Source organism: Mycobacterium paraterrae (assembly GCF_022430545.2).
Classification (GTDB): Bacteria; Actinomycetota; Actinomycetes; order Mycobacteriales; family Mycobacteriaceae; genus Mycobacterium; species Mycobacterium paraterrae.
This window is the reverse complement of sequence record NZ_CP092488.2, coordinates 1,024,616-1,249,525: the sequence shown is the minus strand read 5'-3', so window position 1 is coordinate 1,249,525 and position 224,910 is coordinate 1,024,616. Positions and strand designations below refer to the sequence as shown.

Genomic DNA, 224,910 nt, shown 5'->3' with positions numbered 1-224,910 from the left:
GTCCCCGGGCGCAGGTAGTCACCTGTCTGGACGGCCCTGATGTGCACGTTGCGCAGTGCGACGTTCTTGACAGTCGCCTGGTTGCCGTCGACAGCGGATTGCTGCATGGCGGTCTGCGAGATCTGGCCGGCCCCGCAGCCGGCGAGTGCGACCGCTCCGATCACGGCACCCGCGGCAAGCGAGGCGAGCTTTGCCGAGCGACGAGATCTCGCGACACGGTTGTCGAAGCTGTTCACTCAAAGCCTCCTGCTCGGCCTTCGGACGCCTGCGGTTCGACTATGCACAGTAGTAGGTCGGCCGGGCGGGTGAAAGCTGAGGGCGGAGATGGCGCGAGCAGGCGCTCAGAGCAGCGCGATCACACGTTTCCTGAGACGAAAAGCACGTCGTGAAGGACGCTGAGCTGGTGCCGGATCGGCAGCTGTGTTGCACGAATTTCATGGTCTGTCAACCCCCTCTCCACGCGCGCGGTGCCCCTGACCTGCACCGTTGTTCCCCACGTGTTGGCGTGGCGTGTTACCATGGAGCTACGAAAGGGGCTCGAAACTGATGAATTTTGCGGTCGGAGACACCGTTGTCTATCCACATCACGGTGCTGCGTTGATCGAGGCGATTGAAACTCGAACCATCAAAGGGGAAGAACGAAAGTACCTCGTATTGAAGGTGGCGCAAGGAGACCTGACAGTTCGAGTACCTGCGGATAACGCAGAGTACGTCGGCGTCCGCGATGTGGTCGGTCAAGAGGGGCTCGACAAGGTGTTCCAAGTGCTTCGCGCGCCGCACACCGAAGAGCCGACCAACTGGTCCCGCCGTTACAAAGCCAACCTGGAAAAGCTCGCTTCCGGCGACGTGAACAAGGTTGCTGAGGTCGTCCGCGACCTGTGGCGCCGCGATCAGGAACGGGGCCTGTCCGCCGGCGAGAAGCGCATGCTGGCCAAGGCTCGTCAGATCTTGGTGGGCGAGTTGGCGCTGGCCGAAAGCACCGACGACGCCAGGGCAGAGACCATCCTCGACGAGGCGCTGGCCGCCGCGTCCTGAATTCCTGACGATTTCTTAACGCTCGGGGTACCGCATTGACCGGCACGGTCGCGGTCGTTCCCGCCGCCGGCTCGGGCGAGCGGCTGGCCGCCGGCGTCCCCAAGGCGTTTTACCAACTCGACGGTCGCACTCTGGTCGAGCGGGCCATCGAAGGCTTGCTGGAATCCGGAGTCGTCGACCGCGTGGTGGTCGCGGTCCCGGCCGATCGCACAGATCGGGCGAAGTTGATCCTCGGTCGCGATGCGACCGTCGTCGCGGGGGGAGCCAACCGCGGAGAATCGGTCGGCTTGGCGCTGGCCGCGGTCGGCGACGCCGGTGATCCCGACTTCGTACTCGTCCACGACGCGGCCCGCGCCCTGACACCACCCGCGCTCGTGGTGCGCGTCGTGGAGGCGTTGCGGGCCGGGCACCCAGCGGTGGTGCCAGCGCTGCCCGTCGCCGACACCATCAAGGCGGTCGACGCCAACGGCGCCGTGCTCGGCACGCCGGAGCGGGCCGGTCTGCGCGCCGTCCAGACCCCGCAGGGCTTCACCACCGAGCTGCTGCTGCGCGCCTACCAGCAGGCCGGGACGACTGAGTTCACCGATGACGCCTCGCTGGTCGAGCACGTCGGGGGCCAAGTCCAGGTCGTCGACGGAGACCCGCTGGCCTTCAAGATCACGACCGGGCTCGACCTGCTGCTCGCGCAAGCGATCGTCAGCAAGTGAACGTCCGGGTCGGTCTCGGCACCGACGTGCACGTCATCGAAGCCGGCCGGCCATGCTGGCTGCTGGGCCTGCTGTTTCCCGACGTCGACGGCTGCGCGGGGCACTCCGACGGCGACGTGGCCGTGCACGCTCTCTGCGACGCGCTGCTGTCCGCGGGCGGCCTCGGCGACATCGGGGAGGTGTTCGGTGTCGACGACCCGCGCTGGGCCGGCGTCAGCGGTATGACGATGCTGCGCCACGTGACCGAACTGCTCGACGCACACGGCTTTCAGGTCGGCAACGCGGCCGTCCAGGTCATCGGCAACCGGCCCAGGATCGGGCCGCGCCGTGCCGAGGCGCAGGCCGCCCTGTCGCAGGTGCTGGGCGCCCCCGTGTCGGTGTCGGCGACCACCACCGATGGGCTGGGCCTGACCGGCCGCGGCGAGGGTCGCGCGGCAATCGCTACGGCGTTATTGATCACCGTCTGAGCGTCGAGTGGCTTTTGCCTCGCGGTGATCGATTCCGCCGGTGACAGACATCCGGCAGGCTTTGTAGCGAAGATCGACCCAGCCGTCGTGCGGCGGTCATCGGCGGCCGAACCGGCCCGGTAAGCTGGCACGTCGTGACCGATCGCGCCGACCTGCGGCTACACGACACGGCAACCGGTGCCGTGCGTGATTTCGTTCCGCTGCGGCCCGGGCACGTCTCCATCTACCTCTGCGGCGCCACCGTTCAGGGCCTGCCGCATATCGGCCACGTCCGCAGCGGGGTGGCCTTCGACATCCTGCGACGCTGGCTGACGGCCCGAGGCTGCGACGTCGCGTTCGTCCGCAACGTCACCGATATCGACGACAAAATACTGAACAAGGCAGCCGCCGCCGGCCGCCCGTGGTGGGAATGGGCGGCAACCTACGAGCGGGCGTTCTCCGCCGCCTACGACGCGCTCGGCGTCCTACCGCCCTCGGTCGAACCCCGGGCCACCGGCCACATCACCCAGATGGTGGAACTGATCGAGCGGCTGATCGAGTCCGGGAACGCCTACGCGGGTTGCGGCGACGTCTACTTCGACGTGAAGAGCTACCCGGCATACGGTCAGCTTTCCGGACACAAGATCGACGACGTCCACCAGGGCGAAGGCGTGGCCGTCGGCAAGCGCGATGAGCGCGACTTCACACTGTGGAAGGGTGCCAAGCCCGGTGAGCCGTCCTGGCCGACGCCGTGGGGCCGTGGACGGCCGGGCTGGCATACCGAATGCGTGGCGATGGCACGCGAATATCTGGGCCCTGAATTCGACATCCATTGCGGGGGAATGGATTTGGTTTTCCCCCATCACGAGAACGAGATCGCGCAAAGCCACGCGGCCGGCGACAGGTTCGCCCGGTACTGGCTGCACAACGGCTGGGTGACTCTGGGCGGCGAGAAGATGAGCAAGTCGCTGGGCAACGTGTTGTCGATCCCGGCAATGCTGCAGCGCGTCCGCGCCGCCGAGCTCCGTTACTACCTGGGCAGTGCCCACTACCGCTCGATGCTGGAGTTCTCTGAGACCGCGTTGAAGGACGCGGTCAACGCCTACGTCGGCATCGAAGAATTCCTGCATCGGGTGCGTACCCGAGTGGGTGCGGTCGAACCGGGCGAGTGGACAACGGGATTCGCGGACGCGCTCAACGACGACCTCGCGGTGCCGGCGGCCCTGGCCGAAATCCACCGCGCCCGCGCCGACGGTAACCGCGCGCTCGACGCGGGCGACCATGATGCAGCACTGACCCACGCCGGAGCGATCCGGGCGATGATGGGCATCCTCGGCTGCGACCCGCTCGACGAGCGCTGGGAGTCGCGCGACGAGACCTCGGCAGCGCTGGGCGCCGTCGACGTACTGGTGCGCGCCGAGCTCGAACGCCGCCAACAAGCTCGCGTGCAACGTGACTGGAAGCTGGCCGACGAGATCCGGGACCGACTGAAAGACGCCGGCATCGAGGTCACCGACACCGGTGACGGCCCGCAGTGGTCGCTGGAGTCGCACGCCGATGGCCGGTAACTCGCAGCGCCGCGGCGCAATTCGCAAGACGTCGAAGAAGGGCCCGACCGTCGGCTCCGGCGGTCAACGGCGCCGCGGACTGGAGGGTCGCGGCGCTACCCCGCCCGCGGAGGCGCGCCCGCACCATCCGGCCGCCAAGCGGGCGAAGGCGGCGGCACGCCGGTCCGCTCCCAAGCGCAAGGACGACGGTGTCGAAAACGTGCTGGGGCGCAACCCGGTGCTGGAATGCTTGCGCGCGGGGGTTCCGGCGACGGCACTGTATGTCGCGCTCGGCGCCCAGGCCGACGAGCGGCTCACCGAAGCCGTGACGCTGGCAGCTGATTCCGGCATCGCGATCCTGGAAGTGCCGCGCTCCGACCTCGACCGGATGACCACCAACGGTCTGCATCAGGGCATCGCGCTGCAGGTGCCGCCGTACAACTATCTGCATCCCGACGAACTGTTCAAGACCGCGACGGACAACCCGCCCGCGCTACTGGTTGCACTGGACAACATCTCCGATCCGCGCAACCTCGGGGCGATCGTCCGCTCGGTCGCGGCGTTCGGCGGCCACGGGGTGTTGATTCCGGAGCGCCGGTCCGCCTCCGTGACGGCGGTCGCCTGGCGCACCAGCGCCGGTGCGGCAGCGCGGATCCCCGTCGCGCGGGCCACCAATCTCAATCGGACGCTCAAGGATTGGGCCGACCGAGGAGTGCAGTTGGTGGGACTCGACGCCGAGGGGGACACCGTCGTCGACGACGTGGACGGTACCGACCCGATCGTCGTGGTGGTGGGATCCGAGGGCAAGGGACTGTCGCGGCTGGTGCGGCAGAACTGTGATGCGGTGGTGTCGATTCCGATGGCCGGGCCGACCGAGTCGTTGAACGCGTCGGTGGCCGCCGGCGTGGTCTTGGCCGAAATCGCCCGACAGCGCCGGAGCTGACATGAGCCGTCGCCGGCTGCGCGACCACAAGGTCTCCGCCGCAACCGGCGCGTTCGCGTTGTACACCGCGATCATGACCGTTCTGGAACGCCGGATGCGGGCGACCGGCGGCCCGGGGATCATCGAATTCGAGTTGGCGGGCAGCGGGTTTCGAGCCGAGCAGATCATGACGCAGTGGGGCCACGACGGCCAGCGGGCGGCGCGGGCGTCGATGTGGCTCGACTTCGGATACATGACGTCCTACGGCATCCTCGCGGCGCTGTTGCTCGAGCGCGCGCGTCTGCGCTGGGGACATCCCCGCGCGCTGATCGGCGCCGCGGTAGTCGCTGTCGCCGGTGACGCGATCGAAGGCGTCTCGCTGCTCAAGGTGCTCGACCGCGACAGGGTCGACGTTCATGCGCGTCGCGCGCGGACCGCCGCCCTGGCCAAATTCGCTGCGCTGGCCGGTGCGCTTGGTTACGTTGTGGCCGAGGCCATCCGGCCGCTGTTCTCCCCACGTCGGTGAAACTGATTGCGTGGCCGCTCCGGCTGATGATAGTCGCTGCCATTGTCCTCATGCCCAGAGCCGGTGCGGAGGCGGTGGACTTCGACGTGATCGCCCACCAGGGCGGCCCGGGTGATACCCGTACCGGGGAGTCGTTGACAGCGTTCGCGAATGCGCTCGAAACCGGAGTCAGCACACTGGAACTCGACATCGGGATCACCAAGGACCGGCAGCCGGTGGTCTGGCATGACGAGTTCATCGACCCTGCCAAGTGCTCGGATACCGCCCCCACTGAGGCCGGTGATCCGCAATTTCCCTACGTGGGCAAGCTCGTCCACGAGCTGACGCTCGCGCAGGTCCGAACGCTGGACTGCGGTAACCGGATTGCCGTCCTGGCCGAAGTATTCGCCTTGGCCGACCAGTACAGCGCCCACGTGCGCTACGACATCGAGACGAAGGTCGACGCCGTAAACCATTCTCGGACAGCCACTCCCGAAGATTTCATCGCCGTGATACTGAGTGCCGTTCGCGCAGCCGGCAAGGTCGACCGGGTGGAGATCGAAAGCTTCGACTGGCGCACTCTGCCGTTGGTCCACCGCGCCGAACCGTCGATGGGGTTGGCCGCGTTGTGGGATCAGCAGACCTGGGTCCCAGGATCACCGTGGCTGGCGGGCGTCGACCCCGCCGCGGTCGGGGACCCTGTCGCGGGGGCCGCGCTGGTCGGCGCGACGATCCTCTCCCCGGACCACAAGCTGGTCGACCGGGCGCTCGTCGACCGCGCCCACGCGTCGGGGCTCAAGGTCCTGCCGTGGACGGTCGACAACGCGGACGACATGACGTCGCTGATCGACGACAACGTCGACGGCATCATCACCAACTACCCAGCCGTGCTGCGAGGAATACTTGCCGAGCGCGGGAGGCCGCTGCCTGCGGCGTACCGCCGCTAGCGGTCGATCATCTGACCCACGGGTCTTCGCGCCGCCACACAGTTGGCATATCCAGGGCGACGCCGTCACGCGCGGCCAGCTCACCGAGAATGCGCAGTGAGACGTCCAGGTCGTCGGCCGCGTAGGGCAAGGCCCGCAACGGCTTTGACAGCGGACGGAAGAAGTCGTCCCAGTGCACCAGTACCGCGCGGCGCGCCCCGACACTCTGCACTGTCTCCGTCCAGTAGTCGGTGAGATACGACTCCGGTTGCACGCCGAGCTGCCCGACACCGAGGTAGACGACATCGGCCCGCTGGCCGCTCAGCGCGCCTCTGACGAAGCCGGCGCTGCCCTGGATCAACACTCGCCGGTCCGATGGCCGGTGGTGAACGAACGTCGACCAGGCCTCTCCGCACCGGTATGTCGCCACCCGCACCGGCGGTACGACCGGTTGGTCGATGGTGCCTGGGAACCGGTCCGGCGGACTGTGCCGCGAGTCGATCAGCGTGATATCGAACGGACCCAACCGGATTGGAGACCCTGAGTCGGCCACCACCACGCGGTCGTCGTCGAGGCCGTACCCACGGCCGACATTGGCCGCGGACTCACCACCGACCAGCCGGGCGCCGGTTCGATCGGCCACGAGCGCGGAATCCAGCGCGTGGTCGAAATGGGTATGGACCGGTACGACCGCTTCCAGGCGGGTGATTCCCAGGCGCGCGAGAGATCCGTCGACCCGGGCGGGTGACGGCGCCACCTTGCCCAACCCCACGCGGGTCAGGCTCGGACGGGAAAAGAAACCGTCGGTCATCACCGCCGACGAACCGTCGTCGATGAGCACCGTCGCTACGCCCAGCCACGTCACCGTCAGCGGTGCATCGAAGGCGGCGGCCGGTACCCGGAAGAGGTGGGCGTGCCGCGCAAGATCAGGACGGCCAGGACGCAGTCGCATCAGCAAAACGCTTGCAGATCAATGCCGTTGGAGGTCAGGCGGTCGCGGACCGCTGTCGCGACGTGCACCGCGCCCGGCGAATCACCGTGCACGCATACCGATTCCACGTTCAGCGTCACCGTCGATCCGTCGACCGCGGTGACCGTGCCCGAGGTGACCATTGTGAGCACGCGTTCGGCGATTGCGTCGGGATCGTCGAGCACGGCGCCAGGCTCACGGCGCGAGACAAGTTGTCCGTCAGGGCGATAGGCGCGGTCGGCGAACGCCTCACCCACCGTACGCAAGCCTCGCCGGCGGGCCTCGTCGAAGAATACCGATCCAGCCAGGCCCAATACCGGCAGGCCGGCGTCGATCATCAGCACCGCTTCCGCGACCGCCGCCGCCTGCTCGCGATTGTCGACGATCGTGTTGTACAGCGCACCATGGGGTTTGACGTAAGACACGACGGAACCAGAAGCTTGCGCCAAGCCGTGCAAGGCGCCGACCTGATACACCACGTCGGCGAGCAGGTCGTCGTATGTGACGTCGATGAAGCGCCGGCCAAATCCGGCCAGATCACGGTAGGACACCTGCGCGCCGATCCGCACACCACGCTCGGCGGCCAGTCGGCACACCGACAGCAGTGCGGCCGGGTCACCAGCGTGGAATCCGCATGCGATATTGGCGCTGGTGACGATGCCCAGCATGGCTTCGTCGTCGCCGAGTCGCCAGACGCCGAAGCCCTCGCCGAGATCGGCGTTGAGGTCGATGCGGGCCACCTGGTCAGCTTAGTCGTCGAAAATCGGCTCGACCGGGCAATTCCCGGTAGCCTCACAATGCATGAGCCCCCTGCCCCGACGCCGGGCCACCCTGGCATCGTTGGCAGCTGAGCTCAAAGTCTCCCGAACGACCATTTCGAACGCCTACAACCGGCCCGACCAACTCTCGGACGCATTGCGCGAACGCGTGCTCGACACCGCCAAGAGGCTGGGCTATCCGGGCCCCGACCCGGTGGCGCGATCGTTGCGGACCCGCCGCGCGGGTGCCGTCGGTCTGGTCATCACAGAGCCCCTGACGTATTCCTTCAGCGATCCGGCTGCGCTGGATTTCGTTGCGGGCCTTGCGCAATCGTGTGAGATGGGCGGTCAGGGCCTGTTGCTGGTGGCGGTCGGACCGAGCCGCAGCGTCGCCGAGGGCGCGGCATCGGTGCTTGCCGCGGGCGTCGACGGCTTTGTGGTCTATTCGGCGGCCGGTGACGACCCCTACCTCCAAGTGGTCTTGCAGCGACGTCTACCGCTGGTAGTGGTCGACCAACCTAAGGATGTGCCGGGCGCGTCCCAGGTGGGCATCGACGACCGCGCGGCGATGCGCACGATGGCCGATCACGTGCTGGGCCTCGGTCATCGTGAGATCGGATTGCTCACCATGCGGCTGCTGCGAGATCAGTTCCAGGGCCTGGTCGACGCGAAACGTCTGCACGGATCGACGTTTCACGTGCAGAGCGAACGCATCCGCGGTGTCCGCGACGCGATGGCGGCCGCCGGTCTCGACCCCGACTCGCTCACCGTCGTCGAAAGTCACGACCACACAACAGATTCCGGTGGAGTCGCAGCGCAGACCGCCCTCGAGGCGAACCCTCGGATCACCGCGCTGATGTGCACTGCCGACGTCTTGGCCATCTCTGCGATGGACTACCTGCGGGCCCATGGCAGGTTCGCGCCCGGGCAGATAACGATCACCGGCTTCGACGGAGTGTCCGAGGCGATGAACCGCGGCCTGACCACGGTCGCCCAACCGAGCCTGCAAAAAGGCCGCCGCGCAGGGGAATTGCTACTCAACGGGGATATCAACCCGACGATCGAGGTGCTCGAGACCACGCTGATCCGCGGACGCACCGCCGGTCCGCCCGCCTAGCTTTGGGCGTTTTCTCCGTTGCCGATCAGCAGCCGAACCGCCAGCTCCAGCCGCTTGCTGACGTCGGTGGCCGAGGCCCGCCGGGTCAGCCAGGCCAGCAGATTGTTGGTCCATACATCCGAGATCACCCGGGCGATGTGGTACTGCTCCTCGGTCGGTTCGCCGTCACTCATCGCGCGGGCAAACATCGAGTCGATCAACTTCTCCACCTGATCCACTTCACCGGCCGCCGACGCGTCGGCGAACACGTAGGCCCGGGTCATGGCCTCGGTCAGCAGCGGATTGCGTTGCATCGCGCGGTTGAGCTTGCTGATCATGAAGTTCAGTCGCTGGCTCGGCGTTCCCCCGACCAGCGTGGAGCGGTCGGTCTTGGCGTCGATTCGTTCGAACTCACGGCCCAGCGCCGACACCAGCAAGTGCACCTTCGACGGGAAATACCGGTACAGCGTGCCGACCGCGACATCGGCGCGGTCAGCCACCGCGCGCATCTGAACCGCCTCGTAGCCGCCCTTGGACGCGATTGCCATCGTCGCGTCCAGGATGCGCTTGCGGCGCTCCCGCTGCGCTTCGGAACCCAATTCCGACTCAGCCAGTACCGCCACGTTCATCACCTCACGAGGTTGCGCGGAGGACGAACCCGGCGTGGCTTCTGCGTGCCCCGAACCAGAAGGGGTCATCTGACGGACAGCTCCTTTTCCTACGCGCTCGCCCGAAACGATACGCATGCCGAGCGCGAATATCCCACCTCCGTGCGGCCGGGACACCGGGATGTCCTGCTGCGATGGCATTCGACTTGACGGTCGAACACTGGCACTATTAGAACACGTTCTAGTCCGGCGTGTTGCCTCTACGGTGCCGCCAAGCCCCGTCGATCGAGGAGTTCAGGTGGCGACCACTTTCACCGACGAGCAGTTGGCCGCGCGGGAGCTGGTGCGCGACTGGGCTGCGGGCTCCGGCGCGACGGAGGCGGTCCGGTCTATCGAACAGGGTGAGCCGAAGGCCTGGCAGCCGGTATTCCACGGGCTGGCCGGCCTCGGCTTGTTCGGTGTCGCCGTGCCCGAGGACTGCGGCGGCGCCGGCGGAACCATCGAGGACCTTGCCGCAATGGTCGAGGAAGCTGCCAGGGCATTAGTGCCCGGCCCGGTGGCCAGCACGGCGTTGGCCACGCTCGTCGTAGGTGATCCGCAACTGCGTGCGGCGCTGGCGGCCGGTGAACGCACCGCCGGGCTTGCGTTCGACGGTGACGTCGAGTTCGACCAGACCACGTCGCAGGTCTCGGGAACGCTGCCGTGGGTGCTCGGTGGCGTCGACGACGGTCTGATCCTGCTGCCCGCAGGTGACTCCTGGCTACTGGTCGATGGCGTGTCGGCGGGCGTCTCGGTCGAGCCGTTGACGGCCACCGACTTCTCCCGGCCACTAGCCCGCGTAGTGCTCACGTCGGCGGCGGCCCGCGTCATCGATGCCCCGGGGGGGTGGGTGACCGATCTCACCGCGACGCTGCTGTCCGCGGAGGCCGCCGGCGTCACCCGGTGGGCGTTGGACACCGCCGTCGCCTATGCGAAGGTGCGCGAGCAATTCGGCAAGCCGATCGGCAGCTTCCAGGCGATCAAGCATCTGTGCGCCGAAATGCTTTGCCGCACCGAGCAGGTGGCGGTCGCCGCCGCCGACGCGGCCCGGGCAGCCGAAGACGGTGACCCGCGGCAGCTGTCCATCGCTGCGGCCATCGCCACCGGTGTCGCCATCGATGCGGTCAAGGCCACCACCAAAGACTGCATTCAGGTGCTCGGCGGCATCGGGATCACGTGGGAGCACGACGCGCATCTCTACCTCCGCCGGGCCTACGGGATCGGGCAGTTCCTCGGCGGTCCCGCCCGCTGGCTGCGCCGGACCGCGGAGCTGACCCAGGACGGCGTCCGCCGCGATCTCAGCATCGACCTCAGCGAGGTCGACCACGTGCGGCCCGAGATCGCGGACGCCGTTGCCGGAGTCGCCGCGCTGGCCGAGGACGAGCGCCAAGCCAAGCTTGCCGAGGTTGGCTTGCTGGCGCCGCACTGGCCGGCGCCGTACGGACGCGGCGCCGGCCCGGCCGAGCAACTGCTGATCGACCAGGAGATGGCCTCGGCCGACGTCACGCGGCCGGACCTGGTGATCGGCTGGTGGGCGGCGCCGACGATTCTCGAGCACGGCACGCCCGAGCAGGTCGAGCGGTTCGTACCGGGCACTCTGAGCGGTGAAATCTTCTGGTGCCAGCTGTTTTCCGAGCCCGGCGCAGGATCGGACCTGGCGTCGCTTCGCACCAAAGCGGTCCGGGCCGACGGCGGCTGGGAGTTGACCGGACAGAAGGTCTGGACGTCGTCGGCGCACAAGGCGCAGTGGGGTGTGTGCCTGGCCCGCACCGATCCCGACGCCCCGAAACACAAGGGCATCACCTACTTCCTGATCGACATGAGTTCGCCTGGCATCCTGATCCGCCCGCTGCGTGAGATCACCGGCGACGCGCTGTTCAACGAGGTGTTCCTGGACAACGTGTTCGTTCCCGACGAGATGGTGGTCGGCGCCGTCAACGACGGCTGGCGGCTGGCCCGCACCACGCTGGCCAACGAACGCGTCGCCATGGCCGCGGGTACCGCGCTCGGCAATCCGATGGAACAGCTGCTGGCCGAGGCGGCGAAGGCGAATCTCGATGCGGCGCAACAGGATCAACTAGCCCAGCTGATCATCACCGCGCAGGTCGGCTCGCTGCTCGATCAGCGCATCGCTCAACTGGCGGTGGGTGGCAAAGACCCCGGTGCGCAATCGAGCGTGCGCAAACTGATCGGTGTGCGGTACCGGCAGGCGCTGGCCGAATATCGGATGGAGCTGTCCGAGGGATCCGGAATCGTCGCGGACAAGATCGTCAAAGACTTCCTCAACACCCGCTGCCTGACGATCGCGGGTGGCACCGAGCAGATCCTGCTGACCCTCGCCGCCGAACGCCTGCTGGGCTTACCACGCTGAGTCGATGAAGGTCGTCGGGCTTGCAGCCTGCGTCGTGGGCGTGCTCCTCGCGCTTTGGTTCGGCCTGCAGGCGACCGTGGATCTGGCCCTGACTGGCTTTCCGGACGGTCATGTCACCGGGTACGACAAAGCGGCCGAGCTGCCGAAAAGCATATTGATGTGGACGGAGTTCGCCTTCGTCCCGCTTTTCCTGCTACTCGGTGTCCCGCGAATCGGCGCTCGAACTCGCGGCGTCCTGCCGATCGTCGCGCTCGCCGCGCTGGGTCTTGTCATCGTGGTCCAGCTGGTCGGCCTCCCTTGGTATTTCGGGACTCATCTCGGTCTGGACAACGGGATCGGCGGCTAAGCTCAGCCGCACCATGGCTACGGTGCTCATCCCCATTCCCGACCGCGACTTCGACCCGACCGAGGTCGCGGTCAGCTGGCAGGTCCTGCGCGCACAGGGGCATCGCGTCGTCTTCGCCACCGAAAGCGGTGCACCGGGAGTTGCCGACGACATCATGATCACCGGTCGCGGGCTGGACGCCTGGTCGGCGCTGCCGGTGCTGGGCGCCATCACGGTCCTAGGTCGCGCGCTGCGCGCCAACAAAGCCGCCCGCGACGCCTACCGCACCATGCAATATTCGCCGGAATACCAGAACCCGACGAGGTGGTCCGACGCCACGCTCGACGGGGTCGACGGCCTGCTGTTGCCCGGCGGACACCGCGCCCGCGGGATGCACTCCTACATCGACAGCGACATCCTGCACCGCCTGGTCGTCGACGCCTTCGCCCGCGGACTGAAGGTTGCCGCGATCTGTCACGGCGTGCTGCTGGCGGCCCGCAGCGTCGATCCCGCGACCGGCCGCTCGGTGCTCTACGGCCGGCGCACCACCGCCCTCACCTGGACGCTGGAACGCACCGCGTGGAACCTGACCAGGCTCACCCGCTTTTGGGATCGCGACTACTACCGCACCTACCGCGAGGAACCCGGGCAGCCGGCCGGCTACATGTCGGTGCAGGCGGAAGTCACTCGCGCGCTCGAGAATCCGGCGGACTTCCGCCACGTCGAGAAGGGCTCACCGCACTACCGGACGAAAACGTCTGGCCTGGCCCGCGATACTGCCACTGATTCCAGGCCGGCGTTCGTCGTCGTCGACGGGGATTACGTCTCGGCGCGCTGGCCGGGCGACACCCATGCCTTCGCGAAGGCGTTGTCGGACAAGCTCTGAAGCCCCGCGAGGGAGAAGCCATGGCTGTGAAATCTCGAAAAGCACAGCCCTGGAGTCCGTTTCGCGTACGAACTAGGAGAACTTGGCTTGGGCGCAGGTGCTCGGCGATGTGATGTTGTTGCCGCCGTAGACCACCTGGATGTGGGTGCACATGATCACCGGCACGTTCGTGCGCGGCTGCCCGGTGTGCCAGTCGGTCGCATCGATCCGGCCGGTGGTCTGGTATTTCTCCAGCGGCCCCTCGCCCATGTAGATCGTGGTGACGTTGTCGACCCCGCCCTCTTTGAACACCCGGTCGTACTGCGCGGTGGCGTGCACGTCGAGGTACAGCGTGCGGTCCATCGACCGGATGTCGGTGCTCTGCCGCGACCACAAGTCGTGTGGAAATCCGTCGAGTGCGTCGCCGGTCCGGCGACCGGCGGCGACGGTGAAGTCACAGCTGCCGTTGGCGGCGTGGCAGTCGAGCGTGGCGCGAGTCTCGAGCTGGCTGCCGTCATTGAGGGGTATCAGTGACGTGGCCGTGTTGCTGGCCGCCGGCGCGATCGCGGATGGCGTCAACGCCAGCATCACACCGGCCCCCGCCAGCGCTGTGACCAGCCGCTTCATCGTGCGTCCTCTCGCTGAGCCTGAGCAGAACTTACGCTGCGGCTATTCGTCGTAGGTGACTTCGACCGAATCGGTCTCGGGGTGCGCCTGGCAGGCCAGAATCAGGCCGTCGTCGAGATCCTGCTGTTCGAGGACGTCGTTGACTTCCAAGCTGACCTTGCCGTTGCGCAGCGTGGTGGCGCAGGCCCCGCAGTGCCCCTCGCGGCAGGAAAACGGGACATCCAGGCCGGCGTCGAGCAGTACGTCGAGCAGCTTCGCCTTGCGCGGCCACGACACGGTCCGTGTTTCGCCGTCCAACTCGACGATCGCGCTGGCTGGGCCTTCCTCGGAGTCGTCGTGTTCGATCTTGACAGCGGCGAACGGATCGGTGTCCAGCGACTTGAATACCTCGAGATGCACTTGCGCCGCAGGCACTTTCAGGCTTTCCAGCGCCTCGCGAGTCGCCTCCATGAACGGGGCCGGACCGCAGATGAACGCCTGCCGGTCGGTGAACGGCGCGGCCAATTGCGCCAGCGCATTCGCCGACGGCAGTCCCTGCAACGACTCCAGCCAGTGCACGACGGCCAACCGATCCGGGTACTTGGCGGCCAACTCACGCAGCGCGTCGCCGAAAATCACCGATCGCTCGTCGCGGTTGGCGTACAGCAGGGTCACCTGCCCGCCGCCCTCGGACAGCGCGGACTTACAGATCGACATCACCGGCGTGATCCCGCTTCCGGCGGCGATCAAGAGGAAGTCGTCGTCGAGGGTTTTCGGTACGAAGGTTCCCGACGGGGCCAGCACATGCACCCGCATGCCGGCGTGGGCGTGGTCGCACAGCCAGTTCGACGCGTAGCCGTCTTTGTCCCGCTTGACGGTGACGGTCAGCGCCTCATCGGCGAACGGCGAACTGCTCAGCGAGTAGCAGCGCGCCACCGAGCCAGTGCGGTCGCTGGGAACGCGCAGCGTCAGGAACTGTCCGGGGGCGTAACGCAGCCTTTCCGCCGGCACGTCAGGTACTCCGGGCCCGTCAGGGACCCGGAACACCAGCGATCGCGCGTCGTCGGTTTCGGTGACGACGTCGGCGATCTCGAGCTCCAACACGTGGCTGCCGAGTGGTTCGTCGGGAATCGTGCCCGTCACAGCCCCGCCCCTTCCGTCAGTGATAACTAGAACAGGTTACAGAAATGCGGTTAGGCATCGCTACCAGGTGCAGGAATACAGTGCTCGACACAAATCGGAACGTGTTCTAGTCTTGGTTCTGATTACGCCACCTTTGGAGGAAGCCGTGACGTCCATTCAACAACGTGACGCCCAGTCGGTCCTAGACGGCATCGACGACTTGCTGCCCAAACTTCGGCAGCGGGCTCAGGAGACCGAGGATCTGCGGCGTCTGCCGGACGCCACGGTGAGCGAACTCCAGGAGATCGGCTTCTTCAAGCTGCTCCAGCCCAAGCAGTGGGGCGGCCTGGAAACCGACCCCGCCGTCTTCTACGAGGCGGTCCGCCGGATCGCCAGCGCATGCGGCTCCACCGGTTGGGTCAGTTCGATCATCGGCGTGCACAACTGGCACCTCGCGCTGTTCGACCAGCAGGCTCAGGACGAGGTCTGGGGTGACGATACGAACGTCCGCGTCTCATCCTCCTACGCGCCGATGGGTGCGGGGACCGTCGTCGACGGCGGGTACCTGGTCAGCGGGTCGTGGAACTGGTCGTCGGGATGCGACCATGCCACCTGGGCCTTCCTCGGCGGCCCGGTCATCAAGGACGGCCGGCCGGTCGACTTCGGCAGCTTCCTGATTCCACGCTCTGAGTACCGCATCGACGACGTCTGGCATGTGGTCGGCCTCAAGGGGACGGGCAGCAACACCGTCGTCGTCAAGGACGTCTTCGTGCCGCGTCACCGCTTCCTGTCCTACAAGCAGATGAACGACGGCACGGCCGGCGGCTACGAGAACAACACCGCGCCAGTTTACAAGATGCCATGGGGGACAATGCATCCCACGACAATCTCGGCTCCGATCGTCGGGATGGCCTACGGCGCGTACGAGGCCCATGTCGAGCACCAGGGCAAGCGCGTGCGTGCGGCGTTCGCGGGGGAGAAGGCCAAGGACGACCCGTTCGCCAAGGTCCGAATCGCCGAGGCGGCCAGTGATATCGACGCCGCGTGGCGACAGCTGATCGGCAACGTCAGTGACGAATACGCACTGCTCTGCGCCGGCGAGGAAATCCCGTTCGAGCTGAGGGCGCGCGCGCGTCGCGACCAGGTGCGCGCCACCGGCCGCTCGATCGCCTCGATCGACAGGCTCTTCGAGGCGTCCGGCGCAACCGCCTTGGCCAGTGACGCACCCGTGCAGCGGTTTTGGCGCGATGCGCATGCCGGCCGGGTGCACGCGGCCAACGACCCTGAGCGGGCTTACCAGATCTACGGCAACCACGCGTTCGGGCTGCCGCCCGGCGACACCATGGTCTAACCAGTGACGGCAACTGACGAAATCACCTTCGAGTCCACCTCCCGGTACGTCGAGGTCGACGTCGACGGTCCGCTCAAGCTGCACTACCACGAGGCGGGTGTCGGCCACGATCAGACGGTCGTGCTGCTGCACGGCGGGGGGCCGGGCGCGGCTAGCTGGACGAACTTTTCCCGCAACATCCCGGTCCTGGCCGAGCGTTTCCACGTGCTGGCCGTCGACCAGCCGGGCTACGGGCTCTCCGACAAGCGTGCCGAGCACGCGCAGTTCAACCGCTACGCCGCTCGTGCACTCAAGGGCCTGTTCGATCACCTCGGCCTGGGACGCGTTCCGCTGGTAGGCAATTCGTTGGGCGGCGGCACTGCGGTCCGGTTCGCACTGGACTACCCGGACAACGCCGGCAAGCTGGTGCTGATGGGCCCGGGCGGGCTCAGCATCAACCTTTTCGCGCCCGACCCGACCGAGGGCGTCAAGCGGCTGGGGAAGTTCTCGGTCGAGCCAACCCGAGAGAACCTCGAGGCTTTCCTTCGGGTGATGGTCTACAACCAGAAGCTGATCACGCCGGAGTTGATCGATCAGCGCTTCGAGCTGGCCTCTACCCCGGAGTCGCTGACGGCGACCCGCGCGATGGGAATGTCGTTCGCCGGAGCCGACTTCGAGCTCGGCATGATGTGGCGCGAGGTCCACAAGCTTCGCCAGCCGGTGCTGCTGATCTGGGGTCGTGAGGACCGCGTCAATCCGCTAGACGGTGCGCTGGTAGCGCTCAAGACCATTCCGCGTGCGCAGCTTCACGTCTTCGGCCAGTGTGGACACTGGGCGCAGGTGGAGAAGTTCGACGAATTCAACAAGCTGACCATCGATTTTCTGGGATAAGTGATGAGCATTCGTTCCCTGGCGTATCTGCGCATCGAAGCGACCGACATGCAGGCGTGGCGCGACTTCGGTCTCAAGGTCCTCGGCATGGTCGAGGGCAAGGGCAGCATCGAGGGTGCGCTATACCTGCGGATGGACGACTTCCCCGCCCGCTTGGTGATCGTGCCGGGTGAACACGACCGGCTATCCGAGGCCGGCTGGGAATGCGCGAACGCCGAAGGGCTGCAAGAGATTCGCAACCGGCTCGACGTCGAGGGCACGCCGTACAAGGAAGCCACCGCCGCGGAACTGGCCGATCGCCGGGTCGATGAGATGATCAGGTTCAGCGATCCGTCCGGCAACGGCCTGGAGGTCTTCCACGGCGCGGCGCTCGAACACCGGCGAGTCGTCAGCCCGTACGGCCACACGTTCGTCACCGGCGAACAAGGTCTCGGGCACGTCGTGCTGACCACCCGCGACGACGTCGAGACGCTGCACTTTTATCGCGACGTACTGGGTTTCAAGTTGCGCGACTCGATGCGGCTGCCGCCGCAGCTGGTCGGCCGGCCCGCCGACGGGCCGCCGGCATGGCTGCGCTTCCTGGGCTGCAATCCGCGCCACCACAGCTTGGCCTTCATGCCGGGGCAGACCCCCAGCGGCATCGTCCACTTGATGGTCGAGGTCGGCGAGGCCGACGACGTGGGCCTGTGCCTGGACCGGGCACTGCGGCGCAAGGTGCCGATGTCGGCCACGCTCGGTCGCCACGTCAACGACCTGATGCTGTCCTTCTACATGAAGACCCCCGGCGGATTCGATGTCGAATTCGGCTGCGAGGGAAGGCAAGTCGAAGACGACGACTGGATCGCCCGGGAAAGCACCGCGGTCAGCCTCTGGGGTCACGACTTCAGCGTCGGCTTCAAGTAATGTCCGGGCAGATCGACGCCCGTGCGTTTCGCAGCGTGCTGGGTCAGTTCTGCACCGGGATCACGATCATCACCACCGTTCACGACGACGTCCCGGTCGGCTTCGCGTGTCAGTCCTTCGCGGCGCTGTCGCTGGACCCGCCGCTGGTCCTGTTCTGCCCGACCAAGATGTCGCGGTCCTGGAAAGCCATCGAGGCCAGCGGGAAGTTCTGCGTCAACGTGCTGACCGAGAGCCAGCAGCACGTCTCGGCGCGCTTCGGCTCCAAAGAGCCGGATAAGTTCGCCGGAATCGACTGGCGGCCTTCTGATCTCGGCTCACCGATCATCGACGACTCGCTGGCCTACATCGACTGCACGGTGGCCTCGGTGCACGACGGCGGCGATCACTTCGTGGTGTTCGGCGCGGTGCAGTCACTGTCCGAGGTACCGAAGATCAAGCCGCGGCCGCTGTTGTTCTATCGCGGCGATTACACCGGCATCGAACCGGACAAGACGCGGCCGGCGCAGTGGCGTGACGACTTGGAAGCCTTTCTGACCACCACCACCCAGGACACCTGGCTGTGAAGACCCCGGGAGCGTAACGCCCGGGCGCGATTCAGCGAGAAACAACGCGGCAGCGTGACAGTCGCGGGCATTCGTTTGCTACCGCTACGCTTCGCCACGAATATTCCTTCGCGAGAGGCGGGCGTGTTGCTCCGTTTTGTGACTGTCGCCGTGGTGACCCTCCTTGCCGCGGCGTTGCTGGTCCCCGCATTCCTGGTGACGTGGGCATGGGCGATACCCGCCGCATTGATTGCCGCCGTTGCGGCCATCGGCGTCTACGACCTGGCGCAGCGGCGGCACTCGGTGCTGCGCAACTACCCGATCCTGGGTCACATGCGGTTCCTGCTGGAGGCGCTGCGGCCCGAACTGCAGCAGTACTTCATCGAACGCAACTTCGACGGCAGACCCTTCGATCGCGACGTCCGGTCGTTGATCTACGAGCGGGCCAAAGGCACTGCCGCCGAGCTCGCCTTCGGGACCGAGCGCGACATCGACCAAACTGGATACGAATACCTCGTGCATTCGGCGCGGCCAGTGGAACCGCCTACGGAGCCGTTCCGGGTGCGCGTGGGTGGCCCCGACTGCACCCAGCCGTACGACATGGCATTGATGAACGTCTCGGCGATGAGTTTCGGTGCGCTGTCCGGTAATGCGCTGCGCGCGCTCAACAACGGCGCACGCAAGGGCGGATTCGCCCACGACACCGGCGAAGGCGGCTTGACGCCTTATCACCTCGGCGGTGCGGACGTCATCTGGGAGATCGGCTCCGGCTACTTCGGCGCCCGCACTCAAGACGGCACTTTCGACCCAGACATGTTTCAGGCCAAGGCAGCTCACCCGCTGGTGAAGTGCGTGTCGATCAAGCTGAGCCAGGGCGCTAAGCCCGGTATCGGCGGGGTGCTGCCGGCCGCCAAGGTCACCGAGGAGATCGCCAGCTATCGCGGTGTGCCGGTAGGGCAGAAATGCGTCAGCCCGGCCGCGCATTCGGCGTTTGACACCCCGCGCGAGCTGATTCGTTTCGTGGCGCGGCTTCGCAAATTAACCGACGGAAAGCCGATCGGCTTCAAGCTCTGCGTCGGATCGCGGATCGACGTCCTCGCCACCTGCAAGGCCATGCTGGCCGAAGGAATAACGCCGGACTTCGTCATCGTCGACGGCGCCGAAGGCGGCACCGCCGCCGCACCCCTGGAATACGAAGACAACGTCGGGCTGCCACTGACCGACGGCTTGATGATCGTGCACAACGCGTTGGTGGGAACCGGTCTCCGAGATCGGATCCGCATCGGGGCCGGCGGCAAGGTCGCCTCCGGCAACGACATCATCAAGCGGTTGATTCAGGGTGCGGATTACACCAATTCGGCCCGATCGATGATGATGGCGACCGGATGTATCCAGTCGCAGCGCTGCCACACCAATCACTGTCCGGTCGGTGTCGCCACCCAAGATCCCCGTCGGGCACGTGCCCTTGACGTCGCCGACAAGAGCGAGCGGGTGTACAACTACCAGCGCGCGACTGTCGCGCAGGCGATGCGCATGATGGCTTCGATGGGTGTCTCCGACCCGTCGATGCTCAACCCGCACATGCTCCGCAAGCGGGTCTCGCCGACCGAACAGCGCTCGTACGCTGAGCTTTACGAATGGCTCGAGCCCGGTGAACTGCTCAACCACGCACCCCCGAGCTGGCGCGACGACTGGGAAGTCGCCGACCCGGACAGCTTCGCGCCGGTCGGCGCGCGATTCGGCACTAGGGTCAGTGCCACCGGTGGTGATGTTCGGCGTGCGTAGGCAAATAGGCGCCCGGGCCGAATAATTCGTCGTAGAAGTCGGTGTCGAGGTGCTGCGCCTGCAGATACATCAGAACGTGCACGGTGGGCATGGTGCCGGGCAGCTTGCCGAACGTGTCGTAGATGTACGACGCCTCGACGGTCACCATCTCCTGGATGCCGTCCGGCGGCAGCGCCGAGCCGCGCACCTTGACCGAGTCGGACCACGGCCCCGGGGTTTCGGGGTGAAATGGCCCGCCGGGGGCGAACTTTCGGGCGACCAGCTTCTCCACCCCGGCAGCGATCGACGGCACGTGCGGCGGGCTGAGCGTCTCGAAATATCCGGGCAGCCCGGTAGCGTTGGGAAACGGCCAGCGGTCGTCCGAATCGGCGACGAAACCCAGGCCCGGTGCGCGCGGATCGCCGGAGCCGCCCAGCACCGACAGCCGGTCCAGGCCGTCGTAAGTCCAGCCGCCAAGACCCATCGCCTGCAGCGCAAGCACCCCGTTGTTGGTGGCTATCGCGAGCTCGGCGCTGGCCTCGGTGATCGTGTACTGCTCGACGAACGACAGCGGCAGCGGGTCGTCAGCATGAGACAGCGACGAAAACCGTTCCAGACCGGGGATTTTGCGGCCGTTGATGTCGTCGGTGACGGGGTATCCGTTGGCCGCGAAGAACCACAGGTTTTCCATCAGGTGCTCGGCGAGATCCGCCGCCGGGAAGGCCAACAGGCTGCCCGGATGATTGCCGATCCAAATGTTGTGGCCCTCCATGTACGGCTCCTCGCGGGGCAACTCGAGACGGGTGTCCGAGATCCGCACATAGGAATCCGCGGTGTGGCTGATCCACGCTTCGATGGTGTCGAACTCCTGCGGCTTCTCGTCGCGGCTGGGCAGCAGGTAGGTGCCGGTGTCGTCGGTGAAGAACAGTTGACTGGTGTGGAATCCGGCCGCCGAGGGAAAGGTCCGGCCCGTCGCGCTTCCGGAGTAATTGGGGAACGAGGGCGCGTAACCCGGATGATGCGTGATCCCGAAATTCCATCCCGTCACCCCGCCAGTCACCGAAATCAGCAGAGCCCGTTCGACTTCCGACAACGGCTGAACGGCCCGTCGACTGGTATATGCGAGCGCGCCGTCGGGTATCCGTCCGCCGACCGGGAATCGGCGCGACCTGCGGCCAGTAAGTGCGGCCATCAGCGGGAACCGGGCGAGGTCGGCCAGCGCGATGCGCTCGTGCTCGGAAATCTGCAGACCCATCTGCGGATGCTAACCCGCTGAACTTTTCGCCCGGCCGCCACGTGTTAGCAGTCATGGGTCCGCTGCGAATCCTTGTCGTCGGTGCGGGCGTGAGCGGCATCGCCACCGCGCGCGCTTTGCTGCGCGACGGACACGAGGTCACGATCTTCGACCAGCGGCCGGACATCACCGCAGGTGGCGGCGCGGTCACCATCTGGTCCAATGGCGCGACGGTCCTCGACCAGTTGGGTGTCGACATGGTAGGTGCGGGCCAACCGCTCTCTGCGGTACGCGTGACGACGGCGTCGGGGCGCCCGCTGGCCACCGTTGATCTAGACACCATGGTGAGTCGGCTCGGGGCGCCGATCCGCATGGTTCCGCGCCGAATCCTGCTGGAACGGTTGCTCACCGGCTTTCCTGTCGGTCGCGTCCGATGCCGGTCCCGCGCCATCGCGGTCAGCCACGCCGGCGACGAGGTGCGCGTCGATCTCCAAGACGGCAGCACGGTCAGCGGCGACGTGCTCATCGGCGCGGACGGCCTGCACTCCCTCGTCCGCGAAACCGTCGGTGCGCCGCCCGCCAGGCCGACGGGCTGGTGCAGTTGGCAGGGGCTGATCACGCTGCCCCGCATCGCCGAACCTCACGTCGCGCGGATGATGATCGGTGCGCATGGAAACCTCGGCCTCTGGCCGGCTGGTGAAACCCAGATGCAGTGGTGGTTCGACTTGCCCTGGGCGCCAGGGTTTTCCAGGCCACCGCGGCCGATCGCCATGATTCGTCGGCACTTCGCCGGATGGTCCGATCTGGTCGACGAGGTGCTCGCGAGGTTGACCGATGAGGATCTGGCTGCGTCACCGTTTCCGCACTTCCGTCATCCGGTTCCCGACGCCGGCATCGGCAGGGTGACGTTGCTCGGGGACGCCGCGCACACGATGCCGCCCACGCTGGCGCAGGGCACCAACCAGGCGCTGCTGGACGCCATGGTGCTGCGCAGGGCGTTATCGGAATCGACTGACGTCGTCAGCGCCCTGCGTCGGTATGAAAACACCCGCCGCCGCCGGGTGAAGGCGGTGTCGTGGGTGACCACCCAACAGGTATCGCGTAGCGAGGCTGCGCTGCGACCCGTGTCGCTGGTTCCGGACCGTGCGGTGACCTGGGCGCTGACCCGTTTCCTCGGTTGGACCAGTCACCGCGGTATCGCGCCGCAGATGGTCACGGCACCGATGGAGGTACGGTGACGGCGCGGGTGCCGCCGGTGGCCGCCGCGCGGCTCGTCGAGCGTATCCGCCATCATCTGTATCGAATCAATCAACGCTTGCTGCCCGCGCCCGCGGCGATGATGGAGATGATCGTCGCCACGTGGCTGTCGCAGGCAATCACGGTCGCCGCGGAACTCGGTGTCGCGGACGCACTGGCCGCCGGACCGCTGACCATCGAAGAGTTGGCCCCCCGGGTGGGCGCGGACGCCGACGCGTTGAGCCGACTGCTGCGGGCGCTGATCGGCCGCGGGGTATTCCATCGACGCCAAGACGGGCGCTACGAGCTCAATTCGCTTGCCCGGACGCTATGTTCGGACGCCCAGGTATCGATGAAACCGGCTGCCGAATTCTACGGCTCCCGCGAGCAACGCGAGCGTTGGACCATGCTCATCGAGGCCATCCGAACCGGCCGCTCCGTCGTTCCCGCGTTACACGGAAAGGGAAGCTTCGACTATTTCGCCGAGGACCTGCGGCACGCCGAACTCTTCAACCAGACGATGTCCAGTATCTCCGCGCTGACCGACGCGGCGGTGGTGGCCGCCTACGACTTCAGCTCGTACGCAACGGTTGTCGACGTCGGCGGAGGGCACGGCCTGCTGCTGGCCAACATCTTGGCCGCGACGCCGGGGATCCACGGCGTCCTCTACGACCTACCGACGGTCGTAGCCACCGTCTCGAAGATTCTGTGCTACACCAGATTGGCCGACCGAATTCGGATCGAACAAGGATCCTTCTTCGAAGGGATCCCGGCTGGCGGCGACGCCTACGTGCTAAAGAACATCATGCACGACTGGCCCGACGACAAAGCGGTGCAGATTTTGCGCAACGTTCGGGCAGTCGCCGGCCCTCAGACAACCGTCCTGCTGGTGGAATTGGTGATTCCCGACCACGATCGTGACTTCCCCGGCAAATGGGCCGACTTGGAGATGCTGCTGAACCTGGCGGCTCGCGAACGCACGGCCACCGAATACCGAAAGCTGCTCAGCCAGGCGGGTTTCGAGATGATCCGTCTGGTGCCCACCGCCTCACCGTTGAGCCTTGTCGAGGCCCGCGTCGCGTGACCGTGCGGCCATTGGTCCACAATGGCCCCATGACGCTGGATCTGGCCGAATACTTCGAACGGATCGGCTACTTCGGCACGGCCGCCCCGACCATTGACGTCCTGCAGGACTTGATCACGGCGCACACCGGCGCCATCGCGTTCGAAAACCTCGATCCGCTGCTGGGTGTGCCGGTCGACGATCTGGGCCCCGAGGCGTTGGTCGACAAGCTGGTGCGCCGCCGCCGCGGCGGTTACTGCTATGAACAAAACGGCCTGATGGGTTACGTCCTGCAGGAGTTGGGTTACGGGGTGCGCCGTTTCGCCGCGCGGGTGGTGTGGATGCAGGAGTCCGGTTCTCCGGTGCCGCCGCAGACCCACACTCTGCTCGGGGTGGCCCCGCCCGGTGCACCCCAGCTGTTCCTGGTCGACGTCGGGTTCGGCGGCCAGACGCCGACGTCACCGCTTCGGCTGGAGACCGGCACCATCCAGCAGACCACCCACGAGCCCTACCGGCTGCAGAGTCGCGGCGACACCCTCGTGCTGCAGGCCGAGATCCGCGGTGAATGGCAGTCGCTGTACGAATTTGCCACCAGGACAGCACCTCCGATCGATCTGCTGGTGGGCAGTTGGTACGTGTCGACCCATCCCGATTCGCATTTCGTCACCAACGTGATGGCCTCACTGGTCACCACCGATGGACGCGTCAACCTGTCGGCCGCTCAGATCGCCGTGCACGGCAGAAGCGGCACGGAGAAGATCGACTTGCCCAACGCCGCGGCGGCGGTCGACGCCTTGCGCGACCGCTTCGGCATCAACGTGGCGGACACCGGCGATCGCGCGGTACTCGAAGCCCGCATCACCGAATTAGCGGCGAGGTAGCCAGGCACCAATTCGGCGTAGCGCTTCCTCGATGTCGCCAATCGGCCCGGCGAAGGACAGCCGGACGTAGGAACTTCCCCGCTGTGGATCGAAGTCGATCCCGGGCGCGATCGCTACGCCCGTGTCGGCCAACAACTTCGAGCAGAACCCGAAAGAGTCGTCGGTGAAATCGGAGACTTCGGCGTAGACGTAGAACGCACCGTCGGTTGGCGCGAGGCGATCGATACCGATCTGCCGCAGGCCGTCGAGCAACATCCCGCGATTGGCCGAATACTGGCGCAGGTGCCCGTCGGCTTCTCGGATCGACTCCGGAGTGAACGCTTTGACGGCGGCGTGCTGTGACAGCACGGGCGGGCAGATGGTGAAGTTTCCGGTCAGGCGGTCCACCGCACGACGCAGTTCGGCAGGTACCAGCAGCCAGCCGAGCCGCCACCCCGTCATCGCGAAGTATTTCGAGAAACTGTTGACCACGAACGCATTTCGCGATGTCGCCCACGCGCAGCTGGTCTGCGGGGCGCCCTCGTAGACCAATCCGTGGTAGACCTCGTCACTGATCAACCGCACACCGGACTCGTCGCACCAGGCCGCGATCGCCGCGAGCTCCTCGGGAGGGATCACCGTGCCGGTCGGGTTGGCCGGGCTGGCCACCACGACACCCTTGACGTCGAGATCGGCGAGCATGGCGGCGGTCGGTTGGAAACGAGTCTCGGGACCGCATTCGATCACCACGACCTCGCACCCCAAGGCCGACAGGATGTTTCGATAGCAGGGATAGCCCGGGCTGCTGACCGCCACTCGATCGCCGACATCGAAACACGACAGGAAGGCCAGCAGGAACCCGCCGGACGATCCCGTCGTGATCACCACGTCGTCGGCGCCGACCTGTAGGCCGTACCTGTCCAGATACGCCGCCGCGATCTCCGCCCGCAGCTCCGGGATACCGAGAGCGACGGTGTAACCGAGCTGGTTGCGGTTCAGTGCGTCGACAGCAGCGGCGCGCACCGGCTCCGGCGCGCCGGCGCTCGGCTGACCCGCCGACAAGTTCACCAGATCGCCGTGGCTGCGCTGCCGGTCGGCAGCGGCCAGCCACACGTCCATCACGTAGAACGGCGGCACCCCGGCGCGCAACGCGACCCCATCGGTCATACCGATAACGTTAAAGCAGGCCGGTTCCTCCTCATCGGGCTGCGCCTCCTCCTCGCCGCTTCGCGGCTGGGAGGCTCCGCCCTCTGCATCGTCGCCGGACGCTAGAACACTTCGGATTCGAGCCGGCGCAGGTGATCGCTCGGCGGACCCAGCAGCTGCGAACTACCATGTGCGCGTTTGAAGTACAGCTGCATGTCGTGTTCCCAGGTGATCGCGATCCCGCCGTGCAACTGGATGCCCTCAGCGGCCACGGTGCTGAATGCCTCGCTGGCCGCGACCCGCGCCAGCGAAGCGGTGGTCGGCGACGGGTCGTCGGCGGCCTCCTTCACCACCGCGCGGGCCGACTGTACCAAGACATAGAGGTCCGCCATCCGGTGCTTGAGCGCTTGAAAGCTGCCGATCGCCCGGCCGAACTGCTGCCGCTCCTTGGTGTAGTCGACCGTCAGTTCCAGGCAGCGAGCGGCCGCACCGATCTGCTCGGCGGCCAGCAGGATCGCGGCGCTGTCGGCCAGGCCCGGATCTGCCCCGAGCGGCGCCGTGCTCTTCGCGGTTAGGCGTGCCAGCCGACGGGTCGGATCCATCGGGGTGATGATCTCGACGTCGAATTCCGTCCACCGGTCGAGCGTCCCGTCGCGCGCCTCGACCACGACGTCGGCGACGTCGCCGTTGACCACATAGTCCCGGTCGAACACCACCGCACCGATCGCGGCGCCCTCGGCCAGCGACCCAAGCGTCTCTTCGTCGGGCGCGCCGGCGGCCAGCAGAGCGAGCTCGGCCAACGTGGTACCGAGCAACGGGCTGGGCACCAGATTCCGGCCGAGTTCCTCGACGACGACGGCCGCGTCACCAAGAGTTCCCCCGGCGCCGCCGAACTCCTCGGGTACGACGAGCGCGGCCGCGCCGACCTGCTCGCACAGCAGCCGCCACAGCGCATCGTCGTAGCCGCGTTCGGATTCCATGGCCTCGCGGACGGCACCAGGGGAGGCATGCTTGGTCACCAGCGCCGCGACGGTGTCGCGCAGCAGTTCCCGTTCGTCCGAACTCACAGTGCCTCCAGAACCCGTCGCCGATGGGCCGCCGGGTCACCCCACGCCGGCCGAAGCGCCTGGACCCGCAGCAGCCACAGCGACAGATCGTGCTCGGCGGTGAAACCGATCGCGCCGTGGGTCTGCAATGCCGAGCGCGCGGCCAGCAGCGCGGCATCCGAGGCGGAAGCCTTGGCGGCGCTGACATCTCGCGCGGTGTCGTGCGACGAATCGGCCAGCGACAGCGCCGCACCGTATACCAGCGGACGAGCTAATTCGAGCGCGATGTGCACGTCGGCCAGCTTGTGTTTGATCGCCTGATACGACCCGATCGCCCGGCCGAACTGGGTGCGCTGCTTCGCGTAGTCCACTGCGGCCTCCAACAACGCCTGCCCGGCGCCCACTAGCTGGGCGGCGGTAGCGAGCGCGCCGAATTCAAAGGCTCGCTGCACATCCGCCCGCCATTGAGCTCCGGTGGGGTCGACGTCGAACAGCTTTCGGCTGGGGTCCACCGATTCGTGCTGCGCACCGGCGTTGGCTTCGCTGACCGTCCCGTCCAGGTCGGCCAGCAATGTCAGGCCCGCACTGTCGGCGTCGACGGCACGCGGCGCACGTGGCGGGAGCGCGACGGTCGCGATCAATTCCCCGGATGCCAGTGCGGCGCAGCGTTCGTCATCGACCAGCAAAACCGGTGCCACCGCGATGGATTCAGTCACCGGGCCAGGCACCCCCCAGCGCCCGAGTCGTTCCAGCGCCAAGACCAGGTCGACGGGGTGTGCCTCGATGCCGTCGAAGCGTTCCGGCACCGCCAGCGCGGTGACGCCGAGGTCGGCTAGACGCGCCCAGACTTTGCGGCCGGGCGCGGTGTCACCGTCGGCCCAAGCGCGGACCGCGTGCGGAACATCCGCCGCCGCCAGTGCCGCGTCGATGCTGGCGGCGAAGTCACGCTGCTGTTCGTCGAGCTCAAATTTCATTTCGACTTCTCTCGGGGCAAGCCCAGCAGCCGCTCGGCGATGATATTGCGCTGAATCTCGTTGGTGCCGGCGTAGATCGGGCCGCCGAGCGCGAACAGCAGACCGTCGGTCCAGCCGTCGGCCAGCTCGCCGTCCGCGCCGCGGATCTCCAACGCGGTCTGATGGATCGCCACGTCGAGATCTGACCAGAAGACCTTTGTCACCGACGACTCGGCGCCCAGTTCGCCGCCGCCGGCCAGCCGGGTGACCGTGCCGAAGGTGTGCAGGCGATAGGCCTGCGCCTTGATCCAGGAGTCCGCGACCTGGTCTCCGAACGCGTTGTCGCCGCTTTCTTTCCATGCCTGGGCGAGCCGTTCGGCGGAGGCCAGGAACCGCGCGGGGCTGCGCAGCGACATGCCGCGCTCGTTGCTTGAGGTGCTCATCGCGGCTCGCCAGCCGTCGTTGACCGCACCGATCACGTCGTTGTCCGGCACGAACACGTCGTCGAGGAAGATCTCCCCGAACCCGGTATCGCCACCGAGTTGGGCGATCGGACGGACCGTGATGCCGTCGGCCTGCAAGTCGAACATGAAGTAGGTCAGGCCGCTGTGCCGCTGCGCCTCGGCGTCGGAACGGAAAAGTCCAAACGCCCTGTCGCCGAACGGCGCTCGCGAACTCCAGATCTTCTGGCCGTTGAGCAGCCAGCCACCGTCGGTGCGGCTCGCCGTCGAGCGCAGCGAAGCGAGGTCGCTACCGGACTCCGGCTCCGACCAGGCCTGCGCCCAGATCTCCTCGCCGCTGGCCATCTTCGGCAGGATCCGGTCGAGCTGCTCGTCGGTGCCATGCGAAAACAGCGTCGGAGCCAGCATCGACGTGCCGTTGGCGCTGGCCCGTCCGGGCGCCCCGGCGCGGAAGTATTCCTCCTCGTAGACCACCCACTGCAGCAGGCTGGCATCGCGGCCGCCGTACTTTTCGGGCCAGGTGATGACCGACAGTCCGGCATCGAAAAGTACCTTGTCCCAACGGCGATGCTGGTCGAAACCTTCAGCCGTGTCATAGGAGCGCGTGGGAAACGCATCCCGGTGCGACGCGAGAAACTCGCGCACCTCGCGCTGGAACTCCAGCGTCTCGTCATCGAATTGCAGATCCATTACGCCATCTCTCGCAATAGCGGTTTGACCACCTTGCCGCCCGCGTTGCGGGGCAGCGTGTCGACAAACCTCACCGAACGTGGGGCTTTGAAGTTCGCCAGATACTCACGCGTGTAAGCGATCACCGACTTCTCGTCGAGCCCGGAGTCGGGCCGCGTCACCAGGTAGGCCCTGCCCACTTCGCCGAGTCGCTCGTCGGGCACGCCGATCACCGCGCAGTCCAGCACGCCGTCGAGGCGGGCCAGCACCTGCTCGATCTCGGCAGGGTAGACGTTGAATCCACCGCAGATGTACATGTCCTTGAGCCGGTCGGTGATCTGCAGATTGCCTGCGGCATCGAGCTTTCCGACATCACCGGTGTGCAGCCAGCCGTCGGCGTCGATGGCCGCCGCGGTGGCATCCGGATCGTCGAGGTAGCCGATCATCACGTTAGGCCCGCGGAGCAAAACCTCTCCCGAGTCACCGATGCGCAGCTCGAATTCCGCGATCGGGCGTCCGCAGGTGGTGGCCACCGTGACCGCATCGTCGTCCGCGCGGCACATGGTGCCCATGCCGTTCGATTCGGTCAGACCGTAGGCGGTCAGCACGATATCGAAATCGAGTTCGCTCTGCATCCGCTCGATCAGCACGACCGGCACGGTCGCCGCGCCGGTGACGGCGAACCGCAGTGAGCTCAAGTCGTAGTCGCGGCGAGTCGGATGGTCGAGCAACGTCTGGTAGATCGTCGGCGGCCCCGGCAGCACGGTGATCCGGTGTTCGGCGACGGCCCGCAGCGCCTGCTCGGCGTCGAAGGTCAGCTGGGGAATCAGGGTGGCGCCGGTCTGCAGACACGCCAGGATTCCGGCCTTGTAGCCGAAGTTGTGGAAGAACGGGTTGATGCACAGGTAGCGGTCGTCGCTGGTGATCTTGCCGCAGGCCGCCCACGACGCCGACCCGGCCAGTGACTGCCGGTGCGCGCACAGCACTCCCTTGCTGCGGCCGGTGGTCCCGGAGGTGAACAGGATGTCGGACAGGTCGTCGGGCCGCACGGCCGCGGCTCGGGCATCGGCCGCCGTGAGGTCGACACCGTGTTGCATGAACTCGTCCCACGTCCCGTCGTCGGCATCGACGGGGATTCGCACGATGTGCCGCAGATCCGGCAGCGCCGTGCGGTCGAGGTCTGCGACCCGATCGGCCCCGAGGAACCGTCCCGTCGCGAACAGCAGCGGAGCGCCGGTGCGGGCCAGGATGTCTGAGGCCTCGGCGGCGGTGTAGCGGGTATTGAGCGGCACCACGACGGCGCCGGCGTAGTGCGTCGCAAGGCAGGCCACGACCCAGTGCCAGGTGTTCGGCGACCAGATCGCCACCCGGTCGCCCGGGTTCACGCCAAGGCCCGTCATCGCCGCCGCGGCGCCGCGCACCTCGTCGCGCAACTCGTCGAAAGTGAGCGTGCGGTCCTCGGTGACCACAGCAACGTGGTCGGGGAGTTCGCGCGCGATGTGGTCCAACGCCGCAGGAATGGTCTGCGGATGGCTCGACATCGAACTCCTCGGTGCTGTGTGCTAGCGCCGGGCTAACAAAGCAAGTGCTTGGTAGGTTAGCCTACTAGGGTGCAAGGCGTCGAGGAGTTCCGGGCCGAGGTGCGCGACTGGCTGGCCGAAAACCTGGTGGGTGAGTTCGCCGCCCTCAAGGGCCTCGGCGGACCGGGTCGCGAGCACGAGGCGTTCGAAGAGCGGCGGGTGTGGAACCAGCATCTCGCCAAGGCCGGACTGACCTGTCTGGGCTGGCCCGTCGAGCATGGCGGTCGTGGCCTGTCGGTGGCACATCGGGTGGCGTTCTACGAGGAATACGCGATCGCAAATGCGCCCGCCAAGGTCAACCACTTGGGCGAGGAACTGCTGGGACCGACGCTGATCGCCTACGGCACCCCTGAGCAACAACGGCGCTTCCTGCCGCGAATTCTCGACGTGACCGAGTTGTGGTCGCAGGGCTATTCCGAGCCGGGTGCCGGCAGCGACCTGGCCAACGTCGCCACCACCGCGGTGCTCGACGGCGACCAGTGGGTGATCAACGGGCAGAAGGTGTGGACGTCGCTGGCGCATTGGGCGCAGTGGTGCTTCGTGGTGGCCCGCACCGAGAAGGGCTCGAAGCGGCATGCCGGGCTGTCGTATCTGCTGGTGCCGCTCGATCAGCCCGGGGTGGACATCCGTCCGATCATCCAGTTGACCGGCGATTCCGAATTCAACGAGGTGTTCTTCGACGACGCGCGCACCGACGCCGATCTGGTGGTCGGTGAGCCGGGCGACGGCTGGCGGGTGGCGATGGGCACGCTGACCTTCGAGCGGGGCGTATCGACGCTTGGTCAGCAGATCGTCTACGCCCGTGAACTCAGCTCACTCGTCGATCTCGCCAAACAAACTGGCGCGGCTGATGATCCGTTGATCCGCGAGCGATTGACCCGTTCCTGGGCCGGTCTACGCGCGATGCGGTCCTACGCGCTGGCGACGATGGATTCTGAGCAGCCCGGTCAAGATTCCGTGTCGAAGTTGTTGTGGGCCAACTGGCATCGCGAGCTCGGCGAGATCGCGATGGACGTCCAGGGCAAGGCCGGCCTGGCGTTGCCGGGCGGCGAGTTCGACGAATGGCAGCGGTTGTATCTGTTCTCCCGCGCCGACACCATCTACGGCGGATCGAACGAGATCCAACGCAACATCATCGCCGAGCGTGTGCTCGGCCTACCCCGGGAGGCTCGATGACGCTAGCCGTTGCGCCGAAAGAAGTTGCCGGACACGGGCTTCTGGATGGCAAGGTCGTAGTCGTCACGGCCGCGGCGGGCACCGGCATCGGCTCGGCCACCGCCAAGCGGGCCCTGGCCGAGGGCGCCGACGTCGTCGTCTCCGACCACCACGAACGGCGGCTCGGCGAGACCCGCGACGAGCTGATCTCGCTGGGTCTCGGTCGGGTGGAAAGCGTGGTCTGCGACGTCACCTCCACCGCACAGGTCGACGCTTTGATCTCGTCGACCACCGCGCGATTAGGTCGCCTCGACGTCTTGGTCAACAACGCCGGCCTCGGCGGCCAGACTCCGGTGGTCGACATGACCGACGAGGAGTGGGACCGCGTCCTCAACGTCACCCTCACCTCGGTGCTGCGCAGCACCCGGGCGGCGTTGCGGTACTTCCGCGACGCGGGCCACGGCGGAGTCATCGTCAACAACGCCAGCGTGCTGGGCTGGCGCGCGCAACACTCGCAGTCGCACTATGCCGCGGCCAAGGCGGGCGTGATGGCGCTGACTCGATGCAGCGCAATCGAAGCCGTCGAGTACGGGGTGCGGATCAACGCGGTGTCGCCGAGCATCGCGCGGCACAAATTTCTCGACAAGACCAGTTCGACCGAACTGCTCGACCAGTTGTCCGCCGGAGAGGCATTCGGTCGCGCAGCCGAGCCTTGGGAAGTGGCGTCGACGATCGCGTTCCTAGCCAGCGATTACTCCAGTTACCTGACTGGAGAGGTGATTTCGGTGTCGAGTCAGCACCCATGAGCGAGCACACGAACAGCCGGCGCGACGAGTTGTTGGAACTCGCCGCGACGATGTTTGCTGAACGCGGCTTGCGCGCCACCACTGTGCGCGACATCGCTGACAGCGCCGGTATCCTGTCCGGCAGCCTGTATCACCACTTCGCGTCCAAAGAAGAAATGGTCGACGAGGTCCTGAAGAGTTTCATGGACTGGTTGTTCACCCGGTATCAGGAAATCATTGACACGGAACCGAATCCGCTCGATCGCCTCAAGGGTCTGTTCATGGCGTCGTTCGACGCCATCGAGCATCGGCACGCCCAGGTCGTCATCTACCAGGACGAGGCCAAGCGGTTGTTGCCCCAGCCGCGCTTCTCCTACCTGGAAGACCTGAACAAGCAGCAGCGCAAGATGTGGGTCGACGTACTACATCAGGGCATCGAAGAGGGTTATCTACGACCGGACCTGGACGTCGACCTGGTCTATCGGTTCATCCGCGACACCACCTGGGTGTCGGTCCGCTGGTATCAGCCCGGCGGACCGCTCACCGCGCAACAGGTGGGTCAGCAGTATCTCGCGATCGTCCTAGGTGGCATTACCAAAGAAGGAAGTTGAAGCATGGCTCCAAAAAATGAGGCTTACGTCATCGATGCCGTACGCACCGCAGTGGGCAAGCGCAATGGGTCGCTGGCGGGTGTGCATCCCGTCGACCTGGGCGCGCTCGGGTGGCGTGGACTGCTCGACCGAGTGGACATCGACCCCGTCGCCGTCGACGACGTGATCGCCGGCTGTGTCGACGCGATCGGCGCTCAGGCCGGCAACATCGCGCGGCTTTCCTGGTTGGCGGCGGGCTATCCCGAGGAGGTCCCCGGCGTCACGGTCGACCGGCAGTGCGGATCGAGCCAGCAGGCCATTTCCTTTGGCGCACAGGCCATTATGGCAGGCACCGCGGACGTGATCGTCGCGGGCGGAGTGCAGAACATGAGCCAGATCCCGATCTCGTCGGCGATGACTGTCGGCGAGCAGTTCGGCTTCACCTCGCCCACGAACGAATCCAAGCAGTGGCTGCACCGCTACGGCGACCAGGAGATCTCGCAATTCCGCGGCTCGGAGTTGATCGCCGAGAAGTGGAACCTGTCTCGCGAGGAGATGGAGCAGTACGCGCTGACGAGCCACGAGCGCGCCTTCGGTGCGATCCGCGGCGGCCACTTCGACAACGAAATCATCGCTGTGGAAACCGAACACGGCGCGTTCCGGGTCGACGAGGGTCCGCGTGAATCGTCGCCGGAAAAGCTGGCCAGCCTCAAGCCGCTGGTCGAAGGGGGTCGTCTGACCGCCGCGATGGCCAGCCAGATCTCCGATGGCGCAAGCGCGGTGCTGCTCGCCTCAGAGCAGGCGGTGAAGGACCACAATCTGACGCCGCGGGCCCGCATTCACCACATCAGCGCCCGCGCCGCCGACCCGGTGTTCATGCTCACCGGACCGATTCCGGCCACTCGTTACGCGCTGGAGAAGACCGGGCTGTCCATCGACGACATCGACGTCGTCGAGATCAACGAGGCTTTTGCTCCCGTGGTGCTGGCTTGGCTCAAGGAGATCAAGGCCGACCCGGAGAAGGTCAATCCCAACGGCGGAGCGATCGCCTTGGGTCACCCGTTGGGTGCTACGGGCGCAAAGCTTTTCACCACGATGCTCAACGAACTCGAGCGCACCGGGGGCCGCTACGGCCTGCAGACGATGTGCGAGGGCGGCGGCACCGCCAACGTCACCATCATCGAACGGCTGTAAGCCTCTACTTGCGGCGAGTGTGAATCACACGTCACGTTAGCGGCGTGTCGCGTCGTGACGCTCACACTCGCGGCACTGTCGGTGTCCGTTGGCAGCATTCGGGCATGACGGAAATTGAATGGCCATTTCTTGGTCAGGAAGTCTTGGCCGCCAAGGCGCTGCCTGAGCGGGCAATGCGCTCGCTTCACGCTCCGATCTATCCGGGTGTCTACGTGCCCGGCGGCGTCATCCTGACGGCGAGTCAGCGCGCGGAGGCGGCGTGGCTCTGGTCTCGGCGGAGGGGAGTTGCGGCGGGTGTGTCGGCCGCTGCTCTACTGGGCGCGAAGTGGGTGGACGCAACGCTCGATGCAGAGCTGATTTTCGATAACCGCCGTCCGCCGGCCGGTATCAAAGTGCACACTGAAACATTGCTGACTGAGGAGGTAGCTGAGGTTGGCGGTATCGCCGTAACGTCTGCGGCGCGAACAGCATTCGACATCGGCCGCCGCGCAAACAGTCGCCTTATGGCAGTGCAGTTGCTCGATGCGCTGGCGAACGCAACGGACGTCAAAGATGTCGACGTCGAGGCGGTGATCGCTCGACATCCCGGCGCGCGTGGTGTCGCGCGGATGCGGCGGATCCTGCCGCTGGTCGACGGTGGGGCCGAGTCGCCGCAGGAGACGCGAACGCGGCTCGCATTGATCGGTGCGGGACTCCCCAAGCCGCAGACGCAGGTGGTGGTGCGCGATGAATACGGCGAGTTTGTTGCGCGTATCGACATGGGCTATGAAGACCTGCGCGTCGGCATCGAGTATGACGGTCCTCAACACTGGACCGATGCAAAACAGCGCGACCGAGACATCGACAGGTATAGCGCTTTACTCGACTTGGGCTGGGTGATTGTCCGGGTAAGTAGCGAGTTGCTCAGGTACCGGCAGGGCACGCTGATTGCCCGTGTAGAGGCGGCAATGCGAACAGCTGGGTGGCAGCCCGGCAGCCGACTGTGAACTTGACGACGCGCCACCGGCGTGTTGTGTCGTGAGATTCACAGTGGGCCAGGCTCAATCAATGTGGCCCGGTGGGTCGCCCACACCGGGTCCGATCGTGTCGCAACTCTTTTCGGGTATCAGGAACGAACTGGCGCCCTGGTAGGACAGGTGAGTCGTCATCACACAACGCTGCCAGGTGCCGTCGGGCTGGATGGGCCCGTCGCACTTGTTGATCACGCCGGGGGCAGGAATGCAGCCGGCCTGGGCCGGTGGCGCGGCCTCGACCAGGCCGCCCGCTACGAGCAGGGCAGTAGCTACTCCGACGATGCAGCGATTCATGTCTCGACGTTAGCCCGCCGCCGGCGCCGTGTGGCTGCTTTTCACGCTTGGCGGACAACACCGGCGATGATGTCGTCCACGGCGCGCGCAGCTAGGGCGTCGACGTCACGGCGCGGCGCATGCCGCAGCGGTCCGCGCAGCGCCAGCTCGGCGAATCCGTGTACCGCGGACCAGCACGGCCACTCGGCGCCGGCGCGGCGATCAGGCGACAGGGTTCCGTCGTTTGCCATCGCGTCGAGCGCGTCGACCAACGCCAGATACGGTGGCGCTAACGATGTCTCGGTCGGTACGCCAGGGCTGAAGAATGCCACCGTGAACCAACCCGGCTCGTCCAGCGCGAACTTGATGTAGCCCAGACCGACCGCGTGCAGCTGGTCGCGGGCGGTCGCTACCCGTCCATGTGCCATTCGCGCCGCCATCCGATGCTGGATCGCGGTCGCCACCGCGCCGAGTAGCGCCTCGCGGTCGACGAAGTGTCGGTAGGCAGCGTTCGGCGAAACCCCAACGCGCCGAGTTGCTTCCCGAATCGTCAGTGCCTCCGGGCCGCCGCTTCGGGTGAGGTGCAAGCCAGCGTCGACCAGCGCGGTACTCAGGTCACCGTGGTGGTAGCCGGTCTTCGAGGTCACGCTTGACCCTTCTCGGAGCAAAAGTGTACGGTGTGAACATTATCATGTTGACGGTGTGAACATATGCGAAGGGAAACGCTGTGGCCCCAGGCTTGCCTCCGGTCGTTGACCACCAGACCTGGCAACGCGAGCTCGACGCGCTGCGCGTCCGCGAGAAAGCGGCCACTCGCGAGCTGGATGCGATCGCCGCCCAACGTCGCCGACTGCCGATGGTCGCCATGCCCGATTACACCCTCGAGGGCGAAGACGGGCCGGTCCGCCTGGTGGACGTCTTCGAGGGCACGTCGCAACTGATCGTTTACCACCACATGTGGTTTCCGGGCGAGGAGTGGCAGTGCCCAGGCTGCACCGGAATGACATCGCAGTACACCCGACTGGATTTTCTGGACAACTACGACGCCCGATTCGTCGTCGTGACGCAGGGCCCGATCGACGAGGCGTTGGCCTACAAGCGCCGGGTCGGCAATCAGATGACCTGGTATTCGACCGCGAACAGCTCGTTCGGGGCCGACGTTGACGCGCCGCCGAATGGCGGCTTCGGCGTCAACGTCTTTCTGCGCGACGGTGACAGCGTCTACCGCACATGGCACACCAACGGCCGTGGGACCGAGCAGATCCAGTACACCTTTGGATTGATCGACCTGTTGCCCTATGGCCGTCAGGAGGAGTGGCAACACTCCCCGGAGGACTGGCCACAGTCGCCGACATACAGCCGCTGGGGCAGCTCGCAAGACATCGCCCGAGCCTACGGAGAACCTCAACCAGAAGGAGCACGACGATGACGGGCTTGACGACGATGAGCTTGGTGTGCGTACCGACGCCCGACCAGGACAAGGCGGTCGCGTTCTACGAATCACTCGGATTCGAGAAGCGGACCGACACTCCGTTCGGCGGCGGCTACCGCTGGATCGAGGTCTATCCGCCCGAGGGCACCGCCGGCATCGCGCTGGCGCCGCCGCCGCCGGACAGTGGGCCGGTCGAGCCGACCATCACCGGTATCACATTGACCACCAACGACATCGACGCCACCCATCAAGCGATGAAGGACCTCGGCGTCGACGTCGACGCGGACGTGGCGCGGATGGGGGAACCGGTGCCGCCGATGTTCTGGTTCCGCGACCCAACCGGGCACACGCTGCTGGTGGTGGAGTCGTAGCCTCGATCGGCTAGGGTTCCACGAACGCCGTTGCGGCCTGCAGGTGCTTGATCGCGTCGGTGACGATCGCGTCGATCAGCTCCGCACACGACGGCAGGTCCTCGACGATTCCGGCCACCTGGCCGGAGGCGAGCACGCCGGCGTCGGTATTGCCCTCGACCAGACCGGCTTTGAGCAGCATCGGGGTGTTGGCCGCCATCACGACTTGCGACCAAGTCAGGTCCTTGCCGTGCCGCATCGCCAGCCCGTCGCGGATCATCGACGACCAGGTCATGCCGGACATCTTCTTGAACCTGGCGGCATTGCCGACCGCGGCGGCGAATCCCCTTGCGGGTGAGCCGCTTTCCAGCTTCTCGACCAAGCCGGTGCGCAGCACGCGATGCGGCATGCCGTCTACGCGTGTGGTGACTACGGTGCCGTCGAGCGCCGACTGCAGGTAACGCTGCTTGACCGCGTCGGGCACGGTGGAATCGGATGTCAGCAGGAAGCGGGTGCCCATCGCCACGCCGGCCGCGCCGTAGGACAGCGCCGCCGCCAGGCCGCGGCCGTCGAAGAAACCGCCCGCGGCGATCACCGGAATGTTGACCGCGTCGAGTACCGAAGGCAGCAGCAGAGTGGTGGCGATCGGGCCGGTGTGGCCACCGCCCTCACCGCCCTGGACGATCACGGCGTCGGCGCCCCAGGACGCCACCTTGCGGGCGTGCTTGGCCAGGCCGACCGACGGAATGACCACAGAGCCGGCTTCTTTGAGCTTGGCGATCAGCTCCTGCTTGGGCGCCAGCGCGAATGACGCCACCTTGACGCCCTCCCGGATCATCAACTCGACCCGATCGCCGGCATCGCCGGCGTCGGCGCGGATGTTCACCCCGAACGGCTTGTCGGTGGCCGCCTTGACCTTGCCGATCGCGACGGCCAACTCGTCGAGCGTCATGGTGGCCGAGGCCAGGATCCCGAGCCCACCCGCATTCGACGTCGCCGCCACCAGTCGCGCGCCGGCGACCCAGCCCATTCCGGTTTGCACCACCGGGTGCTCGATGCCGATCAGCTCGGTCAGCGGAGTCCGCAGCTTGGTCATCGGATCTCCCGGTCGCGCAGTGACTTCGGATCGATGACCTCGCGGATCAGGTGCAATTCGTCGTCGGTCGGCAGTCGGGACTCGTCGGCGTCGTCGAGGCCGTGGATCTCGAACGACGTGTTCTCGCGGACCTCGTCTGCGGTGACGCCGGGATGCAGCGAGAGGGCACGCATGGTGTGATCTGGGCCGCCGAAGTCGAACACGCCGAGATTCGACACCACCCGGTAGGTGTTGGCGAACCGGAAAGCTGGGTTGGCGCTGTCGATGTTGTCCCAGCCGATGCCACACACCACGTCGACCTTGTCGCAGAAGACTCGCTTGGAGTGGTTGCCGACCCAGTAGCTCGTCGCGTGGTTGATGGCGTTGCCCGGCGCCCCGCGGACACCGAACATTTGGCGCTTGGGCTGCTGCAGTGGGCCGAAGGCCGAGATGTTCTGATTACCGTACCTGTCAACCTGATTGGCGCCCATCACCACATGGCGTCGGCCCCAAGCCAGGGTTTCGAAGACCCGGCCGAACGGCATCCAACCCTCGACGGGGCCGGTCTTGCCCAATGCCGGAGTGTCGGCGAGCAGTTGCGCTTCGCCGTCGGTCAGCAGGATGTCGGGGGAGAAGGTCAGTCGGGCCAGTCGCGCGCCGACCGACGCCATGTTGGTCATCGGGCTGATCATGATCTCGCCCGCGTCGCGGAACAGGTCGGCGCAGGCGACCGCGCAGACCTCGGCACGGCTGCTCACGATGACGCCTCCTCAGCGAATTTACGCACGGCCGCTTGGTATTCGGCTTCGCCGCCGGACAGGTAGGTCTGCACGAATGTTTGCCAGCCTTCGTCGCTGCCGGCAGCCTCGGCGTAGTGGCGCTGGAACTTCTCGTCCCGGCCGTAATCCGGTGCCGCGGTGGTGAAGTGCGCGCCACCGGGCGCCTCCACCACGCCGTCGACCATCATCCGGTTCACCAGCAATGCCTGTGGCGGAACGGCTTTGATCAGTTCGTCGGTCGTGACGATGCGCTCCACCGACAGATAGCGCTGCTCGGCGGCCATCAGGAACAGGTCGTCGAAGTAGGGGTCGACGCCGGTGTAGGCGGCGTTACCACGCTCGTCACCGAGGTTGAGATGCACGAATGCGGCGTCCAGGTTCAGCGCCGGCATCGCCAACAGCGTCTCGTGGCCACCGCCCGGTGCCGGGTACGGACTGGTGACCGTCTTGAGTTCACCTTCCCAGAAGTCGATCACCGAACTGCCCAGGCCCGCGCGAATTGGCAAGAAAGGCAGACGTTGTGCCGCAGCTTGGAGCCCGCAGCGCAGCATACCCTCGTCCATTTCGCGGGCCTCCAGCGAACCGCCAGCGCGCGCCTTGGCGAACCACGGATCGTAGAACGGCGGCGAATCCAGCGACACGAACCCGTAATAGACCCGCTTGACCTTGCCCGCCGAGCACAGCAGTCCGAGGTCCGGCCCGCCATAGGTAACAACGGTCAGATCCTTGACATCGGTGCGCAACAGCGCGCGGACGAACGCCATCGGCTTGCGCCGCGAGCCCCAACCGCCGATGCCGATGGTCATGCCGTCGCGCACCTGCGCAACCGCGTCGTCGAGCGAAATGACCTTGTTCGTCATTATTTCTTGCCCTTATCGGTGCCGGCGAACGCGTCGCGGTGTTCGTCGGCCACTCCGGCGAGGTTGAGCTCGAAGGTAAAGCCTTGCTCCATGCGGTAACTCGAGTTCACCCGCTGCACGTCGATCAGGTTGAGCGCCTCCTTCGCCGCGCGGATCACCCGGGTGTCCTTGGCGGCGATGTCGCGCGCGACCCGCAGCGCGGCTTCGTCGAGTTCGGCGCGGGGAACTACCTCGTGCACGGAGCCGAAGTGGTGCAGGGTCGCGGCGTCGACGGTCGCCGCGGTGAAGAATAGGCGCCGCATCATGTGCTGCGGCACCAGTCTCGACAAATGGGTCGCCGCGCCGAGCGCGCCGCGCTCCACTTCGGGCAAGCCGAACGTCGCATCGTCCGACGCGACGATCACGTCGGCGTTACCGACCAGACCGATGCCGCCGCCCACACAAAACCCGTTGACCGCGGCGATCACCGGAACCGCGCATTCGTACACGGCGCGGAAGGCTGCGAAACAGCCCCGGTTCGCGTCGATCAACGCGGTGAATCCCTCGGTGCGCTGCATCTCTTTGATGTCGACGCCGGCGTTGAAGCCGCGGCCCTCGGCGCGCAGGATCACCGCGTGCGTGCTGGGGTCGTCGCCGGCGGCGGTCAGTACCTCGCCGAGCTCGAACCAGCCGCGCGACGGGATGGCATTGACGGGCGGGAAGTCGACGGTGACCGCGACTATCCCCGGTTCGACGGTGCGGGACGTAATTGTCATCGAGATCCTCGACCACTTCCTTGGGGGACGATGGGGACGATTACCTAAGCAAGCACTTGCTTGGTACGCTAGCACAGTGACTCATGCCGACGGAGGCCCCGCGTTCAGCTTTGGGCTCACCGGCCGGGTCGTGCTCGTGACCGGCGGCGTTCGAGGGGTAGGCGCCGGGATCAGCCGCGTTTTCGCCGAGCAGGGTGCCACCGTTGTCACCTGCGCCCGGCGTGCGGTCGACGGGCTGCCCTACGAATTTCACCCCTGCGACATCCGCGACGACGACGCCGTCAAGGCGATGATCGACGCAATCGTCGCGAAGCACGGTCACCTCGACTCGGTGGTGAACAACGCGGGCGGATCGCCGTTCGTCTTGACTGCGGAGTCCAGCGCCAAGTTCAACCGCAAGATCATCGAACTGAACCTTCTCGGTGCCCTCTCGGTCTCCCAGTACGCCAACGACGTCATGCAGACCCAGTCGGGCGGCGGATCGATCGTCAACATCTGCAGCTTGAGCGGCCGTCGGCCGTCCCCGGGGACAGGTGCCTACGGCGCGGCCAAGGCTGGCCTAGAGAGCCTCACCCAAACGCTCGCCGTGGAGTGGGGTCCGAAGGTCCGGGTGAACGCCTGCGTTGTCGGCATGTGTGAGACCGAGCAGTCGGAGTTGTTCTACGGCGACGCCGACTCGATTGCCGCGATCTCGAAGAACGTGCCGCTCGGCCGGCTGGCAACACCTGCCGATGTGGGTTGGGCCGCAGCATTTCTCGCCTCGGACGCGGCGTCCTACATCAGCGGCGCGTCGCTCGAGGTGCACGGCGGCGGCGAACCGCCGCACTATCTGGCCACGACCACTGCAACCTCGATCAAGTAAGGAGTCACGAGAATGGGACTAGTCGACGGCCGCGTCGTCATCGTCACCGGAGCGGGCGGCGGTATCGGGCGCGCACACGCCTTGGCTTTCGCGGCGGAGGGTGCCCGGGTCGTCGTCAACGACATCGGGGTGGGCTTGGACGGTTCCCCGGCCAGTGGCGGCAGCGCGGCGCAAAGTGTGGTCGACGAAATCGCCGCTGCTGGAGGCGAAGCCGTGGCCAACGGCTCCAACATCGCCGACTGGAATCAGGCCGCCGCGCTGATCCAGACCGCCGTGGACACCTTCGGCGGCCTCGACGTCCTGGTGAACAATGCCGGCATCGTGCGCGACCGCATGATGGCCAACACCAGCGAAGAAGAATTCGACGCGGTCATCGCGGTCCACCTCAAGGGACACTTTGCAACGATGCGGCACGCTGCGTCCTACTGGCGCGGACTCAGCAAAGAGGGAAAAAGCGTCGATGCGCGGATCATCAACACCAGCTCCGGTGCGGGCCTGCAGGGCAGCGTCGGGCAGGGCAACTACAGCGCAGCTAAGGCCGGCATCGCGGCGATGACGCTGGTCGGTGCCGCCGAGATGGGCCGCTACGGCGTGACGGTCAACGCGATCGCGCCGTCGGCCCGCACCCGGATGACCGAGACCGTGTTCGCCGACATGATGTCCACCCAGGACGACGACTTCGACGCGATGGCACCGGAAAATGTCTCGCCATTGGTGGTGTGGTTGGGCAGCAAGGAGTCTCGCGATATCACCGGGCAGGTGTTCGAGGTCGAGGGCGGCAAGATCCGAGTCGCCGAGGGCTGGGCGCACGGACCGCAAAGCGACAAGGGCGCCCGGTGGGATCCCGCCGAGTTGGGGCCGGTGGTCGCCGACCTGCTCGCCAAGGCGCGTCAACCGGTCCCCGTGTACGGAGCCTGATACAACAGTCGCGTGCACTTCGACTGGGAGTCACTGACCGATAGCGTTCATCGCTGCCGTCTGCCTTTTCTCGACGTCACAGTTGGGGTGGTTCAGGGTTGCAACGGGGCACTGCTCGTCGACACTGGTACCACGCTCACCGAGGCGCAGGCGATCCGCAACGACGTGCGTGAGTTTGCCGGGCAGGACGTCAGTCACGTCGTCTTGACCCACAAGCATTTCGACCACGTGCTCGGTTCCGGCGTCTTCCGTGACGCCGAAAGATACTGTGCACCAGAGGTGTTGGACTGCCTGACTGCCCAGACTGATGGTCTGCGCGACGACGCGTTGAGCTATGGGGCTAACGAGGCGGAGGTCTACTGCGCGATCGCTGCGCTGCGGCCGCCGCAACACGCGGTCGATGATGCCGTCATCGACCTCGGCAACCGTCAGGTTGCGATCGCCCGCCCGGGACGTGGCCACACCGACGCCGACCTGATCGTGATCGCGCGCGGAGTAACTGGCGAGCCGACCGTGGTGTTCACCGGCGACCTACTCGAAGAATCCGGTGACCCGGCGATCGACGGCGATTCCGACGTCGAGGATTGGCCGGAGACCCTCGACCGACTACTGACCCTCGGAGGATCCGAGGCCATCTACGTACCCGGTCACGGCGCCGTCGTCGATATGACATTCATTCGCCGACAACAGGAATGGCTCAGAGCGAACCGCCGAAAGCCGTGACGATGTCATTGAACACCTCGACGGGGAATTGGCTCAGCGCTGTATCGACCTGACTCAGGCCGGTCTGGATCGCGTTGTCGATCATCGTCGAGTTGCCGGTCAGCAGAGCCTCATAGATGTCGTAGTAGGCAAACTGGGGCGCCTCGATCAGGTCGCGAAAGTCGACGAACAGATCGGTTCCCAGGCCCGGATCCTGAGGAACGGCGACGCCGTCGTAGCTGACCAGCGTCCAGTCGCCGGGCGAGCCCTCGATCACGACCTGGCCGGTGTTGGGCAGGAATTCCTGGTTGTTGATTACTTCGTCGAACATGATCGAGAAGTCGGGGTTTTTGACGTTCATCAGCGTCCAGACCGCGATCGCGCCCGCGCTGGAGTACGCGACGTCATTCGTCGTCACGTCGCCAGTCCCGACGGTGCCGTCGTAAATGTGTTGCACTGCAGAGCCGAAACTCTCGTCGAAGGTGATGCCGTTCATGCTCGGGTCGCCGAAATTCGGCACCAGCGGGAAGCCGAGCGTCCACGACAGGGGACCCAACAGGTAAAGAATTCCGTCCAGGCTGAGGGTCTGCTGGCCCTCGAAGGCACCAGCGGGAATCTCGTTGAGCCCGGACAGTGTCTCGACGGGGAACGGGTCGGCGCCTTTGTTGAGTGCACCCAGTAGAGCAGCGAGCGGTTCCGCGGTCTGCTGGGTCCGGGTCGCGTCCGAGGCGAACAACCCTGAGATGTTGTCTTTGAAGACGCCGTAGATCGAGTTGGCCACCTCGTTCGCCTGAGCGACTCCGGTCGCGTCGAGTGGGGCTCCCGGCGGCTCAGTGTCGATGATTCCGTTGAGGTTGCTCAGGGTTTCACCGTGCCGAACCAGGTCCAGCACGATCGACTCGTCGTCGGCCCAGGCAGGCGCGGAGCCTAGCGACAGCATGCCGACCGACAGCAGACCAACGATCAATGACCGTCTGAAGCGCCGTGAATCCCTCATGATTCCCCCCGTCGCAACTTCACGTGAGCGCAATGTAACCGAACAGCGCCGGATGACTAAGGAGAATCAGAGCTTTCGATCAGTGAGTCACGTGCCGCAAAAGCTACAGGCGGCCGACCTGCCGCAATCCGTCCACTGTGGCGGCAAGAGTCTGCGCGGCGTCCCGATGCTTGACGCCCAGGTCGCGTTCGGCAGGGGCGTCGTCGGAGGCCGGCATCTGGGTGTAGTACTGCATTGCCGCGGAGTCGATGGGCGTCTCGAAGGGTAGATAGTCGCCGACGACGTCGAACACGCGCCCCAGGGTGCGAAGCGCGACATCGGGAACTGGGACAGCTACCAGGGTGCGTCGAGCAGCCGCACCGATCAGCGCTGCGATGCGATCGACCGTAATACGTTGACCACCAGCCATATACCGGCGGGGACCCTGCCCCGGCTGTAACAGCGCGAGATGCAAGGCGGCGAGGTCGCGGACGTCCACCACAATCCAGGCGGCGCTGCGCCCAGGCACAGCCCGCATCTTGACCGCTGCCTCGACTCCTTCAGCCGCCTCACCGAACTGGTCACCCGCGGGCGGCCCCAGCACCATGCCGGGATAAGTGATGGTCACCGGTGCGCCGGCGTCTTGGAGGCCTCGCGCATACGCTTCGACGATCGCCTTGGACTTCCCGTAGCCGTCTGAGCCACCCACCACCGGCAGGTCCGCATGAAGCATTGGTAGGCCCGGTCGAAACAGCGCGGTGAAACTCGACACGTGAACGATGGGATCCAGCTTGGCCGCCGCGGCCCCACTGAGCACGTTGCGGGCGCCCTCGAGGTTGGTGCGCAACATCTCCTCGGCGCGGGCCGGATCCGTGGAAACCATTGCTGCGCAATGAATGACGGCGTCACACCCGCGTAATGCCGAGGCAGTACTGTCCGGGTCGGCGATGTCCCCGACGACGTGGTCGGTGACGTCAACGCCGATCTGGCCGGCGCTGGTTTGAAGCCGATCGGGGCTTCGCACGAGGAATCGAGCTTGATGCCCGCCGTCTTGGACGGCCTTCGCTGTCCAGGCGCCGACGAATCCGGTGCCGCCTGTGATCAGAACCTTCATTTGTCCTTAGGGATCGCAGATGACGATCGGGATGACTCGGTCAGTCCACGACTGATAGTCCTCGAACGAGGAGTACATCGTGACGAGTTGCGGCCAGTACTGGTCGCGTTCGGCGTCGGTGGCGTCGCGCGCGGTCAGCTTCAGCACCTCTTTTTTGATCTGCACCGTGACTTGCGGGTTGGCCTTGAGGTTCAGGTACCACATCGGGTTGTTGGCCCGGCCGCCCTGGGAGGCGACCAGTACGACCCGGTTGCCGTCGCGCAGGTAAAGCAGCGGGCTGACGCGGGGCTCCCCGGTTTTGCGGCCGATGGTGGTCAGTAGCGCGACCGGCGCTCCTTGCAGAAACGTGCCGCCGACCCGGCCGCCGGACGCCTTGTACGCCGCGGTGTTCAGACGGGACATCCACTTGATGAGGACGCCGGTGCCGGCGGAGTTGAGGGCGGGCGGCGGCTTGGCCATCGGGTCTTCCTATCGGACGTGCTGAATGAAGGGACGCATCTGCGCGTTGATGTGGCGGATCTTGCCATCCACGATCAGAAACGTCTCATCGACATGGGAGCACACCCGCCGTCTGGCTAGCGTCGGCTTGGTGATCACGTCGAATTGCGCGCGCACTCGGTCGCCGTCGACCTCGAATTTCGGCGGCGTGCATTCTTTGATGACCCGGAACTGGGGGCCGCGATTGAGGCTGCGCCGCAAGTGGTCTCCGGAGAAACCCGTCTTGAGGCCCATCTCGAACCGGACGCAGTCCGGCGCGAACGGAACGTCATCGCCGCGGTGATTGGCCAGCGCATCGATGTACAACTGCGCCGCAGCGATCTGGTCCTCTTCTGACATTTCGGCGGTGGTCAGATGCGCTCGATGATGGTGCCGGTCGACAGCGCACCACCGGCACACATGGTGATCAATGCGGTGGTCTGGTCGGTGCGCTCCAACTCGTGCAGCGCGGTGGTGATCAGCCGGCTGCCGGTGCTGCCGACCGGGTGTCCGAGCGCGATCGCGCCTCCGTTCACGTTCACCTTGTCCATGTCCGGGTTGTGCACTCGCGCCCACGACAACACGACCGAGGCGAACGCCTCGTTGATCTCGGTGATGTCGATGTCGCCCATCTTCATGCCGGCCTTTTCCAGCACCTTCGCCGTCGACTGCACCGGGCCGTCGAGGTGGTAGTACGGCTCGGCGCCGACCAGCGCCTGGCTGATGATGCGGGCGCGCGGCTTGAGGCCCAAGGCCTTTGCCTTGTCTTCGTCCATCCACAGCACGGCGGCCGCGCCGTCAGAGATCTGCGACGATGTGCCCGCGGTGTGGATACCGCCCTCGATGACCGGCTTGAGCTGGCTCAGACCTTCCAGTGTGGTGTCGCGCAGGCCCTGGTCTTTGCTGACGATGTGCCGTTCGCTGGTGGGCTGCTTGTTCTCGTCGAGCACCGGCGCCTCGATGCCGCTGATCTCGCGGTCGAATCGGCCTTCGGCCCAGGCCTGCTTGGCCTTGCGTTGGGAGTCGAAGCCGAACTGGTCGATCTCCTCGCGGGTGATGCCGCGGCGCTTGGCGATCCGCTCGGCGGCGGTGAACTGATCGGGCAGATCGATGTCCCACGACGCGGGGCGCAGGATGCCGCGGTCTGGCCCGGCGTTGGCGCCCAAGCCGACGCGGCTCATCGCCTCGATACCGCACGCGATCCCGACGTCGATGGCACCGGCGGCGATCAGACCGGCGATCAGGCCGTTGGCCTGTTGACCGCTGCCGCACTGGCAGTCCACCGTCATGGCACCCACGTGCTCGGGGAGCCCAGCGACCAGCCAGCCGACCCGGGTGATGTTGTTGGACTGTTCTCCGTACTGCGTCACGCAGCCGCCGACGATTTGCTCGACGTCACTTGCGTCGATGCCGGCCTTCTCCACGAGCGCTTTCTGCGTGGCGCCCAACAGCTCGGTCGCGTGCAGTCCTGACAACCATCCCGCGCGCTTACCAATCGGGCTGCGGGTGGCTTCGACGATTACCGGGTTACCCATGCGTTGAGGCTAGAACACGTTTCATTAGCCTGACAAGCGAGGATGTGTGCGCACCTTTTGGTCTGCGGCAAGAGCATGTTTTACTGGCACTAGAACACGTTGTAGTTCAGGAGATCCCTTATGGCACCCCCCAACATTCCGGCCGACTTCGACTTCCTCGATGCCGACGTCAACCTGGCCGGACTTCCGGTTGACGAACTCGCCGAGCTTCGTAAATCCGAGCCGATCCACTGGGTCAACGTGCCCGACGGCTGCGGCGGCTTCGAGGACCACGGCTACTGGATCGTCACCAAGCATGCCGACGTCAAGGAGGTGTCGCGCCGCAGCGACGTCTTCTCGAGCTGGCAAAACGGAGCGATCCCGACGTGGCCGCCGGACATGACGCGCGAGGCCGTCGAGTTGCAGCGCAGCGTCATGCTCAACATGGACGCCCCGCACCACACCCGGTTGCGCAAGATCATTTCCCGCGGCTTCACCCCCCGCGCCATCGGCCGGCTGGAAGAAGAGCTCGCCCAGCGCGCGCAGAACATCGCCAAGACCGCCGCAGCGGCGGGCGGCGGAGACTTCGTCGAGCAGGTGTCGTGTGAGCTGCCCCTGCAGGCCATCGCCGGGCTGCTGGGTGTGCCGCAAGACGACCGCGACAAGTTGTTCCGCTGGTCCAACGAGATGACCGGTGGCACCGATCCCGAGTACGCCGACGTCGACCCGGCTCAGTCGTCGATGGAACTGATCATGTACGCGATGGCGATGGCTGCCGAGCGCAACGAGAATCCGACCGACGACATCGTCACCACCTTGATCCAGGCCGACATCGACGGCGAGAAGCTGTCCGACGACGAGTTCGGTTTCTTCGTGGTGATGCTCGCGGTGGCCGGCAACGAGACCACACGTAACTCGATCACCCACGGAATGATCGCCTTCGCGGACAACCCCGACCAGTGGGAGCTGTTCAAAAAGGAGCGGCCGGCGACCACCGCCGACGAGATCGTCCGGTGGGCCACGCCGGTGTCGGCTTTCCAGCGCACCGCCAACGAGGATCTCGAACTGGGTGGGGTACAGATCAAGAAGGGTCAGCGGCTGGTGATGTCCTACCGGTCGGCCAACTTCGACGAAGAGGTCTTCGACGACCCGCACACCTTCAACATTTTGCGAGACCCCAACCCGCACGTCGGATTCGGCGGCACCGGTGCGCACTACTGCATCGGCGCGAACCTGGCCCGGATGACGATCAACCTGATCTTCAACGCCGTGGCCGACCACATGCCTGATCTCAAGCCGATCGGTGAGCCCGAGCGGCTCCGGTCGGGCTGGCTCAACGGCATCAAGCACTGGCAGGTGGACTATTCCGGCAAGAGCGCGGTTGCGAACTAATGGATTTCACGCCAGATCCTGAGCAGCAGGCTGTCGCCGACGTCGTCACCTCGGTGCTCGACCGCGACAACTCATGGGACGCGCTGGTCTCCGGCGGCGTGACGGCGCTGCCGGTTCCTGAGCGGGTGGGCGGTGACGGTGTCGGCCTACCCGAGGTCGCGACGGCACTGACCGAGATCGGTCGCCACGGGTTGATCAGTCCCGCGCTGTACACCCTCGGCTTCGGGGCAATCTCGTTGCTGGAGTTGGCATCCGAGCGACAGCAGGACCGTTACCTCGACGGGGTAGCCAAGGGGTCGCTGCTCACCGCCGCGCTGAACGAGCCCGGTCACGCGTTGCCTGACCGGCCGGCGACAACCTTCGCCGACGGCCGGCTGTCCGGAACCAAAGTCGGTGTCGGTTATGCCGAAAGTGCCGAGTGGATTCTGGTGACCGCCGACACCGCGGTCGTGATGGTGCAGCCCACGGCCGACGGCGTGCAGATCGCGAAGACGCCGACGTCCAGTGGCGCCGATGAATATGTGGTCACGTTCTCCGATGTCGCGGTGGCAGACGATGACGTGCTCGCCGGGGCGACGGCGCACCGCGTGAATCAGCTTGCGCTGGCGGCGATCGGCTCCTACACCGCGGGCTTGGTCGCCGGGGCGTTGCGGTTGACCGCCGATTACGTGGCCAACCGGCATCAGTTCGGTAAGCCGCTGTCGACGTTCCAGACGGTCGCAGCACAACTGGCCGAGGTCTACATCGCTTCGCGGACCATCGATTTGGCGTCCACATCGGTGATCTGGCGGCTCGGCGAAAGCCGCGACGCCGACTCCGACCTCGACGTGTTGGGCTACTGGATCACCTCGCAGGCGCCGCGGGTGATGCAGATCTGCCACCACCTGCACGGCGGCATGGGGATGGACATCACCTACCCGATGCACCGTTACTACTCCACCATCAAAGACCTGACCCGCCTGCTGGGCGGGCCGTCTCATCGTCTCGACCTGGTGGGTGATCGCGCACACGGCTCAGCCGAGAGCAGCGGGTCGTCATCAAGCAGCCCTCAGCGCGGTACCAGATTTATCGACCTGACGCCCGAGCAGCGTCAGCTGCAAGTCGAACTGCGACAATACTTTTCGAACCTCATCTCGACCGACGAGATGAAGGCCATGGAAAAAGACCGCCACAACGACGCCTACCGCGCCGTGATCCGGCGGATGGGCCAGGACGGCAAGCTCGGCGTCGGCTGGCCAAAGGAGTTCGGCGGGTTGGGCTTCGGCCCGGTAGAGCAGTCCATCTTCGTCAACGAGGCGCACCGCGCCGACGTGCCGCTGCCCGCGGTCACGTTGCAGACGGTCGGCCCGGTGCTGCAGCAATTCGGCAGCGATCTACAGAAGAAGAAATTCCTGCCCGCGATTCTCGCCGGCGAGGTGCACTTCGCCATCGGTTACAGCGAACCCGAGGCCGGCACCGACCTGGCGTCGCTGCGAACCAGCGCCGTGCGCCACGGTGACGAATACATCGTCAACGGCCAGAAAATGTGGACCACCGGCGGCCATGATGCCGACTACATTTGGCTGGCCTGTCGCACCGACCCGGAAGCTGTTAAGCACAAAGGTATTTCGATCCTGATCGTCGACACCAAGGATCCGGGCTTCTCGTGGACCCCGGTCATCCTGTCCGACGGCGCGCACCACACCAACGCCACCTACTACAACGACGTTCGCGTCCCGGCTGACATGCTTGTCGGCGAAGAGAACGGTGGCTGGCGGCTGATCACCACCCAGCTCAACAACGAGCGGGTGATGCTCGGGCCGGCCGGCCGCACCGCGGGTATCTACGACCGCTTGCGCGCATGGGCCTCCAAGCCGGGCGGCGATGGGGTCACCCCGATCGACCACCCTGACGTCAAGCGGGCGCTCGGTGAGATCTACTCGATGTGGCGGGTCAACGAACTGCTCAACTGGCAGGTGGCCGCCGCGGGTGAAGACATCAACGTGGCCGACGCCGCGTCGACCAAAGTGTTTGGTACCGAGAGTATTCAGTACATCGGTCGGCTTGCCGAGGAGATCGTCGGCAAGTACGGCAACCCCGCTGAGCCGGCGACGGCCGAGCTGCTGGAGTGGCTCGACTCGCAGACCAAGCGAAACCTGGTGATCACCTTCGGTGGAGGCGTGAACGAAGTGATGCGCGAAATGATCGCGGCTTCTGGCCTCAAAGTGCCGAGGGTGCCAAGATGACGGACATCCTCGAGGCGATCGAGAAGATCAAGGCGGCCGGCGGCCCGAAGCCGCGCAAGGGTCGCGACCCGGTCAACCAGCCGATGGTCAACAGCTGGGTCGAAGCGATCGGCGACACCAACCCGATCTACCGCGACGAGGCCGCGGCCCGCGCCAACGGCCATCCGGGAATTGTCGCGCCCCCGGCCATGATTCAGGTGTGGACGATGTTCGGGCTGGGTGGTGAGCGTCCCACCGACGACCCCATGGGCCCGATCATGCAGCTGTTCGACGACAACGGCTACATCGGCGTCGTCGCGACCAACTGTGAGCAGACCTACCACCGCTATCTACACCCCGGTGAGGAAGTCACGATTCACTCCGAAATGGGTGACGTCGTCGGTCCCAAGCAGACCGGGCTCGGCGAAGGCTGGTTCATCAACCAGCACATCGTCTGGAAGGTCGGTGACGAAGATGTCGCCGAAATGGAATGGCGCATACTCAAATTCAAGCCGCACGAGTCTGCCGGGCCTTCGGTGCCCGAGGATCTCGACGCCGACTCGATGATGCGTCCGGCGGAATCCAAGGACACCAAGTTCTTCTGGGACGGCGTGAAAGCTCACGAACTGCGCATCCAGAAGCGGCCGGACGGCAGCTTGCAACACCCGCCGATCCCCGCCATCTGGCAGGACAAAGAACAGCCCACCGACTACGTGGTGGCCAGCGGCAAGGGCTCGGTGTTCAGCTTCGTCGTGCACCACGCACCGAGGGTGCCGGGCCGCACTTTGCCATTCGTCATCGCGCTGGTGGAACTCGAAGAGGGTGTTCGCATGCTCGGCGAGCTGCGTGACGTCGACCCCACCGACGTGGAGATCGGAATGCCAGTGCAGGCAACGTATATCGACTTCCCTGCCAACGATGTCGGTCCGGAGTGGACGCTGTACGCCTGGGAGCCTCTGGCGGCTCGAGCATGAGCGCCGCGACGGTGGAGGTCGGCACCAAGCTGCCAGAGCTGGCGCTGTACGGCGATCCGACGTTCATCATCTCGACGGCCATCGCCACCCGCGACTACCAGGATGTCCACCACGACCGGGACAAGGCACAGGCCAAGGGATCCAAGGACATCTTCGTCAATATCCTCACCGACACCGGGTTGGTGCAGCGCTACATCACCGACTGGGCCGGGCCCTCGGCGTTCATCAGGTCGATCAAGTTGCGACTCGGCGTGCCGTGGTACGCCTATGACACCGTGACGTTCTCCGGTGAGGTCACCGCGGTCGACGACGGGTTGATCACGTTGAAAATCGTTGGCAGCAACAGCCTTGGGGATCACGTGGTCGCCAGCGCGACGTTGACCATCGGAGGCGCGTGATGTTGTCCGGTAAGGCCGCCATCGCCGGTATCGGCGCTACCGACTTCTCCAAGAACTCCGGTCGCAGCGAGCTGAGACTCGCCGCCGAGGCCGTCCTCGATGCCCTCGACGACGCGGGCCTGACGCCGGCTGACGTCGACGGCATGGTCACATTCACGATGGACTCCAACACCGAGGTCGCGATCGCGCGGGCTACCGGGATCGGAGACCTCAAGTTCTTCTCCAAGATCCATCACGGCGGCGGCGCGGCGTGTGCAACGGTGCAGCAGGCGGCCATCGCGGTGGCAACCGGGGTCGCGGATTGTGTTGTGGCATATCGCGCTTTCAACGAACGGTCAGGCATGCGGTTCGGCCAGGTGCAGACCCGGTTGGTGGAGAACGCCGATTCGACGGGCGTGGACAACTCGTTCTCCTATCCGCACGGATTGTCGACACCCGCCGCCCAGGTCGCCATGATCGCCAAGCGGTACATGCACCTGTCGGGGGCAACCAGCCGTGACTTCGGCGCGATTTCGGTGGCCGACCGCAAGCACGCCGCCAAGAACCCGAAGGCGTACTTCTACGAAAAACCCATCACCATCGACGATCACCAGAGTTCACGGTGGATCGCCGAGCCACTGCGCCTGCTGGACTGCTGCCAGGAGACCGACGGCGCGGTAGCACTCGTCATCGTCTCCGCCGAGCGGGCGAAGGATCTCAAGCACCGGCCGGCCGTCATCGAGGCTGCGGCGCAGGGGTCGAGCCCGAACCAATACTCGATGGTGAGCTATTACCGCCCCGAGCTCGATGGCCTGCCGGAGATGGGCTTGGTCGGCAAGCAGTTGTGGTCGCAGTCGGGGCTCAAGCCGACTGACATCCAGACCGCGATCCTGTACGACCACTTCACGCCGTTCACCCTGATTCAGTTGGAGGAGTTAGGGTTTTGCGGTTGGGGTGAGGCCAAGGACTTCATCGCCGACGGTGCGATCGAGATTGGCGGACGGTTGCCGATCAACACCCACGGCGGTCAGCTCGGAGAGGCCTACATCCACGGCATGAACGGCATCGCCGAAGGTGTGCGCCAGTTGCGCGGCACCTCGGTCAATCCCGTACCCGATGTCGAGCACGTGCTGGTGACGGCGGGCACCGGCGTGCCGACGTCAGGCCTAATCCTCGGCTAAGCAGCGCATTGCCACTTCTTCGCCGAGAGTGCGGCGGGCCGCACTCTCGCGCTCGAGGGTGCGGCTAACCGCACCCTCGTCGAGGTGTGGAGGTTTGAAGTGACAGCGATGGCGCTGCTTGCGAGGCTGCTGTTGTGCAGGAGCCATTCGTCGGCAGCGAAGCCATCGCCGCAGGGCTTTTCACCAAGGCGCAACTGGCTACCCGGTGTCGACGACTACTGCCCGACGTCTACGCGGAACGTGATGTCGATGTGGACGCGATCCTTCGTGCGAAGGCCGCCTGGCTCTGGAGCGGACGTCGAGGTGTCGTCGCGGGCTTCGCCGCAGCCGCTTTGCATGGCAGCAAGTGGACCGACGACGCGTCGGTCGTCGACTTGATTCATCACAACCTGCGCAGTCCGTTTGGGATCCGAACGCACCGGAGTCGTATCGATGAGGACGAGATTGACCTGGTGGTCGGTATGCCGGTCACGTCAGCCGTGCGGACGGCGCTGGACTTTGGCTGTTGGTACCCGACCATGACGGCTGTGGCGGGGATCGACGCACTCGCCAGAGCAGTTGCGATCAGATCGACTGATGTCGAGCAGCTAGCTAGCAGATATGCGGGTCGCAGAGGCATAGCGAAAGCACGCCGAGCTGTCGACCTGTTTGACCCAGGTGCGCAGTCACCCAAGGAGTCGTGGTTGCGCGTCGTCCTGATCCAGGCAGGCCTACCTCGACCACAGACGCAGATCCCTGTGCACGACGAATTTGGTGATGCGATCGCGTATCTCGACATGGGTTGGGAGGACCTGAAAGTCGCCGTCGAATATGACGGCGAACAGCATCGCCGCGACCGGCGTCAATACACGTGGGATGTCCGTCGGCTGGAGATGCTCGAACGCCTGGGGTGGATCGTCATACGAGTCGTCGCCGGAGATCGGCCCGCAGAAATTATCCGCCGTGTTCGTGCGGCTCTTACCCGCAGAGGGTGCGGCCCGCTGCAGCCTCGAGGCCGAGAGCGCGGCTAGCCGCACCGTCGGCGAGGCCGGGAGGCCATCGACCTAAACCGGGACTAGCTCCACGCCGGTTAGGACTACCGCGTCCTCCCGCGACGGCGCGGTGACCGTGCCCAGCAGCTTGCCGTCCTCTTTCCACACGGCCGCCTTGAGCGTCTCACCGGGAAAAGCGACGCCGGCGAAGCGCGCACCGTACGAGCCGACGGCGGAGGTGTCGCCGTCGAGCATGGCGTCGGTCAACGCCTTACAGGTCATGCCGTATGTGCACAAGCCGTGCAGGATCGGCCGCGGAAAGCCTGCAGCGGAGGCGAATTCAGGATCGGAGTGCAGCGGATTGCGGTCGCCACACAGCCGGTACAGCAGCGCCTGCTGCGGCAGGATCGGGATGTCGAGCTCGAGGTCGGGCGCGCGCTCCGGGGTGGTGGCAGCTCCCGAGGACGGTCCGCGATCACCCCCGAAGCCGCCCTCGCCGCGGGCGAAGATCGACCGGCGCTGCGTCCATAAAAGCGTCCCGTCCGGCGCAGTCACCGACGTCTCCGACCAGATCACCGCGGCCTTGCCTTTGTCCCAGATGTCGGTGAAACGGGTGACGGCTTTACCGGAACCGGACGCCGGCAGCGGTGCCGGCGCACTCACCTGTTCGCTGGCGTGCAGCACCCTGCTCAGCTCGATGTCGATGCCAGGGAACTGCACGGTCGGCGGCTTGGTCAGATGAAAGCTCGCCGCCACGTTGCCGAATGTCGGCAGCACCTGAGGGTTGTCGTCGATCAGGTAACGCAGTTCACGAGGGTCCACTGGGTCGGCCCCCGCACCCAAACCGAGATGGTATAGCTGGATATCGCTACTGGTCCAAGAGAATTCGATCGGCTCCAGCTCGGCGGCCAGAGCAACGTCTACGTCGATCGGCATGTCAGGCCTCTCCGGCGACGTGCAGAGCGGCGAGGTAACCGAAGGTCATGGCGGGTCCGATGGTTCCACCGGGCCCAGGATAGGTGTGGCCCATCACCGGAGAGCTGACATTGCCCGCTGCATACAAACCTTCGATGATGCTGCCGTCGTCGCGCAGGGCTCGGCCATGCACGTCGGTGCGGATGCCGCCCTTGGTTCCCAGGTCACCCGGCACCATCTTGGCCGCGTAATACGGCGGGTGGCTGATCTCGCCGAGGTTGGGATTCGGCTTGTTGGTGGGATCGCCGTAGTAGCGGTCGTAGGCGCTCTCGCCGCGGTGGAAGTCGGCGTCGACACCCGAACGGGCGAAGCCGTTGAACCGCTCCACCGTCGCGGCAAGTTCAGGAGCGGGCAGGCCCGCTTTGGCGGCCAACTCCTCCAACGTGTCTGCCTGGATGATCACGCCGGACTCCATCCACTTGCGTGGAATGCGTTGTCCCGGTTGCAAGCCGGCGAAGATGTAGCGATCGCGGTATTGCTGGTCGAACACCAGCCACGCCGGGATGTTCTCGCCCGGGCCGGGCCCCTGTCCGTATTCGCCGCCGTACATGTGGTGACACGCCTCGACGTAGGGCATCGACTCGTTCATGAACCGCTGGCCGGACATGTTGACGATGATGGATCCGGGGGAGTTGCGCTCCGACAAGGCAAACCACGGCGCGCCGATGAGCGGGACGGTCGGGCCCCACCACGCGTCTTCCATGATTTCCAATGCTGCACCGAGCTTTTCGGCGGCCAAGATGCCGTCACCGGTATTCGCCTTCGCGCCGACGGTCCATTCGGTGGTGATCGGCGCGCGCTGGTACTTCACCCGCATCTGTTCGTTGTGCTCGAATCCGCCGCTGCCGAGGATGACGGCCTTGCGGGCCCGAATCAATTGCGGCTCAGCCGCTTCCGACTGCGTGGTGTCACGCACGTAGACACCACGGACCGCACCGTCCTCGACATAGAGATCGGTCAGCGCAGTGTTGAGCTGCACCGGGACACCGGCTTTCTGCAGACCGATGCGCAGTGGCGCAATCAGGGCCCGGCCCATTCCCACCAGGTTCTGGCCGGTGGCCTTGGCCCACATGGTGCGGGCGCCGACCTTCAGGCTGCGCAACACGCCGCGTGGGTGACGTTTCAGCTGGTTCAGCCGTACGTAATCCTGTTGCATGACAACGACGTTGAGCGGGACCTTGCCGTAGGGCGGTTCCAAGCCAGCCAGATCGGGTCCCAGCTTCTTCGCGTTGAACGGCTTGGGCTCGATCGACCGGCCGCCGACCCGACCGCCTGGAGCCTCCGGGTAGTAGTCGGAGTACTGCGGCACCCAGCACATCTTCAACGGCGAATGCTTGAGCACGAACGACAACATCTCAGGGCCGCGCTCGAGATAGGTGTCGATGCGCTGCGCATCGACAACGTCGCCGACGATTCCGTGCAAATATGTGTGCGCCGCTTCCGCGGTGTCCTTCACCCCGTCGCGCTTCAGGACCTCGTTGTTGGGAATCCACACGCCACCGCCGGAGCGGGCGGTGGAGCCGCCGTAATGGGGCGCCTTCTCTACGACTATAGTGTTGAGACCCCGGTGGGCGGCCGCGAGGGCAGCAACCATGCCGGCGCCGCCGCTTCCGACCACGACGACGTCGAACTCCTGAGCTGTCATGTAGAACACGTTATAGAATTGCCACCGCCGGGCGCTACCGCCCCGGTCAATCGAGTGAGGGGACTTCGGCTAAATGATCCCGGCTGCCACCCGTGACGCGTTGGCCGCCGATCTCGCACAGGCCGAGCGGAGCCGTCAGCCGATTACTCCGCTGACCGCCGGGCATCCCGAGATCGACGTCGTCGACGCGTACGAGATTCAGCTGATCAACATCCGGCAGCGGGTCGCCGAGGGCGCCCGGGTGGTGGGCCACAAGGTCGGTCTGTCGTCGCTGGCCATGCAGCAGATGATGGGCGTCGACGAACCCGATTACGGTCATCTGCTCGACGAGATGCAGGTCTTCGAGGATGTCCCGGTCAAATCGGACAGGTATCTGTACCCGCGGGTGGAGGTCGAAGTCGGTTTCATTCTCGCGCATGACCTCCCCGGCGCGGAGTGCACCGAAGACGACGTGCTGAATGCGACCGAGGCGTTCGTGCCGTCCATTGAATTGATCGACACCCGGATCACTGACTGGAAGATCGCGCTGTGCGACACCATTGCCGACAACGCCTCGTCCGCCGGCTTCGTGCTGGGCAAAGAGCGCGTTAAACCGTCGGATATCGACATCACCAAGATCGACGCGGTGCTGACCAACAACGGCGAGGTGGTCGCCGAGGGCCGCAGCGACGCCGTGCTCGGCAACCCGGTGACCGCGGTGGCGTGGCTGTCCCGCAAGGTGGAAAGCTTTGGCGTACGGCTGCGAAAAGGTGACATTGTGTTGCCAGGTTCGTGCACCCGGGCGATCGACGCACCTCCCGGCAGCAACTTCGTGGCCGATTTCGCCGGACTCGGCTCCGTGCGACTGTCTTTCGAATAAGGAGCGATCGCAAGCGCGGCGAAGCCGGGCGCGGCGGGTCGGGACCAGAGATGAAGGAGCTTTCTATGCCGTCCAAGCTCAGTGTGGCCATCGTCGGGTCGGGCAATATCAGCACCGACCTGCTCTACAAACTGCTGCGTTCGGAGTGGCTGGAACCGCGGTGGATGGTCGGCATCGACCCCGCGAGCGAGGGTCTCGCCCGGGCTCGCAAGCTCGGGCTCGAAACCACCCACGAGGGCGTCGACTGGTTGCTCGCGCAGTCCGAAAAACCCGACATCGTGTTCGAGGCGACCAGCGCCTACGTCCACCGCGATGCCGCACCGAAGTACGAGGCTGCCGGCATCCGGGCGATCGACCTGACGCCGGCCGCGGTCGGCCCGGCGGTCATCCCGCCGGCCAATCTGCGCGAGCACCTCGACGCGCCCAACGTCAACATGATCACCTGCGGCGGACAAGCGACCATCCCGATCGTGTACGCCGTCAGCCGCGTCGTCGAGGTGCCCTACGCCGAGATCGTCGCCTCGGTGTCGTCCGTCTCGGCCGGACCGGGCACCCGGGCCAACATCGACGAGTTCACCAAGACCACCAGCAAGGGTGTCGAAACCATCGGGGGCGCCCGACGCGGCAAGGCGATCATCATCTTGAACCCCGCCGATCCGCCAATGATCATGCGCGACACCATCTTCTGCGCCATCCCCGAGGACGCCGACCGTGACGCGATCGCGAAGTCGATCCACGATGTCGTCGCCGAGGTGCAGACTTACGTGCCCGGCTATCGGCTGCTCAACGAGCCGCAGTTCGACGACCCGTCGGTGCACTCGGGAGGCCAGGCGCTGGTCACCACCTTCGTCGAGGTCGAGGGGGCTGGCGACTACCTGCCGCCGTATGCCGGCAACCTCGACATCATGACCGCCGCTGCGACCAAGGTCGGCGAAGAGATCGCGCGCGAGTCGTTGGCCGCCACCGCCCAAGGAGCTCAGGCATGAGTACCGAAGTCTTCTTCAACCCGATCTGGGACGTCCGGCTCACGGATACGTCCCTGCGCGACGGCTCGCACCACAAGCGCCACCAGTTCACCAAGGACGAGGTCGGCGCGATCGTCGCCGCGCTCGACAACGCCGGGGTACCGGTCATCGAGGTGACGCACGGCGATGGGCTCGGCGGCTCCAGCTTCAACTACGGGTTCTCCAAGACCCCCGAGCAGGAGCTGATCAAGCTCGCAGCCGAGACCGCCAAGGAAGCCAAGATCGCCTTCCTGATGCTCCCTGGTGTCGGAACCAAAGAAGACATCAAAGAGGCGCAGAACAACGGCGGCTCGATCTGCCGCATCGCCACTCACTGCACCGAGGCGGACGTCTCCATCCAGCACTTCGGGCTCGCTCGCGAGCTGGGCCTGGAAACCGTCGGGTTCCTGATGATGAGCCACACCATCCCGCCGGAGAAGCTGGCCGCGCAGGCCCGCATCATGGCCGACGCCGGTTGCCAGTGCGTATACGTCGTCGACTCCGCGGGCGCCCTCGTGCTCGACGGTGTCGCCGACCGGGTATCGGCGCTGGTCGCCGAACTCGGCGACGACGCCCAGGTCGGATTCCACGGGCATGAGAACCTCGGCCTCGGCGTGGCCAACTCAGTCGAGGCCGTTCGAGCCGGAGCCAAGCAGATCGACGGCTCCTGCCGCCGTTTCGGCGCCGGCGCCGGCAACGCTCCGGTTGAGGCGCTCATCGGAGTCTTCGACAAAATCGGCGTCAAGACCGGCATCGACTTCTTCGATATTGCCGACGCCGCGGAAGAGGTTGTCGCGCCGGCCATGCCGGCCGAATGCTTGCTCGACCGCAACGCGCTGATCATGGGCTACTCCGGCGTCTACTCGAGCTTCCTCAAACACGCCGTCCGCCAGTCCGAGCGTTACGGGGTTCCGGCCCACCAGCTGCTGCACCGAGCCGGGCAACGCAAGCTGATCGGCGGCCAGGAGGACCAACTCATTGACATCGCCTTGGAGATCAAGCGCGAACAAGAAGCTGCCTCGTCGTAATCTGAGCGCTTGCACAGGCTGCGCATAGCTCCCGCGGGTACCGTGACCTGCATGAGTACGTCATTCAGGTGGGCCGGCCGTATTGCCGGCGGGCTCGTGGTCGCTTCGGCCGCGACGATCATTGCGTTGCCGGTGGCGAACGCCGCCTGCAATCAGACCGTGGGTCAGTCGATCGACTCATACCTGCAGCGGCATCCCGATTTGCACCAGCAATTGCAATCCAGGTCCGAAGCCGAGGGCGGCGGTCCCGATGTGATCGGCTACCTCAACCGGCATCCCGACGTCCGCCAGCACCTCATCGACCTCTCGCAACGGTGCACTGACTAGCGAATCCTGATCGTCGTCGCCGGGCAGATGTTCGCTTGTTGACGAAAACTAGAACACGTTCTAGCGTCAGAGCGTGCCGGATCCCCTGTTCTCGCAGCCGCTGATCGATTCCATCGCCGAGTCCGAGAAATTGGTCGCTGCTGCACCACACATCGAGACGGAAGCCGACCTGCTGGAAGGGTTGCAGTATCTGGCCGGTTGCGTGGCTGCCTGCACGCACATGGTGTTCGACTACGACCGCGACCACCCCGTGCTGCTGTCGGGCACCGGGCCCTATACCAAGATGGGGCTGGACAATCCCGACACGCTCTACTACGGCTGCCGGGTGCAACCCGACCGCGACTACCTCGTCAAGGGTGTTCGCGGCACCACCACCGACCTGAGCTTCCAACTCCTCGGCGGCGAGTACACCGACGACAACGTGCCGGCCAGCCAGGCCGCGTTCGACGACCGCGAACTCGATATCGCCGCCGACGGTAGCTTCGAATGGCAGGTCCGCCCGAAGAGTCCCGGACAGTTGGTGATCCGTGAGGTTTACGGCGACTGGGCGGCACGGCGCGGCACATTGTCGATCTCGCGGGCGGATACGGTGGGTACGGCGCCTCCGCCGCTCAGCCGTGCGACGATCGAAAAGCGTTATAACGCAGCCGGAAAGCAACTCGTTAACCGGATCAAGACCTGGCTGCAATTCCCGCAGTGGTTCTACCTCGATCTGCCGGTCAACACGATGGTTGCACCACGCCTGACGCCCGGCGGCCTGGCGACGCAGTATTCGTCGGTCGGGCACTTCGAGCTGCGGCCGGACGAAGCGCTCCTCATCACCTTGCCGGTGACCGATGCGCCCTACCTCGGCTTCCAGCTGGGCAGCCTGTGGTACATCTCGCTCGACTACATCAACCACCAGACATCACTCAACAACGCTCAGGCCCAAGCAGATCCAGACGGCAAGATCCGTATCGTCGTCGCCGACCAGAACCCCGGGATCACGAACTGGGTCGAGACGCTCGGCCACCGCCGCGGGTTCTTGCAGTTTCGCTGGCAGCGGGTGTCGCGTCAGCTCACCGAGGCCGACGGGCCCACCGTCGAGCTGGTCAACATCGACAAGCTGTCGAGTGCCCTGCCCCACTACGAGCACAACAAGATCTCCGAAGAAGATTGGCGTGCACGAATCGCTTTGCGCCAAGAGCAAATTGCAACAAGGATGTTGGGATAACCATGACTGGTCTGCTCGAGAAGAAGGTCATCGTGATCAGCGGTGTGGGCCCCGGGCTCGGCACCACGTTAGCGCACCGGTGTGCGCAAGACGGTGCGGAATTGGTGTTGGCGGCGCGGACGGTGGAGCGGTTAGAAGACCTGGCCAAGCAACTCGGCGACGCCGGCCATAAGGCATTGGCCGTGCGGGCGGACATCACCGACGACGACGATGTGGCGTCGCTCGTGGAATCCACCACGTCGAACTTTGGCAAGGTCGACGTGCTGATCAACAACGCATTCCGGGTGCCGTCGATGAAACCGTTGGCCGGCACCAGTTTTCAGCACATCCGTGACGCGATCGAGCTGAGCGCGCTGGGCGCGCTGCGCCTGATCCAGGCTTTCACGCCGGCTTTGGAGGAGTCCGGCGGTTCGATTGTCAACGTCAATTCGATGGTGCTGCGCCACTCCCAGGCAAAGTATGGCGCCTACAAAATGGCCAAGTCCGCCCTGCTGTCGATGTCGCAGTCGCTGGCCACCGAGCTCGGTGAAAAGGGCATCCGTGTGAATTCCGTTGCCCCGGGATATATCTGGGGAGAAACGTTGCAGGGATACTTCGAACACCAGGCGGGCAAATACGGCACCAGTGCCGAACAGATCTATCAGGCTACCGCTGCCAACTCCGACCTCAAACGTTTGCCCACCGAGGACGAGGTGGCATCAGCGATCATGTTCATGGCAAGTGACCTGTCCAGCGGTATCACCGGGCAGACGCTCGACGTGAACTGCGGCGAGTACCACAACTAGGCATCGTGATGGAACGCACTGACATCGCAACCGTCGATGAGTTGCACGCTTCGGCGACCAAGCTGACCGGGCTCGACGACTTCGGCGTCGACAGCGACAACTACCGTGAAGCGCTCGAGGTGCTGCTGGACTCCTACCGGAGGGAGGCGGGCCTAACGGTGTTGGGCAGCAAGATGAATCGCTTTTTCCTCCGTGGCGCGCTGGTGGCGAGACTGCTGTCGGAGTCGGCATGGAAGCAGTACCCGCAGCATGCCGATGTCGACATCAAGCGCCCGATTTTCGTCACCGGACTGGTGCGCACCGGCACGACGGCACTGCACCGGTTGCTCGGCGCCGACCCCGCGCATCAGGGCTTGCACATGTGGCTCGCGGAGTTCCCGCAGCCGCGCCCGCCGCGCGACACGTGGGATTCGCACCCGCTGTACCGCCAGCTCGACGACCAATTCAATCAGCACCATCAGGACAACCCGGGCTACACCGGCCTGCACTTCATGGCCGCCTACGAGCTCGAGGAATGCTGGCAGCTGCTGCGCCAGTCCCTGCATTCGGTGTCTTATGAGACGCTGGCGCATTTGCCGACTTACTCGAAGTGGTTGTCGCAGCAGGACTGGACGCCCGCTTACCAGCGTCACCGCAAGAATCTGCAGCTGATCGGCCTCAACGACACGGACAAGCGGTGGGTGCTGAAAAACCCGAGCCACCTCTTCGCCCTCGACGCGCTGATGGAGACCTATCCCGACGCACTGGTGATCCAGACGCACCGGCCTGTCGAGACGATCATGGCGTCGATGTGTTCGCTGGCTCAGCACACCGCGGACGGTTGGTCGACCAAGTTCGTCGGCGCGCAAATCGGTTCTGATGCAATGGAAACCTGGTCGCGCGGACTCGAGCAGTTCAACACGGCGCGCAAGAAGTACAACCCGGACCAGTTCTACGACGTCGAGTATCGGGAGTTCATCGCCGACCCGATGGGAACCGTCGCCGACATTTACCACAAGTTCGGCATCCCGCTCACCGATGAGGCCCGGCAGGCGATGCAAGACAGCCATGCCGAAAGTCAAAGCGGCGAAAGGGCTCCCAAGCACAAGTATTCACTCGACGACTACGGACTGACCGCCGAACAGGTCAAAGAGCGCTTCGCCGGGCTGTAATTGCTGGCCCGGCTCCTCAGCGGTTCGCCGCGTGTAGCCGCATCGTCGCCAGGCTGTGATGGAGTGTGACGGCTAGCCGTCGCCGGGCGGCGTCGCGCTGGACTCCGCTTCCAGGCAGCCCTCGGCAACGGCATGCTCGATGCTGTCGGCCAGCTTCGGGCAGGCCCGGGCTCGCGCGGTCGGCTCCCCACCGGCGCGGATCTCGGCGAAGTAGGCGCACCGCTGGGAGGCATCCCTATTCCATTGGACCGCAGTGTGTCCCGGGCCCATCCGCTTCACGTTGACTGTCGCGTGGCAGAACCGGCAGTCCACCGGCTGCTGGCCCGAGGTCAAATAGCGAACCTTGTCGGCCTGCGTGGCGGCCCGGACCGCGGCGGCGCGAGCTGGATCGTTGGCGAAATTCGGTGCCTTGGACCAAGATCCACCGCCGACCCCCGTCGACGCCGGCTCGTCGTGGTCGTGATCGCCGCGGAGCATCAACATCGACCGGGCGAGCCGGTCGACATCGGGTGACTCCTTGGGGTCCATATGTCGCCGCTCCTCCTCATCGCTGCGCTCTGCATCGCCGCCGGCGGCGTCATGTAGCCGGTTGCTCGGTCTTCTCTTCTTCGGCCTGCTTTGCCAAGTTCTCGTCGACCTCGACATGCCACTTCTCGTTGGCAATGGTGGTGTCCACCTCGATCTCGAAGCGGTCCGTCATATCCGGCGTGATGTCGGCGACGTCGACGTAGAACTGTTGGTACCAACGGCGCATCTGGTAGACCGCGCCGTCCTCCTCGACCAGCAGCGGGTTGTCGATGCGGGTCTTGTGCTTCCAGATCTCGACGTCCTGGAGGAAGCCTTTGCTGACACCCTCGGTGAACACCTTCGCGAGCTTGTTGGTCATTTTTTCGTCCATGCCCTTGGGCTTTTCGACGATGACGCCCCACATCAGCACGAACGAATTCTGGGTCACCGGGTAATGGCAGTTGATCAAGATCGACTCGGCCTTGTAGTCGCCGTAGGAGTTGTGCAACCAGTTGATCATGAACGACGGCCCGAAATAGGACGCCTCTGAATCAAGGTGCGCTTCACCGTATGAGGTGCCAAGGTCGTTGACATCGGGGCGGCCGACGTTGTGCAAGTACTGCGATGCGATGTGGCCTTCGAAGACGTTCTTGAAGTAGGTCGGCAGACCGAAATGGATGTAGAAGAAGTGCGCCATGTCGGTGACGTTGTCGATGATGTCCCGGCAATTCGAGCCTTCGATCAGGATCGAGTTCCAGCGCCAGTCGGTCCATTCGCCGCTGGAGTATTCGGGGATCTCCGGGATCTGCACCTCGGGCTGCGGCGGGTTGCCTTCATGGTCATGCCAGACGAACAACAGGCCGCTGCGGACGTCGGTTGTCCACGACCGGGTGCGCGCCAGTCGCGGGGTGCGCTTGGCGTACGGCACCAGCTTGCATTTGCCGTCGCCGCCCCAGCGCCAATCGTGGAACGGGCAGGCGACCTCGTCGCCCTTGATGGTGCCTTGCGCCAGATTGCCGCCCATGTGGCGGCAGTAGCCGTCAAGTACATGGATGTCGCCGTGCGAGTCACCAAATACGACGAGGTGCGTGCCGAACGCCTCGATCCCGTGCGGTTCGCCGTCTAGGTAGTCCTTGACCGGGCCGAGGCAGTGCCAACCGCGGGCATAGCGGTCGGGCAGGGTGCCGGCGTCGATCTCGCGAACTTCGGCGGTTTCGGTAGCCATGAGGTCTCCACTGTGATCGGGCTTCTAACTAGAACACGTTACAGTTTTTGCCGTAGATCGCGCAACGACGGGCGCATATCTGCCGGTTACCCGCGTTGCGGTATATCTGAACGATGCCGCTATTCGCGTTTGAAGGACGAGCGCCGCGGGTCGATCCCACCGCCTTCGTCGCGCCGACCGCCACCTTGATCGGCGATGTGGTCGTCGAGGCCGGGGCGTCGGTGTGGTTCAACACCGTGCTGCGTGCCGACTACGGACCGGTGATGGTCCGTGAGGGCGCCAATGTGCAGGACGGTTCGGTGCTGCATTCACCGCCCGGCGTCCCGGTCGATATCGGACCCGGCGCGACGGTGGCACACATGTGCGTGATTCACGGCGCCCACATCGGTGCCGAGGCACTGATCGCCAACCACGCCACCGTGCTCGACGGCGCAGTGATCGGGGCGCGTAGCCTCGTTGCGGCGGGCGCCCTGGTGACCGGCGGCACCAAGATCCCGGCTGAAGTCTTAGTGGTTGGGGCCCCCGCGACGGTCAAAGGCCCGATCGCCGGCACCGGCGCCGAGATGTGGGTGAAAGTGAACCCGAAGGCATACCAGGATCTCGCCCAGCGCTATCTCACTGGGCTGGAATCGCTCTAGATCTTGCGGGCGCTCGCGGTGGCCTGGTCGACTTCCCAGAAGGCGCGCAGGGCCAGCATCTTGCCGTCGCTGTCGACCTTGTAGGTGAAGACGCCTTCGGCGGTGATCTGGTGTCCCGCTGCGGTGATCAGGATGTGGCCGACGTTGGCTTCCTCGTTGCCGCATTCGTAGGTCTTGTCGAACACGAACTCGATCTTGTCGGTCGGGGCAATCGCTTTGTCCCAGAATGCCGAGATTGCGTCACGCCCGCGATGCCCTTTGCCCTCGGGGTCGAAATGCGATGGGCCGACGGGGTCTTCGACGATGGCGTCGTCGGCAAAGTTCGCCAACCAAGCTTCTTTGTCGCGAGCTGCCACGGCATCGCGAGAACGCTTGCCAGCCAAGTGTGCGGGAGTATCGGCCATATCAGTTCTGCCATCCAGAGTGGATATAGGTCTCGGCCCAGCGTTTCAGCGAGTCCTTCTTCTGCTCCAGCGGCGCGTCGGTCCCGAGCCCGTCCAGAAGCCACGGGATGGTGATGTAATCGGTTACTCCGATCTCGGCGAGCTCGCGATGACCGTCCACGCCGAACTTGTCGATGCACACCGCCTGAATCTCGAAAGGCAGATCCTCGCGTCCCTGCTCGGCGCGCAGAGTGTCGAGTTTGCCAATCGTTTCGGCGAGTTGCGCGTGCGTCATCATCGCGCTGGTCCACCCGTCACCGACCCGCGCCGCCCGACGCAGCGCCACGTCGGTATGGCCGCCCACGTAGAACGGCACCGGTTGGGTGGGCGCCGGGCTCATCTGCAGACGGTCGAAATCGTAGAATTCGCCGTGGAATTCGACCATGCCGCCGGCTAACACCAGTTTGATGACCTCGATCATCTCGTCAACCCGCTTGCCCCGTCGCGCATACGGCACGCCGCACCACTCGAACTCTTCTGGCGCCCAACCGATCCCGACCCCGAAGCCGAAGCGGTTATTGGTCAGGTTGGCCACTGAGCCGACCTGGCGAGCCAGTAGCAGCGGGTTTCGCGAACCCAGCTTCATCACGTTCGTATAGAAACGCAGCTTCGACGTGACCGCGCCCATCGCGCCCGCCAGGATCAGCGGGTCGACCCACGGCGACTCCTCGTCGAACATCCGCTTGCCGTCGGCGGTGTAGGGGTAGTCAACGGACTGCTTCTCGAAATAAAAAATGGAATCTGGCAACGCTATCGAGTCGAAGCCAACTTCCTCAGCGGTCTTGGCCAGTTCGATCAACTGGTCGATCTGGCCGAAGGCAATACTGCAGGTGTACTTCACTTCTTGTCCGCTCCGACGACCCACATCGAGTAATACTGCGAGCCACCGCCGTAGGCATGGCCGAGTGCCTTGCGGGCGTTGGGCACCTGGTGATCGCCCGCCTTGCCCATCACCTGAATGGCCGCCTCCGCGAAGCGGATCAGGCCCGAGGCACCGATCGGGTTCGACGACAACACCCCACCGGAGGCGTTGAGCGGGATGCGCCCGCCGATCGCTGTCTCACCCGCCTCGGTGAGCTTCCAGCCTTCGCCCTCGGCCGCAAATCCCAGATTCTCCAACCACATCGGCTCGAACCAGGAGAACGGCACGTAAATCTCCGCGGCGTCGATCTCGTCGATCGGGCTGGTGATACCGGCAGCCTTCCACAGTGCTTTGGCCGCGTCGCGCCCAGCTTGCGGGTTCACCTGATCACGACCGGAATATGCCAATGGCTCGGTCCGCAGTGCGGTGGCGTGAATCCAGGCCACCGGGTGACCGTCGGCGACCCGCTGGTCGGCGATCTCTTCGTTGCCGATCACCACAGCGCACGCACCGTCGGATGACGGGCACGTTTCGTCGAAACGGATCGGGTCCCACAGCATCTGCGACGACATCACTTTGTCCAGCGTGATGTCCGGCTGATGCAGGTGCGCCAACGGGTTCTTGGCCCCGTTCAGCCGGTCCTTGACCGCGACCATGGCGCCGATGTGCGTCGGCGCACCCGAACGCCGGATGTAGGAGCGGACGTGCGGCGCGAAATAACCGCCAGCGCCGGCTCCCACCGGCTTGGTGAACGGCACCGGAATGCTCAACGCCCACATGGCATTCGACTCGGATTGCTTCTCCCAGGCCATCGCCAGCACTCGCCGGTACTTGCCTGATTGCACCAGACTCGCCGCCACCACACCGGTCGACCCACCGACAGAGCCGGCGGTGTGCACCCGAATCAGCGGCTTGTTTGTCGCGCCCACGGCGTCGGCCATGAACAGCTCCGGCATCATGACGCCCTCGAAGAAGTCGGGCGCCTTGCCGACGACGACCGCGTCGATGTCGTCCATCGTCGAACCGGAGTCGGCCAACGCCTTATCGATGGCCTCGCGAACCAGGCCGTTCATCGACACGTCCTGGCGCTTCGCGACATATTTCGTCTGGCCGGTGCCCAGCACGGCTGCAAGTTGGCCAGCCATTGTTATTTCCCTTCCAGCACGGCGACGAGATTCTGTTGCAGGACCGGTCCGCTGGTCGCGTGCGCAAGCACGCGGCCGGCTGAGCCTTCGAAGATGTGTTGCGCCGCAAAGCCGATGCGCTCCAGACCGGCGGAGAACATCGGGTTGGCGGCCAGCGCGCCGCCCGACGGGTTGATCTTCGTGGACGACGGCAGGCCGATCGCCTCGGTCAGGATCAATTGCTGGTGCGTGAAAGGCGCGTAGATCTCGGCGATCTCGACCGAGCCGGTGTCGCCGCCCGTCGCCGCCTTGGCCGACGCCTCGGTCGAGGGTGAGGTGGTGAGGTCGCGCGCGCCGAGCACCGGTGTCTCGATGCGGTGCTCGATGCCGGTGATCCACGCCGGGTTTTCGCGAAGTTCGCGGGCTTTGTCACCGGCGGCCAGCACGATCGCAGCGGCGCCGTCGGTGATCGGTGCAATGTCGTGGCGCCGAAGAGGATCGGCGAAGTACGGCCGCGACAACAGTTCGTCGATGCTCTTGGCCGGCTTCTCGGAGTCGGTGCGCTCGGCGACGGCGAACGTGTCGAGCGCCACCTGGGCCATCTGCTCGGCCGTCCACTTGCCGGAGTCCAACCCGAACCTGGCCTGCAGCCCGGCCATCGACACGGCGTCCGGCCACAGCGGCGCGACGGTGTACGGGTCGGTCTGCAGCGACAGCACCCGGCGCAGTGTTCCCGCTGACGACTTGCCGAATCCGTAGACCAGCGCGGTGTCGACTTCGCCGGTCAACAGCTTGATGTAAGCCTCGTACAGCGCCCACGCGGCGTCCATCTCGACGTGCGACTCGTTGATCGGAGGTACCGCGCCGATCGAGTCGATCGCCGAGATGAACGAGAATGCCCGGCCGGCAAGGTAATCCGAGGAGCCAGAACACCAGAAGCCGATGTCGGTCTGCTGAAGCCCCAGCTCCTCGTACAGCGAGTGGAAACACGGCATCAGCATCTCGACGCCGTTGGTGGTGCCGTCGGTGCGTCGCACATGCGGCGCATGGGCGAATCCGACGACGGCTACATCACGAAAAGTCACGTCGTTGTCCCTTTACAGGTGGTGTTTGTAGGTGTCGTAATCGGCGTCGGGTTCGCCGGTCGGCTTGAAGTACTCGATGTTGTCGATGCCCAGGCCCCACTCTTCGCGGGGCTTCCACACCGCCTCGACCCGCATGCCCATTCGCACCTCGGCGGCGTCGATCTCCTGAATCAGGTGCAAGAAAGCGATATCCGCGCCGTCGAGCAGAACGTAAGCCGCGACGTACGGCGGCTTGATGCGCTGGCCGGCGAACGGAATGTTGATGATCGCGAACGTCGTGACGGTGCCCTTATCGGGCAGCTCGATGAAGTTGTCGAGTTCCAGACCGGTCGCAGGATCGGCTTCCTTCGGGGGGAAGTACACCTTGCCGGTCGTGCCGGTGCGTGCTCCCAGCAACTTGCCCTCCTCGAGGCCGCGCAGGAATGCGGTCTCGGGAAGTGAAGCGGTGTGCTGGATTTCGATGCTGCTCGGCGTCACTTGGACCGTTACCGGCTCGCGGTCGTCCTTGACGTCCGACACCTGCTCGGCCTGATCGCCCAGCGCGAAGTAGGCGATGTCGGTGATCGCGCCGACCGTCTCCTCGGCCCAGTGGACGTGCACCCGAGCGCCGCTGCTGATCGCGTCGGGCGATCCGGCGTCCACCGCGTGCAACAGGGGAACGTCGGCGCCGTCGAGCTTGATCAGCGCCCAGGCGAACGGGCGGTCCAGCGGTTGCCCCGCAAGCGGTTCCGGCTGCCAGGTCCACGACAACACCGTCCCGACGCTGTCGACCGGAACGATCTCGGTCAAGCGCTCGTAGGTCACCGGGTCGAACTCGGCGGGCGGGACATAGATTCGGCCGTCCGATCCCCGGACGCCGACGATGTGTCGTCCACGTAGGGCGGTGAAGAACTCACTTAGGGTGGGGCCGACTGAACGGGTGTAGTCGAACGAGAGCTTCAGAGGCGCCGAGAGAACCTTCTGATGGGTATCGATCTGCACCGGGCTGCTTTGGCTGGTGGTCACAGTGTCGAGTAGAACAGGTTCTAAGAATGGATTCAAGATAGGGTCAAGACCTGCGGCGGAAGGTGGACGAATGAAGCTTGGACTCCAGCTGGGATATTGGGGCGCCCAGCCACCCGACAACCACGCCGAACTCGTGCTGGCGGCCGAGGACGCCGGGTTCGACGCGGTGTTCACCGCCGAGGCCTGGGGATCCGACGCCTATACCCCGCTGGCGTGGTTGGGCTCGTCGACGCAACGACTGAGGCTCGGCACGTCGGTGGTGCAGCTGTCCGCGCGTACGCCGACCGCCTGCGCGATGGCGGCGCTGACCCTCGATCACCTGTCCGGTGGCCGTCACATCCTGGGACTCGGTGTGTCGGGACCGCAGGTGGTCGAAGGCTGGTACGGCCAGCCGTTCCCCAAGCCGCTGGCCCGTACCCGCGAGTACGTCGACATCATCCGGCAGGTGTGGGCCCGGGAGAAGCCGGTGACCAGTGAAGGTCCGCACTACCCGCTGCCGTTGAAGAGCGAGCGGGCAACGGGTCTGGGCAAGCCTCTCAAGCCGATCACCCACCCGCTGCGCTCGGACATCCCGATCATGCTCGGTGCCGAAGGGCCGAAGAACGTGGCGCTGGCCGCCGAAGTCTGCGACGGCTGGCTGCCGATCTTCTATACGCCGCGGATGGCCGACACCTACAACGAATGGTTGGACGAGGGCTTCGCCCGGCCCGGTGCCCGTCGTGACCGGGACACCTTCGAGATCTGTGCGACGGCCAACATCGTCATCACCGACGACCGACCCGCCGCCTTCGCGGCGATGAAGCCCTACATCGCGCTCTACATGGGCGGGATGGGAGCCGAGGACACCAACTTCCATGCCGACGTCTACCGCCGGATGGGCTACGAGGAAGTGGTCGACGACGTGACCAAGCTGTTCCGCAGCAACCAGAAGGATAAAGCAGCCGAGATCATCCCGGACGAGGTGATCGACGATGCCGCGATCGTCGGGGATGTCGACTACGTGCGTAAGCAAATCAAGGCTTGGGAAGCGTCCGGGGTGACCATGATGGTTGTCAGCGGCCGCAGTAAAGAGCAGGTCCAGGAGCTGGCCAGCCTCGTGTGAGGCGGTGCTTGCGGTCATCTAGAACGGGTTCTAGATTAGGCCGGATGACAGCCTCGCAGCACACTATCGCGGGCACGGTGATCACCATGCCGGTGCAGATCCGTAAGGCGACCCAGCACATGGCCATGTTCTCGGTGGACGCCGAAGCCGCGCAAGCGTTGATCGACTACAGCGGCTTGCAGGTCTGCCGCTATCTGCCCGGGCGCGCGGTCGCGGTCCTGATGTTGATGCACTACGTCGACGGCGACCTGGGGCAGTACTACGAATTCGGGACCAGCATCATGGTCAACCAGCCGGGGTCGGATGCGAGTGGGCCCGGCGCGTTGCGGTCGGCGGGCGCGTTCATTCATCATCTGCCGGTGGACCAGGAGTTCACCTTGGAAGCGGGAACCAAGATCTGGGGCTACCCGAAGGTGATGGCGGACTTCACCATTCGAGACGACCGCCACTTCACTTTCGACCTGCGCGTCGACGGGCAGTTCGCCGTGGGTATGGATTTTCGACGCGGCCTGCCGATCCGGTTGACTCCGCGCCATCAAGAGCAGCGCAGCTATTCGCATCGCGACGGCGTCACCCGTGAGACGCGCTTTGAACACACGCTTGACGGTGTGCGCACTCGATTCGGCGGAGTTCGTGTCCGACTGGGCGATCATCCATACGCGAAAGAACTTGCGTCGCTGGGCCTTCCGAAGCGCGCGATGCTATCCAGCTCTGCTGACCACGTACGTATGACATTCGGCGACGCGCAGGAGATCTCATGACGTCAACCATCCCGTCCACGATCGTGAACATCGACCTGGCGGACGGCAACTTCTACGCCGACCGCGAGGCTTCGCGCGAGGCATACCGGTGGATGCGGGCCAACCAGCCGGTGTTCCGCGACCGCAACGGCCTGGCCGGTGCGACGACCTACCAAGCGATCATCGACGCCGAGCGCAACCCGGAACTGTTCTCCAACACCGGCGGCATTCGACCGGATCAGCCTGGTATGCCGTACATGATCGACATGGACGACCCGTCACACCTGGTGCGCCGCAAGCTGGTCAACGCCGGCTTCACCCGCAAGCGTGTTACCGAGAAGGAGCCGTCGATCGGCCGGTTGTGTGACACCTTGATCGATGCCGTCTGCGAACGCGGGGAATGTGACTTCGTCCGCGACATCGCCGCACCACTGCCGATGGCGGTCATCGGCGACATGCTGGGCGTGCTGCCCGAGGAGCGCGGCATGCTGTTGCAGTGGTCGGACGACCTGGTGACCGGGCTGAGCTCACACATCGACCCGACCGGCCCGGAGTTCCAGACGGTGCTGAATGCCTTTGCGGCCTACACCGAATTCACGATGGGCATCATCGCCAAGCGCCGCGCCGAGCCGACCGACGACCTCTTCTCGATCCTGGTGAACTCGGAAGTCGAGGGCCAGCGGATGAGCGACGACGAGATCGTGATGGAGACCCTGCTCATTCTGATCGGCGGTGACGAAACGACGCGGCACACGCTGTCCGGCGGGACCGAGCAATTGGTACGGCACCGCGATCAGTGGGATGCGCTGCGCGCCGACCGGTCGCTGCTGCCCGGCGCGATCGAGGAGATGCTGCGCTGGACCTCACCGGTGAAGAACATGTGCCGAACGTTGACTGCGGACACCGAATTTCACGGCACTGAGCTGAAGCAGGGCGAAAAGATCATGCTGCTGTTCGAGTCGGCGAACTTCGACGAGTCGGTGTTCGACAACGCCGACACCTTCGACATGCGGCGAGACCCCAACAGCCACGTTGCTTTCGGCTTCGGCACGCATTTCTGTCTGGGTAATCAGTTGGCCCGGTTGGAACTGCGTCTGATGACCGAGCGGGTGCTGGAGCGTCTGCCCGATCTGCGGCTGGCTGACGAGAGCGACGGATTGCCCTTGCGCCCAGCCAACTTCGTCAGCGGCCTGGAGTCGATGCCGATGGTGTTCACGCCGACGGCGCCGCTGTTGAGCTAAGCGCGTCGAGCGCCCGTCCAGCCGGGCGCTCGGCAAAAGACGCCTCAGCGGTTCTTGAACTGCGGGGCGCGCTTCTCCTTGAATGCCAACGGGCCTTCCTTCGCGTCCTCGGACAGGAACACGCTGATGCCCAGCTGCGTGTCGATCTTGAACGCGTCGTTCTCGTGCAAACCCTCGGTCTCGCGGATCGACCGCAGGATGGCCTGCACCGCCAGCGGGCCATTGTTGGCGATTACGTCGGCGATCTCCAGCGCCTTGTCCAGCGCCGTGCCGTCGGGAACCACGTAGCCGATCAGCCCGTACGACAGCGCCTCCGCGGCGGTGATGTGCCGTCCGGTCAACAGCAAGTCGGCGGCGATCGTGTAAGGAATCTGCCGCACCAGTCGTACCGCCGAGCCGCCCATCGGGTACAGGCTCCACTTGGCTTCGGAGATGCCGAACTTCGCGCTCTCGCCGGCGATGCGGATGTCGGTGCCCTGCAGGATTTCGGTCCCGCCGGCGATGGCCGGACCCTCGACGGCGGCGATCAGCGGCTTGGTCAGCCGCCGTCCCTTGAGCAGGGCGTCAATACGCGACGGGTCGTAGCTGCCGTCTTTGAACGAGTCACCCGGCGGCCGGGCGGTCGCGGCCTTGAGGTCCATGCCCGCGCAAAAGTAGCCGCCGGCACCGGTCAGGATGCAGCAGCGAATGTCGGGATCGGTGTCCACGCGATCCCAGGCCTCGACCATGATCGAGAGCATCTCGGTGGAAAGTGCGTTGCGGGCCTCGGGCCGGTTCAAGGTCAGGATCAGGGTGTGTCCGCGCTGCTCAATGAGGGCATCGGGCTCGGTTTTGGACTCGCTCACGGGTGATCGCCTTCCTGCTTTGCGGCCTGGAACTTGTCAGGAAATGTAACACGTTCTAATTTAGGGTCCGTGGCCCTAAATATTGCCGACTTGGCGGAGCACGCCATCGATGCCGTCCCTGACCGCGTAGCGCTGATCTGCGGTGCGGAGCAACTGACCTACGCCCAACTCGAAGAGAAGGCCAACCGCTTCGCGCACTACCTGCAGGAGCAGGGTGTGAAGAAGGACGACAAGGTCGGGCTGTATTGCCGCAACCGCATCGAGATCGTCATCGCGATGGTCGGCATCGTCAAGGCGGGCGCCATCCTGGTCAACATCAACTATCGCTACGTCGAGGCCGAACTGCGATACCTGTTCGAGAACTCCGACATGGTCGCGTTGGTACACGAGCGGCAGTACTCCGAGCGCGTCGCCAACGTGCTGCCCGACACCCCGAACGTGAAGACGATTCTGGTGGTCGAGGACGGCAGCGATGCGGACTACACAACCTACGGCGGCGTCGAGTTCTACTCCGCGATCGCCGACAGCTCGCCCGAGCGTGACTTCGGGCCGCGCAGCGCCGACGACATCTACCTGCTGTACACCGGTGGCACAACCGGCTTTCCGAAGGGCGTGATGTGGCGCCACGAAGATATCTACCGGGTGCTGTTCGGTGGAACCGACTTTGCCACAGGTGAATTCGTCAAAGACGAGTACGACCTGGCCAAGGGTGCGGCAGCCAACCCGCCGATGGTTCGCCACCCGATTCCGCCGATGATCCACGGGGCTACCCAGTCGGCTACCTGGATGTCGATTTTCTCGGGTCAAACCACCGTTCTCGCACCGGAATTCAACGCCGACGAGGTGTGGCGCACGATCCACGACCACAAGGTGAACCTGCTGTTCTTCACCGGTGACGCAATGGCTCGGCCGCTGCTGGACGCGCTGCTGGCTCATCAGGAGAAAGGGAACGAATACGACCTATCGTCGCTGTTCCTGCTCGCATCGACGGCGGCGCTGTTCTCGCCGAGTATCAAGGAGAAGTTCCTCGAGTTGCTGCCCAACCGGGTCATCACCGACTCGATTGGCTCCTCGGAGACTGGTTTTGGCGGTACCAGCATTGTCGCCAAAGACGCCCCGCACAGCGGCGGCCCGCGCGTGACGATCGACCACCGGACCGTCGTCCTCGATGACGACGGCAACGAGGTCAAGCCGGGCTCCGGCGTCCGTGGCTTCATCGCCAAGAAGGGCAACATTCCCGTCGGCTACTACAAGGACGAGAAAAAGACCGCCGAGACGTTCAAGACCATCAACGGCGTGCGCTACGCGATCCCGGGCGACTTCGCCACCGTCGAAGAAGACGGCACGGTCACGATGCTCGGTCGCGGCTCGGTCTCGATCAACAGCGGCGGGGAGAAGATCTACCCCGAGGAGGTCGAGGCCGCACTCAAGGGGCACCCCGACGTCTTCGATGCGCTGGTCGTCGGTGTGCCCGACCCGCGCTACGGTCAACATGTCGCCGCGGTCGTGCAGCCACGGCCGGGCGCGCGGCCCGCGCTCTCGGATTTGGACTCCTTCGTTCGGGCCGAAATCGCGGGATACAAAGTGCCGCGCAGCCTTTGGCTTGTCGACGAGGTCAAGCGGTCGCCGGCCGGCAAGCCGGACTACCGGTGGGCCAAGGAGCAGACAGAGTTGCGTCCGGCCGACGACGTGCACGCCGCCCACGTGACGGCTTGACCGACTTCGTCAAGAGCCATTCCGAAGCGCCGGCTGGCTTCTTCGAGTGTGAGGCCGCCGGGCTGCGCTGGCTTTCGGCGGCCAACGGCGGTGTGCCGTGTGTGCCGGTAGTCGCGGTAGACGCCACCAGCCTGACGTTACGACGGCTGGAGTCGGTGCAACCTAGTCGGGACGCCGCCATCGAATTCGGTGGCCGGCTGGCGGCTATGCATGACGCCGGGGCAGCCGGGTTCGGCGCCGGCCCGGACGGATGGGAGGGGCCCGGCTTCTTCGGTCCGCTGACCCAGCCATTGCCGATGTCGCTACGGCCACACCCGGTTTGGGGCACGTTCTATGCCGACGAGCGACTGGTCCCGATGGCGGCGATGGCGGCGCCGCAGCTTTCCTCGTCCACCCGTGCTGCCGTCGACGAAGTGGTGGCGCGTTGTCGAGCAGGCGATTTCGACGACGGCGACGCTCCGGCTCGATTGCACGGCGACCTGTGGGGCGGCAACGTCATGTGGACACCCGCCGGCGTGGTGCTCATCGACCCAGCTGCTCATGGCGGCCACCGGGAAAACGACTTGGCGATGCTCGCCCTGTTCGGATGCCCGCACTACGACGCGATCGTCGACGGCTATCAGCGCGCGCACCCGCTGCGACCCGGCTGGCGTCACCGCATCGGACTACACCAGCTCTTCGCGCTGCTTGCTCACGTCGTGCTGTTCGGTGGCGGACACGCACAACGCGCGGGGGCGTGCGCGCAATCGGCTTTGGCGCTCTGAGCCGAGCATCCGATCACCGGAATCGAAATCTGAATCGGCGGATTGAAAGCCCGTATTGATGTTAACCGCGCGGCCAGTCCGCCAATGGGACAGCATTTATGAGTGCGCTGAATTTTCCAGCTAGCTACCCGTTCGCGCCGGGCTGAGGTGCGCAAACCTTCGGGTTTCCAGAATCCGCTTCTGAATTGCCGATTTTGACGCGAAGAATACAGGGGCAAATTCCTTCGGAGAACAAAAAGTTCAGGATTCGCGTCGTGCTTGAGGCTGAACCACGTTATCTTATCGCTGGCTGACAAAACTCAGCCGGCCGGATCGGTGACGAACACAGCACGAGTGGATTGGGCGGGGCGCCGTTTATCGGGGGGTTCCGGCGCCCTACCCAAGCCTGCCGACCCACCACCGGCAGGGAAGGACCTCGCACGCCCTTCGTGCGAGGTCCTTCTCCATCTCTAGAGTCGAAGCGTGAATGGCGCACAGGTTCTGATCAACACGTTGGCCGACGCCGGAGTCGACGTATGTTTCGCCAACCCCGGCACGTCCGAAATGCACTTCGTCGCGGCTTTGGACTCCGTTGCCCGGATGCGCGGCGTGTTGACCCTTTTCGAGGGCATCGCGACCGGCGCCGCCGACGGCTACGCCCGCATCTCCGGCCGACCGGCCGCCGTACTGCTGCACCTGGGGCCGGGCCTGGGCAATGGCTTGGCCAACCTGCACAACGCTCGGCGGGCCCGGGTGCCGATGGTCGTCGTGGTCGGCGACCACGCCACCTATCACAAGAAGTACGACGCTCCGTTGGAATCCGATATCGACGCGCTGGCCGGAAGCGTCTCCGGGTGGGTGCGCCGGACGGGTGACACCGCTGACGTAGCGGCCGATGCCGCGCGGGCGGTCGCAGAAGCCGTTGCCCATCAACAAATCTCGACGCTGATTCTGCCAGCCGACACGTCCTGGACCGCTGGCGCTCAATTAGGGCAACGGTCGGCGCACCGGCCCGGGCCCGCGGAAATCGAGGCCGACGCTGTCGAAGCGGCCGCCGCTGTCCTGCGTTCTGGCGAGCCCACCGTGCTACTGATCGGCGGCGACGCCACGCGTGGGATCGGTCTGGCTGCGGGCGCCCGGATCGCTGAGGCGACCGGGAGCCGTTGGTACTGCGAGACATTCCCGGCTCGGCTGGAGCGCGGCGCCGGTGTCCCCGCCGTCGATCGGATCCCGTATTTCGCCGAGGCAGTCGTTGCCCAGCTCGTGGGGACCAAGCATCTGATCCTGGCCGGTGCCGCGTCACCGGTGTCGTTTTTCGCCTACCCTGACAAGCCCAGCGATCTGGTGCCGGAGGGCTGCGAAGTACATGTGCTGTCCGGCCCGCACGGCGCTGCGGCGGCATTGGCAGCCCTGGCCGACGACCTGGCGCCCGGCACCGAAGCCACAGTGGCGGGACTTTCGCGCCCACAGCTACCGAACGGTCCACTGACCGCGGCGACGGTAGCCGACGTGGTCGGTGCACTGATGCCCGAAAACTCGATCGTCGTCGACGAATCGAACACATCGAGTGTGCCGCTGGCGGCGGCGACCGCGGGTGCGCCCGCACACGACTGGCTCACCCTGACCGGCGGTGCCATCGGCTACGGGATCCCCGCGGCAGTCGGTGCCGCGGTGGCCGCACCCGATCGACCCGTGCTCTCCCTGGAGTCGGATGGCTCTGCGATGTATACGATTTCGGGGCTCTGGACCCAGGCCCGGGAAAACCTGAACATCACCACCGTTATCTACAACAACGGCGCGTACGACATCCTACGGCTCGAGCTGCAGCGGGTCGGTGTCGGCGCGGCGCCTGGACCCAAGGCTCGGGATCTCCTCGACTTATCCCGGCCCACAATTGATTTCGTCAGGATCGCCGAAGGTATGGGTGTACCGGCGCGGCGCGCCACCACCGTCGAGGAATTCGCCGACGCACTTCGTGCGGCGTTCGTCGAGCCCGGGCCGCACCTGATCGACGCCGTCGTCCCGTCACTGCTGGGTTAATCGGGTGACCACCCATTCGGCGAGTGCGTCGACGACCTCGACGCCGGTTTCGTAGTCGCCGCTGCGTGTCTCAGCTGCCAGTGCCACGCCGAGCGTTCCCGAACTGCGCGGCACGATCGCAAACTGGCGGACCAGATACTCGCCCCTCAAGCCCGGACCCCAGCCCCCTTTAGCCGCATAACCTTTCGCGGCCAGACCCCAGCTGTGCTCTTCGCACAGGTGACCCATCAGCTCCACGACCGGCACCGCGTCAACAACCTGCGCGAGCCCGGCGGCGAACCGAGCCTGGTCGGCCAATGTCCACCGGGTTTGACCAAACGGAGTGTATTCGGCTCGTAATCGGCGAGATTCGACGACGGTCGCGTTGTCACCCGCCTGGCGGATCACGGTCTGGACAAGCTGAGCGGCGTCGCCGCCCAACCGAGACCAAAGCTCCTCGGCGGCGGGGTTATCGGAGTGGATGATCGCTTCGGCGACGGGGCCCTCCACGCGGGCACGCAGGGCCGCGACAGCCAGCGGCACTTTGACCGTCGACCATGCGACACCCGACACCCACCCGCCGAATGACTCCGCGGTTCCGCCCGCCGACGCGATCGCGACCCCGACGTCCGCGTCGAGAGAGCGCGAGAATTCCTGAAATGACAAGGCATTCACCGAGGGATGGGGACTACCGGATCGCCGCATTCCAGACCCTCCGCGGTGAGCTGCCGCTTGAGCACCTTGAACGTCGCGGTCTTCGGAAGATTCGAACTGAGTCGGACATACGACGGCCATTGTTTCGGACCGAGGTCGGTTTGCTCGGCGAGAAACGCTCGGAACTTGTCCGCGTCGAACTCGACACCGGATGCCAGCACCAGGGCGGCCATCACCTGGTCACCGACGGTGGGGTCCGGGACCGCGTACACAGCTACCTCGGTGACGTCAGGATGCCGGGCCAGCACCCGTTCGATCGGCGCCGTGCCCAGGTTTTCACCGTCGACCCGCAGCCAATCGCCCAATCGACCGGCGAAGTAGGCGTAGCCGGCTTCGTCACGGTAGGCGAGGTCGCCGCTGTGGTACATGCCGCCGGCCATCCGCTGTTCGTTGGCTTCCGGATCGTTGTAGTAACCCTCGAATCGGCCTGCGCCGGCGACGTTTACCAGTTCGCCGACCACGCCGGGCGGACAAGGCTCCCCGGTGTCGACGTCGATGATCCGGACCTCGTCGGGCAGCGGGCCCAGCGCCCCGGCGGGTGTGTCGGGCGTGCGACCGATGGCGATCCCACCCTCGGTCGACCCGAATCCATCGATTACCCGACATCCGAATCGCGCGCCGAAGCGCTCAATGTCGGCCGGCGCCCCTTCGTTGCCGTACACCGCCCGCAGCGGATTGTCCGCGTCGTCCGGATGCTCCGGTGTGGCGAGCACGTACGACAGCGGCTTGCCCACGTAGTTGGCGTACGTGGCGCCGTAGCGACGGACGTCCGGTAGAAAGCCTGATGCGGAGAACTTGCGCCGCAACACCATCGAGCCACGGCATGCCAGGGCCACGGCCCAGCCGACCAGCACCGCGTTGGAGTGAAAGAGCGGCATCGACGCGTAGCAGACGTCGGACGTCCCGAGGCCGAACCGCTCGGACATCGTCACGCCGGCGATCGCCACTTTGCCGTGGCTGCACATCACCGCCTTGGGATTGCCGCTGGTCCCCGACGTGAAGATGAGCATGAACAAGTCGTCGGGTGAGGCCGCCCGGAATTGGACCTCGGCGCCGTGCGCAGACACCTCGGCCGCCCATTCCGCGGAGTCGACGTTGACGTGCTCGATATCGCCCAGTGTCACCGCCGATTTCGCGTCCGCCAGCACCAGTTGGCAGTCGCCGTGCGCGATGTCGCGCACAAGTGCTGTGCCGCGGCGCACCGGGTTGAGGCCCACCGGGACTATTCCCGTCATCCCGGCGGCTACCAAGATCGACGAGAAGAACGGGGTGTTCTCCAGCAGCACACCGACATGCGGCGGCCTGCTCGGGTCGAGCCGCGCGCGCAAAGCCGATGCGACCGCGGCGCCCTGCCGAAGATGGTCGCGCCAGCTGACGAACGAATCCTCGAAGTAGACGCCCCGGTCTTCGACGTCGGCCAGCGGTGCCAGCAGATCGGCGACAGTCGGTAGCGCTTCGGTCACTGGCCCTGCCCGGGCCGCATCGTCGTCGGACGCACGGGCTAGGCGGGCGTGTCCGCCAGCTCGCGGCCGATCTTGAGCAGTTGCCCAGTCGCGCTGCCTACCGCGAACTCGGTCTGCTTGGCCGCCAAGAAGTATCGGTGCACCGGGTGGTCGGTGTCGATACCGACCCCACCGTGAACGTGCACGATGCTATGCGCAACGCGGTGTCCGGCGTCGGCCGCCCAGAACGCCGCGGTCGCCACTTCGGTGTCGGCGGGCAGGTCCTCGCTGAGTCGCCACGCCGCCTGCGTCAACGTGAGTCGCAGACCCTTGACGTCGATGTAGCCGTCCGCGAGTCGCTGTCCGACCGCCTGGAAGCTGCCGATCGGACGGTCGAACTGCTCGCGCTCGCGGGCGTACTCGGCAGTCATCTGCAGTCCGCGTTCGAGCACACCGAGCTGAAATGCGCTATTGCCCAGCGTCCGAAGCGTCTTGAGCCAGCTCACGACCTCGTTGTCACCGATTACGCGTCCGCCCGAGACTTCGACGCCGTCCATTCGGAGATGTCCGACACTGCCCAGTCCGGTGGTGTTCAAGGCTGTCACCGTGACCCCCGGGTCGTCGGCGGTGACCAAGAAAACCGATGTACCGGAGTCGGTTTCGGCGGGTACGACGAAGGCGTCGGCCACCGGACCGAAGGCGATCTGGGTGCGGGTGCCGGTCAGCTTGTAGCCGTCGCCCGACGACGTGGCTTGAACCGGTGCGTCACCCATCTCCCCGTCTAGCGCGACTGCGAGAATCTTCGCGCCGCTGACCGCGGGAACGCCCCACTCTTGCTGGAGTTCACTAGGGCCGAAGCGTGCCAGTGCGCCCGCAGCCAGTACCACCGACTCGAGGTAGGGGACTGCCGCCAACTGTCGCCCGAGGCCGACCAGCACGGCGACCTCTTCCAGTACACCGAAACCACCGCCGCCCAACGATTCCGGCGCGGCGGTCGACAGGACGTCGGCGTCGGCCAGCTTGGCCCACAGGTCGCGGTCGAACCGCTGCTCGAGCCCGTCGAGCTTGCGCTGGTGCTCAGGCGTGCACACCGCGTCGACGATGGTGGTGACCAGGCCGCCGAGATCTTGTGCGGCTTCGGTTGTCGAGAAGTCCATGAAACGACCAGCTTTCGTTAACGGTTGGCTCGCGGCAAGCCGAGTGCCACCATGCCGATGATGTCACGCTGCACCTCGTTGGTGCCGCCGCCGAATGTCAGGATCAAACAGGCGCGGTGCATCCGCTCGACCCGACCGCGCAGCAGCGCGCCGGGGGAATCCTGCCGCACGGTCGCCGCGGTGCCCAGCACTTCCATCAGCAACCGGTAGGCCTCGGTGGCCAGCTCGGTACCGAAGACCTTGGCCGCGGAGGCGTCGGCCGGTGAGGGGGTGGCCGATTCCGAGGAGGCCAGCTCCCAGTTGATCAGCTTGAGGACCTCGACCTTGGCGTGCACGCGAGCCAGATTGAGCTGCACCCACTCCGAGTCGATGAGCCGAGCACCCGTGTGGTCCTTCGTGTTCTGCGCCCACTCGCGAACCTGGTTGAGCGCCATGATGATCGGCATGGGTGACACCAGCGCGACGCGCTCGTGGTTGAGCTGGTTGGTCACCAGCTTCCAACCGGCATTCTCCTCGCCGACCAGATTGGCCACCGGCACGCGGACGTCTTGGTAATAGGTGGCACTGGTGTCCACACCCGCCATCGTTTGCACCGGCGTCCACGAGAAGCCTTCGGAGCTAGTCGGGACGATCAGCATCGAAATCCCGCGGTGTTTCTTGGCTTCGGTATTCGTGCGGACCGCCAGCCAAACGTAGTCGGCGTACGCGATCAAGCTGGTCCACATCTTCTGCCCGTTGACCACATAGTCGTCGCCGTCGCGCACCGCGGTGGTGCGCAGGTTGGCCAGATCGGTGCCGGCGCCCGGCTCGGAGTAACCGATCGAGAAGTGCAGGTCGCCCTTGGCAATGCGCGGCAGGAAGAACTTCTTCTGTTCCTCGGAACCGAAGTGCATGATCGTCGGCGCGACGCTGTTGATGGTCAGGAACGGCACCGGCGCCCCGGCGATCGCGGCCTCGTCGGTAAAGATCAGCGAGTCCATCGGGGAGCGGTCTTGGCCGCCGTATTCCTTGGGCCAGTTCAGCGTGAGCCAGCCGTCTGTGCCCATCTGCTTGACGGTCTCGCGGTAGACGTTGCCCTCGCCGACCTCACCCGAGGTGGAACTCAGCGCCTCACGGCGCTCGGGGGTCATCAGCTTGGTGAAGTAGGAGCGCAGCTCGCGGCGCAACTCCTCCTGCTCCGGGGTGTAACTGATGCGCATTCCGGCCGCCCTCCAGTCATTGTCGGCTACCCATTCGCTTCCCAGGTTGTAACACGTTCTAGTCTGAGGGTCCAGCGACCGTTCCTCTGGACGCTGCCCGGACTGGTCGTATGGTGGGCATACCGTTTGGAGGCCACAGTCCAGGCCAGTGTCTAAGGAGGAACGTCGTGCGGGTGAAAGTCGACCGCGACAGGTGTGAAGGCAATGCGGTGTGCTTGGGAATCGCGCCGGATATCTTCGACCTCGACGACGAGGATTACGCAGTGGTGAAGGTCGACCCGGTGCCAGCCGACTTGGAGGCTGCGGCGGAGCAGTCGATCGCCGAGTGCCCCCGCGCCGCCTTGATACGAGAAGACTAGAGGTATTCATAAATTGACTACGCCCAATAACCCGGCGGCTGGTACGAACGCGATCGACCTGTCCGGCAAGGTCGCGGTCGTCACCGGCGCGGCAGCGGGGCTCGGGCGCGCGGAGGCCATCGGCCTGGCCCGCGCCGGCGCCACCGTCGTCGTGAACGACATCAAGACGGCGTTGGACGCTTCCGACGTGATCGACGAGATCACCAGCGCGGGGTCCAAAGCCGTGGCCGTCGACGGTGACATCAGCCAGCGGCAGACCGCCGACGAATTGATCACCGCCGCAGACGAATTGGGCGGTCTGAGCATCGTCGTCAACAACGCCGGGATCACGCGCGACCGGATGCTGTTCAACATGTCCGACGAGGAATGGGATGCGGTGGTCGCCGTGCACTTGCGCGGCCACTTCCTGTTGACGCGTAACGCCGCGACCTACTGGCGCTCGAAGGCGAAGGACGCAGCGACCTCGGGGGGTTCGGTCTACGGACGCATCATCAACACCTCGTCGGAGGCGGGGCTGGTCGGTCCGGTCGGGCAGGCGAACTACGGTGCCGCCAAGGCCGGGATCATCGCGCTGACGTTGACGGCGGCGCGGGCGTTGGGCAAGTACGGCGTGTGCGCGAACGCGATCGCGCCGCGGGCCCGTACCGCGATGACCGCCGACGTCTTCGGCGAGGCACCGGAGGTCGGCGAGGGCGGTGTCGATCCGTTGTCGCCCGAGCATGTGGTGACGCTGGTGCGATTCCTGGCGTCGCCGGCCGCGGACGCCGTCAACGGCCAGGTTTTCGTCGTGTACGGCCCGCAGGTCACCTTGATGGCGGCGCCCACTGTCGAACGGCGCTTCACCGCCGAGGCACAGGCTTGGGATCCCGAAGGCCTCAGCTCCGCGCTGCGCGGCTACTTCGCCGATCGGGACTCGGCGCTGACGTTCGGAGCCCGCGGATTGGTGGACTGACGCGCCGCGTCACAACACCTCGATATCGGTTCAGAATCAACTAGAACACGTTTCAGCATGGTCTAGGTCACAACGGCTCTGACCTGGCAAATTACTTACTTTTGTCTAATTTTACCGATCTTTGACACTCCGAACCTGTTCTAGTTACGATTGGCCGGCTCACGCGGAGCGCCGGCAGCTCAGCAACAAGCTAAGGCCGCGCGACCGGGGACACAAGGCCTTCGGTCCGAAGGTGGAGACACCCGCGCGAGAAGGGAACCAAGTGATCGAACAGCTTGCGGTTCCGGCTCGGGCCGTGGGCGGTTTCGTCGAGATGTCGCTGGAGACTTTTCGCAAGGCATTTCAGCGTCCATTCCAGTTCCGTGAGTTCCTCGACCAGACGTGGATGATCGCCCGGGTGTCGTTGATCCCGACGCTGTTGGTCGCCATCCCTTTCACGGTCCTGGTGGCCTTCACGCTCAACATCCTGCTTCGTGAGATCGGCGCCGCCGATCTGTCGGGTGCCGGCACCGCGTTCGGCACCATCACCCAGCTCGGACCCGTCGTGACCGTGTTGGTGGTCGCCGGTGCGGGTGCGACGGCGATCTGTGCCGACCTCGGTGCGCGCACCATTCGCGAGGAGATCGACGCGATGCGGGTGCTGGGCATCGATCCGATCCACCGATTGGTGGTCCCCAGGGTGCTGGCGTCGACGTTCGTGGCGCTGCTTCTCAATGGTCTGGTTTCGGCGATCGGCATCGCCGGTGGCTACGTGTTCTCGGTGCTGCTGCAGGGCGTCAATCCTGGCGCGTTCGTCAACGGGCTGACCGTGCTGACGCACTTGGGCGAACTGGTGCTTTCGGAAGTCAAGGCCTTGCTGTTCGGTGTGGTGGCCGGTTTGGTCGGCTGCTACCGCGGGCTGACGGTCAAGGGGGGTCCCAAAGGCGTCGGGGTCGCGGTCAACGAGACCGTCGTCTACGCCTTCATCTGCCTGTTCGTCATCAACGTGATTATGACGGCCATCGGCGTTCGAGTGCTGGCCCGGTAAGGCGCCGATGAGTTACGACGCCACACTGCGCATTCGCCGCTTCTTTCACCGATTCGCCGGGCCGCTCGACAATTTCGGTGAACAGGCGCTGTTCTACGGCGAATCGATGCGCTACATCCCGAACGCGCTCACTCGCTACCGCAAAGAGACGATCCGGTTGATCGCGGAGATGACCATGGGCACCGGCGCATTGGTTCTGATCGGTGGGACAGTCGGTGTCGCAGCCTTTTTGACGCTCGCCTCGGGTGGTGTCATCGCGGTGCAGGGCTACGAATCGTTGGGCAACATCGGCATCGAGGCGCTCACCGGATTCTTGTCCGCGTTTCTGAATGTCCGTATTGTCGCGCCCGTGGTCGCCGGGATTGCGTTGGCCGCCACCATCGGAGCCGGAACTACGGCGCAGTTGGGCGCGATGCGTGTTGCCGAGGAGATCGATGCGATCGAGTCGATGGCCGTGCACTCGGTGTCGTATCTGGTGTCGACCCGACTCATCGCTGGGCTGATCGCGATCGTCCCGCTGTATTCGCTTGCGGTGCTTGCTTCTTTCTTCGCCGCACGCTCCACCACGGTCTTCATCAACGGGCAGTCGGCCGGTCTGTACGACCACTACTTCAGCACCTTCCTGATCCCGACGGATCTGCTGTGGTCGTTCCTGCAGGCCATCGTGATGTCGATCGGAGTCATGCTGATCCATACGTACTACGGCTACAACGCATCTGGCGGCCCGGTGGGAGTCGGCCTTGCCGTCGGCCAGGCCGTCCGTACGTCGCTGATCGTGGTCGTCGTCATTACGTTGTTCATCTCGCTGGCGGTTTACGGCGCGTCCGGTAATTTCAACCTCTCCGGATAAGGGGGACAGTGGCAGGCACCGGTGCACACCGCACTCACGTCAGGCTGGCAGCGGCGCTGCTGGCCTCTCTGTTGGTGGGATTCGCCGTGCTGACCTACTTGTCCTACACGGCGGCTTTCTCGCCGACTGACACGGTCACTCTCACCGCGCCGCGCGCAGGCCTCGAGATGGACCGCGGCAACAAGGTGAAGTATCGCGGCATCCAGATCGGCAAGGTGGACGACATCAGCTACGCGGGTGAACAGGCGCAGCTGCGCCTGGCCATCGACGGCGGTGAGCTGCACTACATTCCATCCAACGCCGCCGTGCACATCGCCAGCAGCACCGTTTTCGGAGCCAAGTCGGTCGAGTTCATCCCCCCGAAGGATCCCTCGCCTGCGGCTCTGCGGCCAGGTTCACACCTAGCGGTCTCGGCGGTCTCGCTCGAGGTGAACACGCTCTTCCAGTCACTGATCGGATTGCTGCAAAAGATCGATCCCGTCGAGCTGAACGGGACGCTGGGCGCATTGGCCGAGGGGCTGCGTGGGCACGGCCGCGACCTGGGAGGCGTGCTGGCCGGTCTGAACACGCTTTCGCAGCAACTCAATCCAAAGCTGCCCACCCTGCAGCAGGACTTCCGCAAAACCGCGGCCGTCGCCAACATCTACGCCGATGCGGCACCCGACCTGGTCACCGTCTTCAACAACACACCCACGATCGCGAGGACGGTCGTGGACCAGCAGACCAACCTCAACACCAGCCTGCTCTCGGCAATCGGCTTGTCCAACAACGCTTATGACACGTTGGCTCCGGCCGAGCAAGACTTGATCGACGCGATCAAGCGACTCCGTGCGCCGCTGAAAGTCGCGGCCGACTACTCACCAGAATTCGGCTGCCTGTTCGGCGCAATCGACCGAGGCATCAAAGAATTCGCCCCCATCCTCGGGGTTCGCAAGGCCGGGCTGTTCACCTCATCGAGCTTCATCCTCGGAGCGCCGACGTACACCTACCCGGAGAGTCTGCCCAGAGTCAACGCGTCAGGTGGTCCGAACTGTCGTGGGCTGCCGGACCTTCCGACCAAACAGACCAATGGGTCGTGGTATCGCGCGCCCTTCCTGGTGACCGACAACGCGAACATTCCCTATGAGCCGTTCACCGAGCTGCAAGTGGACGCCCCGTCGACGCTGCAGTGGCTGTTCCACGGCGCGTTCGCCGAACGGGACGACTTCTGATGGACAGCTACCAATCCCAGCGCTCGATCATGATCAAGGTCGGCATTTTCACCGCCACCATGCTGCTGGTGGCACTCGGCTTGGTCGTGACGTTCGGGGAGTTCCGCTTCGGACCGTCGAACACCTACCACGCCAACTTCATCGACGCCACTAGGCTCAAGGGCAACCAGAAGGTCCGGATTGCCGGAGTGCCGGTCGGCGCGGTCAAGGCAGTCAAGCTCAACCGCAACAACACTGTCGACGTGGAATTCACGGTCGACAAGCGCTACACGCTGTACACGTCGACGCGAGCACTGATCCGTTATGACAACCTGGTGGGTGATCGCTTCCTCGAAATTGCTTCGGGGCCTGGGGATTTACGGAAGCTACCACCAGGCGGAACCATCGACCAACGGCACACCGCGCCCGCGCTCGACCTGGACGCGCTGCTCGGCGGCTTGCGTCCGGTGCTCAAGGGGTTGGACGCCGACAAGATCAACACGATCAGCAGCTACGTGATCGACCTGCTGCAAGGCCAGGGCGGCGCGCTGTCCAGTTTGCTGGCCAACACCAACGCGTTTGGTTCGACGCTCGGGGCGCGCGATCGCGCCATCGGTGACGTGATCACAAACCTCAACTCCGTGCTGGCCACCGTCGACGCCAAGGGGGCCCAGTTCAACGACGCGATAGACCAGTTGCAGAAACTGATCACCGGACTGGCCCAGGGGCGCGACGCCATTGCCGGGGCGATCCAGCCGCTTGCCACCACCACGTCGGATCTGACTGACTTGCTGAAGCATTCGCGCCGGCCACTGCAGGGCACCATCGAGAACTTGCGCCCGATCGCAGCTGAAGTCAACGACCGGCTACCCGAGGTCAACAACGACATCGAGCAACTCGGCGAAGATTACCTCCGGCTGTCCGCGCTCGGCGCCTACGGTGCCTACTTCAACATTTACTTCTGCACGGTGTCGCTGAAGATCAACGGTCCGGCCGGTAGCGACATCTTGATCCCGATGGGTGGCCAGGTCGACCCGAGCAAAGGCAGGTGCGCTTTTGTCAACAAGTAGCACCCACCGCCGCGACCGCGACCCACTCCGCACCGGCATCTTCGGGGTAGTCCTCGTGGTGTGCGTCGTTCTGGTCGCGTTCGGCTACTCCTCGTTGCCGTTCTGGCCGCAGGGCCGGCCGTACACCGCCTACTTCGCCGACGCCGGTGGGATCAACCCCGGCAACGACGTGTACGTGTCCGGCATCAAAGTCGGCAAGGTGCAAGCGGTTACGCTCGCGGGCGACACCGCCAAGGTGGCGTTCACCGTTGATCGGCACATCAATGTAGGGAACAGCTCGCTGGCGGCTATCCGGACCGAGACGATTCTCGGTCAGCGCGCGGTGGCGATAACCCCGGCCGGCACAGGCATCGCCACCTCGATCCCGCTGAACCGGACGACAACTCCGTACACGCTGGGCTCTGCCCTGGAGGACTTGGGACACAACGCCGGCGAACTCGACAAGGCGCAGTTCGAGACGTCGCTGAAAGTCCTCACCGACGCGCTGCACGACGCCACCCCGCAACTGCGCGGGGCGCTGGACGGCATCACCTCGCTATCACGAACCTTGAACAGCCGCGACGAGGCGCTGGATCAGCTTCTGGCGCATGCCAAATCGGTGACCGGGGTGTTGGCCGAGCGGGCCAGCCAGGTCAACAAGTCGATCGTCGACGGCAACCAACTGTTCTCCGCGCTAGACGCGCGGCGTGCCGCGCTGGCCGAATTGATCTCCGGCATCGACGACGTTTCGGCACAGCTGTCCGGCTTCGTCGCCGACAACCGTAAAGAGTTCGGCCCCGCGCTGACCAAGCTCAATACCGTGTTGGACGACCTCAACGAGCGGCGCGACTACATCAGCGAAGCACTGAAACGCCTTCCGGCCTACGCAACGACGCTCGGTGAGGTGGTGGCTTCCGGTCCTGGCTTCAACGTCAATGTCTACGGCGTCATACCGGCACCCGTCGTCGGGATGGTGTTCGACGCCGTCTTCCAGCCCGGCAAGCTGCCGGCCAGCTTCGCGGACTACCTGCGCGGCATGGTTCAGGAGCGGTGGAAGTTGAGGCCACAGTCACCATGACCTTGGCTACCGCTCTGCATGAACGTCGCCGCGGCGTGCGGCTGACTCTTGCTGTGCTGCTCGCCCTTTCGCTCGCCGTGGGCGCCTACCTGGTGTGGCCTGGGCGGGCCGGTCACAAGATCGTCGGCTACTTCACCTCGGCGGTCGGCCTATACCCGGGCGACCAAATCCGTATCGTCGGTGTGCCGGTCGGCACGATCGAGACGATCGAGCCGCGTGCCGAGGACGTCAAGATTACGATGTCGCTGGACAGCGACGTCAAAGTGCCCGCGGATGCGCGTGCGGTCATTATGTCGCCCAATCTTGTTGCGGCCCGGTTTATTCAGCTTGCCCCCGCCTACACGAGCGGGCCGGCCATGTCCGACGGAGCCAGCATTCCGCTGGCCAAGACCGCGGTGCCGGTGGAGTGGGACGAGGTCAAGCAGTCGCTGACCGATCTGGCCAAGCAACTCAGCCCCGCGGCCGGTCAACTGCAGGGCCCACTGGGTAAGGCGATCAACCAAGCCGCGGACACCTTCAACGGCAACGGTGATTCTTTCCATTCCGCATTGCGTGAGCTCTCCCAGGCCGCCGGCCGGTTAGGTGATTCGCGTACCGACATCTTCGGTACAGTCAAGAACTTGCAGGTGCTGGTGGATGCACTGTCGGCCAGCAACGAACAGATTGTGTCGTTCGCCGGGCACGTTGCCTCGGTATCGCAGGTGCTGGCGAAGAGTTCGTCGCACCTGGACAACACCCTGGGCACCTTGAACCAGGCCTTAGTCGACGTCAAAGGCTTTTTGCAACAGAACAACTCGGCGCTGATCGGAACGGTGAACAAGCTCACCGACCTGACCCAGGTGCTGAGTGACCAAAGCGAAGACATCGAGCAGGTTCTGCACGTCGCCGGCCCCGGTATCTCGAACTTCTACAACATCTACGACCCGGCGCAGGGAACACTGAACGGCCTGATCTCGATTCCCGAGTTCGCCAACCCGGTGCAGTTCATCTGCGGCGGCTCCTTCGACACCGCGGCGGGCCTGTCCGGACCCGAGTACTACAAGCGCGCCGAGATCTGCCGAGAGCGCCTCGGGCCGCCGCTGCGCCGGTTGACGTTCAACTATCCACCGCTCATGTTCCATCCGCTCAACATGATCACCGCCTATAAGGGCCAGATCATCTACGACACCCCGGAAACCCAAACCAGGGCGCAGACACCGATTCCGGACCTGCACTGGATACCGGCGCCGGGCGCTCACCCGCCCAAGCCGACGGACCTGCAGGCGCTGATGATGCCCCAAACGGCGCCGAACGGTGCAGCACCGGGCACGCCAGCGCCGGCAAACATTCCCTTCGGTCCGCGACCGGGCCCGGCTCCAGCGCCCCCGCCTCCTGGGTCGCCGCTGCCCGCCGAGCAGGGGGCCGGTCGATGAAGCGAATCATGTTGCGCGGCAGCGCGTTGGTGGCCGGTAGCGTCCTGCTGGCGGGCTGTCAGTTCGGTGGGCTGAACTCGGTCGCGCTCCCCGGCACCGCCGGGCATGGCTCGGGGTCGTATTCGATCACCGTCGATCTGGCCGATGTGGCGACCCTGCCGCAGAATTCGCCCGTCATGGTTGACGACGTCACCGTCGGCAGCGTCTCGGGCATCGACGCGTTGCAGCGTAGCGACGGAACGTTCTATGCCGCAGTCAAGCTGGCGCTGGACAAGAACGTGGTGCTGCCGGCGAATGCGATCGCCCGGGTGGCGCAGACCTCGCTACTCGGTTCGCAGCACGTGGAATTGGCGGCGCCGCCCAACCAGCCGCCGGTGGGCAGATTGGTCGACGGGTCGGCCATTCAGGAGGCGCGGACCAGTCGATTCCCGACCACCGAAGAAGTGTTCTCCGCGCTCGGGGTCGTGGTCAACAAGGGCAATCTGGGTGCGCTGCAGGAGATTACCGACGAGACCTACCAGGCGGTCGCCGGTCGGGAAGGTCAGTTCACCAATCTTGTACCGCGGCTGTCGGAGTTGACGGCCGGGCTGACCAACCAGGTCAACGACATAGTCGCCGCGATCGACGGCTTGGACCGGTTCTCGACGATACTGGCCGACAACAAGGACAGCCTCGGAAGAACGCTGGAGACTCTTCCCGAAGCGCTGCGGGTGCTCAACAAGAACCGCGACAAGATCATCGAGGCCTTCGCCGCACTCCGGAAAGTGGCGACCGTCGCCGCCCACGTGCTGTCGCAGACGAAGACCGACTTTGCCGCCGACATGAAGGACATCTACGCCAACACCAAAGCGCTGGCGGACAACCGGAAGAATTTCTTGACGTCGATGCAATTGCTGCTGACATTCCCTTTCCCGAACTTCGGTATCAAACAGGCAGTGCGCGGCGACTACCTCAACGTGTTCACCACTTTCGACCTCACCGTCCGGCGGCTCGGCGAGACGTTCTTCACCACCTCGTGGCCGCTTGACCCGAACATGCTGCACATGAAGGACATCCTCAACCCGCCAGATTTCCTGCTCGGTGAAATGGCCAACCTTTCCGGACAGGCCGCGGATCCGTTCAAGATTCCGCCGGGCACGCCAGCAGGGAACAACTGATGCTGGACCGACTCACCCGCATCCAACTGGCCATCTTCGCGGTGGTCACGGTGATCACCGTCGCCGTCATGGCGATCTTCTACCTCCGCCTGCCGGCCGCACTGGGCATCGGCACCTATCGGGTAACCGCGAACTTCGTCGCGGGCGGCGGTCTCTACAAGAACGCCAACGTCACCTACCGCGGAGTCGAGGTTGGCCGCGTCGACTCCGTCGGCCTCTCAGGAGACGGCGTGGACGCGGTGATGCGATTGAACAGCGGCACCGCAGTCCCGTCGAACGTCACCGCCACGGTCAAGAGCGTGTCGGCGATCGGTGAGCAGTACATCGATCTGGTGCCTCCCGCGCATGCGGCAACGTCCAAGCTGCACAACGGGTCTCGCATCGGCCGCGCTAACACCTCGATCGGGGTGGACATCGCTACCTTGTTGCACCAGTCCGAGACGCTGGTCAACAGCGTCGCCGACACCCGCCTGCGCGAACTGCTGCACGAGACTTTCCAGGCATTCAACGGCTCCGGGCCCGAGCTGGCCCGGCTGTTCGAGTCATCCCGACAGCTTGTCGAGATGGCCAATGCGGAGTTCCCGCACACTTCGCAACTCATCGACCAGGTCGGCCCGTTCCTCCAGGCCCAGATCCGCTCCGGCAGCGACATCAGGTCGTTGTCCGACGGGCTGGCGCGCTTCACTTCCGAAGTCCGCCAAGCTGATCCACAACTGCGCATGTTGCTGACGGTCGTGCCGCCGGCGGTGGACCAGGCCAACACGGCATTCTCCGGCATCCGGCCGTCGTTCCCGATGCTGGCGGCCAACCTGGCCAACCTTGGCCGGGTCGGCGTGATCTATCACAAATCTATCGAGCAACTGTTGGTTGTATTGCCCGCGCTCTTCGCGGCGATCATCACCGCGGCCAATGGTGAACCCCAGGACGAGGGTGCCAAGCTCGACTTCAAGGTCAACATCGACCCGCCGCCCTGCACCACGGGATTCGTTCCGTCACCGTTGATTCGGACACCGGCGGATGAGACGCTGCGTGAACTGCCTACCGACATGTACTGCAAGACCGCGCAGAACGATCCGGCCGCGGTTCGTGGTGCGCGCAACTATCCCTGCCAGGAATTCCCCGGCAAGCGGGCCCCGACCGTCGCGTTGTGCCGTGACCCCAAGGGGTACGTGCCGATTGGCACCAACCCGTGGCGCGGGCCACCGATCCCGTACGGGACACCGATGACCAACGGGCTGAACATTTTGCCGCCCAACAAGTATCCCTACATCCCGCCCGGCAACGATCCCGATCCGGGTACGCCGGTCGCCGGGCCGCTTCCGCCCGGCGTGATCGAGGGTCCGGGCCCGGCGCCGCACCAGCCATTCCCGACGCCGCCGCCGCCCAACACCGGCGGGACGGACGGCCGGCAGGCCTGGATTCCGCCGGCGCCCTACCCGCCGCAGAATCCACAGATCCCCTTCCCGAAGGCCGTTCCCGCGCCGCCGCCACCGGTCGGGCTGCCGGGAGCGCCGTACCCGCCGGCCGAGAAGCCGTGGGGTCCACCGCCCGGACCGGTGCCGCAAGCCAACGGCACGGCGTACACCACCTACGACGACGCCACCGGCGCTTTTCAGGACCCCGCAGGCGGCACTGGTATCTTCGCGCCCGGCAAGGTATCGACCGCGGAGAACTGGGTGGATCTGATGCGTGACCCGAGGCAGTTGTGACCGAAGAGGAGTCGTCGAGGCGACCCCAGCGGCGGCGAGCTTCGCGCGCTGCCGGTCCGCACGGCGGCGAAGCGGCGGCCACCACGATCCGGCTCGAGACAGCTCCTCCGGCACCAACACGTCCCAACGCGCCGCTGGGTCCGCCGCCGCGAAGGCCGGCCAACAGCCGGCGCGTTGCCTGGACTGGCCTGACAGCCATCCTGATCGGGATCGCAGCGCTGGCCGGCGGTGTCGGCTTCGAGGTGTATCAGCAGCGTCAGGCCGATGCGGCCCAGGCCCGGGCTCAGCGCTTCGTCGACACCGCCACGCAATTGGTGCTCAACATGTTCAGCTACAACCAGGACAACATTGACCAAACGGTGGGACGGATCGTCGACAACACCAGCGGGCCGTTGCGGGGCATGCTCAGCTCCAATGCCGACAACCTCAAGGCGCTGTTTCGTCACACCGATTCGACCTCGGAGGCGGTGCTCAACGGCGCCGCGTTGGAAAGCATCGACAATGTCAGCGACAACGCATCGGTGCTGGTGGCTTTTCGCGTCACGGTGACGAGCCGGGATGGCGTCAACAAACCCTCCGAGGCCTACCGGATGCGGGTGATCGTGCACGAAGACGAGAGCGGCCGCATGACCGGTGACGACTTGAAGTACCCAAACGGGGGCAATTGATGCGGTGGGTGATCGCTGCCGTAACGAGCCTGCTGATAACCGCTTTCGTCGGCTTGGCTGCGCTCGGCGGGTTTCTGTACTGGGAGCGGGTCGAGACTCGTGGTGAGCAAGCGGCTCGTGCCGCCCTTCCGCCGTTGGCCGCCAAGGTGATTCCCCAGGTGCTCGGATACGACTACCAGACCGTCGAGCGCAGCATGGACGATGTGTACCCGCGGCTGACGCCCGCCTACCGTCAAGCGTTCAAGAGACAGGTCGAGAAGGACATCATTCCGGAGGCCCGAAAAAGACAAGTGGTCAGCCAGGTCGACGTCACCGCCGTCGGAGTGATGTCGGCCCAACGGAATTCAGCGTCGGTGCTGGTATACATCAACTCGATCTGGACCGATAACTCGAAGTCGAGCCAGGAGTCGAACTCGAAAGAGCCGGTGTATCAAGGCAGTCGGGTGCGCGTCGATTACCAGCGCCTCGACGGCACATGGCTGATCAATTACATCCAGCCTATCTGACCGGCTCAGCGTCAACGGCCGCCCGGCGACGAGACAGATTGCGGGGCGCGGTAAGTGGGAGCCGGGCTTAGCGACACTGCCCGATCTCATTGCAGTCCAACGGATAACGGTCGACCGGTGCTGGCAGGGCGCCCTGAAACGCCAACGTGAACGGCGTCTTGGTCATCGCGGGTTGCAGGCCGCAGACGTCGCCGTGGATGGTGGTGTGGGTACCAGTCAGTGCCACATCGTCGAAGGAGTAGGTGTCCGTCGATTGCGCGGTGCTGCCGTCAGGGCATGCCACCCCGTTGTCTTTGTTGACTTGAAAGGTCCATCGGTCGCTGGTCAACCGGGCGCGGCCGGTGAAGTTGGCCATCTTGTCGGCACGGCTGATCGGTGCCCTTGCCGTCGTGCTGGTCACATTGAGCGCACAGAGGTCCGCGGCGATGACGGGATCGGTGAAGTCCGGGATGGCGCGCTGCCTCGACGGTGCATCGCACAGAGCCGAGATTTTCCACGTGGCGGTGGGCACACCGGCTTCGGTGACCGTGTACATGCCGTCCGGTGGCGGACCGAGCGCGCTGGCGGGAGTAGAGGTCCCCACGGCAACAAGTGTCGTTGCCACGGCCGCGGTCAGGCCGCGAACGATGATGGCCATTCGTCGAGTATCGCAGTGCGCCAATGGCCGCACCGGGGAATCAACCGTTTGTCGAGCTGCGGTCGGCGAGTACGTCGAGAAACGAGCGGGCCCACCGGTCGACGTCGTGGGCCAGCACTTGGCGCCGCAGCGCGCGCATCCGGCGGCGCCCCTCGTCGTCGGGCTGGTTGATCGCCGCCTCGATCGCGTCCTTGACGCCCTCGATGTCGTGCGGGTTGACCAGGTAAGCCTGGGTGAGTTCGGCTGCGGCACCGGTGAATTCGCTCAGCACGAGAGCACCGCCGAGGTCGCTGCGACACGCGACATATTCCTTCGCGACCAGGTTCATCCCGTCGCGCAGCGGGGTCACCAGCATGACGTCGCTGGCGACGAAGAATGAAATCAACTCGTCGCGGGGCACTGGGCGGTGCAAGTAATGCACCACCGGACGCCCCACCTCGCTGTATTCGCCGTTGATGTGGCCGACCTGCCGCTCGATGTCTTCTCGCAGCTTCTGGTAGCTCTCCACTCGTTCGCGGCTTGGTGTGGCGAGTTGGATCAGCACCGTGTCCTCGCCCTTGACGCGGCCTTCGGCGAGCAGCTCGGAAAGCGCCGTGAGCCGGACGTCGATGCCCTTGGTGTAGTCCAATCTGTCGACGCCGAGCAGGATGTTGCGCGGATTGCCGATTTCGGCGCGGATCTCCTTCGCCCTCCGCCGGATACCCCGGTCGCGGCCCTTGTGGTCGAGTTCGGCCGAGTCGATCGAGATCGGAAACGCGCCGACCCGAACGACGCGGTCCTCGAGCTGCACCTCGCCGAAGCGGGAACGTACACCGACCGAACCGCGTGAGGTGCTCGCGCCGAGCAGGCGCCGGGCCAGGATGAGGAAGTTCTGCGCGCCGCCGGCAAGGTGGAAACCGACCAGGTCGGCGCCTAGCAGGCCCTGGACGATCTCGGTTCGCCACGGCATCTGCATGAACAGCTCGACCGGTGGGAACGGAATGTGCAGGAAGAAACCGATGGTCAGATCGGGTCGGAGCTCGCGCAGCATCTTCGGGACCAGCTGCAGTTGGTAGTCCTGGACCCAGACGATTGCGTCCTGGGCGGCGGCGCGAGCGGCCGCTTCGGCGAACCGACGATTGACGTCGACGTAGCGGTCCCACCATTCCCGGTGGTAGATCGGCTTGACGATGACGTCGTGATACAGCGGCCACAGCGAGGCATTGGAGAAGCCTTCGTAATACTTTTCGACGTCGTCGGCCGACAGCCGCACCGGGTGCAGGGTGAGGTCGTCCTCGACAATCGGCTCATCGACGGTGTCCACGTCGTCGTCGACAACTCCGGGCCAGCCGATCCAGGCGCCGCTACGGCGTCGCAGCAACGGCTCCAGCGCGGTGACCAAGCCGCCCGGGCTGCGTTTCCACGTCGTGGTGCCGTCGGGCAAACGTTCCATGTCGATCGGCAGCCGGTTGGCGACCACGACGAAGTCGGACGCACCGGAAGCGGGGCTGGCTACAGCCGGGCTTCCTGCGGGGGGCACTTACACCTCGATCTTCGAGGGTCCAATGCCGAGCATCGAAAGGAACACACGGCACTCGTCGGCGTCGTTCGCGTAGGCCGCTACCACGCGCCTGGCCTGGCTGGCCGTGTCGTCGGCCAACGGCTCGACATCTTCGATTTCGGGAGTGTCAGATTTCGCGGGCATGTCATAACTGTAGGCGAAGTGCGTGATCAGCCGCATGGGGCGCCGCGACCCCCGGGGCAGGGCGTTACGGGATGGTCGTAATGTGTAACTTCCCGACCGTGTGCGAATGAGGTGGCCGATGTCAGAGTCCGACGAGTTGGTGACTTACGAAACCCTCGACGAGGGCCGCATCGCGCGGATCTGGTTGAACCGGCCCGAGGCGCACAATGCGCAGAGCCGCGGCTTACTAGTCGAACTCGACGACGCTTTCCTACGCGCCGAGGCCGACGACGCGGTCCGGGTGGTGATCCTGGCAGCGCGCGGGAAAAACTTCTCGGCCGGCCACGACCTGGGCTCGGAGTTGGCGCTGGCCGAACGCGCCCCCGGGGACGCGCAATTGCCGAGCTTCCGAATCAACGGCGGCACCCGTGAACCAGTCGCGGAGAAGACCTACCTGCAGGAGTGGCACTACTTCTTCCAGAACACCTGTCGGTGGCGCGATCTGCGCAAGATCACCATCGCCCAGGTGCAGGGCAATGCGATCTCGGCCGGCCTGATGCTGGTCTGGGCGTGTGACCTGATCGTCGCGGCCGACAACGCCAAGTTCAGCGACGTGGTCGGTGTTCGAATGGGCATGCCCGGCGTGGAATACTATGCACACCCTTGGGAATTCGGCCCGCGAAAAGCCAAAGAGCTTCTGCTGACCGGTGATTCGCTGGACGCCGATGAGGCCTACCGGCTGGGCATGGTTTCGAAGGTGTTCCCCGCCGACGAACTCGCGGACAAGACTGTGGAGTTCGCCCGCCGGATCGCGGAACGGCCGACTATGGCAGCGCTGTTGATCAAGGACTCGGTGAACGCCGCCTCCGATGCGATGGGATTCACCGAAGCATTACGACACGCATTCCACATCCACGAGCTGGGCCACGCGCACTGGGCCGCGCACAACGAAAACCGTTATCCGATCGGCCTGCCGCCCGACGTCGAGGATTGGCGCAACGCGAAGCCGACGAAAATCGCTCGCAAGGACACCCCCTAGTCGCTTCGGTCGCGAGACAGCAGCCAGGGCTGCGGTCCGGCCCAGGGTCACGACCAAGGCTTCCGGTTCGAGGCTGTCGCGAGGCGTGCGTGTGGTTCTATAACTAGAACCTGTTTCAGTTTCGGGACGAAGGGGTCGCGATGCAGCTGTCATTCGAAGGCCGGACGTATTTGGTCACCGGCGGCGGCAGCGGGATCGGCAAAGGCGTGGCGGCCGGTCTGGTCGCATCCGGAGCCTCGGTGATGATCGTCGGCCGCAACGCAGACCGGCTCGCGGCGGCGGTCGAGGAGCTCGACCCGGTCGCGGCCGACGGTGGCGCGATCCGTTTCGAGCCCGCCGACGTCACCGACGAGGACGAGGTCGCCCACGCGGTCGAAGCGGCGACGGCATGGCACGGCCGACTCAACGGGGCGGTGCACTGCGCCGGTGGCTCATTGACCATCGGCCCGATCACCCAGATGGACTCCGACGCCTGGCGTCGTACCGTCGACCTCAACATCAACGGCACGATGTACGTGCTCAAGCACTGCGCCCGGGAAATGGTGCGCGGCGGGGGCGGATCGTTCGTCGGCATCTCGTCGATCGCGTCGAGCAACACCCACCGCTGGTTCGGTGCCTACGGCGTCACCAAGGCCGGGCTGGACCACCTGATGCAGTTGGCCGCCGACGAACTCGGACCGTCCTGGGTTCGGGTCAACAGCATCCGTCCGGGTCTGATCCGCACCGACATGGTTGCGCCGATCACCGACTCGCCCGAACTGTCGCAGGACTACGCGGCGTGCACGCCGTTGCCGCGAGTCGGCGAGGCCGAAGACATCGCCAACATGGCCATGTTCCTGCTCAGCGACGCCGCCAGTTGGGTCACCGGGCAGGTCATCAACGTCGACGGCGGGCATCTGCTGCGCCGCGGCCCGGACTTCACCGCGATGCTGGAGCCGGCGTTCGGCGCCGACGGCCTGCGTGGAGTCGTGTGATCACAGGTCCGCTCAACGAGATGGCGATCTTGCAGCGGTTCGTTAATCCGGAACGCTAGCCTCGTACTGCGACAACGCCGGAGGACGCGATGCCTACAACTCGGGACACCATAGATCGCTACGTCGTCATTTCGACGGACACCCACGCCGGTGCCGACATCGGCGACTACAAGCCGTACCTGCCTGCGGCCCTGCACGACGACTTCGACGCCTGGGCCAAGACCTACGTCAGCCCATTCGACGACCTCATCATCGCGACGGCCAACCGGAACTGGGACAGCGACCTGCGGATCGCGGACATGGACGCCGACGGGGTGGCCGCGGAGGTGCTGCTGCCCAACACCGTCCCGTCGTTCTTCCCCACTACCCCGAACATCACCATCAGCCTGCCACGGACCCGCGACGAATTCGAAAAGCGTTGGGCCGGAGTGCAAGCGCACAACCGCTGGCAAATCGATTTCTGCTCGTTGGCGCCAACCCGGCGCCGCGGTCTGATCCAAATCTTTCCCAATGACATCGATCACGCGCTCGACGAAATCCGTTGGGGCGCAGAGCAAGGGTGCTTCGGTGGAGTGCTGGTCCCGCCGGTGTCCCCGGGGGACCCTAATGTCGCGCCGCTGTTCCATACGAGGTACGACCCGTTATGGGCACTGTGTGAAGAACTCGACCTGACCGTGGTTCAGCACGCGGGTGCCGGCAGTCCAGAAATGCCGATGGATCAACCCGCGTCGAATGCGGTGCTGGTCACTGAGATGGCAATGTGGGCCAACCGGACCCTCGGACACCTGATCCTGGCCGGCGTCTTCGAGCGCTACCCGGGACTACGGTTCGTGCCTACCGAGCAGGGCACGATGTGGGTGCCTGGAACACTCGCAATCCTCGATGCGATGGTGCCGACGATGAAGTCCGAGGCGGGCAACCGCACCTACGGCATGTTCGGCGGATCGTCGGTCGACGAGCTGACCCTGACGCCAAGCGAATACGCGCAGCGGAACTGTTATCTGGCAAGCGAATTGGCACCGTTCGACTCGGGAATGATCGACTTCATGGGCGCCGAGCACATCATGTGGGGCAGCGACTACCCCCACGAGGAGGGCTTCACGCCGCACTCGAAGCTGGCCATCCGGTGGGCCCTGCACGACAGGTCGACGGACGAATGCCGGAAGATCCTGGGCGACAACGCTGCTCGGCTGTACCGGTTCGACATCGAAGCACTCACGCCGGTGGCCGCCAAGATCGGCCCGACGGTCGACGAGGTGCACAAGCCGCTCGAGGACACCGGCTATCGCGCCCCGGCGGCGTTCGGCTACCGGCCGTTCGAAGGCGGGTTGGCACTCAAGCGGCTCGCGCCTGCCCGCGGCTGAGTTCAGGCCATAGGGTCTGGCCCGGGTCGCGCGCTGTCCCGGTCAGCGGCAGACGCACAGGTAGCCCACCTGCCCCAAGGTAGCCTTGCGGGATGAATGAGCAGGACAAACCCAATCTCGCCGCCACCAGTTGGGCGTTGTTGGGCGTCCTTTCATACGAGCAGGAACTGACGGGCTACGACATCCGCAAGTGGATCAGCTGGAGCATGCGGTTCTTTTACGGCAGTCCGGCGTACAGCCAGATCTACACCGAGCTGAAGAAGCTCGAGAAGCTGGGACTGGTCGAATCACGCGTCGAGAACAGCGGAGAGACGCGCAGCCGCAGGGTCTACAGGATCACCGAGGCCGGTTTTGATGCGGTGCGGCGTTGGGCCGATGAGGAACCTGTCGAGTTGCCTTCCATCAAACATCCGGCGGTGCTGCGGGTGACGTTGGGACATCTGACCAACCCCACTCGGCTCCGACAGATTCTGCAGGATTACGTCAGCGAGGTGGACAAGGTCCATCAGCAAGCGGCAAGAGATGCACGATGGGCAGCGCTCGAACCCAGCTGGGCCTACGGCCGGGTCGCACTTCAGTGGGCAGAACGTTATTACGCGTCAGAACGGGAGCTTGCGCTGAAAATGATCAAAGATCTCGACGAGGCGCAGGCTGATTTTGAACAAGCCGGCAAGGTGGACGGTCAAAAGGTTGCGTGGCCGTCTACCGACTACTGGTACGAGGTCGAACGGCGGGCGGACGCGGAGGATACGAACTGACGCCGACGGCGTCGTTGATTCCCGGCCACCAGCGGCCGGTCCGAGGTCACGGTGCCCCGTCCCGGGGGTAGATGAACACGCCTTCAGCTTGTACGGTGATGCCCTTTGCGTCGGCAATATGTCCGACGGCGAATGTCTTTGTGCCCTCTACTCGTTCGATGCGCGCCTCTGCGTGCAGCGAGCCAAGCGGAGTGCCTCGCAGGTAGCGGACGCAGAGGGTGCCGGTGACGGCGGGCCTGCCGGGTTGGTGGGCGGTCGCAGCGAGGACGTGGTCGAGGATCAGGGCGCATACCCCGCCGTGCACATGTCCTGCGGGGCCTTCGTAAGCCGCGCCAAGGGTGAGCTCGGCCCATGCCTGGCCGTCGTTGCCGTGCTGAACAACCAGGGGAGGGGCGATGGGGTTGCGCAATCCGATCAGGACGTTGCCCCATGTCTTCGGCTGGTGGTCGCCGGACTGCCGGACGCCGAATGATCCCGGTGACACCGAGGTGCTGAGATCGTCGGCGGCACTGTCGATCTTGGCCTTCGCCGCGGTGACCGTCGCGGGGTCTGCTTCGGTTCGGATGCTCAGGTCGATGAGTCGGCGCAGCGAATCGGTCAGCGGCCCATACAGCGACGTGAGTTGCGCCAGTTCCCTTTCGACCGTCATGTCGTAATCAGCTCGACGCGGCGTCGAGCGCGGCGATGTAGCCGTACACCAGTCCCTGCGCGATCGTCGCGCCGGCGCCGGGGTACGTCGCTCCGAACGCGTTGGCCGCGGTGTTGCCGATCGCGTACAGGCCTTCGATCGCACTGCCGTCTTCGCGCAGAACGCGAGCGCGGTCATCGGCGCGCAGACCGCCGCAGGTCCCGAGGTCGCTCAGTGTCATTTTCACCGCATAAAACGGCCCCCGTTCGAGGGCACGGAGGTTGGGGTTGGGGCCGATGGTCGGATCCCCGTAGTAGCGGTCATAGGCGCTGTCGCCGCGGTGGAAGTCGGGGTCATTTCCGGTTCGCGACATCTCGTTGAACCGCGTCATGGTCGAGCTGAACGTCTTTGCGGGAATACCCATCATCTCGGCAAGTTCAGCCAGATCATCCGAGCGATGGGCGATCCCGGCTTCATACCACGACTGTGGAATCGGCATGCGCGGGAACAGCGCGCCACCGAAGACGTAGCTGTTGCGGTACTGCTGATCGAAGACGATCCACATCGACTCCACCGGATTGCCCGAGCGCTCCCGCGCCAGCAGGCACTGCCCGAACGACATGTAATCGGTGGCCTCGTTGATGAATCGGGTGCCGTCTTGGTCGATGATCAGCGAACCAGGAAGTGATCGTTCAGCCAGCATCACCGACGGTGTACCTCCGGGCAACGGTGCCACGGCTGGAAACCACCATGCCTGGTCCATCAGATCGGTTGCGGCACCGACATCTTGACCGGCATGGATTGCGTCACCGGTGTTGCTGTCGGCCCCTAGGCTCAGGTGCTCGCCAAGGGATTCGGACTGAAACTTCCACCGCATCGCCATGCTGTGGTCGAACCCGCCGGCCGCCAACACCACGCCGCGCCTCGCGGTGACCGCGATCTCGCGTCCGTCATGGACGACGACTGCGCCCGTGACTCGCCCGTCGTCGACGGTCAGCCGCTGCAGCTCGGTGCTGGTCCAGATGGGGATTCCCGCGCGGACAACACCGGCGAACAGTCCTGCGGCCAGAGCCTGCCCGCCCGCGACGTAACGTCGTCCGATCAGCAGGCCACCGACTCCTTGGGCCAGGCGCTTGGCAACGGTGGGCACGCCTTTGCGAGGAACTCGTGCCATCAGGTTCATCCACCGATAGTCGGCGGTGGTGGTGGGCATCGGGACGTTGGCCTCCATGACACCCGGTCGCAGGCGGGTCCGGTACTCCCGCAGGATTGCGGAATTCAGCGGACGACATTCACAGGTGCGCCCGCTGGCGGTTCCGCCCGGCTCCTCCGGGTGGTAGTCGGAATAGTCCTTGGCCCAACTGAGACGAATCGGCGTGGTGCGCTGCAGCATGCCGATCATGGAGTTCACATTCCGCAGATAGGCGGAGGATCGTTCGTCTGGTGCGGTGCCGGCAACCACGGACTGCAGGTAGGTTTCGGCGCGCCGCAGGCTGTCGCCGGCATTCTTGTCGGCGAGCATCGGGCTGGCCGGAAGCCACAGCGCGCCGCCGGATCGCGCGGTCGAGCCACCGACGTAGGACGACTTCTCCGCGATCATTACCGTCAATCCGCGCTCGTGGGCGGCAAGCGCCGCTGCCATTCCTGTGCCCGAGCCCACGACGAGGAGGTCGACCACCGTGTCCCGCAACGGCATACCGGCTGGAATCGTGGCTGATAAAGCAGTCGTCACAGCCACGACGTTAGGCCGCCGTTCCGCTTTTGCGAGTGCTTTCTCCCTGCCAGCGGGACGGTCCGTGTCACGAGCGGACACGCGGTTGTACAACAACAGCATGACGTTGGAGCTGAATGCCGACGAGGTCCGTCGGATCGAAGCAGCTGCGGCGCCGTCCCGGTATGCACGTGGTTGGCACTGCTTGGGCCTTATCGACGAGTTCGGAGACGGCGAGCCGCACGCAGTTCATGCGTTCGGTCAGAAGCTGGTGGTCTTCCGGGGCGGCGACGGCAACATCAACGCGCTCGACGGGTACTGCCGGCACATGGGTGGAGACCTCACCCGCGGCCACGTCAAGGGCAACGAAATCGCCTGCCCGTTTCACGATTGGCGCTGGGGCGGTGACGGCCGGTGCAAGCGTGTGCCCTATAGCAAGCGGGTGCCCAAACTGGCCCGCACCGCGAAATGGACCACGCTGGAGCAAGACGGAATGTTGTTCGTGTGGAACGATCCGGAAGGCAATCCGCCGCCGCCGGAGGCGACCATTCCGCGGATCGAAGGCGCAGGCAGCCTGGAATGGACTGACTGGCATTGGTACACCACGGTTGTCAAGTCGAACTGCCGCGAAATCATCGACAACGTCGTCGACATGGCGCATTTCTTCTACATCCACGGTTCAATGCCGACATATTTCAAAAATATCTTTGAAGGTCAGGTTGCAACTCAATACATGAATAGCGGTCCGCGCGGTGACATACCGAACCCTGACGGTCAGCCGAAAATGCTAGGCACTACCTCGGCTGCATCATACTTCGGTCCATCGTTCATGATTGATGATCTGACCTATCACTTCGAGCATGAGGATCAACGGACTGTACTGCTGAATTGCCACTACCCGATTGACGCGAATTCGTTTGTGCTGCAATACGGAATCATCGTCAAGAAGTCTGAGCACTTGTCGGAGGAAGCGGCGGTGCAGACCGCTATCGCGCTGGGTGATTGGGTGAAGGTCGGTTTCGAGCAGGATGTCGAGATCTGGAAAACGAAGGCGCGCATCGATAATCCGCTGTTGTGCGAAGAGGACGGCCCGGTGTATCAGCTACGGCGTTGGTATCAGCAGTTCTACGTCGACGTCGCGGACGTAGCGGCTGACATGGTGGACAGGTTCGAGTACGAGATCGACGTCACCAAACCCCGGGAGGCCTGGCAGCAACAGGTCGAGGAGAACATTGCCGCCGGGATCGGGCAAACCTCGCCAGCATGACCAGTTGCAGCGACAACCGTTTGCAAGAGGCGCCGCTGCTGCCGGTGAGTTGCCAGCGCTGCGGTGTCCGGGTGCTGGTCCGCAAGAGCAGTTGGCAACAAACCAGTATTCAATGGAACGCTGAAGCGACGGCGACGTGTTTGCAGCGGCACCAGACTGCAGCACTTGCCCCTCAGTTGCAGGGGGTGTTCCTGGCGTGTTCTGACCTACGCGACTCGATCGACACAGCCGTCGAAAGCGGCACTCTGCCGATTATCGACGAATTGGCTCGTTGACTGCGGTTTACATGTGTGTGCCGCCGTCGATGCGAAGCTCAGTGCCCGTAATGAAATAGGCGTCACCTGAGCCGAGCATCGCCACAGCAGAAGCGACGGAATCCGGTGGGGCGAACTGTGCGCCGCCGTCCAACGGGAGCATGGGCTGTACCTTGGCGAATAACGAATAGTCGGCGTCAGCGGGCAGGCCGGCGCCGACACTTTGTTTGGATTGGCCTGTCCCATCGGTCATTCCGGATGATATCGATCCAGGCTGCACACAGTTGAACCGAATGCCCTCCTTGGCGAACTCCAGCGCCAGCGCGTGGGTCATCGACAGGATTCCGCCTTTGGAAGCGGCGTAGCCACACATGTATGGGTGGGCAAACTGGGCTGACGTCGAAGTAAAGTTCACCACCGCAGGTCGGTTGCCTTTGCGCAATTCGCGGATCGCTTCGCGCGTGACCAGGAAGGTACCGACGAGATTGACTCGAAGTATGCGTTCGAAGTCATCCGCCGTGGTTTCCTCGAAATGAGCCGATCGTAGGATTCCTGCCGCGTTGACCAAAGTGTCCAGGCCGCCAAGCGTCATAACTGCTTGAGCAACAGCGGTTTTCACGGAGTCTTCGTCGGCGACATCCATGATCAGAGTGCTGAGTCGATCGATGTGAGGCTCAGCCTCGGCGACGGTGTCTTTCAGCCCCGCCTGGCTGATGTCTGCGGCGACGACGTGGCCGCCTTCTTCGAGGATCCGCAGAACGCTCGCCTGCCCGATACCGGAGCCCGCGCCGGTGATCAGGACGCGACGACCGGTATAACGCTGGAGGCTGCTCATCGAGGTCACGCCAGTTGGAAGGCGCTGATCGGCGCATCCTGCGGATAGATCGACGGACCACCCAAGTCGTAGGCCGCGTTGAGGGTGCGGATGAATTCCGGGTCATGCAGCGGGTCTTCCGGCATGGCCAGCTTGATGCCTTGAGCATTGACGTCTTTGACCATGGTGTCGATCGCCTGCTCGATGGTCAGGTCATGGGAGCCTTCCATATTCTTCTTCAGCTCGTCGTAGTCGGAGAACACCTCTGCCGACCAGTGCACCAAGAACCGCAACTCGTCGGTGTGGTGTCGCGCGATCGACTTGTCGCCGTTCTTCAGCAGCCAATAGTCGCGGTCGTCGGGATCGCCGGTGAACACGGTGTCAAACGCCAAATCTGGTGGAATCTGTTGCTCGAGTGGGCCGTTCGCTTCGCCGCGGTGCACCATCATCTCGTTTTGCACCACCACGCCCCGGTTGTTGATCGGCGGCAGCACACGGCTAGGTGCTCGCAGCGGACCGTCGGGCCAAAAGGTGAATCCGCTGCCGTGGTCCAGCGAGAACCAGGTGATCACCTGGGCCATCTTGATCAGGTACTCCTGAAACAGGCCGGATTTACCCATCACGCTGGTGAGCCAAGTCGGCGCATTCTCGTATCGCACCCCGCGGAAGCTTGGCGAATCCAGGTGTCCCGGATCGCGATTCGCACATGGGCCGTTGATATTGAACAGCATCAGCTGAGGCTTGGCGTACTCGGCATTCCAATAGTTTTTCGCCATGTCGAGAAACTGTGGGTTGTAGAAACAGTCGTGCAGTTGCGGATGGAGCACCGCGCCGTAATTGGCCAGGTAGCCGCGAAAGGTCGGCGTCAGAAACAGGTCCAGTGACGGCTCGAAGCCTTCGGGGAAGGCACCGCTCATCGTTGCCATCAGTTCGTCGGCCGACGCGAAGTGTTGCGCGATGATCAACTTCCACGGACCCTCGGTGCGCACAACATCGAGCAGGCGCTCGCGTTGGTCATCGGTGTAGACGTTGTCGATTTCGCGGGGCGGTGCCGCCGGCCGTAATACATCAGAAAGCTTCATCCGTCGCTCGTCAGTGAGCATCAGCTCTCTCCTTCTGCCAATACTGGATTGGCGTGATTGTGGGTGATGTCACCGCGTCGCGGCGCTGTCATGTCCGGTGATCGGGACATCGAATCGGACGGGGTTCGCAAACTTCGCCTGCAGCAGCGCACCGATCTCCGCGATGGCCAACTGTCCGCGCTGGGTTGCGTCACAGCGCATGAGAAAGCCGTGGTACATACCGGGATACCGGGTTGTGGTGGTCTGCACGCCGGCGTCGCGCAGCCTGGCCGCGTAGCGCTCACCCCAGTCCTGGATCGGATCGCACGCCGCCGTGACCACGATCGCCGGCGGTAAACCGGACAGGTCGGAGGCGTAGGCAGGAACGAGGTACGGATCTCGGGGCGGGCCGGCATCGCCGTCGGCGAGGGCATGCATGAAGTCGATGTCGTCGCGGACCAGCAGCGGGGCACGAGGAAGCGCGACGACCGAAGGTGCGGTCATGTCGCGATCCAAGCCCGGATACAACAGCACCTGTGCAAAGATTGCCGGGCCTTGGCGGTCACGTGCGGCCAGCGCGACCGCGGCTGCCAGCGAACCGCCCGCGCTGTCGCCGACCACCGCAACCCGGGCGGCGTCCACGCCGAGGTTGTCTGCGTGTTGCGCTACCCACTCGGTGGCGGCGTACGCGTCGTCAAATTGCGCGGGCGGTGGCGCCTCAGGTGCCAACCGATAGTCGACGGCCACGACGACAGCACAAGACGACGACGCGAGCTCGCGGGCCAGCGGCTCGAAAGAATGATTGGAACCCATGACGAGTCCGCCGCCATGAAAGTAGACCAGCGCAGGCTGACCGGAATCGCCTGTGGGCCGGTAGATTCGGATAGGAATCGATCCGCCGGGCCGGGGTATGGCCCCGTCCTCGATGCTGGCCATCGCGGGCATCTCGTCGTGCAGCGGCGCGGATTCGACCGCTGCGCGCACTGCAGCCAGCCCGCGTTCGCGCATCGGCGGCACCGGTCCGAACGCCGCCACCCGCGCGGCGGCGTCGGGATCAAGTTGTGGCATCATTTCAGTGCCGGAGAACGCTGTGCGGCAAGCACATTCGCGCGATCCGCCATCGCCGACGCGACGGACTGCTGGGTGAGCAAATAGAAACGGCCCTCGACGGCCTGCTCGAACACCGTCTCGGCGGCCGCCAGCGGATCCATGGCCGCCGCCTTGATGTCGAGCATCGCTAAGCGCTGCGCTTCGGCGGCAGCGACGTCGCCGGCGTTCGAGTCGACGCCGCCCGCCGACTCGAAGATGTTCGACAACACCGCGCCGGGCAACACGGCCTGCACGTGGATGTGGTGGTCGTGGCCGGCCGATTGAACATCGAGATGCAAGCATTCGGTCAACGCGAGCACGGCGTGTTTGCTCATGATGTAGGGCGCCTGCAGCGGAATTGCCACCACGCCCCCGACTGACGACAGGTTCCACACCCAGGCCTGTTCGTCAGTGGCCATCATCTTCGGCAGAAATGCCCGGACGCCGAAAAAGACTCCGCTGATATTGATCTCGACGACGCGCCGCCAGTTGTCGATCGGCGTGTCCCACAGGTAGCCGAACTGCTCGACGCCGGCGTTGTTCACCAGCAGCCGAACCCGCCCGACGTCACGGTAGACGCGATCGGCGAGTTCTCCCAGGGCTTCCGGGTCGCGCACATCGCACACGCTGTCTACCGCCGTGCCACCCGCGGCACAAAGTTCATCGCGCAACGCGGCGATCGCAATAGCGTCGATGTCCGCCAAGACGACGGTCATGCCCAGACTGCTGGCATACCGCGCCAGGCCCGCGCCGATCCCGGCGCCAGCACCGGTGATCACGGCGACGCCGCCAGAGAATGTTTCGCGTGCGCTCACGAACCAGCGACGCTGTCGGCGCCGAGCTCCGACAGCAGGACCGAGTTGGTGGCGTCGAGGACGACATCCATCTCGGTGAACAACAACCCGGCGGGTTCGCGCCGAACGCCGACGTTGACGACGCCGCTGGACACCGCGAACGGGACGAAGTTGGCGATTTGATTGACGAAGATGTAGAAACGCGCTCGGGTGACGTCCCCCTCGGTTCCGGTGCGATGCACGTTTGTGGCGTGGTGGCGCAACGGGTATGGGCTCTGTTTACGATGCTCGGACAGCCATTCCATCACCGCGTCACGCCCGTGCAGTTCCGGCGACATCAAGTCCTCGAACGGGCTGGCTCCGGAATCGCTTCGCGTCAGGTAATGCGCGTCCTTGGCGTAGCTTGCCGCCAGCTCGTCGTAGTGCGCTTCGTCGTAGTGATACCAGAAGCCCGCGATGAACTCTTGTAGCTCTGGCAACGTGATGTCATGACTCATGGAGTGAGTCAACCTCGGTGCGGCTCCGAGAGGACTGCGGATGCCCAGTCAGTGGAACATCGGACTGGGGTGGGCGCGACTCGACCGACCGCACTCGGTCCGCGAACCAGAGGGTAGGCGAGGGATGTCACCGGGGACTTAATCATGTCCCGCTCAGTAGACAGCAGGCCGCGCGCCGCCACGGCAGGCTTCCATACTCGAGGGCATGACCGCCGCCGCCAGAGAATCGACGACGCCGACTGGCCCCGCCGCCGTTGACCCCGGCGAGCTGCGGGACAACTTGCGGCAGGCTGACCCGGGCGTGCTGGTGGCGGTGCTCGCGCAGCTGACCGGGGACCCATCGGTGCTCGAGACGTATGCGCCCAAAATCTCCCATATTCCTGACCCGCCCGAGCGCGCCGGCGTCACCGACGCGGATACCGCCGACGCCCTGGTGCACGCGGTCATCGAGGCGCTGCATCAGCCCCGGTCCGCCGACGCGGTGGCCGCCGACGACCGAGAGTTCTTTGCCCGGTTACTGCCGGTCGCGCTAGGTTCCGAGATCGACGACGAGCAGGTGGACTTGCTGTTGGAGCAGGGCGGCTTTCACCGCTCACGGCCGACGCTGCCGCGGACGGCGCCGATCCCAGAGACGACGAAGATCGCCATCATCGGTGCGGGGATCGCGGGAATGAGCGTGGCGCTGGCGGCCGCAAATGAAGGAGTGTCCTACGAACTCTTCGATCGCAACGAAGAAGTCGGTGGAACTTGGCTGACCACAACCTATCCGGGCATCGGCGTCGACACACCGTCGGCGTACTACTCGCTGTCGTGGGAAATCAACCCCGACTGGAGCAATTACTACCCGCAGGGTGCGGAGTACCAGCGTTACCTGATGGCGCTGGCCGACAAGTACAAGCTGCGTGAGCGGACCCGCTTCGGCACCGAGGTCGAGGCGTTGTGGTGGGACGCCGATCGCAACCAGTGGCAGATCCACTTCGTCGACGCCGACGGCACTCGCGACGTCAGCTACGCCAGCGTCGTCGTCACCGCGGCCGGCTACCTCAACCGCCCGCGCTGGCCCGATGTTCGGGGACGGGAAACGTTTGCGGGCAGGAGCATTCACTCGGCGCATTGGGATTCCTCAATAGACCTCACCGGCAAGAAGGTGGCGATCATCGGTGCCGGCTGCACGGCGGTCCAGATCGTCGACGCGTGTGTCGATCAGGTGGATCACCTGACGGTATTTCAACGTCAGCCGCACTGGGTGGCGCCACGCAAGCGGCTCACCGACGAGGTGCCCGCGCACAGACGCTATCTCGGGCGCCATCTGCCCTACTACGCGAATTGGAACCGGCTGAAATCCTATTGGGGTACTGCCGATAACAACTATCCGGTTATCCTTCAGGATCCGGAGTGGGCCAAGGACCACCTGTCTATCTCGGCGGCCAACGATGTGCTGCTCAAGATGTGCCAGGAGTACATCGAGCAGACTTTCGGAAAAGACACGGAACTAGCCAAGAAGGTCACGCCGGACTTCGCGCCGTACGGAAAGCGGATCATCCGCGATCCGGGCGGGTATTACGCGGCGCTGACGCGCGATCACGTCGACGTGGAAGCCGGCGAGCCTGCCGAGGCTAACGCGAAAGGCATTGTCACACAAGACGGCCGGCAGATCGACCTGGACGTGATCATCTACGCCACCGGGTACCACCTGGACTTTCTGTCGACAATCGACATCCGCGGCCGTGACGGCAAGAAAATGATCGATGAATGGGGCGACAGCCCGCGCGCTTACCGCGGCGGCACCGTTCCCGGCTTTCCCAACCTGTTCACCATGTCGGCGCCGAACTACAGCCCCGGCCACGGGGCCGGCGCGAACTTCTCGATGGAGGTGCTCGCGCATTACATCATCGAATGCCTGCAATTGATGGCGTTGCGCGGCGCCACGACAATGGAAGTCACACAACGGGCTTATGACGACTATGTCGCCGACATCGACCAGGCGATGAGCCGGACTGTGTGGTGTCACACGCCCAATGCGCACACCTATTACCGGTCAGGATCGGGGCGGGTGGTGGTGGCGACACCGTACCGGCTGGTCGACGTCTGGCATCAGCATCGCGCACCGATCGAAGATGACTTCATATTGCGATGAGCCAATTACTCTGCGGCAAAACAGCTTTGGTTACTGGCAGCAGCCGCGGCATTGGACGCGCGATCGCTCAGCGCCTTGCCGCGGAGGGTGCGACCGTCGCGGTCACGGCGCGCGCCTACCAGCCGTCGCAGTCCGCCCGCGGCGGGATCACATCGGCGATACCGGGGACCATCGACGAGACCATCGCCCTGATCCAGGACGTCGGCGGGTCGGCGTTCGGACTCGCCGCCGACATCGAGGACGGCGCAGCGCGCGACGGTCTGGTCGACGCGGTGCTGGATCGGACCGGCCGGATCGACATCCTGGTCAATAACGCCGGTTTCGCCGACTACTCGGTGATCGAGGACATGTCCCTGGAAACGTTCGACCGAACCATTGAACACTATTTACGTACGCCGTTCGTGTTGACCAAAGCCGCAGTGCCGCAGATGCGTAAGCAAGGCGGCGGCTGGATCGTCAACATCGGATCGGTCACCGGTGTGGCCCCGGTGCGGCCGTACCGTCCCTACAACAAAACCTCCGGTGACGTTGTCTATGCGTCATGCAAGGCTGCGCTGCACCGCTTCACCCAGGGCGTAGCCGCGGAGTTGCTCGACGCCAACATCGCCGTGAACTGTGTCGGCCCCTCGACGGCGATCCGCACACCTGGTGCGACGCAGTTGATCCCGGAGTCCTTCTACACCGAACCCGTCGAGTACCTGGCCGAGACCGTGCTCGCGATGTGTCATCTGCCGGCCGCGCAGCGCACCGGCTTGGTCGCCTTCAGTCTGCACTACCCCTGGTCGCAACACCTGCCCGTGCACAGCCTCGACGGTAGGTCTGTCCTGCCGCCGCTGGAGCCGCCAGCGTCCGCCAACCCCAACATCTTGGTTGCCGGCCTGTAGCGCGAAAGGTGGAGAGGCTGTAGCTCCAGCTTCATCAGCTAGTCGGCAACGCGGCGTCGCAACGACAGAAGCTGTGGCATACCCGGTCTCGCACGATCACGTCGGGACATTCCGGGTCGAACCATCGATCCACTACTGCCCAGTGGATCGGATGCATCAGGTAGGGGCCCATCAGTCCGTCGAGGTCGCGGAATTCCTGCTCGAATACGTGTGTCCACGGTGACGTCCCGATCGCATCGTCGACGCGGCTCAGTTGCCACGCTCTGATGGCCGGGATGTAGTCGGGCATTGAAGACAATTCGGTTTCGAAACGTGCGAGCCGATTGGCGTCTGTGCCGGGCGACACCCGCAGCAGCAGCACGCGGTAGACGGTGCCCGATGTATTGTCTTTGCGCGTGGGGGAACCCGGGTAAGTCGCGCCGTTAATCCTGGTGATTCCGGGATCTGTCAACGCGGTATCGAATTCATCCGCGGCGGAGTGCCATTGGCTTCGAGAATCGAACCGCAGGTGAACCAGTACGTCGCCGCCGTTGCGCGACCCCGGCAGCGTCGGCTCGATGAGCCGGTGACTTACGTGGATCGCTTCCGCCGCTGAACGCACTGTTGCCAGCACGCGTTCCCGCTCTCGCTCCGCGACTTCGATGAGCCGAATGACGCTATACATCGCAAAGCCGATCGACGTCGTCGGCGGCGCCGGCGAAAGTCCTTGACCGCTCGACGATCAATTCGCTGATCCGCGACCACCATTCGCCCACAGCGGAATCAGGCCGACCCTTCCAGGTCATCTCCCACCATGCCTGCGCGCTGGGCAGCGTCCAACTGATGATGACGGTGTTGACCAGGTCTTCCGACCAGATCGGAGGGCTGACGAGGACGTCACGCAAAGTCATACCGCGCGCACGGGCGCCTGGCGCGTATTCGGCGAGGTATGCGTCGACGAATGTCCTTGCGCATCCACGCTTCGTGATGACTCGGTCAATCACGAATATCTGACCGTCGGCCATGGTTCGACCTTTCAACGAAGCAGTTGGGCCAGTCCCAAGCATGCCTGCCTTCGCGCTTCGTGCGCGAGGTCGAGCATCGGCATCGTCATGAATCCGTGGATGCCGCCCTCGAAGGGGCATCGCACCGTGGCCACACCTGCAGCCTCCAGCGCGTCTCCGTACGCGTTGCCCTCGTCGCGCAATGGATCGTGACCGGCGGTGACGATGACCGCGGGCGGAAGTCCGCCCAGGTCGGCGCGCAGGGGAGAAGCGTATGGATGTTCCCGATCGGCACGCGCGGGCACATACTGGTCCCAGTACCACTGCAGGGCCGGTTTCGGATTGTAGAAACCCTTGCCGAACAAGCGATATGACTCGGTGTCGAAGTCGGCGGCAACCACGGGGTAGATCAGCAACTGTGCCGCGAGCAAGGGTCCGCCGCGGTCGCGCGCCATCACCGCGGTGACCGCGGCCAGGTTGCCGCCCGCGCTGTCACCACCCACCGCGACACGGTCTGCATCACCGCCGAGCGCTTCCGCGTTCTCCGCTGTCCATTTGGCGACCGCATAGACGTCTTCGGCTGCATCGGGCCAGGGATTCTCCGGCGCCAGCCGGTAGTCGACCGAAATCACGACGGCGGGAACATGATTGGCGATACTGCGGCACAGCCCGTCGTGGCTGTCGAGGTCGCAGAATACGAAACCACCGCCGTGGGCGTACACCAGAAGCGGTAACCCGTCGCCGGCAGGGCGGTACATGCGGACCGGGATGTCGCCACCGGGGCCCGGGATGGTGTCGTCGACGATGTGGGCCACGGATTCAGGGTTGGCCGTCGGTACGAAGCGCTCGCGAATGGTGGCCCTCGCCTGCGCGCCAGTCATGGTGTGTACCGGCGGGAAACCTCCGTCCAGCGCCTCGATCAGCGGGGCGATTTGGGGATCGAGGGTCACGCGTACTGCAAGGAGGGACGCAATGGCCGCAGCGGCTGCAGTGTCGGCGCCACTCGCTGAGGGCCGTCCTCAACGTTGCGCCAGATCGCCATCGCCGTCATCCTGACCGGCGCCACCAACCGCTGGTCGAACATCATCCGGTTCATCGGGCCGCAAACCGAAACGGCGGCGACGGCCTCACCGGGGCTCCCGATCGGCGCTGCAACACAGCCGAATCCGGCCAGCGACTCCTCCCGTTCGAACGCCACACCATGGGCCCGTACCTTGACCAGTTCGGCCGCGAGGTGGGAGGTGGTGGCAATCGAGTATCTCGTCTTCCGGGCCCGCAGATCCACAGTGGTGTCATCGTCGGTGTAGGCCAGGATGGCTTTGCCAACGGCGGTACAGTGCGCAGGTTGCCGAGCGCCGACGCGGGATGGCAGCGAGCTATACATCCGATCGCCCACCTTCTCGAGGTAGACGACGTCGGGTCCATCCAGGACTGCCAGGTGAACGACGAGCCCGGTGGCGCGGTGCAGTTCGGCCAGCAGCGGACCCGCGCCGCGCACCAAGCGATCCTGATGCACCGCCAGCGAGCCGAGTTCCACCAGCCGCATCCCTAGCTCGTAATCGCGACCGCTTCGGCGTAACCAGCGCAGCTGGACCAGACGCTCGAGCATGCGGTGCGCCGACGAACGTGGCAGGCCTGTGCGACGGACGATCTGGGCCAGCGTCAACCGGCCGGGCCCCTCGAATGCATCGAGAACCAGTGAGATCCGGTCAATCACAGCGGTGGGGGTTGCTGCTTCGACGGCTGGGACGTCTTGGGTGGTCTCGAGCATCGGCTTCTCCACATCTAGCTTCCTGAGCGGCATATGACTATTAGTAATACACCACCGATGTGTCGACTGTCACTAAGCACGCCCAATATGCCGTGGAGCACAATCGGATTTCACTCGCGGAACTAGATCAGCGCAGGTCAAGCCCTTGCCGCCGACCTACCTGCGCGGCGACCATAGAAGCTACCGTCACCAAGCGAGATGCCGCTCGCGTAACCCCATGCGGCCAGCCCAGCAGTCGACCGGCCGGCAGCGAACAGCCCGGGAATGGGTTGCCCGCTCACATGTAGAACCTCAGCGTCCAGCGTCGTCGCCAGACCGCCAAGAGTGAAGCCACCGGTGCTCTCCCGTAGGTCGATGGCTCCGAGCGGCGTGCCAATCGGCTTGACCCACTCGGGTTTCTTGTGCAGCAGCGGGTCCTCCCCGCGTGTGGCGCCCGAGTTGTACGCGGCGACAGTTGCCGTCAGGGATTCGGGTGGCAGACCGATATCGCGTTCCAAATCGGTCACGGTTTCGGCGACCCAGGTTGGTGGCCGCAGCATCAACTTGGGTGACAGCGAGTTCATTGCTTCCTCTTGGGCATCGCCGTCGATGATCAGGTAGGCGGTGTTGTCCTGGTGGTACAGCGTCAACTGTCCGATCCGGCCCGGATAGGTGTCCTCAGCGACGTACCGCTGCCCGCGCGCGTTGACGAGAATTCCGCGGACCAGTTGTTGCGGATCGACGAAGATCGCTACCTCGGTGGCGTCCATGTGCGCCAAATCGGCGCCAAGCGCCTGGGCCATCTTGATCGCTTGACCGTCATGTTGCTCGATTGATGCGGCCGGGCGCCCTGCGATCCGTGGTGCGAATTGGGCCACCATCGCGTCGTTGTAGGCAAAGCTGCCCGTCGCCAGCACCACGGCTCGGCGCGCACGAATCGCCACGTCGTTGCCGTACTTCCGGGCGCGGATACCGACTACTCGGCCGTCGGATTCGACGATCAGGCGCTGCACCCGTACGTCGTAAAGCGCCCGCGCACCCGCCGCCGTCGCGGCTTCCACCAAGGGCTTCATCAACATGAAGCCCGCGCTTGCTTCACCCTGCTTCTTGTTCTGCATTTGTGGCACATGCCCGCGCGGTACGGGGGTGGCAATGGTGTTGAACGGGTAGGCGTTTTCGCCGCCGCTGTACATCAGGCCCTGGTCACCCATTGGTTCCCAACCGGGCTGGGAGAAGAACTCCGCCTTGAACGGCACCCCGGACTCGACGAGCCAGTCGAAGTGCGCGACGCTGCCTGCGCAGTAGTCGGCAATTCGCTTCTGGTCGGCACCGGGGCCCATCGCGACATTAAGGAACGCCGCCATGTTCTCGATGGAATCGTCGAAGCCGCAAGCCTTCTGCAACGCCGTCCCACCGCCGAGATAAATGAATCCACCGGCCATCGCCGCGGCCCCACCCCAGGAAGCGGTGCGTTCCAGCACCAGCACATCGGCGCCGGACCGTGCCGCTTCGACCGCGGCGGCGGCGCCGGCAACGCCGTAGCCCGCGATGACGACGTCGGCCTCGTCGTCCCAGGAGGTGATCGAGGCGGCCGGTAGGGGTGTGACGTCAATGCCTGTCATCCGCCGTCGAATTCCTTCCTTCACTTCGGTCACCGGGCGTTAAGGCGTGAGGTCTGCCCGCCTCAGAGCGACAACGCGCGCAACTGCCCAATGCGTCTTCGTCTTGTCGCTCGAAGCCGGGCAACTCGTCACGCTCCCTTTGTCTCTGGCACACGAGGTCTCGTGGCAGTCAACAGCACACGCTTCACATTCGCATTGCCGCGGGCATCTCACCGATCCACTGGTGGCCCCAATAGCTGTCCGCGGTAATTTCCTCTGCGGTGTAATGGTTTTCGTCGACACGTATGCCTTCGGTGCCGAACTCGATGTCCCAGTCACCCGGTGCGCGGACGTAAAAGGACACCATCTTGTCGTTGGTGTGACGTCCCAGGGTGCTCGACAGCTGAAAGCCCTCGGCGTTTACGCGGTCCAGCGCTTGACCCACCGCGTCGAGGCTGTCGACTTCGACCATGATGTGGACCAGCCGGGGGTCGCGCTGGTGTGCGGCGGGCACAATCGCCAAGCTGTGGTGTCGTTCGTTGATTCCAAGGAAACGGACCCGCACGGGGCCGAACTCTTTCGGTAGGGGCACGCGGAACGCGCCGCGGGAGCGGAACCCCAGCACTTCGGTGTAGAAGTCGAATAACCCGTTGGGGTCGGTGGCCGGTACGACGACGTGTCCCATTCCTTGATCGCCGGTCACGAATTTCGCCCCGAACGGCGTGACGACCGGACTGTGGTCGAGAACAGCGCCGTGGAACACCTCGAGTGTGGTGCCGGCCGGGTCCTCGAACGTGATGACCTCTTCCACCTGGCGCGCCTCGGCGTCGTCGGTGGACAGCTGCTTGAACGCCACGCCGGCACCGTCGAGGGCGGCTTTGACCCGCTCCAATGCCGGGTGGTCGCGCACTTCCCAGCCCACCGTGAGCACCCGGTCGGTTTCGCCCGGCACCACGATCAGTCGGGCGGCGCGCTCGTCCATCCGAAGATACAGCGCCGAGGAGTCGGGTCCCTTGCCTTCCGCGAAGCCCAGCACGCCAAAGGCGAACTGCCGCCAGCGATCGATGTCGTTTGTCGAAATCGCGATGTAGCCAAGACTTTTCAAGTTGCTCATCGACCGGGTTCCCTAAATCAAGGCCCGCAGCGGGCCATCCGGCGGATCGATGCCCAGTGAACTCAGCGCTGACGCGTGGTACGCGGTGCCGGGGACGTGGATGGCGTGCAGCTGGCCGACGTGTACGTCGCGCCAATAGCGTTGCAGCGGCTTGTCCATCCGGGCCGCATTGCCTCCTGAGCGGGCAAAAATCTCGTCGACTGCCGACACCGCGCGCCACACAGCGCGGATCTGCGTACGGCGCCCGGCGGCGCGGTCGGCGAATGAAACCTCTCTGCCGGCAGCGACCATGCCGTAAACCCTGTCGGCGTTGGCCAGCAATTCCTGGCGTGCAGCATTGATGTCGGCCGCTGCTTCGCCGATGGCGTGCATGACATAGGGATCGTCCTTGATTGCTGTCCCCGTGGCACCGATACGCTCCCGCTGATAGTCCAGATGCGCGGCCAGTGCACCCTCGGCAATCCCGATGGTCGCCGCCGAAATACCCAGCGGGAACATCGTCGACCACGGCATCAAATAGAGCGGCTCGGTCATACCCGCTTCGCGTTGCGCGCTGCCATCCATCACCTTGGTGGCGTCCATCGTCCGATACGACGGGACGAACGCGTCCTTGACGATGACGTCCTTGGAGCCGGTTCCTCGAAGCCCCACCACGTTCCATGAATCGTCGACGATGTGATAGTCCCTGCGCGGCAGGACCATGTGCAGCATCTGTGGCGGCATGAGCGGCACGCCCGCGTCGTCGCCGAGCATTGCGCCCAGGATGATCCAGTCGCAGTGGTCGGTGCCGGAACTGAACTGCCAGCGGCCGTTGAAGATGTAACCCCCGTCGACGGGCCGCGCTACCCCCTGGGGGGCGTAGGGCGAGGCCATCCAGGTGTCGACGTCGTCGGCCCACACTTCGGCGGCCACTTTGGGATCTGCGTAGGCCAACTGATACGGGTGCACACCGACCACACCGACAATCCACCCGGCGGCGGGATCGAGAGCCGCGGTCGCCATGACGGTTTCGGCGAATTCGCGCGGATGAACTTCGAATCCTTGATATTGCTTGGGCTGTAGCAGCCGGATCAGTCCGGCCGATTTCATCATCTTGACGGTACCGTCGGTGAGCCGTCCGATCTGTTCTGCCTCAGCGGCTTGGTCACGCAGTTGGTCGGCCAAGTCCATCACTCGGTCGAGTACACGTTCGCTCATGATGTCGTCCTTCGGTGTGTAGGCCTACCGATGGTTTACCGCAGTGCAACTGTTGTCCGCTGGCGTTCCCGATGAGCGGGCACAAACCTCGGCGATTGTCATGTCCGATGACCGGGAAACCGCCGTAGTTGCGGCGCTGACTTCCTTAAAGTGCCACTTGTGACGGCTAATGAACCTCTCGACGCAGTGGTTGTGGGCGCCGGGTTCGCCGGTCTCTACGCGCTGCACAAATTGCGCGACCAAGGCCTTTCGGTGCGGGTGCTCGAGTCGGCGCCCGATCTCGGCGGTACCTGGTACTACAACCGATATCCCGGCGCACGCTGCGACGTCGAGAGCGTGGACTACTCGTACTCGTTTTCCGACGAGCTTCAGCAAGAGTGGGTCTGGACCGAGAAGTACGCGACCCAGGCTGAGATCCTTCGCTACCTGAATTGGGTCGCCGACAAGCTCGCCCTTCGTCGCGATATGACCTTCAACGAGCGGGTGGTGTCAGCCGTGTTCGACGAATGCGCGTCACGGTGGGCGCTGACCACCGCCAGCGGTGACGTGGTCAACGCCCGTTTCTGCGTGATGGCGACCGGCTCGCTTTCGGCACCCCTGACGCCGAGCTTTACAGGCCTGGGAGATTTCGGCGGCGAGGTCTACCACACCGCGAACTGGCCGCATGATCCCGTCGACTTCACGGGCAAGAGGCTCGCGGTGATCGGCACCGGATCCTCAGGCATCCAGTCGATCCCGATTTTCGCCGAGCAGGCGGCCCACCTCTACGTCTTTCAGCGCACCGCAAATTACAGTGTCCCGGCCGGCAACAAGCCGCTTTCAGGCGAAGACCTCGACGAGATCAAAGCGACCTATCCCGAGCGACGTCGACGATCGTGGCGCAGCGGCGGTGGTTCGCCCCACGTCACCGCTTCCCGGCCGACGCTGGAACACGATCCCCAGGAACGTCGTGAAGCATTCGAGAAGCGTTGGCAACTCGGCGGTGTGCTGTACTCCAAGACCTTCCCCGACCAATTGACCAACCTGGCCGCCAACGACGAGGCCCGGAAATTCTACGAGGAGAAGGTTCGCGCCGTCATCAACGATCCCGCTCTCGCCGACCGGCTGATCCCAGTCGACCACCCGATCGGCACCAAACGAATCTGCACTGACAGCAATTACTTTCAGACATTCAATCGCCCCAATGTAAGTTTGGTGAGCGTGCGTGAGACTCCAATCGAACGCATTGACCGAAGCGGTATCTGCACCACCGACGCACGTTACGATGTCGATTCCATAGTGCTTGCAACGGGATTCGATGCGATGACAGGAGCTCTGGCTCGGATTGACATCGCCGGTCGTGGGGGTGTTCGACTACGGGATGACTGGGCACATGGACCAAGGACCTACCTGGGGTTGGGTGTCGATGGATTCCCGAACCTTTTCCTGGTCTCTGGGCCTGGTGCGCCCGCAGTATTGGCCAACATGGTTTTGCACGCTGAGGCACAGGTGAACTGGATCGCTGACGCCATTAGTTATCTCGACAGACACGGTTATTGCGCAATGGAACCGACCACGGACGCAGTGGACGGCTGGTCGGCTGAACTGGCGCGTCGGGCGGAGGAATCGCTGTTCGTGAAGGCTGACTCCTGGTACATGGGGGCGAACGTTCCAGGCAAACCAAGGGTTTTCATGCTGTTCATCGGCGGTTTCGCTGCCTACAACGACATCTGTGCCGATGTGGCCAACGCCGGGTACAAAGGATTCCGTTGTTATGCAAACTAATTCTGCGCAGCCCGACGACAGGGTGGTGCCGAGATCGCCGTCGACGGGAATGAACCGCAGGTCTGGCTCTGAAATACGTTATAGGCCAACGACAGTAGAGGAGCGCAGATGAAGCGATTGACGAGCAACCGGATCCTGGTAACCGGCGCCGCCTCGGGTATCGGGCAGGCAACCGCGCTGCGGCTGTTGGAAGAGGGGGCCACCGTCGTCGCGGCCGACGTCGTCACCGATGGATTGGAGAAGACCCGTGCGAAGGCAGCCGAAGCCGGCAACGATGATCGTCTGATCCTGCTGGAAATGAACGTCGGCGACGAAAGCTCGGTGGTCGATGGCGTGCGCAACGCCGTTGACACGCTGGGCGGGCTGCATTCGGTGGTCAACGCCGCCGGAATCCTGCGAGCCGTGCACACCGAGCAAATGTCGCTCGAGCAGTGGAACCAGATCATCACGGTCAATCTGACAGGCACCTTCCTGGTGGTTCGCGAAGCGCTGCCAACTCTGTTGGGCAATCCGCGTAGCGCGATCGTCAACTTCAGTTCCACCTCAGCATCGTTCGCACACCCCTACATGGCCGCCTACGCGGCGAGCAAGGGTGGCGTCCAATCCTTTACCCACGCATTGGCGCTGGAGTATGCCAGCAAAGGGCTTCGGGCCGTGTGTGTCGCACCTGGAAGCATCAAGTCCGGAATCACCGATGCCACAGGCGGATACATCCCGCAGGACGCGGACTGGGGACTGTTCACCCGGCTGATGCCGATCCTGCCCACGACCGAGGAATCCAGTGGCACGGGAATGGCGAGTCCTGCGGCCGTCGCTGGCGTCATCGCGATGCTGGTGTCCGACGACGGGGCGTTCATCACCGGCACCGAAATCCGGATCGACGGCGGAACGCACGCGTGACAACGGATTTCACATACGAGAGCACGCTACGGGAAATCGCCACTGATCCAGGCGTACTGCGCTACCACCAAGCGGGACCGAGTGACGGACCGCCGCTCGTCTTGTTGCACGGTTCCGGGCCGGGAGTGACCGGTTGGCGAAACTTCCGTGGTGTGCTGGGCACCTTCGCCGAGATTTTTCGCTGCCTGGTTCTCGAGTTCCCCGGTTTCGGCGTCAGTGCCGACTACGGGGGCCATCCCATGGTTACCGCACTCGATGCGCTGGTCCGGTTCGTCGAAGGGCTGGGTCTGGACTCCGTTGACATCGTTGGCAATTCAATGGGCGGTGGAGTCGGCATCAACTACGCGATCGCACATCCCGAACGGGTGCGTCGGCTGGTGACGATCGGCGGCATCGGTCGCAACGTACTCACTCCCGGTCCCGCGGAGGGCATCCGGCTGTTGCAGGAGTTCACCGACGAACCCAGCCGCGAGGCACTGGTCCGGTGGTTACATTCGATGGTCTACGACCCGGCGACAGTGACCGAGGAATTGATCGAGGAAAGGTGGACTCACGCAACCGATCCGGAGACCCTGGCCGGTGCACGACGGATGTACGGCAAGGATGCGTTTGCCGCGATGATGAAGACGATGGAATCTTCCAACGGACCGCAGCCGTGGGCGATGATGCATCGCGTGCGGGCGCGGACGCTCATCACCTGGGGCCGCGACGACAGGGTAAGTCCCCTGGACATGGCGCTGATCCCGATGCGAACCATCCCCAACGCCGAATTGCACGTGTTTCCGAATTGCGGGCACTGGGCAATGATCGAGGCGAAAGAGGCGTTCGAGAGCGCGGTGCTGGCGTTCTTGCTGCGCGACTAGGTCAATTCACGCAGGGGACGCCGCCCCCGTCGATCGGCACTCCCCGGTCGGGCGTCGGGTCGGTCGTGGTGGTCATGCTCGACCTCCACTTGTAGTTGCCGTAAAGGTCTGGCGCCGTGGTGGATTCGGTGGTCGTCTCCGACAGCGACTCATCCTGGGTGGGCATCGAGAAATTGTCGTCGACCACCACCTGAACGTGCCCATATTGCAATGTCCGATTGGCCTTGCCGGGCGCATCGATGCCCAGCAGGCTGGCGACCTCGCGCGCGTCGGAGTCGGCGCCGGGCCCGTATTCGATTGTGGTGGTGGTGGGTTCGCCTTTGACCCGGTCGCGAACCGAGCCGGTGGTGTATCCGTCGTGCTTCAACGTGCGGGCCACCTTGCTGGCGAGACCGCCGACGCTACTGGCGTTCACCACGTCGACGACGGTCGACGGGCTCGGCGCCTCGACAGTGGTCGACGTCGTCGACGACGAGGATGTGCCGAATGCCGCAGCCACCTCGGCCTTGATCGCCGCAGGGTCGACGATGTTGACGTCCTGGCCGTTGATGTTGTCGTAGCGAACCACGGGCAAGGTTCGGTATTCGACTGACCCGCCGGCCAGCGCACCCATTCTGCGGAACATGTCCTCGTCCCAGCCCGACGACAGCACGACGTCCTTTCGCGCCACCGCCATCAGGTCCTTCAGCTTCCCGATATTGGTGAAGGTGCCCGCGTCCTGGAGTTGGTGCATGACCGACGAGAGGAATGCCTGCTGGCGGTGTGTCCGGTCCAGGTCCCCGTTCTCCAAGCCGTGGCGCTGCCGGACAAACGCCAGCGCCTGCGCGGCATCCAGCCGCTGGCGGCCCGCCGGGAAGTCGGCACCGGAGTATTCGTCGTAGACGGCGTGCTTGAGGCAGACGTCGACGCCGCCCAGGCTGCTGGCCAAATCGTAGAAGCCGGCCAGGTTGACTTCGGCGAAATAGTCGATGGGCACTCCCGTCAGCTTCCGGACCGCTTTGAGTGTCGCGGCGCGGGCGGCCTCGCGGCCCTTGGTCTCGAGTTCCTTTTGGTCGCTGACGCCCTTGTTGATCATTTTCTGCTCGACGTACTGCTTAGTCAGGCCGTAGGCCTCTTTGATCTTGATGTGGTTGTAGCCGGGCACGCCGTTCCACGACACCCAGTCGTCGCGGGGGATGGAGAAGGCGGAGACTTTGTCGTCAGGACCGACGTGCGCCAGGATCAACGTGTTGGTGTTGTAGCCGCCGTCGTCGGAATCGCCGGCGTGCAGGTGCTTCAGCAGGCTCCACGGCAGATCGTCGCCGTTTTGGTCCTTCCGCGAATCCAATCCAATCAGCAGGATGTTCATCCCGTTGCCGGTCGACTTTGGGTCCTCGGCGCCAAGGGCCTGGGAGACGGTGATGCCGCTGAGCATGCCGTGCGCCATCCAATAGCCGGAGGCCGTGACGAGCAGCGCCGCGACCGCGATCACCGCGCCCGCGGCATGTGCCAGCGTGCGGCGCCGCTTCTTGGGCGTCGTCGCACGGAGGCGATGCTTGGGGTTGGTTCGCTGCAGGTCTCCCATGACCATCTCGGCTGAATTTTGGGGTTTGCGCCTGACCCGGGATGAATTGAGCGCGCGCTGTTTGACACTTGCCGTCAAGTATGCGGCACCTCGCTGAGGCCCGGTTTGTGACCCAAGTAACCGCCCGATTTTGACATCCACGTCAAAAATTATCTTGAGCTGCAGTGACATCCAGTCACGCGGTTTTGGTAGGGGCGTACCAATTGTGGCCAAATCGTGCTGCTAGAGCTCCAGAATCGCTCCGTCGGCGGCCGCGAACGCCGCATCGAAGCGGGCTTGGGCGGCCTGCGCGGTGCGTTTGGCAACACCCGGCAGGGGATGGTTGTGCGTGATCATCAGCCGTGACACTCCGGCCTCGGCGGCGACCGTGCCGGCCTCCTCGCCCGAGGTGTGGCCGCGCTCCGCTCCGCGTGGCTCCCACGCCTCGTGGAGCAAGGTCGCCACGCCTGCCACCCGCCGGATGGTCTGCGGGTCGAACTCGGTATCGGTGCAGTAGGCGATGAGGTCCCCGACCCGGAAGCCGGCGGAGGGCAGCGGGTGACGGGTCTGCTCCCAGACCTGGATCTCGTGCCCGGCGAAGCCCAACGTGTCCCAGCCCAGCTCCGCCCAGCGTGCCGAGGCGAGGGGCGACGTCGTCTGGAAAGGGGGAGCGAGCAGTTGCTGCTCAACGATCGATCGGGTTGGCCGGCCGTAGGCCAACGAACCCGGACCGGCGATGGTGAGTTCTCGATTCTCCAATGCGCGGGCGCTGAGGAAGCCGAGCCCGGTCACATGATCCAGATGGAAGTGACTGAGCGCCACGGTGACTTTTTCGACGCCGTCGAGCAAGGACGGATTGATATGCAGGGTGCCGAGACCCGTTCCGGCATCCAGAATCAATGCCTCGGGCCCAGATGTGATCAGATAACAGCTGGTCTGGCGGGAGCTGGTGGGAATCCATCCGCCGCTGCCGAGGACCGTCAACCGCATGGGTAGTGAATCTACGATGCCAACGATGTCCGCAGTGCGGTGACGGTCTCCAAATCGGCCAGCGCGGCCACCCCGCGTCGAACCCCTTCTAGCGCAATGCTTTCGTCTTGCATGCCGCCCATGCCAGCGGTGATCAGCGGGGCGACGTAGGCGTACAGTGCGGCCTGCCGGTAGCGCAGCCATAGCTCCTCGGCGTCCAACTCCGGTCCGCCCGCGGCCGCCAGCGCTTGGCGGTAGAGGGACAGCAGTTCGCGTTGGCAGGACCGACGGTCGGCGGTGGTCATGCCGGTGATCAGGGTGTAGGACAGTTCACGTCCGGGATGCCCGCGACGGACTGCCTGCCAGTCGAGCAACCCGGCCTGGCCATCGCGGAAGTAGACGTTGCCGGGGTGTGCGTCACCGTGCATCACCGTGTTCGGTTGTCGGTCAATGATTTTGGCTACCGCGCGGTAGTTGTCGATAATGAAACGACCGTTGTCGACGGCGATCGAGGTTCGCTCGGCCAAGCGCCGGGCCGACGTGTTCAGCAGTGGGCCGGTCAGCAGAGAGGTGTCGTCATCCGACGCGGAGTACATCCAGCGCCTTGCCTTGGTGGGTAGACGTTCCCAGAATGTCGCATGCAACGTGGCGAGTAATTCGACGATCTTGGCCGCCTGATCCCGGTCGAGCGGATGCAGGGTGTCAGGAAAGACGCACGGGTCGACCGCGAGATCTTCCAGCACCAGCACAAAGCGGCCCGTCAGGGGATCGAACGCAGAACCGTAGGACTCGGGTAAGCCAGTCAATTGCGGCGCCAACTCGCGATAGAACATCACTTCGGTGTGGGCAAGACGGCCCAATTCGCCCATCAGCCGGGTCGCGATGGTCGTGGCGGGCATTTTGACGAACACGGAGTCGGGGACGCCGTCGCCGGTCAGCGCCAGTCGCGCGCGTGACGAGGTCCCGGCATCGCCGGCGATGATCTCCGCCGAAGCAACTCGGTGGCCGATGATATTCGAGAGTGCTTGCGCGTCAAGCTCCTTGATCGATCGTGGCAGCGAGCGCATCCGACCGACCACGGCGTCGGTGGCTACCCGCTGCAGTCCACGGCCAAGATGCCCCGCCAGCCCAAGCACCCGCGCCACATCGCCCACTGGGGAATCGTTACAAAATCCGTCCGATCTGTAAAGCGCTGAGCGCTAACTGGGCGAGGCCTGGTGGCCGAGGTAAGCCACGACGCCCTGCGTAACCGCTGCGGCATAGGCGGCGCGTCCCTCGGGACTCTTCATCTTTGCGGCTTCGTCGCTGTTTTTCATATTGCCTAATTCGATTAAGACAGCGGGGTTTTGGGCGAGGTTCAGCCCGGCCAGGTCGGGGCGGCCGTAGAGCCCGTTGGACCCGATGTAGGTCGACGGCTGCATCCCGGCCGTTGCCAGCGCGTCCCGCATCGATTGCGCCAATCGGACCGCGGGACCGGCTTGCACATCGTCGACCGGCGGGCTCGAGTAGTTGACGTGAAAACCTCGACCTGATGGCGGGCCCCCGTCAGCGTGGATGCTCACGACGGCATCGGGGTGCATCGCGTTCGCCAACGCGGCCCGCTGATCGACGCAGGGGCCGACGGAACCGTCGTTGTCGCGCGACATCTGCGTCCGCACGCCCATCTGACTCAGCGCCGCCTGTAGGTCGAGTGCGACGTCCCACGTGAAGGCATGCTCTGGATAACCGTCGGCCGTCGCCGTGCCGCTGGTGTCGCAATCCTTCGTTCCGCCACGGCCATTGGGAACCTGCCGGGTGATCGAGGCGTCCTGAGCCCCGTTGTGGCCGGGGTCGATGAACACGGTCATCCCGGCGAGGTTGGGCACTGCTGAAGCGGTCGGTGCGCCGGGGGAAGCCGCGATCAGCGCAGTGACGCCGACCTGCAGCAAGGCGCAACAATGCCGGACCATCGCGAAAGACTAGCAACGGACTGCCTACGGAAGTCGACGGCAATCAACAGGCCCGGCAACGCTGCACTGTCACCGTCATGGCGTTCGAGTCGGACTCGTCGTCGTTGTGGTTGTGGTCGTTGTGGTTCCGCTCGACGGGGCCGTCGTGGTGGTCGTGGTTGTGGTCGTCGTCGCAGATGTTGACGGCTTTGATGGGCTGGTCGGGCTGGTCGGACTCGTCGGGCTGGTGGGAGGCGCCGGTGGGGCCGCGCCCGGCGGTGGAGTTCCAAGCCCCGGCCCCACCCCGCACCAATCCTGCACATCCTGCGTGTACTGCTCGAGCGGCGGAGGGCAGCGATAGCCCGGCGGGAAGTTGGCGCCGGCATTGAGCAGATCGCAAGGAACCAGGACCTGCTTGCCTTTCTGGGTGTTGCTCACACACTTCACCGGTTGACCTGGCGGCACTGACGGGTCGGCGTGGGCCGCGATCGGAATGAGGGCGACCAACAGCGCGGCGGCGAGCGCCCACGCTAGGCGACGGTGCGTCATGGGAAGTCCTCCATTTACTGAGAGCCCCCTGTCAGGATTGAACTGACGACCTACGCTTTACAAGAGCGTTGCTCTACCACTGAGCTAAGGAGGCCGGTGTAACCCGGCCAGCCTAACGGGTCACTCGTCCTGGGCCGAGCTCTCATGGTCGATCACGCGTTGGGAACGCACGGTCCGGCTCGGCGAACGCCGGCCCGGGCGCCGACCCGGCAGCGGGATCCGCTCGGCGATGTTGCTCAACGGGTTGACCACCAAAGTCAACGACATCACCGCGTCCTGCAGAGTTGCGATCGCCGGCTCCAGGGCCTCCATGCCGGGCGTCAGCCGGGCGAGGGTGTCAGCGACGTCGGCCAGTTGTTCCAGGGGGCCGTTGCGCGCGGTCAGCTTGTCGATCAGACCGCCCTCGGACAGCAGCCGATCTGCCAAGCCGTCCTCCGCGAGCACCCGCTCGATCAGCCCGTCGTCGGCGGTCAACTGGTCCACCAGTCCGCCCGGCTTCAGCGCCCGCTCGAGGCCGCCGCCCTCGGCGGTCAACCGGTCGAGCAGGCCGCCGTCCGAGGTCAGCATGTCGACCACCCCGCCTGGGCGCAGCAGGCGATCGATCGGCCCGTCGGGGGCAATCGCCCGTCCGAGCGGCGCATCCTCGTCCAGCAACCGCGCCAGCCGATTGGCCCTGGCCATCGCGTCGTCGATACCGAGCATGTGTGCCACCGCGTTGGAGCCGGCCACGGTGGGCGTGTCGCCGAGGCTGCGGTGTGCCACGCCGAGCGCGGTCGTTGCGATGCCGAGCCCGGCGTCGGCGGCGGCGAGTCCGACGCGCATCGGCGCAGTGGCGAGGTCCACCAGGCTCTTGCCCAAGTTCATCCCCCGAGTGTATTCAGCTCTGGACAAATCCCGTGGTCGTTGGCCCTGGATCGCCGTCCAACAAACTCTCAGTGCGGCCACAGCCGGTATGCAGACATTTGTCAGCTACATAGGGGGGAATTGACGTCATGTCAGCAGCCATGCACGAAGCAGCACCAGAGGCACGCGTTCTCGTCGTCGACGACGAAGACAACATCGTCGAGCTGTTATCGGTAAGCCTCAAATTCCAAGGCTTCGAAGTCCACACGGCGACCAACGGTGCGTCCGCTCTCGATCTGGCTCGCGACGTCAAACCGGACGCGGTGATCCTCGACGTGATGATGCCAGGCATGGACGGCTTCGGGGTGCTGCGCCGGCTGCGCGCCGACGGCATCGACGCTCCCGCGCTGTTTCTCACCGCCCGCGACTCGTTGCAGGACAAGATCGCCGGCCTGACGCTCGGGGGTGACGACTATGTCACCAAACCGTTCAGCCTCGAAGAGGTCGTGGCACGGTTGCGAGTGATCCTGCGGCGCACCGGGAAAGGTGCGAGCGAGAACCACAATGCCCGGTTGACGTTCGCCGACATCGAGATTGACGAAGACACCCACGAGGTGTGGAAGGCGGGTCAGCCGGTTTCGTTGTCGCCCACTGAGTTCACGCTGTTGCGCTATTTCGTGATCAACGCCGGCACTGTCCTGAGCAAGCCGAAAATTCTGGATCACGTGTGGCGCTACGACTTCGGCGGCGACGTGAATGTCGTCGAGTCCTACGTGTCCTATCTGCGCCGCAAGATCGACACGGGGGAGAAGCGTCTGCTGCACACGCTACGTGGGGTTGGCTACGTGCTGCGGGAGCCTCGTTAGTCGGATGGCGCGACCTTTCCGGATCGAACTGCCGCTGCGCGTCGCATTGGTCGCGGCCACCCTGCTACTGGTGGCGTGCGGGCTGACCGCCTCCGGGATCGCGGTGACGTCGATTCTGCGCCAACATCTGATCGCCCGAGCCGATCAAACTCTCGAAGAGGCGTCACGGGGTTGGGCGCAGGCTCCGAAGGGTGCGCTGAAGATCCCGCACGGCGCCAACCTCGACCGGCCGCCGTCGAACTTCTACGTGCGTAGCCTGACGGCTGACGGGCGGGGCAACACGGTGATCAATGACCGTCACGCCGAACCGGTCCTGCCGGCCAACAACGACGTCGGGCCCGAGCCGACGACGGTCGGGTCGGTGGACAACTCGGGCGTGCAGTGGCGAGTCGTCTCGATGCGGGGGCCCAACCGGTTGGTGACCGTCGCCTACGACCTGTCCGAGATCCAGCACACCGTACGTTCACTGGCCTGGTTGCAACTCGGCATCGGTGTGGCGGTGCTGTTGATCCTGGGTCTGGTCGCGTCGTGGGTGGTCCACCGCAGCCTGGAACCGCTGATCGAGGTCGAGCAGACCGCGGCGGCGATCGCCGCCGGTCAGTTGGATCGCCGTGTGCCCGAACGTGATTCGCGCACCGAAGTCGGTCGATTATCCGCGGCGCTCAACGGTATGCTCGCCCAGATCCAGCGGGCGCTGGCGTCGTCGGAGTACTCGGCGCAGCAGGCGGGGATCTCCGAAGATCGGATGCGCCGCTTCATCACCGACGCCAGCCACGAATTGCGCACGCCGCTGACCACGATGCGCGGTTTCGCCGAGTTGTACCGCCAGGGCGCGGCGCGCGACATGGAGATGGTGATGTCACGCATCGAGAGCGAGTCACGCCGGATGGGACTTCTCATCGACGACCTGCTGCTGCTGGCGCGACTGGACGCGCAACGTCCGATCGAGCGCAAGCGGGTGGATCTGCTGGCTTTGGCAACCGACGCGGTGCACGACGCGCGGGCCGTCTCGCCCGAACGCTCGATTTCCGTCGAGGTCATCGATGGTCCCGGTACGCCCGAAGCGCTGGGCGACGAGGCACGGCTGCGACAGGTTCTCGGCAACCTGATGGCCAATGCCCTGCAGCACACTCCGGAGACCGCCGGCATCACCGTGCGGGTCGGAACCACCGCCGAGGACACCATCCTAGAAGTCGTCGACGAAGGCCCTGGCATGAGTGAGCAGGACGCTCTGCGAATTTTCGAACGGTTCTATCGCACCGACTCCTCGCGGGCGCGAAGCAGCGGTGGCAGTGGCCTAGGACTCTCGATCGTCGATTCGCTGGTGCAGGCTCACGGCGGAACGGTGAACGTGACGACGGCCCCCGGCCAGGGCTGCCGCTTTGTCGTCAGCTTGCCGCGCATCACCGACGTGGCCGCACCGGTAGCCCTCGTCCCCTAAGCGCGATGACGACTCCTCACGACGGCTTCATCGACGGCGAGGACTCCGTGCCGGCGATTGCCGCCCTCTTCGAGGCCGAACGCACCGAGGTGCAAAGCATTCTGGGACATTCCCTTTCGCTGATCAGCATTCTGGTGGCCTACTCGACCGTCGTAGGGGCGGCGTGGGCGACCAGGCCCGAAACCGTCCCGCACGTATGGGTTCCCTTGGTGCCTATCCCCGTATGGCTTGTCGTAGCGTGGCATTCGCAGCTGAACCCACTACCGCGAACGGAACTGATCAGCGCGTTGTCAAAGCAACCAACGCCGCGGTGATTTTCGACTGGGCCTCGTCGAGTGATTCCGGAGACGGATTGCGGTCGACGTTTGCGAAGCCGAAGTCGCTGAGGCTTTTCGCCGGGAAGACGTGTACGTGCAGGTGCGGAACCTCGAGCCCGGCGATGATCAACCCGGCCCGGTCGGCGTCGAATGCCAGGGTGACCGCCTTGCCGATCAGCTGCGCGACCGACATCACCTTGGCGAACACAGCCCGGTCGACCGCCTGCCATTGATCGATCTCGGCGCGCGGCACCACCAGCGTGTGCCCCTGGGTCATCGGCTCGATGGTCAGGAAGGCGACGACCTCGTCGTCTTCGTACACGAACCGCCCGGGCAGTTCGCCGTTGATGATCTTGGTGAAGATTGTCGACATGGGCTCCAGCATATGAGCCTCAGCCAATCGCTCAATCGGCGAACATCGCCGACAGCTCGGCGACCGTCCAGGGCGGCGAGTCGTGATGATCCCGAAAGCCGACGAGATCCGGCATCGCTTTGGGAAACCTGCCCACGAAACCACCTGCGGCGGCCAAGATTTCGCCTGTGAGATGGTTGGCGAGGTCGCTGGCGAGAAAGACGTACGTGGGCGCGGCGTAGTCCGGTGAGGCGACGTCGAGCGAACCTTGCATCGAAACGTCGTCCAGCAAGCCCCTGCGGTTCAGCTCGGTGATGTGCTCGACGTAGCCCGGGCCGGTCGACAACCGCGTCTTGGCGCCGGGGCAGACTACGTTGGCCCGCACCCCGTGCTCCTTGACTTCGGCGGCGATCGCCAGGGTCAGGCTGTTGACCGCCCCCTTGCCGGCCGGGTAGCCGGTGCCACCGTAGTCACCGAGGAATGCGAACGAACTGCTGTTGACGATGCTGCCGGCGCCCTGCGCGACCATCTTCGGGACTGCCGCGCGACAGGTCGCGAACACTGTACCCAGGTGGGCGTCAATCAATTCGGCGAATTGACCCGCACTGATATCGAGGATGGACGAGCCGGCAGGTTCGGCGATTCCCGCGCAGTTGATCAGGATATGGATGCCGCCGAACTCGTCAACGCAGTTGTCCACCAACGACTCAGCGATGCACTGGTCGGACGGAGAACCGGGATGCGCGACGGCCTGTCCGCCCGCTGCGGTGATGGACTCAGCCGTCGAGCGAGCGGCCTCCGCGTCGCGTCCGTTGACCACCACGCCCGCGCCATGCTGGGCAAGCAATGCCGCGACGGCCGCGCCGATGCCGCGTGACCCGCCGACCACGACCGCGCCGCGGCCGGCGAGCAAGGGGGTCACTCCTGCTGACCGAACTTCATCATGTCGAGGTGCCAGTAGCCCCGCATGTTCGCGATCAGCCCCGCGTCGTTGACCCGGTAGGTGAACACGCCCCGCACGCTGCTGGTGATTCCGTTGTCGAACTTGCTGTCCAGCACCAAGATATGCGCGACTTCGTTCGGGTCGCTCGACGGAAACGTCTCCTCGCACGTGATGGTCAGGTTGTTGGCGGCGATGTTGGTGTCGTAGAACTGCGCGACGCCGTCCTTGCCCCGCACGCCGGTGCCGTCGGGGTTCGTCACGGACTTACCGATCGGATCCTCGACCACCACGTCGTCAGCCATCAGGGCCAGCCAGCCCTCCCGGTCGTGAGCCTGGACGCAACGCCAGGACGACTGGGACGCGGCCAGCGCGGGTGACTTCTCAGCGGTTTCGGCGGACATCCTGATCTCCTATCTGTCCGCCGAGTGGCCAGTCTTGGCACGGTTTTCGTCGAATCTCGTGTCATAAGTGGCCACTCGACGGGACTCCCAAGAGTTACCGGTCGGCGTCGGTGAAGCGGATGACACCGCGAATGTTCTTGCCGTCCAACATGTCCTTGTACCCGTCGTTGATCTGCTCCAGCTTGTACTGGCGGGTGATCATGTCGTCGAGGTTGAGCTTGCCGGCCTTGTACATCGACAGCAGCTGCGGGATGTCGTACTGCGGGTTGCCGCCACCAAAGATGGTGCCCTGCAGGTTCTTCTGCATCAGGGTGAGCATCGCCAGGTTCAGCTGGACGTTGTTGTCGACCAGGCTCCCGATTGCGGTCAGCACGCAGGTGCCACCCTTCTGAGTCAGGATCAGGTAGTTGTCGATGTCGGCGCCCTGCAATTCGCCGACCGTGACGATCACCTTGTGCGCCATCAGGCCGTAGGTCACGTCCATCATTCCGCCCATGGCGGAGAAGATGTCGGGGTAGACGTGGGTCGCGCCGAACTTGAGCGCCTGGTCACGCTTCCATTCGACCGGGTCGATCGCGAAGATGTATCGGGCACCGGCTGCGACCGCGCCCTGCAGCGCCGCCATGCCGACGCCACCGACGCCGACGATGGCGACGTCCTGGCCGGGGCGGATGTCGGCGGTGCGGACCGCCGAACCGTAGCCGGTGGTGACACCGCAGCCGACCAGAGCGGCGACCTCGAAGGGCACCGTCGGATCGATCTTCACGACGGAGCTCTTGTGGACGACCATCCACGGCGAGAAGGTGCCGAGCAGTGTCATCGGGAAGACGTCTTTGCCCTGAGCGTGGATGCGGAAGGTGCCGTCAGATACGGCCGCGCCGTTGAGCAGTCCGGCTCCCAGGTCACAAAGGTTGCGCATGCCGGCTTGGCAGGTCGGACACTGACCACAGGACGGGATGAAGGACAGCACGACGTGGTCGCCCACGGCAATGTCCTCGACGCCGGGGCCGACCTCGGTGACGATGCCCGCGCCTTCGTGACCGCCGAGAACGGGGAAGCCACCCATCGGGATGCCGCCGGTGACCAGGTGATGGTCGGAGTGGCACATGCCCGCCGCTTCCATCTGGATCTTGACTTCGTCCTTCTGCGGGTCGCCGATCTCGATTTCCTCGATCGACCAGGGCTGATTGAATTCCCAGATCAGAGCGCCTTTGGTCTTCATCTAGAGCCTTCTTTCGTCATTGAATGTCGGGTCAGTCCCAGGGGCTAGCCAAGCAACCGCTTGGTTAAGTGTAGGTCAGCGGGTGACCCGGGTCACGGGGCCGTCACCAGATCGGCACCGGGGCCTGCCCGAGCGGGTAATAGCCAGGCAATTTCTCGCCGGCGACACTGCGCTGGATACGGTTCTGCATGCCCTCGCTCAGGTCACCGGACTCGATCAGCTTGCCGAACATGTGGGCGACGTGGCCGAAGTCGAAGAAGTCGCGTTGCCATTCGATCAGCGCCTCGTCGTTAAGGCGGAACCAGCTGCCGCCGATGCCGTAGATCTCGTCCTGACTGCCGTCGGACTTGTTGACGATCTGCTTCCAGAAGCCGACGATCTCGCCCTGCTTCTCGTCGATGAGGACCTTTTGGTACTCATACACCCAGTTCTCCAGGCCCTCCATCTCGAGGCCGAGCGCGACGTCGCGGATCTCGTCGACCCCGACGCACATCACGTCTTCCTTGGGTCCGATGTTCCAGCCGTAGGTGGCGTCGGGTGCGTAGAAGTCACCCAAAGGCCGCCAGTCGCCGGTCTTTTCGCAGTCCTTGTTGGCCTGCAACCACCGGTCGACCCAGGCCTCGAGACTTTCGCGTGAATGTGACGACATTGTCAGTTCTCCTTGATCAGTAGGGCTTGGGTAGGGCACATTTCGACTGCCCGCTCGACTTCGTCGCGCGCGTCGTCACCAGGTTCGGCATTTAGAATCTCGACCTTTCCGCGCTTGGGGACCCGGAAATAGTCGGGGGCCTCCAGCTCGCACATCGCATGGCCCTGGCACAGATCGAGGTCAGCTTCGATGCGAAAACTCATGAGCGGCCTTACGCCTGGCGCTTGCGGTAACGGACCTTGGCCGGGCTGGCCAGCTGCACGACCATCTTCGAGTGGTCGTTGTGATAACTGTCCGCTGGCTGGGCCATCTCGAAGTCATACTCGCGCAGTAGGACTGAGAAGATCGCCTTGATTTGCATTTGCGCGAAAGCCGCTCCCACGCAACGGTGTCGGCCGGCGCCGAAGGGGATCCAGGTCCATCGGTTGACGATGTCGGCCTGGTCGGGCTTGTTGTACCGATCCGGCTTGAACGCATCCGGGTCGGGGAAGTCTTCCGGAATTCGGTTGGAAATCGCCGGCGATGCCGCCACGTAGTCGCCGTCGTGGATCGGAAATCCCGCGACCTCGAACTCGCCCTGGGCCACCCGCATCAGGATGATCAGCGGCGGGTGTAGCCGCAGCGTTTCCTTGACCACATTGTCAAGTTTCGGAATCGACCGCAGCGCATGGAAACTCACCTCTTGGCCGTCGGAGTACAGCTCCTCGAGTTCGGCCAGCACCTCGGCGTAGACGTCCGGATGGCGGATCAGCTCGATCAGTGTCCACGCCGACGTGCCGGAGCTGGTGTGGTGACCAGCGAACATCAGTGAGATGAACATCCCGGTGACCTCGTCGGCGGAGAATCTGGGCTCGCCCTGCTCGTCCTTGATCGACACCAGCACGTCGAGCATGTCGCGGTCGGCCTTGTCGGCGGGCGGGCTGGCGATTCGCTGGTTCATGATTTCCTGAACCAGCGCAACCAGTTTGACCCGCGCCTCGTCGCGTCGCTGGAAGCTTTCGATCGGCAGGTAGGGGTCGACGTAGCAAAGCGGATCCGTGCCGCGCTCGAGTTCGTGGTAGTACTCGGCGAACCGGTGGTCGAGTTGATTGCGGAATTTCACGCCGATCAGGCATGCCGTGGAGGTGTAGATGGTCAGCTCGGAGAAAAAGTCGAGAAGTTCGATCTCGCCTTCGTCGCCCCAATCGGCGATCATGCCTCGCACCTGGTCCTCGATGGTGGCAGCGTGGCCCTTCATCTGCTCGCCGCGTAGCGCCGAATTGTGCAGCATCTCCTTGCGCCGTTCCGGGCTGGCGTCGAACACCACGCCCTGGCCGAAGATCGGCGCCATGAACGGATATGCCGCCGCCTGGTCGAGATCTTCGTCGGCGGAGCGGAAGAAGAACTCGTTGGCTTCGGCGCCCGAGAGCAGGATGACGTGCTTGTCGACCAGCTGGAACCACCCGACGTCACCGCATTCATCGCGCACCCGCTGCATCAAGCCGATTGGATCGGTGCGAAATTCCTCGAGATGTCCGTGTTCTTCCTCGCCGCCAGAGACCCGGGGCACCGCTGTTGTGGTCGTCATTGATTCGGCATCCCTTCTTCACCCAGCGCGAGCTTCTGCCGGTCTTTGGTGTCGGCCAGCGGCGCCTCGGGTTGGAGTTCCATGTTGGCGATGAATCCGCCGCGGGGTGTCTCGGCGACGAACGTGATGGCGCGGGCGAGGTCGGCCGCGCGCAGGAAGTAATCGTGGCGGGCCTGTCCCCATTTCGCCCAATCTTCCAGGGCGGGGCCGATTTTCTCGGCGGGCAGGCTCCAGCCCATCCCGGTCTTGGTCGGGCCGGGGTGGACGATCGACGCCCGTACGCCGGTGCCCTCGAGTTCCATCTGCAGGTTGGTGACCATCGCGACCAGCGCGGCCTTGGCCGCGCCGTAGGCGCCCATGTGCGGCCGCTGTCGCAGCGCCACATCGGACCCGACGAAGATCAGGTCGCCGCGCTGCCGCTCGATCATGCCCGGCAGCACCGCCGCGGCCAGCCGGTTGGCGCCAACCAAGTGAATCTGCAACTGAGAATCGAACTCGTCGGTGGTTATCTCGGCCAGTTTGCCGAAGTAGGTGTCTCCCGCGCCGGCCACCAACACTTCGATCTCACCAAGCGCATCGACCGACTGCGTGACAAAGGATTTGACCGAGTTGGGGTCGGTGACGTCGAGGTGAAAGCCGACCGCCTCGCCGCCGTTGGCATTGATCTTGCCGACGATGTCGTCGAGCTTCTCGACCCGCCGGGCACCCAGGGCGACGGGGAATCCGTGCGCGGCGAGCTCGATCGCGGTGGCCTCTCCGATGCCGGAGGAGGCGCCTGCCACGATTGCCGGACGACGCTCGGGCAGTGGTTCGAAGCGGGGCATCTAGGAGACCTCCAGGGTCATCGGCAAGTGTGCGAACCCGCGCACGTTGCTGGAATGGACGCGAACGGAATTGGCCTCATCAACCTCGTAACCCTTGATCCGCGTGAACAATTCGGTGAGCGCAACCCGAGCTTCCATCCGGGCCAGATGCGCGCCCAGGCAGAAATGCGCTCCACTGCCAAAGCTCAGCAGCTTCGAGCCGATGTCGCGTCCGATGATGAAGTCGTCGGGCTTGTCGAAGGCGCGTTCGTCGCGGTGGCCGGAGCCCGGCAGCAGCAACAGCACATCGCCATCCGGGATCGTTGTGTCGTAGAGGGTGAGCTCGCCGGCCACCGTCCGGGCCAGGATCTGGCTGGAGGTGTCATAGCGCAGCGTCTCCTCCACCCACGCCGGCACCCGTTCGAGGTCGGCATACACCGGTGTCAGCTGGTCGGGATTCTTGTGGCCCCAAAAAGCGGCGTTGGCAAGCAATTTGGTAGTGGTCTCGTTACCGGCTATCACCATCAGGAACATAAATCCGAGCACCTCGTCGTCGGTGAGTCGGTCACCGTCGATCTCGGCTTCCAGCAGCGCTGAGGTCAGGTCGTCGGTGAGTCGCTTGCGCCGCTCGGCGACCATGTCCTGGTAATAGACGATCAGGTTGAGCGATGCCTCGATCGCCTCGGGCGGCACATCGGTGACGCCTTCGTCGCGGTGCATGACGCCGTCGGCCCACGCCCGAACCTGCACTCGGTCGGGCTCCGGGACACCCATCAGCTCGGAGATCACGTCCATCGGCAGCTTGCCGGCGAACTCGTCGACATAGTCGACCGTCCCGTGCGCGGACTTCTCCAGCATGGTGTCGAGGTGCTGGTGTGCGATTTCGGTGACGCGGGGCTCTAGCTCGCGAATCCTCCTGGGCGTGAAGCCTTTTGACACCAGGGTTCGCAACCGCAAATGAGCGGGATCGTCCATCGCCAGAAACGACATCGTCTTGGATGCGTGTGGGCCGCGCGAAGCCGGATCCAGTGAAACCCCGAACTTGTTGGACAGCGTAGTGCTGTTGCGGAAGCCTTGGTGTACGTCCTGGTGGCGGGACAACGCCCAGAAGCCCAGCTCTTCGTTGTGATAAAGCGGGGCCTCGTCGCGCAGCCGCTTGTAGTACGGGTACGGGTCTTCGTGAAAGTCGTAATCGTAGGGGTCCAAAAAAGGAACCGGTGGCTTGTCGATAGTGGTCATCAGGCTTCCGTTGTGACGATGAGACCGACCGCGTAGGCGAGATGGTCGGCGATCTGGTGGTAGGTGTAGGCACCGCTGGCGGCATTGACGAGCGCACCGAAGAACGTCATCTCGAGCACCGAGACCATGCGCGGCTCGGCGTCGGGCCCGATGGCGGACGTGATGCGCTTGTGGATCTCGGCGCCGATCCGGTCGCGCACGGTCCGAACAGCCGGATCGCCACTGCCGCCGAGCAATGCGGTCGTGCAGGCCGCCGCGACTTCAGGTTCGTCGGCGACCACCAAGGCCAGGTGGCGTAGCGCCTTGTCCACCCGTGTCGGCATCGGCTCGTTCACGTCGGTGAAGTAGGGCACCTGGCGCACCAGGTCCAGGTAGACCTCGGCGATCAGATGGTTCTTCGACGAGAAGTAGGTATAGGCCGTCGCCGGCGCGACCTTGGCCCGCGCCGCCACCCCTCGCACGGTCAGGTCGGCATACGACGTCTCGCGCAGGACCTCGACGCCCGCGGTCAAGACCTTGCGGAACGTCTCTTCCTGTCGACGGTTGCGCGGCACGCCACTGGCCGGGGCACCCGGCTCCGGAGTGATGGTGACCACGGGGTCGCTGGACACTTGTCCAAGCTAGCTGACAAGGCCCTCGGCAGGCAAGTGCGACAGATGAAGTACCAGTTGGGAATGGATATCTGAGAAAGCGACGTCGGCTGGCCTTGCCTTTCAGACGACGCTGAGGCTATCTTCGACAGGATCATTCCGGACAACTGTCCATTGACGAACAGCGGCGGAGGCAACGATGGCATTGCTGGCTGACGGGGTGAGCTCATTGCTCATCGACGGCAAGCTAACGAGTGGTAGTCAGGGGACGTTCCCGACCATCAACCCCGCCACCGAGGAAGTCCTGGGCGCTGCGGCAGACGCCGGCACAGACGACATGAGCGGCGCCATCGAGGCGGCCCGGCGAGCGTTCGACGACACCGACTGGTCTCGCAACGTCGACCTCCGCGTTCGCTGCGTGCGGCAGTTGCAGGAAGCCATGAAGCAGCACCTCGAGGAGCTGCGCGAACTCACCATCGCCGAGGTCGGGGCGCCACGAATGCTCACTGGCATCGCCCAGCTGGAAGGTCCGGTGAACGACCTGTCGTTTGCGGCCGACACCGCCGAGTCTTACGACTACATCCAGGATCTCGGCGAGGCCAAGCCAATGGGCATTCCCACCCGCCGGACCATCGCCCGCGAGGCCGTCGGAGTCGTCGGCGCGATCACCCCGTGGAACTTCCCCCACCAGATCAACCTCGCCAAGATCGGGCCCGCCCTGGCCGCGGGGAACACCGTGGTGTTGAAGCCCGCCCCCGACACGCCATGGGCTGCGGCGGTGCTCGGCGAACTCATCACCGAGCACACCGATTTCCCGGCCGGTGTCGTCAACATCGTCACCTCCAGCGACCACAGCGTCGGCGCCATGTTGTCCAAAGACCCTCGGGTGGACATGGTTTCGTTCACCGGGTCCACCGCGACCGGCCGCGCGGTGATGGCAGACGGCGCCGCGACCATCAAGAGGGTGTTCCTCGAGCTGGGCGGCAAGTCCGCGTTCGTCGTGCTCGACGATGCCGACCTGGGTGCAGCGGTGAGCATGGCCGGCTTCTCGGTGTGTATGCATGCGGGGCAGGGGTGTGCCATCACCACGCGGCTGCTGGTGCCGCGGACAAAATACGACGACGCTGTCTCGATCGCCGCCGCAACGATGGGCGGCATCAAGGCCGGCGACCCGAACGACGCCGGAACAATATGCGGGCCAGTGATTTCGGCGCGCCAGCGTGATCGAATCCAGGGCTATCTGGACTCGGCGATCGCCGAGGGCGGATCATTCGCGTGCGGAGGGGGCCGACCAGCCGACCGCACCGTCGGATTCTTCATCGAGCCGACCGTCATCGCCGGGCTGGGCAACGATGCCCGATGCGCGCAGGAGGAGATCTTCGGTCCCGTGCTGACCGTGATTCCGTATGACGGTGACGACGACGCCGTCCGGATCGCGAATGACTCGCCATACGGCCTGTCAGGCACAGTGTTTGGGACCGACCCGGACCGGGCGGCCGCGGTAGCGTCGCGAATCCGTGCGGGCACGATCAACGTCAACGGCGGGGTGTGGTATTCGGCCGATCTGCCGTTCGGTGGCTACAAGCAATCGGGCAACGGGCGTGAGATGGGCCTGGCCGGCTTCGAGGAATACCTGGAAACCAAAACCATTGCGACAGCGGTCTAGTGACGTCCCGAGAGGAAAACATGCGGTTTGAGAACAAAGTCGCCATCGTCACCGGATCAGGTGGCGGCATCGGCCAGGCCTACGCCGAGGCACTGGCCCGCGAGGGTGCCGTCGTCGTGGTCGCCGACATCAACATCCAAGGGGCCGAGAAGGTCGCCGACGGAATCAAGGGTGAGGGCGGCAGGGCGCTGGCGCTGCCCGTCGACGTGTCCGATCCGGCCTCGGCCAAAGAGATGGCCGACCGCACACTGGCCGAGTTCGGCGGCATCGACTACCTAGTGAACAACGCCGCGATCTTCGGTGGCATGAAACTCGACTTCCTGCTGACCGTCGACCCCGACTACTACAAGAAGTTCATGAGCGTGAACCTCGATGGCGCGCTGTGGTGCACCCGAGCGGTCTACAAGAAGATGGCCAAGCGTGGCGGCGGTGCAATCGTCAACCAATCCTCCACTGCGGCATGGCTGTACTCGAACTTCTACGGCCTGGCCAAGGTCGGCGTCAACGGCCTCACCCAACAGCTCGCAACAGAACTCGGCGGCCAGAACATCCGGATCAACGCGATCGCGCCAGGACCGATCGATACCGAAGCCAACCGGAGCACGACTCCGCAGGAGATGGTCGCTGACATCGTGAAGGGAATTCCGTTGTCGCGCATGGGGCAACCCGAAGATCTCGTCGGGATGTGCCTGTTCTTGCTGTCAGACGAGGCTTCGTGGATCACCGGGCAGATCTTCAACGTCGACGGCGGACAGATTTTCCGCTCATGAGTCGCGCCCACGACGATACAGAGCGTAGCGATGAGGAGGAGCGGCGCTCATGAGTGACGAGGTGAAACTGGGCTACATCGGTCTGGGCAACATGGGTGCACCGATGGCCACCAGGATGGCCGAATGGCCAGGCGGTGTAACGGTTTACGATATCCGCGCCGAGGCGATGACGCCGCTGGCCGAAAAGGGCGCGCGCTTGGCCGACAGTGTGGCCGACGTCGCGAAAGCCGAAATCATCCACATCACCGTGCTGGACGACGCGCAGGTGCGCGAGGTCGTCGGCGAACTATCTCCCCACGCCAAGCCGGGTACCGTGATAGCAATCCACTCGACCATCAAAGACACGACGGCGGCCGAACTGGCCACCGAGTTGAGGTCTCAGGACATCCACATCGTCGACGCGCCGGTCAGCGGTGGCGCGCCCGCGGCTGCCCGGGGCGAACTTGCCACCATGGTCGGCGCGGACCGCGAAGTCTACGAGCGGATCAAACCGGCCTTCAAGCACTGGGCGGCGATGGTCGTGCACGCCGGCGAGCCGGGTGCGGGCACCCGAATGAAGTTGGCTCGCAACATGTTGACGTTCACCGGGTTCGCGGCGGTCGGCGAGGCCTGGAAGCTGGCCGACGCTGCCGGATTGAACCTGCAGGATCTCGGCAACGTGGTGCGATACACCGACAAGCTGACGGGCGGCCCGGGCTCGATCATGTACCGCGACGATGCCAAGGATCTCGCGCCGGAACACTTCCTCCACGATCCGTTCATGCATACCCGAGGCCTCGGCGAAAAGGATCTGGGTTTGGCCCTGGCGTTGGCCGAGTCGGTTGGCGTCGACCTGCCATTGGCCAGGCTTGCGCTCGATCGTTTGGCCGCCGGACTCGGGGTGCCGCACACAGAGAAAGAGGCGTGATGGACGAGCTGCGTAGCAAGGGCCTCGCCAAGATGAACGAGGTCTACGGCTGGGAGATGCCCAACATCGAGGGCGACCCGTACTTCGACCTGACTGTCGACCACCTGTTCGGCACCATCTGGAACCGGCCGGGGTTGTCGATGCGCGACAAGCGCATCATGACCCTGACCGCGGTCACCGCCGTCGGCAATCGCGATCTGGCCGAGATTCAGATCAATGCCGCGCTTCTCAACGAGGAACTCACCGCCGCCGAGCTCAAGGAGATGGCGGTGTTCCTCACCCACTATCTGGGTTTTCCGCTCGGCTCGGCGCTGAACGGCGCCGTGGACAGCGTTGTGGCGAAGCGGAAGAAGGCCGCCGCCAAAGGCGCCGGCGAGGACAAGAGGGCCAACGTCGAGGGTGCACTGAAAATGCACGCGGGCGAATCGGGCTAGCTGCCGGCCGACCGCCACGCCTTCAACCACTCCACCTGATCCGCGGCGATCTGCTCGCGGTCGTGGCTGTAGAGCGGTTCGAAGTGATCGACGTCGTAGCGCTTGAGCACGACGTTGGGTGCTTTGCTCGCGATACGGTCGATCGCCTTGTTGGACACCGAAACGTCGCGCAGGCCAACTTGAATCAGTGTCGGACAGTGGATTTTTCGTGCCTTGGTGACGGGGCGCCAGAACGGTAGCGGTAGCGCCAGACCGGCGTGCACTTCGTTACGCCAATGGGGGCCAGTAGATCTCGTGAAACCGGTGTGTTCGCCAGGAAATGTCATCCCACCCCGGCTGCCGGGTTCGGCGGTTACGGGAATTGTCGCGTCCCTTGCTGCCTGCTTGGCCGTCCACAGCATGTTGAGCGGCTGTGTCATCGCGCTTCGCCGAATCCGCCAGAGGCCGTCTGTGAATGGACAGAGCAAGATCGCGCCGGCGATGCGGTTGTCGGCGGCGATGGCGTCGACTGCGGTCCCACCGCTCAGCGAGTAGGCCCACACGATCACCTTGTCGGGGTCGACCACGTCGAGACTGCGGACGAACGCGATCGCGGCCCTGCGGTCCGCGAGCTGTTCGGATACGCGAATCCGTTGTCGCGGCTCACCGTCTGACGCTCCGAGGTAGCGGTGGTCGTAGGCGAATACGGCGACGCCGGCACTTGCCAGTGCCTCCGCGTAGGGCGCCAGGCCGTCCGCATAGGTGAGCCCAAACCATGTGCCATCACCACGCACGCGGCGCTTTCTGTGTTAGTGGGCAGATACAACCAGCCGGCGCAACGGGTGCCGGCGGAAAGGAAATCGACCTTTTCTGGCGCGATCACGCAACGACTGTAAGTCAGACGAGGTCCATCGCACCGGCACTTCGCTTTCTCAGCCGCCAGCGGCCTCGGATGTCAGTACGGCTGCACGCCTTTCGGCATCACAAACTCCGAAATCGTGCCCGATTCACCGTTGACGGTCGTCCCGCCATTGAGAATGCCCGGGGCCATCTCCAGCATGTTGCTCGGGAATCCGAATGTCGGTTTGGTGAGCGTGTCGAGCCGGTCCAGTTCGTCGGCGGTCAGATTCACGTCGACGGCCCGGATGTTGTCGTCGAGCTGCGAGAGCCTGCGCGCTCCGATGATCACCGACGACACGCCGGCCTGCGCGTGCACCCAGGCCAGCGCGACGCTGGCGACGCTGGTTTCGTGCGCCTTCGCGATCACTTCCAGTTCGTCGATCAGCGCATAGCTCTTCTCGTCGAGGAAGGCATTGACCATCGCACCGCGGTCGGCGTTGTTCGTTTCCTTATTGGCGCGGGTGTACTTGCCGCTGAGCACGCCGCCCTTCAGCGGAGACCAGGGTGTGATGCCAAGGCCGAACTCGTGAGCCATCGGCACCAGCTCCTGTTCGATGGAGCGTTCGAGCAACGAGTACTCGACCTGTAGGCCGATGAAGCTGGACCAGCCGTGGAAGTGGGCAATCAGGTTGGCCTGGGCGATCTTCCACGCCGGCGTGTCGGAGACCCCGATGTAGCGAACCTTGCCCGCGGCGACCAGGTCGTCGAGCGCCGCCATGGTCTCCTCGATCGGGGTGTTGGCATCCCAAATGTGTAGCCAGTACAGGTCGATGTAGTCGGTCTGCAGTCGTCGCAGTGAATTCTCGCAGGCATTGATCACTGATTTTCGGCCCGAGCCGCCACCGTTGGGGTCGCCAGGATAGAGGTTGCCGCTGAATTTCGTCGCCAGCACCAGGCGGTCACGGCGGGCCGGGTGGCGGCCGATGTGGTCGCCGATGATCTTCTCGGAGTGGCTGCGGGTGTAGAAGTTAGCGGTGTCGATGAAGTTGCCGCCGAGTTCGGTGTATCGATCGATGATCTGTTGGGACTCTTCGACACTGGTGCCCCAGCCGAGGTCTTCGCCGAAGGTCATGGCGCCCAGGCATAGCGGGCTGACGCGCAGGCCGGAGCGTCCGAGTGTCGTGTACTGATCCAGAGGCATGGTGGCGGCTTTCTGGTAAATTGTTCGATTATGCGATTATTCATATCTAAACTAGTTCAGTTCTGAACGATCTGGCAAGTCGATGTCCGATGCAGCCAAGATCTGGTCTCTGAATTACCGACTGCTCTCGTCGGTGATTTCCGGTGCCGAGGCCGGTGTCTGCGCATTGGGGCTGGAGTCCAAAGAGCTGTTTGTGCTGGCCGAGATCGACGACCATCCCTATCCGGCCGAACTCGCCGCCACCTTCTGCATGCCGAAGGCGACGGTCACCGCCTACCTCAAACGACTGGAGGCGGCCGGCTTCGTTCGACGCGAAATCGATCCCTCGGATCTCCGGCGCCACCGCCTGCTGGTGACGCCGGAGGGGCGGCGGGTCGCGGCCGCCGGCCTAGCTTTGCTGTCCGGGGAGTTCGACAAGCGCCTGGCGCGCCTCACCGTGGCTCAGCGGAAAGAGTTCAAGAGCCTGCTGGAACGAATTGTCTGACCGGCTCTACTAGAGTGACTTCTCGTGCGCGTTCTGGTGATCGGCTCCGGTGCCCGCGAACATGCTCTGCTGCTGGCCCTTCGCGCCGACCCTGAGGTCCAGGCGCTGGCCGTCGCGCCCGGCAATGCCGGCACTGCGGCGATAGCTGACCAGCACGATGTCGATGCCTCCTCCGCCGAGGACGTAGTCGCCTTGGCTCGTCAGCTCGACTCCGACCTGGTGGTGATCGGCCCGGAGGTACCGCTGGTGCTCGGTGTCGCCGATGCGCTGCGCGCCGCCGGAATAGCCTGCTTCGGGCCCAGCCGCGACGCGGCGCAGATCGAAGGCTCCAAGGCCTTCGCCAAGGATGTGATGGCGGCCGCCGGCGTGCGCACTGCCTCCAGTGAGATCGTCGACAGCCCAGCGAATTTGGACGCTGCTCTGGAACGGTTCGGGCCCGGGGCCGGTGAACCCGCCTGGGTGGTCAAGGACGACCGACTGGCCGCGGGCAAGGGTGTGGTGGTCACCCCGGACCGCGACGTCGCACGCGCGCACGCCGCGAGCCTGCTCGAGTCCGGGCACCCGGTGCTGTTGGAGTCGTTTCTCGACGGGCCCGAGGTGTCCCTGTTCTGCGTCGTCGACGGCGAGACGGTGGTGCCACTGCTTGCGGCACAAGACTTCAAGCGGGTAGGCGACGGCGACGCCGGACCCAACACCGGAGGCATGGGCGCCTACGCCCCGCTGCCGTGGCTGCCGCCCGAGGTCTACCAGTCGATCGTCAGCGACATCGTCGAACCCGTTGCCGCCGAACTGGTTCGACGCGGAAGCCCGTTCTCCGGCTTGCTGTACGCCGGTTTGGCGATCACCTCGACCGGACCCGCCGTCATCGAATTCAACTGCCGCTTCGGCGATCCGGAGACGCAGGCGGTACTCGCCCTCCTCGAATCGCCACTCGGGCAACTGCTCAACGCGGCCGCCACCGGCACGCTGAGCGAATTCGGTGAGCTGCGCTGGCGCGACGGCGCGGCAGTGACCGTCGTGCTCGCGGCCGAGAACTACCCGGGCCCGCCGCGGACGGGGGACACGATCGTCGGCTCGGAGGGCGCCGGGGTTCTGCACGCCGGCACCACGCGAAACGAAGACGGAGCGATCGTCTCGTCAGGTGGCCGCGTCTTGTCGGTGGTGGGCACGGGTCCCGACCTCGCCGCGGCACGCTCGCAGGCCTACGCGATCATCGATTCAATTCGGTTGCCGGGAAGCCACTTTCGGACCGATATCGGACTGGCCGCTGCCGAGGGCGCCATCCACGTCTAGAACCCGGCGGCCTGGCCGTCGCGCCGCGGATCGCTGACCGCCAGGTAGCCGCCGTCGAGCCGCCATATCGCCTGGCAGCTCCCGAACTGGTTGTAGTCGTCGGTGCTGGCCAACTCGTGCCCGCGGTGCGCCAGTTCGTTCAGCGTGGCAGCGGGAAAGCCTCCTTCGCAGTAGACCTGCAGCCCCTGCGCCCAGCGGAAACGCGGGCCGTCACATGCCGCCTGCGGATTCTGGCCGTGATCGACGATGCGCGCCACCACCTGAACGTGGCCCTGCGGTTGCATAGGTCCGCCCATTACGCCGAAGCCCATCACCGGAGCGCCGTCCTTGGTCAAGAACCCCGGGATGATGGTGTGGTAGGGCCGCTTGCCGGGACCAACCTGGTTCGGATGCCCCTGCTGCACAACGAAATCCGCGCCGCGATTCTGCAGTGCGATACCGGTGCCGGGCACAACGACACCTGAGCCGAAACCCAGGTAGTTCGACTGGATCATCGACACCATGACACCCGAGGCGTCGGCGGCTGTGAGGTACACGGTGCCGCCCCGCGGCGTCCCGGCCGACGCCGGTCTGGCACGGACCGGGTCGATCAACGCCGCGCGTTGACGCAAATACTCCTTGTCGAGCAGCTGGTCAGGCCGCACCGGCATGTGGTCGATGTCGGCGACGTAAGCCTGTGCGTCGGCAAACGCAAGCTTCACCGCCTCGATCTGCAAATGCACGCTGTCCGCGGAATCGATTGGCAGCGAGGCCATGTCGAACTGTTCGAGGATGCCGAGTGCGATCAACGCGACGATGCCCTGTCCGTTGGGAGGTATCTCGTGCACGGTGTATCCGCGGTAATCACCCGCAACGGTGCCCACCCAGTCGGCGCGATGCGAGGCCAGATCGGATGCCCGCATCGCCCCGCCGTGGGCGGTCGAATGGGCTTCGAGCTTGGCCGCGATATCTCCCCGGTAGAACGTCGCGCCGCGGGTCGCAGCGATCGACTCGAGGGTGGCGCCGTGATCGGACAGCAGGACCAATTCACCGGCTCGTGGCGCTCGGCCGTCAGGCATGAACGTCTCGGCGAAACCCGGCTGAGACTCGAACAGCGGTACCTGAGCCGCCCATTGCTCGGCGATCGTCGGCGAGAGCAAAAAACCATTGCGGGCGTACGAGACCGCCGGCTCGAAGAGCCGTTCAAACGGCAACTTGCCGAACTTCGCGTGCAGCTCGACCCATGCCGACACGGCGCCGGGAACAGTGACCGAGTTCCAGCCCAATAGCGGAACCCCGGTGTCCCCGAAGTAGTCCGGTGTCCACGCGGCGGGGGACCGGCCCGAGGCATTCAATCCGTGCAGTTCGCGGCCGTCCCACACGATGGCGAAGGCGTCGGAACCTATCCCGTTGGACACCGGCTCCACCACGGTCAGCGCGATAGCGGTGGCGACCGCGGCATCGATCGCGCTGCCGCCGTCGGCAAGCATCCGCAAGCCCGCCTGCGCCGCGAGAGGTTGGGAGGTGCAGACCACGTTGCCCGCCAGCACCGGCTTCCGGGGCCAGGCGTACGGGAGTTCCCAGCCGAACGGGTGCACGGTGCCAGCCTACGGATTGTGTAGCTTGGCGGCCGATATCGTCGGCGCAACGGTAGCTGATACGATTTACGCTTTGACGCAGATTTGTAACTCCGCACGCGGCCGAAACGAAGGTTGATCCCATGCCCAAGCCCGTCATCGTCAGCGCAGTCCGAACCGCCATTGGGACGTCGTTCAAGGGCTCTTTGGTCAACACGACGCCCGAATTCCTTGCGACCACGATCCTGCAGGAGGCGGTCCGCCGGTCCGGTGTCGAGGTGTCGGACGTCGACGACGTGATCTTCGCCGAGTCGCACTACGGCGGAGGCGATATGGCGCGCTACGCCGCCTCGGCGTCGGGCATGACATCGGTTCCCGGGCAAGCGGTCAACCGGCATTGTGCGGGCAGCCTGACCGCGGTCGCCAACGCGGCCGCGCAGATTGGGTCCGGCGCTGAGAAGGTCGTCGTCGGGGGCGGTGTGCAGTCGTTGTCAATGACCCCAGTGATGAACTGGCGCATTCCCGGCCCGACCTTGGAGTTCGAGGAGCGATGGATCCCGCCTACGCACGTCGAGACACCCGAGTCGCCGGGCCGCGACATGTCGATCACGGTCGGCTGGAACACCGCACAGGCGGCCGGAATCACGCGCGAGGAGATGGATGCCTGGGCATTCCGGTCGCACCAGCGTGCGATCGGCGCGATCGACAGCGGCGCATTCGGTGACGAGATCGTCCCGCTGAAGATCAAGGGTCTCGACGACGCGCTGATCGAGTTCAGCGTCGACGAGCATCCGCGTCGTGAGACCAGTCTGGAGAAGCTCGCGTCGCTGAAAGTGCTGCATCCGGAGATCGAGGGATTCTCGATCACTGCGGGCAACAGCAGCGGCACCAACGACGCGGCCGCAGCGTTGACCTTGGCCGACGAGGCTTATGCCTCCGCTCACGGGCTGAAGGCGCTGGGCTCGGTCAAGGCCTGGGCCTCGGCCGCTGTCGACCCGAAGGACACCGGTCTGGGTGCGGTCAAGGTGATCGGCAAGGTGCTCGACCGGGCCGGATTGTCGCCAGGCGACGTCACGCTGTGGGAGATCAACGAGGCGTTCGCATCGGTGCCGATCGCGGCCTGCCGCGAGTACGGGCTGGACGAGGAGTTGGTCAACTTCTACGGCAGCGGTTGCAGCCTGGGTCACCCGATCGCCGCCAGCGGCGCCCGGATGCTGACCACGCTGGTCCATGAGCTGGGGCGCCGCGGCGGCGGCATCGGGGTGGCCGCAATGTGCGCCGGCGGTGGACAGGGTGGCGCCGTCGTCATCGAGGTCTAGCAGACCTCAAAACTGTGAGGGCCGAAACAATCGACCCTTGACCTGCGCCGGGTTTCGCATCCGGTGCAGCCGGGTAGCTCGGACTGATGGCGCAGCAACATGCTATGGCGCCGGTGGGGGCCTCGGGCATTGAACGTGGGCAGTGCGAAGAGTGCTGCCTGTCTGGTGAAAGTCACTACCGGTCAGACGATTTCGATGTCGTACGGACAGGTGTAGACCATGGGCAGTCCAGAAGAAGTGCTTAGTTCGTTGACCGTACGCCGGGAAACCCCGGCGAGTCGCCAACGAGTGTGGGACGTGATGGCCGACGGCTGGACCTATTCGCAGTGGGTGGTGGGCAATAGTCGGATGCGTGCCGTCGACCCGTCGTGGCCCGAACCCGGCAGCACCATCTCACATTCCGTCGGCATCTGGCCGCTGGTCCTCAACGACGAAACGATCAGTGAGGAATGTGTGCCCGGCGAACGTCTGGTGCTGCTGGCCAAGGGACGCCCGTTCGGCACGGCGCGGATCACCTTGCGTCTCTTCGATACTGCTCAGGGTGGCTGCTGCATCGAGATGTCTGAGGTACCCGTGCATGGTCCGATGAGCTTCGTGCCGAAGCGTCTCGCGCTTGCCGCGGCGTGGCCGCGCAACCGGGAGTGCACCTGGCGGCTGGCGGCGCTGGCCGAACGGCGGGAATCTCCTGACGATGACTAGGGCGGCATCGAGTGCCGATGCGGTGGTCATCGGCGCCGGGCACAACGGACTGGTTGCGGCCGCGATGCTCGCCGACGCCGGCTGGGATGTGCTGGTGCTGGAGGCGCAGGACGAGCCGGGCGGAGCCGTCAAAAGTGCCGAGCTGACACCGGGTTTTACCACCGACCTCTACAGCGCCTTCTATCCATTGTCGGTCGCGTCGCCCGCGTTACGGGCGCTCAATCTGGAGGATCACGGCCTGCGTTGGAGTCACGCGCCGGCGGTCGTGGGCCATCCTCGCTCCGCGGACGACGAGAACGCGGCGATCATCTATCGCGACCTGGACGAGACCGCGGCGGCGCTCGACGAGCAGCAGCCCGGTGACGGTGCACGCTGGCGGCAGACCTTCGAACAGTGGCAGGACATCAAGGACCCTTTGCTGACAAGCCTCTTCGCGCCGTTTCCGCCCGTGCGCGGAGCGCTGCAGTTCTTGCGCCGACTGGGTACGGCGGGTTCGATTCGGCTAGTCCATCAACTCATGCTTCCAGCGGGACTGATGGCCCAGGAAATGTTCCAAGGTGACGCGGCACGACTGTTGTTGCTAGGCAACGCAATGCATGCCGACGTGCCGATCGACGCGCCTGGAAGCGGCGTCATGGGATACCTGCTGATCATGATGGCCCAGGACGGTGGTTTTCCGGTACCGGTCGGCGGTGCGGGTCAGTTGACCGCGGCGCTGGTGGCTCGCGCCACCGCCGCCGGCGCACACGTCGAGTGCTCACGACCGGTCGACAGCGTCGAAGTCCGCGACGGACGCGCCGTCGCGCTCCGGACCGCCGATGGCGACTGCATTCGCGTGCGGCGGGCGGTGATCGCCGACACGTCAGCACCGCACCTATATCTGCGGCTGTTGCCGGCCGACGCCGTGCCGAGCGCGTTGTTGCGCAGTTTCGAGCGCTTCGTATGGGACACCCCGGTGCTCAAGATCGACTATGCGTTGAAGGCGCCGATCCCGTGGCGGGCGAAAAACCTCAACAAGGCGGGCACCGTTCACCTGGGCGCCGACCATGACGGCCTGATCCGGTGGATGGCCGACCTGAACACGGCAACCATCCCGACGAACCCGTTCATGCTATTCGGTCAGATGACGACAGCGGACCCCACGCGTTCACCGGCCGGCACCGAAAGTGCTTGGGCCTACACACATTTGCCCCGAGGAGTGGCGGACGACGAAGCGGCTGACGTGCTGGCGGGGCGCGTCGACAGTGTGCTGGAAGCCTACGCGCCCGGTTTCCACGATCAGATTGTCGGCAAGACCATCCAACGCCCGTCCGACTTGCAGGCCAGCGACGCCAATCTGCACACGGGCGCGGTCAACGGCGGCACGTCGCAGCTTTTCCAGCAGTTGATTTTCCGGCCCGTGCCGGGGCTGGGTCGCGCCGAAACGCCGGTGGAGAACGTCTACCTCGGCAGCGCCGGCGCATCCCCTGGCGGGGGCGTGCACGGTGTGTGCGGCCGCAACGCCGCCAATGCGGCTCTAGCCGCCGCCGGATGGAAGGGCTGGCCGCGACGGAAACTCAACCGCGCGCTGCTGTCATTGACTACCCGATGACTGCTCGATCAGCCGACTGGCGTGGTCGAGGATGCAGGTGAGGCCGTACTCGAAGTTGATGTCGTCGGCCACTCCGATGCGGTGGCCCTGCCGCGTCAACTGGGCGATCAGCGGCATGGTGTCGGGATCGATGACTGAAAGGTCGTTGCGCCGATCGGTGTCGGCGCCGTCCGACTTGTCCTGTAGCCGCTCCAGCACCGCCGCTCCTTGGGTGTGGACCGAGATGCTGGCGTAGGTGTCGAAGGCATCCTGCGGTGACAGTCCCGCCTCCACCAACGTTGCGATGGCCTTCTCGAGCTTTTCGAAAGCTGCCAGCGTCGCCTCGCGCCCGAAGGTGCCCCGGATAAGGATGAGATCGCACAGGATCGGGTTGTCGCGAAAGGTCTGGCGCATTTTGTGCGCGTGATCGTGCAGCGACGTCCGCCAGTCCTGACCCTCGACGAACGGTGTCGCGAAGTCGTACTGGCCGAGTGCGCGGTCGGTCATCGCGTTGAGCAGGTCGTCCTTCTTGCGGAAGTACCAGTAAATGCTCGTCACGCCGACGTCGAGGTGCTTGGCCAGCAGTGGCATGCTCAGGCCATCGACCGACACCTCGCCGGCAACCTCGAACGCGCCGTTGATGATCTCGTCGACGCTGATCGATCCGCGTTCCCGCCGTTGCCGCTTTTCCGCGACGGCCTGCCTGGCCAATCCGGGTCACCTCCTGCACGGTCGCGTGATCTGACGCGATATCGTAACAAATATCGTAAGGCTTTTGGTAGCGCTGCCGAGACGTCGCTATGCCGTCAGCAGCGGCGCCATCCAGGTCAGCTCGGCCGGCAATTGCGAGCTCCAGAATGACCCGTCGTGGCCGCCCGGCGAGAATCCACCGGCCGGCGGATTAGGCAGCTGCGCGACGAACTGTTTCGTAGCGCTGTAGAACGGGTCGCTGTTACCGCAGTCCACCCGGATCGGGATCGACGCCAGCGCAGGCATCCCGAACACCGAGTTGGCGGCGAAGTCGCCGGGTCCGTCGAAGGCGCCAGGAGCGGCGGCTCCCGACGACGTCCACAGGGCCGGGCTCACCGCGCAGATTGCCGCGGTCCGGCCCGGCCCGAGCCGGCCGCCGAGCAACAGCGCGCCGTAGCCGCCCATCGACCAGCCCAGAAAGCCGACCCGAGCGGTGTCCAATCCCTGACCGCCCAGCATCGGGATGAGCTCGTTCAGCACCATTGCGCCGGAATCTTCACCGGAATCCCTTTTGTGCCAATAACTTCCGCCGCCATCGACGGCGACCACGGCAAACGGCGGTAGGCCGGCGGCCACGGCCTGCGCCAGCCCTTGCTCGACGCCGCCTTCCATCACGGTGGCGGCGCTGCTGCCTTTGCCGTGCAGTGCGATCACTGCGCGAAGCGGCTTGGTCTGACCCGGCGGGCGCGCGATCGCCCAGTTGGTGGCGACGCCGCCGCGCGCTGCGGACACGAACGAGCCCGTCACCATGGTCGGCGCGGGCGGCGTGTCGACCGGGCGGGGCGCCGGCGGCGGAGCCAACGCCATCCCGGTACCGGTCATGGTTACCGGGGTGGCGGCCGGGCGCCGACCCGGAAGCAGCCGGTCGACCGCGAAGGCCCCGAGCGCTCCGGCAGCTGCGCCGGTCCCCAGGCGCAGCACAGCGCGACGACTCATCTCCGGCATGCGCGTCATCATAAAGCGCCGGTTGGCGGTCCCAGCCCGCCGATGCAGCGAGGATGGTTTGGCCGAAAGCCCGATGCGGCATCATTTTGGCTGGCACCATGTCCTAGGTGACAGCAGCAGTGGCTTCCGGGGGAGCAGTCGCTCCCGGGGTAGCTGTCGCCGCCAATCAGGTCGTTCCGGCGCCCGTCCCGGTCGCGCCGAAGGCTGTCGTGGTTCCGAAGGGCGCCGTCACCCCCAAGGGCGAGCGTCGGCGCTATGCGCTTGTCAACGCCGCTGCCGAACTGTTGTGCGAAGGCGGTTTCGAAGCGGTGCGCCACCGCGCTGTCGCCCGGCGCGCCGGCCTGCCGCTCGCGTCGACCACCTACTACTTCTCCAGCCTCGACGATCTGATCGCCAGCGCGGTGGCCCACATCGGGATGCTGGAGGTAGCGCAGTTGCGGGCCCGGGTGGCGGCCCTGACCCGTCGCCGTCGCAGCGCCGACAAGACGGCCGACCTGCTGGTCGATCTGCTCGTCGGTCAAGAATCCGAGCCGCGCCTGACCGAGCAGCTGATCTCGCGCTACGAGCGACACATCGCCTGCGCTCGCCTACCCGGACTGCGGGAGATCCAACGCCGCACCATGCGTCAGCGCGTCGACGCGGTCGCCGAGGTGATCGAACGCTCCGGACGGTCGGTGCGCCAGGAACTAGTGTCCGCGCTGATCTGCACGATCGACGGCGCGGTGGTCTCGGCGTTGCTCGACGAGCTCCAGGATCCGCGTGCTGTCGCGCGATCGACGGTGATCGATGTCATCGACGCGGTGGCACCGATCGACCGCCGACCGGTCCACGTCTGATCCTCGCTGCGTCGAAATGAATTGCGGCGCCACTATTTACCGCGGCGGCACCGCGGCCTGCAGGGTCGGGGTGACGATGTAGCCGCTCCCGTAGTCGCCGTAGATGGTCACGTCTTCGGGTCGGTGATACCAATACAGCCCGACGTACGCGCACAGCACGGCGTCGACGGGATCTTCGTCGCGGTCGAGATGCACCGGGCGGGTGGCGGCCTCGACCCGCCTGCGCAACTCCATCCAGGTCTGGTTGTGGTTGATCCGCAGCCGCGGTGTTGCTCTGTCCAGTCCCTCGATCAGCGTCATCAAGCGCAGCAGCTCCTGCTGACGCTTCTCGAACGATCCCTTCTTGTACTTCAGGGTCTTTGCCAAACCGAACAACGCGATGGTCGCCGGATGGGGGTACACCTCGATCGCTCGCCGGGAGGAACGCGACGCCGGGTTCATGTCCAGGCTCAGCGCGGTGGCGATTCGGGCGGCGCGCGGATGGGTGAGCGCCGGGTTCGTGGTGTTGGCCGGGTGGGCGCCGGCCTCGAAGCTGCGGAAATCGCGGTTGAGGGCTGCCTCGCACGGCCGCGACCCAGTCGGGTTGGCAACGATCAGTGGCGCATCGATGGCCACCAGACAGTCGCCGCTGAGGTAGGGCTCGACCGCCGCCGAGATGCTGTCGTCATCGTGCGCGGCGCCGACGTGCAGCAGCCGGCCGTCGGAGTCGACGACGGCGACGCCGGTGTTGTTTCGCTCGCCCCAGGCGAGGTCCAGCCCGACAAAGTGCATGCCGCCACTGTGCCTGATCCATGCCCGGCCTCACGCCGTTAAGCTGTGTGTTTGTGACAATCCCTAATGTCCTGGCCAACCGCTACGCCAGCGCCGAGATGGTGGCGATCTGGTCGCCCGAGGCCAAGATCGTCGCCGAGCGGCGGCTGTGGCTCGCCGTGCTGCGCGCCCAAACCGAGCTCGGTGTCGACGTGCCGGCCGCCGCGATCGCCGACTACGAACGGGTGCTCGAGGACGTCGACCTGGGGTCGATCGCCGCGCGCGAGCGGGTGACCCGCCACGACGTCAAGGCCCGCATCGAGGAGTTCAACGCGCTGGCCGGCCACGAGCACGTGCACAAGGGCATGACCAGCCGCGACCTGACCGAGAACGTCGAGCAACTGCAGGTGCGCCGTTCGCTGGAGCTGGTGTTCGCCCACGGCGTCGCGGTCGTCGCCCGCCTGGCCGAGCGGGCGGCGAGTTACCGCGACCTGGTGATGGCCGGCCGCAGCCACAATGTTGCGGCGCAGGCGACGACATTGGGTAAGCGCTTCGCTTCGGCCGCGCAGGAGACGCTTGTCGCGTTGACCCGCCTGCGCGAGCTGATCGACCGTTACCCGCTGCGGGGCATCAAGGGCCCGATGGGGACCGCGCAGGACATGCTCGATCTGCTCGGCGGTGATGCGGCCAAGCTTGACGACCTCGAACGCCGCATCGCCGAATTCTTGGGATTTGCAGAAGTTTTGACCAGCGTCGGGCAGGTATACCCGCGTTCGCTCGACCACGATGTGGTGTCGGCGCTGGTGCAGCTCGGCGCCGGCCCGTCGTCGCTGGCGCACACCATCCGATTGATGGCCGGGCACGACCTCGTCACTGAAGGCTTTGCGCAAGGCCAGGTCGGCTCCTCGGCGATGCCGCACAAGATGAACACCCGCAGCTGCGAGCGCGTCAACGGGCTCCAGGTCATTCTGCGCGGCTACGGATCCATGGCGGCCGAACTCGCGGGCGCGCAGTGGAACGAGGGTGACGTCTTCTGCTCGGTGGTACGCCGGGTTACGTTGCCGGACAGCTTTTTTGCCATCGACGGCCAGATCGAGACCATGCTGACCGTGCTCGACGAATTCGGCGCCTACCCCGCGGTGATCCAGCGTGAGCTCGACCGCTACCTGCCGTTCCTGGCTACCACCAAGGTTTTGATGGCGGCGGTGCGTGCCGGAGTGGGCCGGGAAACGGCGCACGAGGTGATCAAAGAGCACGCGGTCGCAGCGGCCCTGGCCATGCGTGAGCAGGGCGTCGAGCCTGATCTCCCCGGCCGGCTGGCCGGTGATCCGCGGCTACCGTTGGACCGCGCCGCGATCGAATCCGCCCTAGCCGACCGGCAGTCGTTCATCGGCGCGGCCGGTGATCAGGTCGACACGGTGATCGCGGAGGTCGAAGCGCTGGTAGCGCGCTATCCCGACGCGGCGAAGTACACGCCGGGCGCCATCCTGTGACGCTTGCGGAGGTCGATTTCACCGATCTGGACAATTTCGCCAGCGGTTTTCCTCACGACCTCTTCGCAATCCATCGCCGTGATGCGCCAATCTACTGGCACCACCCGACTGAGCACACGCCCGACGGGGAGGGCTTCTGGTCCATCGCCTCGTACGCGGGAACGCTTGCCGTACTTAAAGATCCGGTGACGTTCTCGTCGGTCACCGGCGGCGAGCGCCCGTTCGGCGGAACCCTGCTGCAGGATTTGACCATCGCCGGCCAGGTGCTCAACATGATGGATGACCCGCGGCACGCACAAGTTCGCCGACTCGTCAGCTCCGGGCTGACGCCGCGGATGATCGGCCTGGTCGAGGACGACTTGCGCACCAGGACCCGCCGGCTGCTGGACGCGGTGGTGCCCGGCGAGCGGTTCGACTTCGTGGTCGATGTCGCCGCCGAGTTGCCAATGCAGATGATCTGCATCCTGTTGGGAGTGCCTGAATCCGAACGGCATTGGCTGTTCGAGGCGATCGAGCCGCAGTTCGACTTCGGTGACGCGCGGACGGCTACCACGTCCCAGCTGTCGGCCGAGGAGGCCGGCTCGCGGATGTACACCTACGGGCAGGAGTTGATCGCGTCGAAGCGAGCACAGCCGACCGACGACATGCTGTCGGCGGTGGCCAACGCGGGCGCCGACGACGGCCCGGCCATGTCCGATCTCGAGTTGTATCTGTTCTTCAGCCTGCTGTTCAGCGCCGGAGCCGAGACCACGCGAAACGCGGTGGCGGGCGGGCTGTTGGCGCTGGCCGAGCATCCCGAGCAATTGCGTTTACTGCGTGACGATCTCGAGGCACTACCGGTCGCGGTCGAGGAAATGGTCAGGTGGACCTCGCCGTCGCCGTCAAAACGGCGGACCGCCACCTGTGATGTAGCACTTGGAGACGTGTCGATCGCGGCCGGGCAGAAGGTGATGATCTGGGAAGGTTCAGCCAACCGCGACGAGGCTGCATTCGATGATGCCGACGTCTTCGATATTGCGCGAAAGCCCAACCCGCACCTCGGCTTTGGGCAAGGTGTGCACTACTGCCTGGGCGCGAACCTGGCTCGCCTGGAACTGCGGGTGCTGTTCGAAGAACTGCTGACCCGCTTCGGCGACGTGCGGGTGGTCCGCGACGTCGAGTGGACGCGCAGCAACCGGCACACCGGCATCCGGCATCTGGTCGTGGAGCTCCGCTAGCGCGTCCTGACGGCCATTCCAGCCGAACGCAATTCGATGGCGGCCAGGCCGTGAATGGCGTGCGGGTCGCCGGCCCGCCACGCGCCAACCGGGTCAGGGGTGACCGCGGTGAGCTTGCCCAATGGCCGGTTGGCCAACGCCCGCAACGCCAACAGTTGCGCACCTGCGGAGGTCGTGGCAAGCGCACCCACGGTCAACTTGCGCCGGACGAATCGGATCCGCAATACCAGCCACGGCACGACCACACCGAGTGTCGGGGGTGCGGCGACCGCCAGCGCCAGGACGATCGCCAGCCAGCTCGCGGTGCTGTCCAGGTTGTGGCCGGCGCCGGCGATGTCGAGGGCGGCCTTACTGCCCGCTTTGAGCGGTCCGCTGAAGGCCCCTCCGATCAGCGGGATGTTGTCGGCGCTATGACCGGCCGAGTTCAGATTCACGGCCACTCCATTGGCGCCGCCCTGGACCTGCCGGCCCACCTCGGCGATCGTCGCGACCGCACTGTGCACGGCCACGCCGACGAGCGCCCACACGAATGACCAGATCACCACCACCGCGTCGCTCACTAACTGGGCGAGCAGCCGGCCCGGAGTGTTGGCGTAGGGGACAAACCGCGATTTCATACCGCTGAGTATTTCCAGGGTCGACTTGTTGAGCCAATCGCCGTGATCCGGCCCGACAAATCGACGCTCGACGAATGGCGTCTCGGTTTGATGGCCGGCTCCTCAGCGGGCCTTCCGGGCCCGCATCGTCGCCCGGCTACGCTGTCCCGATGCGTCCCGCTCTGTCCGACTACCAGCACTTGGCCAGTGGCAAGGTCCGCGAGTTGTACCGCATCGATGACGGTCACCTGTTGTTCGTCGCGACGGACCGGATCTCGGCGTTCGATTATGTGCTCGACAGCTTGATCCCCGACAAGGGTCGCATCCTGACCGCGATGAGCGTGTTCTTCTTCGGGCTCGTCGAGGCCCCCAACCATTTGGCCGGCCCACCGGACGATCCGAGGATTCCCGACGAAGTGCTCGGCCGGGCGCTGGTGGTGCGCCAGCTCGACATGGTTCCCGTCGAATGCGTGGCGCGGGGATACCTGACCGGCTCCGGTCTGTTGGATTATCAGCAGACCGGCAAGGTCTGTGGCATCACGCTGCCACCCGGTCTTGTCGAGGCCAGCCGATTTTCGACGCCGCTATTCACCCCGGCCACGAAAGCCGAACTGGGAGAACACGACGAGAACATTTCGTTTTCGCGAGTGATCGAAATGGTCGGCGGTGTGCGGGCCAACCAACTGCGCGATCGCACGCTTCAGACCTATGTACAGGCGGCCGACCACGCGCTGACCAAGGGGATCATCATCGCCGACACCAAGTTCGAATTCGGCGTAGACGGCAACGGCAACCTGATCCTGGCCGACGAGGTATTCACGCCGGACTCGTCACGGTACTGGCCGGCCGCGGAGTACCGGGTCGGCGAGGTCCAGAACAGTTTCGACAAGCAGTTCGTCCGCAACTGGCTGCTCAGCGCCGACTCGGGCTGGGATCGCGGCGGATCGCAGCCGCCCCCACCGCTGCCTGAGGACATCATCGACGCCACGCGAGCCCGTTACGTCGAAGCATACGAACGCATTTCGGGCCTGAAGTTCGACGACTGGATCGGCCCGAGCGCATGACGCCCGCCGGTGACGATGCAGGGCGCAGCGATGAGGAGGAGCGGCGAGTGAGCACCAACGTCGAGCCTCCGGTCGCCAAGCGGGTCGACTCGCGGCGAGAATTCCACGGCGATGTGTTCGTCGATCCCTACGAGTGGCTGCGCGACAAGTCCAGCCCGGAGGTGATCAGCTACCTCGAGGCCGAGAACGAGTACGCCGACCACGTCACCGCCCCGCTCGAGCCGTTGCGGCAGAAGATCTTCGACGAGATCAAAGCGCGCACCAAGGAGACCGACCTGTCGGTACCCGTCCGGCGCGGTGACTGGTGGTATTACGCCCGGAGTTTCGAAGGCAAGCAGTACGGGGTTCACTGCCGTTGCCCCCTTGCCGATCCCAACGACTGGAACCCTCCGGTGCTTGACGAGCACACCGAGATACCGGGCGAGCAGATACTGCTGGATGAGAACGCCGAAGCCGAGGGACACGACTTCTTCTCCCTCGGAGCGGCCAGCGTCAGCCCCGATGGAAACGTGTTGGCTTACTCGGTCGACGTGGTCGGCGACGAGCGGTACACGTTGCGGTTCAGGGACCTTCGCACTGGCGCACGGTACGACGACGAGATCGTCGGCATCGGTGCGGGAGCCACCTGGGGTACCGATAACCGCACCATCTACTACGTCACTGTCGACGCGGCGTGGCGCCCGGACACGGTCTGGCGGCATCGGCTGGCATCGGGACTGCCGGCCGAGAAGGTTTATCACGAAGCCGACGAGAAATACTGGCTCGCGGTGGGTCGAACCCGCAGCGACAGGTACGTGCTGATCGCCGCGGGCTCGGCTATCACCTCGCAGGTGTGGTACGCCGACGCCGCCGACCCGGAGGCCGAATTCGTCACCGTGTTACCGCGCCGCGACGGCATCGAGTATTCGGTGGAGCATGCGATCGTCGGCGGCGAGGATCGATTTCTGATCTTGCACAACGACAACGCGGTGAACTTCACGCTGGCCGAGGCGCCGGTGAACGATCCCGCCGCCCTGCGCACCCTGATCGAACACCGCGACGACGTGCGACTCGACGGGGTTGACGCGTTCGCAGGCAATCTGGTGGTCAGCTATCGCCGCGAGGCACTGCCGCGAATCCAGTTGTGGCCCATCGGCAAAGACGGCTACGGCGAGGCCGAGGAGATCGCATTCGACTCGGAGCTGATGTCGGCCGGTCTGGGCGCCAATCCGAACTGGGATTCGCCCAAGCTGCGGGTCGGCGCGGGATCATTCATAACCCCGGTGCGGATCTACGACCTCGATCTGGTGACCGGTGAGCGCACGCTGCTGCGAGAGCAACCCGTGCTTGGCGACTACCGGCGCGAGGACTATGTCGAGCGCCGCGAGTGGGCCGTGGCGGCCGACGGCACCAAGATCCCGGTATCAGTGGTCCACCGAGCCGGAATCGAATTCCCCGCCCCGACATTGGTCTACGGTTACGGCGCCTACGAGATCTGTGAAGACCCGCGGTTCTCGATCGCCCGGCTGTCGCTGCTCGACCGCGGCATGGTCTTCGCGGTCGCGCATGTGCGCGGGGGCGGCGAGATGGGCCGGCTCTGGTACGAGCATGGCAAGCTGCTCGAGAAGAAGAACACCTTCACCGATTTCATCGCCGTCGGACAGCACCTGGTCGACACCGGACAAACCCGCCCGCAACAGTTGGTGGCGCTCGGCGGAAGTGCCGGTGGTCTGCTGATGGGCGCGGTGGCCAACATGGCACCCGAGCTGTTCGCCGGCATCCTGGCCCAGGTGCCGTTCGTGGATCCGCTGACGACAATCCTGGATCCGTCGCTGCCGCTGACCGTCACCGAGTGGGACGAATGGGGAAACCCGTTGAGCGACAGCGATGTCTACCATTACATGAAGTCGTATTCGCCGTACGAGAACGTCGTCGAACAGCGCTATCCCGCCATTCTGGCCATGACATCGCTGCACGACACCCGGGTTTACTACGTCGAGCCCGCCAAATGGGTTGCTGCGCTTCGGTATACCAATGGCCATGGCAGCCCGGTGCTGCTGAAGACTCAGATGACCGCCGGCCATGGAGGTATCAGCGGACGCTACGAGCGCTGGAAGGAAACCGCCTACCAGTACGCCTGGCTGCTGGCAGCCAGCGGAGCGCAGGTCTGAGACTCTAGCGCCGAGTGTGCAGGTTGTGGGTGTGAAAATCGCGGCCGATCGACGTCGATAACCTGCACAGTCGGCGTACCGCTCGCGGCGTTACACCGGCACCGTCGAGTGGGCACGACCGGGCGGTGGCGGCTTGTTGGGCAGGAACGCCACCGGTAGCAGCGTCACCGCGACAATGACGATCGCCACCACCAGGACCAATGTGTAGGAGTGGGTGAGATCCTGCATCAGTCGCGCGGTGAAGTCGGCAGACACTTCGTGGTGCGGACTGACCGGCGCGCCGTGCTTGGTGAACTTGCCCCGCAAGATACCGAGTTTCTCTGCGGCGCCGATGGTTTCGCTTCGGTTGAATTGACTGGTCAAGATCACCGACATCAACGCGGTTCCGACGGCCACGGCGACGTGCTGGTTGACGCTGAGCAGCGTCGAACCGCGAGCCACTTCGTTGGGGGCGAGTGTCTGCACGGCTGCTCCGGACAGCGGGGTCAGCGTGCAGCCCAAGCCGATACCGGTCGTCACCAGGCCCACCATCAGGATCGGCAGATAGTCGGCCTGCTGCCACGCGCCGTAGGCGAATATGCTCAGTCCGGCGGCAATCAGCGCAATTCCGACCAGTAGCACGTTGCGGGGTCCACGCTTGTCCATCAACGTGCCGGCCAGCGGCATCGTCAGCATCGCTCCCAGTCCCTCGGGAATCAGTTGCAGGCCGGACTGCAGCGGTGTCTCGTGCAGAAGTTGTTGGAGATAGCTGGGAATGACCAGAACGGCGCCGAAAAACCCGACCGAGAACAAGAACATCGACGCGTTGGACAGCGTCACCACCCGATTCTTGAACAGCGCCAGGTCGATGAGGGGATGGTCGGCGCGGTGCAGCGCGTGCAACACGAACGCCGTGATCAGTGCGATACCGATCAGGCCCGGTATCCAGACGTGGTTGTCGGTGAAGCTGTCCCGTCGCGGCACCGATGAGATTCCGAACAGCAGTGCCGCCAGTCCCGGTGACAGCAGCATCATGCCGACGAAGTCGAAGGCCTCCGACGGACGCGGCCGATCCTTCGGGAAAATCAGCGCGGCGGATACCAACAGAATCACGCCGACCGGCAGGTTGATCCGGAAGATCCACTGCCAGCCGTGCGCGCTGATCAGCCAGCCACCCAGCACCGGACCGCACATCGGGGCCAGCAGCATCGGGATACCGAGCACCGCCATCAATCGGCCCAGCCGCCTCGGGCCGGCTTCGCGGGTCAAGATGATCAGCGTCAGCGGCACCAGCATCCCGCCACCCAGTCCCTGGATGACGCGAAACGCGATGAGCTGACTGATGTTCGATGCCATCGAACACAACAACGACGCGCACGTGAACCACAGCGCCGCCGCCATGAACAGCCGCTTGGTGCCGAAGCGGTCGGAGGCCCAGCCCGCCAGGGGAATGACGGTGGACTGCCCGAGGGTGTATCCGGTGATCGTCCACGCGACAATCGCCTGGGTCGATGCGAACTCCGCGATGAACGTGCGTTGCGCGACGCTGACCACGGTGCCGTCCAGGATCGCCATCACCGAGGCGAGGATGCAGACTCCGGCGATCCTCAGCAGTCCGGCGTCGAGAGATTCGGGGTAGTCGAGTGCATCGTCGGCATCCGGTGCGATGTCCGTCGGCGGGGCCGCGCGAGAAACCATATGAGCCAGCGTAACGACAAACTAGCTAGCCGATCAATCTAAGTTGTGCCGGCCACGGTGCAAGTAGTCTCTCGTTCCATGACTGTGAGCGAGATCGCTTTGACCGGCCTCGACGGCGGATCCCTATCGCTGGCCGACTACAACGACCGCGCAGTGCTGGTGGTCAACGTGGCGTCCAAGTGCGGTTTGACACCGCAATATGCTGCGCTAGAGCAGCTGGCACGCGACTACGGTGAGCGCGGGCTGACGGTGCTCGGCGTGCCGTGCAACCAGTTCATGGGTCAGGAACCGGGCACCGCCGAGGAGATCCAGACCTTCTGCTCCACCACGTACGGCGTGACGTTTCCGCTGTTAGCGAAAACCGACGTCAACGGGCCGGAGCGACACCCGCTGTATGCCGAACTGACCAAGACGCCCGACGCCGCCGGCCAGGCCGGCGATGTGCAGTGGAACTTCGAGAAGTTCTTGATCGCGCCGGGCGGAGAGGTGGTCAACCGATTCCGCCCGCAGACGGTGCCTGACGCACCGGAAGTGATCGCGGCCGTCGAGGCCGTTTTGCCGAATTAGCTGGTCGCAGCGCGGACCTGACGTCTGCTGTCCGCGTGTACGTCACTGTCTGGACACCTGAGATCGTCAAAATTGTGGCGTGTCTGGGAAGTTGATCGTCTCGGTCTCCGGGATTCGCGAGCGCACGCTCGACGACGTCGCGCAGTTCTGTCAGAAGATGGATGCTCGGTCGGTGCCGGTGTCGCTGCTGGTCGCCCCGCGACTGAAGGGCGGCTACCGGCTGGACCAGGATCCGGTGACCGTCGATTGGCTGACTGCCCGCCGCGCCGGCGGCGACGCGATCCTGCTCAACGGATACGACGACGCCGCCACCAAGAAGCGCCGCGGGGAGTTCGCCGCGTTGCCCGCGCACGAGGCCAATCTGCGGCTGATGGCGGCCGACCGGGTGCTCGAGCACCTCGGTTTGCGCACCCGGCTGTTCGCGGCGCCGCGGTGGACGGCATCACCAGGGACAGTTGCATCGTTGCCGCGCAATGGGTTCCGGTTGCTCGCCGATCTGCACGACATCACCGACCTGGTCCGGCAGACGTCGGTGCGGGCGCGGGTGCTGGGCATCGGTGAAGGTTTTCTGTCCGAACCGTGGTGGTGCCGGATGCTGGTGCTCTCGGCGGAGCGCGTTGCGCGTCGCGACGGCGTCGTGCGGGTCGCGGTTGCGGCCAGCCACCTGCGCAAGCCCGGTCCGCTGCAGGCCATGCTGGACTCGGTAGACATCGCCCGGCTGCAGGGATGCGAGCCGACCACGTATCAGTGGCGGGCGGATCAGGCGATTCTCGACGCGGCCTGACCTCGTCGGTCGCTACTGTGTAGCGCCATGAGCGATACCCAAGCTGATGTCATCATCGTCGGGGCGGGCCTGGCCGGGCTGGTGGCCGCCTGCGAGGTGGCCGAGCGCGGCAAACGGGTATTGATCGTCGACCAGGAGAACAGCGCCAACCTCGGCGGACAGGCGTACTGGTCGTTCGGCGGGTTGTTCTTCGTCGACAGCCCCGAACAGCGCCGCCTCGGTGTGCACGACAGCCATGAACTGGCGCTGCAGGACTGGCTCGGCACCGCTGCGTTCGACCGTCAGGAGGACTACTGGCCCAAACAATGGGCCCATGCCTATGTCGATTTCGCCGCAGGTGAGAAGCGAAGCTGGCTGCGCGACCGCGGTTTGAAGATCTTCCCGTTGGTGGGCTGGGCCGAGCGCGGAGGTTACGGCGCTCAGGGACATGGCAATTCGGTGCCGCGCTTTCACATCACGTGGGGCACCGGACCGGGCATCGTCGAGATCTTCACACGTCGATTGGTCGACCACCCGAGGGTGCGGTTCGCCTACCGGCATCAGGTCGACGAGCTGATCGTCGAGGCCAACGCCGTGACCGGGGTTCGCGGTAGCGTGCTGGAGCCGTCATCGGAGCCGCGCGGCGTCCCGTCATCCCGAAACGTCATCGGCGAGTTCGAATTTCGGGCGCAGGCGGTGATCGTTACCAGCGGCGGCATTGGCGGCAACCACGACATGGTGCGGGCCAACTGGCCCACCCGGATGGGGCGGGTGCCCGAAAAGATGCTTGCCGGCGTGCCCGCACACGTCGACGGCAGGATGATCGCGATTACCGAGAAGATCGGTGCGCGGGTGATCAACCGCGACCGGATGTGGCATTACACCGAAGGCATCACCAACTACGACCCAATCTGGCCGATGCACGGCATCCGCATTATTCCGGGTCCGTCTTCGCTGTGGCTCGACGCCACCGGCAAGAGGTTGCCGGTGCCACTGTTTCCGGGCTTCGACACCCTCGGGACATTGGAGTACATCGCCAAGTCGGGTTACGACTACACCTGGTTTGTGTTGAACAGCAAGATCATTGGCAAGGAGTTCGGCCTGTCTGGGCAGGAGCAGAACCCGGACCTGACCAGTCGCAGCGTGCGTCAACTGCTTGCCGCCCGGGCCGGATCCAGCGCACCCGGGCCGGTGCAGGCCTTTGTCGACAAGGGCATCGACTTCGTCACCGCACAGTCGTTGCGCGACTTGGTCGCCGCGATGAACGCGGTGCCCGACGTGGCCCCGCTGGACTATGCCACGGTCGCCGACGAGGTGACCGCCCGCGACCGCGAAGTCGCGAACAAGTTCAGCAAGGACAGCCAGATCACCGCAATTCGCGGCGCCCGCGCATTTCTCGGTGACAAGCTCGGCCGGGTGGTGGCTCCTCATCCGCTGCTGGATCCCAAGGACGGACCGTTGATCGCGGTGAAGTTGCACATTCTGACGCGAAAGACTTTGGGCGGCTTGGAGACCGACCTGGATTCCCGGGCGCTGGGCGCGGACGGCACCCCGCTGGACGGCCTGTACGCGGCCGGCGAGGTAGCTGGTTTCGGTGGTGGCGGGGTGCACGGCTACCGCGCGTTGGAGGGCACATTCCTAGGCGGCTGCATCTTCTCCGGTCGCGCCGCGGGGCGTGGCGCGGTCGCCGACATCGGCTGACACTGCGGCTGGCCGCAGTTTGGCGGGCAAGCCTGCGTCCAGCTGCAGTTTCGGGTCCACGCTTAAAACGCGATTCCGGTTTCTTCTGGCAGCACCTGGAAGTCGGCGTCGGTCATCTCGGTGAGACGGCCGTAGTAGATGCCGCGTGCCTCTGGGGCGATGATGGCCTGATGGATCGGGATCGCGCGGGCCGGAGCCACGGCTCGCAGATAATCGACTGCCTCGGAGACCTTCATCCAGGGTGCCGCCGCCGGAGTGGCCAGCACGTCGATGGGTTCGTCCGGGACGAATAGCGCGTCGCCGGGGTGCATGAAGCGTCCGCGTTGGCCGCCGTCATCGATGACATACGAAATGTTGTCGATCACAGGGATTTCCGGGTGGATGACCGCGTGCTTGCCGCCGAGCGCGCGGATGGTCAGCCGACCGACGGACAGCTCGTCGCCGACGTGCACCGCCTGAAACGGCGCCGACAGCTGCTCGGTGGTTTGCGGGTCGGCGTACAGCGCGGCACCAGGATTGCCGTCCAGCAGCGCGGGCAGTCGTTCCTGGTCGACGTGGTCGGGGTGCTGGTGGGTGATCACGATCGCTGACAACCCGGTGATGCCCTCGAACCCGTGCGAGAAGGTGCCCGGATCAAACAAAACCGTCGTGTGGCCGAAATCGGCAAGAACACAAGAATGGCCGAAATGCGTGAGTTGCATGGCTACGATTGTGCGCTCATGAGGTGCAAGGGGATGCGCCTAGTGCTGGTGTGGACGCTGATCGCAGGCTGCCTGCTGTTCAATGACATGTGGCCGGCGGTGGGCAAGGCCGATTCGCAGACCTGCCCGCCAATCTGCGACCAGATTCCCGACGCGGCGTGGACACCGTCATCGGAGATCCCGTTGAGCGCGACGTACCACTGGCCGCCCTTGGCAGGGTCAGCCGTGCCGACGACCGGCGGCCCGACGCCCCGCTTCCGATTCGAAGAGGTGTGCGCGACGCCGGCCTTCCCGCACGACACCCGGGACTCCGCGGTCTCTGCTCGGGTCGGCGTCGACAAACCGCGAGGGCAGTGGCAGCTGCGGGCCGAGGTGGTGCACTGGCGCGGCGAGACGGGTCGCGGTGGGCAAAGCGCGATGTCGGTGTTCGACATCGCCGCCGCCGCGCTGCGCGGATGCCAACTGGGCGCAGCCGCCGAGTCGCCGTCGATCACCGTCGACGAGCCGAACCGATTGTCCGCCGTGGTCAGCGGGCCGACGATCCTGCACACCTACCTCGTCGCGCATCCGGAGAACAGCTCGATCAGCGAGTTGACGCTGTGGGCGTCCGACCCGCCCCAGCTGCCCTGGCCGATCATCTCCGACGCTCAGGTGCTCGATGCGATGTCGTCGTCGATTTGCACGGCCTACGTTGGCTCGTGCTAGCACGACGACCGGGCAGGTGACCGGTAGAGTTGGCGCCGAGCAGCCAAAACAGTAGGAGGAGCGCGCGTGGCCCGAGTGGTTGTGCACGTGATGCCCAAGGGTGAGATTCTCGATCCCCAGGGCCAGGCGATCGTCGGAGCCTTGGGGCGACTCGGGCACAGTGGTATCTCCGACGTTCGGCAGGGCAAGCGGTTCGAGCTCGAAGTCGACGACAGCGTCGACGACTCCGCACTCGCCGAGATCGCCGAATCGCTGTTGGCCAATACCGTTATCGAGGATTGGACCGTTAGCCGGGAGCCGCAATGACACCGCGCATCGGCGTCATCACCTTTCCGGGGACACTGGACGACGTGGACGCCGCACGCGCGGCGCGCTTGGCTGGTGCCGAGGCGGTCAACCTCTGGCACGCCGATGCCGATCTCAAAGGTGTCGACGCGGTGGTGGTGCCCGGTGGCTTCTCCTACGGTGACTACCTGCGCTGCGGTGCCATCGCGAAGTTTGCCCCGGTGATGGGCGAGGTCATCGCCGCCGCCGGGCGCGGACTGCCGGTTCTGGGAATCTGCAACGGGTTTCAAGTACTCTGCGAGGCGGGGTTGCTACCCGGTGCGCTCGCCCGCAATCAGGGACTGCACTTCATTTGCCGCGACGTGTGGTTGCGGGTGGAGTCGACGTCGACGGCGTGGACCACGCGGTACGAGCCGGGTGCCGACCTGCTGATTCCGCTGAAGTCGGGTGAAGGTCGCTATGTGGCCTCCGATGCGGTGCTCGATGAATTGGAAGGCGAAGGTCGCGTGGTGTTCCGGTACCACGACAACGTCAACGGTTCGCTGCGTGACATCGCCGGAATCAGTTCGGCGAACGGCCGGGTGGTCGGGTTGATGCCGCATCCCGAACACGCCACCGAGCCCTTGACCGGGCCCTCCGACGACGGGCTCGGGTTGTTCTATTCGGCGCTCGACGCCGTCCTGGCCGCCTAGCGCAGCGCGTGGTCGGCCATCACGCCGACCGTACTGTGGTCAACTGAAAGGCCTGCGGCGCAGCGTAATTCGCTAAAGGCTTCGCTGAGCGCCTGGGTGGCCTCGTGCGGGTCGTCGAACGTCTCATCGTCGGTGAGCACCGCAACGCCGAGCTGGTCGACATAGCTCCACACGGTGATGTTGACCGGGGCGCCGGGCGACAGCACGCCCGTCGAATAGATCTCGCTGACCGGCGCGCCGGCAAAATGCCCACGCTCGCGTGGACCGGGCACGCTGGACACCGCGACGTTCATCACCTTGTTCGGGGCATCGCGTCGACCGAGCCATCGGAACGCCGCCGGTGCGATCGCCGTCGGCAGGTAACCCATCAGCTGGCCGTAGAGCCGCGGTCCGAGAATCTCGTGGTCTTCCTTGGCAATCTTGGTGGCCAGCGCGACCAATTGGGCTCGTTCGACTGGGTCGGCGACATGCACGGGCAGAGAAATCGACAGTCCGCTGATTTCATTGCCGGTGACTCGATCCGACTTGTCGGTGGCCGTCGGCACTGACGCGATGATCGGGCGGTCGGCCTTGCCGTCGTAACGCAGCAGCAGCTGCCGCAGTCCACCGGCCGCCGTCGCGAGGACCAGGTCGTTGAACGTGATGCCCAGCGCCTTCGCGGTCGCTTTGGCATCGTCGAGTCGCAATGCGACAGTGGCGAATCGGCGCTGCGGTGACACCACATGGTTGAGGAATGTGGGCGGTGCGTCGAATGCGTCGGCCAGGTCCGGGTGTTCACCACGTTCCCGGCTGCGCCGGCGCACCCGGGCGAAACCCTTGGCCGCATCGCCGAGCAGTCCGGGAAGCTTGCTGATCTGGCGGACGTGATCACGGCCGGCCGCCAGCAACAGGCCGGTGGTGGTCGGGGTGACGCCGGCTTCGTCGTTGTCGCGCTCGTCGCTCGGGCCGTCCTTGAGGTCCATTGCCCGGGCCAGCAGGTTGACCGATGCCACCCCGTCGGCCAGTGCGTGGTGGATCTTGCCGATCAGGGCGAACCGTCCGCCGGCCAGGCCTTCGGCGACGTGGAACTCCCACAGTGGGCGGGTGCGGTCCAGCGGCGTGGACGCCACCTCGCCGATCACGGCGTCGAGTTCCCTTCGTCCGCCCGGCGCAGGCACCTGGATCCGGTGCAGGTGGTAGTCGAGGTCGACGTCGCAGTTCTCCAGCCACATCGGATGGTGCAACCGCCACGGGATGTCAACCAGCTTGTAGCGCAACGGTTCCAGGAGGTGCAGGCGCCGCAGCAGATGGTGCCGGAAGGCCTCGTAGCCGAAGTCGGCGCCAATCTCGGCGGGATCGACGATCGCGACCTTCAGCGTGTGCGTGTGCAGATTCGGCGTCTCGCTGTAGAGCAACATGGCGTCCATGCCGTTGAGCCTTTTCACACGCCCGCTCCTCCCTGCGTTCATGCAAGCACTTCGCAGTTGGCGATTCGGCCGAATGGCGGATTCAGCCCAAGACCGGGAAACGCCGCTGCTTAGCCAACCGGTCGAGCGCTGCCTGCATGACCGAGCGGACGTACTCGTCGACCTCGCCGACGTCGGGATCTTTGCCGAAGCGCGCGGCGATGTCGATCGGTTCGAGGACCTGGGTGATCACCTTCGACGGCAGCGGCAGGTTAGGCGGAAATATCATGCTCAGGCCGAAGGGAAAGCCGACGCTGACGGGCAGAATGTCCATGCGCGCCTTGGTGATTCCAAGCTTCTTGGCCAGCCAGTTGCCGCGCGTCAAGAACAGCTGGGTTTCCTGGGCGCCGATAGAAACCGCCGGCACGAGCGGCACACCGGCCTCGATCGCGGTCCTTACGTAACCGGTGCGACCGTTGAAGTCGATGACGTTGGCGTCGAATGTGGAGCGGTAGGAGTCGTAGTCCCCGCCGGGAAATACCAGCACGACCGCGCCGGAATGTAGTGCGACTGCGGCATTCTCGCGGCTCGCTTCGATGACGCCGAGGCGACGTAGCACGCCGTCGAGCGGACCTATGAAGATGCCGTAGTGGCCGAGCGTGTAGACGGGCCGGTCATACCCAAAGTGGTCGTAGTAGGCCGGCGAGAAGATGAAAACGTCGGGAGTGAGCATGCCGCCGGAGTGGTTGGACACCACCAGTGCGCCGCCGGTGGGCGGGATGTTGTCGATGTTGCGGACCTCGGCGCGGTGATAGCGCTTGATCACCGCGCCGACCGTGTGTGACACCTGTTTGGTGAACTCGGGGTCCCATTTGGCCGTCTCGCGATTCTTCGGCACGTTGCCGCTGCCCGCCATCCTGGAGCCCTCACATCGTCGATGATCGTGGTTATGAATATGATACTCTCGCTTTTTGAGAATGTCATATCCACTTATTGTGCCGGGCTGCGTAGCTGAGGGGCGATGACCGACAAGGTGCTGGTCACGGGCGGCTTCGGCCTGGTCGGCTCGCAGGTGGTGATCAAGCTCGTCGCCGACGGCCATTGCGTGGTCGCGGCCGATCTGGGCACCCCGGACCAGCGCAAGGCTGCCGCCTCGTTACCGTCCGGCGCCGAGGCGCAGTGGGCCGACCTCACCGACGGGAGTGAGGTCGACCGGTTGGTCGCCGAAGTTTCCCCCATGGCGATCGTGCACCTGGCCGCCGTAATCCCCCCGGCGATCTACCGCGCCCGCGAACTCGGCCGTCGAGTAAACGTCGACGCCACCGCAGCGTTGTTACGCGCCGCGCAGTGTCAGCAGCGGCGTCCGCGCTTCGTGCTGGCCTCCAGCAACGCCGTCTACGGGTCGCGCAACCCGCATCACCACCCCGAGCGGTTGACCACGGACTCCCCGCTGCGGCCGACCGACCTGTACGGCGCACATAAAATCGAAGCCGAAAACCTGGTGCGCTCTTCGGCTTTGGAATGGGTGATTCTGCGCCTGGGCGGAGTCATCAGTGTCGTGCCGGGCGCAATTCCGTTCAGCCGCGACGCGCTGTTCTTCGAGAACACACTGCCGAGTGACGGGCGGATCCATACCGTCGACGTTCGGGATGTGGCGGCCGCATTCGCCGCGGCGACCACCGCGGACGTTGTCGGCGAGACGCTGCTGATCGCCGGCGACGACTCGCACCTGCATGTGCAGAAGGACATCGGGCCGGCCCTGGCGGCGGGGCGGGGACTGTCGAATGTGCTGCCGGCGGGTCGACCCGGTGATCCCGAGAACGACGAAAACTGGTTCGTCACAGACTGGTTGGATACGACACGGGCTCAAGAGGCGTTGGCGTTCCAGCATCACTCGTGGCCGCAGATGCTGGACGAGATGCGCGCGACCGTCGGATGGCGACGTTATCCCATGGCGTTGGTCGCACCGCTTGTCCGGATTCTCCTCGCCCGCCAAGCCGCGTACCGCGGCGCGCCTGGGCGCTACGCCGACCCTTGGGGGGCGATTCGCTCGCGGCTCGGTGACCCGCGACCGGACTAATCAGTGGACGACAAACCGTCACGGTTTGTGAGCTTGTCCGCCAGATCGCGCAGGTCGGTGGCGACGACCGTCGGTTGTGGGAGGCCGGCGACGGGCAACGGCGCGTTGCCTGGTCGGGCGATCAGCGCGCCGCTGAATCCCACGGACTGCGCCCCGATGGTGTCCCAGGCGTGCGCGGCGACCATCATGCATTCCTGGGGCGCCACGGCAAGTTGTTCGCACGCGTACAAATACGGGGGAGGCGCGGGCTTGAACGCTCTGCAAGCGTCGACACTGAGCTGGCGTTCGAACAGGTGTCCCAGTCCCGCGTGTTCGATCGGGCTCGGCCCGAACGGGTTCGGTGGGGAGTTCGTCAGCGTGACGAGTCGAAAACCTCTGTCGCGCAGGATCGTCAGCCCCTCTGCGACGTCGGGATGGGCGGGCATGGTGAGCATCGCATGCTTCAGCGCGTCTTCGTCGTCGTCGCTGATATCCACGCCGCGGGTAGTCGCGAGCATCCGCAGAACCGCCTGACCGAGCGTGAAGAAGTCGACATAATGGCCCGACGCGGTGACCGTCATCGAGTAGGCCAGCAGCTGAGCGAACCATCCTCGCATGGTTGCCGGGTCGCCGAAGATCCGCTCGAAAACCGGTGCGATCGACCCGATGTCGATCAATGTCTCGTTGACGTCGAAGACGAGAACCTGTTGCGTCATCGTCCCATCATCTGGTGCTCATTCGACGACCACCACCATTTTCCCGCCAGCTTCGCCAGCCTCCATGACGCGGTGGGCCTCCCGAATCTGATAGAAGGAGAAGACCCGCGACGGTGTCGCTTCCAGCTCGCCCCGTGCCACCTGGGCCGCGATGTCCTGCAGTGGCACGTCGGAAACCGGGAAACCGGGCTCGCCAAAGACGAAGCTGCCGAAGAAGTTCCAATTCACACCGCTGGGCATGCGCAGCAGCGGGTTGAAATCACCGATGGGATCGAGTCCGCCGAGCCACCCCGCCAGACATGCGGTGCCGTCGCGGCGAAGCATGTCGAGTGAGTCGAGGATGGTGCTGTTGCCGACGAAGTCGAGCACCGCGTCGACGTGCTTGGCTTCGGCGATGGTCGCCGCGAGCGTCGGCGACTCCAGTTCGACACGCGCGACGCCGAGGGACTCCAGCATGGAGAAACGCTCACGCGTGCGGGCGGTGGCGATGACGCGGGCACCCGCGGCGACCGCCATCTTGACTGCGGCCTGGCCGAGTGCTGACGTGGCGCCACGGATTACCAGTGTCTGCCCCGCCGACACCTTCAGGTTGTGGAACAGGCAGGTCCATGCCGTCGAGAAGGTTTCCGGGAGTGCGGCCAATTGCGCCCACGGCAAGTCGGATTCGATGGGAGCGACATTCGCCGCACGAACCCGGGTGTATTCGGCGTAGCTGCCGTTGATGGTCCGACCGAGACCACCCATCAGCGCCGCCACCTTGGCGCCCACCGGGAACTCGCCGCCGGGACAGGCGTCGACGACGCCGACGCATTCGATGCCACTGACTTCGGCGGCTTCGGCCCATTCACCCCGGCGCATGTGCATCTCGGCGTGGTTGAGACCGAAGGCATGGACCTTGATGACGACTTCGCCGTCTCTGGGTAGTGGTTTGGGGATGTCGGTGTAGACGAGGCTGTCGAGTCCGCCGAATCGCTCCAAGACGATCGCGCGCATCGTCTCGCCTCCTGGACGTTCCCGGACTACGGCTGGTGCGGTGGGCAGTGCGTGGGTCATGGCGTTTGTCCTCCGCGACTAATATTGGGACGCTTCACCCATTATTGTGGGCTATGCAGCCCACTCTTGTCCACGGAGATCAGCGTGTCCGCTTGTCAGGCCCAGACCGCCGGCGCTTCGGGCGCGCCGCGAACGAACGCACATACTCGACCGCCGCGGTCAGCGCGTTGCGCAGCGGTTCGGGGTCGTCGGCGACGAAGGTCAGCAGGGCGCCCCCCTGATGCGCGGCGACCAGTGTCACGGCGAGGTGACGCGGATCGGCGTCCGGCCGTAGCTCGCCATGGTCGCGCATGGCCGTCAGCCCGTTGCGAAACAGCTCGATCCACTGGTCGTAACCGTCGGCGAGGTCGCGGTGGACGTGAACATCGGCCTCGACCAATTCGCCTGCCAGCGAACCGAATATGCATCCGCCCTGCCGGTAGACCGGGTCGAGATCCGCAAGGACGGCTTGGACCCAGGCGTCCAGCGACGCGAGCGTGTCAAGACCGCCCAGTTGGGGCCGAGCGTGGAAATCCCTCACATTGTCGCGGCGGAGGTTGATCACGTTGCGGGTCAGATCACGCTTGTCTTCGAAGTAGTGGGAGATCTGTGAGCCGCTGACGGCCGCCGCGCCGCGCACGTCGTCGATACTGGTGCCGGCGATTCCACGGGTGAACATCAGCCGCGCGGCGGCATCGATGATCCGTGCACGCGTGGCGCGTCCCTTGCGGGTCAGCCGGGGTGCGTCGTCGTCAGGCAACTGGTCGCCTCGCTCTCGTGCGCCGCGGGGGACGCGGCACCCGATTGGCCGGCGCGGTGGCAAACAGCCGAAGGTAATTGACCGCGAAGCGAACAGCGTCGGCGTGCGGCCAGTCAGCCTGATAGGTGAACGCCAGCATGCCACCGCCTTGGTGGGCGCTGACGATGACGAGCGCCAGGCTTCGCGGGTCTGCGTTGGCGACGATGACCCCGTGATCTTTCATTCGCTGAATGGCGTTCTCCAACAAGTCGATCCACTGCCGGTATCCGGCCGCCAGCGCCTCGCGCGTGACAGCGTCGGATTTGCCCAGCTGACCTGCCAGCGCGTGATAGGTCGGCGTGCCCGAATAGCCGATGCGTCGCAGGTAGCGCATGTTGAGGTCGATCCACCGCTCGAAGTCGTCGAAGGTGTCCAGTGCACCGAGCTTGGGCTGGCGATGGAAGTCCAGCACCACTTGCATCTGGCGAGCCACGACCGCACGGATCAACGTCTGTTTGTCGGTGAAGTAGTGAGCGAGCTGCGACCCGCTCACCGATGCGGCTTTGCGCAGAGCATCCATGCTCAGTGCCGAAAGGCCTTCGCGCAGGATGAGTTCTGCCGCTACTTTGACGATCCGATCACGCGTGGCCCGGCCTTTGGCCGTCAGGCGCCGCTCTTCGTGCAGCTCGGCGTGCGCCATAGCGCAAGATTAGTCCGCCCGACCACCTTGCTCTGGGACGTTCAACCCATCCGATCGGCCGTCTTCGGCTACGCGTCCGGCAGGGCCCGTGCCAGGAACGCGCGGACGAGACCGGCGACCTCGTCGAGCGCCGACTCGAGGAGAAAGTGCCCGCCCTCCAGAAGATGAACCTCGGCGTCGGGTAGGTCGTCGGTGAAAGCCTGCGCGCCGGCCGGGCCGAAGATCTCGTCGCCACGGCCCCACACCGCAAGCAGAGGCACTTGACTGGACCGGAAGTATTCGTGCACGAGCGGATACATCGGCGAATTGGTCGCGTAATCGCGGAACAACGCGAGCTGGATCGCGTCATTGCCCGGCCGTGACAGCAGAGCGTAGTCATGGTGCCACGCCTCGGGGTTGAGCAGAGTCTCGTCCGGCACGCCGGTGACGTATTGCCAGCGGGTGGCCTCGAGGGTGAGGAATTGCCGTAACAGTGCTTCGGTTTCGGCGGTCGGGCGCTCTTGGTACGCGCGCACGCCCGTCCAGAAGCCTTCGACGAAACCGGCGTCGTAGGCGTTGCCGTTCTGGCTGATTATCGCCGTAACAGCCGACGGGTCGTGCAGCGCCAGACGCCAGCCGATCGGAGCGCCGTAGTCCTGCACATAGATTGCGTACCGATCGACGCCAAGACCGCGCAGCAGGCCCTGGGTCAGTTGGGTCAAGCCATCGAAGGTGTAGTCGAAGTCGCCCACCGGCGGCGCATCGGACAGGCCGAAACCCAAATGATCCGGCGCGATCACGTGGTAGCGATCGGCGAGGGCCGGAACCAGATCACGAAACATATACGAGCTGGTGGGAAATCCGTGCAGCAGAACGACAGTCGGCGCTTCCGGGTTTCCGGCCTCGCGGAAGAACAGCTGGTGACCGTCGACGGCGGCATACCGATAGTGGACGACGGGCATGCACTTCCTCCTTTTTATGGGATGCACAACCCATTATGCACTCCCGCGACGCTCGTAACAATGCACCCAAATTCTTAACTAAAAGTGATCAGCAGTGGGTAGCCCTGCGGAGGGAAACAGCAGAGCAACACTCAGCGGGAGGAAATATGGCTAGCGGTGTAGCGACGGTGTGGATGCCAGTCGACGACATGCGCCGGGCGCTCAAGTTCTACGGAGAGACGCTCGGGTTGTCGGTGAAGAGCGAAGGCGACGACTGGTCGGAGCTGGACGCCAATGGCGTCATGATCGGCTTGAACGCACGCGAACAGACGCACTCGGGTCAAACGGGAGGTGCGGTGCTCACGTTCCAGCCGGACGGAGACCTGTACAACGAGGTTGTGCGTCTGACGGAGGCCGGTGTCGAGTTCGTCGACGACGTCAGCACCCATCCGTGGGGCAACATCGCGGCCTTCAAGGACTCGGAGGGCAACGACCTCCAGCTCTTCGAGCCGCCTGCAGAGTAGCCCGCTACGTGGTCAGGGCGACCGACGCCTCGGCGGTGTAGTTCAAGAACGTCAGGGTTTCCTGCATGTACAGCTGCACCGATTCGGCATCATGCGACAGGTAGCCGATCGACACGTCGGTGCCCAGCTGCAGGTCGAAATCCCCTCCGCGAGTGGTCAATACGAATGCGCCATCGATCGCGGGGGCCCAGATGATGTCGCCGTTGACCAGCCGGTTGATGTGCTCGAGGATCGGATACCCGTGCTCGGTGGTCTCGCTGACCTTGGTGTACACATCGGCCGACAGCAGCACCGAGTACGGGCCGTCGACACCGGCCAGACGCAGTTCAGACAATGCCTGGGTGATGATGTCGGGAATTGCGCGCGGGTCTTCGGGCAGCTTCAGCGGCGGGTTGCTGCTCGAGCTTCGGATGCCCTCGATCGATGCAGCGGTGTAACCCTCGAAGATGGCCCGGTCTTCGGCGAACGCCAGCTTCTTGGCCGCCGCTTTCACCGGATCCCAGTCGGCGTCCTGCGAGCCGCGCTCCACGTCGTCGATCTCCGAACGTGACAGCGTGAACGGAACTCGCAGTCGGACAAGCGGTTTGCTCGCCCGAAGGTGGGTGATCACACCGTCGGAGGGGGCTTGGACGTCGATCAGCCGTCCGGTGCTGACGGCGGCGGCTGCGGGTCCGGCCGGATCGCTGACGTCGACCACGCGGCGACCGGCGATGTGCCGCTTGAAGGTCCGCCTCGCCTCCACTTCGATTTCGTCCCAGGCTTCTTCGGTGACTGGCGCGAGGTCGCGGTACAGGTTGTTCATTGCGGGGTTCCTTTCAAACTGCCGATCGCCAACGAGCCATCCGCGGTGGTTTTCAGTACCGCCGGAGCCGGTGCCGACGAGATCGGCAGCGGTGGCGGGTCGTCGAGGAAGTCGACGGTGGGGGAGAAGAACAGTCCGCCGGTGACGGCGGTGGAAAAGTCGAGGATTCGGTCGGTGTTGCCGGGCGGATCGCCGAGGAACATGTTGTGCAACATCCGTTCAGTTACCTGTGGTGTGCGCGAGTAGCCAATGAAGTAGGTGCCGAATTCGCTCTTGCCCAGTTCGCCGAAAGGCATGTTGTGGCGGACGATCTGAAGCTGTGTGCCGTCGTCGTCGGTGATCACGTTGAGCGCAATGTGGGCGTTGGCCGGTTTCTCGTCGTCGTCGAACTCGATGTCTTCCAGCTTGGTTCGCCCGATCACGTGTTCCTGTTCGGTGACCGTCAGCGCGCCCCAGGACTCCATGTCGTGCAGGTACTTCTGCACGTGCACGTAGCAGCCGCCGGCGAATTCAGGATCTTCGTCGCCGATCTCGGTGGCCGCGACCGCCGGAGTTCCGCTCGGGTTCTCGGTGCCGTCGACGAATCCGAGCAGATCGCGGTTGTCGAAGAACCGGAAGCCGTGCACCTCGTCGACCACCGTCACTGCGCCCGCCATCGAGCGCAGGATGTAATTAGCCAGTTCGAAGCAGACGTCCAGCGTCTCACCGCGGATATGGAAGAGGATGTCGCCGGGGGTGACCGGGGCGGTGTGCCGTGGCCCGACCAGCTCGATGAACGGGTGCAGCTCGGCGGGGCGCGGGCCTTCGAACAACCGATCCCACGCGTGTGAGCCGATCGAGGTCACCACCGACAGTCGCTTGTTGGGGTCGCGGAACCCGATCGAGCGCACCAGGCCGGAGATCCCCGACAGCGCGTCGTGCACAGTCTCTTCGCCACCGTCGTCGATGGTGACCACCAAGAAGATCGCGGCCGGTGTCAACGGCGCGAGAACCGGCTGCGGATCGGGCACGGGTTCGACCCTAACGTCTCCGACTGGCCCGTGATGGAAGGATGTGGCCATGGTGGCCACCCCGCAAGGGCTCTGCGAATTCATCGACGCGTCTCCGTCGCCATTTCACGTCTGCGACACCGTGGCAGCTCGGCTCCGCTCGGCCGGCTACACCGAGCTCGCCGAGGCCGATCAGTGGCCCCGCGGCGGCAAGTTCTTCATCGTCCGGGCCGGGTCGCTGGTGGCCTGGAATAGCGGCAACGACGCGGGCGGGCGGCCTTTCCGGATCATCGGCGGCCACACCGACAGCCCCAACCTGCGGGTCAAACAACATCCCGATCGCGAAGTCGTCGGCTGGAACGTGGTGGCACTCGAGCCCTACGGGGGCGCCTGGCTCAACTCGTGGCTGGACCGCGACCTGGGCATCAGCGGGCGGTTGTCGTTGCGCGACGCGCAAAGTCCGTCGGGTATCGCGCATCGGCTGGTCCGGATCGACGACCCCATCCTGCGGGTACCGCAGCTCGCCATCCATTTGGCCGAGGACCGCAAGTCGCTGACCCTCGATCCGCAGCGCCACGTCAACGCCGTCTGGGGAGCCGGCGGCTCGGCCCGGTCGTTCGTCGACTTCGTCGCCCGGCGGTCCGGCGTGGATCCGGGCGAGGTGTTGGGCGCCGACCTGATGACCCACGACCTGACTCCGTCGCGGGTGACGGGTGCCGACTACGAATTCGTCAGCGCGCCGCGGCTGGACAACCAGGCGTCCTGCTACGCCGGCCTGGAGGCGTTCCTGGATACACGGCCCACCCAGTTCCTACCTGTGTTGGCGCTGTTCGACCACGAAGAGGTCGGCTCGACCTCGGATCATGGTGCCGACTCGGATCTGCTGCTGGTCACTCTCGAACGCATCGAACTGGCCGGCGGTGGCGGACGCGCGGACTTCCTGCGCCGCCTGCCGGGATCCATGGTGGCCTCGGCGGACATGGCGCACGCCACCCACCCGAACTACCCGGAGCGGCACGAGCCTGGCCACCTCATCGCGGTCAACGGCGGCCCGGTGCTCAAAGTGCACCCGAATCTGCGGTATGCCAGCGACGGCCGGACCGCCGCGGCGTTCGCGCTGGCTTGCCGGCAGGCCGGGGTGCCGCTGCAGCGCTACGAACATCGTGCCGATCTGCCCTGCGGCTCGACGATCGGACCGCTGACCGCCGCCCGGACGGGCATCGCGACCGTCGACGTCGGCGCCCCTCAGCTCGCGATGCATTCCGCACGAGAACTGATGGGCGCCAACGACGTTGCGGCCTACGCGGCGGCACTGCAGGCGTTTCTGTCGCCCGCTGATCGCTAGACGAACAACGGGTCGTAACGGATTACGTTTTCCACGACGATGCCGTCGCGCGTGCGGACCCGATCCAGCCCGCGGATCTCGATCGGCCCGTCCGGTCCGGTCGCATGCCCGACGTAGTGCAGGAAGAACAACTCTTCGCCGTCGACGGCGCCGGCGGCGGTGGCGCTGTCGACGAGTTCGAGCCGAAGGTCCGGCGCGGCGGTAAGGATGTCGGCGATCTTTTGCGTGTATGCCTCGAAGCCCCGGACCGGCTCGTTGTCACCGGGCCAGTAGCCGACGATGTCGTCGGCGAGGATGTCCATGCTGTGCGACATGCTGGGCGCGGCCCAGAACGCGGCGAAGAATTCTGGGCTGAATCGCTGTGTGGGAGAGGCGGTTCGGGTGTCGGTCATGATTCCCTCCTGGTAGTGAGTGGTTCCGGCTGAAGTCTGTCGCGCGGTGACGACGCGGCACAATTACCTCCGAGGTCATGATCGAGAGGCGCAGACCCCGCGAGTGTGCGCGGAATGCCAGCGGCCTTCGGCGTGTCGGTGTGCAGACACGCACGCTCATGAATCCGCCGGGCCACCTAGACTGTCTGCGTGACGTCAGGGCTCACTCACGCGATCGATACCGTCGAGCGGGCCGCGGCGACCCCTGACCAGCCGCAACCGTTCCGCGAGCTCGGTCTCAAGGACGACGAATACCAGCGCATCCGCGACATCCTGGGCCGGCGGCCGACCGACGCCGAGCTGGCGATGTACTCGGTGATGTGGAGCGAGCACTGCTCCTACAAGTCGTCCAAGGTGCACCTGCGGTACTTCGGCGAGACCACCACCGACGAGATGCGGGCCGGCATGCTGGCCGGCATCGGCGAAAACGCCGGCGTCGTCGACATCGGCGACGGCTGGGCCGTCACGTTCAAGGTGGAGTCGCACAACCACCCGTCCTACGTCGAGCCCTACCAGGGTGCGGCCACCGGCGTGGGAGGCATCGTCCGCGACATCATGGCGATGGGGGCGCGGCCCGTCGCGGTGATGGACCAGCTGCGGTTCGGCGCGGCCGATGCCCCTGACACCCGCCGCGTGCTCGACGGCGTGGTGCGCGGCATCGGCGGCTACGGCAACTCTCTGGGGCTGCCCAACATCGGCGGCGAGACGGTGTTCGACCCGTGCTACGCGGGCAACCCGCTGGTGAACGCGCTGTGTGTCGGAGTGCTGCGCAAGGAGGACCTGCACCTGGCGTTCGCCTCTGGTGCCGGCAACAAGATCATCCTGTTCGGTGCGCGCACCGGGCTCGACGGCATCGGTGGGGTGTCGGTGCTGGCGTCGGAGACCTTCGGCGGCGACGAGTCCGGCTCGGGTCGCAAGAAGCTTCCCTCGGTGCAGGTGGGTGACCCGTTCACCGAGAAGGTGCTGATCGAATGCTGCCTCGAGCTGTATGCCGCAGGCCTGGTGATCGGGATCCAGGACCTGGGTGGCGCCGGACTGTCGTGTGCCACATCGGAACTCGCCTCGGCCGGCGACGGCGGAATGGCGATCGAGTTGGACAGCGTGCCGCTGCGGGCCAAGGACATGACGCCTGCCGAGATCCTGTCCAGCGAGTCACAGGAGCGGATGTGCGCGGTCGTCGCGCCGGAGAACGTCGACGCATTTATGGCGGTGTGCCGCAAGTGGGAGGTGCTGGCCACCACGATCGGCGAAGTCACCGAGGGCGACCGGCTGCAGATCACGTGGCATGGTGAGACCGTGGTCGACGTTCCCCCGCGGACCGTCGCCCACGAAGGCCCGGTCTACCAGCGCCCGGTCGCGCGACCCGATTGGCAGGACGCGTTGATTGCCGACACTTCGGCCAACCTGAAGCGGCCGGTCACCGGTGACGAGCTGCGCGCCACTTTGCTTGCGCTGCTGGGCAGTCCGCACCTGTGCAGCCGCTCGTTCATCACCGAGCAGTACGACCGCTACGTGCGCGGCAACACCGTGCTGGCCGAGCACGCCGACGGCGGGGTGTTGCGCGTCGACGAGGCCACCGGCCGTGGCATCGCGGTGTCGACCGACGCGTCCGGCCGCTATACGCTGCTCGACCCGTACGTCGGGGCGCAGCTTGCGCTGGCCGAGGCGTACCGCAACGTCGCCGTCACCGGTGCAACACCGGTCGCGGTGACCAACTGCCTCAACTTCGGCTCGCCGGAGGACCCGGGCGTGATGTGGCAGTTCTCGCAGGCCGTCCGCGGATTGGCGGATGGTTGTGCGGCACTAGGTATTCCGGTGACGGGTGGCAACGTCAGCTTCTACAACCAGACCGGGACTACGGCGATCATGCCCACGCCGGTCGTCGGGGTGCTGGGTGTGATCGACGATGTCAGGCGCCGGATCCCGACCGCTATGGGCGCCGAGCCGGGTGAGACGCTGATCCTGCTCGGCGACACCCGTGACGAATTCGACGGCTCGATCTGGGCGCAAGTCACCGCCGACCATCTGGGCGGACGTCCGCCCGCGGTCGACCTGGACCGTGAAAGCCTGCTGGCCGAGGTGCTCAGCGCGGCATCCCGCGACGGCCTGGTGTCCGCGGCGCACGATCTGTCCGAAGGCGGCCTGGCGCAGGCCGTCGTCGAGTCGGCGATGGCGGGCGAAACCGGTTGCCGCATCGTGCTTCCCGAGGGTGCCGACCCGTTCGTCATGCTGTTCTCCGAATCGGCCGGCCGGGTCCTGGTGGCGGTGCCGCGCACCGAGGAGAGCCGCTTCACCGCGATGTGCGAGGCACGGGGACTGCCCGCCACTCGAATCGGGGTCGTCGACCAGGGTTCCGACGCGGTCGAGGTTCAGGGTTTGTTCACAGTGCCCCTGGCGGAATTGCGCAGCACGTCCGAAGGGGTGCTGGCCGCTCTCCTGCGATGAGCGAACGGGTGGCCGGGCATCATCCACTGCTGGTCTGGGCCTGGAGCCTGCTGCGGCTGAAATTCGTCGGCGTGGCGTTCGGTGCGTTGTTCTTCTGTCTGTCGTTGACGCCGTCGCTGGTGCCACGAGAGTGGTTGTTCCAGGGCTTGATTGGCGGTGTGAACGCCGCGTTCGGCTACGGACTGGGGGTGCTGATCGGCCGAGTCTTCTACCGCCTGGTGCTGCGTGGCGCGCGGTGGTGGCCGCCGGCAACACAGTTGCTGTGGTGGGCGAAGGCATCGGTCGTGGTGCTCGCGCCGACCGCATGTGTGTCGATGCTCGTGCCGGCCGCGGCTTGGCAGCGGCAGTTGTCGGCGCTGATGGGCATCGAGGGGCCGACGAACCCGGGCTATCTGCGCACGCTGGCCGTCGCGGCGGCCGTCGGCGCGTTGTTGGTGGCGGCGTTCCGGGTGCTGAGTGACATTGTTAAGACGTTGGCGCGCATGCTGATTCGGCGCTGGCATCTGCACGACGAGGTGGCGTTGTTCATCGGCACTGCGATGGTGGTGGCACTGCTAATCCTGCTGTTCGACGGCATACTCGTCCGCGGTTTCTTCGCCGGCGCCAACGCGGTATTCCAGCCGCGGGACAGTTCGACACCCGACGGCGTGGTGCAGCCTCAGCTGCCGGAAAAGTCGGGCAGCCCTAAGTCGTTGGTGCCGTGGAATACCTTGGGATTTCAAGGTCGCGATTTCGTCGGGACCGGTCCGCACGCGGCCGAGCTGACCACGATCAACGGCGCACCCGCCAAGGAACCGATCCGGGTGTATGCCGGCCTGCACACCGCACCCGACGAGCAGGGTCGGCTAGAGCTCCTGGTCGACGAACTCGAGCGGACCGGCGCCTTCGACCGCAAGGTCTTGGTCATCGCGCCGACCACCGGTACCGGGTGGATCGACCCGGTGGCGGCGAGCGCGGTGGAGACGATGTACAACGGGGATACCGCGATCGTCGGTTTGCAGTATTCCTTTCTGCCGAGCTGGATTTCGTTCCTGGCGGATCGGCAGAAGTCCATGGAGTCCGGCCGCGCGTTGATCCATACCGTCCACGACCGGTGGGCGCAGTTGCCTCCGCAGCACAGGCCGAAGCTGGTGCTCTACGGCGAAAGCCTCGGATCGATGGCCGGCCAGGCGGCGTTCAGCTGGCTGCCCGACATCCGGCGGATGGGCTTCGACGCGGTGTTGTGGGTCGGCCCACCGCAGGAAAGCACCCTGTGGCACGCGTTGATTCAACGGCGCGATCCCGGCAGCACCGAAGTAGCACCGCGCTACGACAACGGGCGCACAGTGCGTTTCTCCGAAGCGAACGATCCTGCCGACGTCGCGCGCGTCACCGCACCGCCGTGGGACGGCACACGGGTGCTGTTCCTTCAGCACCCGTCCGACCCGGTGGTCTGGTGGTCACCGGACCTACTGTTCGGCCGACCCGACTGGCTGGTCGAGCCGCGCGGTCACGACCGCAGCCCGTCGATGCAGTGGACTCCGGTCGTCACGTTCTGGCAGGTCAGCGCCGACCTGACCAAAGCCGAAAGCGTCCCCGGCGGACACGGACACAACTACAGCAACGACATCCTCGACGGCTGGGCCGCGGTCGCGCCCCCCGACGGCTGGACCCCGGCAGACACCGAACGCGTCCGCGCCGCTCTCAAAGGTTGACCGGTGCCTCCCCGTCAGAGCGCCGATCCGGCACAGACCCGAGCCGCCGTCCAGGCCGTCGCAGGCTGGCTGCGCGACGACACCCGGCCCGCGCCGAGCCGGGCCGACCTGGCGGCCGCCGTGCGACTGACCGCACGCACGCTGGCCGCCGAAGCACCCGGCGCCAGCGTCGAGATCCGCGTCCCACCCTTCGTTGCGGTGCAATGCATTGCCGGGCCACGGCATACCCGCGGTACACCGCCCAATGTCGTCGAAACCGATGCCCGGACCTGGCTGCTCTTGGTCACCGGACTGCTGCCGGTGGCCGACGCGACTACCACGGGAGCGCTGCGCCTGTCCGGCTCGCGGGCCGGTGAGATCGCAGCCTGGCTGCCGGTGGTGCGCTTAGCCGATTGAGTGCCGCAGTGTGACATATGCGATAGCTGCATCCTGGTGGGACTAATGAGCTGCAAATACCTGTTGCCACGTGCTGCAACACGCGCGTTCGATTCGTAGACACGCCGAACGTGTCCGTAGACTCCATCACGTCACCATCCGTTCCCCGGGGAGCCGCCACACCGTGACCGTCAACGCAGCCGTTGCCTCCGAGCAACTGGAAAACCCGCCCGGCGAAGAATGCGGTGTGTTCGGGGTCTGGGCCCCCGGCGAAGAAGTCGCCAAGATGACCTACTACGGCCTCTACGCGCTGCAGCACCGTGGCCAGGAGGCCGCCGGTATTGCCGTCGCCGACGGGTCGCAGGTGCTGGTGTTCAAGGACCTCGGCTTGGTCAGTCAGGTTTTCGACGAGCAGACGCTGGCAGCCATGGAAGGTCACGTGGCCGTCGGGCACTGCCGGTATTCCACCAGCGGACAGCCCACCTGGGAAAACGCCCAACCCGTCTTCCGCAACACCGCGGCCGGCACCGGAGTCGCGCTTGGCCACAACGGAAATCTGGTCAACAGCGCCGAGCTGGTCACCCGCTGCCGTGAGGCGGGACTGCTGAACAGCAAGGTTCCAGGCGCGGCCACCACCGACTCCGACATGCTCGGCGCACTGCTCGCGCACGGCGCCGCCGATTCGAGCCTGGAGCAGGCGGCCTTGGAGCTGCTGCCAACCGTGCGCGGCGCATTCTGCTTGACCTTCATGGACGAGAACACCCTGTATGCGGCCCGCGACCCCTACGGGGTGCGCCCGCTGTGCCTCGGCCGGCTGGACCGTGGCTGGGTGGTGGCCTCGGAGACCGCCGCCCTGGACATCGTCGGCGCCTCGTTCGTCCGCGAGATCGAGCCGGGCGAACTGCTGGCGATCGACGCCGACGGGGTGCGCTCGACCCGGTTCGCCAACCCCGAACCCAAGGGCTGCATCTTCGAATACGTCTACCTGGCCCGGCCGGACAGCACGATCTCGGGTCGATCGGTGCACGGCGCCCGGCTGGAGATCGGCCGGCGGCTGGCCCGCGAACACCCGATCGACGCCGACTTGGTGATCGGTGTGCCGGAGTCCGGCACACCCGCCGCCGTCGGCTACGCGCAGGAATCCGGCATCCCCTATGGCCAGGGCCTGATGAAGAACGCCTACGTGGGCCGCACGTTCATCCAGCCGTCGCAGACCATTCGTCAGCTGGGCATCCGGCTGAAACTGAACCCGCTCAAGGAAGTCATCCGTGGCAAGCGGCTGATCGTCGTCGACGACTCGATCGTGCGCGGCAACACCCAGCGTGCTCTGGTCAGGATGCTGCGCGAGGCCGGGGCCGTCGAGGTACACGTACGGATCGCATCGCCGCCGGTGAAGTGGCCGTGCTTCTACGGCATCGACTTCCCGTCACCGGCCGAGCTGATCGCCAACGCCGTCGAGGACGAAGACGAAATGCTCGAGGCGGTACGGCATGCGATCAACGCCGACACTTTGGGCTACATCTCGCTGCGAAGCCTGGTCGCCGCGACCGAACAACCCACTTCCCGACTGTGCTCGGCGTGCTTCGACGGCAAGTATCCGATCGAATTGCCAAGCGAGACAGCGCTTGGCAAGAACGTGATCGAGCAGATGCTCGCCAACGCGGCCCGCGGGGCAGCGCACCAGGAGATCGCCGCCGAGCGGTCGCCAGAGGCGGAGCAGGCCGCCGTGCTGCGGCATCCCTGACCAAACGGTGTCCTCGCGCGAGTGGCAGATACCGGTGCAGACCGTCGACCGGTAGCCTTTAGCGCGATGACCGCCCGCGGAGAAGACCCGGCAATGCCGGGCGCGACATATGCATCGGCCGGAGTCGATATCGAAGCCGGTGACCGCGCAGTCGAACTGTTCAAGCCATTGGCGTCCAAAGCCACCAGACCCGAGGTCGTCGGCAAGCTCGGCGGGTTCGCCGGACTGTTCGCACTGCGCGGCGGTTACCGCGAGCCGCTGCTGGCCGCGTCCAGCGACGGTGTCGGCACCAAGCTGGCCGTCGCACAGGCGATGGACAAACACGACACCGTCGGCCTGGACCTGGTGGCGATGGTCGTCGACGACCTGGTGGTGTGCGGCGCCGAGCCGCTGTTTCTGCTGGACTACATCGCGCTGGGCCGGATCGTGCCCGAGCGTCTGAACGCGATCGTCGGCGGCATCGCCGAAGGCTGCGTGCGAGCGGGCTGCGCGCTACTGGGTGGTGAGACCGCCGAGCATCCGGGCCTGATCGAGCCCGACCACTACGACATCTCGGCGACAGGCGTCGGCGTAGTCGAAGCCGACGACGTGCTGGGTCCCGACCGGGTCAAGCCGGGCGACGTCGTGATCGCGATGGGATCGTCGGGTCTGCACTCCAACGGCTACTCCCTGGCCCGCAAAGTGCTGCTGGAGATCGATCGGGGCAACCTGGAGGGTTACGTCGAGGAGTTCGGCCGCACGCTCGGCGAAGAACTGCTCGAGCCGACCATCATCTACGCCAAGGACTGCCTTGCCCTGGCCGCGGAAACCCAGGTCCGTACCTTCTGCCACGTCACCGGCGGCGGACTGGCCGGCAACCTCGAGCGCGTCATCCCCAACGGGCTGCTCGCCGAGATCGACCGCGGCACTTGGACGCCGGCACCGGTGTTTGCAATGATCGCTCAGCGCGGGCGGGTGGCCCGTGCCGAGATGGAGAAGACATTCAACATGGGCGTCGGCATGGTCGCGGTCGTCGCACCGGAAGACACCGACCGCGCGCTGGCCATCCTGACGGCCCGGCACTTGGACTGCTGGGTCCTCGGCACGATCAACAAAGGTGAAAAAGACGGTCCGCGAGCAAACCTCGTCGGGCAGCATCCGAGGTTCTAGGTCTCGGCGCGCCACTGGGGCGAGCCGCGTAAAGCCCTAGCGGCGCAGATCGCTCCAGGGATCGTCGCCCTCCGACTGGTCCGCGTCATCACCGTCGGAACCGGACAGCTCGCGCTGTAGCCGTTCAAAATCGGTCTGCGGTGAGCTGTATTTAAGGTCTCGAGCGACCTTGGTCTGCTTCGCCTTAGCCCGGCCACGGCCCATGGGGGAACCCCCTCGCGCAATAACGGAGCGGCCCAACAAAGTGAGCGGCTCCGATCTCTTGTCGTTATTGTCCTGCCGACAGTTTAGCGTGCCCGGTGGCTGCGCGCTGTTGCGCCCCGCGCGGTCGGGCGACGGTCATCGCGCTGTTCCCCGCAATCGCTCGACGGCCACCCGACCGGCGCCGGGTCCGTCGACCGCAGGCAGCGATCCAGGGTCGATCGTCGCCGCCACCTCGGCGTCGCCGCCGGTGCTCAGCGCGGTATCGGCGGGGATGCCGCGCTTGACCAACGCCAGCGCCACCGGACCTAAGTCGACGTGCTCCACGACCGTTCCCAGCCGGCCCACGGCACGTCCGCCGGCCAGCACCGGGTCGCCGGTGGCGGGCCGGTCCACCGACCCGTCCAGGTGCAGCAGCACGAGCATCCGGGGCGGTTTGCCCAGGTTGTGGACGCGGGCGACGGTCTCCTGGCCGCGGTAGCAGCCCTTGTCGAGGTGGACCGCGGCACCGATCCAGTTCACTTCGTGCGGGATGGTGCGTTCGTCGGTGTCGACACCGAGGCGCGGACGCAGCGCCGCCACGCGGTGGGCCTCGTACGCCCACACCCCGGCCGGGCGTACTCCGGCGTCGATCAGGCGCCGTTGGACGTCCACTGATCGCGATCTCTCGACCAGCACGTCGAGTTCGATCTGGCCCGGACTGGCCTCAGTCAGCCGCCGCACGAAACCGCCGCTGGTCGACGGGATCGCGGTCTGCTCGGCCGGTAACGCGTCGATACCGAGCGCGGCGAGCACCGCTGCGTCGGCGAGTTGCGGTCCCAGCAGCGACAGCACGGCCATGTCGGCGTCGGCCGGAGTTACCTGCGACCAGAACACCATCTTTTGCAGGTAGGCCAGCAGCGGTTCGCCGCGCCACGGTTCTGTGTCGAGATAGGTGACGCCGTCGAGTTCGGTCTGGAGCCAGTGGTCTTCGACCCGGCCCTGCCCGTCGAGGCTCAGGTTTTGGGTGCTCGCGCCGTCGGGCAATTCGCTGACGTGCTGGCTGGAGATGCTGTGCAGCCACGTCTGCCGGTCGCTGCCGGTCAGCGTGAGCACCCGGCGATGCGATCGATCTATCAGGACGGCGCCGGTTTCGGCAGCGCGCTGCTCGCCCAGCGGATCGCCGTAATGCCACGTGGCGCCGGCGTCGGGGCCGCCCTCGGGTGCGGGAACTGCGGACACACACCAACTGTACGGGTCTTCGGGGCTGGGCTTTTTGGTGGCGACCCGCTGCGACCGGCTACGCCGCTCTTGCGATCACCACTAGGCTTTCCTGCCATGACTGGCCACCCGGGCGTGATTGTGACGCTCGACGGACAAGTGCATTCGCCGGGTGTACCGCTGCTGTTCGCCGACGACCTCGCGGCGGTACGAGGCGACGGCGTCTTCGAGACACTGCTGATCCGGGACGGCCGCGCCTGCCTCGTCGAAGCGCATTTGGAGCGGATGAGCCACTCGGCGAAATTGCTCGAGCTGCCGCAGCCTGACCTGTCGACGTGGCGACGCGCCATCGACCTGGCCACGCGGCAGTGGGTGAACGACACCAATGACGAAGCCGCGATGCGCCTGGTCTACACCCGCGGCCGCGAGCGCGGGACGGCGCCCACGGCGTACGTGATGGTCAGCCGGGTGGCAAACCGGATCGCCGCGGTCCGCAACGACGGGCTGGCCGCCATCACGTTGCCCCGCGAGCTGCCGTCAAGCGGTGTCGAGTCCATGCCGTGGTTGCTGGCCGGCGCCAAGACCCTGTCGTACGCCATCAACATGGCGGCGCTGCGGCATGCCGACCGGCACGGTGCCGGCGACGTCATCTTCGTCAGCTCCGACGGCTACATCCTCGAAGGCCCACGCTCGACGGTGGTCATCGCAACCGACGACGGTGAGGACGGCGGCGTCTGCCTCCTGACCCCGCCGCCGTGGTACCCGATCCTGCGCGGCACCACGCAGCAGGCGCTGTTCACCGTCGCGCGTTCCAAGGGCTACGACTGCGACTACCGCGCTCTGCGGGTCAGCGATCTGCTTGCTGCGCAAGGTATTTGGCTGGTGTCGAGCATGACGCTCGCCGCGCGCGTGCACACCTTGGACGGCAAGGCGTTGCCGCGCGCTTCGCTGACAGCTGAATTCGCGGCACTGGTCGATGCCGCGATCGTCAGCGATCGGTGAAATCAGTTGTCGGCGTGGCTCGCAGCGGGTACCTTCGCGAGTACACAAGAAGGGAGGTGGTCCGGGAATTGATAGCTTATTGGACTTGTGAGGTGGCTGCCCGCTAGCAGCACCAGGCGAGGAATCACCTGCGCGCGCTGGCGAATTCCCCGCAGTCACCCGGCCCCCGAGCCTCCGGTTTGTCCAACCTGGAACTACGGCTCGGGGGCTGCCCATTTTCTAGGGCAGCCCAAAGCCACTCTCTGGCAATTGATCAGCCGACGAATCGCGACAGCCGCGCGGACAGGTGCGGAATGAGTCCGCCGTCGGCGTCGACCCTTTCTTCTACATACGCCAAATCGCCGCCCTCGACGATGCCGTAAAGCCGCTTGGCACCGCCGACCAGCACGCCCGACCGGCTTCGGGCAAGCGCGTCGGTAACTAGTTCCCACGACGACTGATTGAGGGGCCGCCCGTAAAACAACTCGACGTAGCCGGCGGAGTGCGCGAGCAACAATTCGATGGCTTGCGACTCCGACGGGTCGTCGGGCTCGTTGACGAAGCGCCAGTAGCCGGTTTCGCGTAGGTCGTGTGCTTGGTACTCGCCGGTCTCGCTGAGCCGCCAGGAGCGGGACTCCCAGTTCAGGTAGTCGCCGCCGTCATGGGAGACCACGATCTGCTGGCCGAACCGGTAATCGCCGTCGGAGCCACGGCCTTCGCCTTCGCCGCGCCACACTCCGACCAGCGGGAGCAGCGCCAGCAGCGCGTCGTGGAGGTTGGCGCCCTCGCGCAGGTTGGCGGTGTCGGCAGGGATCGGCAGGTCGTCGAAGACCGGGACGTTGCGCGTCGCCGTCGCCTTCGCGCGCTCAGCAGCCGCGGCCACCGCACGGTCACCTGAACCCGGCACCCGACCCGGGTCGCCCGCGGCGGCAGCGTCGTCAGAGCTCATGCGCCGCTCCTCAGCATCGCTGCGCTCTGCATCGTCGCCGGCGGACTCATGCGCCGCTCCTCAGCATCGCTGCGCTCTGCATCGTCGCCGGCGGGGCTGATGCGCCGCTCCTCAGCATCGCTGCGCTCTGCATCGTCGCCGGCGGACTCACGATTCGTCGGTGATCAGCCGATACAGCGTGTACAGCGCGAACCAGGAAATGACCACGACAGCCACGACCAGCAAGATTTCGTAGAACAGAACCACGTTGACGATTCTAGTTCGACGGGCCGGTCAGGCGATTTTGACGTCGACCTCGTGGATACCGGCGCCCTGGGGCTCGACGACAGCGTCGCCGTTACCGACGGCTGACAGGGCCCGCAGCGTCCACGAGCCCGGAGCGGCGAAGAACCGGAAGTCGCCGGTGGCCGACGCCACGACCTCGGCGGTGAACTCGCCCGAGGAATCCAGCAGTCGCACGAATGATCCGCCCACAGCCTGACCGTCACGATCGACGACCCGGCCGGTGATCACCGTTTCCTTCTCCAGGTCGACGCTGGCCGGCAGAGTCTGTCCTTGCTTTGGCGCAGAGCACATATCAGCTTCCCAACTCGATTGGGGCTCCAACCAGGGAGCCGTATTCCGTCCAACTGCCGTCATAGTTTTTGACATTTTGATGTCCCAGCAGTTCCTGCAGGACGAACCAGGTGTGCGACGACCGCTCCCCGATTCGACAGTAGGCAATCGTTTCCTTCGACCCGTCCAGTCCGGCGTCGGCGTAGATCTTGGCCAACTCCTCATCGGACTTGAAGGTGCCATCGTCATTGGCGGTCTTGCTCCACGGCACGTTGATCGCACCTGGAATGTGTCCGGGACGCTGGCTTTGCTCCTGTGGCAGGTGAGCCGGCGCCAGGATCTTGCCGGAAAATTCGTCGGGCGAGCGGACGTCGACCAAGTTCTTCGCGTTGATGGCTGCGAGCACCTCGTCGCGGAAGGCGCGAATCGTGTTGTCGGCGGGCTTTGCCGTGTAGCTGGTGGCGGGTCGGCTCACGGTGTCGGTCGAAAACGGACGACCGTCGAGCTGCCACTTCTTGCGGCCGCCGTCGAGCAGCCTGACGTCCTCGTGGCCGTAGAGCTTGAAGTACCAGTAGGCGTACGCGGCGAACCAGTTGTTGTTGCCGCCGTACAGCACGACGGTGTCGTCGTTGGCGATGCCACGTTCGCTGAGCAGCTTGGAGAACTGCGCGGCATCGACGAAGTCGCGGCGGACCGGGTCTTGCAGATCGGTCCGCCAGTCCAGCTTGACGGCGCCGGCGATGTGGCCGTCGTCGTAGGCGCTGGTGTCTTCGTCGACCTCGACAAAGACCACGTGATCGGCGTCGAGATTGCTCTGGGCCCAGTCGGCCGAGACCAGGACGTCGGAGCGTGCCATAGGGTAAATCCTTTCGATCGCTATGAGGTGCCGTGGGCCGGCTTCAGGCGCGCCACGAGCGGGTAGAGCTGGCAACCGAGGCAAATGCCGAAGGCCGCATTGAGGAAGGCGGCGACCAGGGCTGCCCCGGTGAGTACGACCCCGAAGAGTACAGCGCCGTTGACGAAGCCGATCGCGGCCGGGGCGGCGAAGATCAGCCCGACCAGCTGCGCGAACTTCAGCGGGGGAACGGGTTCGCGCTCGCGGACCGGGCTCAGCCGCGGCGCGACGAGCTTGGCGAAGACCTGGCCGTAGGGGTGACGTCGTGGTCCGGCCAGCGCGCCGATCGCGAAGACGATGGACTGCAGGCCGAGGATCTCACCGGCTGCGAGAGGGCTGACGCCGGACACGAGAAGGGCAATGACCAGAACTGCGGTGGTGATCCACGCCGCGAAGCGTGGTCCGCGAACGTCGACCTGATCGGGGGTCTTGGTCTCCGACATGATGCTGCTCCTGATTTGCCTATGCACGACTTTGTGGCGGCGCGCGCCACGGGGTTTCTGGTTGCTCCGAGCGCGGCGCGAGAAGGCGCGGCTACTCAGCAGCTACAACAACAGCAGCAGCCCGCGGCGCGGCACAGTACAACTGCGCGGCGATTGGTGAGCATGAGCTCGACGCGGGCGGACACGCCATGCAGCTTACCCAATGCCGACGTCATGAAGCCAATAGCGGCGTCAACGCCGAGCGCAGGTCGTCTGCCTTCGGCACGCCGGAACTGCGGTAGCGCTGCCGACCGTCGGCGTCGAAGATGAAGGTCGTCGGCAACGACAGCACCGAAAGTCGCCGCGCCGCGCTGGGATTGGCGTCCATATCGATCTCGACGTGCGCAACTTGTCCGAGGTTGTCACAGACCTGGTTGACCACGCGGCGCACCTGGGTGCAGGGTCCGCACCACGATGCGCTGAAATGCACGACAGTCGGGCCCTGGGAAGACAGGCCCAGGTCGGTGGTGTCGATGTCTTCGGATGCCTCCGGGTTGGTCGCTTGGACGGCGCCGGATCGGCGCGTCATCAACCAGCCGATGATCGCTGCCCCGACCAGAGCCACGAGTACTGCGACCACTGCTGCAGTCATTGGCGCCGCTCCTCTTCATTACCGCGCTGTGCCTCGTTGTCGGGGCGCATCATGCTCGATTGAACCCGTCGAGCATGATCGTTAGTCCCGTGGTGATGCCTTCGATGATGACGTCCGAGCCCCGGGCACCCTCGGTGGTCGGCGCGACCCCGAACGGCAATTTCTGGTCGGGCAATCTCCCGGCGAACGCGGCCAGCACGGCGTCGCGCTTGTCATTCGGCACGTTCTGATTTGCGGTGTTCGGTCCGGTGAGGATGCCGGTAGGGGTGAACACCAACGTGGTGTTGTCATCGCCGGCCATAGACAGGTCGACGGCGACGCTGACCCGTTTGCCGAAGGCTTTCGGTGTGCCGCTGAACACCAGGTCGTGACTGCCCGAGATGCCGGACTCGGTGGTTCCGCCGCTGGCGGTGTTGGTGTCTTTGGCGGGTGCCTCGACGATCAAATCCCTAATGCCCAGGTAGCGGCCTAAATGCAGCGAGTCGATGATGATCCGGCTCTCCAGCTTGCCCACGGGCAGCTTGGCATTCGGTCTGACCAGCCACGACGCGTCGGTTAGGTCGACCGAGTGCATGGTCGCTTCCAGCGTGGCCTTGCCGATCACGGGACGCTCCACCGCGCCGGCCTTGATCTCGACGTCCTCGTAGCGGTGGCGCATCGCTTGGGGTATTAGCGGGAAGGCGATGATCGCGACGAACGGGTCGAAGCCCAGGTGGGCCGTCTCGCGGACCACGCGCGCCAACCGGTACTCGGCGTAGATGCTGGTCCCGAAGTCGACGCCGACCGCAGCCAGCACCACCACCGTCACCGACGACAGCACCGTCACCGCCCCGACCAGCGCCTTACGCATCCGCATATTGTGGCCTACCCTCGCGCCGAGGCGTGCATCGCGACCGTTCCGGTCTGCATCGTCAGCGCGCGTAAGACCTGGCTGCAAGCTATCGTTTAGTGACCTGGCCGTTAAACTTCGTATCTCGCCATGAATTTTGCGAGACGCCTTTCCCCGGAAATCTGGAGGGGCTTGCTTGGACCTGCTGCTGTTGACCCCTGAGCCGAATCCGGATGTGGTTCTGCCGTCCTTGTCGCTGCTCGCCCACACGTTGCGCACCGCACCGCCTGACGTCTCGTCGTTGCTGGAAGCCGGCAGCGCGGACATCCTGATCGTCGATGCGCGCCTTGACCTGCCGGCCGCGCGTGGCCTGTGCCGTCTCCTGGGCTCGACGGGTCGGTCGATCCCGGTGGTGGTCGTGGTTAACGAAGGTGGGTTGGTGGCTGTCAACGCGGACTGGGGATTGGACGAGATCCTCCTGCCGGGCACCGGCCCTGCCGAGATCGACGCGAGGCTGCGGCTGCTCGTCGGCCGGCGAGGCAACCTGCAGGACCAGGAGGGTGTCGGCAAGATCAGCCTGGGTGAACTCGTGATCGACGAGGGCACGTACACCGCCCGATTGCGGGGACGTCCCCTCGACCTCACTTATAAGGAGTTCGAGCTGTTGAAATACCTCGCCCAGCACGCCGGGCGGGTGTTCACCCGCGCGCAGTTGCTGCACGAGGTATGGGGTTACGACTTCTTCGGCGGCACCCGGACCGTCGACGTGCACGTTCGGCGACTGCGAGCCAAGCTGGGCCCGGAGTACGAGGCGTTGATCGGCACGGTCCGCAACGTGGGTTACAAAGCAGTCCGCCCCACCCGGGGCCGGCCGCCGAGTACCGAAATCACCCCAGATGACGGCGAGGACGACGACGCCGACAGTCAGCCGCTGGCCGATCCGCTGCACAGCCAGTGACGGCGCCGCAGTGGCGCACGCTGCTGAATGCCGATGACCAGCGGCAAGTCCGTGAAATCATCGCTTCCGCAACAGAATTCGACGGTGTGGCACCCGTCGGCGAACAGGTGCTGCGCGAGCTGGCGCACGACCGCACGCAACATCTGGTTGCCGTCGACGACGACGGCGTCCGAGGCTACCTGAACCTCTCCGCGGGAGACGAGTCCGCGATGGCCGAACTGGTGGTGCGCCCCGATGCGCGCCGGCGCGGAATCGGCTCGGCGATGATCCATGCCGCGCTGGCGAAAACCGATGGCACGAACCGATTCTGGGCGCACGGAACGCTGGAGCCGGCGCAAGCTACCGCGTCGGCACTGGGGTTGACGACGGTCCGGGAGTTAATGCAGATGCGTCGAAGTCTTGACGAGATCACCGAACCCACAGTGCCCGAGGGCGTGTTGATCCGGACCTACGCTGGCAGCGATGACGACGCAGAGTTGTTGCGCGTCAACAACTCTGCGTTCGCGACGCATCCGGAGCAGGGTGGCTGGACCGAGGTCGAACTAGCCGAGCGACGCGCCGAGCCGTGGTTCGACCCCGAGGGCCTGTTCCTGGCATTCAGTGAACAGACTGGTCAGCTCCTCGGCTTCCACTGGACGAAGGTGCACCTCGACCAGGCCGGCCTCGGCGAGGTCTACGTGGTGGGTGTCGATCCTGCGGCTCAAGGCGGTGGCCTGGGTGGCGTGCTGACCGCGGTCGGCATCGCGCATCTGTCGCGCAAGCTGCGTGGGGCTGATCATCCGACCGTGATGCTGTACGTCGAGTCGGACAACACCGCGGCGCTGCGTACTTACCGCCGTCTGGGGTTTTCGCAGTACAGCGTCGACACCGCGTACGCGCGGCGCTGACGTGTTCACCCCGCGTTCACCATTCTGGCGCACGCCGTCAACCGCCAACGCATAGTTTCGCGCGTGCCCGGCGTCGCAACCGACAGGCCGCTGGCGGACAGATCCCCCGAGGAATCGAAATTGGTGAAGCTCCACGCGCTGTGCAAAGCGCTGACGTTCGCCGTCGTCGCGGGCGGCTTGACCGCCGGCTGTGGCAGCGACAGCAACCTGCGTGGACTGTCGGCGCCGTCGCACCCGGTGAATTGCGACGGTAGGCAGGACCTGACCGCGGAAGGTTCGACCGCTCAGCAGAACGCCATCGCCCTGTTCAACATGGACTGGTCGCAGCTGTGTCCCGGAAAGCAGCTGGCATACAACCCGACCGGATCGGGCGCCGGACGCGAGCAGTTCATCGCCAAGCACGTCGACTTCGCCGGCTCGGACTCACCGCTCAGCCGCGACCAGATCGGGCCGGCCGCCGCCCGGTGCAACGGCAATCCCGCCTGGCACCTGCCGCTCGTATTCGGTCCGATCGCGATCGTGTTCCACCTCGACGGCGTCAAACAGCTCGTCGTCAACGCCGACGTGCTGGCCAAGATCTTCAGCGGCGTGATCGCCAGCTGGGACGACCCGGCGATCGCCAAACTCAACCCGGGCACGTCGCTGCCCAACACCAGAATTTCGCCGATCTATCGGTCGGATTCCTCGGGCACCACCGACAACTTTCAGAAATACCTCGGCGCGGCCGCCCCAAACAGCTGGACCCGCGGCGCCGGCAGCGAGTTCCAAGGCGGCGTCGGAGAGGGCGCACAGAAGTCGTCCGGGATCGTCCAAGCGGTGCACTCCGCGCCCGGTGCGATCGGCTACGTCGAGAAGGGCTTCGCCGACCAGGCTGGAATGCCGTACGCCAGGCTCAACGACGGCGGCGGCGCGGTCGAGCTCACCGACGACTCGGCTCGCAAGGCCATCGACGGCGCCACCTTCGCTCGGCCCGGCGACGACTTGGAACTGAATCTGAAGTCGATCTACCGCACTCGGGAAGCGGGTGCCTACCCGTTGGTGATGGCCACCTACGAGATTGTCTGCTCGAGGGGCTACCAGGCCGCGACCAGCGCCGCCGTCCGGTCGCTGCTGACGGTGGCCGCCGACAACGCCCAAGAGGGCCTGTCGGGCGCCGGCTACGTCCCGCTGCCGGACAAGTTCAAAAAGCGTCTGCTGACAGCGATCGGCGCAATACGGTGACTACCCTCTTGTCCAGGGCTGACGACTGATGGGGCTACCGTGACGACACCGAATTCGGCCGACACCGGCCCGGGTCGAGTCCTCGCCGATGCGTCGCGCCGGCTCACTCCTACCCCTCTTGGCTGGGGCGTGGTCAAACGCAGTCGCGGCGACCGAATCTTTCGCGGCCTGGCGGAAAGCTCTGGCGCGCTGATCATCGTCTTGATCGCTGCGATCGGGCTGTTCCTGCTGATGCGTGCCATTCCCGCGCTGTCGCGCAACCGGGTCAACTTCTTCACCTTCGGCGGTAACTGGTCGACCACCAACACCGAGGCGATGCGCTTCGGGGTGTTCGACCTCCTTCAGGTGACGATGATGGTCGCGTTGTTCGCCCTGGTGCTGGCGATGCCAATCGCTTTGGGAATCGCCATCTTTCTGTCCCAGTACTCACCACGCAGAGTTGTCGGACCGCTGGCCTACATCGTCGATCTGCTCGCGGCGGTCCCGTCGATCATCTACGGGGTCTGGGGGCTTTTCGTGCTGGCTCCGCGGTTGCGGCCGGTCGCGACATGGCTCAACCAGCATCTGGGCGGGATCTTTCTGTTCGCGACGGGCAATGCGTCGGTATCCGGGGGCGGCACGATTTTCACCGCGGGAATCGTGCTGGCGGTGATGATCCTGCCGATCATCACCGCGGTGACCCGCGAAGTCTTCATGAAGACGCCGCAGGGTCACATCGAAGCCGCGCTGGCGCTCGGCGCCACCCGCTGGGAAGTGGTCAAGACCGCGATATTGCCGTTCGGGCGATCCGGCTACTTCAGCGGAGCCATGCTGGGCCTGGGCCGCGCGTTAGGCGAGACCATCGCGTTGCTCATAATCCTGCGCGGCACGCAGGCGGCGTTCGGTTGGTCGTTGTTCGACGGCGGCTACACCTTCGCCACCAAGATCGCCGCGACCGCCTACGACTTCAACAACGAGTACCGGGCCGGGGCGTATATCGCCGCCGGCCTGGTGCTGTTCCTGCTCACCCTGGTCGTCAACGCGATGGCGCGCGCCGCTGTCGCGGGCAGGACGGTTCGATGACGTCGCTGCTGGACCGGCCGCTCAAGGCGCGTGGCTTCACCGGTGTGAGCAGGCGTCGACGCGCAGCCGACGCCGTCGCCACCGTCTTGGTCACCTGCGCGGTGGCGGTGGCGCTGGTCCCGTTGATCTGGCTGCTGTACTCCGTGGTGGCCAAAGGCTTCGGCGCTGTGAAATCCACTGTGTGGTGGACACATTCCCAAGCAGATATGACGGCGTTCATTGCCGGCGGCGGCGCATACCACGCGATCGTCGGAACGGTGTTGCAAGGACTGGTGTGCGCGGCCATCTCCATACCGATCGGGGTGTTCGTCGCCATCTACCTGGTCGAGTACGCCGGCGACAGCGCAATGGGCAAGCTGACCAGCTTCATGGTGGACATCCTGACCGGTGTGCCGTCGATCGTCGCCGCGCTGTTCATCTATGCGTTGTTGATTGCCACGCTGGGACTTCCGCGATCCGGGTTCGCGGTGTCGCTGGCGCTGGTGCTGCTGATGATCCCGGTGATCGTCCGCACCACCGAGGAGATGCTGCATATCGTCCCGGTGGAGCTTCGCGAGGCGAGTTACGCACTGGGCGTGCCGAATTGGCGGACGATCACCAAGATCGTGCTGCCGGCCGGGATGTCCGGCATCATCACCGGGATCCTGCTGGCGCTCGCCCGGGTGATGGGCGAGACCGCTCCACTTCTGGTCCTGGTCGGCTACTCGCAGGCGATGAACTTCAACATCTTCGGCGGCTTCATGGGGTCGTTGCCAGGCATGATGTACGACCAAACGTCGGCGGGGGCCGGCACCAGTGTGATTCCCACCAATCGGCTGTGGGGCGCCGCCCTGACGCTGATCACGCTGATTGCCGTCATTAACCTGGTGGCCAGAGTCGTCTCACGAGTCTTTGCTCCCAAGTGGTCAGGCAGGAATTCCGATGGCTAAGCGGTTGGACCTCAAAGAGGTCAACATTTTCTACGGCGCGTTCCAGGCGGTCGCCGACGTCTCACTGTCGGTGCTGCCGCGCAGCGTGACGGCGTTCATCGGTCCGTCGGGGTGCGGTAAGACGACGGTGCTGCGGACGCTGAACCGGATGCACGAGGTGACGCCCGGGGCGCGCATGCAGGGCAGAGTGTTGCTCGACGACGACGATATCTACGGCTCCGGCATCGACCCGGTCGGGGTGCGGCGCGCGATCGGGATGGTGTTCCAGCGGCCAAACCCGTTCCCCACCATGTCGATTCGCGACAATGTGGTAGCCGGTCTGAAGCTGCAGGGCGTGCGCAATCGCAAGCTGCTCGACGACACCGCGGAGTACGCGCTGCGTGGGGCAAACCTGTGGGACGAGGTCAAGGACCGGCTGGATCGGCCCGGCGGCGGGCTGTCCGGCGGTCAGCAGCAGCGGCTGTGCATCGCGCGGGCGATCGCCGTGCAACCCGACGTGCTGCTGATGGACGAGCCCTGCTCGTCGCTGGACCCGATTTCCACGATGGCGATCGAGGATCTGATCGCAGAACTCAAGCAGGAGTACACCATCGTGATCGTCACGCACAACATGCAGCAGGCGGCGCGGGTCAGCGACCACACCGCGTTCTTCAACCTCGAGGGGGTCGGCAAGCCGGGTCGACTGATCGAGATCGATGACACCGAGAAGATCTTTTCCAACCCGACGCAGAAGGCCACCGAGGACTACATCTCCGGTCGCTTCGGCTGAGTTAGACCTAGCTTTGTGGGGCGACGGACGCGTCTTCGGGGAGATGTCCGGTGGCCTGGAAAATGACCCGGCGGGCCACCTCCACGGCGTGGTCGGCGAATCTCTCGTAGAAGCGGCCGAGTAGCGTCACGTCGACGGCCGCGGCCACGCCATGCTTCCATTCCCGGTCCATCAACACCGTGAACAAGTGGCGGTGCAGGTCGTCCATCGCGTCGTCTTCTTGGCGGATGCGGGCGGCCTTCTCTGGGTCGCGCGACTGCAGCACTTCTTGCGCGCTGTTACCCAATTCGACTGCGAGCCGCCCCATTTCGGCGAAGTAGCCGTTGACTTCCTCAGGCAGCGTCTTCTGCGGGTGACGTCGGCGGGCGATCTTGGCGACGTGCAAGGCCAGCGCCCCCATGCGGTCGATGTCGGCGACCATCTGGATGGCGCCCACGATGGCGCGCAGATCGCCGGCGACCGGCGCCTGCAGGGCCAGCAGCACGAACGCGCTCTCCTCGGCGTGCGCGCTCAGCTCGGCGATCTTTTCGTGGTCGGACATGACCTGCTCGGCGAGTACCAGGTCGGCCTGCAGCAGTGCCTGCGTTGCCCGCTCCATCGCCTCGCCGGCCAGCCCGCACATCGCTCCCAACTGTTCGGACAGCTCCGAGAGCTGCTCGTGGTAGGCGGTGCGCATACCAGCAAGGGTACGTTCCGAATCTCCGGACTGGCATTAACCGCCCCAAAGTGACGCGTGAAATCGCGGTGAATGCGGGTTGACCTGCTTTTCGGCGCGGGTCGGGCTATTCGCAGTGGGTGTCGGCGGCGTTGGTGACGGTTAGGTCGTCGGGAAGTTTGCTGGCCGGGCTACTGGCGTTGCGCTCGACCTGCAAGCTGACCGGCGAACCGGCCGCCGGGGGCGACCCGACGGCGGTGAAATCTGATCCGAGAACCACTTGCACCACCTGCCCGGTTCCGGTGATCCGCTCGACTTTGGAGTTCGGGAACGATCCCGCGACGGTGGCGGCGGCTTGCTCGTTGCCCGGGGAGTACAGCACCTTGGTGGTCTTGAGGGGGCTCGGGTAGTCGTCGGGTGACTTCACCCGGAAGCCGCGGCGCTTCAGCTGGCTGCTCGCCGTCCCGGCCAGGCCGGACTTGGCAGTGGAGTTGGATACCTGCACGGTGACGTCTTGTGGCGCCGCGGCGACGGCCTGCAGGTGCTCGGGGTGCGGATCGGCGGACCGGCTGGACTGAGCCTTGCTGTTCGCTGTCGTGGTCGGCGGGCTCGAGGTGGCGTTCATGTTGTTCTCACCGGGCAACGGGTCGTCGTTGATGATCGAGTCGAACAACGCCCGCATGTCAGCGGTCCGCGGCGGCTCGTCGCCGTTCTCGTCGGTGATTCCGGTGGGCACGGTTACGAACGAGACGTGGCCGGCGTTCATGCCCTGTACCGACTGGCCAAGTTGGACAAGGTCTTTGGTCTTGATGTTGTCGACGTAGCTGTTGCTGATGAACATGTTCACGACGCTGTTCAGCTTGTTCAGCGAGAGGAACGTCTCCTTGGAGATCAGCGATCGCAGCAGCGAGGACAGGAACAGCTGCTGACGTTTGATGCGGCCGTAGTCACCGTTGTTCTCGGTCGTGATGTTGCGGGCGCGCACGTAGTTCAGTGCGGTCTTGGAGTCGATCAGCTGCCGGCCGGCGTGGGCCAGCACGGTGCCGAGCTCGTAGTCCCTCAGCGGGGTGGTGCTGCACACCTCGACGCCGCCGAGCGCGTCGACCATCTTCGCGAACCCGGCGAAATCGACCGCGATGAACCGGTTGATGCTCAGCCCGGACAGCTTCTGGATCTCTTTGACCAAGCATTTCGGGCCGCCGAACGAGAACGTCGAGTTGAGCTTCGTCTCGGTGTAGACGTTCTTGGGGCCCCACTTCTTGGTGTCCGAGTCATAGATGGGACCGTATTCGCCGGTGTCGGGATTCCATGCCTCGCACTGGATCGGCGTGATCGCCAGATCACGCGGAAAGGACACGGCCACAACGCGTTTACGGTTGGCCGGGATGTTCACCAGCATGATGGTGTCCGAGCGGGCACCGCCGGCGTCCTCGGTGGTGCCGACGTTCATGTTGGCGTTCGCCCCGGCGCGGGAGTCCATGCCGACAATCAGGAAGTCTTCGTCGCCGTACTGGGCGTTGGCGTCGACGATGTCGTGCGAGCCCGGGTCCAGCGCGCTGACGGTGTTGAGTCGGTGGTTTTTCGACGTGCTCCACTGGTAAGCGCCGCCGGTCATCGCGAGCGCCGCCGCGGCGGTGGTGGCCACTGCCATGCGGCCGGCGAGCATCAGCCCGCCGTGTTTGCGCCGCTTCGGCTTGGGCTTGCGTTTCCGCTCGGGCGCGACGTCGTCGTCATCCGTGGTCTCGAGCAGGTTTGCGGGTGCGGCCGGTAAGACCGTCGTCTTCTCGGCGTCGGTGTCTCCCAGCACCGCGACGCGGCGAATGGCATCCAAATTGGGCAGCTCATCGGAGTAGTCCGCCGGGCTGAGCAGCTCGTACGGGTTGTAGTCCTCCGGTTGATCCGCGGACGGCGCGGGTTCGTTCGTCTCGGTGTCCGGGGCGGCATGGTGACGGCGGGGGCGATCGGTGGCGGCTCCACCGATCTTGGCGATCAGTTCCGCGACGCTGAGGCCGCCTTCAGCGTGGTTTCCGGAGGTGTCGTGACTGCCGTTGCCATTGCCGTGGTCGGCGGGATCGAGCGGCGCAGTGGATTCAACGGGTTCGCGCATCGCTGACGGGCCGACCCATTGATGGACAATGGTGGCCGTCGGGGCGGTGCCGAACCGTTCCCACGGCGCGGCGCCGCGCGAACCCGGCGGCGTTCCGGTAAGTCCTATGTCGTCGGCGTCGGGGCCGTGAGTGGCTGAATCGCCGTCACTCATGTCCTACCGGCCTCCGAATCTGGTGAAACTTCGCGCGCGCACCTCAGTGCAGCGCAACCGTCGCGGTCGCGTCGTGCCTGTACAGCCGTGCTGCGATGATGGCTCCGGTCTCGGCCACCGGCGCATGATGCAACAAGATCCACATCGTATAGAGACCCAACCGGAAACGCGATCTCAGGAGGGTATCGATAGAGGTGGAGGCTAGCCGCCCGAGTGCATCACGTCGGCGCCGGCCGGAACCGTGCAGTCGTCACGATCGGCCAGCCAGCCCTCGGGTAGCGCCACCCGCGCCGGTGAGCCCTGCCGGCCGCGCGGCCCGCTCGCCGCACTCGGAAACGGGATGTCTCCATCGAGCTTGTCCAGCAGCCGATCGAGCTCGTCGAGGGTCTTGACCAGGGCCAGCGCGCGCCGCACGTCCGAGCCGGCGGGAAAGCCATGCAAGTACCAAGCGATGTGTTTGCGCATGTCACGCATGCCTTTGTCTTCGCCGAAGTGTGCACTGAGCAGCTCGCCGTGCCGCCGAATGATGTTCGCGACCTCACCCAGAGTGGGGGGCGTCGGGGCCGCGCTTCCCGTGAACGCCGCCGACAGCTCGGCGAACAACCACGGCCGGCCCAAGCAGCCGCGGCCGATCACCACGCCGTCGCACCCGGTCATCGCCATCATTGCCAGCGCGTCGTTGGCCTCGAAGATGTCGCCGTTGCCCAGCACGGGGATGGTCCGCACGTGTTGCTTGAGCCGGGCGATCTGTTCCCAGTCCGCGGTTCCGGAATAGCGCTGGGCGGCCGTGCGGGCATGCAGTGCCACCGCCGCTGCGCCTTCGGACTCGGCGATCTTGCCGGCTTCGAGGTGGGTGTGGTGCTCGTCGTCGATCCCGATCCGGTACTTCACGGTCACCGGGATGTCGGTGCCCTCGGTGCCGCGGACGGCCGCGGCGACGATCTGGCCGAACAGTTGCCGCTTATAGGGCAGCGCGGCCCCACCGCCACGACGAGTGACCTTGGGGACCGGGCAGCCGAAATTCATATCGACGTGATCGGCGAGGTTCTCGTCGGCGATCATCTTGACCGCCGCGTACGTGGTGGCCGGGTCAACGGTGTAGAGCTGCAAGGACCGTGGCGTCTCGTCGGCGGAAAAGGTCGTCATGTGCATGGTGACCGGATGCCGCTCGACCAAGGCACGCGCAGTCACCATCTCGCAGACGTACAGTCCGCTGACCGTGCCGACGCGCTGCTGCTCGAGCTCCCGACACAAGGTCCGGAAGGCAACGTTCGTCACGCCGGCCATGGGTGCCAGCACTACTGGACTGGCCAGTTCGATGGGTCCGATCCGCACGACGGGCTACCGTCGGCTGAGCGTCAGCGTGCCCGCGGTGTGATGCAGCTCCTCGGCGGTGACGCGCTTACCGGTGCGAGCCTCGCGGTCGAGCTGACGCTGCTTGGAGATCTCGAACTTGTCGCACGACACTTCGAGCTCCTTGATCAGGACCGCCAGTTCGTCGCGCAGCCGGGCCGACTCGCCGCTGAAGTCTTCCCGCTCGAAGATCCGCCACTTCTTCAGGACGGGCATCACCACGTCGTCGAGGTGGATGCGCGGGTCGTAGACGCCGCCGACGGCGATCATCACGGCCTTGCGGCGGAATTCGGGCACCTGATAGCCCGGCATCTGGAAGTTGTGCAGCACCTTGTGCAACGAGCGCATCGCCTTATCCGGCTCGATCTCGAAGCCGGCCTCGGTGACGTCACGGTAGAAGATCATGTGCAGGTTCTCGTCGGCCGAGATCTTCGCCAGCAGCTGATCGGCGATCGGCTCGTTGCAGGCCTTGCCGGTGTTGCGGTGCGAGATGCGGGTGGCGAGTTCCTGGAACGTGACGTAGACGATCGAGTCGAACAGGTTGTCGCAGAACAGATCGTCGCGGACCTGGCGGTTCTGGCCCGGGCTGAAGCCGCGGTTCACCACCTCCATGCGGAGCTTCTCCAGCTCGATGGGGTCGATCGCGCGGGTGACGACCAAGTAGTCGCGCAGCGCGATGCCGTGCCGGTTCTCCTCGGCGGTCCAACGGTTGACCCACTGGCCCCACGCGCCGTCCATGCCCATGCTCATCGCGATCTCACGGTGATACGACGGCAGGTTGTCCTCGGTCATCAGGTTCTGCACCATGGCGACCTGCGCGACATCGGTCAGCTTGGACTGTCCAGGCTCCCAGTCCTGGCCGCCGAGCGCGTAGAAGTTCTTGCCGTCCGACCACGGGATGTAGTCGTGCGGGTTCCACGGCTTGTGCACGCTCTCGTGGCGGTTCATGTACTTCTCGACAACCGGCTCGAGTTCACGCAGCAGGTCCAGGTCCTTAGGATCTGGCACAGCACACCTCCCAGTTATCTGTGTCTGACGGTTTCAGTCAATATATCTGTGTACGTCGGTGACATCAAGTTTCGATCGGCCGCGATATTTACGTGTCCGCGGGGTCGGGGTCAGCCTGTCGAGGCCCTGCTGAGCAGCATGTCGACGCAGTAGTCGATGAACTGTTCGCGGCTGGCCGTCAGGCGTCCGTCCAGGTAGGCGGTGAACAACGCGGTCAGGCCGCCGATCAGGCTAGTCGCCACCATCTTCTGGCGCACCGGGTCGCCGATCTGGGTTAGCTTGCCCTGCAACAGGTCGATGAAGTTGGGCATCCATTGCGCGCCCGACCGAACCAGCACCGGTTCGACCGCCGGGGCCAGGAGGAGTACCCGCCCGCGCACCGGGTCGTCGACCATCAGCGCGACGAACCGTTCGACGGCCTCGCGCGGAGTCGCGGCGGACATCAGCGCCGTCATCGCCCGGGAGCAGACGTCGTCGTAGACGGCCCGGACGAACTCGTCGCGGTCGGCGAAGCTTTCGTAGAAGTAGCGTTCGGTCAGCTCAGCCTGTCGGCACACGGCCCGCACGGTCACCGCCGGACCGCTCGCCTCGCCGAGAAGTTGCACGCCGGCGGCGATGAGTTCCTCGCGTCGCAGGGCCTGGCGATCCTCCAGCGGGACGCCAGACCAGCGCCGCGAACGTTGACCGGACGGCACGGCCCTCCTAGACTCGCAGTTGACAACGCACGTAGTCAGTTTGCTTGATACCGACAGGAATATCGCCAGTGACTCAAGATACGTCTGAGGCGTCGACGGTTGCGTCGGGTTGCCCGGTTTCGCCGCTGGGATACGAGGCGCCGCCGCGGCCGCTCGGCCCCGACTCGCTGACCTGGCGATACTTCGGCGATTGGCGCGGCATGCTGCAGGGCCCCTGGGCAGGGTCGATGCAGAACATGCATCCGCAACTCGGGGCGGCGGTCGAAGAGCACTCGACGTTCTTCCGTGAGCGGTGGCCGCGCTTGCTGCGGTCGTTGTACCCGATCGGCGGCGTGGTGTTCGACGGCGACCGCGCACCGACCACGGGAGCCGAGGTCCGTGACTACCACATCGAGATCAAGGGCACCGATGCTCAGGGTCGCCGCTATCACGCGCTGAACCCGGACGTCTTCTATTGGGCCCACTCGACGTTCTTTGTCGGCACGATTCATGTGGCCGAACGGTTCTGCGGCGGTCTCACCGAAGAGCAGAAGCGTCAACTGTTCGACGAGCATGTCGAGTGGTACCGGATGTACGGCATGAGCATGCGGCCGGTTCCGAAGACCTGGGAGGAGTTCCAGGTCTACTGGGACCACATGTGCAGCGAGGTGCTGGAGAACAACTTCGCCGCCCGCGAGGTGCTCAACTTGGCCGAGTTGCCGAAACCGCCTTTCGCGGAATGGATTCCGGATCCGGTGTGGGCGCTGCAGCGCAAGTTGCTTCACCCGTTCTTCGTGTGGGTCACGGTCGGTCTCTACGACCCGCCGGTGCGCAAGCTGATGGGCTACAGCTGGTCACGCCGCGACGAATGGCTGCACCGCCGCTTCGGCGACCTGGTCCGGCTGGTGTTTGCCGTCGTGCCGCCGCGCTACCGCAAGCACCCGCGGGCCCGGGCCGGCTTCGACCGCGCGCGCGGCCGGATTCCCGTCGATACTCCGCTGGTGCATACTCCGCCCCGCAACCTGCCGCCGCTCGATGAGCGGGGCGATCCAAAGCACTACTGCCCTAACGTCTAAGGCCTCCTGCCGCCGTTGCGCTCGTTCCATTCGCGGTAGACGTCGATCGCCTCGTCACGCGGGTCGTAGCGCATCGGCAGTCGCCGCTGCTGCCAGTCCTTGCGGAACTCGTCGTAGAACGTCGCCAGCTCGAAGTAGTCGCGGTCGTCGACGTAGTAGGGCTCGTATTGGTCGCGCTGGGTCAAAAACACAACTTCGTCGGGCGAGCAGTAATACAGCGAGCCCAGGCACATCGGACACGGGTGGGCCAGCACGTAGATGGTGGCGCCGCGCAGGTGCTCGGTGCCCAGCTTCACGCAGGCCTCGCGGATGGCGAGGATCTCGGCGTGAGCCGTCGGATCATGGCTCTGCGCAACCTGATTGGCGCTCTCGGCCAGGATTTCACCGTCTTTGACGATTACGGTCGCGAATGGCCGGCCGCCTTCCTCGACATTACGCCGAGCCAGATCGATGGTTCGCTGCGCGAAGTCCATGCCGGAGTCCTCCATCCCTAGGCCGAGCAAATAACTAGCTGTTCTATATTAATTTCACCGTCGATGGGGGGAGTGCTGGTGTCCATACGCAGCGAAAGCGACAGCTGGGATCTTGCGTCGAGCGTCGGTGCGACGGCAACCATGGTTGCCGCCCAGCGGGCGCTGTCGTCCGATGCGGGTTACATCGACGACCCGTTCGCCGCGCCGCTGGTCCGCGCGGTCGGCATCGACGTCTACACGCGGCTGGTCAACGGCGAGATCCCGGTCGGCGACTACGCCGGGTTCGACCCGGCGCGGATGGCCCGCGGGATGGCGGTGCGGACGCGGTTCTACGACAACTACTTCATCGAGGCGACCCGCACCGGCATCCGGCAGGCGGTGATCGTCGCGGCCGGCCTGGATGCGCGGGCCTACCGTCTGCCGTGGCCGGACGGCACCGTGGTCTACGAGGTGGACCTGCCGGACGTCATCGAGTTCAAGACGTCCACGCTTCGAGACCTCGGCGCGGAGCCGACCGCCCAGCGTCGTACCGTCGCCGTCGATCTGCGCGACGACTGGCCCGCGGCGCTGCGGGAGGCAGGGTTCGATCCGGAGGCGCCGTCGGCGTGGAGCGCCGAGGGTCTGGTGGTGTACCTGCCGCCAGAGGCGCAGGATGCGCTGTTCGGCAATATCACCGCGCTCAGTGCTCCCACTAGCCAGGTCGCCTGCGAATTCGTCCCTGACACAACGATTTTCAAGGACCCGCGCTGGCGTGCTCACCACGACCGGATGACCGAGCTGGGTTTCCAAGTCGACTTCGACGAGCTCGTCTATCACTACGAGCGCAGCCACATCATCGAAGACCTGATCAAGCGAGGCTGGCAGGTGCAGCATCGCCCTGTCGCCGAGATGCACGCGGCCAATGGTTTCCAGTACGCCGACGACGAGATCGCGCAAGCCTTCGGCGACATCACGTACCTGAACGCCGTGAAGGGCTGATTCGCTAGCGCAGACGCGGCAGCACCGCGGTGCGATAGAACTCGATCGCGGTGAGCGGATCCCGCTGCGCGAAGTGCACGAATGGTGTCGCACCGGCATCGAGGACGTCCTGCACGGCTTTGACGTGGGTAGCGGGGTCGGTGCCGGTGGTCCAGCCCTTTATCACCTTGTCGAGCGGATTGGTCTGGGCCGCTTGTTGAATGCCGACCGGGTTTGGTTGGTCGACTGCGCCAGCGGTGAACCGCCACAGTTCCGCGCCCTGTGTGATGTCGTTGTGGTCGCCGACGACCGCGAACATCTCAGCCCGTTTGGTCATCGTCGCGGGGTCGCGGCCCGCTTCGTGCGCTCCGGCGTTGAATGCCGTCACTAGCTTCGGGTTTCTGACGTCTCCGGCCTCGGTGATCCAGCCGTCGCCGTACCGGCCCGCGAGCCGTGCGCTTTTGGGACCGCCGGCGGCGACCAAGATCGGTGGGGTCGTCGGGGGTAAGTCGTAGAGCTTGAGCTGGTTGGTCTGAAAGTAACTGCCCTGGAAAGACATTCGTTGGCCACCCCACAGCTGGCGGATGAGTTGGATAGCTTCGATCAATCGGTCGTGACGTTCCCGGTAGGGCCCGAATTGGGTGGTGGCCGCTTGCTCGTTGAGCCGCTCGCCGGTGCCGACGCCGAGAAAAACCCGGCCTGGATAAAGCGCCGCCAGTGACGCAAAGGCCTGCGCGACGGTGGCGGGGTGGTAGCGGTAGATGGGGCACGTCACGCCAGTGCCGAAGGGGACGTTGGTGTGCTGACCGACGAGCGCGAGCGTGATCCACGGAAACATCGAATGGCCCTCATTGTCCTGCCAGGGCTGCAGATGGTCGCTGGCCCACAGGTAACGAAACCCGGCTCGCTCGGCCGCCTGAGCCTGGTCGACGAGCTGGGTGGTGGTGAATTGCTCGTGCGACAGCACGTAGCCGACGGCTGGTCCCGTCGGCGGCGGTGGCCCTTCGCGCTTCGAGGTGCAAGCGGACGCTATGCCGGCGGCGCTGGCGCCGGCCGCGAGTAGCCCAAACGAGCGACGGGATAAGCCCTTCATCGGCCCCGGGTACCCAATGTGCGATCGAGTGCAGCGGTTCGACGTCAGTCGGTGAAGCCGACCCGCACCGACGCGGGGGTCGTCTCCAGCGCCTTGACGACTTTTGCGCCGAGGCGCCCTAATTTCTAGGAGTTCCAGGGCTCGGTAGTACACCGATCGGTATAGCTCAACGCCTCGTTCGAAGGCGTGCATTAGCCGAAGTAGACGTAAAACATCAGCCGAGATACAAACGGCTCCTGGTGCCCCCACTAGGACTCGAACCTAGGACCTGCGGATTAAAAGTCCGTAGCTCTACCAACTGAGCTATAGGGGCGGCGACGGACCAGAGTACTGGGTCCTCGTTTGAGGATTCGGCCCCCGGTGCCCTAAGCTAGCGTGGCTCCAACGAACCACGTTGTGAGTACCCCCGAAGAGATTCGGTTCTGGCCCCCATCGTCTAGTGGCCTAGGACGCCGCCCTTTCACGGCGGTAGCACGGGTTCGAATCCCGTTGGGGGTACGTGCGACGCGGCAACGCGGAGTAAGAGCAAGGCCCTGTGGCGCAGTTGGTTAGCGCGCCGCCCTGTCACGGCGGAGGTCGCGGGTTCGAGTCCCGTCAGGGTCGCTTATGTTGTGAGGCACTTCAGCGGCACGGTGCCTTCCGGCCAGGTAGCTCAGTTGGTACGAGCGTCCGCCTGAAAAGCGGAAGGTCGGCGGTTCGATCCCGCCCCTGGCCACCAGTCTTGAGCTGCACGGACGCGGTGATGGCACTCTATGGATGGTTCGGTGTGTCCGGTTCCTGTCCGTTCGCCCGGTTTTTGGCGACGTCCTGAAGCCGGTCGAGATTCGTGGCTACGTGGTCGAGTTCGTCTGAATAGAGGTCGCTGTAGATGTTCGCGGTGACGGTCGGCGTCGAGTGCCCCATCGTCTTCTGGACGTAGCGGAGGTCGGCGCCGGAGGCCCGGGCCAGGCTGGCGTAGGTGTGGCGCAGGTCGTGAATCGTCAGCGGCACCAGTCCGGTTTTCTTTAGGGCTTCGTTCCAGTCGGTATGCCGGCGCCAGTTGTTTGATCTGAGGAACCCGCCATTTGGCGAGGTGATTGCATGTTCTGTGGGCGCGCGATTATCGATCCTTGGTTTGAGCGCGTCGATGACGATTTGGGGGAGTGGGACGGTTCGGGCGGCGGCGCGAGTTTTTGGCGGCCCGACGATGATCCGGCCTTCCACTTCTGGCGCGGCCTGGCGGACATAGAGCCGACGCGCAGTTAGGTCGATGTCGCCGACCCGCAGGCCGACGAGTTCGGACCAGCGCAGGCCGGTGAAGGCGAGGATGATCACCACGTCGCCGTGGTCGCCGCATGCGGCTGCCAGGGCGGCGACTTCGGTGGCGGTCAGATAGCGGTGGCGTTCTCGGGTGGGTATCCGCCCGGATGACACCCCGTCAGCCGGGTTGCTGTGGATTCGACCGTCCTCGCGCGCCATGTCGAGAATCGACCGCAGCAGCCGCAGCGTGGCGAGTTTGGCCCAGGGACCGACGGTCATGGAATCGATGAATTGCTGTATATCCTTTCGGCTGATTTCATCAACCGGGACGTGGCCGAAACGCGGACTGATGCGTAGTTCCCAATGCTGGGTGTAGCCGCTCCAGGTCTTGGGCGACACTGCGGGGCGTTTCAACGCGCTGTATTGCGTCCAGACAGCGGCGAGTTTGGCCCGGCCAAGTCGGGGGTCGAAGCGTCTGGCGCCGATCGCCGCTTCGCCATCCCGGTCGGCCTTGAATGCCCGCGCTTCTCGCAAGGTGGCGAACGTCGACGACGTCTCAGCCCATCCCGACGGGGAGTCTGAATCACGCACCAGGTAGCGCACTTGATAGCGCGGCAGACCGGCCGAATTGATCCGCTTTCGGATACCGCGCGGGACCGATCCGGCCACTTAGCGACGCACCTTACGAAGCCATGCGCGGACTTCAGCTGCGTCCCAACGTCTTACGCGATCAGATAGCGTGTAGCAGGGCGGTCCCACGTCTGCGCCGTGTTCGCGCAATGCGCCCCATCGACTCACCGTCGCAGCGGACACGCCAAGCAGCTCGGCCACCTGCTCCGCTGTTAGAAGCTCTGGAAAGGTCGCTGTCGCGGTGGCGCTGGTTTTGATGCCGAGGGTTGTCATGCCGATGTCCTCAGTTCTCTGCTGAACCAGCGCGACTTGAGCTTGTAGGCCCGTATTCTTGTGCGACAGAACGGATTAGCGAATCGGGCCAGAAGTCGGCGCGTACTCGCATCGTTGACCCGTCTTCGGCGATGACGTATCCGGTACCAGGCTCATTTGGGTTGATCCGATGCGCGGGGGCGGCGTCGGCGAGGCCGTCACCCAAGACCATGGCGACTTCGTCGCGTGAGCGCAGCCGCAGTGCGACGGTTTGGGTGAACAACCCGCGCATGGGCAGAATCTCCTTGCGAGGGTCCTGCATGAATGCGGCGACCACGATGCCTACAGCCCTACCCTTTGTCAGGATGCGTGAGAGTGAGCCCGCAACTTGCTTCCTCAGTGCCGCGTCCGTCATGTATGCGGTCAAGCCCGCGAATTCATCGATGAGCAGCACGACGAGCGGTTCGGCGGTGCTCGGTGTGTGCGAACGCGCTCGGCCGGCCATCCTGCGACCGCGGCTGTCTAGTAGCTCCTCCAAGTTGGTCAGCAGTCTCGCGGCGTTGGCCTCGGTCGTCGCAATGCCGCTGAATAGTGCAGACCCGACTGACACTTCGATCCCGTACTTGAGATCCACGGCGAACAGCCGCACGGTTCCCGCCTTGATGGCTGGGCCTAATCCGCCTGCAATGCCCCAAAAAACGGAGCCCTTGCCCGCACCCGAGCACCCAACAGTGAGGGTGTGCAGGCCGGCGACGCGCAGAGTCCATGCCGACCCATTCTCACGCCGGCCGACCTCGACGCCCGTCGGCTCGACGCTGGTTGGGAATGCAGCGGTCTCTGCCTCTGAAAGGCATTGTTTCATAACGAATTCCACGCGAACCGTGCCGGGGCCGATCAGTGTCGAGCGGGCGGAATGCGCCCCGACAGCGTCACGAATTGCGGGGACCGCGTTTTCGAGGTCGTCCACCGTCTGGCCGGTCCGTGTTCGGACTGTCATCCGTAGGCAGTCGCCGAACATGCTCACCCCGAGAAGGCGAGGATGAGTCCAAACTGTCCTCGTCCTGCTCTTGCCCTGTGCGTCCGTGCGTGTGACGTGCTCGGGAGTCGACAACCCGCAGGCCTTGGCAACCCGTGGCCAGGAGATCGATGCCCAGATCAGCCATCGGGCCCGACATGCTGGTGTTGCAACATAACGCCCAAATGTGGCGGGGGAACGCACTCTCCAAACGACGAGCGAAACGGCGACCACGCCGATCACCGCAATGAGCCACATGGCGCCGACCGCCAGCAGGTGCGTGAGGTCAAAGAAGTCGATGCCGGCGTCGGGATCTGGAATCGAATACGGATCGCTAGGTACTACGGGGTCGTACGGACTCATGCTGACACCCGGTCTCCCGCTGAGGACCCCGCCTTGCCGGTGTCCGCAGTCATACCCGAGGCCCGAAACGACCACGCGATGCGGCCGGATTCGCTCGAACGGTCTACGTACGGCAATATGTATAGTTCCTCGAAAATCACTGGTGTGAAGGGCATTCCGGCAGTGTTCGGTGGGCACACAGGCTGCTTGGGCGTTGCGAACTTGACGGTGAGAGTGCGCGCTCGCTTACTAGCTGTCGGGTCGCCGTCGAGGACTTCGACCTGCCACAACGGAGCGCCTGATTCTCGATCAGTCGCCTGGACCTTGTTGTCCTTCGTCGACCGCTCGTAATCGATCACCGCCGTCACGTCGGACACCACAAACGCTTTGCGTGGGAAAACCTGCTGGTGTGACACCTTGAGCCATTTCGGCACAGACATTTGTCGACCTTTCATGAGAACTGCTCTAGACAAGTTGAGGTTACATAGTCGTCTAGAGGAGTGCAACGGTCGACGCCCAGTTGATCGAAGACTTTGGGCTCAGCGGGCCGGGAACTCGTATTCGAGCAGGTAGGCGGAAGCAACTTTCACCGTGTCGCAGACCTCAACCGCCACGTCATTCGCGTCATATGCGGTTCGCAGCACTGTCAATACGGGAACGCCTGGTTCGAGTTCCAGTTGCCGCCGTTCTTCGGGAGTGGGCATTCGGGCTGCGACCTCCTCGGTGAAGTGACCGAGTACGTGGCCATTCTCTTCCAGTCGGGCGTAGATGCCCCCGGGCCCAGTGTCCACCTGCTCGATCCTCGTGCCTTCGGCGAAAGCAGCCGGGATGAAGGAGACCGCCGTTTCAACCGGTCGGCCATTCGCCAGGTAGCGGCGCGATCGCACGACGATGTCATCGTCCGGTGATAATCGAAGTCGTTCCGCTACAAACGAATTCGGCTTCTCGCGGCTCACCGCAATATTGTCGACTTGCGGCGAGTAACCCGATTTCTCGGCCTCGACGGTAAACGCCGCCTTGCCTGCCGCGCGATGCTGTCGCGCGAATCGATCCGACGCGAGCCGGCGGATGGGGGGCGTCGGGCGAATAAACACCCCGCGGCCATGCTGCGAGACGACCAGTCCCTCGGAACGAAGCTCCTGCACAGCTTGTCTTACCGTCATGCGTGCCACACCGAAATGCTCGATAAGTTCCGTCTCAGACGGCAGTCGTTCCCCGGGAGCTAGCCGGTTGGAACGGATCGCTTCTCGCAACATGCCCGCGATCTGCCGATATGGCGGCTTGTCATCGGCTCTGTCGATTTGTCCAAGTTGCAGCACCCGCTGGCCTTCCATCACATGCCTAGACGACTAGTCTAGGAAGCCAGTCAACCCGTGTCTCTTCTGCCGGCATCGAACAAGGAGGACCCCAGAAATGGCAACCTCGCCTAAGCACTCGGTCAGTGTCGCCGGCATCGTAGTGCGTGACGATGATCGCGTTCTCGTGATCAGGCGGGACGACAACGGCCACTGGGAAGCCCCTGGTGGTGTACTCGAACTAGGCGAATCTTTTGAGGACGGTGTTCGGCGCGAAGTCCTTGAGGAAACCGGATTGACGGTGAAGGTAGAACGTCTCACCGGCGTTTACAAGAACCTGACCCATGGGATTGTCGCTCTGGTCTACCGCTGCCATCCGGCCGATGGGGACACTCACCCCACTGCGGAAGCCCGCGAGGTTCGTTGGATGACAAGGGAGGAAGTTCAGTCAGCGATGAATCCTGCATTCGCGGTGCGTGTACTGGACGCGTTCGACGAAGAAACTCATTCGCGGGTCCATGACGGCGTCAACCTCGTGTCGGGCTGCTAGGGGTCCACTACACGCTGTCCGGATGTAATCCGAACAGTGCTTGATAGAACACTGCTCGCTTTGGGGGCGCTGGCTCGACCTCGCCCGGACGAGCCTGCACGCATCCCAGGAACGCACTAGACGACGGCGCATTCGCCGGTTTGTTCCGGACGATAAGTTTCGTGAACGCTTCGATGTACTCGAGCGCCGCTCGGATGAGGGTGAAACCGGTTGTCGCAAGGTCGGCCACCATTGACGAACCGGTAAAGGGCGAAACAGGTTCGGTCTGCCACACTCCCAGCGCGTCGTAGTGGTGCTGAGTCATCTCATTGTCGGCACCGAGGGCTAACTCGGGAATCACACTGAGATTCAGCGCCACGTTCATCGTGTTGCCGTAGCTGCGGCCAGGGTGGGTGTCGACGGCAAGAACGCCATCGTGGATGTGATTCCTCAACTGCTTGCAGAGCCACGCATACACCCGCAGGCGCGTCACGTCACCCAAAAGTGACTGGTCGTACTGCGTTCGCACTTCCTTGTCGATGAAGGTCCGCGAGTCGAGTGATCCCCGAGCCTTTTTCCGATCAACTGACGGGTCGACCATCGCTTGGTAAGCACGCCCGAAAATATCGAAAACTGCTGCAAGATAGAGTAATTCACGGTCAAAAGCTTCAGCGGTAGCCTCGGCAACATCTTCGTTCCGCTTCCCGTCCAGCGGGTTCGACAGCGCGGCCAGCAGATCGTCGAACGCGCGCGCTGCACGTCTCAGGCGGATGCGAACCGACGTGAATGCCTCTGCGGCCTCAGGTCCACCTTTAGCGGCAGCCGCAAACATTGAAGCGGCATCGAAGTATGGCAATCCGCTGACCGTGCCCCAGTCGTAAAGATTGACGATGGTCGCAGTCGACTCCGTCGTCTCCCAGCTTCCGCCACCCACCAACATGCCGCGCTCGACCGTCACAACCGGATTGCTAGTCACCCGCAAGTAGTGACCGATGAGTGGTACAGCCGCGTCGGGTGTCACGCTGACGACCACATCGTTGTCGGCGACATCTGTTCGTCCCGCAGTGGGGGCGGTGGTGACGATGGCATCGATGCCAACAGCCCCGGCGGCGGCAGCATAGGCAGCTGCACGATGTCGCTGATCGAGCGTCAACGGGGGGAGGCCGTCCGGCGCATCGTGCTCATCGAGCTGCTGGTACGCGGCGAAGAACCGAGCCTTGGACCAGGCACGGTAGCTCTCGCCACGAGCGGTGCTGACGGAGAACTCGGCCGCGTCGCAGAACTTGCCTGCGTCAGCTACGTTCGTGAAATTGACGGTGTGGCAAGGCGGTTCATCGAGCAACTCGGTCCACCCGCTCGGAGCTTCCGTTGCCGCCGGGATCAATAGGTGCACCTCGATCTCGTCGCGCGTCAGGAACCCGGTGATGTAGCCCTCCTCCGGCGGCTCCGCGATGGTCCCGACATCAATGCCCAGCCGCACCGGGCGCGTTGCCGGCCTCAATGGGTACAGAGGCTCCAACTTCGAGTCTCTCGTCGGCGGCCGAACGTAGCGCATGAAGCGCCAGTTGGGCCGGCCGGATGGGATGGTGATCGCCATATTGGGATGGTCGCACTTGGGGATGACAACTCAGATCGGTCCGTAGTGTTCGCATTCCGACGACTGCATGCATACGGCAGGTCAACCGACCGCAGCCACACCAGAGCCGCACGGCAGGGGAGGCGCGCGAGCGCATTGATCGAGGTTTGCAGCGCATTCTTGATGCATGGAACGCCCGCGATAGCGCATAGGAATACTAATAGTATCGTTGCGCTACTATCGGTAGCATAGATGGGACTCACCGACGCGTCGAAGGGGGCGGTTATGCACACGCAATGGATTGAGCAATGCACCGTTCAGCGAGTCTCGCTGCACGAAGGGCTCATACTCGACCTCGACGGTTACAACGAATTGGTGATTTCCCGACCGCTGCGACTGACCCTCCCGCCGGCAGGAGCCTGGCCGTCGGATGAAGTGTTGATCGACCCCATCAACCTTTCGCCCGAGGAGCGGCCACTGTTGGACCTTGCCGGAGCGATCTGCACGCGCGCCTGGTGCGACGACGACGGGGCCTTACATCTCTGTTTCTCCCCCGGCCACCGCATCGACGTCGACCCGGATGTAGCGGCGACCTCGTGGGAACTCTATGGCAAGTGTCACGGATACGTGGCGTGTCTGCCGCGAGGTCGCGTCCGAGCGATTCGGCACGACCTTCCTGTCGACGAGAATGACTCAGACGCAACACAACCCAAAGCCATGGCACATCAGTAGCCCGGGTGGCTGAAGACTCGCTGGATGCTTATGTCAGGGTCCTCATGGCGCGGTCGAGGAAGTCGGTAACCGCGGCGGTGAACGCGTCGTTGTTGTCGCCGGCAACCATGTGACCGGTGCCGGTGACGTCCGTCGTTTCGGCGTGCCTGACGAGCTGGCGGAATTCGCTGACGGTTTCCTGGGAGACTACGTCTGAAAGTGCCCCGCGTACCAACAGCGTTGGGGCCGTGATTCGACGTGCTCCTTCGGCGAGGAATCCGCTGATGGCGTCGAACTCCTCGCTGCCCGTCATGAGATTGCCTTGGAGGACATCGAAGTTGGAGCTGATGAAGGCCGGGTCCCAGCGCCAGATCCATCGGCCATCGCTACGTTGGCGCAGAACCTTGTGCAGGCCGTCGAGATTTTCGGGTCGCGCGCGGCGTGGGTTGTATTCGGCGATGACATCGGCGGCATCATTGAGCGTGCCGAATCCGTCGGGGTGTCCGGCCATGAATGACAGGATGCGACGGGCCCCATGAAATTCCATTCGCGGGGTGATGTCGACCAGGACAACGGCTGCCCAGAGGTCGGGTGGGGCCAGCAGATGGGTAGCGAGGATGATCAGCCCACCCAGCGACGCGCCGACGACGGCGGGGGGACTGTCGGCGCTGACGTGTCCTCGTACCGAGATCAGATCGGACACAAACCGTTCGATGTCATATTGTCCGCTCGGGTCCCAGTCGCTGTCGCCGTGACCTCGTGTGTCGTAGGCGACGACGGTGTAGCCGTGGGAATAGAGTCGACGGGCGGTGGTGGCCCACGCGTGACGGTTCTGGCCGCCGCCATGGAGCAGCAACACGACGGGGTGAGTCGCGGCGTGCCGGTAGCAATCGGCCACGAGAGTGATCCCGTCGCTGGTGCGGATGCGCTCTCGGCCAATTGTCATGTGGTCCGGTGTGGTCGGCCGTTGTGAGTCGAGGATTTCCGTTGCGGCCACCAGCTGGCCTCGCGCAGGAGCGTAGCGATCGCGGGCACCGTGAGGGTGCGAACGACGAAGGTGTCGAGTAGTAGGCCGCAGCCGACGATGAATCCGACTTGGATCATGATTCCGACAGAGCCGACCATCAGGCCGAACATACTCGCGGCGAAGATGAGCCCGGCTGAGGTGATGACTGAACCGGTGTTTGCGACCGTGCGTAGCACGCCGACGCGAATGTTGTGAGCGGATTCTTCGCGTAACCGCGAGATCAGCAGCATGTTGTAGTCGGCGCCGACGGCGACCAGGATGATGAACGCCACAAGCGGTACGGGCCAGGCGATTTCCTTACCCAGGCCGTATTGGAAGACGAGCGTCCCAATGCCCAGTGCCGCGCCATAGTTGAGTACGACCGTACCGAGGAGGTAGAGCGGGGCCAGCAAGGCACGCAGGAGAAGGACAAGGATCACTCCGACGATGACGAGCGTGGCGATCGCCAGCAGATGAAAGTCGGCCGACAGCAGGCGCTGAATATCGGAGTTGACGGCGGGGAAACCGGCCATCGATATCGTGGCGTTGGCCAGGGAGGTGTTCGGGCGTGCGGCCCCGGCAACTTCGGTGATTTTCTGAGCGAGATCCATCGCTTGGCTGCTGTAGGGGTTGTAGCTCGATTCGATCGCGAAGCGGGCGGTCTTGCCATCGGCCGACATAAAATGTTTTGCCACATCGGCGAACTGGCGATTCTCGAAGGTGTTGGCGGGCAGGTAAAAGCCGCTGGCGTTGTCCGAACCGGCGCTGGACCGCGCGGAATTTTGTAATTGGGTGGCGACCTGACTCATGCCGGACAACATTTCGATGTTGCTGTCGGCAAGGGTGTGCACGCCGGTGGCCAGGGCTTGTGCACCCGACGCGAGCTGGCTGATGCCGTTTTGGAGGCGGCGGATATTGCCGGCCATGTCGGCGGGATCGCCGAGTGCTCCGAAAGCCTTGTTCAGCGAGGTGACCGTGCTCTGCAGATCTGCTACGGTGCCCGCCGCATTGTCGCTGCCCGGCTGGTACATGTCGCCCAGGTTGGCGAGCTGGCTGAAAAAGCCGCCATCGCGCAAGGTCACCAGAATCTGCACCTGATCGCGGATCTGGGCACACTCGGGTGTGGTGGCACACCACGGGGAGGTGTTGAGCGCACCAACCAGCGGATCGATCGTGGCGATCGCGTTTTGGGCTTGTTGAGCTTCTTGACGCAGTCCCGGCCCGGTTCGGATCGCTTGATCGATGGTTGGTGTGGTAGCCGAAAGTTGCTGCAGCAGAGGGCGAAAGTGTTGAAATTGCGATCCGCTGGACTGGGCTTGGGTAAGGACCGCGGTCAGCGGTGTCAATGCCGTGCGCAGGGTGGTGTCAAGTTGCGCCAGGCCGCCGGCGAGTTGGTCGGCGCCACTGGTGAGTTTGGCCAGGTCGTCCTTATGGGCGTCTCCCTTGGCGACCGCGCCGGCCATCTTGTTGCCGATCTGGCCGTTTTGCCACGAGAGCTGTGCCTGATCGAGGCGTGCACCGGTGGGCCGAGTGACACCGGAAACCTTGGTGACGCCCGGCAATTGCGACACTCGAGACGCCATTTCATCTAGGTCGGCTAGGCCTTTACTGGTGCGCATATCTGTGGGTGATTCGACGACCATGAACTGTGTGATGACGATATCTTTGCGGAAATGCCTATCCAGCAAGCGATAGCCCTCATTGCTGGTGGTCGTCGCCGGCTGTCCTTGCCGATCGTCGTAGCTGATGTGCATAGTCAGCGCGACAGCCGCGAGGCCTAATACAAGTGCCAGGCTGGCGGCCAGCAGTGGGGCGGGTCGGCGGACCACGGCCACGGCGATCCAGTTCCAGTATCGGCGCGTGCGGTCAGCTTTGGGTTCGCCAATGCCATGTTTCGCGGCAAGCGCCAATACCGGAGGAAACAACGTTACTGTAGCTGCGACTCCGACAAAGACAGCGATCGCGCACGCCGGGCCTAATGCGCTAAATACGCTCAGCTTCGCAAAGACCAAGGATAGAAACGCAAACGCCACAGTCGCGGCGGAAGCCATGATCACCCGCCCGATGGTGGCGGTTGCGTTAATCACAGCCAGGTCAGCCGAAATCATCTGGCGGCGCTGCTCGTGATACCGGCTGATCAGAAACACGGAATAATCGGTGCCGGCACCCAACAAGATGGCAGTCATGAACGCAATCGTGAATTGCGACACCGGCATTCCTGATTCGCCCAGCGCCGAGAGCACCCCGCGCCCGACCGCCAGGCTCACACCGATCACGAGCAATGGCAGCAACGCGGTAACTAGTGACCGATAGATGACCAGCAAAATCACCGCGATCAGACCGGCTGTCACGATGGAGATGCCAATCAAATCCTGCTCAGCCGAATCGATTAGATCGCTGAATGTCGCGGGAGGTCCGGTTACACGAACGATCGTGGACGTACCGCTAAACGACTCGGCGACAATAGCGCGCACCGCCCGAACGGATTCCGCCGCTCTAGGATCGCCGAGCGTGCCAGCTACCCCGACCGGCACATACCACGCCTTGCCATCCTGGCTCATCGCCTGACCCGCAGTAACGGGGTCGGCTAACAGATCCTGAACCAGTCGCACGTGCTGGGAGTCGGCACGCAACCGCGAAACCATCGTTTTGTAGCGCTGACGCACCGGCGCAGTCAGGCCCGTCGGGTCCTCGAATGCAACAAAGACGGTGGTCTTGGACCCCTGCTCGCCGAATGCCGTGCCCATCCGGTCAACCGTCTGCAGCGATGGAGCATCAGGGGGGACCAGATTCACCGACTGCTGTTTCACAACGGTTTCCAGCTGGGGGAACAGCATCGCCAGGACGCCGGCGGTCACCACCCACGCCCCGATGACCAGCACCTTATGTCGGATGCTGAACCCCGCCAGGCGAGCTAGTCGATCACTGTATGCGCCCTCGCCCGCCGCGACCTTGCGAAGTTGCTCCCGAACTGGGCGACTCAGCGTCGCCACCCCCGAGGAAACCCACCCGTTGTCCGCCATCCCCCACCTCCGTTATCCCAAAAGAAACTAACGGTGTCGGAACAGTACCGCTAGTACCCTTTCGCTTCGTCGCCGAAACCGCGACAGGCGTGCACCCGTCGACCGCTACCGCACTACTCACCTGGATTGGCCCGAGAGCACCCCGCAGGCGACGGACCAGCATTTCGCGCCTGGCGCGACGTGCCCCTCGGCGCGCAGGTTGATTGACCGTGACGACGCACCGTCGCCGAAATTCTGAAAGGTTCATGAACGCCGCAGACGAAAAGCCAGCCGGGAAGTTAGCCTGGTGGGATCGTCGTGCACGTGGTTGTACATTTCCCGGTTCATCAAATTGTCGTCCAGGTATGAGCAGTAGCGAGGCGGGTAATGCCGAGGACGAACGCGGTCTTGGTCCGGCGGCGTTCGGTGGATGTCACTGGTAATGGTGCGGCCGCTGAGCCTGAAACCGCGAGCCGCACTCATCCACACTTGGGTCCTGGTTAGCGCAAGCAGCGCATTCATCGCAGAACGCCATCCTCGGCGTGTGCGAGTCCCTGCCGCACAAGTTGGGAGGGTTCGTGGGATGGCCTCATGAACCGACATGCCAGCCGTGCATTGGTGGCCTTTTGGACCACGGGTTGTTCGAGCCGTTGCCTGATCACGAATCCCCCTACTACGCACAAACCCCTACGAATAACTGTACTATTGGTAGCGCTATGCTACCAACAGTAGCGTTAGTTGGGTAGTGGCTGGATCAATCGCCAATGCAGATGCGATTCGGTGCGGGCCAGGTATGCGTAGGGTTTACGGTGACCATATGGAGCGCGACGGTTTTGACATGCCGGTCGACGACGATGTCGATCCGCGCCTGGTGCGCTCCCGGACCCGGCTATTAGATGCAGCCACCAAACTCCTCAGCGCCGGCGGGATTGAAGCCGTCACCATAGACGCGGTCACCAAGGCCTCTAAAGTTGCGCGCACGACCCTCTATCGCCACTTCAGCAGCTCCACTCAACTACTGGCCGCCACATTTGAACGGCTGCTGCCGCAGGTTCACCTTCCGCCGGCGACGGGATCGTTGCGCGACCAACTCATCGAACTGTTGAGCCGACAGGCCACGCTGTTCCAGGAGGCGCCGCTGCACGTCACCACACTGGCTTGGGTCGCGCTTGGCCCAACATCAAACAGCACTCAGGAGACCTACGATCGGCACGCGCTGCGGACCCGGATCATCGAGCAGTATCGCCAGCCGTTCGATCTACTTTTGCAAAGCCCCGAAGCCTGCGCCGACCTCGATGAATTCGACCCCGAGCTGATCCTGTGCCAACTCGTGGGGCCGGTCGCCTTCGCGCGCCTCACCGGGCTGCGTGCCATCGATCGTCAAGACTGTGAGCGCATCGTCGATGACTTCCTCGCCGCGCACCGCCGCAAGGTCGACGAGCCCGCATCGTAGTGATCCCGCTCCGCGGGAATGGCGCCGCCCCAGCCGCTCTGCCTGACGCGCAGTTCGGCTAATTTGCCGACCACGAGATAGGCAAAGACATATAGCCCCGGATGAGGCCCGACCGCAGGCGCTGCGCGTTCTCTAGGTCGACTTCCCAGTTGGGCACTCGGGCCAGCAGGGCGCGCAACGCTATCCGGGCCTCCATCCGCGCTAATGACGCACCGAGACAGAAGTGGATACCTCGGCCGAACGCCACTTGATGTTCGGGTTTGCGCCCGATATCGAACACGTCGGGATCAGCAAACACTCGTTCGTCACGGTTAGCCGAGCCGAACAACAGCAGCACTGAATCACCGACGGACATCGTGACGCCATGCAGCGTGACGTCGCGGGTCAGAGTTCGTGAAAGTCCTTGCACCGGTGAGTCATACCGGAGGAGCTCCTCAACTGCGGGACCAAGCAAGTTGTCATCGGCGACTAGTCGTCGGCGAATGTCGGGATCGCTCGCAAGCACTACTGCGGCGTTGCTGAGCAGGTTCGAGGTGGTCTCATGGCCTGCGATGAGCAGCAACAGGCAAAAGCCAAGGAGGTCCTCGTCAGTAAGACGCTTTCCGTCGATCTCGGCGGACACCAAGGCCGACATCAAGTCGCCGCGCGGTTCGCGTCGACGCTCGGCGAGGAAGTCGGTGAAGTAGGCATAGACGGCCGCAGCCGCGGCCAGCCCCTCGCCCATCTCACCGCGCGCCGGATTGGACTGGACCATCGTGGTTGACCACTGCCGAAACTGTGCGCGGTCCTCGCGAGGAATGCCGAGCAAATCAGCGATCACCATGGCCGGCAGGACGGCGGCAAAGTCGGCGGCAAAGTCAACCGACCCTGCGCCCCGGTCAAGGCAATCTGATAAATCCTCCGCCAGGTCCTCAATCCCACTACTTAACGCCGCGATGCGCCGCGGGGTGAACGCCTTGCTTACCAACGCGCGCAGCTGATCGTGTCGCGGGGGATCCATCAAAATCATCATGGGCAAGAACGATGCGTGGAAATCTGAGCCCGGTGGAGTTGGAAATATGCCGTCCACGGATGAGTAGGTGTGATGGTCAAGCAGCGCGCTGACGACATCTTCGTGGCGACTGAAAACCCACGTGTTGGAATCGGCTGCGCGATACAGCGGGGCTTTGTCGCGCAGCTGCCGGTAGATGGGGTAGAGATCGTCCTGAATCGTCGCATCGAACGGGTCGTAGCGAAGTTGCACCGTCGTCATCTGAGCTCCTACCGCTGTGAATCTAATTATACGGCTGTCTAATCCAGTAGTTTAGACTGTAAGTCCAACCGAGAGGAGCGTCAATGCGCGAGGTTCCGCGAAAAATTGCCGACCGCCTGCCGCCGGCGGCGGCACTTTTCGCAGACCGCGGGCTCAACGACACCAAGATCGAAGACGTCGCCGCCACCACCGGCATCGCCAAGGCCACCCTTTACTACTACTTCGCCGGCAAAGAGGAAATACTCGCCTTCCTCCTCGAAGACGTCCTACAGCAAGTCGCGCACGAGGTCGCCGCAGTCGTGGAGGCAGAAGGCTCCGCCGCTCAGCGCCTGCACGCAGTCATCAGTGCCCAGCTGCGCGTGATGGCACAGAGACCCGCCGTCTGCCGCGCTCTCATCGGGGAACTGGGCCGCGCCGCCCGCATGCCCGTCATCGCCGACATGATCAGCGCCGCATACTTCGCACCCGTCGAGACGTTACTTCGCGCTGGCGCCGGCGACGGCTCACTCGTGACCCTCGACAACCCAGCAGTTGCCGCGATCGCGCTATTCGGTGCCGTCACGACCAGCGCACTGACCTACCTAGTGCTTGACGATGCGCTCGACGAAGATCGAATTGCCAGAACAATTCACGACCTCGTTTTTGTCGGTTTACGACCGCGCTAGCCGTCCCCCGCACCGCGTGGACGGTAGTGCGCAGCTGAGCATGGCCCGCGACTCGGACTA

General features: G+C 65.0%; 230 protein-coding genes, 5 tRNA genes and 2 pseudogenes (2 of these 237 only partly in view). 120 read left to right on the top strand and 117 right to left on the bottom strand.

Annotated features, from left to right (window positions below):
• Window positions 1-236: the start of a copper chaperone PCu(A)C domain-containing protein gene (locus MKK62_RS05960; protein WP_434085026.1), read on the bottom strand. Its footprint begins 322 nt before the window's first position; only the first 236 of its 558 coding nucleotides appear in the window; the start codon lies at window positions 234-236; its stop codon lies off the left edge, out of view.
• Window positions 237-546: 310 nt separating this feature from the next.
• Here MKK62_RS05960 and carD point away from each other — a divergent pair, with 310 nt between their 5' ends.
• From carD to MKK62_RS05925, 7 genes are all read left to right on the top strand, one after another.
• Window positions 547-1,035, top strand: a complete 489-nt coding sequence (carD, locus tag MKK62_RS05955; protein WP_240261918.1) for a CarD family transcriptional regulator — start codon at window positions 547-549, stop codon at window positions 1,033-1,035.
• 35 nt (window positions 1,036-1,070) lie between these two features.
• The gene (gene ispD, locus MKK62_RS05950; RefSeq protein WP_240261919.1) at window positions 1,071-1,742 is read left to right on the top strand and encodes a 2-C-methyl-D-erythritol 4-phosphate cytidylyltransferase; all 672 of its coding nucleotides are present in this window, start codon (window positions 1,071-1,073) and stop codon (window positions 1,740-1,742) included.
• Entirely contained in the window at window positions 1,739-2,209 is a 471-nt protein-coding gene (gene ispF, locus MKK62_RS05945) for a 2-C-methyl-D-erythritol 2,4-cyclodiphosphate synthase (protein WP_240261920.1), read from the top strand. Before ispD ends, ispF begins: the two co-directional genes overlap by 4 nt.
• Before the next feature lie 134 nt (window positions 2,210-2,343).
• Window positions 2,344-3,756, top strand: coding sequence for a cysteine--tRNA ligase (gene cysS / locus MKK62_RS05940; protein WP_240261921.1), 1,413 nt, complete (start codon window positions 2,344-2,346; stop codon window positions 3,754-3,756).
• Window positions 3,746-4,678: a 23S rRNA (guanosine(2251)-2'-O)-methyltransferase RlmB gene (rlmB, locus tag MKK62_RS05935; RefSeq protein ID WP_240261922.1), complete on the top strand. Its 933-nt coding sequence runs from the start codon at window positions 3,746-3,748 to the stop codon at window positions 4,676-4,678. The genes cysS and rlmB overlap by 11 nt, the downstream gene beginning before the upstream one ends.
• Window position 4,679: 1 nt before the next feature.
• Entirely contained in the window at window positions 4,680-5,183 is a 504-nt protein-coding gene (locus tag MKK62_RS05930) for a hypothetical protein (RefSeq protein WP_240261923.1), read from the top strand.
• Window positions 5,180-6,109 (top strand): glycerophosphodiester phosphodiesterase family protein, encoded by a 930-nt coding sequence (locus tag MKK62_RS05925; RefSeq protein WP_434085025.1) that lies wholly within the window; start codon window positions 5,180-5,182, stop codon window positions 6,107-6,109. Before MKK62_RS05930 ends, MKK62_RS05925 begins: the two co-directional genes overlap by 4 nt.
• Window positions 6,110-6,116: 7 nt before the next feature.
• Here MKK62_RS05925 and MKK62_RS05920 read toward each other — a convergent pair whose 3' ends face one another.
• Both MKK62_RS05920 and MKK62_RS05915 read right to left on the bottom strand, forming a co-directional pair.
• A complete protein-coding gene (locus tag MKK62_RS05920) occupies window positions 6,117-7,040 on the bottom strand; it encodes an MBL fold metallo-hydrolase (RefSeq protein WP_240261925.1) in 924 nt (307 codons plus the stop codon).
• Window positions 7,040-7,798: a LamB/YcsF family protein gene (locus MKK62_RS05915; RefSeq protein WP_240261926.1), complete on the bottom strand. Its 759-nt coding sequence runs from the start codon at window positions 7,796-7,798 to the stop codon at window positions 7,040-7,042. Before MKK62_RS05915 ends, MKK62_RS05920 begins: the two co-directional genes overlap by 1 nt.
• A gap of 61 nt (window positions 7,799-7,859) precedes the next feature.
• Between MKK62_RS05915 and MKK62_RS05910 the strand changes: the two genes are divergently transcribed.
• On the top strand, window positions 7,860-8,933 hold the full coding sequence (locus MKK62_RS05910) for an Rv3575c family transcriptional regulator (RefSeq protein ID WP_240261927.1): 1,074 nt from the start codon (window positions 7,860-7,862) through the stop codon (window positions 8,931-8,933).
• On the opposite strand, the gene kstR is transcribed toward MKK62_RS05910, so the two are convergent.
• Window positions 8,930-9,535, bottom strand: a complete 606-nt coding sequence (gene kstR / locus MKK62_RS05905; RefSeq protein ID WP_240261928.1) for a cholesterol catabolism transcriptional regulator KstR — start codon at window positions 9,533-9,535, stop codon at window positions 8,930-8,932. The genes MKK62_RS05910 and kstR overlap by 4 nt on opposite strands.
• Before the next feature lie 283 nt (window positions 9,536-9,818).
• Between kstR and MKK62_RS05900 the strand changes: the two genes are divergently transcribed.
• From MKK62_RS05900 to MKK62_RS05890, 3 genes are read left to right on the top strand one after another with little or no spacing between them, the layout of a single operon-like run.
• Window positions 9,819-11,930, top strand: coding sequence for an acyl-CoA dehydrogenase family protein (locus MKK62_RS05900; protein ID WP_240261929.1), 2,112 nt, complete (start codon window positions 9,819-9,821; stop codon window positions 11,928-11,930).
• Window positions 11,931-11,934: 4 nt separating this feature from the next.
• Window positions 11,935-12,276: a hypothetical protein gene (locus MKK62_RS05895; RefSeq protein ID WP_240261930.1), complete on the top strand. Its 342-nt coding sequence runs from the start codon at window positions 11,935-11,937 to the stop codon at window positions 12,274-12,276.
• A gap of 13 nt (window positions 12,277-12,289) precedes the next feature.
• Entirely contained in the window at window positions 12,290-13,141 is an 852-nt protein-coding gene (locus tag MKK62_RS05890; protein ID WP_240261931.1) for a type 1 glutamine amidotransferase domain-containing protein, read from the top strand.
• 72 nt (window positions 13,142-13,213) lie between these two features.
• Here the strand turns inward: MKK62_RS05890 and MKK62_RS05885 are convergent, their stop codons facing one another.
• Both MKK62_RS05885 and MKK62_RS05880 read right to left on the bottom strand, forming a co-directional pair.
• Window positions 13,214-13,747, bottom strand: a complete 534-nt coding sequence (locus MKK62_RS05885; protein ID WP_240261932.1) for a hypothetical protein — start codon at window positions 13,745-13,747, stop codon at window positions 13,214-13,216.
• Window positions 13,748-13,789: 42 nt separating this feature from the next.
• A complete protein-coding gene (locus tag MKK62_RS05880; protein ID WP_240261933.1) occupies window positions 13,790-14,869 on the bottom strand; it encodes a 2Fe-2S iron-sulfur cluster-binding protein in 1,080 nt (359 codons plus the stop codon).
• 145 nt (window positions 14,870-15,014) lie between these two features.
• On the opposite strand from MKK62_RS05880, the gene hsaA reads away from it, so the two are divergent.
• The 5 genes from hsaA to MKK62_RS05855 all read left to right on the top strand — a co-directional run bounded on the left by hsaA (window position 15,015) and on the right by MKK62_RS05855 (window position 20,299).
• The gene (gene hsaA / locus MKK62_RS05875; protein ID WP_240261934.1) at window positions 15,015-16,199 is read left to right on the top strand and encodes a 3-hydroxy-9,10-secoandrosta-1,3,5(10)-triene-9,17-dione monooxygenase oxygenase subunit; all 1,185 of its coding nucleotides are present in this window, start codon (window positions 15,015-15,017) and stop codon (window positions 16,197-16,199) included.
• A gap of 3 nt (window positions 16,200-16,202) precedes the next feature.
• The gene (gene hsaD / locus MKK62_RS05870) at window positions 16,203-17,069 is read left to right on the top strand and encodes a 4,5:9,10-diseco-3-hydroxy-5,9,17-trioxoandrosta-1(10),2-diene-4-oate hydrolase (protein ID WP_240261935.1); all 867 of its coding nucleotides are present in this window, start codon (window positions 16,203-16,205) and stop codon (window positions 17,067-17,069) included.
• 3 nt (window positions 17,070-17,072) lie between these two features.
• Window positions 17,073-17,972, top strand: a complete 900-nt coding sequence (gene hsaC / locus MKK62_RS05865; RefSeq protein ID WP_240261936.1) for an iron-dependent extradiol dioxygenase HsaC — start codon at window positions 17,073-17,075, stop codon at window positions 17,970-17,972.
• A complete protein-coding gene (hsaB, locus tag MKK62_RS05860) occupies window positions 17,972-18,535 on the top strand; it encodes a 3-hydroxy-9,10-secoandrosta-1,3,5(10)-triene-9,17-dione monooxygenase reductase subunit (protein WP_240261937.1) in 564 nt (187 codons plus the stop codon). The genes hsaC and hsaB overlap by 1 nt, the downstream gene beginning before the upstream one ends.
• 126 nt (window positions 18,536-18,661) lie before the next feature.
• Window positions 18,662-20,299 carry an FMN-binding glutamate synthase family protein gene (locus MKK62_RS05855; protein WP_240263809.1) on the top strand — a complete coding sequence of 546 codons (1,638 nt, stop codon included), beginning with the start codon at window positions 18,662-18,664 and terminating at the stop codon, window positions 20,297-20,299.
• Here the strand turns inward: MKK62_RS05855 and MKK62_RS05850 are convergent.
• Entirely contained in the window at window positions 20,265-21,533 is a 1,269-nt protein-coding gene (locus MKK62_RS05850; RefSeq protein ID WP_240261938.1) for a hypothetical protein, read from the bottom strand. The two genes, MKK62_RS05855 and MKK62_RS05850, sit on opposite strands and share 35 nt — an antisense overlap.
• A gap of 53 nt (window positions 21,534-21,586) precedes the next feature.
• On the opposite strand from MKK62_RS05850, the gene MKK62_RS05845 reads away from it, so the two are divergent.
• The 3 genes from MKK62_RS05845 to MKK62_RS05835 are packed head-to-tail and all read left to right on the top strand — an operon-like array spanning window position 21,587 to window position 24,692.
• On the top strand, window positions 21,587-22,750 hold the full coding sequence (locus MKK62_RS05845; protein WP_240261939.1) for an FAD-dependent oxidoreductase: 1,164 nt from the start codon (window positions 21,587-21,589) through the stop codon (window positions 22,748-22,750).
• A complete protein-coding gene (locus MKK62_RS05840) occupies window positions 22,747-23,832 on the top strand; it encodes an acetylserotonin O-methyltransferase (protein WP_240261940.1) in 1,086 nt (361 codons plus the stop codon). Before MKK62_RS05845 ends, MKK62_RS05840 begins: the two co-directional genes overlap by 4 nt.
• A 29-nt stretch (window positions 23,833-23,861) precedes the next feature.
• Window positions 23,862-24,692: an arylamine N-acetyltransferase family protein gene (locus tag MKK62_RS05835; protein WP_240261941.1), complete on the top strand. Its 831-nt coding sequence runs from the start codon at window positions 23,862-23,864 to the stop codon at window positions 24,690-24,692.
• Here the strand turns inward: MKK62_RS05835 and MKK62_RS05830 are convergent.
• The 5 genes from MKK62_RS05830 to fadD3 form a co-directional block, all read right to left on the bottom strand.
• Window positions 24,678-25,838, bottom strand: a complete 1,161-nt coding sequence (locus MKK62_RS05830) for a pyridoxal phosphate-dependent aminotransferase (RefSeq protein ID WP_240261942.1) — start codon at window positions 25,836-25,838, stop codon at window positions 24,678-24,680. The two genes, MKK62_RS05835 and MKK62_RS05830, sit on opposite strands and share 15 nt — an antisense overlap.
• A gap of 101 nt (window positions 25,839-25,939) precedes the next feature.
• On the bottom strand, window positions 25,940-26,884 hold the full coding sequence (gene ipdE2, locus MKK62_RS05825; RefSeq protein WP_240261943.1) for an acyl-CoA dehydrogenase IpdE2: 945 nt from the start codon (window positions 26,882-26,884) through the stop codon (window positions 25,940-25,942).
• The gene (locus MKK62_RS05820) at window positions 26,881-27,837 is read right to left on the bottom strand and encodes an acyl-CoA dehydrogenase family protein (protein ID WP_240261944.1); all 957 of its coding nucleotides are present in this window, start codon (window positions 27,835-27,837) and stop codon (window positions 26,881-26,883) included. The genes ipdE2 and MKK62_RS05820 overlap by 4 nt, the downstream gene beginning before the upstream one ends.
• Entirely contained in the window at window positions 27,834-28,967 is a 1,134-nt protein-coding gene (locus tag MKK62_RS05815; protein WP_240261945.1) for an acyl-CoA dehydrogenase family protein, read from the bottom strand. Before MKK62_RS05815 ends, MKK62_RS05820 begins: the two co-directional genes overlap by 4 nt.
• A complete protein-coding gene (gene fadD3, locus MKK62_RS05810) occupies window positions 28,967-30,487 on the bottom strand; it encodes a 3-((3aS,4S,7aS)-7a-methyl-1,5-dioxo-octahydro-1H-inden-4-yl)propanoate--CoA ligase FadD3 (protein ID WP_240261946.1) in 1,521 nt (506 codons plus the stop codon). Before fadD3 ends, MKK62_RS05815 begins: the two co-directional genes overlap by 1 nt.
• A 69-nt stretch (window positions 30,488-30,556) precedes the next feature.
• Between fadD3 and ipdE1 the strand changes: the two genes are divergently transcribed.
• The 5 genes from ipdE1 (at window position 30,557) to MKK62_RS05785 (ending at window position 35,236) form a co-directional block, all read left to right on the top strand.
• Window positions 30,557-31,702: an acyl-CoA dehydrogenase IpdE1 gene (gene ipdE1 / locus MKK62_RS05805; RefSeq protein WP_240261947.1), complete on the top strand. Its 1,146-nt coding sequence runs from the start codon at window positions 30,557-30,559 to the stop codon at window positions 31,700-31,702.
• Window positions 31,699-32,487, top strand: coding sequence for a (5R,7aS)-5-hydroxy-7a-methyl-1-oxo-2,3,5,6,7,7a-hexahydro-1H-indene-carboxyl-CoA reductase (ipdF, locus tag MKK62_RS05800; RefSeq protein ID WP_240261948.1), 789 nt, complete (start codon window positions 31,699-31,701; stop codon window positions 32,485-32,487). The genes ipdE1 and ipdF overlap by 4 nt, the downstream gene beginning before the upstream one ends.
• Window positions 32,484-33,077: a TetR family transcriptional regulator KstR2 gene (kstR2, locus tag MKK62_RS05795; RefSeq protein ID WP_240261949.1), complete on the top strand. Its 594-nt coding sequence runs from the start codon at window positions 32,484-32,486 to the stop codon at window positions 33,075-33,077. Before ipdF ends, kstR2 begins: the two co-directional genes overlap by 4 nt.
• 3 nt (window positions 33,078-33,080) lie before the next feature.
• Window positions 33,081-34,250 carry a steroid 3-ketoacyl-CoA thiolase FadA6 gene (gene fadA6 / locus MKK62_RS05790; RefSeq protein WP_240261950.1) on the top strand — a complete coding sequence of 390 codons (1,170 nt, stop codon included), beginning with the start codon at window positions 33,081-33,083 and terminating at the stop codon, window positions 34,248-34,250.
• Between the two features lie 104 nt (window positions 34,251-34,354).
• Window positions 34,355-35,236 carry a hypothetical protein gene (locus tag MKK62_RS05785; RefSeq protein WP_240261951.1) on the top strand — a complete coding sequence of 294 codons (882 nt, stop codon included), beginning with the start codon at window positions 34,355-34,357 and terminating at the stop codon, window positions 35,234-35,236.
• Window positions 35,237-35,290: 54 nt separating this feature from the next.
• Here MKK62_RS05785 and MKK62_RS05780 read toward each other — a convergent pair whose 3' ends face one another.
• Both MKK62_RS05780 and MKK62_RS05775 read right to left on the bottom strand, forming a co-directional pair.
• Window positions 35,291-35,557, bottom strand: a complete 267-nt coding sequence (locus MKK62_RS05780) for a CDGP domain-containing protein (RefSeq protein ID WP_240261952.1) — start codon at window positions 35,555-35,557, stop codon at window positions 35,291-35,293.
• Between the two features lie 41 nt (window positions 35,558-35,598).
• On the bottom strand, window positions 35,599-36,183 hold the full coding sequence (locus MKK62_RS05775) for a TetR/AcrR family transcriptional regulator (protein ID WP_240261953.1): 585 nt from the start codon (window positions 36,181-36,183) through the stop codon (window positions 35,599-35,601).
• Between the two features lie 80 nt (window positions 36,184-36,263).
• Here MKK62_RS05775 and MKK62_RS05770 point away from each other — a divergent pair, with 80 nt between their 5' ends.
• Together MKK62_RS05770 and MKK62_RS05765 are read left to right on the top strand one after the other, a co-directional pair.
• Window positions 36,264-36,965: a DUF899 domain-containing protein gene (locus tag MKK62_RS05770; protein ID WP_240261954.1), complete on the top strand. Its 702-nt coding sequence runs from the start codon at window positions 36,264-36,266 to the stop codon at window positions 36,963-36,965.
• Window positions 36,962-37,339 (top strand): VOC family protein, encoded by a 378-nt coding sequence (locus MKK62_RS05765; RefSeq protein ID WP_240261955.1) that lies wholly within the window; start codon window positions 36,962-36,964, stop codon window positions 37,337-37,339. The genes MKK62_RS05770 and MKK62_RS05765 overlap by 4 nt, the downstream gene beginning before the upstream one ends.
• Window positions 37,340-37,349: 10 nt before the next feature.
• Here MKK62_RS05765 and ipdC read toward each other — a convergent pair whose 3' ends face one another.
• The 4 genes from ipdC to echA20 are packed head-to-tail and all read right to left on the bottom strand — an operon-like array spanning window position 37,350 to window position 40,787.
• Entirely contained in the window at window positions 37,350-38,414 is a 1,065-nt protein-coding gene (gene ipdC, locus MKK62_RS05760) for a (3aS,4S,5R,7aS)-5-hydroxy-7a-methyl-1-oxo-octahydro-1H-indene-4-carboxyl-CoA dehydrogenase (protein WP_240261956.1), read from the bottom strand.
• Window positions 38,411-39,151, bottom strand: coding sequence for a cholesterol ring-cleaving hydrolase subunit IpdB (gene ipdB, locus MKK62_RS05755; protein WP_240261957.1), 741 nt, complete (start codon window positions 39,149-39,151; stop codon window positions 38,411-38,413). The genes ipdC and ipdB overlap by 4 nt, the downstream gene beginning before the upstream one ends.
• Window positions 39,148-40,032 (bottom strand): cholesterol ring-cleaving hydrolase subunit IpdA, encoded by an 885-nt coding sequence (ipdA, locus tag MKK62_RS05750; RefSeq protein WP_240261958.1) that lies wholly within the window; start codon window positions 40,030-40,032, stop codon window positions 39,148-39,150. Before ipdA ends, ipdB begins: the two co-directional genes overlap by 4 nt.
• Window positions 40,032-40,787 carry a (7aS)-7a-methyl-1,5-dioxo-2,3,5,6,7,7a-hexahydro-1H-indene-carboxyl-CoA hydrolase gene (gene echA20 / locus MKK62_RS05745; protein WP_240261959.1) on the bottom strand — a complete coding sequence of 252 codons (756 nt, stop codon included), beginning with the start codon at window positions 40,785-40,787 and terminating at the stop codon, window positions 40,032-40,034. Before echA20 ends, ipdA begins: the two co-directional genes overlap by 1 nt.
• 76 nt (window positions 40,788-40,863) lie before the next feature.
• Here echA20 and MKK62_RS05740 point away from each other — a divergent pair, with 76 nt between their 5' ends.
• Genes MKK62_RS05740 through MKK62_RS05730 form a run of 3 tightly spaced genes read left to right on the top strand, consistent with a single transcriptional unit; the run spans window position 40,864 to window position 43,290 of the window.
• A complete protein-coding gene (locus tag MKK62_RS05740) occupies window positions 40,864-41,649 on the top strand; it encodes an SDR family oxidoreductase (protein WP_240261960.1) in 786 nt (261 codons plus the stop codon).
• Between the two features lie 12 nt (window positions 41,650-41,661).
• Window positions 41,662-42,567: an SDR family oxidoreductase gene (locus MKK62_RS05735; protein WP_240261961.1), complete on the top strand. Its 906-nt coding sequence runs from the start codon at window positions 41,662-41,664 to the stop codon at window positions 42,565-42,567.
• Between the two features lie 12 nt (window positions 42,568-42,579).
• The gene (locus tag MKK62_RS05730; RefSeq protein WP_240261962.1) at window positions 42,580-43,290 is read left to right on the top strand and encodes an MBL fold metallo-hydrolase; all 711 of its coding nucleotides are present in this window, start codon (window positions 42,580-42,582) and stop codon (window positions 43,288-43,290) included.
• Here MKK62_RS05730 and MKK62_RS05725 read toward each other — a convergent pair.
• The 5 genes from MKK62_RS05725 to MKK62_RS05705 form a co-directional block, all read right to left on the bottom strand.
• Window positions 43,265-44,266, bottom strand: a complete 1,002-nt coding sequence (locus MKK62_RS05725; RefSeq protein ID WP_240261963.1) for a histidine phosphatase family protein — start codon at window positions 44,264-44,266, stop codon at window positions 43,265-43,267. The genes MKK62_RS05730 and MKK62_RS05725 overlap by 26 nt on opposite strands.
• Before the next feature lie 103 nt (window positions 44,267-44,369).
• Window positions 44,370-45,359, bottom strand: coding sequence for an NAD-dependent epimerase/dehydratase family protein (locus MKK62_RS05720; protein ID WP_240261964.1), 990 nt, complete (start codon window positions 45,357-45,359; stop codon window positions 44,370-44,372).
• Window positions 45,360-45,365: 6 nt separating this feature from the next.
• Window positions 45,366-45,818 (bottom strand): nitroreductase family deazaflavin-dependent oxidoreductase, encoded by a 453-nt coding sequence (locus MKK62_RS05715; RefSeq protein WP_240261965.1) that lies wholly within the window; start codon window positions 45,816-45,818, stop codon window positions 45,366-45,368.
• Between the two features lie 9 nt (window positions 45,819-45,827).
• Window positions 45,828-46,196: a nuclear transport factor 2 family protein gene (locus MKK62_RS05710; RefSeq protein WP_240261966.1), complete on the bottom strand. Its 369-nt coding sequence runs from the start codon at window positions 46,194-46,196 to the stop codon at window positions 45,828-45,830.
• Window positions 46,197-46,207: 11 nt separating this feature from the next.
• A complete protein-coding gene (locus tag MKK62_RS05705) occupies window positions 46,208-47,371 on the bottom strand; it encodes a steroid 3-ketoacyl-CoA thiolase (RefSeq protein WP_240261967.1) in 1,164 nt (387 codons plus the stop codon).
• A 120-nt stretch (window positions 47,372-47,491) separates the two neighbouring features.
• Between MKK62_RS05705 and MKK62_RS05700 the strand changes: the two genes are divergently transcribed.
• The 7 genes and pseudogenes from MKK62_RS05700 (at window position 47,492) to MKK62_RS05670 (ending at window position 54,488) form a co-directional block, all read left to right on the top strand.
• Window positions 47,492-48,742, top strand: a complete 1,251-nt coding sequence (locus MKK62_RS05700) for a cytochrome P450 (RefSeq protein WP_240261968.1) — start codon at window positions 47,492-47,494, stop codon at window positions 48,740-48,742.
• A pseudogene (locus MKK62_RS05695) lies at window positions 48,742-49,746 on the top strand (acyl-CoA dehydrogenase family protein); the annotation flags it as partial. The gene MKK62_RS05700 and the pseudogene MKK62_RS05695, both read left to right, overlap by 1 nt.
• Window positions 49,747-49,809: 63 nt before the next feature.
• Window positions 49,810-50,967 (top strand): acyl-CoA dehydrogenase FadE29, encoded by a 1,158-nt coding sequence (gene fadE29, locus MKK62_RS05690; RefSeq protein WP_240263810.1) that lies wholly within the window; start codon window positions 49,810-49,812, stop codon window positions 50,965-50,967.
• Window positions 50,964-51,920 (top strand): bifunctional MaoC family dehydratase N-terminal/OB-fold nucleic acid binding domain-containing protein, encoded by a 957-nt coding sequence (locus tag MKK62_RS05685; RefSeq protein WP_240261969.1) that lies wholly within the window; start codon window positions 50,964-50,966, stop codon window positions 51,918-51,920. The genes fadE29 and MKK62_RS05685 overlap by 4 nt, the downstream gene beginning before the upstream one ends.
• The gene (locus tag MKK62_RS05680; protein WP_240261970.1) at window positions 51,917-52,318 is read left to right on the top strand and encodes a MaoC family dehydratase; all 402 of its coding nucleotides are present in this window, start codon (window positions 51,917-51,919) and stop codon (window positions 52,316-52,318) included. Before MKK62_RS05685 ends, MKK62_RS05680 begins: the two co-directional genes overlap by 4 nt.
• Window positions 52,318-53,478: a 17-hydroxy-3-oxo-4-pregnene-20-carboxyl-CoA lyase gene (gene ltp2, locus MKK62_RS05675; RefSeq protein ID WP_240261971.1), complete on the top strand. Its 1,161-nt coding sequence runs from the start codon at window positions 52,318-52,320 to the stop codon at window positions 53,476-53,478. The genes MKK62_RS05680 and ltp2 overlap by 1 nt, the downstream gene beginning before the upstream one ends.
• 134 nt (window positions 53,479-53,612) lie before the next feature.
• Complete coding sequence (locus tag MKK62_RS05670; protein WP_240261972.1) at window positions 53,613-54,488, top strand: endonuclease domain-containing protein; 876 nt, start codon at window positions 53,613-53,615, stop codon at window positions 54,486-54,488.
• Window positions 54,489-54,521: 33 nt separating this feature from the next.
• Here the strand turns inward: MKK62_RS05670 and MKK62_RS05665 are convergent, their stop codons facing one another.
• The gene (locus MKK62_RS05665; RefSeq protein WP_240261973.1) at window positions 54,522-55,385 is read right to left on the bottom strand and encodes a MaoC/PaaZ C-terminal domain-containing protein; all 864 of its coding nucleotides are present in this window, start codon (window positions 55,383-55,385) and stop codon (window positions 54,522-54,524) included.
• Window position 55,386: 1 nt separating this feature from the next.
• Window positions 55,387-57,069, bottom strand: coding sequence for a 3-oxosteroid 1-dehydrogenase (gene kstD, locus MKK62_RS05660; protein ID WP_240261974.1), 1,683 nt, complete (start codon window positions 57,067-57,069; stop codon window positions 55,387-55,389).
• Between the two features lie 73 nt (window positions 57,070-57,142).
• On the opposite strand from kstD, the gene MKK62_RS05655 reads away from it, so the two are divergent.
• From MKK62_RS05655 to MKK62_RS05625, 7 genes are all read left to right on the top strand, one after another.
• Window positions 57,143-57,928, top strand: coding sequence for a 2-keto-4-pentenoate hydratase (locus MKK62_RS05655; RefSeq protein ID WP_240261975.1), 786 nt, complete (start codon window positions 57,143-57,145; stop codon window positions 57,926-57,928).
• 65 nt (window positions 57,929-57,993) lie between these two features.
• On the top strand, window positions 57,994-58,914 hold the full coding sequence (locus MKK62_RS05650; protein ID WP_240261976.1) for an acetaldehyde dehydrogenase (acetylating): 921 nt from the start codon (window positions 57,994-57,996) through the stop codon (window positions 58,912-58,914).
• Entirely contained in the window at window positions 58,911-59,960 is a 1,050-nt protein-coding gene (gene dmpG, locus MKK62_RS05645) for a 4-hydroxy-2-oxovalerate aldolase (RefSeq protein WP_240261977.1), read from the top strand. The genes MKK62_RS05650 and dmpG overlap by 4 nt, the downstream gene beginning before the upstream one ends.
• Window positions 59,961-60,011: 51 nt before the next feature.
• On the top strand, window positions 60,012-60,287 hold the full coding sequence (locus MKK62_RS05640; RefSeq protein WP_240261978.1) for a heme-binding protein: 276 nt from the start codon (window positions 60,012-60,014) through the stop codon (window positions 60,285-60,287).
• A gap of 85 nt (window positions 60,288-60,372) precedes the next feature.
• Window positions 60,373-61,500: a hypothetical protein gene (locus tag MKK62_RS05635; RefSeq protein ID WP_240263811.1), complete on the top strand. Its 1,128-nt coding sequence runs from the start codon at window positions 60,373-60,375 to the stop codon at window positions 61,498-61,500.
• Window positions 61,501-61,502: 2 nt separating this feature from the next.
• Entirely contained in the window at window positions 61,503-62,285 is a 783-nt protein-coding gene (locus MKK62_RS05630; RefSeq protein ID WP_240261979.1) for an SDR family oxidoreductase, read from the top strand.
• A gap of 8 nt (window positions 62,286-62,293) precedes the next feature.
• A complete protein-coding gene (locus MKK62_RS05625) occupies window positions 62,294-63,436 on the top strand; it encodes a sulfotransferase family protein (RefSeq protein WP_240261980.1) in 1,143 nt (380 codons plus the stop codon).
• Between the two features lie 72 nt (window positions 63,437-63,508).
• On the opposite strand, the gene MKK62_RS05620 is transcribed toward MKK62_RS05625, so the two are convergent.
• Together MKK62_RS05620 and MKK62_RS05615 are read right to left on the bottom strand one after the other, a co-directional pair.
• Window positions 63,509-63,964 (bottom strand): hypothetical protein, encoded by a 456-nt coding sequence (locus MKK62_RS05620; protein WP_240261981.1) that lies wholly within the window; start codon window positions 63,962-63,964, stop codon window positions 63,509-63,511.
• 49 nt (window positions 63,965-64,013) lie between these two features.
• The gene (locus tag MKK62_RS05615; RefSeq protein WP_240261982.1) at window positions 64,014-65,168 is read right to left on the bottom strand and encodes a 3-ketosteroid-9-alpha-monooxygenase, oxygenase component; all 1,155 of its coding nucleotides are present in this window, start codon (window positions 65,166-65,168) and stop codon (window positions 64,014-64,016) included.
• Between the two features lie 113 nt (window positions 65,169-65,281).
• Between MKK62_RS05615 and MKK62_RS05610 the strand changes: the two genes are divergently transcribed.
• Window positions 65,282-65,806 carry a gamma carbonic anhydrase family protein gene (locus MKK62_RS05610; protein WP_240261983.1) on the top strand — a complete coding sequence of 175 codons (525 nt, stop codon included), beginning with the start codon at window positions 65,282-65,284 and terminating at the stop codon, window positions 65,804-65,806.
• On the opposite strand, the gene MKK62_RS05605 is transcribed toward MKK62_RS05610, so the two are convergent.
• Genes MKK62_RS05605 through MKK62_RS05585 form a run of 5 tightly spaced genes read right to left on the bottom strand, consistent with a single transcriptional unit; the run spans window position 65,803 to window position 70,325 of the window.
• Window positions 65,803-66,210, bottom strand: coding sequence for a nuclear transport factor 2 family protein (locus MKK62_RS05605; RefSeq protein WP_240261984.1), 408 nt, complete (start codon window positions 66,208-66,210; stop codon window positions 65,803-65,805). The genes MKK62_RS05610 and MKK62_RS05605 overlap by 4 nt on opposite strands.
• Before the next feature lies 1 nt (window position 66,211).
• The gene (locus MKK62_RS05600; RefSeq protein ID WP_240261985.1) at window positions 66,212-67,090 is read right to left on the bottom strand and encodes a TIGR03619 family F420-dependent LLM class oxidoreductase; all 879 of its coding nucleotides are present in this window, start codon (window positions 67,088-67,090) and stop codon (window positions 66,212-66,214) included.
• The gene (locus MKK62_RS05595; RefSeq protein WP_240261986.1) at window positions 67,087-68,256 is read right to left on the bottom strand and encodes a thiolase family protein; all 1,170 of its coding nucleotides are present in this window, start codon (window positions 68,254-68,256) and stop codon (window positions 67,087-67,089) included. The genes MKK62_RS05600 and MKK62_RS05595 overlap by 4 nt, the downstream gene beginning before the upstream one ends.
• A gap of 2 nt (window positions 68,257-68,258) precedes the next feature.
• Window positions 68,259-69,320: a thiolase family protein gene (locus MKK62_RS05590; RefSeq protein WP_240261987.1), complete on the bottom strand. Its 1,062-nt coding sequence runs from the start codon at window positions 69,318-69,320 to the stop codon at window positions 68,259-68,261.
• A 12-nt stretch (window positions 69,321-69,332) separates the two neighbouring features.
• Window positions 69,333-70,325 (bottom strand): Zn-ribbon domain-containing OB-fold protein, encoded by a 993-nt coding sequence (locus MKK62_RS05585; protein WP_240261988.1) that lies wholly within the window; start codon window positions 70,323-70,325, stop codon window positions 69,333-69,335.
• 70 nt (window positions 70,326-70,395) lie between these two features.
• Between MKK62_RS05585 and MKK62_RS05580 the strand changes: the two genes are divergently transcribed.
• The 3 genes from MKK62_RS05580 to MKK62_RS05570 are packed head-to-tail and all read left to right on the top strand — an operon-like array spanning window position 70,396 to window position 73,408.
• Window positions 70,396-71,427: an LLM class F420-dependent oxidoreductase gene (locus MKK62_RS05580; protein WP_240261989.1), complete on the top strand. Its 1,032-nt coding sequence runs from the start codon at window positions 70,396-70,398 to the stop codon at window positions 71,425-71,427.
• Between the two features lie 44 nt (window positions 71,428-71,471).
• Complete coding sequence (locus MKK62_RS05575; protein WP_240261990.1) at window positions 71,472-72,188, top strand: acetoacetate decarboxylase family protein; 717 nt, start codon at window positions 71,472-71,474, stop codon at window positions 72,186-72,188.
• Window positions 72,185-73,408 (top strand): cytochrome P450, encoded by a 1,224-nt coding sequence (locus tag MKK62_RS05570; protein ID WP_240261991.1) that lies wholly within the window; start codon window positions 72,185-72,187, stop codon window positions 73,406-73,408. Before MKK62_RS05575 ends, MKK62_RS05570 begins: the two co-directional genes overlap by 4 nt.
• Window positions 73,409-73,452: 44 nt before the next feature.
• On the opposite strand, the gene MKK62_RS05565 is transcribed toward MKK62_RS05570, so the two are convergent.
• Window positions 73,453-74,253: a crotonase/enoyl-CoA hydratase family protein gene (locus tag MKK62_RS05565; protein WP_240261992.1), complete on the bottom strand. Its 801-nt coding sequence runs from the start codon at window positions 74,251-74,253 to the stop codon at window positions 73,453-73,455.
• Window positions 74,254-74,286: 33 nt separating this feature from the next.
• Here MKK62_RS05565 and MKK62_RS05560 point away from each other — a divergent pair, with 33 nt between their 5' ends.
• The 3 genes from MKK62_RS05560 to MKK62_RS05550 all read left to right on the top strand — a co-directional run bounded on the left by MKK62_RS05560 (window position 74,287) and on the right by MKK62_RS05550 (window position 78,752).
• Complete coding sequence (locus MKK62_RS05560) at window positions 74,287-75,969, top strand: acyl-CoA synthetase (protein WP_240261993.1); 1,683 nt, start codon at window positions 74,287-74,289, stop codon at window positions 75,967-75,969.
• Window positions 75,966-76,733: a fructosamine kinase family protein gene (locus MKK62_RS05555; protein WP_240261994.1), complete on the top strand. Its 768-nt coding sequence runs from the start codon at window positions 75,966-75,968 to the stop codon at window positions 76,731-76,733. Before MKK62_RS05560 ends, MKK62_RS05555 begins: the two co-directional genes overlap by 4 nt.
• A 462-nt stretch (window positions 76,734-77,195) precedes the next feature.
• Window positions 77,196-78,752, top strand: a complete 1,557-nt coding sequence (locus MKK62_RS05550; RefSeq protein ID WP_240261995.1) for an acetolactate synthase large subunit — start codon at window positions 77,196-77,198, stop codon at window positions 78,750-78,752.
• On the opposite strand, the gene MKK62_RS05545 is transcribed toward MKK62_RS05550, so the two are convergent.
• Genes MKK62_RS05545 through MKK62_RS05530 form a run of 4 tightly spaced genes read right to left on the bottom strand, consistent with a single transcriptional unit; the run spans window position 78,738 to window position 83,243 of the window.
• Window positions 78,738-79,436 (bottom strand): class A beta-lactamase-related serine hydrolase, encoded by a 699-nt coding sequence (locus MKK62_RS05545; protein WP_240261996.1) that lies wholly within the window; start codon window positions 79,434-79,436, stop codon window positions 78,738-78,740. The genes MKK62_RS05550 and MKK62_RS05545 overlap by 15 nt on opposite strands.
• Entirely contained in the window at window positions 79,403-80,908 is a 1,506-nt protein-coding gene (gene fadD17 / locus MKK62_RS05540; protein WP_240261997.1) for a long-chain-fatty-acid--CoA ligase FadD17, read from the bottom strand. The genes MKK62_RS05545 and fadD17 overlap by 34 nt, the downstream gene beginning before the upstream one ends.
• A gap of 38 nt (window positions 80,909-80,946) precedes the next feature.
• On the bottom strand, window positions 80,947-82,044 hold the full coding sequence (locus MKK62_RS05535) for an acyl-CoA dehydrogenase family protein (RefSeq protein WP_240261998.1): 1,098 nt from the start codon (window positions 82,042-82,044) through the stop codon (window positions 80,947-80,949).
• Between the two features lie 17 nt (window positions 82,045-82,061).
• Complete coding sequence (locus MKK62_RS05530; RefSeq protein ID WP_240261999.1) at window positions 82,062-83,243, bottom strand: acyl-CoA dehydrogenase; 1,182 nt, start codon at window positions 83,241-83,243, stop codon at window positions 82,062-82,064.
• A gap of 167 nt (window positions 83,244-83,410) precedes the next feature.
• On the opposite strand from MKK62_RS05530, the gene MKK62_RS05525 reads away from it, so the two are divergent.
• The 12 genes from MKK62_RS05525 (at window position 83,411) to MKK62_RS05470 (ending at window position 95,200) form a co-directional block, all read left to right on the top strand.
• Entirely contained in the window at window positions 83,411-83,602 is a 192-nt protein-coding gene (locus MKK62_RS05525; protein ID WP_240262000.1) for a ferredoxin, read from the top strand.
• 4 nt (window positions 83,603-83,606) lie between these two features.
• Window positions 83,607-84,554 carry a 3-oxoacyl-ACP reductase gene (locus MKK62_RS05520; protein WP_434085074.1) on the top strand — a complete coding sequence of 316 codons (948 nt, stop codon included), beginning with the start codon at window positions 83,607-83,609 and terminating at the stop codon, window positions 84,552-84,554.
• A 262-nt stretch (window positions 84,555-84,816) separates the two neighbouring features.
• Window positions 84,817-85,581: an MlaE family ABC transporter permease gene (locus tag MKK62_RS05515; RefSeq protein ID WP_240262002.1), complete on the top strand. Its 765-nt coding sequence runs from the start codon at window positions 84,817-84,819 to the stop codon at window positions 85,579-85,581.
• A 7-nt stretch (window positions 85,582-85,588) separates the two neighbouring features.
• The gene (locus MKK62_RS05510; protein ID WP_240262003.1) at window positions 85,589-86,431 is read left to right on the top strand and encodes an MlaE family ABC transporter permease; all 843 of its coding nucleotides are present in this window, start codon (window positions 85,589-85,591) and stop codon (window positions 86,429-86,431) included.
• An 8-nt stretch (window positions 86,432-86,439) separates the two neighbouring features.
• On the top strand, window positions 86,440-87,642 hold the full coding sequence (locus tag MKK62_RS05505; protein WP_240262004.1) for an MCE family protein: 1,203 nt from the start codon (window positions 86,440-86,442) through the stop codon (window positions 87,640-87,642).
• A complete protein-coding gene (locus MKK62_RS05500) occupies window positions 87,642-88,691 on the top strand; it encodes an MCE family protein (RefSeq protein ID WP_240262005.1) in 1,050 nt (349 codons plus the stop codon). Before MKK62_RS05505 ends, MKK62_RS05500 begins: the two co-directional genes overlap by 1 nt.
• On the top strand, window positions 88,678-89,748 hold the full coding sequence (locus tag MKK62_RS05495) for an MCE family protein (RefSeq protein ID WP_240262006.1): 1,071 nt from the start codon (window positions 88,678-88,680) through the stop codon (window positions 89,746-89,748). Before MKK62_RS05500 ends, MKK62_RS05495 begins: the two co-directional genes overlap by 14 nt.
• A complete protein-coding gene (locus MKK62_RS05490; RefSeq protein ID WP_240262007.1) occupies window positions 89,745-91,160 on the top strand; it encodes a virulence factor Mce family protein in 1,416 nt (471 codons plus the stop codon). The genes MKK62_RS05495 and MKK62_RS05490 overlap by 4 nt, the downstream gene beginning before the upstream one ends.
• Window positions 91,157-92,317, top strand: a complete 1,161-nt coding sequence (locus tag MKK62_RS05485; protein ID WP_240262008.1) for an MCE family protein — start codon at window positions 91,157-91,159, stop codon at window positions 92,315-92,317. The genes MKK62_RS05490 and MKK62_RS05485 overlap by 4 nt, the downstream gene beginning before the upstream one ends.
• Window positions 92,317-94,026, top strand: coding sequence for an MCE family protein (locus tag MKK62_RS05480; protein ID WP_240262009.1), 1,710 nt, complete (start codon window positions 92,317-92,319; stop codon window positions 94,024-94,026). Before MKK62_RS05485 ends, MKK62_RS05480 begins: the two co-directional genes overlap by 1 nt.
• Window positions 94,023-94,694 (top strand): Rv1363c family protein, encoded by a 672-nt coding sequence (locus MKK62_RS05475; protein WP_240262010.1) that lies wholly within the window; start codon window positions 94,023-94,025, stop codon window positions 94,692-94,694. The genes MKK62_RS05480 and MKK62_RS05475 overlap by 4 nt, the downstream gene beginning before the upstream one ends.
• The gene (locus MKK62_RS05470; RefSeq protein WP_240262011.1) at window positions 94,694-95,200 is read left to right on the top strand and encodes an Rv1363c family protein; all 507 of its coding nucleotides are present in this window, start codon (window positions 94,694-94,696) and stop codon (window positions 95,198-95,200) included. Before MKK62_RS05475 ends, MKK62_RS05470 begins: the two co-directional genes overlap by 1 nt.
• 67 nt (window positions 95,201-95,267) lie before the next feature.
• Here MKK62_RS05470 and MKK62_RS05465 read toward each other — a convergent pair whose 3' ends face one another.
• Genes MKK62_RS05465 through MKK62_RS05455 form a run of 3 tightly spaced genes read right to left on the bottom strand, consistent with a single transcriptional unit; the run spans window position 95,268 to window position 97,521 of the window.
• A complete protein-coding gene (locus MKK62_RS05465) occupies window positions 95,268-95,837 on the bottom strand; it encodes a hypothetical protein (RefSeq protein ID WP_240262012.1) in 570 nt (189 codons plus the stop codon).
• A 40-nt stretch (window positions 95,838-95,877) separates the two neighbouring features.
• A complete protein-coding gene (locus MKK62_RS05460) occupies window positions 95,878-97,356 on the bottom strand; it encodes an alpha,alpha-trehalose-phosphate synthase (UDP-forming) (RefSeq protein WP_240262013.1) in 1,479 nt (492 codons plus the stop codon).
• On the bottom strand, window positions 97,357-97,521 hold the full coding sequence (locus MKK62_RS05455; RefSeq protein WP_240262014.1) for a hypothetical protein: 165 nt from the start codon (window positions 97,519-97,521) through the stop codon (window positions 97,357-97,359). It abuts the gene before it with no gap.
• A 118-nt stretch (window positions 97,522-97,639) separates the two neighbouring features.
• Between MKK62_RS05455 and MKK62_RS05450 the strand changes: the two genes are divergently transcribed.
• From MKK62_RS05450 to MKK62_RS05435, 4 genes are all read left to right on the top strand, one after another.
• A complete protein-coding gene (locus MKK62_RS05450) occupies window positions 97,640-98,539 on the top strand; it encodes an enoyl-CoA hydratase (RefSeq protein WP_240262015.1) in 900 nt (299 codons plus the stop codon).
• A gap of 140 nt (window positions 98,540-98,679) precedes the next feature.
• Window positions 98,680-99,513 (top strand): SDR family oxidoreductase, encoded by an 834-nt coding sequence (locus MKK62_RS05445; RefSeq protein WP_240262016.1) that lies wholly within the window; start codon window positions 98,680-98,682, stop codon window positions 99,511-99,513.
• Window positions 99,514-99,602: 89 nt separating this feature from the next.
• Window positions 99,603-100,877, top strand: a complete 1,275-nt coding sequence (locus tag MKK62_RS05440) for an amidohydrolase family protein (RefSeq protein WP_240262017.1) — start codon at window positions 99,603-99,605, stop codon at window positions 100,875-100,877.
• A 92-nt stretch (window positions 100,878-100,969) separates the two neighbouring features.
• Complete coding sequence (locus MKK62_RS05435) at window positions 100,970-101,635, top strand: PadR family transcriptional regulator (protein ID WP_240262018.1); 666 nt, start codon at window positions 100,970-100,972, stop codon at window positions 101,633-101,635.
• Between the two features lie 46 nt (window positions 101,636-101,681).
• Here the strand turns inward: MKK62_RS05435 and MKK62_RS05430 are convergent, their stop codons facing one another.
• Complete coding sequence (locus MKK62_RS05430; RefSeq protein ID WP_240262019.1) at window positions 101,682-102,284, bottom strand: PaaI family thioesterase; 603 nt, start codon at window positions 102,282-102,284, stop codon at window positions 101,682-101,684.
• A gap of 7 nt (window positions 102,285-102,291) precedes the next feature.
• Window positions 102,292-103,959: a 3-ketosteroid-delta-1-dehydrogenase gene (locus MKK62_RS05425; protein ID WP_240262020.1), complete on the bottom strand. Its 1,668-nt coding sequence runs from the start codon at window positions 103,957-103,959 to the stop codon at window positions 102,292-102,294.
• Window positions 103,960-104,095: 136 nt separating this feature from the next.
• Between MKK62_RS05425 and MKK62_RS05420 the strand changes: the two genes are divergently transcribed.
• The gene (locus MKK62_RS05420; protein ID WP_240263812.1) at window positions 104,096-105,241 is read left to right on the top strand and encodes a 3-ketosteroid-9-alpha-monooxygenase, oxygenase component; all 1,146 of its coding nucleotides are present in this window, start codon (window positions 104,096-104,098) and stop codon (window positions 105,239-105,241) included.
• Entirely contained in the window at window positions 105,238-105,516 is a 279-nt protein-coding gene (locus tag MKK62_RS05415) for a ferredoxin (protein ID WP_240262021.1), read from the top strand. The genes MKK62_RS05420 and MKK62_RS05415 overlap by 4 nt, the downstream gene beginning before the upstream one ends.
• 7 nt (window positions 105,517-105,523) lie before the next feature.
• Here the strand turns inward: MKK62_RS05415 and MKK62_RS05410 are convergent, their stop codons facing one another.
• Genes MKK62_RS05410 through MKK62_RS05390 form a run of 5 tightly spaced genes read right to left on the bottom strand, consistent with a single transcriptional unit; the run spans window position 105,524 to window position 109,750 of the window.
• Complete coding sequence (locus MKK62_RS05410; protein WP_240262022.1) at window positions 105,524-106,330, bottom strand: SDR family NAD(P)-dependent oxidoreductase; 807 nt, start codon at window positions 106,328-106,330, stop codon at window positions 105,524-105,526.
• 5 nt (window positions 106,331-106,335) lie between these two features.
• On the bottom strand, window positions 106,336-107,412 hold the full coding sequence (locus tag MKK62_RS05405) for a hypothetical protein (protein ID WP_240262023.1): 1,077 nt from the start codon (window positions 107,410-107,412) through the stop codon (window positions 106,336-106,338).
• 48 nt (window positions 107,413-107,460) lie between these two features.
• A complete protein-coding gene (locus MKK62_RS05400; RefSeq protein ID WP_240262024.1) occupies window positions 107,461-108,441 on the bottom strand; it encodes an alpha/beta hydrolase in 981 nt (326 codons plus the stop codon).
• Entirely contained in the window at window positions 108,438-109,274 is an 837-nt protein-coding gene (locus MKK62_RS05395) for an SDR family NAD(P)-dependent oxidoreductase (RefSeq protein WP_240262025.1), read from the bottom strand. Before MKK62_RS05395 ends, MKK62_RS05400 begins: the two co-directional genes overlap by 4 nt.
• Window positions 109,271-109,750, bottom strand: coding sequence for a nuclear transport factor 2 family protein (locus MKK62_RS05390; protein WP_240262026.1), 480 nt, complete (start codon window positions 109,748-109,750; stop codon window positions 109,271-109,273). The genes MKK62_RS05395 and MKK62_RS05390 overlap by 4 nt, the downstream gene beginning before the upstream one ends.
• A 205-nt stretch (window positions 109,751-109,955) precedes the next feature.
• On the opposite strand from MKK62_RS05390, the gene MKK62_RS05385 reads away from it, so the two are divergent.
• Window positions 109,956-111,887 (top strand): flavin-containing monooxygenase, encoded by a 1,932-nt coding sequence (locus MKK62_RS05385; RefSeq protein ID WP_240262027.1) that lies wholly within the window; start codon window positions 109,956-109,958, stop codon window positions 111,885-111,887.
• Window positions 111,884-112,771, top strand: a complete 888-nt coding sequence (locus MKK62_RS05380) for an SDR family NAD(P)-dependent oxidoreductase (protein ID WP_240262028.1) — start codon at window positions 111,884-111,886, stop codon at window positions 112,769-112,771. The genes MKK62_RS05385 and MKK62_RS05380 overlap by 4 nt, the downstream gene beginning before the upstream one ends.
• A 34-nt stretch (window positions 112,772-112,805) precedes the next feature.
• On the opposite strand, the gene MKK62_RS05375 is transcribed toward MKK62_RS05380, so the two are convergent.
• The 7 genes from MKK62_RS05375 to MKK62_RS05345 form a co-directional block, all read right to left on the bottom strand.
• Window positions 112,806-113,435, bottom strand: a complete 630-nt coding sequence (locus MKK62_RS05375) for a Dabb family protein (RefSeq protein ID WP_240262029.1) — start codon at window positions 113,433-113,435, stop codon at window positions 112,806-112,808.
• On the bottom strand, window positions 113,428-113,775 hold the full coding sequence (locus tag MKK62_RS05370; RefSeq protein ID WP_240262030.1) for a hypothetical protein: 348 nt from the start codon (window positions 113,773-113,775) through the stop codon (window positions 113,428-113,430). Before MKK62_RS05370 ends, MKK62_RS05375 begins: the two co-directional genes overlap by 8 nt.
• An 11-nt stretch (window positions 113,776-113,786) precedes the next feature.
• Window positions 113,787-114,704 (bottom strand): LipP1 family hormone-sensitive lipase, encoded by a 918-nt coding sequence (gene lipP1 / locus MKK62_RS05365; RefSeq protein ID WP_240262031.1) that lies wholly within the window; start codon window positions 114,702-114,704, stop codon window positions 113,787-113,789.
• Window positions 114,701-115,525, bottom strand: coding sequence for an IclR family transcriptional regulator (locus MKK62_RS05360; protein ID WP_240262032.1), 825 nt, complete (start codon window positions 115,523-115,525; stop codon window positions 114,701-114,703). Before MKK62_RS05360 ends, lipP1 begins: the two co-directional genes overlap by 4 nt.
• Before the next feature lie 137 nt (window positions 115,526-115,662).
• Complete coding sequence (locus MKK62_RS05355) at window positions 115,663-117,126, bottom strand: FAD-dependent oxidoreductase (RefSeq protein ID WP_240262033.1); 1,464 nt, start codon at window positions 117,124-117,126, stop codon at window positions 115,663-115,665.
• A 184-nt stretch (window positions 117,127-117,310) separates the two neighbouring features.
• Window positions 117,311-118,219: a biphenyl-2,3-diol 1,2-dioxygenase gene (bphC, locus tag MKK62_RS05350; protein WP_240262034.1), complete on the bottom strand. Its 909-nt coding sequence runs from the start codon at window positions 118,217-118,219 to the stop codon at window positions 117,311-117,313.
• A 12-nt stretch (window positions 118,220-118,231) separates the two neighbouring features.
• The gene (locus MKK62_RS05345; RefSeq protein ID WP_240262035.1) at window positions 118,232-119,416 is read right to left on the bottom strand and encodes an acyl-CoA dehydrogenase family protein; all 1,185 of its coding nucleotides are present in this window, start codon (window positions 119,414-119,416) and stop codon (window positions 118,232-118,234) included.
• A gap of 159 nt (window positions 119,417-119,575) precedes the next feature.
• Between MKK62_RS05345 and MKK62_RS05340 the strand changes: the two genes are divergently transcribed.
• From MKK62_RS05340 to MKK62_RS05330, 3 genes are all read left to right on the top strand, one after another.
• Entirely contained in the window at window positions 119,576-121,180 is a 1,605-nt protein-coding gene (locus MKK62_RS05340) for a flavin-containing monooxygenase (protein WP_240262036.1), read from the top strand.
• 108 nt (window positions 121,181-121,288) lie between these two features.
• On the top strand, window positions 121,289-122,080 hold the full coding sequence (locus MKK62_RS05335) for an SDR family NAD(P)-dependent oxidoreductase (protein WP_240262037.1): 792 nt from the start codon (window positions 121,289-121,291) through the stop codon (window positions 122,078-122,080).
• Window positions 122,077-122,943, top strand: coding sequence for an alpha/beta fold hydrolase (locus MKK62_RS05330; RefSeq protein WP_240262038.1), 867 nt, complete (start codon window positions 122,077-122,079; stop codon window positions 122,941-122,943). The genes MKK62_RS05335 and MKK62_RS05330 overlap by 4 nt, the downstream gene beginning before the upstream one ends.
• 1 nt (window position 122,944) lies before the next feature.
• Here MKK62_RS05330 and MKK62_RS05325 read toward each other — a convergent pair whose 3' ends face one another.
• The 7 genes from MKK62_RS05325 to MKK62_RS05295 form a co-directional block, all read right to left on the bottom strand.
• Complete coding sequence (locus MKK62_RS05325; RefSeq protein ID WP_434085024.1) at window positions 122,945-124,507, bottom strand: LCP family protein; 1,563 nt, start codon at window positions 124,505-124,507, stop codon at window positions 122,945-122,947.
• 222 nt (window positions 124,508-124,729) lie between these two features.
• Entirely contained in the window at window positions 124,730-125,476 is a 747-nt protein-coding gene (locus MKK62_RS05320) for an MBL fold metallo-hydrolase (protein WP_240262039.1), read from the bottom strand.
• 11 nt (window positions 125,477-125,487) lie between these two features.
• Window positions 125,488-126,609 (bottom strand): ecdysteroid 22-kinase family protein, encoded by a 1,122-nt coding sequence (locus MKK62_RS05315; RefSeq protein WP_240262040.1) that lies wholly within the window; start codon window positions 126,607-126,609, stop codon window positions 125,488-125,490.
• 45 nt (window positions 126,610-126,654) lie between these two features.
• On the bottom strand, window positions 126,655-127,383 hold the full coding sequence (locus tag MKK62_RS05310; protein WP_434085023.1) for an Rv3717 family N-acetylmuramoyl-L-alanine amidase: 729 nt from the start codon (window positions 127,381-127,383) through the stop codon (window positions 126,655-126,657).
• A 64-nt stretch (window positions 127,384-127,447) separates the two neighbouring features.
• Window positions 127,448-127,693 carry a hypothetical protein gene (locus MKK62_RS05305; protein WP_240262041.1) on the bottom strand — a complete coding sequence of 82 codons (246 nt, stop codon included), beginning with the start codon at window positions 127,691-127,693 and terminating at the stop codon, window positions 127,448-127,450.
• 261 nt (window positions 127,694-127,954) lie between these two features.
• A tRNA-Thr gene (locus tag MKK62_RS05300) sits at window positions 127,955-128,026 on the bottom strand.
• A 26-nt stretch (window positions 128,027-128,052) separates the two neighbouring features.
• Window positions 128,053-128,796, bottom strand: a complete 744-nt coding sequence (locus MKK62_RS05295) for a hypothetical protein (protein WP_240262042.1) — start codon at window positions 128,794-128,796, stop codon at window positions 128,053-128,055.
• Between the two features lie 128 nt (window positions 128,797-128,924).
• On the opposite strand from MKK62_RS05295, the gene MKK62_RS05290 reads away from it, so the two are divergent.
• The 3 genes from MKK62_RS05290 to MKK62_RS05280 are packed head-to-tail and all read left to right on the top strand — an operon-like array spanning window position 128,925 to window position 131,396.
• Window positions 128,925-129,641 carry a response regulator transcription factor gene (locus MKK62_RS05290; RefSeq protein ID WP_240262043.1) on the top strand — a complete coding sequence of 239 codons (717 nt, stop codon included), beginning with the start codon at window positions 128,925-128,927 and terminating at the stop codon, window positions 129,639-129,641.
• Window positions 129,642-129,645: 4 nt separating this feature from the next.
• A complete protein-coding gene (locus tag MKK62_RS05285; protein WP_240262044.1) occupies window positions 129,646-131,082 on the top strand; it encodes a sensor histidine kinase in 1,437 nt (478 codons plus the stop codon).
• Window positions 131,083-131,087: 5 nt separating this feature from the next.
• Complete coding sequence (locus MKK62_RS05280) at window positions 131,088-131,396, top strand: hypothetical protein (protein WP_240262045.1); 309 nt, start codon at window positions 131,088-131,090, stop codon at window positions 131,394-131,396.
• Here MKK62_RS05280 and MKK62_RS05275 read toward each other — a convergent pair.
• From MKK62_RS05275 to MKK62_RS05230, 10 genes are all read right to left on the bottom strand, one after another.
• Window positions 131,362-131,784, bottom strand: coding sequence for an HIT family protein (locus MKK62_RS05275; RefSeq protein WP_240262046.1), 423 nt, complete (start codon window positions 131,782-131,784; stop codon window positions 131,362-131,364). The two genes, MKK62_RS05280 and MKK62_RS05275, sit on opposite strands and share 35 nt — an antisense overlap.
• 19 nt (window positions 131,785-131,803) lie before the next feature.
• Complete coding sequence (locus MKK62_RS05270) at window positions 131,804-132,673, bottom strand: SDR family NAD(P)-dependent oxidoreductase (protein WP_240262047.1); 870 nt, start codon at window positions 132,671-132,673, stop codon at window positions 131,804-131,806.
• Window positions 132,670-133,095 carry a nuclear transport factor 2 family protein gene (locus MKK62_RS05265; protein ID WP_240262048.1) on the bottom strand — a complete coding sequence of 142 codons (426 nt, stop codon included), beginning with the start codon at window positions 133,093-133,095 and terminating at the stop codon, window positions 132,670-132,672. Before MKK62_RS05265 ends, MKK62_RS05270 begins: the two co-directional genes overlap by 4 nt.
• Window positions 133,096-133,189: 94 nt before the next feature.
• Window positions 133,190-134,317, bottom strand: a complete 1,128-nt coding sequence (locus MKK62_RS05260; RefSeq protein ID WP_240262049.1) for an NDMA-dependent alcohol dehydrogenase — start codon at window positions 134,315-134,317, stop codon at window positions 133,190-133,192.
• 103 nt (window positions 134,318-134,420) lie between these two features.
• Window positions 134,421-134,966 carry a nuclear transport factor 2-like protein gene (locus MKK62_RS05255; protein WP_240262050.1) on the bottom strand — a complete coding sequence of 182 codons (546 nt, stop codon included), beginning with the start codon at window positions 134,964-134,966 and terminating at the stop codon, window positions 134,421-134,423.
• 2 nt (window positions 134,967-134,968) lie between these two features.
• Window positions 134,969-135,169 carry a ferredoxin gene (locus tag MKK62_RS05250; protein WP_240262051.1) on the bottom strand — a complete coding sequence of 67 codons (201 nt, stop codon included), beginning with the start codon at window positions 135,167-135,169 and terminating at the stop codon, window positions 134,969-134,971.
• Between the two features lie 8 nt (window positions 135,170-135,177).
• On the bottom strand, window positions 135,178-136,533 hold the full coding sequence (locus MKK62_RS05245; protein WP_240262052.1) for a cytochrome P450: 1,356 nt from the start codon (window positions 136,531-136,533) through the stop codon (window positions 135,178-135,180).
• Window positions 136,530-137,357 (bottom strand): SDR family oxidoreductase, encoded by an 828-nt coding sequence (locus MKK62_RS05240; protein ID WP_240262053.1) that lies wholly within the window; start codon window positions 137,355-137,357, stop codon window positions 136,530-136,532. The genes MKK62_RS05245 and MKK62_RS05240 overlap by 4 nt, the downstream gene beginning before the upstream one ends.
• Window positions 137,358-138,575 (bottom strand): cytochrome P450, encoded by a 1,218-nt coding sequence (locus MKK62_RS05235; protein WP_240262054.1) that lies wholly within the window; start codon window positions 138,573-138,575, stop codon window positions 137,358-137,360.
• The gene (locus MKK62_RS05230; protein WP_240262055.1) at window positions 138,575-139,186 is read right to left on the bottom strand and encodes a TetR/AcrR family transcriptional regulator; all 612 of its coding nucleotides are present in this window, start codon (window positions 139,184-139,186) and stop codon (window positions 138,575-138,577) included. The genes MKK62_RS05235 and MKK62_RS05230 overlap by 1 nt, the downstream gene beginning before the upstream one ends.
• Window positions 139,187-139,364: 178 nt before the next feature.
• On the opposite strand from MKK62_RS05230, the gene MKK62_RS05225 reads away from it, so the two are divergent.
• From MKK62_RS05225 to MKK62_RS05210, 4 genes are read left to right on the top strand one after another with little or no spacing between them, the layout of a single operon-like run.
• Window positions 139,365-140,831, top strand: coding sequence for an aldehyde dehydrogenase (locus MKK62_RS05225; RefSeq protein WP_240262056.1), 1,467 nt, complete (start codon window positions 139,365-139,367; stop codon window positions 140,829-140,831).
• Window positions 140,832-140,851: 20 nt separating this feature from the next.
• On the top strand, window positions 140,852-141,601 hold the full coding sequence (locus MKK62_RS05220; RefSeq protein WP_240262057.1) for an SDR family oxidoreductase: 750 nt from the start codon (window positions 140,852-140,854) through the stop codon (window positions 141,599-141,601).
• 49 nt (window positions 141,602-141,650) lie between these two features.
• On the top strand, window positions 141,651-142,508 hold the full coding sequence (locus tag MKK62_RS05215) for an NAD(P)-dependent oxidoreductase (protein WP_240262058.1): 858 nt from the start codon (window positions 141,651-141,653) through the stop codon (window positions 142,506-142,508).
• Window positions 142,508-142,942 (top strand): carboxymuconolactone decarboxylase family protein, encoded by a 435-nt coding sequence (locus MKK62_RS05210; RefSeq protein ID WP_240262059.1) that lies wholly within the window; start codon window positions 142,508-142,510, stop codon window positions 142,940-142,942. Before MKK62_RS05215 ends, MKK62_RS05210 begins: the two co-directional genes overlap by 1 nt.
• On the opposite strand, the gene MKK62_RS05205 is transcribed toward MKK62_RS05210, so the two are convergent.
• The gene (locus MKK62_RS05205; RefSeq protein WP_240262060.1) at window positions 142,939-143,715 is read right to left on the bottom strand and encodes an alpha/beta hydrolase; all 777 of its coding nucleotides are present in this window, start codon (window positions 143,713-143,715) and stop codon (window positions 142,939-142,941) included. The genes MKK62_RS05210 and MKK62_RS05205 overlap by 4 nt on opposite strands.
• 161 nt (window positions 143,716-143,876) lie before the next feature.
• Entirely contained in the window at window positions 143,877-144,962 is a 1,086-nt protein-coding gene (locus MKK62_RS05200; RefSeq protein WP_240262061.1) for an aldo/keto reductase, read from the bottom strand.
• An 82-nt stretch (window positions 144,963-145,044) separates the two neighbouring features.
• Here MKK62_RS05200 and MKK62_RS05195 point away from each other — a divergent pair, with 82 nt between their 5' ends.
• Window positions 145,045-145,446: a MarR family winged helix-turn-helix transcriptional regulator gene (locus tag MKK62_RS05195; protein WP_240262062.1), complete on the top strand. Its 402-nt coding sequence runs from the start codon at window positions 145,045-145,047 to the stop codon at window positions 145,444-145,446.
• Between the two features lie 24 nt (window positions 145,447-145,470).
• Complete coding sequence (purD, locus tag MKK62_RS05190) at window positions 145,471-146,739, top strand: phosphoribosylamine--glycine ligase (protein WP_240262063.1); 1,269 nt, start codon at window positions 145,471-145,473, stop codon at window positions 146,737-146,739.
• Here the strand turns inward: purD and MKK62_RS05185 are convergent.
• On the bottom strand, window positions 146,736-148,316 hold the full coding sequence (locus MKK62_RS05185; protein ID WP_240262064.1) for a gamma-glutamyltransferase family protein: 1,581 nt from the start codon (window positions 148,314-148,316) through the stop codon (window positions 146,736-146,738). The two genes, purD and MKK62_RS05185, sit on opposite strands and share 4 nt — an antisense overlap.
• 122 nt (window positions 148,317-148,438) lie before the next feature.
• On the opposite strand from MKK62_RS05185, the gene MKK62_RS05180 reads away from it, so the two are divergent.
• The 3 genes from MKK62_RS05180 to MKK62_RS05170 all read left to right on the top strand — a co-directional run bounded on the left by MKK62_RS05180 (window position 148,439) and on the right by MKK62_RS05170 (window position 151,904).
• A complete protein-coding gene (locus MKK62_RS05180; protein WP_240262065.1) occupies window positions 148,439-149,614 on the top strand; it encodes a thiolase family protein in 1,176 nt (391 codons plus the stop codon).
• Between the two features lie 219 nt (window positions 149,615-149,833).
• Window positions 149,834-150,313, top strand: a complete 480-nt coding sequence (locus MKK62_RS05175) for an SRPBCC family protein (RefSeq protein ID WP_240262066.1) — start codon at window positions 149,834-149,836, stop codon at window positions 150,311-150,313.
• The gene (locus tag MKK62_RS05170) at window positions 150,306-151,904 is read left to right on the top strand and encodes a phytoene desaturase family protein (protein WP_240262067.1); all 1,599 of its coding nucleotides are present in this window, start codon (window positions 150,306-150,308) and stop codon (window positions 151,902-151,904) included. Before MKK62_RS05175 ends, MKK62_RS05170 begins: the two co-directional genes overlap by 8 nt.
• Here the strand turns inward: MKK62_RS05170 and MKK62_RS05165 are convergent.
• Together MKK62_RS05165 and MKK62_RS05160 are read right to left on the bottom strand one after the other, a co-directional pair.
• Complete coding sequence (locus tag MKK62_RS05165; RefSeq protein ID WP_240262068.1) at window positions 151,887-152,594, bottom strand: TetR/AcrR family transcriptional regulator; 708 nt, start codon at window positions 152,592-152,594, stop codon at window positions 151,887-151,889. The genes MKK62_RS05170 and MKK62_RS05165 overlap by 18 nt on opposite strands.
• An 87-nt stretch (window positions 152,595-152,681) precedes the next feature.
• A complete protein-coding gene (locus MKK62_RS05160) occupies window positions 152,682-153,590 on the bottom strand; it encodes an alpha/beta hydrolase-fold protein (protein WP_240262069.1) in 909 nt (302 codons plus the stop codon).
• 197 nt (window positions 153,591-153,787) lie between these two features.
• On the opposite strand from MKK62_RS05160, the gene MKK62_RS05155 reads away from it, so the two are divergent.
• Window positions 153,788-154,414, top strand: a complete 627-nt coding sequence (locus tag MKK62_RS05155) for a TetR/AcrR family transcriptional regulator (RefSeq protein ID WP_240263815.1) — start codon at window positions 153,788-153,790, stop codon at window positions 154,412-154,414.
• Between the two features lie 36 nt (window positions 154,415-154,450).
• Here MKK62_RS05155 and MKK62_RS05150 read toward each other — a convergent pair whose 3' ends face one another.
• Window positions 154,451-155,185 carry a DUF429 domain-containing protein gene (locus MKK62_RS05150; protein WP_286670889.1) on the bottom strand — a complete coding sequence of 245 codons (735 nt, stop codon included), beginning with the start codon at window positions 155,183-155,185 and terminating at the stop codon, window positions 154,451-154,453.
• A 53-nt stretch (window positions 155,186-155,238) separates the two neighbouring features.
• Here MKK62_RS05150 and purB point away from each other — a divergent pair, with 53 nt between their 5' ends.
• Window positions 155,239-156,657 carry an adenylosuccinate lyase gene (purB, locus tag MKK62_RS05145; protein ID WP_240262070.1) on the top strand — a complete coding sequence of 473 codons (1,419 nt, stop codon included), beginning with the start codon at window positions 155,239-155,241 and terminating at the stop codon, window positions 156,655-156,657.
• Entirely contained in the window at window positions 156,654-157,874 is a 1,221-nt protein-coding gene (locus MKK62_RS05140) for a cytochrome P450 (protein WP_240262071.1), read from the top strand. The genes purB and MKK62_RS05140 overlap by 4 nt, the downstream gene beginning before the upstream one ends.
• Here MKK62_RS05140 and MKK62_RS05135 read toward each other — a convergent pair.
• Window positions 157,871-158,491: a hypothetical protein gene (locus MKK62_RS05135; protein WP_240262072.1), complete on the bottom strand. Its 621-nt coding sequence runs from the start codon at window positions 158,489-158,491 to the stop codon at window positions 157,871-157,873. The genes MKK62_RS05140 and MKK62_RS05135 overlap by 4 nt on opposite strands.
• Window positions 158,492-158,640: 149 nt before the next feature.
• Between MKK62_RS05135 and MKK62_RS05130 the strand changes: the two genes are divergently transcribed.
• Both MKK62_RS05130 and MKK62_RS05125 read left to right on the top strand, forming a co-directional pair.
• Complete coding sequence (locus MKK62_RS05130; RefSeq protein ID WP_240262073.1) at window positions 158,641-159,534, top strand: phosphoribosylaminoimidazolesuccinocarboxamide synthase; 894 nt, start codon at window positions 158,641-158,643, stop codon at window positions 159,532-159,534.
• A gap of 47 nt (window positions 159,535-159,581) precedes the next feature.
• Window positions 159,582-161,684 (top strand): S9 family peptidase, encoded by a 2,103-nt coding sequence (locus MKK62_RS05125; RefSeq protein WP_240262074.1) that lies wholly within the window; start codon window positions 159,582-159,584, stop codon window positions 161,682-161,684.
• Between the two features lie 90 nt (window positions 161,685-161,774).
• Here MKK62_RS05125 and MKK62_RS05120 read toward each other — a convergent pair whose 3' ends face one another.
• On the bottom strand, window positions 161,775-163,361 hold the full coding sequence (locus MKK62_RS05120) for a DHA2 family efflux MFS transporter permease subunit (RefSeq protein WP_240262075.1): 1,587 nt from the start codon (window positions 163,359-163,361) through the stop codon (window positions 161,775-161,777).
• 78 nt (window positions 163,362-163,439) lie between these two features.
• On the opposite strand from MKK62_RS05120, the gene MKK62_RS05115 reads away from it, so the two are divergent.
• From MKK62_RS05115 to MKK62_RS05105, 3 genes are all read left to right on the top strand, one after another.
• Complete coding sequence (locus MKK62_RS05115; RefSeq protein ID WP_240262076.1) at window positions 163,440-163,928, top strand: glutathione peroxidase; 489 nt, start codon at window positions 163,440-163,442, stop codon at window positions 163,926-163,928.
• Window positions 163,929-164,007: 79 nt separating this feature from the next.
• Window positions 164,008-164,712 (top strand): DUF2334 domain-containing protein, encoded by a 705-nt coding sequence (locus MKK62_RS05110; RefSeq protein ID WP_240262077.1) that lies wholly within the window; start codon window positions 164,008-164,010, stop codon window positions 164,710-164,712.
• A gap of 27 nt (window positions 164,713-164,739) precedes the next feature.
• The gene (locus MKK62_RS05105) at window positions 164,740-166,392 is read left to right on the top strand and encodes an FAD-binding dehydrogenase (RefSeq protein WP_240262078.1); all 1,653 of its coding nucleotides are present in this window, start codon (window positions 164,740-164,742) and stop codon (window positions 166,390-166,392) included.
• Between the two features lie 62 nt (window positions 166,393-166,454).
• Here the strand turns inward: MKK62_RS05105 and MKK62_RS05100 are convergent, their stop codons facing one another.
• A complete protein-coding gene (locus MKK62_RS05100; protein ID WP_240262079.1) occupies window positions 166,455-167,093 on the bottom strand; it encodes an MBL fold metallo-hydrolase in 639 nt (212 codons plus the stop codon).
• Between the two features lie 33 nt (window positions 167,094-167,126).
• Here MKK62_RS05100 and MKK62_RS05095 point away from each other — a divergent pair, with 33 nt between their 5' ends.
• The 3 genes from MKK62_RS05095 (at window position 167,127) to purQ (ending at window position 168,775) form a co-directional block, all read left to right on the top strand.
• On the top strand, window positions 167,127-167,798 hold the full coding sequence (locus MKK62_RS05095) for an ATPase (RefSeq protein WP_350355747.1): 672 nt from the start codon (window positions 167,127-167,129) through the stop codon (window positions 167,796-167,798).
• Window positions 167,799-167,864: 66 nt separating this feature from the next.
• Complete coding sequence (gene purS, locus MKK62_RS05090; RefSeq protein WP_240262081.1) at window positions 167,865-168,104, top strand: phosphoribosylformylglycinamidine synthase subunit PurS; 240 nt, start codon at window positions 167,865-167,867, stop codon at window positions 168,102-168,104.
• Window positions 168,101-168,775, top strand: a complete 675-nt coding sequence (purQ, locus tag MKK62_RS05085; RefSeq protein ID WP_240262082.1) for a phosphoribosylformylglycinamidine synthase subunit PurQ — start codon at window positions 168,101-168,103, stop codon at window positions 168,773-168,775. Before purS ends, purQ begins: the two co-directional genes overlap by 4 nt.
• Here purQ and MKK62_RS05080 read toward each other — a convergent pair.
• Both MKK62_RS05080 and MKK62_RS05075 read right to left on the bottom strand, forming a co-directional pair.
• Window positions 168,772-170,199, bottom strand: coding sequence for a WS/DGAT/MGAT family O-acyltransferase (locus MKK62_RS05080; protein ID WP_240262083.1), 1,428 nt, complete (start codon window positions 170,197-170,199; stop codon window positions 168,772-168,774). The genes purQ and MKK62_RS05080 overlap by 4 nt on opposite strands.
• 64 nt (window positions 170,200-170,263) lie before the next feature.
• The gene (locus MKK62_RS05075) at window positions 170,264-171,076 is read right to left on the bottom strand and encodes a lysophospholipid acyltransferase family protein (RefSeq protein WP_240262084.1); all 813 of its coding nucleotides are present in this window, start codon (window positions 171,074-171,076) and stop codon (window positions 170,264-170,266) included.
• A gap of 105 nt (window positions 171,077-171,181) precedes the next feature.
• On the opposite strand from MKK62_RS05075, the gene MKK62_RS05070 reads away from it, so the two are divergent.
• Window positions 171,182-172,240, top strand: coding sequence for an NAD-dependent epimerase/dehydratase family protein (locus MKK62_RS05070; RefSeq protein WP_240262085.1), 1,059 nt, complete (start codon window positions 171,182-171,184; stop codon window positions 172,238-172,240).
• Here MKK62_RS05070 and MKK62_RS05065 read toward each other — a convergent pair.
• The 5 genes from MKK62_RS05065 to MKK62_RS05045 form a co-directional block, all read right to left on the bottom strand.
• Complete coding sequence (locus tag MKK62_RS05065; protein ID WP_240262086.1) at window positions 172,237-172,935, bottom strand: haloacid dehalogenase type II; 699 nt, start codon at window positions 172,933-172,935, stop codon at window positions 172,237-172,239. The genes MKK62_RS05070 and MKK62_RS05065 overlap by 4 nt on opposite strands.
• 18 nt (window positions 172,936-172,953) lie before the next feature.
• Window positions 172,954-173,988 carry a zinc-binding dehydrogenase gene (locus MKK62_RS05060; protein WP_240262087.1) on the bottom strand — a complete coding sequence of 345 codons (1,035 nt, stop codon included), beginning with the start codon at window positions 173,986-173,988 and terminating at the stop codon, window positions 172,954-172,956.
• Window positions 173,989-174,067: 79 nt separating this feature from the next.
• Window positions 174,068-174,727 (bottom strand): TetR/AcrR family transcriptional regulator, encoded by a 660-nt coding sequence (locus MKK62_RS05055; RefSeq protein WP_240262088.1) that lies wholly within the window; start codon window positions 174,725-174,727, stop codon window positions 174,068-174,070.
• Window positions 174,720-175,406 carry a TetR/AcrR family transcriptional regulator gene (locus MKK62_RS05050; protein ID WP_240262089.1) on the bottom strand — a complete coding sequence of 229 codons (687 nt, stop codon included), beginning with the start codon at window positions 175,404-175,406 and terminating at the stop codon, window positions 174,720-174,722. Before MKK62_RS05050 ends, MKK62_RS05055 begins: the two co-directional genes overlap by 8 nt.
• Window positions 175,407-175,474: 68 nt before the next feature.
• On the bottom strand, window positions 175,475-176,347 hold the full coding sequence (locus MKK62_RS05045; RefSeq protein WP_240262090.1) for an alpha/beta fold hydrolase: 873 nt from the start codon (window positions 176,345-176,347) through the stop codon (window positions 175,475-175,477).
• A 146-nt stretch (window positions 176,348-176,493) separates the two neighbouring features.
• Between MKK62_RS05045 and MKK62_RS05040 the strand changes: the two genes are divergently transcribed.
• Window positions 176,494-176,850, top strand: a complete 357-nt coding sequence (locus MKK62_RS05040; RefSeq protein WP_240262091.1) for a VOC family protein — start codon at window positions 176,494-176,496, stop codon at window positions 176,848-176,850.
• Between the two features lie 4 nt (window positions 176,851-176,854).
• Here MKK62_RS05040 and MKK62_RS05035 read toward each other — a convergent pair whose 3' ends face one another.
• Both MKK62_RS05035 and MKK62_RS05030 read right to left on the bottom strand, forming a co-directional pair.
• Window positions 176,855-177,652 (bottom strand): family 1 encapsulin nanocompartment shell protein, encoded by a 798-nt coding sequence (locus MKK62_RS05035; RefSeq protein ID WP_240262092.1) that lies wholly within the window; start codon window positions 177,650-177,652, stop codon window positions 176,855-176,857.
• Window positions 177,649-178,713 carry a Dyp-type peroxidase gene (locus MKK62_RS05030; RefSeq protein ID WP_240262093.1) on the bottom strand — a complete coding sequence of 355 codons (1,065 nt, stop codon included), beginning with the start codon at window positions 178,711-178,713 and terminating at the stop codon, window positions 177,649-177,651. Before MKK62_RS05030 ends, MKK62_RS05035 begins: the two co-directional genes overlap by 4 nt.
• Here MKK62_RS05030 and MKK62_RS05025 point away from each other — a divergent pair.
• Window positions 178,712-179,986 (top strand): M18 family aminopeptidase, encoded by a 1,275-nt coding sequence (locus MKK62_RS05025; protein WP_240262094.1) that lies wholly within the window; start codon window positions 178,712-178,714, stop codon window positions 179,984-179,986. The two genes, MKK62_RS05030 and MKK62_RS05025, sit on opposite strands and share 2 nt — an antisense overlap.
• Here MKK62_RS05025 and MKK62_RS05020 read toward each other — a convergent pair.
• Window positions 179,983-180,378, bottom strand: a complete 396-nt coding sequence (locus tag MKK62_RS05020; protein WP_240262095.1) for a nuclear transport factor 2 family protein — start codon at window positions 180,376-180,378, stop codon at window positions 179,983-179,985. The genes MKK62_RS05025 and MKK62_RS05020 overlap by 4 nt on opposite strands.
• Before the next feature lie 213 nt (window positions 180,379-180,591).
• Between MKK62_RS05020 and purL the strand changes: the two genes are divergently transcribed.
• From purL to purM, 5 genes are all read left to right on the top strand, one after another.
• Window positions 180,592-182,862 (top strand): phosphoribosylformylglycinamidine synthase subunit PurL, encoded by a 2,271-nt coding sequence (purL, locus tag MKK62_RS05015; protein ID WP_240263816.1) that lies wholly within the window; start codon window positions 180,592-180,594, stop codon window positions 182,860-182,862.
• On the top strand, window positions 182,859-184,556 hold the full coding sequence (locus MKK62_RS05010; protein WP_240262096.1) for an alpha/beta hydrolase: 1,698 nt from the start codon (window positions 182,859-182,861) through the stop codon (window positions 184,554-184,556). Before purL ends, MKK62_RS05010 begins: the two co-directional genes overlap by 4 nt.
• A 3-nt stretch (window positions 184,557-184,559) precedes the next feature.
• Window positions 184,560-184,952, top strand: a complete 393-nt coding sequence (locus MKK62_RS05005) for a sterol carrier family protein (protein ID WP_240262097.1) — start codon at window positions 184,560-184,562, stop codon at window positions 184,950-184,952.
• Window positions 184,953-185,115: 163 nt separating this feature from the next.
• Window positions 185,116-186,675: an amidophosphoribosyltransferase gene (gene purF / locus MKK62_RS05000; protein ID WP_240262098.1), complete on the top strand. Its 1,560-nt coding sequence runs from the start codon at window positions 185,116-185,118 to the stop codon at window positions 186,673-186,675.
• Window positions 186,676-186,741: 66 nt separating this feature from the next.
• Complete coding sequence (purM, locus tag MKK62_RS04995; RefSeq protein ID WP_240262099.1) at window positions 186,742-187,824, top strand: phosphoribosylformylglycinamidine cyclo-ligase; 1,083 nt, start codon at window positions 186,742-186,744, stop codon at window positions 187,822-187,824.
• 36 nt (window positions 187,825-187,860) lie between these two features.
• On the opposite strand, the gene MKK62_RS04990 is transcribed toward purM, so the two are convergent.
• Complete coding sequence (locus MKK62_RS04990; protein WP_240262100.1) at window positions 187,861-188,028, bottom strand: DUF3073 domain-containing protein; 168 nt, start codon at window positions 188,026-188,028, stop codon at window positions 187,861-187,863.
• 135 nt (window positions 188,029-188,163) lie between these two features.
• Window positions 188,164-189,246, bottom strand: a complete 1,083-nt coding sequence (ygfZ, locus tag MKK62_RS04985; RefSeq protein ID WP_240262101.1) for a CAF17-like 4Fe-4S cluster assembly/insertion protein YgfZ — start codon at window positions 189,244-189,246, stop codon at window positions 188,164-188,166.
• A gap of 114 nt (window positions 189,247-189,360) precedes the next feature.
• Between ygfZ and MKK62_RS04980 the strand changes: the two genes are divergently transcribed.
• Window positions 189,361-190,227 carry an aminodeoxychorismate lyase gene (locus tag MKK62_RS04980; RefSeq protein WP_240263817.1) on the top strand — a complete coding sequence of 289 codons (867 nt, stop codon included), beginning with the start codon at window positions 189,361-189,363 and terminating at the stop codon, window positions 190,225-190,227.
• Between the two features lie 253 nt (window positions 190,228-190,480).
• Here MKK62_RS04980 and MKK62_RS04975 read toward each other — a convergent pair whose 3' ends face one another.
• From MKK62_RS04975 to lmeA, 7 genes and pseudogenes are all read right to left on the bottom strand, one after another.
• Window positions 190,481-191,155 carry a heme-binding beta-barrel domain-containing protein gene (locus tag MKK62_RS04975; protein WP_240262102.1) on the bottom strand — a complete coding sequence of 225 codons (675 nt, stop codon included), beginning with the start codon at window positions 191,153-191,155 and terminating at the stop codon, window positions 190,481-190,483.
• A 64-nt stretch (window positions 191,156-191,219) separates the two neighbouring features.
• Window positions 191,220-191,306 (bottom strand): annotated as a pseudogene (locus MKK62_RS04970) (sirohydrochlorin chelatase); the annotation flags it as partial.
• Window positions 191,307-191,428: 122 nt separating this feature from the next.
• A complete protein-coding gene (locus MKK62_RS04965) occupies window positions 191,429-191,731 on the bottom strand; it encodes a DUF1416 domain-containing protein (protein WP_240262103.1) in 303 nt (100 codons plus the stop codon).
• 1 nt (window position 191,732) lies between these two features.
• A complete protein-coding gene (locus MKK62_RS04960) occupies window positions 191,733-192,566 on the bottom strand; it encodes a sulfurtransferase (RefSeq protein ID WP_240262104.1) in 834 nt (277 codons plus the stop codon).
• Between the two features lie 20 nt (window positions 192,567-192,586).
• Window positions 192,587-193,048 (bottom strand): DUF4395 domain-containing protein, encoded by a 462-nt coding sequence (locus MKK62_RS04955; protein ID WP_240262105.1) that lies wholly within the window; start codon window positions 193,046-193,048, stop codon window positions 192,587-192,589.
• Window positions 193,049-193,259: 211 nt separating this feature from the next.
• Complete coding sequence (locus MKK62_RS04950) at window positions 193,260-193,679, bottom strand: thioredoxin family protein (RefSeq protein WP_240262106.1); 420 nt, start codon at window positions 193,677-193,679, stop codon at window positions 193,260-193,262.
• A 49-nt stretch (window positions 193,680-193,728) separates the two neighbouring features.
• Window positions 193,729-194,535, bottom strand: a complete 807-nt coding sequence (lmeA, locus tag MKK62_RS04945) for a mannan chain length control protein LmeA (protein ID WP_240262107.1) — start codon at window positions 194,533-194,535, stop codon at window positions 193,729-193,731.
• Between the two features lie 169 nt (window positions 194,536-194,704).
• On the opposite strand from lmeA, the gene MKK62_RS04940 reads away from it, so the two are divergent.
• From MKK62_RS04940 to pstB, 6 genes are all read left to right on the top strand, one after another.
• Window positions 194,705-195,466 (top strand): winged helix-turn-helix transcriptional regulator, encoded by a 762-nt coding sequence (locus MKK62_RS04940; RefSeq protein WP_240262108.1) that lies wholly within the window; start codon window positions 194,705-194,707, stop codon window positions 195,464-195,466.
• Window positions 195,463-196,353 carry a mycothiol synthase gene (gene mshD, locus MKK62_RS04935; RefSeq protein WP_240262109.1) on the top strand — a complete coding sequence of 297 codons (891 nt, stop codon included), beginning with the start codon at window positions 195,463-195,465 and terminating at the stop codon, window positions 196,351-196,353. Before MKK62_RS04940 ends, mshD begins: the two co-directional genes overlap by 4 nt.
• Window positions 196,354-196,476: 123 nt before the next feature.
• Entirely contained in the window at window positions 196,477-197,574 is a 1,098-nt protein-coding gene (pstS, locus tag MKK62_RS04930) for a phosphate ABC transporter substrate-binding protein PstS (protein ID WP_434085073.1), read from the top strand.
• A gap of 129 nt (window positions 197,575-197,703) precedes the next feature.
• Window positions 197,704-198,636 carry a phosphate ABC transporter permease subunit PstC gene (gene pstC, locus MKK62_RS04925; RefSeq protein ID WP_434085072.1) on the top strand — a complete coding sequence of 311 codons (933 nt, stop codon included), beginning with the start codon at window positions 197,704-197,706 and terminating at the stop codon, window positions 198,634-198,636.
• Window positions 198,633-199,565, top strand: a complete 933-nt coding sequence (gene pstA, locus MKK62_RS04920) for a phosphate ABC transporter permease PstA (RefSeq protein WP_240262111.1) — start codon at window positions 198,633-198,635, stop codon at window positions 199,563-199,565. The genes pstC and pstA overlap by 4 nt, the downstream gene beginning before the upstream one ends.
• Window positions 199,558-200,334, top strand: coding sequence for a phosphate ABC transporter ATP-binding protein PstB (gene pstB / locus MKK62_RS04915; RefSeq protein ID WP_240262112.1), 777 nt, complete (start codon window positions 199,558-199,560; stop codon window positions 200,332-200,334). Before pstA ends, pstB begins: the two co-directional genes overlap by 8 nt.
• A 7-nt stretch (window positions 200,335-200,341) precedes the next feature.
• Here pstB and phoU read toward each other — a convergent pair whose 3' ends face one another.
• The 5 genes from phoU to MKK62_RS04890 all read right to left on the bottom strand — a co-directional run bounded on the left by phoU (window position 200,342) and on the right by MKK62_RS04890 (window position 206,305).
• Window positions 200,342-201,010 carry a phosphate signaling complex protein PhoU gene (phoU, locus tag MKK62_RS04910; RefSeq protein ID WP_240262113.1) on the bottom strand — a complete coding sequence of 223 codons (669 nt, stop codon included), beginning with the start codon at window positions 201,008-201,010 and terminating at the stop codon, window positions 200,342-200,344.
• A 106-nt stretch (window positions 201,011-201,116) separates the two neighbouring features.
• Window positions 201,117-203,249, bottom strand: a complete 2,133-nt coding sequence (locus MKK62_RS04905) for an LCP family protein (protein ID WP_240262114.1) — start codon at window positions 203,247-203,249, stop codon at window positions 201,117-201,119.
• 201 nt (window positions 203,250-203,450) lie between these two features.
• Complete coding sequence (gene dusB / locus MKK62_RS04900; RefSeq protein ID WP_240263819.1) at window positions 203,451-204,536, bottom strand: tRNA dihydrouridine synthase DusB; 1,086 nt, start codon at window positions 204,534-204,536, stop codon at window positions 203,451-203,453.
• Window positions 204,537-204,590: 54 nt separating this feature from the next.
• Complete coding sequence (locus MKK62_RS04895) at window positions 204,591-205,610, bottom strand: acyl-ACP desaturase (RefSeq protein WP_434085022.1); 1,020 nt, start codon at window positions 205,608-205,610, stop codon at window positions 204,591-204,593.
• A gap of 110 nt (window positions 205,611-205,720) precedes the next feature.
• The gene (locus tag MKK62_RS04890) at window positions 205,721-206,305 is read right to left on the bottom strand and encodes a TetR/AcrR family transcriptional regulator (protein ID WP_240262115.1); all 585 of its coding nucleotides are present in this window, start codon (window positions 206,303-206,305) and stop codon (window positions 205,721-205,723) included.
• Between the two features lie 44 nt (window positions 206,306-206,349).
• Here MKK62_RS04890 and MKK62_RS04885 point away from each other — a divergent pair, with 44 nt between their 5' ends.
• Window positions 206,350-207,360: an oxygenase MpaB family protein gene (locus MKK62_RS04885; protein WP_434085021.1), complete on the top strand. Its 1,011-nt coding sequence runs from the start codon at window positions 206,350-206,352 to the stop codon at window positions 207,358-207,360.
• On the opposite strand, the gene MKK62_RS04880 is transcribed toward MKK62_RS04885, so the two are convergent.
• Window positions 207,357-207,833 (bottom strand): nucleoside deaminase, encoded by a 477-nt coding sequence (locus MKK62_RS04880; RefSeq protein WP_240262117.1) that lies wholly within the window; start codon window positions 207,831-207,833, stop codon window positions 207,357-207,359. The genes MKK62_RS04885 and MKK62_RS04880 overlap by 4 nt on opposite strands.
• A gap of 141 nt (window positions 207,834-207,974) precedes the next feature.
• On the opposite strand from MKK62_RS04880, the gene MKK62_RS04875 reads away from it, so the two are divergent.
• Entirely contained in the window at window positions 207,975-208,811 is an 837-nt protein-coding gene (locus tag MKK62_RS04875; protein ID WP_240263821.1) for a class I SAM-dependent methyltransferase, read from the top strand.
• Window positions 208,812-208,815: 4 nt separating this feature from the next.
• Here the strand turns inward: MKK62_RS04875 and MKK62_RS04870 are convergent, their stop codons facing one another.
• Both MKK62_RS04870 and MKK62_RS04865 read right to left on the bottom strand, forming a co-directional pair.
• The gene (locus tag MKK62_RS04870; RefSeq protein WP_240262118.1) at window positions 208,816-209,883 is read right to left on the bottom strand and encodes a F420-dependent hydroxymycolic acid dehydrogenase; all 1,068 of its coding nucleotides are present in this window, start codon (window positions 209,881-209,883) and stop codon (window positions 208,816-208,818) included.
• Window positions 209,884-210,120: 237 nt separating this feature from the next.
• A tRNA-Lys gene (locus MKK62_RS04865) sits at window positions 210,121-210,196 on the bottom strand.
• Between the two features lie 112 nt (window positions 210,197-210,308).
• On the opposite strand from MKK62_RS04865, the gene MKK62_RS04860 reads away from it, so the two are divergent.
• The 3 genes from MKK62_RS04860 to MKK62_RS04850 all read left to right on the top strand — a co-directional run bounded on the left by MKK62_RS04860 (window position 210,309) and on the right by MKK62_RS04850 (window position 210,601).
• Window positions 210,309-210,381 (top strand) — tRNA-Glu (locus MKK62_RS04860).
• 31 nt (window positions 210,382-210,412) lie between these two features.
• Window positions 210,413-210,486: transfer RNA gene (locus MKK62_RS04855), tRNA-Asp, on the top strand.
• A 38-nt stretch (window positions 210,487-210,524) separates the two neighbouring features.
• A tRNA-Phe gene (locus tag MKK62_RS04850) sits at window positions 210,525-210,601 on the top strand.
• Between the two features lie 32 nt (window positions 210,602-210,633).
• Here the strand turns inward: MKK62_RS04850 and MKK62_RS04845 are convergent.
• The 5 genes from MKK62_RS04845 to MKK62_RS04830 form a co-directional block, all read right to left on the bottom strand.
• A complete protein-coding gene (locus tag MKK62_RS04845; protein ID WP_008263933.1) occupies window positions 210,634-211,791 on the bottom strand; it encodes a tyrosine-type recombinase/integrase in 1,158 nt (385 codons plus the stop codon).
• The gene (locus MKK62_RS04840) at window positions 211,792-212,025 is read right to left on the bottom strand and encodes a helix-turn-helix transcriptional regulator (RefSeq protein ID WP_008263943.1); all 234 of its coding nucleotides are present in this window, start codon (window positions 212,023-212,025) and stop codon (window positions 211,792-211,794) included.
• Between the two features lie 10 nt (window positions 212,026-212,035).
• Window positions 212,036-213,382: a hypothetical protein gene (locus MKK62_RS04835; protein ID WP_020821580.1), complete on the bottom strand. Its 1,347-nt coding sequence runs from the start codon at window positions 213,380-213,382 to the stop codon at window positions 212,036-212,038.
• On the bottom strand, window positions 213,379-213,801 hold the full coding sequence (locus tag MKK62_RS26505; protein ID WP_008263947.1) for a hypothetical protein: 423 nt from the start codon (window positions 213,799-213,801) through the stop codon (window positions 213,379-213,381). The genes MKK62_RS04835 and MKK62_RS26505 overlap by 4 nt, the downstream gene beginning before the upstream one ends.
• 99 nt (window positions 213,802-213,900) lie before the next feature.
• The gene (locus tag MKK62_RS04830) at window positions 213,901-214,695 is read right to left on the bottom strand and encodes a GntR family transcriptional regulator (protein WP_020821582.1); all 795 of its coding nucleotides are present in this window, start codon (window positions 214,693-214,695) and stop codon (window positions 213,901-213,903) included.
• Window positions 214,696-214,774: 79 nt separating this feature from the next.
• Here MKK62_RS04830 and MKK62_RS04825 point away from each other — a divergent pair, with 79 nt between their 5' ends.
• Window positions 214,775-215,206, top strand: coding sequence for an NUDIX hydrolase (locus tag MKK62_RS04825; RefSeq protein ID WP_008263949.1), 432 nt, complete (start codon window positions 214,775-214,777; stop codon window positions 215,204-215,206).
• A gap of 7 nt (window positions 215,207-215,213) precedes the next feature.
• Here the strand turns inward: MKK62_RS04825 and MKK62_RS04820 are convergent, their stop codons facing one another.
• Window positions 215,214-216,782, bottom strand: coding sequence for a hypothetical protein (locus MKK62_RS04820; RefSeq protein WP_224097130.1), 1,569 nt, complete (start codon window positions 216,780-216,782; stop codon window positions 215,214-215,216).
• Between the two features lie 264 nt (window positions 216,783-217,046).
• On the opposite strand from MKK62_RS04820, the gene MKK62_RS04815 reads away from it, so the two are divergent.
• Entirely contained in the window at window positions 217,047-217,493 is a 447-nt protein-coding gene (locus MKK62_RS04815; RefSeq protein ID WP_014710938.1) for a DUF6188 family protein, read from the top strand.
• 28 nt (window positions 217,494-217,521) lie between these two features.
• Here MKK62_RS04815 and MKK62_RS04810 read toward each other — a convergent pair whose 3' ends face one another.
• Window positions 217,522-218,418, bottom strand: a complete 897-nt coding sequence (locus tag MKK62_RS04810) for an alpha/beta fold hydrolase (RefSeq protein WP_014710939.1) — start codon at window positions 218,416-218,418, stop codon at window positions 217,522-217,524.
• Complete coding sequence (locus tag MKK62_RS04805) at window positions 218,415-221,501, bottom strand: MMPL/RND family transporter (RefSeq protein WP_024636820.1); 3,087 nt, start codon at window positions 221,499-221,501, stop codon at window positions 218,415-218,417. The genes MKK62_RS04810 and MKK62_RS04805 overlap by 4 nt, the downstream gene beginning before the upstream one ends.
• A gap of 796 nt (window positions 221,502-222,297) precedes the next feature.
• Between MKK62_RS04805 and MKK62_RS04800 the strand changes: the two genes are divergently transcribed.
• Window positions 222,298-222,933 carry a TetR/AcrR family transcriptional regulator gene (locus MKK62_RS04800; RefSeq protein WP_014710941.1) on the top strand — a complete coding sequence of 212 codons (636 nt, stop codon included), beginning with the start codon at window positions 222,298-222,300 and terminating at the stop codon, window positions 222,931-222,933.
• 58 nt (window positions 222,934-222,991) lie between these two features.
• Here MKK62_RS04800 and MKK62_RS04795 read toward each other — a convergent pair whose 3' ends face one another.
• Window positions 222,992-224,185: a cytochrome P450 gene (locus MKK62_RS04795; protein WP_014710942.1), complete on the bottom strand. Its 1,194-nt coding sequence runs from the start codon at window positions 224,183-224,185 to the stop codon at window positions 222,992-222,994.
• 83 nt (window positions 224,186-224,268) lie between these two features.
• Here MKK62_RS04795 and MKK62_RS04790 point away from each other — a divergent pair, with 83 nt between their 5' ends.
• Complete coding sequence (locus tag MKK62_RS04790) at window positions 224,269-224,850, top strand: TetR/AcrR family transcriptional regulator (RefSeq protein ID WP_014710943.1); 582 nt, start codon at window positions 224,269-224,271, stop codon at window positions 224,848-224,850.
• A 57-nt stretch (window positions 224,851-224,907) separates the two neighbouring features.
• Here MKK62_RS04790 and MKK62_RS04785 read toward each other — a convergent pair whose 3' ends face one another.
• On the bottom strand, window positions 224,908-224,910 hold the end of the coding sequence (locus tag MKK62_RS04785) for a hypothetical protein (RefSeq protein ID WP_131806047.1). 309 nt of this gene lie beyond the right edge of the window; 3 of the gene's 312 nt are visible here — the last part of the coding sequence; its start codon lies beyond the right edge, outside the window — the gene reads right to left on this strand; it ends in the stop codon at window positions 224,908-224,910.

Coding starts and splice junctions, on each gene's coding strand:
- MKK62_RS05345 (WP_240262035.1), bottom strand. CDS start 119,416: ATGAGCGAACGTGTACTCGACCGAGTGATGGACTTGGCCGACCAACTG.
- MKK62_RS05920 (WP_240261925.1), bottom strand. CDS start 7,040: ATGCGACTGCGTCCTGGCCGTCCTGATCTTGCGCGGCACGCCCACCTC.
- MKK62_RS05290 (WP_240262043.1), top strand. CDS start 128,925: ATGTCAGCAGCCATGCACGAAGCAGCACCAGAGGCACGCGTTCTCGTC.
- MKK62_RS05380 (WP_240262028.1), top strand. CDS start 111,884: ATGAGCCAATTACTCTGCGGCAAAACAGCTTTGGTTACTGGCAGCAGC.
- MKK62_RS04835 (WP_020821580.1), bottom strand. CDS start 213,382: ATGAGTCCGTACGACCCCGTAGTACCTAGCGATCCGTATTCGATTCCA.
- MKK62_RS05575 (WP_240261990.1), top strand. CDS start 71,472: ATGACAGCCTCGCAGCACACTATCGCGGGCACGGTGATCACCATGCCG.
- MKK62_RS05445 (WP_240262016.1), top strand. CDS start 98,680: ATGCAGCTGTCATTCGAAGGCCGGACGTATTTGGTCACCGGCGGCGGC.
- MKK62_RS05370 (WP_240262030.1), bottom strand. CDS start 113,775: ATGGCCGACGGTCAGATATTCGTGATTGACCGAGTCATCACGAAGCGT.
- MKK62_RS04800 (WP_014710941.1), top strand. CDS start 222,298: ATGGAGCGCGACGGTTTTGACATGCCGGTCGACGACGATGTCGATCCG.
- MKK62_RS05500 (WP_240262005.1), top strand. CDS start 87,642: ATGGACAGCTACCAATCCCAGCGCTCGATCATGATCAAGGTCGGCATT.
- MKK62_RS05415 (WP_240262021.1), top strand. CDS start 105,238: ATGACCAGTTGCAGCGACAACCGTTTGCAAGAGGCGCCGCTGCTGCCG.
- phoU (WP_240262113.1), bottom strand. CDS start 201,010: ATGCGCACCGCCTACCACGAGCAGCTCTCGGAGCTGTCCGAACAGTTG.
- MKK62_RS05195 (WP_240262062.1), top strand. CDS start 145,045: ATGTCCGATGCAGCCAAGATCTGGTCTCTGAATTACCGACTGCTCTCG.
- MKK62_RS05215 (WP_240262058.1), top strand. CDS start 141,651: ATGAGTGACGAGGTGAAACTGGGCTACATCGGTCTGGGCAACATGGGT.
- MKK62_RS04880 (WP_240262117.1), bottom strand. CDS start 207,833: ATGGACTTCGCGCAGCGAACCATCGATCTGGCTCGGCGTAATGTCGAG.
- MKK62_RS05220 (WP_240262057.1), top strand. CDS start 140,852: ATGCGGTTTGAGAACAAAGTCGCCATCGTCACCGGATCAGGTGGCGGC.
- MKK62_RS05070 (WP_240262085.1), top strand. CDS start 171,182: ATGACCGACAAGGTGCTGGTCACGGGCGGCTTCGGCCTGGTCGGCTCG.
- MKK62_RS05060 (WP_240262087.1), bottom strand. CDS start 173,988: ATGACCCACGCACTGCCCACCGCACCAGCCGTAGTCCGGGAACGTCCA.
- MKK62_RS05570 (WP_240261991.1), top strand. CDS start 72,185: ATGACGTCAACCATCCCGTCCACGATCGTGAACATCGACCTGGCGGAC.
- MKK62_RS04830 (WP_020821582.1), bottom strand. CDS start 214,695: ATGGAAGGCCAGCGGGTGCTGCAACTTGGACAAATCGACAGAGCCGAT.
- pstB (WP_240262112.1), top strand. CDS start 199,558: ATGGCTAAGCGGTTGGACCTCAAAGAGGTCAACATTTTCTACGGCGCG.
- MKK62_RS05895 (WP_240261930.1), top strand. CDS start 11,935: ATGAAGGTCGTCGGGCTTGCAGCCTGCGTCGTGGGCGTGCTCCTCGCG.
- MKK62_RS05720 (WP_240261964.1), bottom strand. CDS start 45,359: ATGAAGGTTCTGATCACAGGCGGCACCGGATTCGTCGGCGCCTGGACA.
- MKK62_RS05440 (WP_240262017.1), top strand. CDS start 99,603: ATGCCTACAACTCGGGACACCATAGATCGCTACGTCGTCATTTCGACG.
- MKK62_RS05420 (WP_240263812.1), top strand. CDS start 104,096: ATGACGTTGGAGCTGAATGCCGACGAGGTCCGTCGGATCGAAGCAGCT.
- MKK62_RS04965 (WP_240262103.1), bottom strand. CDS start 191,731: ATGTGCTCTGCGCCAAAGCAAGGACAGACTCTGCCGGCCAGCGTCGAC.
- MKK62_RS05615 (WP_240261982.1), bottom strand. CDS start 65,168: ATGGCTACCGAAACCGCCGAAGTTCGCGAGATCGACGCCGGCACCCTG.
- MKK62_RS05360 (WP_240262032.1), bottom strand. CDS start 115,525: ATGCTCGAGACCACCCAAGACGTCCCAGCCGTCGAAGCAGCAACCCCC.
- MKK62_RS05845 (WP_240261939.1), top strand. CDS start 21,587: ATGGGTCCGCTGCGAATCCTTGTCGTCGGTGCGGGCGTGAGCGGCATC.
- MKK62_RS05435 (WP_240262018.1), top strand. CDS start 100,970: ATGAATGAGCAGGACAAACCCAATCTCGCCGCCACCAGTTGGGCGTTG.
- MKK62_RS05485 (WP_240262008.1), top strand. CDS start 91,157: ATGAAGCGAATCATGTTGCGCGGCAGCGCGTTGGTGGCCGGTAGCGTC.
- MKK62_RS05625 (WP_240261980.1), top strand. CDS start 62,294: ATGGAACGCACTGACATCGCAACCGTCGATGAGTTGCACGCTTCGGCG.
- fadA6 (WP_240261950.1), top strand. CDS start 33,081: ATGGCTCCAAAAAATGAGGCTTACGTCATCGATGCCGTACGCACCGCA.
- MKK62_RS05735 (WP_240261961.1), top strand. CDS start 41,662: ATGGGACTAGTCGACGGCCGCGTCGTCATCGTCACCGGAGCGGGCGGC.
- MKK62_RS05405 (WP_240262023.1), bottom strand. CDS start 107,412: ATGCTCACTGACGAGCGACGGATGAAGCTTTCTGATGTATTACGGCCG.
- MKK62_RS04990 (WP_240262100.1), bottom strand. CDS start 188,028: ATGGGCCGTGGCCGGGCTAAGGCGAAGCAGACCAAGGTCGCTCGAGAC.
- MKK62_RS05725 (WP_240261963.1), bottom strand. CDS start 44,266: ATGAGGGATTCACGGCGCTTCAGACGGTCATTGATCGTTGGTCTGCTG.
- MKK62_RS05425 (WP_240262020.1), bottom strand. CDS start 103,959: ATGCCGTTGCGGGACACGGTGGTCGACCTCCTCGTCGTGGGCTCGGGC.
- kstD (WP_240261974.1), bottom strand. CDS start 57,069: ATGACAGCTCAGGAGTTCGACGTCGTCGTGGTCGGAAGCGGCGGCGCC.
- MKK62_RS05130 (WP_240262073.1), top strand. CDS start 158,641: ATGCGTCCCGCTCTGTCCGACTACCAGCACTTGGCCAGTGGCAAGGTC.
- MKK62_RS05160 (WP_240262069.1), bottom strand. CDS start 153,590: ATGATGACGCGCATGCCGGAGATGAGTCGTCGCGCTGTGCTGCGCCTG.
- MKK62_RS05785 (WP_240261951.1), top strand. CDS start 34,355: ATGACGGAAATTGAATGGCCATTTCTTGGTCAGGAAGTCTTGGCCGCC.
- MKK62_RS05040 (WP_240262091.1), top strand. CDS start 176,494: ATGGCTAGCGGTGTAGCGACGGTGTGGATGCCAGTCGACGACATGCGC.
- MKK62_RS05115 (WP_240262076.1), top strand. CDS start 163,440: ATGACTGTGAGCGAGATCGCTTTGACCGGCCTCGACGGCGGATCCCTA.
- MKK62_RS05280 (WP_240262045.1), top strand. CDS start 131,088: ATGACGACTCCTCACGACGGCTTCATCGACGGCGAGGACTCCGTGCCG.
- MKK62_RS05320 (WP_240262039.1), bottom strand. CDS start 125,476: ATGCGGTTGACGGTCCTCGGCAGCGGCGGATGGATTCCCACCAGCTCC.
- MKK62_RS05450 (WP_240262015.1), top strand. CDS start 97,640: ATGTCAGAGTCCGACGAGTTGGTGACTTACGAAACCCTCGACGAGGGC.
- MKK62_RS26505 (WP_008263947.1), bottom strand. CDS start 213,801: ATGTCTGTGCCGAAATGGCTCAAGGTGTCACACCAGCAGGTTTTCCCA.
- MKK62_RS05710 (WP_240261966.1), bottom strand. CDS start 46,196: ATGTCAGAAGAGGACCAGATCGCTGCGGCGCAGTTGTACATCGATGCG.
- MKK62_RS05180 (WP_240262065.1), top strand. CDS start 148,439: ATGCCCAAGCCCGTCATCGTCAGCGCAGTCCGAACCGCCATTGGGACG.
- MKK62_RS05235 (WP_240262054.1), bottom strand. CDS start 138,575: ATGACCACTATCGACAAGCCACCGGTTCCTTTTTTGGACCCCTACGAT.
- MKK62_RS05465 (WP_240262012.1), bottom strand. CDS start 95,837: ATGGCCATCATCGTTCGCGGCCTGACCGCGGCCGTGGCAACGACACTT.
- MKK62_RS05595 (WP_240261986.1), bottom strand. CDS start 68,256: ATGGCTGGCCAACTTGCAGCCGTGCTGGGCACCGGCCAGACGAAATAT.
- MKK62_RS05355 (WP_240262033.1), bottom strand. CDS start 117,126: ATGACAGGCATTGACGTCACACCCCTACCGGCCGCCTCGATCACCTCC.
- MKK62_RS05700 (WP_240261968.1), top strand. CDS start 47,492: ATGGCACCCCCCAACATTCCGGCCGACTTCGACTTCCTCGATGCCGAC.
- bphC (WP_240262034.1), bottom strand. CDS start 118,219: ATGAGCAACTTGAAAAGTCTTGGCTACATCGCGATTTCGACAAACGAC.
- MKK62_RS04950 (WP_240262106.1), bottom strand. CDS start 193,679: ATGACTGCAGCAGTGGTCGCAGTACTCGTGGCTCTGGTCGGGGCAGCG.
- MKK62_RS05050 (WP_240262089.1), bottom strand. CDS start 175,406: ATGGCGCACGCCGAGCTGCACGAAGAGCGGCGCCTGACGGCCAAAGGC.
- MKK62_RS05400 (WP_240262024.1), bottom strand. CDS start 108,441: ATGATGCCACAACTTGATCCCGACGCCGCCGCGCGGGTGGCGGCGTTC.
- MKK62_RS05135 (WP_240262072.1), bottom strand. CDS start 158,491: ATGAAATCGCGGTTTGTCCCCTACGCCAACACTCCGGGCCGGCTGCTC.
- MKK62_RS05780 (WP_240261952.1), bottom strand. CDS start 35,557: ATGAATCGCTGCATCGTCGGAGTAGCTACTGCCCTGCTCGTAGCGGGC.
- MKK62_RS05335 (WP_240262037.1), top strand. CDS start 121,289: ATGAAGCGATTGACGAGCAACCGGATCCTGGTAACCGGCGCCGCCTCG.
- MKK62_RS05045 (WP_240262090.1), bottom strand. CDS start 176,347: ATGCCCGTCGTCCACTATCGGTATGCCGCCGTCGACGGTCACCAGCTG.
- MKK62_RS05815 (WP_240261945.1), bottom strand. CDS start 28,967: ATGGATCTGCAATTCGATGACGAGACGCTGGAGTTCCAGCGCGAGGTG.
- MKK62_RS05390 (WP_240262026.1), bottom strand. CDS start 109,750: ATGAGTCATGACATCACGTTGCCAGAGCTACAAGAGTTCATCGCGGGC.
- rlmB (WP_240261922.1), top strand. CDS start 3,746: ATGGCCGGTAACTCGCAGCGCCGCGGCGCAATTCGCAAGACGTCGAAG.
- MKK62_RS04870 (WP_240262118.1), bottom strand. CDS start 209,883: ATGAAGGGCTTATCCCGTCGCTCGTTTGGGCTACTCGCGGCCGGCGCC.
- echA20 (WP_240261959.1), bottom strand. CDS start 40,787: ATGACAATTACGTCCCGCACCGTCGAACCGGGGATAGTCGCGGTCACC.
- lmeA (WP_240262107.1), bottom strand. CDS start 194,535: ATGCGGATGCGTAAGGCGCTGGTCGGGGCGGTGACGGTGCTGTCGTCG.
- MKK62_RS05510 (WP_240262003.1), top strand. CDS start 85,589: ATGAGTTACGACGCCACACTGCGCATTCGCCGCTTCTTTCACCGATTC.
- MKK62_RS05930 (WP_240261923.1), top strand. CDS start 4,680: ATGAGCCGTCGCCGGCTGCGCGACCACAAGGTCTCCGCCGCAACCGGC.
- MKK62_RS05535 (WP_240261998.1), bottom strand. CDS start 82,044: ATGGACTTCTCGACAACCGAAGCCGCACAAGATCTCGGCGGCCTGGTC.
- MKK62_RS04875 (WP_240263821.1), top strand. CDS start 207,975: ATGGTTGCCGCCCAGCGGGCGCTGTCGTCCGATGCGGGTTACATCGAC.
- MKK62_RS05620 (WP_240261981.1), bottom strand. CDS start 63,964: ATGGACCCCAAGGAGTCACCCGATGTCGACCGGCTCGCCCGGTCGATG.
- MKK62_RS05240 (WP_240262053.1), bottom strand. CDS start 137,357: ATGCCCCGCTTCGAACCACTGCCCGAGCGTCGTCCGGCAATCGTGGCA.
- MKK62_RS05105 (WP_240262078.1), top strand. CDS start 164,740: ATGAGCGATACCCAAGCTGATGTCATCATCGTCGGGGCGGGCCTGGCC.
- MKK62_RS04960 (WP_240262104.1), bottom strand. CDS start 192,566: ATGGCACGCTCCGACGTCCTGGTCTCGGCCGACTGGGCCCAGAGCAAT.
- purM (WP_240262099.1), top strand. CDS start 186,742: ATGACCGCCCGCGGAGAAGACCCGGCAATGCCGGGCGCGACATATGCA.
- MKK62_RS05200 (WP_240262061.1), bottom strand. CDS start 144,962: ATGCCTCTGGATCAGTACACGACACTCGGACGCTCCGGCCTGCGCGTC.
- hsaB (WP_240261937.1), top strand. CDS start 17,972: ATGTCCGGGCAGATCGACGCCCGTGCGTTTCGCAGCGTGCTGGGTCAG.
- MKK62_RS04840 (WP_008263943.1), bottom strand. CDS start 212,025: ATGACAACCCTCGGCATCAAAACCAGCGCCACCGCGACAGCGACCTTT.
- MKK62_RS04795 (WP_014710942.1), bottom strand. CDS start 224,185: ATGACGACGGTGCAACTTCGCTACGACCCGTTCGATGCGACGATTCAG.
- MKK62_RS05275 (WP_240262046.1), bottom strand. CDS start 131,784: ATGCTGGAGCCCATGTCGACAATCTTCACCAAGATCATCAACGGCGAA.
- MKK62_RS05075 (WP_240262084.1), bottom strand. CDS start 171,076: ATGGCGGGCAGCGGCAACGTGCCGAAGAATCGCGAGACGGCCAAATGG.
- MKK62_RS05095 (WP_350355747.1), top strand. CDS start 167,127: ATGCGCCTAGTGCTGGTGTGGACGCTGATCGCAGGCTGCCTGCTGTTC.
- ipdF (WP_240261948.1), top strand. CDS start 31,699: ATGACGCTAGCCGTTGCGCCGAAAGAAGTTGCCGGACACGGGCTTCTG.
- MKK62_RS05580 (WP_240261989.1), top strand. CDS start 70,396: ATGAAGCTTGGACTCCAGCTGGGATATTGGGGCGCCCAGCCACCCGAC.
- MKK62_RS05170 (WP_240262067.1), top strand. CDS start 150,306: ATGACTAGGGCGGCATCGAGTGCCGATGCGGTGGTCATCGGCGCCGGG.
- MKK62_RS05480 (WP_240262009.1), top strand. CDS start 92,317: ATGCTGGACCGACTCACCCGCATCCAACTGGCCATCTTCGCGGTGGTC.
- MKK62_RS05385 (WP_240262027.1), top strand. CDS start 109,956: ATGACCGCCGCCGCCAGAGAATCGACGACGCCGACTGGCCCCGCCGCC.
- MKK62_RS05255 (WP_240262050.1), bottom strand. CDS start 134,966: ATGTCGTCACATTCACGCGAAAGTCTCGAGGCCTGGGTCGACCGGTGG.
- ipdC (WP_240261956.1), bottom strand. CDS start 38,414: ATGACCAAGCTGCGGACTCCGCTGACCGAGCTGATCGGCATCGAGCAC.
- MKK62_RS05295 (WP_240262042.1), bottom strand. CDS start 128,796: ATGAACTTGGGCAAGAGCCTGGTGGACCTCGCCACTGCGCCGATGCGC.
- MKK62_RS05685 (WP_240261969.1), top strand. CDS start 50,964: ATGACGGACATCCTCGAGGCGATCGAGAAGATCAAGGCGGCCGGCGGC.
- MKK62_RS05065 (WP_240262086.1), bottom strand. CDS start 172,935: ATGACGCAACAGGTTCTCGTCTTCGACGTCAACGAGACATTGATCGAC.
- MKK62_RS04810 (WP_014710939.1), bottom strand. CDS start 218,418: ATGACAATTGGCCGAGAGCGCATCCGCACCAGCGACGGGATCACTCTC.
- MKK62_RS05410 (WP_240262022.1), bottom strand. CDS start 106,330: ATGAGCAGCCTCCAGCGTTATACCGGTCGTCGCGTCCTGATCACCGGC.
- ipdA (WP_240261958.1), bottom strand. CDS start 40,032: ATGACGAACAAGGTCATTTCGCTCGACGACGCGGTTGCGCAGGTGCGC.
- kstR2 (WP_240261949.1), top strand. CDS start 32,484: ATGAGCGAGCACACGAACAGCCGGCGCGACGAGTTGTTGGAACTCGCC.
- MKK62_RS04815 (WP_014710938.1), top strand. CDS start 217,047: ATGCACACGCAATGGATTGAGCAATGCACCGTTCAGCGAGTCTCGCTG.
- MKK62_RS05430 (WP_240262019.1), bottom strand. CDS start 102,284: ATGACGGTCGAAAGGGAACTGGCGCAACTCACGTCGCTGTATGGGCCG.
- MKK62_RS05820 (WP_240261944.1), bottom strand. CDS start 27,837: ATGAAATTTGAGCTCGACGAACAGCAGCGTGACTTCGCCGCCAGCATC.
- pstA (WP_240262111.1), top strand. CDS start 198,633: ATGACGTCGCTGCTGGACCGGCCGCTCAAGGCGCGTGGCTTCACCGGT.
- MKK62_RS04790 (WP_014710943.1), top strand. CDS start 224,269: ATGCGCGAGGTTCCGCGAAAAATTGCCGACCGCCTGCCGCCGGCGGCG.
- MKK62_RS05830 (WP_240261942.1), bottom strand. CDS start 25,838: ATGACCGATGGGGTCGCGTTGCGCGCCGGGGTGCCGCCGTTCTACGTG.
- MKK62_RS05610 (WP_240261983.1), top strand. CDS start 65,282: ATGCCGCTATTCGCGTTTGAAGGACGAGCGCCGCGGGTCGATCCCACC.
- MKK62_RS05030 (WP_240262093.1), bottom strand. CDS start 178,713: ATGGCCACATCCTTCCATCACGGGCCAGTCGGAGACGTTAGGGTCGAA.
- MKK62_RS04805 (WP_024636820.1), bottom strand. CDS start 221,501: ATGGCGGACAACGGGTGGGTTTCCTCGGGGGTGGCGACGCTGAGTCGC.
- MKK62_RS04905 (WP_240262114.1), bottom strand. CDS start 203,249: ATGAGTGACGGCGATTCAGCCACTCACGGCCCCGACGCCGACGACATA.
- MKK62_RS05010 (WP_240262096.1), top strand. CDS start 182,859: ATGAGCGAACGGGTGGCCGGGCATCATCCACTGCTGGTCTGGGCCTGG.
- MKK62_RS05605 (WP_240261984.1), bottom strand. CDS start 66,210: ATGGCCGATACTCCCGCACACTTGGCTGGCAAGCGTTCTCGCGATGCC.
- MKK62_RS05545 (WP_240261996.1), bottom strand. CDS start 79,436: ATGCGGCGATCCGGTAGTCCCCATCCCTCGGTGAATGCCTTGTCATTT.
- MKK62_RS04820 (WP_224097130.1), bottom strand. CDS start 216,782: ATGGCGATCACCATCCCATCCGGCCGGCCCAACTGGCGCTTCATGCGC.
- MKK62_RS04955 (WP_240262105.1), bottom strand. CDS start 193,048: ATGTCGGAGACCAAGACCCCCGATCAGGTCGACGTTCGCGGACCACGC.
- MKK62_RS05910 (WP_240261927.1), top strand. CDS start 7,860: ATGAGCCCCCTGCCCCGACGCCGGGCCACCCTGGCATCGTTGGCAGCT.
- MKK62_RS05260 (WP_240262049.1), bottom strand. CDS start 134,317: ATGAAGACCAAAGGCGCTCTGATCTGGGAATTCAATCAGCCCTGGTCG.
- MKK62_RS05715 (WP_240261965.1), bottom strand. CDS start 45,818: ATGGCCAAGCCGCCGCCCGCCCTCAACTCCGCCGGCACCGGCGTCCTC.
- dusB (WP_240263819.1), bottom strand. CDS start 204,536: ATGGCCGGCGTGACGAACGTTGCCTTCCGGACCTTGTGTCGGGAGCTC.
- MKK62_RS05375 (WP_240262029.1), bottom strand. CDS start 113,435: ATGTATAGCGTCATTCGGCTCATCGAAGTCGCGGAGCGAGAGCGGGAA.
- MKK62_RS05630 (WP_240261979.1), top strand. CDS start 61,503: ATGACTGGTCTGCTCGAGAAGAAGGTCATCGTGATCAGCGGTGTGGGC.
- carD (WP_240261918.1), top strand. CDS start 547: ATGAATTTTGCGGTCGGAGACACCGTTGTCTATCCACATCACGGTGCT.
- MKK62_RS05885 (WP_240261932.1), bottom strand. CDS start 13,747: ATGAAGCGGCTGGTCACAGCGCTGGCGGGGGCCGGTGTGATGCTGGCG.
- MKK62_RS05890 (WP_240261931.1), top strand. CDS start 12,290: ATGGCTACGGTGCTCATCCCCATTCCCGACCGCGACTTCGACCCGACC.
- MKK62_RS05530 (WP_240261999.1), bottom strand. CDS start 83,243: ATGCGCATCAGTTACACCCCGGAGCAGGAGGAGTTGCGCCGCGAGCTG.
- MKK62_RS05655 (WP_240261975.1), top strand. CDS start 57,143: ATGATCCCGGCTGCCACCCGTGACGCGTTGGCCGCCGATCTCGCACAG.
- fadD3 (WP_240261946.1), bottom strand. CDS start 30,487: ATGTCGAGCCATCCGCAGACCATTCCTGCGGCGTTGGACCACATCGCG.
- MKK62_RS05470 (WP_240262011.1), top strand. CDS start 94,694: ATGCGGTGGGTGATCGCTGCCGTAACGAGCCTGCTGATAACCGCTTTC.
- purQ (WP_240262082.1), top strand. CDS start 168,101: ATGACACCGCGCATCGGCGTCATCACCTTTCCGGGGACACTGGACGAC.
- MKK62_RS05850 (WP_240261938.1), bottom strand. CDS start 21,533: ATGGGTCTGCAGATTTCCGAGCACGAGCGCATCGCGCTGGCCGACCTC.
- MKK62_RS05025 (WP_240262094.1), top strand. CDS start 178,712: ATGGTGGCCACCCCGCAAGGGCTCTGCGAATTCATCGACGCGTCTCCG.
- MKK62_RS05035 (WP_240262092.1), bottom strand. CDS start 177,652: ATGAACAACCTGTACCGCGACCTCGCGCCAGTCACCGAAGAAGCCTGG.
- MKK62_RS05665 (WP_240261973.1), bottom strand. CDS start 55,385: ATGCCGATCGACGTAGACGTTGCTCTGGCCGCCGAGCTGGAGCCGATC.
- MKK62_RS05020 (WP_240262095.1), bottom strand. CDS start 180,378: ATGACCGACACCCGAACCGCCTCTCCCACACAGCGATTCAGCCCAGAA.
- MKK62_RS05325 (WP_434085024.1), bottom strand. CDS start 124,507: ATGGGAGACCTGCAGCGAACCAACCCCAAGCATCGCCTCCGTGCGACG.
- MKK62_RS05150 (WP_286670889.1), bottom strand. CDS start 155,185: ATGCACTTTGTCGGGCTGGACCTCGCCTGGGGCGAGCGAAACAACACC.
- MKK62_RS05285 (WP_240262044.1), top strand. CDS start 129,646: ATGGCGCGACCTTTCCGGATCGAACTGCCGCTGCGCGTCGCATTGGTC.
- MKK62_RS05490 (WP_240262007.1), top strand. CDS start 89,745: ATGACCTTGGCTACCGCTCTGCATGAACGTCGCCGCGGCGTGCGGCTG.
- MKK62_RS05765 (WP_240261955.1), top strand. CDS start 36,962: ATGACGGGCTTGACGACGATGAGCTTGGTGTGCGTACCGACGCCCGAC.
- MKK62_RS05680 (WP_240261970.1), top strand. CDS start 51,917: ATGAGCGCCGCGACGGTGGAGGTCGGCACCAAGCTGCCAGAGCTGGCG.
- hsaC (WP_240261936.1), top strand. CDS start 17,073: ATGAGCATTCGTTCCCTGGCGTATCTGCGCATCGAAGCGACCGACATG.
- ltp2 (WP_240261971.1), top strand. CDS start 52,318: ATGTTGTCCGGTAAGGCCGCCATCGCCGGTATCGGCGCTACCGACTTC.
- MKK62_RS04975 (WP_240262102.1), bottom strand. CDS start 191,155: ATGAGCTCTGACGACGCTGCCGCCGCGGGCGACCCGGGTCGGGTGCCG.
- MKK62_RS05175 (WP_240262066.1), top strand. CDS start 149,834: ATGGGCAGTCCAGAAGAAGTGCTTAGTTCGTTGACCGTACGCCGGGAA.
- MKK62_RS05835 (WP_240261941.1), top strand. CDS start 23,862: ATGACGCTGGATCTGGCCGAATACTTCGAACGGATCGGCTACTTCGGC.
- MKK62_RS05245 (WP_240262052.1), bottom strand. CDS start 136,533: ATGACGACCACAACAGCGGTGCCCCGGGTCTCTGGCGGCGAGGAAGAA.
- MKK62_RS05225 (WP_240262056.1), top strand. CDS start 139,365: ATGGCATTGCTGGCTGACGGGGTGAGCTCATTGCTCATCGACGGCAAG.
- MKK62_RS05120 (WP_240262075.1), bottom strand. CDS start 163,361: ATGGTTTCTCGCGCGGCCCCGCCGACGGACATCGCACCGGATGCCGAC.
- MKK62_RS05705 (WP_240261967.1), bottom strand. CDS start 47,371: ATGGGTAACCCGGTAATCGTCGAAGCCACCCGCAGCCCGATTGGTAAG.
- dmpG (WP_240261977.1), top strand. CDS start 58,911: ATGAGTACCGAAGTCTTCTTCAACCCGATCTGGGACGTCCGGCTCACG.
- MKK62_RS05640 (WP_240261978.1), top strand. CDS start 60,012: ATGAGTACGTCATTCAGGTGGGCCGGCCGTATTGCCGGCGGGCTCGTG.
- MKK62_RS05265 (WP_240262048.1), bottom strand. CDS start 133,095: ATGTCCGCCGAAACCGCTGAGAAGTCACCCGCGCTGGCCGCGTCCCAG.
- MKK62_RS05100 (WP_240262079.1), bottom strand. CDS start 167,093: ATGCAACTCACGCATTTCGGCCATTCTTGTGTTCTTGCCGATTTCGGC.
- MKK62_RS05650 (WP_240261976.1), top strand. CDS start 57,994: ATGCCGTCCAAGCTCAGTGTGGCCATCGTCGGGTCGGGCAATATCAGC.
- MKK62_RS05210 (WP_240262059.1), top strand. CDS start 142,508: ATGGACGAGCTGCGTAGCAAGGGCCTCGCCAAGATGAACGAGGTCTAC.
- MKK62_RS05455 (WP_240262014.1), bottom strand. CDS start 97,521: ATGCCCGCGAAATCTGACACTCCCGAAATCGAAGATGTCGAGCCGTTG.
- MKK62_RS04825 (WP_008263949.1), top strand. CDS start 214,775: ATGGCAACCTCGCCTAAGCACTCGGTCAGTGTCGCCGGCATCGTAGTG.
- MKK62_RS05250 (WP_240262051.1), bottom strand. CDS start 135,169: ATGAGTTTTCGCATCGAAGCTGACCTCGATCTGTGCCAGGGCCATGCG.